The sequence below is a fragment of the Humibacter soli genome (assembly GCF_054779035.1).
Genome location: NZ_BAAGYX010000001.1, coordinates 745624 through 910141, shown reverse-complemented (window position 1 = coordinate 910141; position 164518 = coordinate 745624). Strand labels below are relative to the sequence as shown.

Sequence of the window (164518 nt, the reverse complement as noted above, 5' to 3'; positions counted from 1 at the left end):
CCGTTGAGTGCGAGCCCTCAACAGCTCTCGCCTCAATCGCCCATAGGCTGAACAGGTGATCTCCTCCCTCCGCGGAACCGTTCTGCAGGCCTCAGACGGCGTCGCCGTCATCGACGTCGGGGGAGTGGGTTACGCCGTTCAGGTCACGCCGGATCACGCACGTTCGCTGCGCATCGGCGAGGAGGCGACAGTGCACACGTCGCTCGTCGTGCGGCAGGAGTCCCTCTCGCTCTTCGGCTTTCCGGCACGCGAGCACCTCGGCGTCTTCGACGCCTTGATCGGTGTCTCCGGCGTTGGCCCGAAGTCCGCGCTCGGTGTCCTCGCGGAGCTCTCGCCCGACGAGATCGCCCTGGCCGTCGCATCGGACGACGACGCAGCGTTCCGCAAGGTGTCGGGCATCGGCCCCAAGACCGCGAAGCTGATCGTCGTCTCGCTCACCGGCAAGCTCTTCGCGCCGGCAAAGCCGGTGCAGACGGTCGCCCAGATCCCCAGGACGGATGTCGCCGACAGCGTCGTGATCGCGCTGGTCGGACTCGGCTGGCCCGAACGCACAGCGGCCGACGCCGTGCACGACATCGCGGAGGAGTTCCCCGAGTCCGAGCGCGACACCGTTCAGGCGCTCCTGCGGCTCGCGCTGTCCCGCCTCGGGCCGACAGCGAGGCAGCAGGCATGAGCGACGACCTGACGGCGCCAGAGGCCCAGTCCGACGCCGAGCTGGCGTTCGAGGGTGCACTGCGACCGAAGTCGCTCGGCGAGTTCGTCGGGCAGTCGAAGGTGCGCGGTCAGCTCCAGCTGCTGCTCACGGCCGCCCGCATGCAGGAGCGCACCCCCGACCACATCCTGCTCGCCGGGCCTCCCGGCCTCGGCAAGACGACCCTCGCGATGATCGTCGCTCACGAGAGCGGCAGAACGCTGCGGATGTCGAGCGGCCCGGCCATCCAGCACGCAGGCGACCTCGCAGCGCTCCTCTCGTCGCTCGTTCCCGGCGAGGTGCTCTTCATCGACGAGATCCACCGCATGGCGCGGTCCGCCGAGGAGATGCTGTACCTGGCGATGGAAGACTTCCGCATCGACATCATGGTCGGCAAAGGGGCGGGGGCGACATCCATTCCGCTCGATCTCGCGCCGTTCACCCTCGTGGGAGCAACGACACGCTCCGGCCTGCTGCCGAACCCTCTGCGCGACCGGTTCGGATTCACCGCCCACCTGGAGTTCTACGACGACTCCGAGCTCGAGCAGGTGCTGGTGCGCGCTGCGACCTTGCTCGACTTCGAGATCGATGGCGAGGCGATCGCGGAGATCGCCGGCCGTTGCCGTGGAACCCCTCGCATCGCCAACCGCCTGCTTCGCAGGGTGAGGGACTATGCGCTCGTGCACGGCGGCGGCGCAGATCTGAACGCCGTGCGGGCCGCGCTCGAGCTTTACGACGTCGACGAACTCGGCCTCGACCGCATCGACAGGGCGGTCATGCAGACGATCTTGACGCGTTTCAACGGAGGCCCCGTCGGACTCAGCACCCTCGCTGTCTCGGTGGGGGAGGAGGCCGATACGATCGAGTCGGTCGTCGAGCCTTTCCTCGTGCGCATCGGTCTGTTGTCGCGTACGCCACGCGGTCGCGTGGCGACGCCGATGGCCTGGCAGCACTTCGGAACACCAAGGAAGCCCACTGCTGACGCGCAGCAAGCCCTCTTTACCGATGACCTATAATCCAAGGTAGCTTGCAGCCCCCACGCGTATGAGGTGGTTGTTCATGTGCCCCCTCATCTCCGGAAGGTCTTTCCACGTTGGATCAAAATATTCTGACCATTGTCATGGTCGTCGTTCTGGCCGCCCTCATCTTCTTCATGTTCCGCAGCAGCAGGCGGCGTCAGAAGCAGGCAGCCGAGCTTCAGAAGCAGGTCGTTCCGGGCGCGACCGTCATGACCAACTTCGGCGTGTTCGGCACCATCGTGTCGATCGACGAGGAGACCAACAAGGTCGAGCTCGAGACGAGCCCCGGACACATTCTCACGGTTCACCGTCAGACCATCGGTCGTGTCGAGACCTCTCCTGAGGTCACCGAGGAGGAAGGCACGACGGATGTCGAGGCGTCGGAAGCCTCCACGCCTGCCATCGACGAGAAGCCCGCGTACGGCGAGCGCATCGAGGATGCCGACGCTCCGTCGAAGAAGACCGACGAGTAGAACCTCCACCCGCGCCGACGCCGTCGTGGCCGTCCGCGCGAGCATAGAAAGCTGAGTCCCCTCCGTGGCAAAGTCGTCCCCTGCGAAGCATGCCTCACGCTCCCTGACCTGGCTCGGCGTGATCGTCGTCGCACTCGTGCTCGTACTCGCCGGCGGCGTGCTGTTCTCCACCGCCACGTGGGCGCCCAAGCTGGGACTCGACCTCGAGGGCGGCACCGAGATCATCCTCGCGCCGCAGCTGGCCGGCGGTCAGAAGGTCACCTCGGACGAGCTCAACCAGGCCGTCTCGATCATCCGTGAGCGTGTGAACGCATCGGGTGTTTCCGAGGCGCAGGTGAGCACGCAGGGCACGGACAACATCGTCGTCTCGATCCCCGGCACGCCCGATCAGGCGACGCTCGACCGCATCAAGTCGTCGTCGAAGCTCGAGCTGCGGCCCGTGCTGCTGACAGGTGCGCCTACCAACACCTTCGTCGGCTCCAACGGCAAGACGACGCCATACCCGTCGCCTGCGCCGACTCTGCAGTCGACGCCGACCGCGAAGCCGACCAACGGCAGCGACACCTCATGGGTGACGCCCGCGCTCCAGGCCGAGTACAACGCCTTCGACTGCGCATCGCTGAAGAACGCTACGACGAACATCGCTCCCGATGACAAGCCGCTCATCACCTGTGATGACAACCTCAGCGTGAAGTACCTGCTGGGCCCCGTCGAGGTACAGGGTTCGGACATCTCGAACGCGACGGCCGGCATCGTCACCGACTCCAGCGGCAACACGACCGGGCAGTGGGCGGTCAACCTCGTCTTCAACGCGCAGGGCACCAAGGACTTCACCGCGGTGAGCGAGCGGCTGTACGGCTTCTACGGCGCCGACTCGTCCGACCCGCGCGCGCAGTTCGCCTTCGTGCTCGACGGCAAGGTGCTCTCGGCACCGGCGATGCAGGGTGCGATCACCAACGGCAAGCCGCAGATCACCGGTAACTTCACGCAGACGTCGTCTCAAAGCCTCGCGGATCAGCTGAAGTTCGGCGCCCTTCCCGTGAGCTTCAAGGTGCAGAGCTCCGAGACGATATCCGCAACGCTCGGTTCTGCCCAGCTGCTCAGCGGTCTGATCGCCGGAGCGATCGGTCTGCTCCTCGTCGTCATCTACACGCTGTTCCAGTACCGTCTGCTCGGCCTGGTCACCATCACCTCGTTGATCGTCGCCGCGCTGCTGACGTATCTGATCATCACGATCCTGTCGTGGCGCATCGACTACCGGCTCTCGCTAGCCGGAGTCGCCGGCCTGATCGTGGCCATCGGATTCACCGCGGATTCCTTCATCGTGTACTTCGAGCGAATACGCGATGAGTTGCGCGACGGGCGAAGTCTCGAGTCCGCCGTCGACGCGGGCTGGAAACGAGCGAGACGCACCATCTACGCGTCGAAGTCCACGAACCTCCTCGCGGCGATCGTCCTCTACGTGCTCGCCGTCGGGAATGTGCAGGGCTTCGCCTTCACTCTCGGTGTGACGACCGTGCTCGACGTGCTGATCGTCATCCTGTTCACGCACCCGACGCTCCAACTCCTGGCGCGCACCCGCTTCTTCGCGAGCGGAAACAGGTGGTCCGGTCTCGACCCGACAGCACTCGGTGCCGTGTACCGCGGCGCCGCCCAGTTCCGCACCGCCGCGACGGTGAGCGACACCAAGCGGGCGACCAGCGGTAAGGAAGCCGCGCGACGGCAGACCATCGCCGAACGCAAGCAGGCCGAGCTCGTCGCCTCGGGCGGCGGCAACGCCAAGAAGGACGAGAAGGACTCCTGATGGCCCAGACACGCTTCCAGAGGTTCGGAAACGATCTCTACACTGGTGCCCGCTCGATCGACTTCGTCGGCAAGCGGAAGATCTGGTACTCGATCGCCATCGTGCTGACGATCGCCTCGATCCTCATCCCGATCGTCAAGGGCGGATTCAACTTCGGCATCGACTTCACCGGTGGTTCGCAGTTCACGGTCGCCGGCGTCAACTCGACCGACCAGGCGCTGGCCCAGCAGGCGGTGCACGAGGTCAAGCCGAACGCGACGGTGCAGATCAGCGTCACGGAGGGCACTGCAGGCAAGGGCATCCGCGTGCAGACCGATCAGCTCACCACGCAGCAGACCAAGCAGGTCGCGGCGAACCTCGGTGCTGCCTACGGCGTGCCGCAGGCGAACGTCGCGTCGACCTACATCGGTCCGAGCTGGGGACAGGATGTCTCGCGTCAGGCCATCCAGGGTCTCGTGGTCTTCCTCCTGCTCGCCTTCATCGCCATGGCCCTGTACTTCAGAACCTGGAAGATGTCTGCGGCCGCGATCATCTCGCTGTTCCACGACCTGATCATCACGGCCGGCGTGTACGCCCTGGCAGGACTGGAGATCACCCCGGCGACGATGATCGGATTCCTGACGATCCTGGGCTACTCGCTGTATGACACCGTCGTGGTGTTCGACAAGATCCGCGAGAACACCAGGGGCGACAAGGAAGCGCTCAAGCACACCTTCCCCGAGTCCGTGAACCTCGCCGTCAACCAGACCCTCGTGCGGTCGATCAACACGGCGGTCGTTGCCGCACTCCCGGTCGGCGGAATCCTCTTCATCGGCTCGTATGTGCTGGGCGCCGACACGCTTCGCGACATCTCGCTCGCGCTGTTCATCGGAATCCTGGTCGGCACCTACTCGACGATCTTCCTCGCCGCGCCTCTGTACTCGGACTTCCGACGCAAGGAGCCCACGATCGTGAAGCACGACAGAAGGGTGCTCGCCACCAGGTCGAAGGCCCCGGTCGCTGCCGACTCGAGCGTGAGCTGACATGGCATCCGTGAACGAACCGGGCTCGTCCATCGAGGCGAGCGACGCGATCTCGCTGGTCGCCGGGGGCGACGTGTGGCTGCTCGATGTGCGCGAGCCGTTCGAGTGGGAAGACGGTCATGTGCCCGACGCTCACCACATTCCGATGCGGGAGCTCGGCGAGCGACAGCACGAACTGCCCGACGACGGCACGCCCATCGCGGTGATCTGCCATGTCGGCGGACGGTCGCGAACGGTGACCGACGCGCTGGTGGGCGCCGACTACCCCGCGGTGAACGTGGCCGGCGGCATGGTGGCGTGGCAGTCGTCAGGCGGCCCGGTCGTCACCGGAGGCACGGAAGGTCACCGCTAGGGGCACCTGCGCTGTGAGCGGACCTGTCCACCCTGCCGGAGCAGACCCGCGATAATGATCGAGGGAGGCGATGCTGATGGTTGATACGACGACGCCGCAGACCGCCTCACTGCGCCGCCTCGTGCCACGCCTCTTCTCTCGTGCTCAGCAGCCGGCCGGCGCGGTCGACACTCTGCTCAGGACCGTTCGGATGCACCATCCGAAGGCAGACCTCGCCCTGATCGAGCGCGCGTACACGGTCGCCGAGCGCGCGCACTCGGGGCAGACCCGTCGCAGCGGCGAGCCGTACATCACGCATCCCGTCGCCGTCGCACAGATCCTCGCCGACCTGGGCATCGGATCGAAGGCGATCGCCGCCGCACTGCTGCACGACACCGTCGAAGACACGGACTACTCCCTCGACGAGCTCCGCGCCGACTTCGGCGACGAGATCGGCATGCTCGTCGACGGCGTGACCAAGCTCGACAAGGTCAAGTACGGCGAGAGCGCTCAGGCCGAGACTGTGCGCAAGATGATCGTGGCGATGTCGAAGGACATCCGCGTGCTGATCATCAAGCTCGCCGACCGGTTGCACAACGCACGCACCTGGGGCTTCGTTCCGGCGTCCTCCGCAACCAGGAAGGCGACGGAGACCCTCGAGATCTACGCGCCTCTTGCGCACAGGCTCGGCATCCAGGCCATCAAATGGGAGCTCGAGGACCTCTCGTTCGCGGTGCTCTATCCGAAGCTGTACGTCGAGATCGAGAACCTCGTGAAACAGCGGTCGCCGGAGCGCGAACGCGTTGTTCAGCAGGTCACCGATGCGATCAACGAAGACCTGAAATCCGCGAAGATCCGCGGAAAGGTGGATGGCCGGCCGAAGCAGTTCTACTCGATCTACCAGAAGATGGTGGTGCGAGGTCGCGAGTTCGACGAGATCTACGACCTCGTGGGCATCCGCGTCATCGTCGGGTCGGTGCGAGACTGCTACGCCGTGCTCGGGCAGATCCATGCAAGATGGACGCCCATGCCGGGGCGCTTCAAGGACTACATCGCCACCCCGAAGTTCAACCTGTATCAGTCGCTCCACACGACGGTGATCGGGCCAGAGGGCCGTGCCGTCGAGATCCAGATCCGCACGGAGGAGATGCATCAGCGCGCCGAGTTCGGTGTCGCTGCGCACTGGAAGTACAAGGAGCGCGTCGCCGGCAAAGATGACGGCAAGGTCGACACCGACATGGCGTGGCTCGCGCATATCTCCGACTGGCAGGCAGAGACCGCCGACCCGAGCGAGTTCCTCGACTCTCTGCGCTTCGAGATCGGCGCCAAAGAGGTCTACGTCTTCACGCCGAAGGGCAGGGTCATCGGCCTGCCGTCCGGCGCGACCCCGGTCGACTTCGCCTACGCCGTGCACACCGAGGTCGGCCACCGCACCATGGGCGCGAAGGTGAACGGACGCCTCGTGCCGCTCGAATCTCCGCTCGCCACAGGTGACGTCGTCGAGGTCTTCACGTCGAAGAACCCGGACTCCGGCCCCAGCCAGGACTGGCTCAACTTCGTCAAGAGTCCTCGAGCTCGCAACAAGATCCGCCAGTGGTTCACCAAGGAACGCCGTGACGAGGCCATCGAGCAGGGCAAGGATGCCATCGCCCGCGCGATGCGCAAGCAGAACCTTCCTCTGCAGCGGCTGATGAGCCAGGACTCGCTGGGCGAGGTCGCGTCGCTCATGAAGTACGACGACGTGTCGGCACTGTATGCGGCGATCGGCGAGGGCCACGTCAGCACGCAGTCCGTGCTCGAGAAGGTCGTCGCCTCCCTGCAGGCGGAGAACGAGAGCGACGTCACGGAGATGCCGCCGCCCGCCAGGGTGCGCGGACGTCAGCTGCGCAACAGCGACTCGGGTGTTCTGGTGCGCGGGGCTCCCGACATCCTGGTCAAGCTCGCGAAGTGCTGCACGCCGGTTCCCGGTGACGACATCGTCGGGTTCATCACCCGTGGGTCGGGCGTGAGCGTGCACCAGGCGGACTGCCACAACGTGCAAGACCTGATGCGCGAACCCGAGCGGATGATCGACGTGGAGTGGGCTCCGTCGTCGAAGAGCGTCTTCCTCGTGCAGATCCAGGTGGAGGCGCTCGATCGCTCAGGGCTGCTATCGGATGTCACCAGGGTGCTCTCCGAGCACCACGTGAACATCCTCTCCGCGACCGTCTCCACGTCGAGCAGCCGGCTGGCACTGAGCAGGTTCGTCTTCGAGATGGGGGACACCACGCACCTCGACAGGGTGCTGAACGCCGTGCGCCGCATCGACGCCGTCTACGACGTGTACCGGGTGAGCACCGGCTGACGGCTCTCGCCCGCCTCAGCCATCCACTCTCTCAGCCGCGCAAGGGCCGCGATCTTGCCCGGCAGATTGGGCGCCTCATCGATCCGCTCGACGCATTCCGCTGCCAGGTGCGGCCACCGCTGGATGAGGGCCGCGGCGTGCCTCGCGGCCTCGTCGCCCCCAAGGACGCTCAGATCGAACAGGATGCGCGCCGGCGTGGTCACACGCAGCTCTCCGACCCCCTCGATGTCGTACGGCCCATGCGTCACCTCGCGCACCACGAAGCGCGGCGATGGCGCGAACTTCAGACGGTCCGATCGCGAGACGCAGACGCGGTGCAACGCGGGTGGCAGGCTGAGGATGCCGTGGATCCAGAGCGCGCTGTCGAGCTCAGCGATCAAGCGCGTTCCGATGAGCTCGAGCAGGGCGGCGGCCCGAAGTCGTGCGTCATCCACCTCGTCGACCGGCGCGAACGCCTCGTCGATCGCGTAGAGCTCGCCGTCGAGGCGTGCGGCGTTCAGTTCGGCCACGGCGAGCACTCCACCTGGACGGAGCACGGATGCCATCGGACGAGCCATGTCTCAATCGTCGCGTGGGTGTGCCATCGGACTCCGCCGTTGATCGAGGTCCGTGGACAAACTCCTACCGGTGGAGAACCGGTCAGCGGATGGCGCCGAGCCAGGCCTTCCGAGCGTCGAGTGCTTCCTGCGCACCCTGGATCGCTTTGGCGTCGCCGGACGCCTTCGCGTCTTCGAGCTCGGACTCGAGCTTGGCGATGGCCTCGGTGAGCTGAGCGGCGAGACCCTCTGAGCGTGCCTTCTTCTCCGGGTTGCTGCGCTGCCAGTGCTCGTCGTCGAGCTTGCGCACCGCAGTCTCGACGCGGCGGAGCCGGTCCTCAACGGTCTTCACGTCGCCGCGAGGAACCTTGCCGATGGTATCCCAGCGGGTCTGGATGGAAAGAAGCGTCGCGCGAGCGGCCGCGCGATCCGTGGCCGTCAGAAGCGGCTCGGCCTCGTCGAGGAGTGCGAGCTTCTGCTCCAGATTGTGCTGGAACTCCTCGTTCTCGATGGCGTCCGATTCGGCCTTCGCCGCATAGAGCACGTCGCCCGCGGCCTTGAACCGCGCCCAGAGCGCGTCATCGGTGCGCTTGCCGGCACGACCGGACCGCTTCCAGTCGTCGAGCAGGGCACGATACTCCGGGATGCCGCCGATGCCGAGGGGCTCGAGAGCCTCAGCGCGCTCGATGAGCTCGGTCTTGCGCGCACGAACATCGCGGTGCTGGGTGTCCAGCTCGGCGAAGAACGCCTTGCGGTTGCGCTCGAGCGTGGTGCGCGCAGCACGGAAACGCTTCCAGAGCTCGTTGGCCTCGCCCTTGGGCAGGCGCGGGCCCTCGTGCTGGTGCTTCTGCCAGGCGGCGAACAGCTCGTCGAGCTTTGCGCCGGCCTGCTTCCACTGCGTCTTGGCGGGATCCTCCGCGGCAAGCGCTTCGACCTGTTCGACGATGGCGGTTCGCTCGGAGATGGCCTGCTCCATGGCGGCCTTCGCCTCGGCGCTCTGCTGCTCTGTCAACTCTTCGACGGTGCCGCCGAGCTTGGAGAGCCGCTCGTCGAGTGCGGCGAGGTCGCCGACCGCGTTGGCGTTCGCAACGGATTCCTTGAGCGCGGCGACGGCTTTCGCGACGTCGGATGCCGGTGCACCGCGACGCGCGCGCTGCTCGAGCAACCCGACCTGGCCGGCGAGATCCGCGTACTTGCGCTCGAAATAGGCCAGTGCCTCGTCGGGCGTCGCGTCGGGATACTCACCGACGACGCGCTCTTCGTCGCCCACGCGCACGTAGACGACACCTGCGTCATCCACACGACCCCACGGGTGCTGTTCAGAACTTGCCACGAGTCTCACCTGTCCGAGTACGGCCGCGACGTCACGCGGTCCACGAGAAAATCCTATTGCACGCCCGGGAAGGTCCCGAGCCCGGCCGTCATCACTTCAAGGTGAACGTGTTGATGGTCGGGGTGACGACCGGGGTACCGTCGGACCCGCCGCCCTGCACGCCCTTGTCGGTGACGGCCTTCTCGAGTGCGGGGAGCCCGCTCGTCACCTTGCCGATGACGGTGTAGCCGCCCGCACTGTCGTTCGGGATGGTCGTGTCGCCGTAGACGATGAAGAACTGGCTGCCGTTGCTGTAGGCGTTTCCGCTCTGCCGCGCCATCGCGATGGTGCCCGTCGGATACTTGCCGTCGGCCGGGGCGTTCTCGATCGGGCCGTAACTGTAGCCGGGCCCGCCGGTGCCGTCGCCCTTCGGGTCGCCGCACTGCAGAACCTTGAATCCGGCGCTGGTGGTGAGGCGGTGGCACTTCGTGCCGTTGAAGAAGTCCTTCTGCGTCAGAGCGATCATCGACGAAACGGCCTGCGGCGCCTTCGCCCCGTCGAGCGAGACGGCGAGCGGAATGCCGTTGATCGTCAGCGTGCCGTTCCACGTACGGCCGTCGGCGATCGACTTCGACGGCACGTCTCCCTGGTTCTTGCCTGCGGCGGGCGTCGGAGTCGGCGTCGTCGTCGCGGTGGCTGTTGCGGACGGCTTGGCCGAGGCGACGGCTTTGCCGGGACCCGCGGAGAAGTAGGTCAGCTGCAGCACGACGGCGAGGGCGAGCACGACGACGACCACGCCACCCGCGATGAGGTTGTCTCGCACCCGACGCTTGCGTCGATGATCGTGCACGGCCTGCCTGGCCTGATAGGCGCGCAGCCGCTCGCGGGCCTGTCTGGCCTCACGGTCGTTCTGCTTCTTTGCGGACACGGGCATCCTCCACCGGGGGCGCGTCGGCGCCGAGAGTCAGGGGCAGTCGGGGGTGCGGGCGGCCCATGAGGCCTAACCCAGGCTGAACTTTACGCACCCAGTCCATGCAGTCCAAATGACGAGGCCGTGCTCGGCGCCATGTCGGTGGGTCGCTCTATCCTTGAGCGCATGGCGAGCACACAGCAGGGGTTGCGCGCGGGCGCGACGCCTCTCGCGGTGCGCATGCGCCCGCGCAAGATCGACGAGATCGCGGGGCAGCGCCATCTTCTCGGACCCGGTTCACCGCTCGTCTCGCTCGCCGGCGATAAGACGGGGGAGCGCGGCTCGGTCTCGGTCATCCTGTGGGGACCTCCCGGTACGGGCAAGACCACGATCGCCCAGGTGATCGCTCACTCGTCCGGTCGCCGCTTCGTCGAGCTCTCCGCTGTGACGGCCGGGGTCCGCGATGTGCGCGCCGTGATGGAGCAGGCGCAGTCGGACCGCGATCTCTACGGTGTCTCGACGGTGCTGTTCCTCGATGAGATCCACCGCTTCACCAAGGCGCAGCAGGACGCACTGCTGCCAGGCGTGGAGAACGGGTGGGTCATCCTCGTGGCCGCCACCACGGAGAATCCGTCGTTCTCCGTCATCTCACCGCTCCTGTCACGCTCGCTGCTGCTCACGCTCGAGCAGCTCTCCGACGACGATCTCGGCATTCTGATCGATCGGGCGGTGCACGATGAGCGGGGCCTCAAAGACGCGGTCCTGCTCGACCCTGAGGCAAGGGCGGCGCTCGTCCGACTCGCCTCCGGCGACGCGCGGCGCGCACTGACCGCACTGGAGGCCGCCGCGAACTCCGCGGTCGACAACGCGCGGGCGAGCGAGGATGCCGAGCGCGACGTCGACGACGCTGAGAGCCTGCCGACTGTCACGGCCGAGCTGGTGGCATCCGCTGTCGACCGCGCCCTTCTGCGATACGACAGGAACGGCGACGAGCACTACGACGTGATCAGCGCCTTCATCAAGTCGGTTCGGGGATCAGACGTCGATGCCGCGCTGCACTATCTGGCGAGGATGATCGAGGCGGGCGAAGACCCGCGCTTCATCGCGCGACGCATCATCGTGCTCGCCTCAGAAGACATCGGCATGGCGGACCCGACCGCGCTCGGCGTCGCGGTTGCCGCTGCGGATGCCGTGCAGTACATCGGCATGCCGGAGGGTCGCATTCCGCTCGCACAGGCGGTCGTTCACCTCGCGACCGCGCCGAAGTCCAACGCCGCTTACATGGCGCTGGATGCGGCGATCGCCGACGTGCGCGCAGGCAAGATCGGCAGAGTGCCCAAGCACCTGCGCGACGCGCACTACCCGGGAGCCAAGCGACTCGGCCACGGCAAGGGGTACGTGTACCCGCACGACGACGACCTCGGGGTGGTGCGTCAGCAGTACTTGCCTGACATCCTCAAGGGCTCCCTCTACTACGCGCCCACCGAGCACGGCAACGAACGCGACATCGCAGCACGCCTCGCCAAGCTGCGCCGCATCACACGGGGTGAATGAATGCACCCCAGAGCTCTGGTAGCATAGACGGGCCGAGTTTCGGATTCCGCGCGGCTGCTGGAGTCCGAGACGACAGGGCTGTTCCGAAAGGAACAGTAGCTCTTTAGCCGAGCGGCCCCGGCGAATCCCTCCCATTGCGAAAGCGGAGCACACCTGTGCCCGCCGGATCAGCCAATGGCTGCCCCTTCACGGCAGCACAAGTGAGAAGAATCCAGAAAGGACCGACGTGTCTTCACGTTCCCGCAGCAAGACCCGCCTCTCCAGGTCGCTGGGCGTCGCCCTGACCCCGAAGGCGGCCCGCTTCATGGAGAAGCGCCCCTACGCGCCCGGCGAGCACGGCCGCACCAAGCGCAAGGCCGACAGCGACTACGCCGTGCGTCTTCGCGAGAAGCAGCGCCTGCGCGCCCAGTACGGCATCCGCGAGAAGCAGCTCCGCATCGCCTTCGAAGAGGCCCGCCGCACGCAGGGTCTGACCGGTGAGAACCTCGTCGAGCTGCTCGAGATGCGTCTCGACGCGCTCGTGCTCCGTGCCGGCTTCGCCCGCACGACTGCTCAGGCTCGCCAGTTCGTGGTGCACCGCCACATCCTCGTCGACGGCAAGATCGTCGACCGTCCGTCGTTCCGCGTGAAGCCGGGCCAGCTCATCCACGTCAAGGCCCGTTCCGAGGGCACCGAGCCCTTCCAGGTCGCGGCGGCCGGCGGTCACACGGATGTTCTGCCCAAGACGCCCGCGTACCTCGACGTCGAGCTCGACAAGCTGCAGGCCCGCCTCGAGCGTCGCCCGAAGCGCGCCGAGATCCCCGTCACCTGTGACGTTCAGCTCGTGGTCGAGTACTACGCGGCTCGCTAAGCGAGGCGCGTAGCGCCATAGCAACCGATACGCTGGAGGGCGGGTCGTCTCTGACGGCCCGCCCTCCGACGTATACCTCGAACGGAATGGATGGTGCAGCGTGTCAGGTGGAGACATCGCGGGTCTGATCGCCGCAGGCGTTTTCGCGGTGCTGGTCGCGCTGCTCGCCATCCCGCTCGTGAAGCTCGGCAAGGTGTTCGACCAGACGACCGACTCGATCAAAGAGGTCAGCGACGGCATCACGCCGCTCCTCGAGGAGACGACCGAGACACTTCGCGAGACCAACAAGCAGCTCGTGAGGGTCGACGCCATCACGCGCAACGTGCAGGATGTCACGGGCAACGTCTCGGCTCTCGTCGCTCTCTTCGCCGCGACGGTCGGCGGCCCGCTCATCAAGCTCGCCGGATTCAGCGCTGCGGTGCGCGCGGCGTTCCGGTTCGCCCGTCCCGGCCGGGGCGGAGGCGAGTAGTCGGACCGTCTGAGCCCCCACGACTAAACTGGCGGGGTCTCGGAGGAGCGATCGTCACCTCGACCGGCGGGGTTCTCATCGGATCCGCGCCTCGTCCCGTCGCCAGCGGGAATCCGACCGCCGCACCGAGGCATCCACCAGAAACGACCACCAGCTTCACGAGCACGAGGAGATTTGTGATGAAGAGCTTCGTCTGGTTCGTCGTCGGCATCGTTGCCGGCTTCACGATCGCACACCAGGTGAACAAGACCTCGCAGGGCAAGCAGTTCTTCGAAGACCTCGACCGCAAGGCGCATGACTTCGGCGCGGCGGTCGGCGACGGCTACCGCCGGCGCGAGGCGGAGCTGCGCACTGCGATCGACGAGGCCGACGACACCATCTCCGGCCTGTCGTAAGCGGCAGCCGCCGCAGCAGCTGAATCCCACCGAACGAACGGAACCATGCAGACCGCCGCCCCCATGTCGACGTCCGACGTGCCGACAGCTCCCATGTCGACAGCTGAGATCCGCCGCCGCTTCCTCGATTACTTCGCGGAGCGCGAGCACACCATCGTGCCGTCCGCCTCGCTGGTGAGCGACGACCCGACCCTGCTGTTCACCATTGCAGGCATGGTGCCGTTCGTCCCATATCTCACGGGACTCGTTCCCGCGCCCTACCCGCGGGCGGCTGACGCGCAGAAGTGCATCCGCACCCTCGACATCGAAGAGGTCGGCAAGACGCCGCGCCACGGCACCTTCTTCCAGATGCTGGGCAACTGGTCGTTCGGCGACTACTTCAAGGAGCAGGCGATCGCCTACGCCTGGGAGCTGCTGACGACCCCCGAGGACAAGGGCGGACTCGGCTTCGATCCGAAGGACCTCTGGGTCACTGTCTACGAGGACGACGACGAGGCGAGGCGACACTGGCGCGAGATCGCCGGGCTGCCCGACGAGCGCATCCAGGGGCTCGGCAAGGACACGAACTACTGGTCGACAGGTGTGCCCGGTCCCGCGGGCCCCTGCTCGGAGATCTTCTTCGATCGCGGCCCCGCGTACGGCATCGACGGCGGCCCGGCGACGGATGACGACCGCTACGTCGAGATCTGGAACCTCGTCTTCATGCAGTACCTCAGGGGAGAGGGCACGGGCAAGGCCGACTTCGAGATCCTCGGAGAGCTGCCGAAGAAGAACATCGACACCGGCATGGGGCTGGAGCGCGTCGCGTTCCTGAAGCAGGGCGTCGAGAACATCTACGAGATCGACCAGATCCGGCCGGTGCTCGACCGCGCGGCCGAGCTGTCCCGCAAAACGTACGGCGAGAACCACGAGGACGACGTGCGCATGCGCGTGGTCGCCGACCACGTGCGCAGTGCACTCATGCTGATGTCCGATGGCGTCACGCCGTCGAACGAGGGCCGTGGGTACATCCTTCGTCGCCTGCTCCGCCGCACGGTGCGCTCGATGCGTCTGCTCGGCGTCGAGACGGCGACGTTCCCCGTGCTGTTCGCCGCGTCGCGTGACGCGATGAAGTCGACCTACCCCGAGGTGGAGTCGGACTACGACCGCATCTCGCACCTCGCGTACGCCGAGGAGGACACCTTCCTTCGCACGCTGGCGAGCGGCACGAGCATCCTCGACACCGCCGTGTCGAACACTCAGGCGTCGGGCAGCAGGGAGCTCGCAGGCGACACCGCGTTCCTGCTGCACGACACGTACGGCTTCCCGATCGACCTGACGTTGGAGATGGCCGAGGAGGCCGGGCTCAGCGTCGACCGCGCAGCGTTCGACACGCTCATGGCGCAGCAGCGCTCGAGGGCGAAGGCCGACGCGAAGGCGAAGAAGCGCGCGCTTGCCGATCTGTCGGTCTACAGCGGGCTGCGTTCGCGCGGCGAGACGGTGTTCACCGGATACGACGAGTTGCAGACCGAGTCGCGTGTGCTGGGGATCATCGTCGACGGGGTCTCTGTTCCACGGGCATCCGAGGGCCAGATCGCCGAGATCGTGCTCGCGGAGACGGCGCTCTATGCGGAGTCGGGCGGACAGGATGCCGACCAGGGCACCATCGTCGGCCCGGGCTACGAGCTCGAGGTGCTCGATGTGCAGAAGCCTGTCAAGGGCCTGATCAGCCACACCGTTCAGGTCACGCGCGGAGAGGTCGGAGTCGACGATCCCGCGACCAGCGTCGTGGACGCCGACTATCGTCGCGGCGCGCGTCAGGCGCACTCGGGCACGCACATCATCCACGCCGCGCTGCGACAGGTGCTCGGCCCGAACGCCCACCAGTCCGGTTCGTACAACAAGGCCGGCTATCTGCGCCTCGACTTCTCGTGGAATCAGGGGCTGTCGCACGAGACGCGCACCGAGATCGAGGAGATCTCGAACAACGCAATCCGTGACGACCTCGAGGTTGTCACGAGGGAGCTCCCGCTCGACGAGGCGCGCGCCCTCGGCGCGATGGCGCTGTTCGGCGAGAAGTACGGCGACGTCGTTCGTGTCGTCGACATCGGCGGTCCGTGGTCGCGTGAGCTCTGTGCGGGAACGCACGTGTCGTCGAGTTCCGAGATCGGCATGATCAACCTGATCAGCGAGTCGTCTGTCGGGTCGACGAACCGGCGCGTCGAGTCCCTCGTGGGAATCGAGGCGTTCCGCGACCTGGCGACGGAGCGCGCGATCGTGTCGCAGCTCAGCGGCTCGCTGAAGACGCCCCGTGAGCAGCTGCCCGAGCGCATCAACGATCTGGTGGCGAGCCTCAAGGCCGCGGAGAAGAAGATCGCAGCGTTCGAGGCCCGCGCGGTGCTCGACCGCGTTCCCGCGCTGCTGGAAAGCGTCGAGCGCGTCGGTGCCGTACGTGTCGTGGCCCAGAGCGTCGGTTCGCTCGGTTCGGCGGACGACCTGAGGATGCTCGTGACGACCGTGCGCGACCGCCTCGGCAGCGAGGCTTCCGTGGTGGCCCTGGCCGCAACGGTGTCCGACCGTCCTGTCGTCATCGTCGGCACGAACAAGGCCGCGCGTGATGCGGAGGTCAAGGCCGGACCGCTCGCGAAGGGCGCGGCATCCGTTCTCGGTGGCGGTGGCGGCGGCAAGGACGACCTCGCCCAGGGCGGCGGCTCGGACGCATCGGCCATCGACGCGGCGCTGGCGTCGGTGCGCACGGCGATCGGATAGCCGGATCGTGCGTGCCGGGGTTCGGGTCGGCGTCGACGTCGGAAAGGCGCGGATCGGCGTCAGCCGGAGCGATCCCGACGGCATGCTCGCTCTGCCGGTGGAGACGGTCCGGCGTGCGGACGATGAGAGCGACATAGCTCGCATTCGGGAGCTTGTCACGGAATTCGGAGCGGTCGAGGCTATCGTCGGTCTACCGCTTTCCCTTTCCGGCGCGCACACGGCATCCACAGACGACGCGACGGACTTCGCCGACAGGATCGCCGTTGCGTGCGGCATTCCGGTGCGGTTGGTGGACGAGCGGCTGTCGACCGTGTCGGCGCAATCCGGGCTGCGTGCCGCGGGTCGCACCACGCGGAACTCCCGATCTGTCGTGGATCAGGCAGCTGCGACGGTAATTTTGCAACACGCGCTCGACGCCGAACGGTCGAGCGGAAGGCCCCCAGGAACTCTCGCGGACCCGAATAGAGGATCTCAGTCGTGACCCAGCCCGTTCCGCCCGGCTCCCCCCAGCCGGACCCGTCGCTCAATGGTGAGCGGCCGCCGATGACCCGCCGCGAGGCCAGGGAGCGTGCAGAGCGGGCCGCGGCGGGGCAAACCGGCCCGACGCCGACCGCGCCGATCGAGGCATCGTCAGCAGCACAGACAGCGGAACCTGCAGATGACAACGGATTTCAGCAGTCGTTCTGGAGCTCGCTCGAGGTGCAGGATGAACCGCAGGGCGCACCGGCCGGGCGCACGGCAGCCGACGCACGGGAGCCCGTCTCGACGGATACCCGACCGCACGTCTGGTCGAGCCTCGAATATCCGACGGACGGAAAGCAGGGCAAGCGCGGCGGCCGTTCCGGCTCCGACTCCGGCGGTGTGCCGCCCCGCAAGAAAAAGCGTCGCTGGCTCGTCGTCACGATCGTCGTCGTGGTCATCCTCGGCCTCTTCGCCGGAGCCGGCGCCTACGTCTGGAGTGCGTTCCAGCCCGAGGTGCGCAAGCTTCTCGCGCTCAACGAACCCAACGACTACACCGGTTCGGGGACGACACCGGTGACGATCACGATCAAGGACGGTCAGAACGGCGGCGACGTCGCCAACACCCTGCAGAAGGCCGGCGTGGTCAAGACGTACGATGCGTTCTACTCCCTCCTCTTGCAGACCAAGCCCGATCCGGTGTTCCAGCCGGGTGTGTATCAGGTCAAGAAGGAGATGAGCGCGAAGGCCGCGCTCACCGCACTGCAAGATCCCAAGAACAAGCTCGAACGCACCCTGACCATCCCAGAAGGCGACACCGAGGCGACCATCCTCCCGGCTCTGTCGAAGACGACGGGCATTCCACTCGCCGAACTGCAGGCGGCGGCGAAGCCCGCCAACTTCGGGCTGCCTGCGCAGGCCAAGAACCTCGACGGGTTCCTCTTCCCCGCCACGTACACGTTCGACCCTGGCGTCGACGCCAAGACCGTGGTCAAGACGCTCGTCGACCGCGCGTTCCAGGCACTCGACGAAGACGGTGTGCCCGCCGACAAGCGCTGGAACACGGTGACCCTGGCATCCGTCGTGCAGAAGGAGGCCGGCAGCGTCGCCGATATGGGCAAGGTCGCGCGGGTCTTCCAGAACCGGCTCGATCAGGGCATGCCGCTCCAGTCGGATGCCACCGTCGCATACGGAGCAGGCGTGAAGACCGTCTTCACGACGGACGCGGAGCGTGCCGACGCGAACAACCTCTACAACACCTACGCGCACGACGGCCTGCCGGTCGGTCCGATCTCGAACCCCGGCGACGACGCGATCAAAGCGGCGATGAACCCGACGCCCGGCCCGTGGCTGTACTTCGTGACCGTCGATCTCAAGAACGGGACGACCGTGTTCTCGCAGACCGAGTCCGAGCACGAAGCGGCCGTTCAGCAGCTACAGGACTGGTGCAACGCGAGCGCGGCCAACGATGCCTACTGCAAATGACGGCGTGCGCGAGCTGGCCGTGCTCGGCTCGCCGATCGCCCATTCGCAATCGCCGGCCCTACACTCCGCTGCGTACGCCGTGCTCGGCCTTCACTGGAACTACGGTCGTGCGGATGTCACACCCGACGCCCTCGCCGAGTTCGTCGCCTCGCGGTCGGATGCCTGGCGTGGCCTCTCGCTGACGATGCCGCTCAAGCAGTCCGTGCTGCCGCTCGTGGCATCGCTCGACGCGACAGCGCGGCTCACCGGTGCTGCCAACACGATCCTGTTCGACGCGGATGCGGCAGGCGAACGCGTGCTCAGGGGATTCAACACCGACGTCGCCGGCATCGTTCGCGCGCTGGCCGCAGCGGGAACGACGCGGGCGAAGTCCGTGCTGATCTGGGGCGGGGGAGCCACGGCGGCGTCGGCGGTGATGGCCGCGGCGGAGCTCGGCGCTGAACTGGTGACGGTGCAGGTGCGCGAGCCCGGTCGTGCCGCTCACCTGGTGGAGCTGGGTCACGCAGTGGGACTGAGGGTCGACATCCGCCGTTTCGGTGAGGATGCCGCCGAACGTCCCGATCTCGTGATCAGCACGCTCCCGGGTTCGGCAGGGGCGGCAGGAGCCGCCGGCGACATCGTCAGCGGCGAGTCGACTGCGGCGGCCGCGGGGGAAGGGGCGCTCCTGCTCGACGTCGCCTACGACCCGTGGCCGACGGAGGTCGTGAAGGTGTGGAGCCTCCTCGCTCACGAGCGCGGCGGCCGCACGGCCCCGCTCTCCGGGCTCGCGATGCTCGTGCATCAGGCTCTGCTGCAGGTTCGCGTCTTCGTGATGGGCGATCCCGAGCGCGAGGTGGCGCATGAGTCGGACGTGCTTCAGGCCATGCTCACCGCGGTAGGACTCGACGCGTCAGGGCGTCGCTGAGGCGACATCCGACGAGCGGGACGGCCCCGCGCAGCATGCCAGAATTGACACCATGCTTCGTTGGCTCACCGCAGGGGAATCGCACGGCCCCGAACTCGTCGCCGTTCTCGAGGGCCTCCCGGCCGGTGTGCCGGTGACCCTGGATGACGTGCGTGCCGATCTCGCGCGGCGCAAGCTCGGCTACGGACGAGGCGCCCGCATGAAGTTCGAACAGGACGAGCTGGCGTTTTCCGGCGGCGTTCGCCACGGTCTCAGCATGGGCAGCCCGATCGCGCTGCGCATCGGAAACACGGAGTGGCCCAAGTGGGTCGACGTGATGAGCCCGGAGCCGGTCGACCCCGAGAAGCTCGCGACCGGTCGCGGTGCGGCGCTGACCCGTCCGCGGCCCGGTCACGCCGACCTGGTCGGCATGCAGAAGTACGGCTTCGACGAGGCGCGTCCTGTGCTCGAGCGGGCGAGCGCGCGCGAGACCGCCGCGCGCGTCGCGCTGGGCGCGATCGCCAAGTCGTTCCTCGCCGAGCTCGGCATCACCTTCGTCAGCCACACACTCGCCATCGGTCCCGTTCGGGTGCCGGATGGCTCGCCTCTGCCACTTCCCTCTGACGTCGACACCCTCGACGCCGACCCGCTGCGCTGCTTCGACCCGACGACCTCCGCGCTGATGGTCGCCGAGGTGGACGCCGCGCACAAGGACGGCGACACGCTCGGCGGCGTCGTCGAGGTGCTCGCGTACGGCGTGCCTGCTGGACTCGGATCGCACGTGCAGTGGGATCGCAAGATCGACGGCCGACTCGCGCAGGCCCTGATGAGCATCCAGGCCATCAAGGGCGTCGAGATCGGCGACGGCTTCGAGACCACCCGCCGCCGCGGTTCTGCCGCGCACGACGAGCTCGTCACCGACGGCACGACCATCTCTCGCACGAGTGACAAGGCCGGCGGCACCGAAGGCGGCATGACCACGGGCTCGCTGCTGCGGGTGCGTGCGGGCATGAAGCCCATCGCGACGGTGCCGCACGCCCTGCGCACCGTCGACGTCGCCACAGGGGATGCCGCGCCGGCGCATCACCAGCGGTCGGACGTCTGTGCCGTGCCCGCCGCCGGAGTGGTGGCAGAGGCCATGGTCGCCCTCGTCGTCGCGGACGCAGTGCTCGAGAAGTTCGGCGGCGACTCCGTGCAGGAGACCGCACGCAACCTGAGGGGCTACCTCGACGCCATCCCTGCCTCCTTGCATACGGAGACCGTGCGCGCGTGACCATCGTTCTGATCGGGCCGCCCGCGTCGGGCAAGTCCCGGGTCGGCAGGCGACTGGCACGTCGTCTCGGCGCCACGTTCACCGACACCGACTCCGCGATCGTCGCCGAATACGGGCCGATCTCGGAGATCTTCGCCCGCGAGGGCGAGCCGTACTTCCGCGTGATCGAGCGTGAGGCCGTCGTACGCGCCCTCGAGGGCGGCGGCGTGATATCGGTCGGCGGGGGAGCGGTGCTCGACCCGGAGACGCAGAAGGACCTCGCGAACGCGCGAGTCGTGCTCCTCACCGTGTCGCCCGACGCGGTCGCTGCGCGCATCGACGACGGCAAGCGCCCGCTCGTCAGCGGTCTCGAGTCATGGCAGGCGCTTGTCGAGTCGAGGATGCCGCTCTACGTGTCTCTTGCCGACTATCGAGCCGACACCTCGCGGCGTCCCATCTCGATCATCGTCGAGGAGATCGCCGCATGGTGGGAGCACCAGGAGGAGCAGAACGCATGACCGCAGCAGACGGCAGAGACACGACCGAGTTGCGCGTGACGGGTGCGAACCCGTACGGCATTCGGGTCGGGCGGGGAATCCGATTCGACGCCGCCGAGCTGCTCGGACCCGACGTGCGCAGCGTGCTCATCGTGCACCAGCCGACGCTGGCCGCCGCAGCCGGCGAGTTGCGCGAATCGCTCGCCGACCGCTACCAGGTGCTGCTCGCGGAGGTGCCGGACGCAGAGGCTGCCAAGCGTGTCGAGGTGGCGGCGTTCTGCTGGCAGATCATGGGCCAGGCCGACTTCACCCGCAGTGACGCCGTCATCGGCTTCGGCGGGGGAGCCGCGACCGACCTCGCGGGCTTCGTCGCAGCGACCTGGCTGCGTGGTGTACGTCTCGTGCAGATCCCCACGACCGTGCTCGGCATGGTGGATGCGGCGATCGGCGGCAAGACCGGTATCAACACAGCAGAGGGCAAGAACCTCGTCGGGTCGTTCTACGCGCCGGCCGGTGTGCTGTGCGATCTCGACACCCTCGACGCACTTCCGCGCAACGACCTGCTCGCCGGCTACGCCGAGGTCGTCAAGGCCGGGTTCATCTGGGCGCCTGAGATCCTCGACAACGTCGAAGCCGATCTGGATGCCGCGACCGACCCTCGAAGCCCGGTGTTCCGCCGCAACGTCGAGCTCGCCATCGACATGAAGGCGAAGGTCGTCAGCGAGGATTTCCGCGAGGCGGGACTGCGGGAGATCCTCAATTACGGCCACACTCTCGGACACGCGATCGAGCACGCCGAGCGCTACCAGTGGCGCCATGGCGCCGCGGTCTCCGTCGGCATGGTCTTCGCTGCAGAGCTGGCGCGACTCAGCGGTCGACTGTCGGATGCCGTCGCCGACAGGCACCGCAGCATCCTGACGTCTCTGACGCTCCCGACCACCTACCCGGTCGGACGCTGGGACACGTTGCTCGCCGCGATGCGACGCGACAAGAAGACCCGTGGCACCATGCTGCGCTTCATCGTGCTCGACGGCCTCGCGCGTCCCACCGTGATGCAGGCGCCCGACGAGTCTCTTCTCTTCGCCGCCTATCAGGAGGTCGGATCGTGACCGAGGGACCCCGTCGCCTGTTGCTCGTCAACGGGCCGAACCTCAACCTGCTGGGTGTGCGAGAGCCCGAGATCTACGGGCACGAGTCGCTTGCGGACGTCGAGGCGCTGACCGTCAAGACCGCCGGGCTGCATGGCTACGAGGTGCGGGCTGTGCAGAGCAATCACGAGGGCGTGCTCATCGACGCCATCCACGACGCGCGCCTGGACTGTTCGGGCATCGTGATCAACCCCGGCGGCCTCACGCACACGTCCGTCGTGCTGCGCGACGCGCTCTCCGGAGTCTCGTTGCCCATCGCCGAGGTGCACATCTCCGACGTGATGGCCAGGGAGGAGTTCCGGCACTTCTCCTATGTGCGGGATGTCGCCGTCGTGCACGTCATCGGTGAGGGCGTCGCGGGCTACGCGACAGCGGTGACGAAGCTCATCGAGGTGATCGCAGGGCAGGCCGCTGGATGACCCACGACGCGTCGGCCGAATGATGACCGTGGTGCCGGCACGGGATGACGGCAGGGGATGACGGCAGAGGATGACGGCCATCGCGGCGGATTCACGGACGGCACCCGGTAGACTCGCCTGATGGTCGGCGCCGTCGATGCGCCTTGACCGTCCGACTTTCTCTCGTTTTCTCGAAGGATCAACACGCATGGCATCCGATACCGCTGACATCCGCAACGGCGCCGTCCTCAACATCGACGGCCAGCTCTGGACCGTCATCGAGTTCCAGCACGTCAAGCCGGGCAAGGGCGGCGCGTTCGTGCGCACCAAGCTCAAGAACGTGGTGAGCGGCAAGGTCGTCGACCGCACGTACAACGCGGGCACGAAGCTCGAGTTCGAGAACGTCGACCGCCGCGAGTACCAGTACCTGTACAGCGACGGCGACGGATTCGTGTTCATGGACACCAGCGACTACGACCAGTTCACGGTGCCGGGCACCGTCGTCGGCGACGCTGCGAACTTCATGCTGGAGAACCAGAACGTGACGATCGCGATGAACAACGGCAACGCGCTCTATGTCGAGCTGCCGGCGTCCGTCGTGCTCGAGATCACCTACACCGAGCCCGGTCTGCAGGGCGACCGCTCGACGGGCGGCACCAAGCCGGCGACGGTGGAGACGGGCTACCAGATCCAGGTTCCGCTGTTCCTCGAAACCGGCACCAAGGTCAAGGTCGACACCCGCACCGGGGACTACCTCGGTCGCGTCAACGACTAGTGAGCGCCAGGACCAAGGCTCGCAAGCGCGCCATCGACCTGCTCTACAGCGCCGATGTGCGTGACATCCCGCTCACCAAGGCGCTTGCCGACGAGGCACAGCGTGCTGCGAGCGAGCCCGCGCGCGAAGCATCGTGGCTGTACGCACGCGAGATCGTCGACGGGGTGATCGACCACAGCGACGAGATCGACGAGCTGATCCAGACCTACTCGCAGGGTTGGACGCTGGAGCGGATGCCCGCCGTCGACCGCGCCATCCTGCGGATGGGTGTCTGGGAGCTGCTCTACAACCCCGAGGTGCCCGACGGGGTCGCGATCTCCGAGGCGGTCGATCAGGCGACGACGCTGTCGACGGATGACTCTGCCAAGTTCGTCAACGGTCTGCTCGCCAAGATCAGCACGGCCGTCGCTCACTGACGGGAGATCACGAGGGATGACCAGGAACATCGCCAGACGCATCGGCGCTCTCGTGCTGGGTGCGGCCATCGTCGCCGTGCTGGCCGCCTGCACACCTTCGGGCGGCACTCCCGCGCCGTCCAGCACGGGGAAGCTGCCGACCGGCGTGACGGGCGCGGCGAACTTCGACAAGGGTGCACTCGTCGTCGGCGACGGCAAGACGAAGGTCGACACCTACATCGATCCGATGTGCCCGTTCTGCGGCGAGTTCGAGAAGGCCAACGGCCGAGCTTTGGCGCAGTTGGTCAACGACGGCACGATCACGCTGAGCATCCACCCGTTGAACTTCCTCGACCGCAACTCGCAGGGCACGAACTATTCGTCGCGCGCAGGCAGCGCCCTGACGTGCGTTGCGGCATCCGATCCCAAGGCGACTCTCACCTACCTCGCGGCGTTGTACGCCAATCAGCCGGAGGAGGGGTCGTCCGGGCTGACCGACGCGAAGCTGACGTCATTGGCGCACGGCGTGGGTGTCACCGATGTGGACTCCTGCATCGCGTCGAACAAGTACGAGGCGTGGCTGACGGCGAACACGCAGGCGGCGGTGAGCGGCCCGATCCCCGGCGCTGACATCCAGTCGATTCAACAGACGCCGACCGTGCTCGTGAACGGGCACTCGTACAAGGGAAGCATCACCGACACGAAGGCGCTCGAGGCCTTCATCGCCTCCGGCGGCAAGTCCTGAGGTAGCAGGATGGTCGCGACCTGATGCGTCGCAATGATGCACGCACACAGGATGATCGATAGGCGATTCGTGTCGTCGTGTTTGATCTCGACGATGTCGTGCGGCACTTCTTGCCTGAGCATGTCTCCGGCATCGAGGCGGCCACGGCCCCGGAACTGAACCCTCGAGAAGGATTTCGCATCCTCGCATCCGTGATCGACGAGGTCGCCACCGTGCCGCAGTGCCGCGGAGGTCAGAACCGGTCGGTGAGCGCCGCGATCTCGTCGAACTTCTTCTTGATCTCGGGCAATGTGGCCGTGCCGTCCCGGTAGGCCTGCTTGGACATGTCGACGTCACCAAACCGGAGCCTGCCGGAATCGCTGTCGATGACATCAGCGACGAGCAGTTCACCGGTCTCGCGGTCGAACCCGCACTCGATCTTGACGTCGACATAGACGCCGCCCTGCTGCTTCCAGGCCTCCTCGATGACCTCGAAGGATGAGAGGGTCAGGCCTCGAAGGCGGCCGATGAGTTCAGGCGACACGCTGGCATAGCTGCTCTCACTCAACGGCGTCTCGCCGATCAGGTCTCCTGCCCTTGCGCCATGACCGCTCGCCTTGGCAGCCACCAAGCTCGGCACGTAGCGGCGCAGCATCCCGGCGCCAAAGTCGAACTCCAGCAGCGGATCATGATGGGCGTCATCCTTCTCGAAGATCTCGAAGACCAGCTCGTCAAGGCGCTGTCCCTCGGCGAGCTCTGGGAAACGGTCGCGATAGCTGCCGGTGACGTAGCGGCGTGCCACCAGCTCGAGCGGGATCATCGCCACGTCGCGCGCCCGGAAGGTGACCTGGTCGACTCCGTTCACGTAGTGGGTCGGGATACCGTGTCGCTCCAGCAGCCGGAACACGTTCTCCGTCGTCCTCGTAGATGCCGCAGCCTTGCCGTCCAACACGTCGTGTCGAGCACCGTCTTCGGCCGTGATGTCATCCTTGCTGCGAACGAGCACCTCACCGTTCCCCGCTTCCTCGATGACCTTGGTCTTGCCCTCCGCCACCACTCGGGCGAGTCTCGCCCATGCGGTCTGCTTCGTGACCCCGAGCGCCCTGCCGATCTCGGTCCACGAGCGTCCCTGCTCCCTCGCCATGGCCACCAGGAGGTCCATCTTCGACTCGATCTCGCGCACCATCCCCGCTCCGGCGTAGACGCACACCAAGGGGTCAGCCACGCCGTCGAGCTCGGAAAGGTCGTTCGGCAGCGAGAAGCGGGCCGACCACAGGCCGCCTTTGAACGGGGGCGGCGCGGCCGTCCCGAGAAAGATGTCTGCACCTTCCAAGTGCAGAGCCCAGTCAGCGTGCTCAGCCACAATCGATTCCTCTCGTCAGGAAGTACTGACGTCAAGAATACCTGACGTCAGTACTTACTGACGCTGCTGACTCATACCTCAGGCGTCAGAGGTCGAGGAAGTCCGCCAGCCAGGTGCGCGTATGTGCGAGGCATCCGGTTGACACGGGCCGGCATCCGGCGAGTCGATCGTGGGAGAAAGTGCGCGGTTGTCCCGCGTGCCGGTCTTAGAACGGCGGCGGGTCACTGTCGTATCCGGTGGGTGTTCGGACCCGGATGCCGCCGTCGGGTTTGGGGTCGAGTCGGATGCGGGTGACGGACTTGAGTCGGTGCAGTCGTTTCTTCAAAGGGAGGAGGTTGGCGACATCGGTGGTGCCGCCGTGTTGGTACTCGATGACATCGTCGAGCTCAGCGTCGGGCGCCAGATAGGGGGCCGAGTCGTCGTCGAGTCCGTAGCGGAGTTTCAGCCAGCGGCGCTGATCGGCGGTCGGGCGGTAACTGCGCCGGTCCAGCGACAGCTGTGCAGGCGCTATCGGATCGTTCAGAACCCGGCGGAATGAGGGCGCATCGCGCAGGCACGCGGCGGCCGATCGCGGGTCGATGGGTCCGTAGCCGAGGAGTTCGGCGAACCTGCCCTCCGCATCGATCAACACGATCGGCTGAACCGTGGTCGCCCCGGGCGTGCCGTCGCCGCTCGCCCAGGCGACGAGAGCATCGGCGCGCAGCTGCTCCTTGGTGCGAGACTCGTCCGGCACCTGGCGCATCGTGGTGGCTGTCGCCGAAAGGCGCGCATCGATGCGTGCCAAGTCCGTCATCGGCGCGTAGAGGTGCAGCCATCCCATCGCGTCCTCTGCCGGCTCGACTACCACGCGCCGCTTCTGCCGTGCGAGGGCATGCCGTTCCTGCAGCGAGTCGCGACACAGACGCTCTCTGAGCACCCGGCATCGACGTGCGAACTCTCCGGGGCGCAGGCCCGTGACGACGAGGGACAGTCGCTCGTCGAGCTTCGCCATGATCTCGCTCGACACGATGCCCGTCGCATTGTCGACCGCAGCGCGAACGTGCTGCGGCGAGATGCAACCGGACAAGAAGAGTTCGCACAGTCGGGGGAGCGAATCGGCGAGCATGCCCGCCTGACGGTCGTAGTCGCGCACCAGGTTCTCGCTCAGATGGAGGCGTTGCGCGAGATCGAACGCCACAGAGCGTTCGGCGAAGTCGATGTCGTTCACACCCGGCGACCTCGTGGAGGCGCCGACCGGCACGTAGATGCGCGGATTCTCCCTGGCGATCTCGAATGCCTCGTGCACCGCGAAGATCTGCTGCGCCGCGAACCGGTTGGCCATCGTCTGCAGATCGACAGCGTCGTCGAAGGCGAACCCGATGATCTCCTCCGCCGACACCGCACGAACGTCGACGGCAGGGAAGTCGTCTTCGTCGGTCATCCAGGTGTCGTACATATCTTCGATAGTGCAGCATGCCACCGACATTCTCGGACCGCGAGGCAGCTGCCTGTACCACCCGACTCCGCGGTGGTACACTTAGCCCATGCCCACCGCGCTGAACCGCATCCAGGTGACGCAGACGCCTCCCGTCGAGAAGGCGCTCGAGATCGCAGAGAGGGAGTGGCCTGGTACGCCACGTTCCGAGCTCATCACGCGTTTGATGACCGCAGGAGCCGACTCCATCGCCACTGCGCGCGCCGAGCGCCGGGAAGCACGCCGCAAGGCACTGGAGGAGAGTCGCGGAACGGTCGACTATCCGCCGGACTATCTCGAGGAACTGCGGAAGGACTGGTCGGCGTGATCGTGCTCGACGCGAATGTCGTGATCGCGCATTTCTCGGTCAGCGACGCCCATTCCGAAGCGGCGCTCGACATCCTCGACACGGAAGAAGAGCTCGCGATCCATCCGGTCAACCTGGCGGAGACGCTCGTGCATCCAGCAGAGGACGGAACCGAGGAGCAGACTCGGCGTCGACTGGACGCCATCGGTATCGGTCAATTGCTCCCACCGATCGACGAGCCGCTCGCGGTCGCTCGGCTCCGCGTCGAGACGAAGCTGGGGTTGCCGGACTGCTATCCGCTCGCCGCCGCGCTGCACACCGGAGCGACGCTCGCCACCTTCGATGGGCGCCTTGCTTCAGCTGCGCGAGAACGCGGCCTCGACGTGCTCGGCGCCGACGGAGCCTCCTGATAGGCTCGGCGGTCGAAGGCATCCTTTAACGAGCCGTCCTGTGAGGCGGGGAAGGAGGTCGGCATGGGCGCACGCACAGTGCTGCAGCAGGCTGACATAGCCCGGGCGTTGACTCGGATCGCTCACGAGATCCTGGAGTCCAACCGGGGTTCTGACGATCTCGTCATTCTCGGCATCCCGACCAGGGGAGTGACCTTGGCCAGACGCCTCGGCGAGACGATCGCACGCATCGATGACGGGGCCACACCGCCGGTCGGCTCGCTCGACGTCACGATGTATCGGGACGACCTCGCGAAGCACCCGACCAGGACGCCGTCTCCGACCAGCGTTCCGGTCTCGATCGACGGAACGACCGTCGTGCTCGTGGACGACGTGCTCTTCTCCGGGCGCACGATCAGGGCAGCACTCGACGCGCTGAGCGATCTCGGCCGCCCCAAGGCGGTGCGGCTCGCCGTGCTCGTCGACCGCGGGCACCGGGAGTTCCCGATCCGCGCAGACTTCGTGGGCAAGAACCTCCCGAGCTCCGCGAAGGAGCGCATCAACGTTCGCCTGACCGAGGTCGACGGCGACGACGCCGTGACCATCGACGGGGGCGAGTCCTGATGCGCCACCTGCTCAGCACTCGCGACCTCGATCGCGACACCGCGGTAGGCATCCTCGACGTCGCTGAGGACATGGCGGATGTCTCGACGCGCGAGGTCAAGAAGCTTCCCGCCCTGCGCGGCAAGACTGTGGTCAACCTCTTCTTCGAGGACTCGACCCGCACTCGCATCTCGTTCGAGGCTGCGGCCAAGCGGCTCTCGGCCGATGTGATCAACTTCAGCGCGAAGGGGTCGAGCGTCTCCAAGGGCGAAAGCCTGAAGGACACTGCTCAGACGCTCGCCGCGATGGGAGCCGACGCGGTCGTCATCCGTCACTCCGCATCCGGCGCACCGCACACGCTGGCCTCCAGCGGCTGGATCGACGCCGGCATCCTCAACGCGGGGGACGGCACGCACGAACATCCGACCCAGGCGCTGCTCGACGCCTTCACCATGCGCAAGCGCCTGCACGGAGCGGCGAGTCGCGGCAAGGACCTCGACGGGCTTCGGGTCACCATCGTCGGCGACATCCTGCACTCCAGGGTCGCAAGGTCGAACGTGTGGCTGCTCGACACCCTCGGCGCCCAGGTGACGCTCGTAGCACCGCCGACCCTGTTGCCGGTCGACACGGGGGAGTGGCCAGCGACGATCGGCTACGACCTCGACGCGGCGATCGACGACGACCCCGACGTGATCATGATGCTGCGCATCCAGGCTGAGCGGATGAACGCCGCGTTCTTCCCCAACACGCGCGAGTACTCGCGTACCTGGGGCCTCGACGCCGAGCGGTTGGCCAGGTTGCGTCCCGATACGATGGTGATGCATCCGGGGCCGATGATTCGCGGCCTGGAGATCTCGGCCGCAGCGGCCGACTCGCCTCGTTCGCTGGTGCGCGATCAGGTCGCGAGCGGAGTCTCCGTGCGCATGGCTGCGCTCTATCTGCTGCTGTCAGGCGATCGGGAGGTCGAATAGTGTCACGCGAACGGTTCTTCATCGAGGGAGCGACGCTCGCCGACGGGTCGACGGCCGACATCCTGATCTCCGAAGGGACCCTGACGGTCGGGGCGGATGCGAGGGCCGCGGCGCAGGATGCCACGCGCATCGATGCCTCGGGACTCATCGCCCTTCCAGGACTGGTCGACCTGCACACGCACCTTCGTGAGCCAGGATACGAGCAGAGCGAGACCGTGCTCACGGGAACCCGTGCCGCGGCCGCCGGCGGATACACCACGGTGTTCGCCATGGCGAACACCTCACCCGTCGCCGACACGGCCGGCGTCGTTGAGCAGGAGCTCACGCTCGGGCAGGCGGCAGGCTATGCGACAGTGCAGCCGATCGGCGCCGTCACCGTCGGTCTGAAGGGCGAGCGGCTTGCCGAGCTCGGCGCCATGGCCGCGTCGCGAGCACGGGTCCGCGTCTTCTCAGACGACGGCATGTGCGTCTTCGACCCGCTGCTGATGCGCCGCGCACTGGAGTACGTCAAGGCGTTCGACGGCGTCATCGCCCAGCACGCGCAGGAACCGCGACTCACCGTCGGAGCGCAGATGAACGAGGGAGCCCTCTCCGGCACGCTCGGACTCGCCGGATGGCCGGCCGTTGCCGAGGAGTCGATCATCGCCCGCGACGTGCTGCTCGCCGAGCACGTCGGCAGCAGGCTGCACATCTGCCACGTCTCGACGGCGGGCTCGGTCGACATCATCCGCTGGGCCAAGGCCCGCGGCATCGACGTCACCGCCGAGGTCACGCCGCACCACCTGCTGCTCACCGAGGAGCTCATCGCCGGGTACGACGCGCGCTTCAAGGTCAACCCGCCGCTGCGGCGCGAAGAAGACGTGCAGGCGCTGCGCTCCGCTTTGGCCGACGGGACCATCGACATCGTCGCGACCGACCACGCTCCGCACCCGATCGAGGCGAAGGACTGCGAATGGGATGCCGCGGCGAACGGCATGGTCGGTCTCGAGTCCGCGCTGAGCGTCGTGCACAAGGCCGTCGTCGAGACGGGAATGCTCGGCTGGAACGATGTCGCTCGCGTGATGTCGGAGGCTCCGGCAAGGATCGGACGCGTGGACCGAGGCCGGCCGATCTCCTCGGGCTCGCGTGCGGATGTCGTGCTCTACGACCCCGCCGGCGCCGAGGTCTTCGCCGTCGACCGCCTCGCAGGCAAGGGCGTCAACTCGCCTTACCTGGGACGAGAACTCCCGGGACGGGTGCGATGGACGTTCCACGGCGGAACGGCGACGGTGCGCGACGGATCGCCGATCGGCACGGACGAGGCCGCGACGCTGGCGAAAGAGGGTGAACAGCATGGATAAGCTCTGGCCGACCCTGCTCATCCTCGTCGTCCTCGCCCTGATCTTCGTCGGCATGTGGTGGGGCTGGCGACGACGTGCTCGCCGTGACGCGGCGCTCGTCGTGCCGAACACGCTGGATGCTCCCGGCGAGCAACTGCTGACGGTGCAGGCGCTCCACGTCGCGACGACGTACCACGACAAGCCGCTCGACCGCGTGGTGGTCGCCGGGCTGGCGTTCCGGGCGAACGCGGGCGTCACCGTCTGGGCCGGTGGCGTGACCATCGCTGCTCCTGGCGAGCCGAACGTCGCGATCGCCGCCCCGGCCATCGTCGGCGTCGGCGCCGCGACCTGGACGATCGACCGAACCGTGGAGCGCGACGGCCTCATTCTGCTGGCGTGGCACACGGCCCCGACTGCCGCCGACGACGCCGTGCTCGACACCTACCTTCGCGTGACCGACCTCGACGATCGACACCGTCTCGAGGCGGCCATCCGCAACACCATTCACCACACCACCGGAAGCGAGACCTGACGTGGCAGACGAAGTGACCTTTTCCTCTCCGACCGCCGGCGCGGTCGGCGCGCGCCGCGAGCCAGCGGTGCTCGTGCTGGAGGACGGCACGCGATACGAGGGCCGTGGATACGGCGCGCTCGGCAGCACGCTCGGCGAAGCGGTGTTCGCCACCGGCATGACCGGCTACCAGGAGACCCTCACCGACCCGTCCTACGCGGGCCAGATCGTGCTCATGACCGCACCTCACATCGGCAACACGGGCATGAACGACACCGACAAGGAGTCGGAGCGCATCTGGGTCGCCGGGTTCGTGGTGCGAGAGCCCTCTCGTGTCGTCTCGAACTTCCGCGCTCAGCGCAGCCTGGACGACGACCTCTCGACGAGCGGCGTCGTCGGCATCAGCGGTATCGACACGCGGGCGGTCACCAGGCATCTCCGCTCGGCGGGCGCCATGAAGGCCGGCATCTTCTCCGGACCGGATGCCTCTCTCACACCCGGCGAGCAGCTCGAACTCGTGCGTACGGGTGCCGACATGCGCGGGCAGAACCTGTCGTCCGTCGTCTCCACGCCGGAGCGCTACACGATCCCGGCGCGCGGCGAGCGCATCGGGTCGGTCGCGGTGCTCGACCTCGGTGTGAAGACGAGCACGCTGAACTACCTCGCCGAGCGCGGCTTCGACGTGGTGGTGCTGCCGGAGACCACGACCGCCGATGAGATCATGGAGCTGCAGCCCAGCGCGCTGTTCTACTCGAACGGGCCAGGCGACCCCGCTGCCTCTGACGACCATGTCGAGCTGCTGCGCACGCTGCTGCGCAACGACCTTCCGTACTTCGGCATCTGCTTCGGCAACCAGCTGCTCGGGCGCGCGCTCGGCTACGGAACGTACAAGCTGCCGTTCGGCCACCGCGGCATCAACCAGCCGGTGCTCGATCGTGCGACGGGACGCGTGGAGATCACGGCGCACAACCATGGCTTCGCCGTGGATGCCCCGATCGACGAGATCAGCGAGTCGGCAGCCGGCTTCGGACGCGTCGAGGTGAGCCACTACGACCTCAACGACAACGTCGTCGAGGGCCTGAACTGCCTCGACATCCCGGCGTTCAGCGTGCAATACCACCCGGAATCGGCGGCTGGGCCGCACGACGCGAACTACCTGTTCGATCGCTTCCGCGACCTGGTGCTCAGCCGCAGCGACGCCGACGGTCAGGACGAGCCGACGAAGAAGAAATCCAAGAAGAACAAGGACGGGGACGCCTGAGCCATGCCAAAACGTGACGACATCTCCAGTGTCCTCGTGATCGGGTCCGGCCCGATCGTGATCGGGCAGGCGTGCGAGTTCGACTACTCGGGCACACAGGCCTGCCGAGTGCTGCGTGAGGAGGGCGTGCGCGTCATCCTCGTCAACTCCAACCCGGCGACGATCATGACCGACCCCGACTTCGCCGACGCCACCTACGTCGAGCCGATCACCTGGGAGGTGATCGAGACGATCATCGCGAAGGAGCGCCCGGACGCCATCCTTCCCACCCTCGGCGGCCAGACGGCGCTCAACGCGGCCATGCAGCTGCACGAGCACGGTGTGCTCGAGAAGTACGACGTCGAGCTGATCGGCGCGAAGTTCGAGGCGATCCAGAAGGGCGAGGACCGACAGATCTTCAAGGAGCTGGTGATCGAGTGCGGTGCCGACGTTGCCGACTCGCGCATCTGCCACACCATGGAGGAGGTGCTCGCCGGCGCTGAGGAGCTCGGCTACCCCCTCGTGGTCCGCCCGAGCTTCACCATGGGCGGTCTCGGGTCGGGCTTCGCGTACAACGAAGACGACCTGCGCCGCATCGCCGGAGCCGGCCTGCACGACTCACCGACGCACGAGGTGCTCCTGGAGGAGTCCATCCTCGGCTGGAAGGAGTACGAGCTCGAGCTGATGCGCGACACCGCTGACAACACGGTGGTGGTCTGCTCGATCGAGAACGTCGACCCGGTCGGCGTGCACACCGGTGACTCCATCACCGTGGCGCCAGCGCTCACGCTCACCGACCGTGAGTACCAGCGGCTGCGCGACATCGGCATCGACATCATCCGCGCCGTCGGAGTCGACACCGGCGGCTGCAACATCCAGTTCGCGGTGAATCCGGCGACCGGCCGCATCATCGTCATCGAGATGAACCCCCGCGTCTCGCGGTCCAGCGCTCTGGCCTCCAAGGCGACCGGGTTCCCGATCGCGAAGATCGCGGCGAAGCTCGCGATCGGCTACCGTCTCGACGAGATCCCGAACGACATCACCCGTGTCACGCCCGCCAGCTTCGAGCCCACGCTCGACTACGTGGTCGTGAAGGTGCCGAGGTTCGCGTTCGAGAAGTTCCCGGCCGCCGACCCCACGCTCACGACGACCATGAAGTCGGTCGGCGAGGCGATGGCGATCGGCCGCAGCTTCACGAGCGCCATGCAGAAGGCCCTGCGGTCGCTGGAGAAGAACGGTTCGTCGTTCCACTGGGGCGAGGAGCCGAGGAGCGTCGAGGAGCTGGTGCAGATCGCAGCGACTCCGACGGACGGACGCATCGTCACGGTGCAGCAGGCGCTCCGCAAGGGCGCGAGCATCGAGGATGTCTACCACGCGACAGGCATCGACCCGTGGTTCCTCGACCAGATCGTGCTGATCAACGAGGTGGCGGAAACCATCGCCGAGGCCGGCATGCTCGACACGGACACCATGCTGCTCGCCAAGGACCACGGCTTCTCGGACGCCCAGATCGGCCAGCTGCGCGGCTTCGGCGAGGCGGAGGTGCGCGAGGTGCGGCACATCCTCGGCGTGCGGCCGGTCTACAAGACGGTGGACACCTGCGCGGGGGAGTTCCCCGCGCTCACGCCGTACCACTACTCGAGCTACGACACCGAGACCGAGGTCGAGCCGAGCGACCGGCGCAAGGTGATCATCCTCGGCTCCGGGCCCAACCGCATCGGCCAGGGCGTCGAGTTCGACTACTCGTGCGTGCACGCGTCGTTCGCCCTGCACGACGCCGGCTTCGAGACCGTCATGATCAACTGCAACCCCGAGACGGTGTCGACCGACTACGACACCAGCGACAGGCTCTACTTCGAGCCGCTCACGCTGGAGGACGTGCTCGAGGTCATCAACGCCGAATCGCAGTCCGGCGAGCTGGTCGGCGTCGTCGTACAGCTCGGCGGTCAGACCGCCCTAGGGCTGGCCAAGGGCCTCGAGGCCGCAGGGGTTCCGATCCTCGGAACGAGCCCGAGCGCCATCGACCTCGCTGAGGAGCGCGGCCTGTTCGCGGAGATCCTCGAGAACGCCGGACTGCTCGCACCGCGCAACGGTACGGCTTACGACGCCCAGGGCGCCCAGGCGGCCGCTGCGGAGATCGGCTTCCCGGTGCTCGTGCGCCCGAGCTACGTGCTCGGCGGGCGCGGCATGGAGATCGTCTACGACACGGCGTCGCTCGACGACTACTTCGTGCGGGTCGCCGACCAGGCGATCATCGGGCCCGGACATCCGCTGCTCGTCGACCGGTTCCTGGATGACGCCACGGAGATCGACGTCGACGCTCTGTTCGACGGCGAGGAGCTCTATGTCGGCGGCGTGATGGAGCACATCGAGGAGGCGGGCATCCACTCCGGTGACTCCAGCTGCACGCTGCCGCCCGTCACACTCGGACGTTCCGTCGTCGACCGCGTGCGCGAGGCAACACTCAAGATCGCGCAGGGCGTCGGCGTTCGCGGGCTGCTCAACGTGCAGTTCGCCGTGGCGGCCGGAGTTCTCTACGTGCTCGAGGCGAACCCCAGGGCGAGCCGCACCGTCCCGTTCGTGTCGAAGGCGCTGGGCATCCCGCTTGCGAAGGCCGCGAGCCGAATCATGGTCGGCGAGACGATCGCCGAGCTGAAGCAGTCCGGCCTGCTGCCCGAGCAGGACGGATCGGTCGTTCCTCTCGACGCACCGGTCGCCGTCAAGGAGGCCGTGCTGCCGTTCAAGCGCTTCCGCACCAAGGACGGCCGCACCGTCGACTCGGTTCTCGGGCCGGAGATGCGCTCGACCGGCGAGGTGATGGGCATCGACAAGCACTTCCCGCGCGCCTTCGCCAAGAGCCAGACCGCTGCGTACGGCGGGATGCCGCTGTCGGGCACCGTCTTCGTCTCGGTCAGCGACCGCGACAAGCGCTCCATCGTGCTTCCCGCGCTGCGGCTCGTGCAGCAGGGCTACCGCCTGGTCGCGACGGAGGGCACGGCCGAGGTGCTCGCGCGCAACGGAATCGCCGCGGAGCCCGTTCGCAAGTACAGCGAGGTGCGCGACTCCGATGAGCCCAGCATCGTCGATCTGATCGACAGCGGGGAGATCGACGTCGTGGTGAACACCCCGAGCGGCCGATCGGCCCGGGCGGACGGATATGAGATCCGTGCGGCAGCGATCGCCTCCGACGTCGCACTGTTCACGACCATCGCCGAGCTGAGCGCCGCCGTCGCGTCGATCGATGCGATCAGGGAAGGCTTCGAGGTGCGGTCCCTGCAGGAGTATGCGATCGACAGGGCGAGGACCGCATGACGGAAGAGGGCTTCGGCTCGCGTCTCGCCGCCGCGATCGGCGAGCATGGTGCGCTGTGCGTCGGAATCGATCCCCACTCGTACCTCCTCGCCGACTGGGGACTGCCCGACGACGCCTCCGGGGCGAGGGACTTCGGACTCCGCGTCGTCGACGCCGCGGCAGGACGGGCCGGAGTCGTGAAGCCCCAGGTCGCCTTCTTCGAGCGTTTCGGGTCCGCCGGCTACCACGCGCTCGAGGAGGTGCTGGAGGCTGCTCGCTCCGCCAGGCTGCTCGTCATCGCCGACGTCAAGCGCGGCGATGTCGGCACGAGTGTCGAGGCGTACGGCGAGGCCTGGCTCACGCGCGGGTCGCGGCTCGAGGCCGACGCCATGACGATCTCGGCGTTCCAGGGTGTCGGGTCGCTCGCCGGGCCGATCCGTCTGGCGGCGCAGGAGGGCAAGGGCCTCTTCGTGCTCGCGGCGACGAGCAATCCGGAGGCCGCGGCGATCCAGCACTCCGTCGAAGGCGATTCGGGACGGACGGTGGCTCGTGTCATCATCGATGATGTGAGTCGCGAGAACGCCCTGATCGGTGACCCGATCGGCCCCATCGGCGTCGTGCTGGGAGCCACGGTCGACCTGGCCGGCTATGGCATCGACACCGCCCACGCACCCATCCCGGCGATCCCGGTGCTCGCGCCGGGATTCGGTCACCAGGGTGCCAAGGTCGAGGATGCCCGTGCTCTCTTCGGCTCGCTCGCCGACGTGCTGCTCGTCAGTGAGTCCCGCGGCATCCTCGCTGCAGGTCCTGATGAGCTCGAGGCCGCCATCTCCACGAGGGCGAACGAGGTGCGTGCCGCCCTTGTCTGAGCAGTCCCCGTCTCCTTCCCGTTCGACCCGACCGCCAGAGGTCGACCGTGTTGCGGCATCCAGGGCCGCCGTCGCAGCCCGACGCGCCCGAGCTGCGGTGAAGACGGCGATCGCCTCGGGGGAGAGGCCACCGCTCGATGTGCTCGAGGTTGCTGTCGCACACCCCGATGGCCCGGAGGGCACACTACGGATCACCGACTTTCTGATGAGTCTCAAGGCGATCGGTGCGACCAAGACCACCGAGATCCTGAAGCGCCTGCAGATCTCGCCGGTGAAACGCCTCGGCGGTCTAGGCAAGCACCAGAGAGAGCGGCTGCGCGCGTTCCTGGTCGAGCGCTTCGGCAACCCGGCGCAGCGGGAGCAGACGCGTCTCGTCGTGCTCGCCGGCCCAACAGCCGTCGGCAAGGGCACCGTCGCCAAGTACATCAGACAGAACTATCCCGATGTGCTGCTCTCGGTCTCCGCCACGACCAGGACCCCGCGGCCCGGCGAGACGGAGGGTATCGACTATTACTTCGTCGATGACACCGAGTTCGACCGAATGGTCGCCGACCACGAACTTCTCGAGTGGGCGAAAGTGCACAACAGCCACCGGTACGGCACCCCGCGTGCCCCGATCGAGCGGGCGCTGGGGGAGGGCCGCAGCGTTCTGCTCGAGATCGACCTGCAGGGCGCACGGCAGGTACGAGCAGCGATGCCCGAGGCCGTTCTCGTCTTCCTGGCCCCGCCGAGCTGGGACGAACTGGTGCGCAGGCTCATCGGCCGAGGCACCGAATCACCGGAGGAACAGCACCGCAGACTGGCCACCGCGAAGGTCGAGCTGGCATCGCAGGACGAGTTCGACGCGCGTGTCGTGAACACCACCGTGACTGACGCCGCGCGAGAGGTCGTAGACTTGATGAAGGTGCGCGCACGACGCTGAGTGCTTCAGCGTCCGCGCACCATCACCGTCTCGGCGGCCCATCCGGCGACAAGGTTCGTCGGCAGCCGCGATCGAAGGAGTATTCATGTCAACAGCAGCCAAGGGCATCATCGACCCGCCCATCGACGAACTGCTCTCGCGCGTCGAGTCCAAGTACGCGCTGGTGATCTTCGCTTCGAAGCGTGCTCGCCAGATCAACGACTACTACGCAGACCTGCACGAGGGAAGCCTGTTCGACAATGTCGGACCGCTCGTCGACTCGACCATCGACGACAAGCCTCTCTCGGTCGCGCTGCACGAGATCAACGAAGACAAGCTCACCGTTCGTCCCATCGACGAGTGACGTGACGAGCGACGGTGCCGCCGTGTCAACACCCCTGACGATCGTCGTCGGTGTGACCGGCGGCATTGCTGCGTACAAGGCAGTGTCGGTCATCCGGTCGTTCGTGCTGCTCGGGCATGACGTTCATGTGATCGCGACGGATGCCGCCCTCAGGTTCGTCGGAGCGCCGACGTTCGAAGCGATCAGCCGCAACCCGCTGAACACCGACCTCTACGAGGGCGTGTCGGAGGTGCGGCACGTCGGCATCGGCAAACGCGCCGACCTCGTGGTGATCGCGCCGGCGACGGCCAACACGATCGCCAAGCTCGCGAACGGCCTGGCCGACGATCTGCTCACCAACACGGTGCTCGCCACGACGGCACCGGTGCTCGTCGCCCCCGCGATGCACACCGAGATGTGGCTAAACGCGGCGACCCAGCACAACGTGCGAACCCTGCGCGAGCGTGGCGTCTCCGTGGTCGGCCCAGGCGTCGGACAGCTCACCGGATCGGACTCGGGACCGGGACGCATGGAGGAGCCGGACGCCATCGTGGCCGCCGCCATGGCCCTCGCCTCCCGGCCGGCATCACGCTTCGACCGTGCTGGGGAGTCGTCCAGACCGGTCCGCCGCGATCTGGCGGGCCACCGCATCGTCGTCACGGCAGGCGGAACCAGGGAGCCGCTCGACCCCGTTCGGTTCCTGGGCAACCGCTCGAGCGGTAAGCAGGGCATCGCCATCGCCACGGCCGCCCGCGATCGCGGAGCTGATGTCGTGCTGATCGCCGCACACCTTGACGTGCCCGTTCCCGACGGCGTCGAGACCCGAACCGTCTCCACCGCCCTCGAGCTGCAACGAGCCGTCACGGATGCTGCAGCAGATGCCGACATCGTGGTGATGGCTGCGGCCGTCGCCGACTTCCGTCCGGCATCCACCAGCGACGCGAAGATCAAGAAGGACGTCGTGGGCGACGAGCTCCAGCTCGACCTGGTGGCCAACCCGGACATACTCGCCGCGCTGTCGGCGGACAAGCAGCCGGATCAGCTCGTCGTGGGGTTCGCCGCGGAGACCGAGAGCGACCCGCTCGTGCTCGTGGAGCTCGGCAGGCGCAAGCTGAAACGCAAGGGCTGCGACTTCCTCGTCATCAACAACGTCGGGTGGGGAACCGGGTTCTCCACCGACGAGAACGACGTCGTCGTGCTCGATGGCGCCGGCGATATAGTGATGGAGGCCTCCGGCGCCAAGTTGTCGGTGGCCGATCGTATTCTCGACGTCATCACCTCCGCCTGACCCGCGACCAGAACGTGGATGGGGCTCGGACCAGCTACGGAGCACCCATGACTTCTTTGCGCCTCTTCACTTCGGAATCCGTCACCGAGGGGCATCCGGACAAGATCTGCGACCAGGTCTCCGACAGCATTCTGGATGCCCTGCTGCGGGTCGACCCGCACAGTCGCGTCGCGGTGGAGACCCTCGTCACCACGGGCCTCGTGCACGTCGCCGGTGAGGTGACGACGAGCGGATACGTCGAGATCCCCGCCATCGTGCGCGAGACCATCACCTCGATCGGCTACACGTCGTCCGACGTCTGGTTCGACGGCCGCTCGTGCGGCGTCTCCGTGTCGATCGGCGGCCAGTCGCCCGACATCGCCCAGGGCGTCGACGACGCGTATGAGAGCCGTGAAGAGGCATCCGTCGACGAGCTCGACCGGCAGGGCGCCGGCGACCAGGGCATCATGTTCGGCTACGCGACGACCGAGACGCCCGAGCTCATGCCGGTGCCCGTCTGGATCGCTCACCGCCTGGCGGAGCGCCTCGCCGAGGTGCGCAAGACCGGCGAGCTCGACTTCCTGCGCCCTGACGGCAAGACCCAGGTCACCGTCGGCTACGACGGCAACACCCCGCGCACGATCGAGACCGTCGTGCTGTCGACGCAGCACTCGCCCAAGGTCAGCACCGAGCGCCTGCGCGCCGAGGTCGCGGAGCGCATCATCGCCCCGGTGCTCGAGCGCGTCGAGCTGGACTCCAGCTCCGTGAAGTCGCTGATCAACCCGACCGGCCGGTTCGAGATCGGCGGACCTCAGGGGGATGCCGGGCTGACGGGTCGCAAGATCATCATCGACACCTACGGCGGGGCATCCCGTCACGGCGGCGGCGCCTTCAGCGGCAAGGACCCGTCCAAGGTCGACCGGTCGGCGGCCTACGCGATGCGGTGGGTCGCGAAGAATGCGGTGGCCGCAGGCCTCGCCGATCGGCTCGAGGTGCAGGTGGCGTATGCGATCGGCACCGCGTCGCCTGTCGGCCTCTACGTCGAGACGTTCGGAACGGGCCACCTGCCCGACGAGCGCATCACGTCGGCCATCCGCGAAGTCTTCGATCTGAGGCCCGCCGCGATCATCCGCGACCTCGACCTGCTGCGCCCGATCTACGCGCAGACCGCGACGTACGGGCACTTCGGCAGGGAGCTGCCCGACTTCACCTGGGAGCGACTGGACCGCGTCGACGAGCTGCGGTCGGCCGCCGGCGTCTAGTGACCGGCGCACGCGTCGCGCGCGTGATCGTCGACACGCCGCTTCCGCAGCTGGACCGGCTGTTCGACTACGCCATTCCGGAAAGGCTTCTCGACGACGCCGCGCCCGGTGTGCGGGTGACCGTGCCGTTGCGCACGGCCGGACGACTCGCCACCGGCTACATCGTCGATCTCGCCGATCACGCCGAGTTCGACGGCGCCCTCAGCGAGATCGAGTCCGTGGTCTCGGGCGCCCGCGTGCTCACGCCGGAGATCGCCGACCTCGCACGGCGGGTGGCCGACCGGTCGGCGGGCAGCGCGAGCGATGTGCTGCGGCTGGCCATCCCGCCACGCATGGTGCGGGTCGAGAAGGCGTGGCTCGCCGCGGAGCACGATGTCGAACCGCCTCAGGTCGCCCCCGTCGTGGCACGCGGGTACCGCGACGATGCACCCGGCCGCGCGATCGACGACTCGCGTCGCATCGCACTCGACGCCGTGCCTCGGCAGGCGAAGCTTCGAGCAGGCACGTGGGTCGGCGCGTGGGCAGTCACCCTGGCAGAGCTGGCGGCGCGCTGTGTGGCGTCCGGCCGCAGCGCGATCATCGCAGTGCCAGACTACCGGGACCTCGACCAGCTGCAGGCCGCTCTCGGCGACCTGCTGCCCGACGACCTCGTCGCGAGGATGGACGCCGCCCAGCCCAACCAGGACCGTTACCGGGCCTTCCTTCGGTGCCTCGAGCCTGCGCCCCGAGTCATCATCGGCAACAGGTCGGCGGTGTACGCGCCGGCGCACCGACTCGGCATGCTCGCGATCTGGGACGACTCCGACCCGCTGCACGCCGAACCGCTCGCCCCCTACGTTCACGCCCGTGACGTCGCTCTCGTGCGTGCCGAGCAAAGCGGATGCGCCCTCGTGCTCGCCGGCCATACCCGCAGCGTCGAGGTCCAACGTCTGGTCGAGGTGAGATGGCTCACCTCGACCTCGCCCGATCCGGCGATCGTGCCCCGCGTCGTCGTGACGGCGGCACAGGCAGACGACGGCACGTCGTCGCGTGTTCCCGGCGGCGCCTGGCGCGCCGCCAAGGAAGGGCTGGCCTCCGGGCCCGTTCTCGTGCAGGTCGCCCGACCCGGGTACGCGCCGGTGCTGGCGTGCGCTCGATGCGGTCAGGCCGCCCGCTGTGAACGCTGCGACGGGCCACTCGGCCTCGGGTCGGCCGGAGCTGCGCCATCCTGTAGGTGGTGCGGAGCGATCGCGGCCCACTGGTCCTGCTCCAACTGCCAGGCGACCAAGGTTCGCCTGGTGACACGTGGCAGCGCCCGGACAGCTGAGGAGCTCGGCCGAGCGTTCCCCGGGGTGCGCGTTGTCGTGTCCGACGGCGAGCGGCGCGTCACCGCCGTCGACCACCGTCCCGCCCTGATCGTCGCGACGCGAGGGGCCGAACCCGTTGCGGAGGGCGGGTACCGAGCCGTGCTGCTGCTCGACGGAGACAGGATGCTCGCGCGCGAGTCGCTCAGCGTCGGCGACGACTGCCTGCGTTGGTGGTCGAACGCCGCAGCCCTGGCTGCTCCCGGTTCCCCCGTGGTGCTGGTCGGCGTGGCCGGTCCGCTCGCCCACGCCCTGGCCACGTGGAAGCAGCCGGAGTACGCAGCGGCTCAGCTCGCCGATCGCCGAACCCTGCGCTTCCCGCCCGCCGTGCGCGTCGCGACTCTCACCGGAGCCCCGAAGGCCGTCACGGACGCCGTCGCCTCGCTATCGGCCGGCTCGTTCATCGACGTGCTCGGACCGACGCCGGTCGAATCCGTACGAGGGCCGAAACAGGCCTCGGTCGCGTCGGACGCCGTGCGTGCGATCGTGCGCTTCGAGTACGCGCAGGGCGCAGTGGTCGCTTCCGCATTGCGCTCGGCGATCATCCGTTCGGCCACGAAGGCCCGCAGACCGCGCGGCGACAGGGGCTACCGGCCGCCGCCTACACTCAGAGTCAGGTTCGACGACCCCGAGATCTCATGACGCGTCGCGGTCGGAACACCACGCGACCTCGGCGCATCACGCTGGAGGGTCGCACCGAAGTGTCGCGCAGCGAGGAGAGCCCACAAGCATGAGGATCGTGTTCGCAGGAACGCCCCAGCCAGCCGTCCCCGCCCTGCGTGCCCTCGCAGCGGGATCCCACGAGGTGGTCGCTGTCGTCACCCGTCCGGATGCCCCGCTCGGCCGCCGCCGCGTGCTCACCCCCTCGCCGGTCGCCGACGCCGCCACCGAGCTGGGTCTTCCCGTGCTGAAGACGGCGCGCCTGGATGCCGTCGCCACCGCGAGCATCCTCGAGCTGCAACCCGACCTCGGCGTCATCGTCGCCTACGGCGGCCTGGTGCGCGAGCCGCTGCTGTCCGGTCCACGCCACGGCTGGGTGAACCTGCACTTCTCGCTGCTGCCACGCTGGCGCGGTGCCGCTCCCGTTCAACGAGCGATCATCGCGGGTGACAAGCGCACAGGGGCTGCCGTGTTCCGGCTCGTGCCTGAACTCGACGCCGGCGACGTGTACGGCGTGATCGAGCGAGAGGTCGGCACAGACGAGACCGCCGGTGACCTGCTGGACTCCCTGGCGGTCGAGGGCGCCGCCCTCCTCGAGCGCGTCGTCGACGGCATCGCGGAGGGAACGGCCGTCGCGCAGCCACAGGTCGGCGAGCCGACTCTGGCGCCCAAGCTCACGATCGACGACGCCCGTCTCGACCTGGCAGCGGATGCCGGTGCCGTGTACTCGCGCATCCGTGGCGTCACCCCCGAGCCCGGCGCGTACTTCGTGATGGGCGACTCGCGAGTCAAGGTGCTCTCGGCATCCCGCTCAGGGGCTGCGGCACTTCAGCCTGGTGAGTTGGTGCTGAGCGGCTCACGAGCACTCGTCGGCACGGGAACGACGCCTCTCGAGCTCGTGACGGTGCAACCGGCAGGCAAGCGCGCCATGCCGGGCGCCGACTGGATGCGCGGGCTTCCGTCCGGCTCCACGGCGGAGGTCGCATCGTGAGCGACGCACGCGGGTCGAAGGTGTCGGCGCGCTCCATCGCCTTCGACGTTCTGCGCGCGGTGAGCGACTCGGATGCCTACGCCAACCTGCTCCTGCCGGTGCGGCTGGAACGCGCCAAGCTCGCGCCCTCCGATGCTGCCCTCGCCACCGAGCTCACCTACGGCACCTTGCGCCTGCAGGGCTACTACGACCGCGTGATCGAGCTGGCCACCAAGCGCCCCGTCGATCAGATCGACCCGCCGGTGCTCGACGCGCTCCGGCTCGGCTGCCATCAGCTGCTCACGCTCGGCACGCCGGGGCATGCGGCCGTCTACGAGACGGTCGAGCTCGTGCGCGGCGCGGCATCGCGATCGGCCGTCGGGTTCGCCAACGGGGTGCTCAGGACGATCGCGCGCACCAAACCCGGCGTGTGGAGCACGCGGGTCTCGGCGTCCACGAACGGCGGCGACGACACGCTGGCTGCGCTGACCTCGCATCCGGCCTGGATCGTGCGCTCCCTGCGTCACGCGCTTGCCGCCGAACACCGCGAAGACGAGCTCGACGATCTGCTCGCCGCCGACAACGAAGCGCCGAAGGTCAATCTCGTCGCCCTCCCTGGGCTGGCTGAGGTGCCGGGCGATGCGAACCGCGACACGTACTCGCCGATCGGGTTCGTCTCGCCGGGGGGAGATCCCTCCGCGATCGTGCGCAGCACGAACGGCGCCGTGCGAGTGCAGGACGAAGGTTCCCAGCTGGCCGCGCAGACGTTGATCGCGGCACGCGAGGTCGAGCGGGGAGAGACCTGGCTCGACCTGTGCGCCGGACCGGGCGGCAAGGCAGCCGTGCTCGCCGCGGTCGCGAAAGAGTCCGGCGTCACGTTGGTCGCCAACGAGCTCGTACCCGCACGACTCGAGCTCGTGCGCCGTGCTGTCGAGCCCGCCGCGTCCGCCGTGCAGCTCACCGAGCGCGACGGCACGACGGTGGGCGACGAGGAGCCCGGTCGCTACGACCGCGTGCTGCTCGACGCCCCGTGCACCGGGCTGGGCGCGCTCCGCCGCCGTCCCGAGGCGCGATGGCGCAAGACTCCGCGCGACGTGCCGGAGCTCTCGAGGCTGCAGGCCGCGCTCATCGACTCGGCGATCAAGGCACTGAAGCCCGGCGGGCTGCTCTGCTACATCACGTGCTCGCCGCACCTCGCCGAGACACGGATCGCCGTCAGCGATGCCCTCAAGCGTCATCCCGGCGCACTCCGCGAGCTGCCGACGCGCGAGGTGGTGCAGTCCATCGCCCGTGAGCCGCTCGACCTCGCGGGCGACGCCGCCCAGGTGCAGCTGTGGCCACACAGGCACGGAACCGACGCCATGTTCATCACGCTTCTGGAGAAGGCCTAATGCCCAGCACCGACCTCGTGGCCCGCATCAACCCGAGCATCCTGGCCGCCGACTTCGTCAACATGCAGAGCGACCTCGACCGCATTGCGACGGCCGACCTTGTGCACGTCGACGTGATGGACAACCACTTCGTGCCGAACCTCACCTTCGGGCCGCAGATGGTGGGGCGCATCCAGGACGTGTCGGAGATCCCGCTCGACGTGCACCTCATGATCGACGACCCCGACCGCTGGGCGCCCGGATACGCAGAGCTCGGCGCCTACTCCGTGACGTTCCACGCCGAGGCGGCCGCGGACCCGATCGCCCTTGCACGGCGGCTCCGCTCGATCGGCGCACGGGCGGGCATCGCGATCAAGCCGGGAACGTCTGCGGATGACCTCCTCGAGGTCCTCGACGAGTTCGATCAAGTGCTGGTGATGACCGTCGAGCCGGGGTTCGGCGGCCAGAGCTTCATGGCCGAGACGATGCCGAAGCTGCGCATGCTGCGCGAAGCCGTCACTGCCAGGGGGCTCGACGTCTGGCTGCAGGTCGACGGAGGCATCACCGAGGAGACCATCGTCACGGCCGCGGAGGCGGGCGCCGACACGTTCGTCGCCGGCTCCAGCGTGTTCCGCGCCGAGCACCCTGCGACCCAGATCGCCCTGCTGCGGGACACCGCGGCGAAGCACCTTTGCCAGTCGCGATAGACGCGACTGAGGCGAGAGCCGAGCGAGCTTGCTCGCTGGGCCGAGCCGACTGAGCGTTTGAGCGACGCAGTCGCGATAATCTGGTGGCGTGAAGACCTTCGACGACCTGTTCGCCGAGCTCGCCATCAAAGCCGAGAGCCGCCCAGAGGGCTCCCGCACGGTGAAAGAGCTCGATGCGGGCATCCACTCCATCGGCAAGAAGATCGTCGAAGAGGCCGCCGAGGTGTGGATGGCGGCCGAGTACCAGAGCGACGACGAGACGGCCGAAGAGGTCTCGCAGTTGCTCTATCACCTCCAGGTGCTCCTGCTTGCCAAGGGCCTCACGCTGCAGGACGTGTACCGACATCTGTGACGTCACGCGTTTCGATGACAGATGTTTCGATGCCACAGACCAGCAGACCGCTACACCACACGTGAGGAAGACCAGCAGACCATGCTGAAGATCGCCGTGCCCAACAAGGGCTCGTTGTCGGAGACCGCCGCCCTGATGCTCGCCGAAGCGGGCTACAACGGGCGCCGAGACCCCAAGGAACTCATCGTCGTCGACCAGGCGAACGACGTGGAGTTCTTCTACCTGAGACCACGCGACATCGCCACCTACGTCGGCAGCGGAGCGCTCGACGTCGGCATCACCGGCCGCGACCTGATGCTCGATTCCGGCTCGCCAGCGCGCGAGATCGACGAACTCGGCTTCGCCGCGTCGACCTTCCGTTTCGCCGGTCCTGCCGGCAAGTTCTCCGACCTGAGCGAACTCGAGGGCCTCAGGGTCGCCACCAGCTACGACGGGCTCGTCGGCGCGTTCCTGCGGGAGGCCGGCGTCTCGGTCACCCTCGTGCGGCTCGACGGCGCAGTGGAGTCCGCCGTGCGCCTCGGCGTCGCGGATGCCGTCGCAGACGTCGTCGAGACCGGCTCCACCCTGCGCAAGCAGGGCTTGGAGATCTTCGGCCCGGTCATCCTCAAGTCGCAGGCCGTTCTGATCGGCGCGCCTGGCGAGCCGGCATCCGGACTCGCGACGCTGCACCGTCGTCTGCAGGGCGTCATGGTCGCCAGACAGTACGTGCTCATCGACTACGACCTGCCGTCCCACCTGATCGAACGCGCGGTCGCCCTCACGCCCGGTGTCGAGTCGCCGACCATCTCGCCTCTGCGCGACTCCGGCTGGGTGGCGGTGCGCGCCATGGTGCCGAGGCTGCGCACGAACCACATCATGGACGACCTCTACGAGCTCGGCGCGCGGGCGATTCTCGTCACGCCGATCCACGCTGCGAGGCTCTGACCGTGTCGCTCGCCATCCGCGTCATCCCGTGCCTCGACGTGGCGGACGGCCGGGTCGTCAAGGGCGTGAACTTCCGCGGTCTTCGCGACGCGGGAGACCCCGTCGGGCTGGCGGCGAAGTACTACGAGCAGGGGGCAGACGAGCTCACCTTCCTCGACGTCACAGCGACGGTCGAGGCAAGGGCGACGACCTACGAGGTGGTGCGACGCACCGCCGAACAGGTGTTCATCCCGCTCACGGTCGGCGGGGGAGTGCGCAGCGTCGACGATGTCGCACGGCTGCTGGCCAGCGGTGCGGACAAGATCGGCGTGAACAGCGCAGCGATCGCGCGGCCCGAGTTGCTCACCGAGATCGCGAACCGCTTCGGGGCCCAGGTGCTCGTGCTGTCGCTCGACGTCACGCGGTCGCCGCGCACCGAGTCCGGATTCGTGGTGACGACCCACGGCGGACGCACCGAGACCGATCTCGACGCCCTCGCCTGGGCGAAGCGCGCCATCGATCTCGGTGCCGGAGAACTGCTGGTCAACTCGATCGACGCCGACGGCACGAAGCAGGGCTTCGACCTCGAGCTCGTGCGACGCATGCGCGAGATCAGCTCCGTTCCCGTGATCGCGTCCGGCGGAGCTGGAGTCGTCGAACACTTCGCCCCCGCCGTCACGGCAGGTGCCGACGCCGTGCTCGCGGCCAGCGTGTTCCACGACGGCCTGATGACGATCGGCGACGTGAAGGACGCGCTGCAGAGCGCCGGCCAGGAGGTGCGAAGGTGACCGAGGCAGCACAGCAGGAGCGCAGGATGACCCGCGAACAGGCATCCGCGGTGCTCGACCGCGTGCGCTTCGACGCCAGGGGGTTGCTCACCGCCGTCATCCAGCAGTGGGACACCAAAGAGGTGCTCATGGTGGGCTGGATGGACAGCGAGGCGTTCCTGCGCACCATGACAGAAGGCCGCGTGACGTTCTGGTCGCGCTCTCGGCAGGAGTACTGGCGCAAGGGCGACACGTCAGGCCACGTGCAATTCGTGCGCGACGCCGCTCTGGACTGCGACGGCGACACCCTGCTCGTCACGGTCGACCAGATCGGCGCGGCCTGCCACACCGGCACGCGCACGTGCTTCGACGCCGACGTGCTGAACCCCACCGTCATCGATCCCACTGCCATCGACCCGGCATCGACGAACACCGAGAGCGAAGCATGACCGCGCAGGCAACCACCACCCGCGAGCAGTTCGACGGTCTGCTCGGCGAGCGTCGCGTCATCCCGGTGACCCGCGAACTCTTCGCCGACGGTGAGACTCCGGTGGGCATCTACCGAAAGCTGGCACGCGATCGCCCTGGCACCTTCCTGCTGGAGTCCGCCGAGCAGGGCGGCATCTTCTCCCGCTACTCGTTCGTCGGCGTCGCGGCCTTCGGCGTGCTGACGCAGCTCGGCGACGAGTCGGTGTGGCTCGACTACGGGCTCGACGCGGAACGCGCCTTCGGAGCGGATGCCGCCGCAGGCCTCGCTCAGTCCCCGTCGCTCGACCTGCTCGCCCTCCTTCACAAGCGGTGGCAGTCCGAGCCGGTCGAGGGCCTCCCGCCACTCACCGGCGGCCTCGTCGGCTTCATCGGCTGGGAGGCCGTTCGACAGCTGGAGAAGCTCCCGAACCGACCGCCCGCCGAGTTCGACGTGCCCGGACAGGCGCTCTGCTTCGTCGCAGATTTGGTGGCGGTGGACCACCGCTTCGGAACGGTGCAGCTGATCGCCAACGTGCTCGCCGACGACGGGGATGCCCGGGATGGCGGCGCGCTCGATGCCGATGCGCTGTGGGCCGACGCACAGCAGCGCCTCGACCGCATGCAGGCCGGTCTCGCACAGCCTGCCGAAGCGCACCTCGAGCTCGCCGACTTCACCGTCGCGCCCGACGCCGTCTCCCGCACCGAGCGCGACGACTTCCTCGCCTCGGTCGAGGACGCCAAGGCGCACATCCGTGCCGGCGACGTGTTCCAGGTCGTGATCTCGCAGCGGTTCGAGCTGCCGTCGTCCGCCGATCCGCTCGACGTCTACCGGGTGCTCCGCAGCCTCAACCCGAGCCCGTACATGTACCTGCTGCAGCTGGAGCGGGCAGGCGGAGCCCCGTACACCGTCGTCGGCTCGTCGCCCGAGGCGCTCGTGAAGGTGCAGGACGGAAGGGCGTACACGCACCCGATCGCCGGCTCGCGGCCGCGCGGAGCGACTCCGGAGGACGACGCGGAGCTCGAGTCGGAGCTGCTCGCCGACGACAAGGAGCGTGCAGAGCACCTCATGCTCGTCGACCTGGCACGCAACGACCTCGCACGCGTCTGCGTCGCCGGAACGGTCGAGGTCACAGAGTTCATGCGGGTCGAGCGCTTCAGCCACATCATGCACATCGTGTCGTCGGTCGAGGGCGACCTCAGCGACGACGCGACGGCGATCGACGTGTTCCGCTCGACCTTCCCTGCCGGAACCCTCTCCGGCGCGCCGAAGCCGCGTGCCCTGGAGATCATCGACGACCTCGAGCCCGCCCAGCGCGGCGTCTACGGGGGAGTGGTCGGCTACTTCGGGTTCGGGGGCGACGCCGACCTGGCGATCGCGATCCGCACCGCGACGATCATGGATGGCGTCGCACGCGTTCAAGCCGGCGGCGGGCTCGTCGCCGACTCTGTTCCGATGAGCGAGTTCGTCGAATCGCAGAACAAGGCGGCGGCCCCGTTGCGTGCCGTCGCGATCGCGAACGCGCTGAAGCGGGTGGTCTGAGGTGGCGGCGCAGGTCGCTTCGTCGCGGTCGGGCCGCTCTTCGAAGTACGGCGCGATCATCGTCGCGCTGATCGGAAGCGGCCTCGCGCTGTCGGCGTCGACGCAGACCTGGTACACCCTGCACCTGACAGCGACCGCGGGGCACGCGGCGACTCTCGCCGTTACCGGGTCGACCTCGGCACCCGCCGTCGCCGCGCTCTCGATCGCCGGCATCGCGTTCGCCGGAGCGCTCGCCCTCGCCGGCCGCGTGCTGCGCTACGTGCTCGCCGTCCTCGGGCTCGTTCTCGCCGCGAGCATCATCGGCTCCGCGGTCTCCGCGATGGCCGACCCCGCCGGCTCGAGCATCGCTGTCGTGACGAAGGCGACGGGCATCGCGGGCGACGCGAGCGTTCGAGCGGTGATCGCCAGCGCCGACGCGACGGCGTGGCCGGCGCTCGCGCTGACCGGGGGCATCCTGCTCGCACTGGCTGCCGTCGTGGTGCTCGTCTTCGGACACACCTGGCCGAGCGCGTCACGACGCTACGGTGCGATGAAGGATGCCGCGGAGCCGGTCAAGGCAGACACGGACGCCCACCTGAGCGCCCGCGACGCAGCCATCGACGACTGGGACGAGCTGAGCCGCGGCGACGACCCCACCGACCACGGCACGACGGTTGACGAGCACGCGGCCCACGACCGGGCCGACGACGACCAGACGGATGACGAGCCTCCCGTTCGCTAGACTTGGGACGCATTCCGTTCCCCTCCTGAAATGAGAGTCATGAGCGCTGAGTCCTCCGATCCCGGTCACGGTCACTCACCGGCCGCCTGGACCGCCGTCATCATCATGGTGATCGGCTTCGTCGTGGGAACGATCGCGTTCTGGTTCGACCAGCCATGGGTGGTCGTCGCGGCGGCCGTCATCGTCGTCATCGGCCCGATCGTCGGCGGCATCATGTCCAAGGCGGGCTACGGCGTGAACGGACCCAAGTACCAGCCGAAGGGTCACTGACCGCTGTGCTGACCGACCTCGTCGACGGGGCGGTGGCGGATGCCCGCGCCCGCGCCGTCGAGTTGCCCCTCGGCTCCGTGATCGATGCCGCCTCGCAGGCCGCACCTGCACTCGACGCCGTCTCGGCCCTAGCGCCGGCCGCCGCCGTGAAGATCATCGCCGAGGTGAAGCGCGCGTCTCCTTCCCGGGGACGACTGGCCGACATCCCCGATCCCGCGGCTCTCGCCACGGTGTATCAGCAGGCGGGAGCCAGCGCGATCAGTGTGCTCACCGAGCAGCGCAAGTTCCTCGGTTCGCTCGACGACCTGCGCGCCGTCCGCGCCGCCGTCACGATCCCCGTGCTGCGCAAGGACTTCATCGCCGAGCCGTACCAGATCTACGAGGCGAGGGCGGCCGGAGCCGACATCGTGCTGCTCATCGTCGCGGCGCTCGATCAGCCGACCCTCACCGCCCTGCACAGCCTCGCGACCTCGCTCGGCATGACCGTGCTCGTCGAGACCCACTCGGCAGAAGAGATCTCACGCGCGCTCGACGCCGGAGCCGCCGTCGTCGGGGTCAACGCACGCAATCTCAGCACCTTCGAGCTCGACCGCGACCTCTTCGGGGAGCTGGCGGACGGCATCCCCTCCGGCGTCATCCGTGTCGCGGAGTCGGCAGTGCTCAGCGCGGCCGATGTCGCACACTACCGAGAGGCAGGCGCCGACGTGGTGCTGGTCGGCGAGGCGCTCGTCACCAGCGACCCGATCGCCACGCTCTCGGAGTTCCTCTCCGTGTGAGAGCGACTCACACGAACATCTCGCATTCGAATACCTAGGGAAATCACCATGGCCCTACGCGATCAAACCGGACCGGACTTCGGCGACTACGGCGGCAGATACATGCCCGAGTCGCTGATCGCCACGCTCGACGAGCTCTCCGCGGAGTACGAGGCGGCCCAGCAGGACCCCGGCTTCGCGGCCGAGCTCGCCGAGCTGCACGCCACCTACACCGGACGTCCGTCGATCATCACCGAGGTGCCGAGGTTCGCCAAGCACGCCGGCGGTGCGCGCATCATCTTGAAGCGCGAAGACCTCAACCACACCGGTTCGCACAAGATCAACAACGTGCTCGGACAGGCGCTTCTCGTGAAGCGGCTCGGCAAGACGCGTCTTATCGCCGAGACCGGGGCGGGCCAGCACGGCGTCGCCACCGCGACGGCAGCAGCGCTCTTCGGCATGCAGTGCACTGTCTACATGGGCGAGGTCGACACCAAGCGTCAGGCGCTCAACGTCGCACGCATGCGCCTTCTGGGCGCCGAGGTCGTTCCGGTGAAGACCGGTTCTCGCACACTCAAAGACGCCATCAACGAGGCGTTCAGGGACTGGGTCGCGAACGCCGACACCACCCACTACCTGCTCGGCACCGTTAACGGGCCGCACCCGTTCCCCACCATGGTGCGCAACTTCCACAAGGTGATCGGCGAAGAGGCGCGCCAGCAGGTGCTCGACCTCACGGGCCGTCTGCCCGACGCCGTCGCGGCCTGCGTCGGCGGTGGATCGAACGCCATCGGCATCTTCCACGCCTTCCTCGACGATCAGGATGTCAAGCTCTTCGGCTACGAGCCCGGCGGCCACGGCATCGCCAGCGGCGAGCACGGCGCCACGCTGAGCGAGGGCACCCCCGGCGTGCTGCACGGCACGAAGACCTACGTGCTGCAGGACGAGGACGGCCAGACCATGGAGTCCCACTCCATCTCCGCCGGCCTCGACTACCCGGGCGTCGGCCCCGAGCACGCCTGGCTGCGCGACATCGGGAGGGCCACCTATCTCCCGATCACCGACGACGAGGCGATGCACGCCTTCCGGCTGCTCAGCCGCACGGAGGGCATCCTGCCCGCCATCGAGTCGTCGCACGCCCTCGCCGGCGCCCTGAAGCTCGGCAAGCAGCTCGGCGAGGATGCCGTCATCCTGGTGAACCTCTCGGGCCGCGGTGACAAGGACGTGGAGACCGCTGGGGCGTACTTCGGCCTGCTCGACGGCGCGGCTGACGAGTCGGCGGCACCTGAGACCGCGGAGGACCGCGCATGAGCGAGGTGACGGGCATCGCCCACGTGGAGTCCGCGATCGCGGCAGCGAACGTGAACCGCGGCGGCGCGCTGGTCGGCTACCTGCCAGTGGGGTTCCCCGACCTGAGCACGAGCATCGACGCGGCCGTCGCACTGGCCGAGAACGGTGCTGACGTTCTGGAGCTCGGCCTGCCGTACTCCGATCCGGTGATGGACGGGGCGGTCATCCAGGCGGCGACGCAGCGCGCGCTGCACGAGGGCTTCCACGTTCGCGATGTGTTCACGGCCGTGCGCGAGATCAGGTCGCGCGTCGACGTTCCTGCACTCGTGATGACCTACTGGAACCCGGTGCTGCAGTTCGGCGTCGACAGGTTCGCGGACGAGCTCGTCGCCGCAGGCGGAAGTGGTCTGATCACTCCCGACAACACGCCGGACTCCGCCGCAGACTGGCTGGTCGCGAGCGAGCGCACCGGGCTCGACAGGGTCTTCCTCGCGGCGCCGACCTCGAACGACGAGCGCCTGCACCTGGCAGCAGACACCTCGCGCGGCTTCGTCTACGCTGTCTCGACCATGGGCATCACGGGCGAGCGCAAAGACGTCGACACCGCTGCCCGCACGCTGGTCAGCCGCCTGCGCGCAGCGGGCGCCGGAACGGTCTGCGTGGGCATCGGCATCTCGACGGGCGAGCAGGTGCGCCAGGTCGTTGGCTACGCCGACGGCGCCATCGTCGGTTCGGCGCTCGTGCACGCGCTGGCCGACGGGGGAGTGGCCCGCGTCGCCGAGGTGGCGCGCGAACTCGCGGAGGGGACGAACGCCGCCGACCGGCGGTGAGCGCATCATCTTTTAGACTATGGTGGCCGAGGCGCAGCACACGGCGCAGGCCACGACGGACGACGACAGTCGTCTGAACGAAAGGGAATCCGACAGGTGATCGCTCAGTTCAGCATTCCGAGCCCGCCGCCGGCATGGCAGTCCATCCCGATCAACCTCTTCGGGCTGCACTGGGACGTGCGTACGTATGCGCTGATCATCCTCGTCGGCATCATCATCTGCACGATCTGGACCTCTCGTCGCCTCACGAAGCGCGGTGGAGAGCCCGGTGTCGTCATCGACTTCCTGATCTGGGCCGTCGTGCTCGGGCTCATCGGGGCTCGCCTGTACCACGTGTTCACCCACCCGGAGGACTACTTTTATCCGGGCGCGAACCCCTGGCGCATCCTCTTCATCTGGGAGGGCGGAAACGCCATCTTCGGATCGCTGATCGGCGGCGCGCTCGGCGTGTTCATCGCCAGCAAGCAGACCGGGGTGCGCTTCCTCTCGTTCGCGGATGCCGTAGCCCCCGGCCTGCTCCTCGCGCAGGCGATCGGCCGCCTCGGCAACTACGTGAACGCCGAGCTCTACGGCCTGCCGACCAACCTGCCGTGGGGCCTGCAGATCCCGAGCACCAATGCCGCGTATCCGACCGGGCTCCCCGACGGCACGCTGTTCCAGCCGCTCTTCCTCTACGAGATCATCTGGAACGTCATCGGCGTGATCGTGCTGCTCGCGCTGGAGAAGCGCTTCCAGTGGCGCTGGGGCAAGATGTTCGCCGCGTACCTGATGTGGTACGGCCTCGGCCGCAGCTATCTCGAGTCCATCCGCATCGACCCGAGCGAGTACTCGTTCCTCAGCATCCCGTTCAACGTCTGGGCGGCGTTCCTGGCCTTCGTGCTCGGCCTCATCATCTTCATCGTGCAGTCGCGCAAGCATCCGGGCGTCGAGCTCAGCGTCTACCTCCCGGGCCGCGAATGGAAGCGCGACGACGCTGCGGTAGAATCGTTCGACACCGATCCGGATGACGAGGACAACGACGAAGACGACGCCTCGGTCGACGACGGATCGGATGAACCGAAAGCCGCAGCCACAAGCTCTGCCGGCTGAACACCCATCACGGCGACCCCGGCAGTCAAACATCCCCCTGTCCCCGGGCCGACGTCGTCCCCCACCTTCTCGATGTGAGGACGGTATCCATGGCCGATCAGCCTCCGTTTTCCCGGTTCAGCACCGTTCCGTCGGCACAGGGTCTCTACGACCCTCGTGACGAGCGCGACGCCTGCGGACTCGCGATGGTCGCGACCCTGCGCGGCACCGCCGGACACGACATCATCGTCGGCGCCCTCGACGCCCTCCGGCATCTCGAGCACCGCGGCGCGGTCGGCTCCGACGCCGGTACGGGCGATGGCGCGGGCATCCTGACCCAGATCCCCGACGCGTTCCTGCGCGCGGTCGCCGACTTCACCCTGCCCGGTGCAGGTCGCTACGCCGTCGGCAACGCCTTCCTCCCGCTGCACCCCGACGAGCGCGCGGCCGTCAAGACCGCGATCGAGAACATCGCGACCGAAGAAGGCCTCGTCGTGCTCGGCTGGCGTGAGGTTCCGGTGCGCCCCGACGAGATCGGCACGCTGGCTCGCGACGCCATGCCGGCGATCGAGCAGCTCTACGTCGGCAGCGCCCGCTCGACCGAGGAGGGCGCCCCTCTGGCGGGCATCGCGCTCGACCGGCTCACGTTCCGACTGCGCAAGCGCGTGGAGCGCGAGCTCGACGTCTACTTCGCGTCGCTGTCCAGCCGCACGCTCGTCTACAAGGGCATGGTGACGACGCTCCAGCTGGAGCCGTTCTACCCCGACCTCTCCGACGAGCGCTTCGCCTCCAAGCTCGCGCTCGTGCACTCGCGCTACTCGACGAACACCTTCCCGTCGTGGCCGCTCGCGCAGCCGTTCCGCATGATCGCCCACAACGGCGAGATCAACACCGTGCAGGGCAACCGCAACTGGATGCGCGCACGCCAATCCCAGCTCGCCAGCGAGTCGCTCGGCGACCTGAAGCCGCTCTTTCCGATCGTGACTCCCGGTGCGAGCGACTCCGCGTCGTTCGACGAGGTCGTCGAGCTGCTCACGCTCAGCGGACGGTCACTCCCGCACGCCGTCATGATGATGGTGCCGGAGGCCTGGGAGAAGCAGACCGAGATCGACCCTGCGCGCCGCGCGTTCTACGAGTACCACTCGATGCTCATGGAGCCGTGGGACGGCCCGGCCGCCCTGGTGTTCACCGACGGCTCACTGGTCGGCGCGACGCTGGACCGCAACGGTCTGCGCCCAGGCCGCTACCTGGTGACCGACGACGGGCTCGTCGTGCTCGGCAGCGAGATCGGCGTGCTCGACATCGACCCCAGCCGCATCGTGCGCAAGGGCCGCCTGCGTCCCGGCCGGATGTTCCTCGTCGACACCGTCGAGGGTCGTCTGATCGAGGACGACGAGATCAAAGCGTCCCTCGCGTCGGCGGAGCCGTACGGCGAGTGGCTGGACGCCGGGCGCATCCATCTCAAGGACCTGCCGGAGCGCGAACACATCGTGCACACCCCTGCATCGGTCACGCGCAGGCAGCGCACCTTCGGATACACCGAAGAAGAGGTGCGGGTGCTGCTCGCGCCGATGGCGAAGGCCGGAGCCGAGCCGCTCGGCGCCATGGGCTCAGACACCCCGATCGCCGTGCTCTCCGAACGTCCGCGGCTGCTCTTCGACTACTTCACGCAGCAGTTCGCGCAGGTCACCAACCCGCCGCTCGACTCGATCCGCGAAGAGGTCGTCACGTCGCTGAGCCTGGGCCTCGGACCGGAGCGCAACCTGCTGGCCCCCGGGCCTGAGCACACCCGGCAGGTGGTGCTCGACTTCCCGGTGATCGACAACGACGAGCTGGCGAAGATCCAGCACATCGACACGACGCCGGTGACGCGCACGACGGTGACCATCCGTGGCCTCTACCGGTTCGACGCCGGAGAAGACGCCATGGAGCGCAGGCTCCAGGAGATCTGCGAGGAGGCCGGCAAGGCCATCGCCGAGGGCGCGAAGTTCATCGTGCTGAGCGACAGGGACTCGAACAAGGACCTGGCGCCGATCCCTTCACTGCTCATGCTCTCCGCCGTGCACCACTACCTGATCCGCACGGAGAACAGGCTCAAGGTCGGCATCGTTGTCGAGGCCGGCGACGTGCGCGAGGTGCACCACGTCGCGCTGCTCATCGGCTTCGGAGCGAGCGCGGTGAACCCGTACCTCGCCATGGAGACCTGCGAAGACCTGGTGCGCAGCGGCATGCTCACCGGCATCACGTCGGAGAAGGCCGTCAAGAACCTGATCAAGGCGCTCGGCAAGGGCGTGCTGAAGATCATGTCGAAGATGGGCATTTCCACGGTGTCGTCCTACGCGGGCGCTCAGGCGTTCGAGGCCGTCGGACTGTCGCAGGACTTCGTCGACAAGTACTTCACGGGAACCACGTCCAAGCTGGGCGGCATCGGCATCGACGTCATCTCGGCCGAGAACCTCGCGCGGCACCTCTCCGCCTACCCGGAGGAGAGCGCCGTGCTCACGCACGAGCGCATGTCGACGGGCGGCGAGTACCAGTGGCGCCGCGACGGTGCACCGCACCTGTTCAACCCCGACACGGTGTTCCGTCTGCAGCACTCCACGCGAACGCGTCGATACGACATCTTCCGCGAATACACGAAGCTCGTGGATGACCAGGCCGAGGAGCTCATGACGCTGCGCGGCATGTTCACCCTGCGCACCGACATCCGCCCGCCCGTGCCGCTCGAAGAGGTCGAGCCTGTCTCGTCCATCGTCAAGCGATTCTCGACCGGTGCGATGAGCTACGGATCAATCTCGCGGGAGGCGCACGAGACCCTCGCGATCGCGATGAACCGGTTGGGCGCCAAGTCCAACACGGGAGAGGGCGGCGAAGACATCGACCGCCTGCTCGACCCCGAGCGTCGCAGCGCGATCAAGCAGGTGGCCTCCGGGCGGTTCGGCGTGACGAGCATGTACCTCACGCACGCCACCGACCTTCAGATCAAGCTCGCCCAGGGCGCCAAGCCTGGCGAGGGCGGCCAGCTGCCGCCGACGAAGGTCTACCCGTGGGTGGCACGCACCCGTCACGCGACGGCCGGCGTCGGACTCATCTCGCCGCCCCCGCACCACGACATCTACTCGATCGAAGACCTCAAGCAGCTCATCTACGACCTCAAGCGCGCCAACCCGCACGCCAGGGTGCACGTCAAGCTCGTGAGCGAGACGGGCATCGGGGCTGTCGCGGCAGGCACCGCGAAGGCGTTGGCCGACGTCATCCTGGTCTCCGGGCACGACGGCGGAACGGGCGCGAGCCCGCTCAACTCCCTGAAGCACGCCGGCACGCCGTGGGAGCTCGGCCTCGCCGAGACGCAGCAGACACTCATGCTCAACGGCATGCGCGACCGCGTGGTGGTGCAGGTCGACGGCCAGCTCAAGACCGGCCGCGACGTGATCATCGGCGCGCTCCTGGGCGCCGAGGAGTTCGGTTTCGCGACCGCACCGCTCGTCGTCTCCGGCTGCGTCATGATGCGCGTCTGCCATCTCGACACGTGCCCGGTCGGCGTCGCGACGCAGAACCCGGTTCTGCGCAGCAGGTTCACCGGCAAGCCGGAGTTCGTCGTCAACTTCTTCGAGTTCATCGCCGAGGAGGTGCGGGAGTACCTCGCGGCGCTCGGGTTCCGCACGATCGAAGAGGCCATCGGCCGCGTCGACGCGTTGGATGTCGAGCGAGCAGTGAACCACTGGAAGGCATCCGGACTCGACCTGGCCCCCGTGCTGCACGGACCTCGGTTCGACGAGGACGCTCCGCGCAGCAACCGGCGTCAGCAGAACCACGAGATCGAGAAGCACTTCGACAACACGCTCATCTCGCAGGCCGCCGACGTGCTGGAGCACGGCGGACACATCGAGCTGTCGTTGCCGATCCGCAACACCGAGCGTGCCGTCGGCACCCTGCTCGGGCACGAGGTGACGGTACGCCACGGCGAACACGGCCTGCCGGCCGGATCGATCGATGTCACGCTGACGGGATCGGCAGGGCAGTCGTTCGGCGCGTTCCTGCCCGGCGGCATCACGCTGCGGCTCGAGGGCGACTCCAACGACTACGTCGGCAAGGGCCTCTCCGGCGGACGCATCGTGGTGCGTCCCGACAGGGCGAGCGTCTTCCCCGCCGAGCGCAACGTCATCGCGGGCAACGTGATCGGCTACGGCGCGACGCAGGGCAGCATGTTCCTGCGCGGCATCGTGGGCGAGCGATTCCTGGTGCGCAACTCCGGTGCCACCGCCGTGGTCGAGGGCGTCGGAGACCACGCCCTCGAGTACATGACGGGCGGCCTCGCGCTCATCCTCGGCGCGACGGGACGCAACCTGGGTGCGGGCATGTCGGGCGGAACGGCCTACGTGCTCGACCTTCGCGAGGAGCGGGTGAACCGCGAATCCCTCGCCGCAGGCGAGCTCGAGCTCCACCCGCTGGGCAGCGGCGACATCGAGATCGTCCGCGACCTGCTCGAACAGCACGTCGCCGAGACCGACTCTGCTGTCGCAGCACGTCTGCTCGGCGACCTTGAGGCATCCTCTGCGCGCTTCACCAAGGTGCTGCCGCGCGACTACGCGGCCGTCCTCGAGACCCGCAAGAACGCTGTCGACGAGGGGCTCGACCCCGACGGAGACGTCGTGTGGAACAGAATTCTGGAGGTGACAGGTGGCTGACCCCAAGGGCTTCCTGAAGGTCACGGAGCGCGAGCTGCCCAAGCGGCGCCCCGTCTCCGTGCGGTTGATGGACTGGAAAGAGGTCTACGAGGGCGGCGACCCTGCTCAGCTTCGCCGTCAGGCCGGACGCTGCATGGACTGCGGCATCCCGTTCTGCCACAAGGGATGCCCGCTGGGCAACCTGATCCCCGAGTGGAATGACCTGATGTGGCGCGGCGAGGGCCGTCAGGCTATCGAGCGGCTGCACGCCACGAACAACTTCCCCGAGTTCACCGGTCGGCTCTGCCCCGCTCCGTGCGAGGACTCCTGCGTGCTCGGCATCAGCCAGCCGCCGGTGACCATCAAGCAGGTCGAGCAGACGATCATCGACAACGCCTGGTCGAACGGCTGGGTGCAGCCTCACCCGCCGCAGCGCCTCACCGGCAAGACGGTGGCCGTCGTCGGCTCGGGCCCCGCGGGTCTTGCCGCCGCGCAGCAGCTCACGCGTGCCGGTCACACCGTCGCGGTGTACGAGAGGGATGACCGCATCGGCGGTCTGCTGAGGTACGGCATCCCCGACTTCAAGATGGAGAAGAAGCAGATCGAGGCGCGCCTCGCGCAGATGACCGCTGAGGGTACGCGGTTCCGCGCCGGCGTGAACATCGGCGTCGACGTCTCCTGGCCCGACCTCAAGGCGCGCTACGACGCCGTCGTGGTCGCCACGGGTGCCATGGTGCCGCGCGATCTGCCGATCCCCGGCCGCGACCTCGCCGGCGTCCACTTCGCCATGGAGTACCTGGTGCAGCAGAACCGCGTCGGCGCCGGCGACTCGGTTCCGACGCAGATCACCGCAGAGGGCAAGCACGTCGTCGTCCTCGGCGGCGGCGACACCGGCGCGGACTGCATCGGAACCGCGCACAGGCAGAAGGCGGCATCCGTCACCAACCTGGCGATCGGCAAGCAGCCGCCGTCGGAGCGTCCGGGACACCAGCCGTGGCCGATGACCCCGACGCTCTTCGAGGTGCAGTCGGCGCACGAAGAGGGCGGAAGGCGCGAGTACCTCGCGTCGACAGTCGAGTTCGTGGGCAACGACATCGGCGAGGTCGTCGCGATCCGCGTCGCGGAGACCGAGTACCTCGACGGACGACGTGTGCCCAAGGCCGGGACCGAGCGGGAGATCCCCGCCGACCTCGTGCTGCTGGCCCTCGGATTCACCGGCCCTGAGCAGGAGACCCTCTCCGGTCAGCTCGAGCTGCCGTTCGACGAGCGCGGCAACGTCTCGCGAGACGACGACTACGAGACCTCGGAGCCTGGCGTGTTCGTCGCGGGCGACGCGGGTCGCGGCCAGTCGCTCATCGTGTGGGCGATCGCTGAAGGTCGTGCTGCGGCGGCGGCGGTGGACCGCTATCTTGAAGGTGAAACCCACCTCCCATCGCCCGTGAGGCCGACCGATCGCGGGATCTCGATCTAGCGCTCGGAACCCGGCATCTCACGGCGCCGGTCAGGTGTGCACGCGCAACAACCAGGAGTACGAAAAAGAGTCATGAGACGAGCCAAGATCGTCGCAACGCTGGGCCCGGCGACGTCCAGCTATGAAAGCATCCGCGCCATCATCGATGCGGGTGTGGACGTCGCCCGCATGAACCTGAGCCACGGCAGCTACGACGTTCACGAGTCGGTCTACGCCAACGTGCGTCGGGCCGCTGATGACTCGGGACGCGCCGTCGCCGTCATGGTCGACCTGCAGGGTCCGAAGATCCGCCTCGGCAAGTTCGAGAACGGTCCGTACGACCTGGCCGAGGGTGACATCTTCACCATCACCACCGAGGACATCGTCGGCGATCAGCAGATCTCGTCGACGACGTTCAAGGGTCTCCCTCAAGACGTGAAGCCGGGCGACCCGCTGCTGATCGACGACGGCAAGGTCGCTCTGCGCGTGCTCGAGACCGACGGCGTGCGGGTGAAGACCGAGGTGGTCGTTCCCGGTCCCGTCTCGAACAACAAGGGCATCAACCTCCCGGGCGTCGCGGTCAACGTTCCCGCGCTCAGCGCGAAGGACGAGGCCGATCTGCGCTGGGGCCTGCAGCTCGGCGCCGACTACATCGCCCTGTCGTTCGTGCGCAATGCGTCCGATATCGACCGCGTGCACGAGATCATGGACGAAGAGGGCCGGCGCGTTCCTGTGATCGCGAAGATCGAGAAGCCGCAGGCGGTCGACGCGCTCGAAGAGATCGTGGACGCCTTCGACGCCATCATGGTGGCTCGCGGCGACCTGGGCGTCGAGCTTCCGCTCGAGGCAGTGCCGATCGTGCAGAAGCAGGCGGTGGAGATCTCGCGTCGCATGGCGAAGCCGGTCATCGTGGCCACTCAGGTGCTCGAGTCGATGATCACCAGCCCTCGGCCGACGCGTGCGGAGGCATCCGACTGCGCCAACGCCGTTCTCGACGGAACGGACGCCGTCATGCTCTCCGGCGAGACGAGCGTGGGGGAGTTCCCCGTGATCACTGTGCAGACGATGGCTCGCATCATCGACTCCACCGAGGAGCACGGCCTCGACCGCATCCAGCCGCTCGGCACGAAGCCGCGCACGCAGGGCGGTGCGCTCACGCTCGCCGCGGCCGAGGTCGCCGACTTCGTCGACGCGAAGTTCCTCTGCGTCTTCACCGAGTCGGGTGACTCAGCACGCCGCATGTCGCGCCTGCGCTCGAAGATCCCGATGAAGGCGTTCACCACCAACGAGAGCATCCGTCGCCGGCTGTCGCTCACGTGGGGCATCCAGGCCTTCCTCGTCGACACCGTGACCCACACCGACCAGATGATGGGACAGGTCGACGACGTGCTCATCGGTCAGGGCCTCGCGGAGGTCGGTGACAAGGTCGTCGTCATCTCCGGTTCGCCTCCCGGAATCTCCGGCTCGACGAACGACGTGCGCGTGCACGTCGTCGGCGATGTGCACAACGAGGCGGCCCCGGCCTACGCCGCGCTGAAGTAACACATCGGCTTGCGAACGCCCCGTCGGCATCGACGGGGCGTTTCGCGTGTCAGCGGGCGTCGAGAAGTTCTCCGACCTCGTCGTCTGTGGTCTGCGTGAAGTCGCGGTACCACTGGCCGATCGCGAAGAATCGCTCGGGCCTCGCGACGCAGACGAACGTGTCGGCGTCGACGCCCGGCCTCGGCATCCAGTCCGGCGGCGCCACCGGAACGGCGAGCACGACGGATGCCGCACCTTGTGCCCGCACCACCGCGCATGCCGCTCTGGCGGTCGCGCCCGTCGCGACTCCGTCGTCCACCACGATCACCGTTCGCCCGGCAGCGTCCACCGGATGCCTGTCGTCGCGGTACCTCCCGAGTCGCCGACCCAGTTCCGCCTGCTCGCGCTCCTCGACCCTCGCGAGCTGCTCGTCGGTGACACCGACCGCACGGATGAGGTCGTCGTCGAGCACGCGCACGCCCTCGCCGATCGCCCCCATCGCGACCTCGGCGTTGCCCGGCAGGCCGAGCTTGCGCACGACGATGACGTCGAGCGGGGCATCCAGCGTCTCCGCGACGGCCGCAGCAACGGGCACACCGCCGCGGGGGATGCCGAGCACCAACGGACGAGGCCATGAGCCGCGGAACGGCCCGCACGCGGCGGCGAGCCTGCGTCCGGCATCCAGCCGATCGTCGAAGATCACGGGGTCCCCCTTCCCCTCGCCACGGGACCTCACCGCAGGGGGAGGCCCGCTAGTTCGAGGATGACACGCCGTCCCCGCGCAGACGACGATGTGCAGCCACGACGATGTGCGGCTCAGACGACGATGTCAGGGTCGATCGGCGTGAGCTGTGCGAACTTGGGGCTGCGACCGTCTCCGGAGGAGCGACCGGTGAGACGACGCCCGATCCACGGCAGCACGTACTCGCGGTAGTAGGCGAGGGACGGCGCCTTGCGTCCGGTCGGAGGCTGAGCCGCGACCTCCTCGACCCGCCACTCGGCGGGCACGGCGACGTCCAAAGCGGTGAGCACCCTGGCCGCGACGCGCGCGTGGCCGAACGCATTGAGGTGCAGTCGGTCGAGCGACCAGTAGCGCAGGTCGCGCAGCACGGGGTCGGCGAAGTTGTCCACGAACGTCATGCCGGAGTCGGGGACGATGGCGCGCACCCGATCAGCGAGCTCGTCGCCCCGACGCTGCACGGTGCGCCCGCCGGGGAGGTTGTCGCTCGGGTTCGCGCCGCTCAGCAGCAGCACGTGGATGCCCGCGTCGATCGCCTTGGCAACGGCATCCGCCGTCTGCGCCGCCACATCGTCGACCGACACGCGCGGGCGCATGATGTCGTTGCCACCGCCGTTGATGCTGAGCAGCTGCGGGTGCATCTCGATGGCGGCGTCGAGCTGTTCGCCGACGATCGGGGCGAGCTTGCGGCCGCGGATCGCGAGGTTCGCGTACATCACCGGCTCGTTCGCTGCGGCGGCGAGTCCGGTGGCGACGAGGTCCGCCCAGCCGCGCACTCGGCCGTCCGGCAGGTCGTCGCCGACGCCCTCCGTGAAACTGTCTCCGATCGCGACGTAGCTCAGGTACATGCCCTCAACGTTAGAGGCCGCGACAGAGGTCGGTCGCAGAGCGGGCCGGAGGCCGTGCGACGAGTACTATCGACAGCGGGCGCTTCGCCCGACATCCCGTCCCGCGAGGGGCCCACGCCTTCGGAAGGATTACTCGAAGATGACCGCTCGACCCCCGAAGGGTGAACTCGACAAGCGCATCGCCGGTGCGGTGTTCGTGGTGTTCTGGCTCGTGGCCATCGCCGCCTGGATCATCGCAGGTGTCGCGCTCGGCAACGCGGGCGCGTGGCAGCCGTTCATCGTCGACGTCGGAATCGTGATCGCGAGCGTCGGATTCGCCACGCCGTTCCTCGCCACCATCAAGGGCTTCGGCCTTGCCCTGCTGTTCGGCCTCATCGCCGTCGTCGGCTTCGCGATCGGCGACTTCGGGCACATCACCGCGCTCGTCTACTTCTTGCGCATCATCGTGCCGTTCTTCGGCATCATCATCGCCCCGACGTTCAAGCTCGTGAACGGCGTGAAGGTCTTCGCGTAAGGCACAGACACGAAAGAACCCGGATGCCGCACTGCGCGGGCATCCGGGTTCTGTGCATTTCGCTCGGCTAGAACGCTCTCGTGAACGGCAGCGGCTTGCGCATGCGGATCAGGAGCAGCAGCGGGAAGACGATGTACGGCAGGTTGAACGCGAGGAAGACCGCGGGGTTCGGGGTGCGCTCGGCGGCCGATCCGAAGAACTCGACGCCGAAGATCGGAATGCCGGTCAGCGCGATGATCATCGTCGAGTAGATGACGCTCGGCAGCTGGATCCAGTTCCACTTGCGCACGATCGAGATGATCAGCAGCACGTAGAACGCCACGTACACGAACGCCGAGGTGCCGCTGATGAATCGAAGCCACACCGGGTGCGACTGGTAGAGCGGGTCGAAGTTCGACGCGTACCAGTAGTTCCACTGCACAAGGACGTTGGGGGAGTCCTTCACCTGGTCGAGTCCGAGGCCCTCGACCGAGTCGCTGATGATGCACGTGACGATGAACGCCGCGAAGATCACCAGGAACAGGATGTCGATCGGACGCTTCGACAGCGGCAGGTTCGCCGGCTTCTCGGCGGCGGGAGGAGCGGATGCACTTACGGGCTCGGAGGGCGATGGAGCCGCCGCTCGCGTGGGGGCTTCTGACATGGTCTGCAGACTATCGCGGCGGCACGCGCTGCCAGGTCACGGCAGGTAGTACGTCGGGTTCGGCAGCTTCACCGTGCGGTCGGCGTGCCCGCCGATCAGATCGCTGTACTGGTCGCCGAAGTTCGCCACGATGTCGAATCCGCCTCCCGAGCGGGACTCCACGTGGGCTCTGGTCTGCGATTTGTACTCGATCGTGGTGCAGCTCGCCGCAGCGCAGTGGATGTACGAGGGCTGTTGCGATGCGCCGACGCCCGTCCACTTCGTGTAGTAGTCGGCGGCGGTGAATCCGACGTAGCCCACCTTCGCGAGGTTGCCGAGGGTGGCGGCCTTCTGGTCGTCGTTGCGGCCGGTCAGACCGATCACCGTGCATCCCGCCTTCGTGACCGCTCGCTCGAGGGCGACCATGGCAGGCACCGCCGGGAACTTCTGGGCCTGCACCCAGGCATCCTGCTCGGCCGGGTTGTAGGTGAAGTGCATGTCGCCGACTTCCATGTCGTACGTCCACAAGGTGGTGTCGTCGGCATCGAGCACCACGGCGGGGTTCCTGTGCAGCTTCTTCTCCACGAGGCACTTCGCTGCGACGCCCGGCAGTCTGGTGGCGACGAGGTGGTCCATCTCACGGATGTACGAAGAGGCCTGCTTGTTCGCGATGCCCGTGCCCGGATCGCCGTAGTAGGCGGCGATCGTGGATTTGACCGAGTCGATGTTGGGAATGCCCTCTCCACCTTGGCTCGCACCGCTGGAGCCGTCGGCCCTCATCGTGAAGTGCGTGCGCGGTGCCAGCTTCGGCTCCGACACACCGGGCAGGTCAGGAGAGGGGAGGTAATACGTCGGGTTCGGCAGCTTCAGCACGCTGTCGGCGAAGCCGCCCTGCAGATCCGACCACTGGTCGCCCACGTTCAGCGTGATCGTGTAGCCGAGGTCCTTCTCGATGTGCTTGCGTGTGAGCGCTTTGTACTCGACCGTCGTGCAGCTCGTCGTCGCGCAGGTGATGTACTGCGGCTGCTGCGAGGTGCCCTTCGAGGTCCACTTCATGTAGAAGCGATCGGCCGTGAAGGCCGTGTAGCCGTCCTTCGCGAGGTTGCCGAGGGTGGCGGCCTTCTGGTCGTCGTTGCGGCCGGTCAGTCCGAAGACGGTGTACCCCATCGTGGAGGCCGCGTCGACGAAGGCGACCATCGCCGGGACCGCTGGGAACCGCTCGCCCTGCACCCAGACATCCTGTTCGGCGGGGTTGAACGTGAAGTGCATGTCGGCGACTTCCATGTCGTACGTCCAGAGCGTCGTGTCGTCGGCGTCGAAGACGATCGCGGGCTTCTCTCCGCGTGCGATCGCCTTGTCGTAGGCCGGTTTCAATCCGGCGGCGGCCTTCGCGACGATGCGATTCAGCTCGCTGATGTACGGCGAGGACTGTTTGTCGGCGATGCCGGTGCCTGGGTCTCCGTAGTACGTGGCGATGGTCTTCTTGACCACGTCGATGTTCGGGATGCCGTCGCCGGCTTCCTTCGCCCCGCTCGACCCGTCCGGTGCCATCGTGAACGCCGTGCGTGGAGCCAGCTGAGCATCCTGGCCGAGCCGATGTCCCTGCGCGCCCTGGCTCGGCGAGGCGTTGGCGCCCGTCGCGCCGACGAGAGCGAAGCCGAGGGCGAGCACGGTCGCGGTCGCCGCTGCGGTCATGCCACGCCGTCTTGGGTGGCGCGAATCCGTCGCACGATCCGACTTCCAGGGATGCAGCATCTGAGTCCGCCCTTCGTCGACCCCCGTTCGGGGGTCGTTGTTGATAAAGACAACATAGGGAGCGCACAGGGTACGGGGAAGTGGGTCCGGCAAGGTCTGCTCATGCGAGCACGGCCGCGTCAACCGCTAGGTCGTGAGAACGGTGCCGGTGGTGGGACTCGAACCCACACGCCCTTTCGGACAAAGCATTTTGAGTGCTCCGCGTCTGCCATTCCGCCACACCGGCTCCAGGCACCGTCAATCACCTTATCGCCATACCGTAGGCTTGTTGACCGTGACCGACACTGAGAACACCTCCGCACCGCGTCGCGTGGTCGTTGCGGAAGACGAATCGCTGATCCGCCTCGACATCGTCGAGATCCTGCGAGACAACGGGTTCGATGTCGTCGGCGAAGCGGGTGACGGCGAGACCGCCGTCGCGCTGGCAACCGAACTGCGCCCCGACCTCGTCATCATGGACGTCAAGATGCCGCAGCTCGACGGAATCTCCGCGGCCGAGCGGCTCTCCAAAGGTCACATCGCTCCGGTCGTGCTCCTCACTGCGTTCAGCCAGAAGGAGCTCGTCGAGCGCGCGACCGAGGCCGGCGCCCTCGCGTACGTCGTCAAGCCGTTCACCCCGAACGACCTGCTGCCCGCGATCGAGATCGCACTCGCTCGCTACGCGCAGATCATCGCGCTCGAGGCCGAGGTCGGCGATCTCAACGAGCGCTTCGAGACGCGCAAGCTCGTCGACCGCGCCAAGGGACTGCTCAACGAGAAGATGGGTCTGTCCGAGCCCGAGGCGTTCCGCTGGATCCAGAAGGCGTCCATGGACCGTCGCCTCACCATGCACGACGTCGCCAAGGCGATCATCGACCAGCTCGCGCCGAAGAAGTGAGTGCTCAGGACTCAATGCGAAGCGTTGAGTCCTGAGCACACAGATCGATCAGCACCGCCGAAGGCGGAGGGTGTCGAGGTCTCGACAGGGCCGTTACGCGGCGTCCTTGATCAGGTTCGTGATACGGATCGTGGAGCAGCGGCGTCCCCGGTCATCCATCACGACGATCTCGTGCGTCGTCAGCGTGCGGCCGAGGTGGATCGGCGTGCACACTCCGGTGACCACGCCGCTCGTCGCGGAGCGCGTGTGGGTCGCGTTGATCTCGATGCCGACGGCGAGTCGTCCCGCGCCGGCCCAGAGGTTCGCAGACATCGATCCGAGCGACTCTCCGAGCACCACGTAGGCGCCACCGTGCAGCAGGTTCGCCGGCTGCGTGTTGCCCTCGACGGGCATGGTCGCGACGGCTCGATCGACGGTGAACTCGACCATCTCGATGCCCATCTTGGCCGCGAGAGCACCGAGCCCGCGCTCCTTGACATAGGCGAGAGCGTCGGGTGCCGCGTCCGGTCCGCCGGTGGTTGACATGGTGCTCCTGTGCGCTGGTCGGGGCCGGATTCCAGTGTCCGAGGCCGCTTGTAGGCTTGCAGCGTGTCGGACTCGGAAAAGCCTACCCTTCTCATCATCGACGGCCATTCGCTGGCTTTTCGGGCGTTCTACGCCCTCCCGGTCGACAACTTCACGACACGTGATGGCCAGCACACCAACGCCATCCACGGCTTCCTGTCGATGCTCCTTCTTCTGCTGCAGAACGAGCGGCCGACCCACCTCGCCGTGGCATTCGACCTGTCGCGTCACTCGTTCCGCACCGACGAATACCCCGACTACAAGGGCACGCGAGGCGAGACGCCGAACGAGTTCAAGGGACAGATCCCTCTCATCCAAGAGTCGCTGCAGGCGATGAACATCCCGATCCTCGAGAAGGAGCAGTTCGAGGCCGACGACATCCTGGCGACCCTGGCCACGCAGGGTGCCGGGGAGGGATTCCGCGTGCTCGTGGTGTCCGGCGACCGCGACACCATCCAACTCGTCGACGACGATGTCACTCTGCTCTACCCGAACGTGCGGGGCGTCTCCGAGCTGAAGCGGTACGACCGCGACGCCGTGCTGGAGCGCTACGGCATCCCGCCGGAGAAGTACCCAGAGGTCGCGGCGCTGGTCGGCGAGACGAGCGACAACCTGCCGGGCATCGACAAGGTGGGGGAGAAGACCGCCGTCAAGTGGGTGCTGCAGTACGGCACGGTGCAGAACCTCATCGAGCACGCCGACGAGATCAAGGGCGTCGTGGGGCAGAACCTTCGCGACCAGCAGGAGAAGGCGCTGCGCAACCGCCGGCTCAACCAGCTGGTGCGCGATGTGGAGCTTCCCTACGTGCCCGCCGATCTCGTCCGCAAGCCGATGAACGAGCAGGCCGTGCGCGACGTCTTCGCACGGCTTGAGTTCCGCACCCTCCTCGAGCGCGTCTTCAAGCTCATCGAGGGCGACGGCTCCGACAGCGGTGCGGTCACGGGCGCCGCGGAGGAGCTGCGCGCACCCGAGGTGCTCGACCTGTCGGGTGACGAGCTGACCGGATGGCTGGCCAGGGTGTCCGCCGAAGGCACTCTCCCCGTGACGATCCAGCTCGAGGTGATCGCCGGTGAGTTGCGCGGCGTCGGACTCTCCACCGCGGAGGATTCCGCACTGGTCTCGATCGACGGCGGCGTCGTGGACGAAGCGCTTGCCACGTGGCTGGCATCCGATTCCCCCAAGCAGTTCTACGACGCGAAGAACCAGCTGAAGACGTTGGCCGCGTTGGGCATCCGACTCGGCGGACTCGCCTTCGACACCCGTGTCGCGGTCTGGCTCGTCAACCCCAACCGCTCGGCGTCCTCGATGGCCGACCAGGTGTACGAGGTGCTCGGCGAGCAGATGCCGCAGTCCGACCCGAGCCAGCTCGTGCCGGAGGTCGAGCCGGCCGGAGCGGCGACGGAGGCCTGGTACGTGCACCGCGTCGCGGATGCCGTCTCTGCGGGCCTCGAAGACGTCACCCGAGGCGTGCTGATCGACATCGAACTGCCGGTCACCGGTGTGTTGTCGCGCATGGAGACCAACGGGGTCGCCATCGACTCCGACATCCTTCGCTCGCAGCGCGAGGAGCTCACCGTTCGCGCCGATGGACTCGCACAGGCCGCCTACACGGAGATCGGGCACGAGGTGAACCTCGGCTCGCCGAAGCAGCTGCAGCAGGTGCTGTTCGACGAGCTCGGCATGCCGAAGACCAGATCGACCAAGACCGGGTACTCGACCGATGCGACCTCGCTCGCCGACCTGCAGGAGAAGAATCCGCACCCGTTCCTCGACATGCTGCTTCAGCATCGTGACGCCACGAAGCTGAAGCAGATCATCGAGACGCTGGAGAAGTCCATTCGCTCGGACGGCCGCATTCACACCACGTACGACCAGACGGGCACGTCGACGGGTCGCATCTCGTCGAACGACCCGAACCTGCAGAACATCCCTGTTCGCACCGAGGTCGGAAAGCAGATCAGGTCGGCGTTCATCAGCGGCGCCGGGTTCGAGACTCTACTGACGGCCGACTACTCGCAGATCGAGATGCGCATCATGGCGCACCTGAGCGAAGACGCCGGACTCATCGAGGCGTTCAACGCGGGAGAAGACCTGCACAGGTTCGTCGGCGCCCGCATCTTCGGAGTGGCGCCCGAAGACGTCACGCCGATCATGCGCACCAAGGTCAAGGCCATGTCGTACGGACTCGCCTACGGCCTCAGCGCGTTCGGGCTCTCCAAACAGCTGCGCATCGAGACTGCTGAGGCGCGGCAGCTGATGACCGACTACTTCGCGCGGTTCGGCGCCGTGCGCGACTACCTGCGCGACGTGGTGCAGAAGGCACGCGTCGACGGCTTCACCGAGACCATCTACGGAAGGCGACGTCCTTTCCCCGACCTGTCGAGCACCAACCGCGTGCTGCGCGACAACGCGGAGCGGGCGGCGCTCAACGCACCGATTCAGGGCTCGGCAGCCGACATCATGAAGATCGCGATGATCGGGATCGACTCCGACATCCGCGAACGCGGGCTCACGTCGCGCATGCTGCTTCAGGTGCACGACGAGCTCATCTTCGAGGTCTCGCCGGGGGAGTGGGACGCGCTCGCGTCGATCGTCTCCGAACGCATGTCGAAGGCCGCCGACCTGCGCGTGCCGCTGACCGTGCAGATCGGTCGCGGCGGCAACTGGGACGCCGCCGCGCACTGACCGTCGAGCCGGCGCGCCCGTGCGCTCGATCTGCCATGCACTGACCCTCGATCTGCCGGGCCGCGGCCAATAGGCTCGAAAGATGAGCTCTGAACAGCAGCGCACACCCACGCCCATCGACCAGATCGCCGAAGACTGGATCGACACCCAACTGGACCTGTTCCCCGAGTACCACGTCTGGCTCGGCCGACCAGGACGAGAGGGCGAGTACTCCGACTACTCGCCCGACGGTCACGCGAAAGCGGCCGAGGCGACCGCCGCGACCCTCTCTCGCATCGAGGCCGCACAGGCCGTCGACGACGTCGACACCATCACCAAACTCGACCTCACGCGAGAGCTGAAGCTCGAGCTCGAGAAGCACGAGGCGGGCTTCGAGAAGCGCAACCTCAATGTGATCGCCTCCCCCGAGCAGGAGCTGCGCGACATCTTCGACCTCTCCCCGACGGCCACCGTCGCCGACTGGGAGGTCATCGCCACGCGCATGCACAACCTCCCCGCCGCGATGCGCGGCTACATCGAGACGCTGCGTGCCGGCATCCATTCCGGCAACGTGCCCGCCATTCGGCAGGTGCGAGAAGGCATCGTCCAGGCCAACAAGCAGGTCGCGCCGACCGGCTTCTTCTACGGTTTCAGCAGTGCAGCCAGGACCGATGACGGCGAACTGCCCGAGTCGCTGCAGAAAGACCTTGCGAAGGGTGCCGCCGAAGCTGCGGCCGCCTACGGCGAGCTCGCCGTCTTCCTCGAGGACGAGCTCGCCGTTCACGCCCCCGAGCAGGATGCCGTCGGCCGCGAGATCTACCAGCTCGCGTCGCGCAGCTTCCTCGGTGCGACCGTCGACCTCGACGAGACGTACGAGTGGGGCGTCGAAGAGCTGCGCCGCATGGTCGACGAGCAGGAGGCGATCGCCAGGGAGATCAAGCCGGGCGCCTCGGTCGCCGAGGCGATCGAGTTCCTCGACGGCGACGCGTCTCGCAAACTGCACGGCACGGATGCCCTGCAGAGGTGGATGCAGGAGACCAGCGATCGAGCGATCGCTGAGCTGGGAAAGACACACTTCGACATCCCCGAGCCGATCAGAAGGCTCGAGTGCATGATCGCCCCCACCCAGGAGGGCGGGATCTACTACACGGGCCCCGCCGACGACTTCTCGCGCCCCGGTCGCATGTGGTGGAGCGTCCCGGAGGGCGTCACGGAGTTCGACACCTGGCGCGAGCTGACCACCGTGTACCACGAGGGTGTTCCTGGCCACCACCTGCAGATCGCCACCGCCACCTACAACAAGGGACAGCTGAACACCTGGCGCCGCGTCGCAGGAACCTCTGGTCACGCTGAGGGCTGGGCGCTGTACGCCGAGCGGCTCATGGAGCAGCTCGGTTACCTCGACGACCCCGCCGACCGCCTAGGCATGCTCGACGGACAGCGCATGCGTGCCGCCCGCGTCGTGCTCGACATCGGCGTGCACCTGTCGAAGCAGCGGCCGGATGGCCAGGGACCGTGGACCGGCGAGTACGCGTTCGAGTTCCTCGGCAACAACGTCAACATGAACGAAGGGTTCGTGCGCTTCGAGGTGAACCGCTACCTCGGATGGCCGGGCCAGGCACCTTCGTACAAGATCGGGCAGCGCATCTGGGAGCAGATCCGCGACGAGTACAAGCAGCGTGAGGGCGCAGCCTTCGACATCAAGGCGTTCCACAAGAAGGCGCTCGACATCGGAGGTGTCGGCCTCGACACCCTGAAGACCGCGATGCTGAGCTGACGAGCTCTCGCAGCCCTTCTCCGCGAGCCACCACCCTGCCGCCGAACCACCACCGTATCGGCGCGGACAGGGTGGTGGCTCGGCGGTCGGGTGCTGGCTCGGCGGGGGACCGGATGCGGGCAGCAGGGTGGAATACGGCGGTCCCCGGCGGCGTTGTTGCGGGCGGACGCCGTAGAACGGTAGTCTGGAGAGTCACTTTTGTGACGATCCCATTCGCCTGCTCGGCGGAACAAACCAAACGCATCAATCTGCCGGGCCTGATTCATGTCCACACTGGAGTACCCACTCAATGACAACCGCAACGACCGACAAGGCAACCAAGCAGGTCGCGATCAACGACATCGGTTCTGCTGAAGACTTTCTTGCCGCGGTCGAGAAGACTCTGAAGTTCTTCAACGACGGAGACCTCATCGAAGGCACCGTCGTCAAGATCGACCGCGACGAGGTGTTGCTCGACGTCGGTTACAAGACCGAGGGCGTCATCCCCTCCCGCGAACTTTCCATCAAGCACGACGTCGACCCCAGCGAGGTCGTCGGCGTCGGTGACACCGTCGAGGCCCTCGTCCTTCAGAAGGAAGACAAGGAAGGCCGCCTCATCCTCTCCAAGAAGCGTGCGCAGTACGAGCGCGCCTGGGGCGATGTGGAGAAGATCAAGGAGGCCGACGGTGTCGTCACCGGTTCGGTCATCGAGGTCGTCAAGGGCGGTCTGATCGTCGACATCGGACTGCGCGGCTTCCTGCCTGCGTCCCTCATCGAGCTGCGCCGCGTGCGCGACCTGACGCCGTACCTCGGCCAGGAGATCGAGGCGAAGATCCTCGAGCTCGACAAGAACCGCAACAACGTGGTCCTGTCCCGCCGTGCCCTGCTCGAGCAGACCCAGTCCGAGAGCCGTTCGACCTTCCTGGCGAACCTCCACCCGGGCCAGGTGCGCAAGGGTGTCGTGTCGTCGATCGTCAACTTCGGTGCGTTCGTCGACCTCGGTGGCGTCGACGGTCTGGTGCACGTCTCCGAGCTGTCCTGGAAGCACATCGAGCACGCCAGCGAGGTCGTCGAGGTCGGCCAGGAGGTCACCGTCGAGGTTCTCTCCGTCGAGCTCGACCGCGAGCGCGTCTCGCTGTCGCTCAAGGCGACGCAGGAGGACCCGTGGCAGGTCTTCGCCCGCACCCACGCGATCGGTCAGTTCGCACCGGGCAAGGTCACCAAGCTCGTTCCGTTCGGCGCGTTCGTTCGCGTCGCGGATGGCATCGAGGGCCTCGTGCACATCTCCGAGCTCTCCGGCAAGCACGTCGAGCTCGCGGAGCAGGTCGTCTCGGTCGGCGAAGAGGTCTTCGTCAAGGTCATCGACATCGATCTGGAGCGCCGCCGCATCTCGCTGTCGCTCAAGCAGGCCAACGAGGGCGTCGACCCCGAGGGCACCGAGTTCGACCCGGCGCTGTACGGCATGCTCACCGAGTACGACGACCAGGGCAACTACAAGTACCCCGAGGGATTCGACCCGGAGACCGGCGAGTGGAAGGAAGGCTCCGACGCTCAGCGCGAGAAGTGGGAGCAGGACTACGCCGAGGCTCAGGCCCGCTGGGAGGCCCACAAGAAGCAGGTCGCCAAGGGCCTGGAAGAGGAGGCCGCTACGGCCGACTCCGCTTCGAGCGGCGCGTCCTACTCGAGCGAGTCCGGTGCGAGCGGCACGCTCGCAGACGACGCCTCGCTCGCCGCACTGCGTGAGAAGCTCTCCAGCAATTCGTAATACTGCGCGTTGAGGAAGGCCGGGACCCGATGGTCCCGGCCTTTTTCGTGTCCCCGGTGGAGTCGCTTAGAGGGGGAGGGCGTAGTAAGCGCTGTTGGGGTCGTCGGTGTAGTCGGCGAATGGGGCGCACGGGGTGAAGCCGAAGCGCTCGTAGAGTCTGCGGGCTGGCGCGAAATAGTCCTCGGTGCCCGTCTCCAGCTTCACGCTGCTCAGGCCTCGCCGACGTGCCTCTGCGACGGCCTCGGTCATCACAGCAGTCGCCACCCCTCGCCCGCGCGCAGCGTGCGTGGTGCGCATCGACTTCAGCTCACCGGTCATCCCATCGTGCTGCTTCAGTGCGCCGCATCCGAGGAGCGCGCCGTCGCCGTCCCGCGCTGTCCAGAAGGTGATGTTCGACGCACGCAGCGACTCGATGTCCAACGCGTGCACGCTCTCCGCCGGACTGGTCTCGAACATGTCGACCAGGTGCTCGCTCAGAAGGGCAGCGACATCGGTCGCGGACGGATACTCGGTGGCGATCGAAAACGAGGACGGCACCCGATCACGCTACTGAACATTCGTGTTCACCGGCGGTACGGCACAGCGCGCATAGGCTTGCACGGTGCTGATCGTCGCGCTCACCGGGGGCATCGCCTCGGGCAAGTCCACCGTGTCACGTCGTCTCGCGGAGCTCGGCGCCGTGATCGTCGACGCCGACGCGCTCGCCCGTGAGGTCGTCGAACCGGGGACGCCGGGGTTGCAGGCCATTCGCGAGCGATTCGGACCGGGGGTCATCCGCGACGACGGAAGCCTCGATCGCCCGGCGCTCGGTGCGGTCGTGTTCAGCGACGCGGCAGCGCGCGCCGACCTCAACGGCATAACGCATCCTGCAGTATGGCGGGCCGCGCTCGACCGTTTCGCCGTGGCAGAGGCCGCCGACCCGGACGCGATCGTCGTCTACGACGTGCCACTGCTTGTCGAGGCGTCAGAGGGCCGCCCGCTGAGGTTCGACCACGTCGTCGTCGTCGAGGCCGACCACGACGAGCGCGTCAGGCGGCTCGTCGCCGATCGTGGGATGAGCGAACGAGACGCCGTCAGCCGCATCGATGCGCAAACCGACGACGCATCCCGCCGCGCGATCGCCGACGTCGTGCTCGACAACAACGGCAGCCCGCAGCACCTGCTCCATCAGGTCGATGCCCTGTGGAGCGACCTCCGGGGGGCACAGGGGGAGTAGCCGGGGCACGGGCCCGTCAGCGTACCGCGGGACTCAGCAGCATGAGCGTCGGCACGGCGACGAGCGCTGCAGCGCTGGCCAACACCGCGAGGCGGAGCGCGGGAGACGCCGGCTCCGCTACTTCCGTGAGCCGCGTCACACGGGCATCCGCCCACTCGCCCGCCGACGCAGGAACAGCGGCGCCTCCTGAGGCGACCGCAGACGAGAGTGCGATGTCCTCCGAGTCGTCCGGCCCGGACGGCTCCGACGCTGCGAGGGCGACCCTGGCGACGGCGCGGGAGAGGTTTCGCTCTGACACAGTACGTCGTGCCTGGTCATCCGCCAACAGCTCGACGAGCAGACCGACGGCGTCGTGCGCTCGGGTGGCGATCGGGAACCACGGCAGGGCGCTCCGCCAGGCGCTGAACGCCACCAGCAGCACGTGGTGGTGCTGCTGCACGTGCGCGCGCTCGTGCGCGACGACGGCCGCCAGCTCCTCGTCGGAGAGCAGGTCGAGCAGCCCGGCCGAGAGCACGGTGACCGAGCGAGGCACGCCGGGAAGGCAGTACGCGACTGGGGCGGCGTGGTCGATCACTCTCGTGCCGGGACGGTCAGGCAGGGGGTCGGAGAGCAGCCGCAACAGCTGCGCGTGACGGCGTCTCTGCCGCTCGGCCCGCCATGCCGTGCGCACCAGGTTGAGCAGCAGGTGCACGCCGAGCAGGATGGCCCCGGCCAGGGCGAACATCTCGGGGAAGTTCGCCGCGGGCGGCAGTCGCCCGGCGAAGATGTCGGCCGTGAACGCACTCGCTGCGTGCGGCAGGTCATCGCCGAAGGGCATCAGACCGAAGACAAGTAGAGATCCGATCATCGACAGCCCACCGGAGAGTGCTATCGCCTGCCACAGCACGAGGGCGGCACCTGGCATCCGCCGCGGCCAGCTCGCCTTGGCGAGCGCAACCGGCACCGGCCACGCCAGAGCGATGGCGAGCAGTGCGAGTGCGGCTGCAACGGCGAGCATGATGTCAGGTGCGCTCAGGCGTCGAGCAGGCTGCGGAGCCGTGCGGCATCCTGCGGCGTCACCTGGCCGACGAAGCGCGCCAGCACCGCGTCGCGGTCCGAGGCCGAGCCGAGCACCTCGTGCATGAGCTCGGCGACGTGGTCCTCGCGGGACATCGCCGCACCGTAGAGGTGAGGACGGGCATCCCGGTCTCGCACGACGAAGCCCTTGGCCTCCAATCGCGAGAGCACGGTCATCACCGTGGTGATCGCGAGGTCTTTGTCCTGGGTGCCCGATGCGTTCAGCGCGTCGCGCAGGGCCGTGGCCGTGAGCGGCTCGGGGGAGTCCCACATCACGTCCATGACCGCGCGCTCCAGATCGCCGAGATGTGCGAGTGTGCCGGTTGCCATGCCTCAATTCTACCGTGTGTAGAAAAGTTCGGGCGACAGTGGTAAGACTTTCTACAACACGTAGAATTCTACGTCACGTAGAACCGTTCACATCGGAGGTATCGTGCATCCGGCCGACCTGGATCCGCTGCTCATCGCCCGTTGGCAGTTCGGCATCACGACCGTCTATCACTTCTGGATGGTGCCGCTCACGATCGGCCTCGGCCCGCTGGTCGCCATCATGCAGACCATGTGGAACCGCACCGGTAACGAGCGCTATTACCGCATGACGAAGTTCTGGGGAAAGATCTACCTGATCAACTTCATCATGGGCGTCGCCACCGGCATCGTGCAGGAGTTCCAGTTCGGGCTCGCCTGGAGCGAGTACAGCCGCTACGTCGGCGACGTGTTCGGGGCGCCGCTGGCCATGGAGGCGCTGCTGGCGTTCTTCGTCGAGTCGACGTTCCTCGGGCTCTGGATCTTCGGCTGGGGCAAGCTGCCGAAACGCATCCATCTTGCCTGTCTCTGGATCGCCGTCGCCGGCTCCGTCGTGTCGGCCTACTTCATCATCGCGGCGAACTCGTGGATGCAGCATCCCGTCGGCGTGAAGCTCGTCGACGGCCGCCCCGTGATGACGAACGTCTGGGCCATCCTCGGCAACAACACGGCCATCGCGGCGTTCACGCACACCATCTTCGGCGCGTTCGCGGTCGGCGGTGCGCTCCTGGTCGGCGTCGCCTGGTACCAGCTCTGGCAGCGCCGCAGGGACGGCATCGACACCGTCGGAGCCGACAAGCGGGTCATCCCTGGCGAAGCTCCCGACATTCCCGGGCGCGACAAGGCCGATCACAAGGTGTGGATCACGTCGCTGCGCATCGGTGCGGTGACCGCGATCATCGCCTTCGCCGGCGTCGCGATCACCGGTGACGCCCAGGCCCGCCTCATGTTCACGCAGCAGCCGATGAAGATGGCGTCGGCCGAGGCGGCATGCCATACCGGCACCAGCTTCTCCCTGTTGGCTTTCGGCGACATCGGCTCGAAGGACTGCAAGGGCGTCGTGAACGTGATCGAGGTCCCCGGCGTGCTGGGTTTCCTCGCCAACGGCAACTTCAACGAGCCCGTGAAGGGTGTGAACGAGCTGGTGCCGATCTACCAGCAGAAGTACGGAACGCACCTGCCGGATGACCCGAAGTACGGTGCCCGAGCCGGTGAGGCCATCAACTACGTGCCCATCATGGCCGTCACCTACTGGGGCTTCCGGCTCATGATCCTGTTCGGCGCGCTTGCCGCCTTCGCCGCCGCCGTCGCTCTGTGGCTGACGAGACGGGGTACCGTGCCCAGACCGCGCTGGCTGATGTGGCTCGCAGTGACGGGCATCTTCGCGCCCTTCGCCGCGAACTCGGCGGGCTGGATCTTCACAGAGATGGGCAGACAGCCCTTCGTCGTGGCCCCGAATCCGACCCCGGGCGGCATCGACGGCGTGTTCATGTTCACTGCTGCAGCAGTGTCGCCGGGCGTGAGCTTCGGAGAGATCCTCTTCTCGCTCGTCTCGCTCACTCTCGTCTACGCGGCACTGATGGTCGTCGAGGTGCGCCTGCTCACCAAGTACATCCGCAGCGGCGTCGCCGGCGCCATCCCCGAGCTCGGCGAGAAGCCGAAGGACCCCGGCGCGCCGTCGGACGACGACGTGCTCGCATTCGCGTACTGACCCGACGACAGACAAGGAACGACCATGGACTTCCTTCCGACACTCTGGTTCATCCTGATCGCCGTTCTCTGGACCGGCTACCTGTTCCTCGAGGGCTTCGACCTCGGGGTGGGGATGCACGTACTGATCTCCGCCCGCAACGAGACCGACCGTCGGGTCATGCTGAACACGATCGGCCCGGTCTGGGACGGCAACGAGGTGTGGCTGATCACAGCGGCAGGGGCGACGTTCGCCGCATTCCCCTTCTGGTATGCGTCGCTTCTCTCCACGTTGTACGTGCCGCTCGTCATCCTTCTTCTCGCACTCATCTTCCGTGCCGTCGCCATCGAGTACCGCGGCAAGGGGTCGACGGAACGCTGGACCCGATCCTGGGACGTCGCACTCGGCGTCGGCTCGCTCGTCGCTGCGTTCAGTGTCGGCGTCATGCTCGCCCTCACGACGACAGGGCTGCCGATCAATGCGAACGGCGACGGCACCGGCGGACCGTTCGGCTGGTTCAACGTCTGGGCCGTGGTCGGTGGACTCGCGGTGGTGGGGTTCTGCCTCGCGCACTCCTCGGCGTTCCTTGCGCTCAAGACCGAGGGGGACGTGCGGGAGCGCAGCGGTCGCTTCGCGGTGCGATGGATGCCCGTCCTCCTCATCCCGATCACCGCCTGGGTCGTCGGCGTGCAGCTCATGAACGGCAAGGCATATACCTGGCTGCTGGTCGCCGCCGCCGTCGTGGCAGCCGTGTTCGCGTGGCTCTCCGCTCGCAAGGCCAGGGAGGGCAGGGCATTCGCCGGCCTCGGGCTCTTCCTGCTGCTGGGAACGGCATCGATCTTCGCGAACGTCTACCCGAACGTGCTGCCGTCGACCGTGAGCCGTGCGTACGACCTCACCGTCGCGAACGCGTCGAGCTCTCCGTACACGCTCGGCGTCATGAGCGTTGTCGCTGCGTTCGGCATTCCGCTCGTGCTGGCCTACCAGGGCTGGACCTACTGGGTGTTCCGCAAGCGCATCGGCGGCGCGAGCATTCCGAAGGCGAAGCCGGTGACAGCGGCGGTGAAGGTGCGATGACCGTCACCCCGGTTCGCACGTCGCCGGCCGAGGGGCTCGCCGAGGTCGGCAGGATGCGGATGCTCCTTCTCGGCCTGCTCGGAGCACTGAAAGCACTCGGCATCGTGCTGGTCGCCGACGCCCTCGCGACCGGTATCGTGACCGTCATCGCTCACGGCGACGTCGGGATGGCCGTCGTCGAAGGCATCGCGGGAGCGCTCGTCCGCGCCGCCGCGGTCTGGGGGCTGCGTGTCGCGTCCCAGTCGACCGCAGCAGGGGTGAAACGCGACCTGCGTCACCGCTCGGCCGCCGCCCTGCTGCGGCGGTCAGACAACGGGGTGGGCACCGACGCGGCGCTCGTCACGACGGGACTCGACGACCTGGACGCCTACTACACCTCGTATCTGCCGTCGCTGGTGACCGCCGCGACGGTTCCGCTTCTCGTCGGCGTGCGCATCCTCTCCGCCGACTGGGTGAGCGCACTCGTCATCGTCGTCACCGTTCCGCTCGTGCCGCTCTTCATGGCGCTGATCGGCATGCACACCAGGGATCGCGTCGCGGCGTCGCTCGATGCCCTCGGGCGACTGTCTGACCACCTCGTCGAGCTCGCCAGGGGGCTGCCCGTGCTGGTCGGGCTCGGCCGGGCTCGCGAGCAGGCCGCCGCTCTCGAGGACATCTCCGAGGACCACCGCGCGCGCAGCATGACGGCACTGCGCACCGCGTTCCTCTCCGCTCTTGCGCTCGACCTGCTCTCGACCATCTCGGTCGCGATCGTCGCCGTGCTGGTCGGCATCCGGCTGCTGAACGGCGACCTCACCCTCGAGGCGGGGCTGGTCGCGCTCATCCTCGCGCCGGAGTGCTACGCCCCGATCCGCGAGGTCGGAGCCGCGTTCCACGCCTCAGATACCGGGCGCGAAGCCCTGCGCCGGGTGCGTGCCGTCTTCGACCGCCCGTTGTCTCGCTCGGGTGCGTCGAACGCCGTGCTGTCCCCGGCATCGCCTACTGACCCGACGATCGCCGTCGGCGACCTCTCGGTGACCTATCCGCTCCGGACGGAACCGGCTGTGCGGTCGCTGTCCTTCGCCGCGCGGCCCGGCGTCACTCTGCTCTCCGGCCCGAGCGGCAGCGGCAAGTCCACGTTGATGGCCATCCTCGCCGGTCGTGGCGCACTGCTGGAGCCCGACGCCGTCGTGACCGGCGAGCTCTCGCTTCCGGCCGCCGAGCAGACGGTATGGATGCCCCAGCATCCGCACTTCTCCTCGCAGACCCTCACCGCCGAGCTCGCCCTGTACGGCGCGGGCGGCACCGACAGCGGCACAGGCTCGCTGGCCCTGCTCGATCGCGTCGGCCTGAGCGCGCTGGCGGACCGCTCGCCCGACGAGCTGAGCCCCGGCGAGGCCCGCAGGCTGGCGTTCGCCCGCGTGCTCGCCGCCGTGGACGCTGGCGCGACGCTTGTGCTGCTCGACGAGCCGACGGCCCACCTCGACGATGAGTCGGCATCTCGCCTCCGCGACGAGATCGCCGCGTTGCGCGGTACGGCGTCTGGCCGGGCCCTCACGGTCGTCCTCGCGTCGCATGACCCGGCCCTGCACGAGCTCGCCGACCAGGTGGTGCCCGTCGGTTCATCCGCCGTGTCGATTCGCCCCATCCATGGCATCCGTTCCGAATCGGAGCTGCACGCCGGCGCAGACATCGCGACCGCGACACCGCGCACAGAGACGACTGGAGCATCCAGTGACACCTCGTCGCCCGCGGTGCCGACACGCGGTGCAGCGTGGGCCGAGCTGCGCGCGTTCCTCCGCCCGGTGCGCTGGCGCATGCTGGGCGCCATGCTCGTCGGAGCCCTCTCGACGGCCTTCGCCATCGCGCTCACCGCGGTGTCTGGATGGCTCATCGTGCGCGCCAGCCAGGAACCCGCGATCATGTACCTGCTCGTCGCCATCGTCGGCGTGCGGTTCTTCGGCATCGGTCGCTCCGTGCTGCGATACGCAGAGCGGCTGATGACCCACGACGCTGTCCTGCGCGCGGTCACGGGGCTGCGCCTTCGGCTCTGGCGCGGGCTCGCCGCGAAAGGACCGTCAGGACGGTCGGCGCTCTCGCCCGCGAACACCCTTCGCACGCTCGTCGGCGCGGCCGACCGGGTACGCGACCTCGTTCCGCGCGTCGTTCAACCCCCGGTCGCGGCAGCCGTCGTGTTCGCTGGTGCCGTCGTCACGCTCTGGCTGATCTTCCCGACCGCAGCGGCGCTGATCGCCGGGTGCGGGGCGGTCGCGCTGATCGCCGCACCCGCGGTCGCCGCCACGGGCGCCAGGAGCGCGGCACGTCGCGGCGAGGCGGCTCGGGACGACGTGCTGACCTCGTTCACCGGGCTTCTCGTTGCGAGGGACGATCTCACGCCGCACGCGGCGGAGGGCGTGCTCGGGCGCATCCGACGTGCGGATCTCGCCGCTGCCGGCAGCGAGCGACGCGCGGCGCTCGTGGAGGGCATGGCGTCCGCGCTCGTCGTGCTGGCGTGCTGTGCAACCGCGGTCGTCATGTTGCCGCTGTGCGCGGCCGCAGTGTCGTCCGGCGCTCTCCGGCCCGAACTGGTCGCCGTGCTCGCGCTCGTGCCGCTCGCCCTCATCGAGCCTCTGTCCGACACCGTCGCGGCAGCGGCCAAGGCGCCGGCCCTTGCCGAGGTGCTCGGCACCGTCGCGGGCGCTGTGACCGCGGAGCAGGTGCCAGCAGCAGAGTCGAAGGCGACGGATGACGAAGCACCGGTCATCCACGGTGTCGGGCTCCGCGACGTAGCGTTCCGCTACGACGGCGCCGTGCGGCCCGTGTTCACCGGAGTGTCCGGCACCGCCGACAAGGGGGAGTGGCTCGCGGTGACGGGTCCGAGCGGATCGGGGAAGTCGACCCTGCTCGCCCTGCTGCTGCGGTTCGTCGATCCCGAGACCGGAACCTACGTTCTGCAGACGGAGAACGGCACGATGGATGCCCGTGCCCTGTCACCCGACACCCTCCGCACGCGCATTGCCTGGTGCCCGCAGGAGGGTCACCTGTTCGACTCGACCCTGCGCGCGAACCTCGCCATCGCTCGCGGCCGCGAGGACCGGCCGACCGATGCAGAGCTGATGGATGCCGTCACGCGCGTCGGCCTTGCACCGCTCGTCGCCACGCTGCCCGACGGTCTCGACACCAGGATCGGCGCGGCGGGCGGCAGGCTCTCCGGGGGCCAGCGTCAACGTGTCGCCGTTGCACGCACCCTGCTGACCCGCTGCGACGTCATCCTGCTCGACGAGCCGACGGCACAGCTCGACGAGCAGGCATCGACCGCGTTGATGAGCGATCTGCGTGGCGCGCTGTCGCACGCGGTCACCGTTCTCGTGACGCACGACGCCGACGAGGCACGAGTCGCCGACCGCATGATCTCGCTGGGGAGCGCGTCGTCTTCCGGTCGGGAGGCGGGCGCATCGGCGGTCTCACTGGCAGCCTGAGCGGACCCTCAGCGGCCTTCTGAACGCACCCTCAGCGCGCCGCGGGCGTGCTGCCCCTTGCCTTCGGAATCGGCTGGATATCTTTGCCCCGTGAGATGGCCGATCCGCTTGTGGGTGATCGCCGCGGTCGCGTTGATCGCGGCGGTGGCTGCGCTGCTCACGGTCGCCCCGACGGCGGCCGCGACCGCCTCGACGGGGCCTGTGCGATACCGCCTTCACCCCGACGTTCCGACGCCGAATCCGGCCGACGTGATCGAGCGTCCGGCACACGGTTACGCGCACGGACCGCTCCTGCTCTTCCTGCCGGCGACCAGAGCCCTTCCGTCCGACTACCTGGCGTTCGCGGACACCGCGACCCACGTCGGCTATCACGTGCTCTCGCTCGCGTACTACAACTCGGGCCGGTCGATCGCGCGCACCTGCGGGGTCGACGCCGCGTGCTACACGAGTGTGCAGACCAACCGGCTCGACGGCGGAGCTCCTTCCCGATTCAGCCGGGTCGGTGACGAGGGCGGCATCCTTCCGCGGTTCGCGGCAGCCATCCATGCCGCCGCCGCGCGCGACCCTCACGGACACTGGTCGCGGTACCTGTCACACCACGGTCCGGTCTGGAACGACATCGTGGTCGCCGGACACTCCCAGGGCGGGGGAGAGGCAGCGTTCATCGCCCACCTGCACAGGGTGCGCGGAGTGCTGATGTTCTCGTCGCCGGTGGATGACGACCGTGGCGTCATCCCGACGTGGATGCACACCGTCGGCGCGACGCCGGCCTCGCGCATGTACGCGTTCGACGCCGCGAACGACATGTACGTGAACCGCATCGTCGGTTCGTGGCGTGCTTTGGGAATCCGCTCGCCGATCGACTTCGGCTCTCCCGTCGCCGGCGCCCACCTCCTCATGACGCATTACCCTCTCGGCACCCCCGTGCAGGCGCACGGTCGCACGGTCACCGACGCGTCGCCGGGAGCGGCCGCAGGACATCCCGTCTTCGAAGCGAGGTGGACGTGGATGCTCCGCCGCACCTTCTCACCGGCACCGCCGACAACCGTGTCAGCACAACCGACGGAAGGCACCCGCACGGGCCGCACATAGGAGCCGCCGCTAGCATCGACAGGTGACAAGGGAGAGAACGAACGGTGTCCCGAGCGCGACGATCGGGGAATTGCTGGCTCGACGAGCCGCCCAGAACGGCGACCGGATCTACCTCGAGGATGCCCGCAGCGACCGGTCGCTGAGCTACGCGGATGCCCTTGCCGCGACCTCGTCCTTCATCTCGGATGCCGCTTTCGACGGCCGCACGACGGTGTTCATCGACGAGCCGGACCCGCTGGTCTTCGCGGTCGCCCACCTCGCGACCGTCGCCGCAGGACATCGATCCGTGCCGCTGGATCCCGCCATCACCGTCGACGACATCGCCCGTCTCGCCGGACTGGTGCAGGGGCCGAAGGTACTCGTGACCGCCTCTGAGGTGCGGGCAGCAGGCGCAGGGGTCGACAGACTGGCACCACCGACGCTGGATGTCGACCCTGTGGCCCGACCGGCGGGCGCGGACCGCGAGTCAGGCGTGCAGGAACGGGCATCCGTGTTCCGCGTGGGCGGCTCCGCGATGCTGTTCACCTCGGGCTCAACGGGAACACCCAAGGGCGTCGAGCTCGGCGCCGACCAACTGCTGTTCGTCGGCTCGGCCGTTGCAGCCCACCTCGGCCTGACGCCCGAGGACCGCGGCTACAACTCGCTTCCGCTCTTCCACATCAACGCCGAGGTCGTCGGCCTGCTCTCGACCCTCTCCGCCGGCTCGGCCCTCGTGCTCGACCGCCGCTTCCACCGAACGGGCTTCTGGCCGCTGATGGCCGAGCGCGACATCTCGTGGATCAACGCCGTTCCCGCCATCCTCGCCGTGCTCGCGACGGAACCCATCGCCGCTCCGCCGCGACTGCGGCTCATCCGAACGGCATCGGCGCCGCTGCCCGGCCCGGTCGCCGAGGCTTTCGTCGGCATCCCGCTCGTCGTCAGCTACGGCATGACAGAGGCGTCGAGCCAGATCACCGCGACCCCTGTCGACGCGCCCCGGCCCGGAACCGTCGGCATCCCCGTCGGCACAGAGGTGCAGGTGCGGAGCGAGGGGATGACCGTGCCTGCCGGCACCGTCGGCGAGCTGTGGATCAGAGGAAGCGGCGTCGTGACGTCGTACTTCGGCGGCGCCGCCGCTGATCGCTTCGACGCTGACGGATGGCTGCGCACAGGCGACCTCGGCTCGGTGGACGCCGACGGCTACGTGACCCTCGCCGGCCGCGTCGACGATGTGATCAATCGAGGCGGCGAGAAGGTCTATCCGCTCGAGGTCGAAGAGGTGCTGCTCACCGACCACGACGTGCGCGAGGTGGTCGTGGTGGGCGCACCGGATGACGTGCTGGGCTTCGTTCCGGTCGCCTTCGTCATCCCTGCCGACGCGGAGCGAGACGAGGAGCGCGATCGTCTGCTCGTCGAACGACTCACCGCACTCGCGGAGGAGAAACTGCCGCGGTTCAAGAGGCCCCGCACGATCACGGTTGTGGAGGACGTGCCGCGCGCTGCGACCGGAAAGGTGCAGCGCGTGCGCCTGCGCACCGCCATCGCCGACGCCGCTGCGACGCCCGGGGAGTAAGCCCGGGCGCCCAGCGTTGGGCGGCGCTACCGCTGGCCGGTGAGCGCCGCGTCCTCCTCCGAGACCTTCGGGAAGACGGGCTTGGGCCGCATGACCCCGGCGAGCACCGTCGCCGCGACGAGGATGCCGATGGACAGCCCGAACGGCCAGGCGAACCCGCCGGTCCAGTCCACGAGGGCGCCGACCACGATCGGCGAGATGATGCCGGCCACGCCGAAGCCGGTGTTCATCATGCCGCTCGCGGTTCCAGACCACATCGGTGCGACATCCATCGGGATCGCCCAGAGCTGCGCGTTCGTGAGCTCCAGGAAGAAGAACGACAGGGCGAGCGCGACGACAGCCGTCACGAGCGGGGGAGTGAACACCAGCGGAATGAGGCAGACGCCAGCACCGATGAAGCCGATCAGCAGCAGGGTCCGGCGTGCATTCCGGGCGTTTCCGCTGCGGCGCAGCAGCCAGTCGCTCGCGACTCCGCCGAGGGTGTCTCCCACGACGCCGCCGATCAGGATGAGCGAGGTCAGCAGACCGTACTTCGCGACATCCTGGTGGTAGATGCTCGAGAGCAGGGTGGGGATCCAGGTGAAGAACACCCACGCGACCCAGCCGTATGCGAAGTCCACGAGGGTGACGGGGAGGATCGTCAGAGCGAGTCGCTTCCACGGAACGGGCGGCAGGTCGGCGGCCTTCGGGATGTCGGGCACCTCGGCCAGTTCCTGCTTGGTGATGCCCTTCATGTCCTTAGGGCGATCGCGGAACATGGCGTACCAGATCAGCGCCCACAGCATGCTCAGGATGCCGACGTAGATGAACGACGAACGCCAGCCGCTCCAGAGGATCATCGCGGCGACAGCGATGGGTGCGACGGCGGTGCCCAGCCTTGATGCAGAGTGCACGATGCCCTGAACGAAGCCGCGCCTGTCTTTCGGCACCCATCGGCTCATCGCCTGAGTGGCCGTCGGGAACGTCGCCGACTCGCTGAGGCCGAGGATGGCTCGGGCGATCAGCAGCGTGACGAGCCCGGTGACGAGACCCGTGAACACGGTGGAGAGACCCCAGATCAGGCCGAGGATGAGCAGGCCGCGCCGCGGCCCGATCTTCTCGCCGATCCAACCGCCGAAGATCTGCAGGAACGCGTAGAACAGCGCGAACACGGAGGCGGCGAGGCCGAACTGCGCGTTGGTGAGGTGGAACTCCTTGATGATGCTCGGGCCGGCCGTCGCGATGTTGTTCCGGTCGAAATACGCGATGAAGTACATCACGCAGAGCAGGATCACGACGCGTCCGCGACGTCTGTGCCAGAGGATGGGGGTGCCGTGTGTCTTGGTCGCGGTCGCTGTCGCTGTTGCCGTCATCGTCTCGATCCGTCAAGGGAACTCTGAATGAATTCTCTGAAATCTACCCCGTGACTGTGTGTGCCCCGAGTGCCGCTCTCAGCATTCCGCTGTGAATGCCCCTCCGCTGGTGGAGTGGTGCGCGCGAGGGGTGCACACGTATCGAGACCGCGGACGTCGGGTTCCGCCCTGAGCGTGATCCCCGGCGAGCGTCGGGGGGTGTTCCTAGACTCGAAACCATGCAGCCCACCCGTGCCGTTCGCCCGTTCGAGGTCGTCAGCGAGTACGCCCCGAGCGGCGACCAGCCGCAGGCGATCAAGGAGCTCGCGGCCCGCATCAACGCGGGAGAGACCGACGTCGTTCTGCTCGGCGCGACGGGAACAGGAAAGTCGGCGACGGCCGCGTGGCTCATCGAGCAGGTGCAGCGCCCGACGCTGGTGCTCTCGCATAACAAGACGCTCGCCGCCCAGCTCGCCAACGAGTTCCGCGAGCTCATGCCGCACAACGCGGTCGAGTACTTCGTCTCGTACTACGACTACTACCAGCCGGAGGCCTACGTCCCGCAGACGGACACCTTCATCGAGAAGGACTCGTCCATCAACTCCGAGGTGGAGCGACTACGGCACTCGACGACCAACTCCCTGCTCAGCAGGCGAGATGTCGTGGTGGTGTCGACGGTCTCCTGCATCTACGGTCTCGGTGCCGCCGAGGAGTACCTCGACGCGATGGCCGCGCTCCAGGTCGGTCAGAACATCGGCCGCGACCGACTCATCCGCATGTTCGTCAACATGCAGTACCAGCGCAACGACGTCGACTTCTCGCGGGGCAAGTTCCGGGTGCGCGGAGACACCATCGAGATCATCCCGGTCTACGAGGAGCACGCGATCCGCATCGAGCTGTTCGGTGACGAGATCGAGGCGTTGTACTCCTTGCACCCGCTCACCGGCGAGGTGATCAAGCAGCTCGACGCGGTCTCCGTGTTCCCCGCCACGCACTACGCGGCGAGCCCGGAGACGATGCAGCGCGCCATCGGCACGATCAAGATCGAGCTGGAAGAGCGTCTGCAGGAGCTGGAGCGGCAGAACAAGCTGCTCGAGGCGCAGCGGCTGCGCATGCGCACCACGTTCGACCTCGAGATGATGGAGCAGATCGGCTTCTGTTCTGGCATCGAGAACTACTCGCGTCACATCGACGGCCGGGCACCGGGCGAAGCCCCGCACTGCCTGCTCGACTACTTCCCCGACGACTACCTCGTCATCATCGACGAGTCGCACGTCACGGTTCCGCAGATCGGCGCCATGTACGAGGGGGATGCCTCGCGAAAGCGCACCCTCGTCGAGCACGGCTTCCGCCTGCCGAGCGCCCTCGACAACCGACCGCTGCGCTGGGAGGAGTTCGAGGACCGCGTCGGCCAGACCGTCTACATGTCGGCAACTCCCGGTCGCTTCGAGATGGGCGTCGCCGACGGCGTCGTCGAGCAGATCATCCGTCCGACAGGGCTCGTGGACCCCGAGGTCGTCGTCAAGCCGACCAAGGGCCAGATCGACGACCTGCTCGAGGAGATCCGGGTGAGGGTCGAGCGCGACGAGCGCGTGCTCGTCACCACGCTGACCAAGAAGATGGCAGAGGAGCTCACGGACTACCTCGCGGAGGCGGGGGTACGGGTGCGCTACCTGCACTCCGACGTCGACACGCTGCGAAGGGTCGAGCTGCTCACCGAGCTGCGGCAGGGCGTGTACGACGTGCTCGTCGGCATCAACCTTCTGCGAGAGGGACTCGACCTGCCCGAGGTGTCGCTCGTTGCCATCCTGGATGCCGACAAGGAGGGCTTCCTGCGCTCCTCGACGTCGCTCATCCAGACGATCGGCCGTGCGGCCCGCAACGTCTCCGGCGAGGTGCACATGTACGCCGATGTGCTCACCGACTCGATGAACCAGGCGATCGACGAGACCAACCGGCGCCGCGAGAAGCAGGTCGAGTACAACCGCGTCAACGGCATCGACCCGCAGCCGCTGCGCAAGCGCATCGCCGACATCACCGACGTGCTGGCGCGCGAGGGTGCCGACACGCAGAAGATGCTCGCGGCACGCGACAAGGGCGGCAAGAAGAAGTCGCCGACACCGAACCTGCGCCGTGAGGGCATCGCCGCAGAGGGCGCACAGGAGCTGGAGTCGCTCATCGCCGACCTCAACGATCAGATGCTGGCCGCGGCAGGCGAGTTGAAGTTCGAGCTCGCCGCCCGTCTTCGCGACGAGCTCGCCGATCTCAAGCGCGACCTCCGCCAGATGGAGAAGGTCGGGCACGCCTGAGCCGCTGGAGACACGCCTGAGTCGCGGAAGACGCCGCGACGCCTGGGCGGCGTCGCAGGCACCTGGCGCGGAGCGCTAGCGTGAACGGATGAGCAGCAACGAGGCGACGGGCAGGCGGATCGCCCTCGTCGTCGCGGTCTGCGTGCTCGGGCTCGTGGTGATCGGCGGCGTGCTGGTCGCCGGACCGCTCCGCGCAGGACCACCGAGATGGCTGCCGACGGCCGGTCCGGTCATCCCGCCGCCGCCCGCTTCGTTTCCCGCACACACCGCAGGCACCCCGGCGCCTGCTCCGCAGAACTCCACGCCCCCTGAGGAGTTCCACCTCTGGCTCGTGTACGCCCTGATCGGCTCGCTCGTGCTCGCCGGCGTGCTCATCTACCTGATCCGGCGGATGCTGCGCCGCTCGGGGACGATCACCGAGGAGCGGGCCGCGCGGGTCGCCCCGGCGACGGCGGCAGCACCTGCCGCCCGCACCGACGAGCCGGCGGCGCCGGTCGTCGCGGAGGGAATCGAGCGCGCGATCCAGCTGCTCGACGAGACCAGAGAGCCCCACGACGCGATCGTCAAAGCCTGGCTCGGGCTTCAGGATGCCGCGGCAGGCTCCGGGGTGCGTCGTCATCCTTCCGAAACGCCGACGGAGTACACCGCACGCATCGTGACCCGTTTCGGCGCCGATCGGGATGCGGCGGACACCCTGCTGTCGCTGTACCAGGGGGTGCGATTCGGGTCGCACCCGGTCGACGAGGAGACGGTCGCCGTTGCCCGCTCGTGCCTGACACGGCTGCGGGAGTCCTGGCACGCGGGGGCGGGCCGATGACCGACGACAGGCCGGACCGCCGCCGGCTCTCCGGCGGCCGGATCACGGCGTCGATCGTCGTCGGGCTGCTCGCCGGCGCGTTGCTGTGGCTCTTCGGGGTGGACACGTGGTTCGCCGTCGCGGTCGGATTCCTGATCACCGCGATCGGGTTGGCCTGGGCCGCCTACAGCGGTCCGAGTGCCGTGAAGTGGCCGCAGGAGAAGCCTTCGCCGCTCCCCGGCACCCGCTCAGACGTCGTACGGCTGGCATGGGCGCTCCAGGGGCGCAGAGGTTCCGTGCGAGAGCCAGGTTTCCGCGCGTTGCGTGAGCTGGCGTCACAGCGACTCGCGCGGCACGGGCTCGATCTCGCCGCTGAAGAAGACCGCACGGCCATCGTCGCGCTGATCGGGGAGCCGGCGTATGCCGCGCTGCACCCGGTGCGGGGCATCCTGCCGTCGTTCGGCGCGGTGACGAACTGCCTCACCGCGCTCGAGACGATCGACCGACCGAAAGGACAGCACGCCCAGTGAACGACCAGACAGTGCCGCAGCCCGACGAGATCTCACGGCTCGCGAACGACATCCTGCGCGCGGTCGAGCAGGTGGTGATCGGCCAGTCGCGGCCCCTGCGCATCGCCCTCGCGAGCATCCTCGCCGGCGGCCACGTGCTCTTCGAGGATGTCCCGGGGCTCGGCAAGACGCTCGCGGCACGCAGCCTCGCGCAGGCGTGCGGACTTCCCTTCCGCAGGCTGCAGTGCACGCCCGACCTTCTGCCTGCCGACATCACGGGGTCGTACGTCTACGCGCCGTCGTCCGGCGAGTTCGTGTTCCGCCCGGGGCCGGTGTTCACCGGCCTGCTCCTTGCCGACGAGCTCAACCGAACGGCGCCCAAGACGCAGTCGGCTCTGCTCGAGGCCATGGCGGAAGGGCAGGTCACCGTAGAGGGCACGAGCTTTCCGCTGCCGACGCCGTTCCACGTCATCGCGACGGCGAACCCCATCGAGTACGAGGGCACGTACGCGCTGCCCGAAGCGCAGCTCGACAGATTCCTGGTGCGGCTGAGCGTCGGATACCCCGATCGTGCGGAGGAGGAGCGCGTTCTCGCGAACCGCATCGCGCGCCGCACCGAGGTGGCCGTCGTCGACGCCGTCACCGACGCCGAAGGGCTGCGTGGCATGCAGGCGGGCGTCGAGCGCGTGCACGTCGACGCGGACATCATGCGGTACTGCGTCGACCTCGCGGCTGCCACCCGTGCCGATCGGGCCGTCGAGGTGGGCGCGTCGCCGCGCGGATCGCAGGCGCTGATGCTCGTCGCGCGCGCCCTCGCGGTGATCGACGGACGAGACTTCGTGACCCCTGACGACGTGAAGCAGGTCGCGGTGCCCGCGCTGGCGCACCGCCTCACCCTGACGCCGGCCGCGTGGGCGGCAGGCACCGATCCGTCGCACGTCGTCGAAGGCATCGCCTCCGCGGTGCCCGGGCCCCCGACCGTCGCGAGAAGCGAAGCGGTCTGATGAGCTGGCGTCGCACGGCAGCACCGGCCGCCGGCGCGGTGTGCGCGCTCGTGCTCGCCGCAGCGGCCGTCGTCTTCGGGCGCGCCGACGTCGCGGTCATCGCGGTCGCCCTCTTCGCCGCGGTCGTGCTCGGATCGCGGTCACGCCGACCCGATCGCGCCGTGCACGCGGCTCTGGCACAGGAGGTCGGGAATCCGGGCGAGACCGCGCGGACGGGAGTGGTCGTCGCGGTCACGGCGGACGACGACGTCGACCTGGTTCTTCTGCGCATGACGGCCCTCGGCTTCGAGTCGCAGAGCATCGCGGTCGCGCCGCCGTCGAACGTCTCTGTCGACATCCCGCTGGCGCACTCCGGAGAGCAGGAGCTCATCGCGATCGAGCTGCGTGGCGTTGCGGGCGATGCTGCGTCGATCTCGGATGCCATCGGACGGGCATCGTTGCACACCGTGGCGGAGCCGACGGCGATTCAGGCGCCGTTCCTGCCCCTGCCCGCCAGACTCAGGGGGCTCGCCGGCGGTCACCAGTCGTCGCGCCCGGGTGACGGAGGCGAGTTCCGCGACATCCACCCGTTCGCGCCGGGCGACCGCCTCCGACGCATCGACTGGAAGGCGACCGCCCGCCTCGGCAGGCGGCCAGGCGATCTCTTCGTGCGTCGAACGAACGCGACCTCGGACGCCGATGTCGCCATCGTGTTCGACGACGCCGACGACGTGGGGGAGGCCGTCGTCGAGTGGACCCTCGGCGATCCGACGCTCAGCGGCACGACCTCGCTGGATGTCGCACGAGACGCCGCCTGGAGCCTCGCGTCCGCGTACCTCGCGGCAGGCGACGCAGTGTCGTTCCAGGTGCTGTCGCGGGCGAGGGGCGCCGTGCCGAGGGGCAGCGGGGGACGGCACCTCGAACGGCTCAAGGCGGCGATCGCGCAGACCGCCCCTCATCCTCGTCTGCTCAGCAGGGCGCGCACGCCGCTCGTCGCGCCCGGAGCCCTGATCGTGCTGCTGTCCAGCTTTCTGGAGGGCGACGCCGTGCGTCTGGCAGCGCTGTGGCGCGCCGCCGGCCATCGGGTGCTTGCGATCGACACGCTTCCACGGCTCAACTCGCGCGGATTGAACCGCAGGCAGCTGGTGGCGCTTCGCATCGTGCTCGGCCTGCGCGAGGAGCGCCTTCACGAGCTTCGCGCCATCGGCGTCGACGTGCTCGCCTGGGACAGCGACCCGATCGAGCTGCACGCGACACTGCGCGCGCTGGCGACTCCGAGGCGGGCATGAGCGATCGACTGCACGCCAGGGTCTCGGCCGGGCCGGTCATCCCCGGGCTGTCGCCGCGGATCGCCATCGCGCTGATCGGATGCGGCGCCGCGCTCACCGTGATGCCGACGCCGTTCTCGTACCTCGCCGTCGCGCTCGCCCTGCTCGGCGCGCTGTTCCCTGCGACCCTCGCAGCGTGGGGCTGCGCCCTGGTGCTGGGTCTTGCGGCGCTCGCCCGCACGCCGGATCCGACCGACTGGCGGTTCTACGTCACGCTCGCCGTCGTTCACCTGCTTCACGTGCTGGGGGCGCTCGCTCTGGTCGTGGAGCCGGGAGGATCGCTTCAGATGCGCGCTTTGGCTCGACCCCTGCGACGCTGGCTGGTGGTGCAGGTACCGGCTCAGGCGGTGCTGGCTCTGGTGCTCGTCATCGCCGGCTCGTCCGCTGTGCACGGGCTGCCTCCACAGACTCTCGGGATCTTCGCTGTGATCGCGGCGGCGTGCGTCGCGGCGATCATGGTGCTCACGCTGCGGAGGCGCTGATGCGGGCGGCGTGCTCGCGGTACATCGCCGCGTGCTCCAGCAGGTCGGAGCGTCCAGTCTCGGCGGCGCGCTCGTCGGTGAAGTCAGCGAGCTCCCGTAGTCTCGCCGTCATCGTCTCGATCACATGCTCCGGAGTGGTGTCGCCCGGAACGGTGTCAGCACCATAGGCCTCCAGCAACAGTTCGAGACGCTGGGACCGCTGCGTCTCATCCGGCGCCGACGGCTCGTCGAGGTAGGGCACGAGCCGGTATGCGAGATAGGCGATGTCCCACACCCGCGGGCCCGGGGAGAGGGTGTCGAAGTCGATCACGCCGGTCAGAACGGCCGCGGCCGTGCGCGCCCCGTCCACACCATCAGCGCCGACAACTCGGTCGGCGTCATCCACACCATCAGGGCCAAGAACACCGTCCAGATCGAAGACCAGGTTGTACTGCGCGAAGTCGTTGTGACAGATCACCTCAGCGGGAGCGTGCGCCGGAAGACGCCACTGAGCGTCCTCGGGGGAGTATCCCGTCGTCGCGTCGTGCCATGCGCGGAGCATCCGTGCCGCCTGCACCAGCACCGACTCGTGCCACACCCATGACGGCATGGGATAGGCGGGAACGACGCCGGGGACGTACGACACGATCTCCCGACCGTCTGCCGCGAAGCCCAGCGGTTCGGGGATGGCGGTCATCCCTTCCGATCGGGCGTGCGCCAGCACGGCGTGCACCGTGGGGGTCCACGGACCGGCCTCCCTCAGCACGGTGCCGCCCCTGCGGCTCACGGGCGTGACGTTGCCGCCGTCCAGCCGCTCTTCGTCCAGATGCTCGAGATCTCCGTCTGCCATCGCCGCCACCCGTGAAAGCTACCGCGAGCCACCGACACTCCAGCCCCGAGCGGCCCGCCGGCGGACCCCCGCTCCGCTTCGCTGAGGGCGAATGTCGGGGGGTTTACCTAGACTTTCGGGGTGTCGATCTCGAAAGTGGAAGCCCACTCCAAACTGAGCGTCCGTGGCGCGCGCGTACACAATCTACGCAACGTCGACATCGAGATCCCGAGGGACTCTCTCGTGGTCTTCACGGGGTTGTCGGGGTCGGGAAAATCGTCGTTGGCCTTCGACACCATCTTCGCCGAGGGACAGCGTCGTTACGTCGAATCGCTCTCTGCATACGCCCGTCAGTTCCTCGGCCAGGTGGACCGTCCAGACGTCGATTTCATCGAGGGTCTGAGCCCCGCCGTGTCGATCGACCAGAAGTCCACGAACCGCAACCCGCGGTCGACGGTCGGCACCATCACCGAGATCTTCGACTACATGCGCCTGCTCTGGGCACGCATCGGAGTTCCGCACTGTCCGATCTGCGGTGAGGTCATCCAGCGCCAGACCGTTCAGCAGATCGCCGACCAACTCATGGAGCTCGAAACCGGCACCCGGTACCTCGTGCTCAGCCCTGTGGTGAAGCAGAAGAAGGGCGAGTTCGTCGATCTCTTCGCCGAGCTCTCCGCCGCCGGTTACTCGCGTGCCCTTGTGGATGGCGAGCAGATCCAGCTCTCCAGCCCGCCGACGTTGAAGAAGCAGTACAAGCACGACATCTCGGTGGTCGTCGACCGTCTGGTCGCGGGCCCCGACATCCTCACCAGGCTCACCGACTCGCTCGAGACCGCGCTCTCGCTCACCGACGGTCTGGTCGCGATCAACCTCGTCGACGAAGAGGGACCGGATGCCACCCGCACGTTCAGCGAGAAGCTGGCGTGCCCCAACGGCCACCCGATCCAGCTCACCGAGATCGAGCCGCGCACCTTCTCCTTCAACGCACCCTTCGGTGCCTGCCCGGAGTGCTCCGGCCTCGGCACCCGCATGTCGGTCGACGAGGAGCTGCTGCTCGGCGACCAGACCCTGAGCATCTCAGAAGGCGTCATCCTGCCGTGGAGCACGCAGGGCAAGGGCCTGTACCAGTACTACGACAAGCTGCTCGACGGTCTGGCGCGCGATCTCGACTTCGATCTGCAGACGCCGTGGGACGAGCTGCCTCGCGACGTCCGTGAAGCAGTGCTGCGCGGCAAGAACTTCAAGGTCAAGGTCAAGTGGCGCAACCGCTACGGCCGTGAGCTCAGCTACACCTCCGGCTTCGAGGGAGTCGTTCCCTACATCGAGCGGCAGTACCTGCAGGCCGAGTCCGACACGCAGCGTCAGCGGTGGTCGGAGTACCTGCGCGAGGTGCCGTGCCCGGTCTGCGGCGGCAAGCGCCTCAAGCCCGAGGTTCTCGCCGTGCTCATCCACGGCAGCAGCATCGCGGATGTCGCCGACCTGAGCCTTGCGGACGCCAGGGCGTTCATGAACAAGCTCGAGCTGACCGAACGCGAGCAGGTCATCGCCGCGCAGGTGCTGCGCGAGATCAAGGTGCGGCTCGACTTCCTGATCCAGGTCGGGCTCAACTACCTGAGCATGGGTCGCGCCGCTGCGACCCTGTCCGGCGGAGAGGCGCAGCGCATCAGGCTCGCCACCCAGATCGGCTCGGGACTCACGGGCGTGCTCTACGTGCTCGACGAGCCGAGCATCGGTCTGCACCAGCGCGACAACCGGCGGCTGATCGACACGCTCGTCGCACTGCGGAACCTCGGCAACACGCTCATCGTCGTCGAGCACGACGAAGACACCATCCGCACCGCCGACTGGATCGTCGACATCGGCCCGGGCGCCGGCGAGAACGGCGGCCGAGTGGTGCACTCCGGAACCTACGACGATCTCCTTGAGAACACGGCGTCGCTGACCGGCGACTACCTCGCCGGTCGCCGGGCCATCGAGACGCCGGCGACAAGGCGTCAGATCGACCCGACCCGGGTCATCCGCGTCGTCGGGGCGAAGGCGAACAACCTGCGCGACGTGACGGTCGACTTCCCGCTCGGAGCGTTCGTGGCGGTCACGGGCGTGAGCGGATCCGGCAAATCGTCGCTGGTGAACGACATCCTGTACCGGGTGCTGGCGAACCGGCTCAACGGTGCCCGCAAGGTGGCGGGAAAGCACTCCCGGGTCACGGGGACCGAGCAGCTCGACAAGGTCGTACACGTCGACCAGGCGCCGATCGGCCGCACCCCGCGGTCGAACCCCGCGACCTACACCGGTGTGTTCGACCGCATCCGCACGTTGTTCGCCGAGACGGCGGAGGCGAAGGCCAGGGGATACCTCCCTGGCAGGTTCAGCTTCAATGTCAAGGGTGGTCGCTGCGAAGCGTGCTCCGGCGACGGGACGATCAAGATCGAGATGAACTTCCTGCCCGACGTCTACGTCGCGTGCGAGGTGTGCGGGGGAGCACGGTACAACCGCGACACCCTGCAGGTGCACTACAAGGGCAAGAACATCGCCGAGGTGCTCGACATGCCGATCTCCGAGGCTGCGGACTTCTTCCGGCCGATCTCGGCGATCCATCGTTACCTGCAGACCCTTGTGGATGTCGGACTCGGTTATGTCCGGCTCGGGCAGAGCGCGACGACCCTCTCCGGCGGTGAGGCGCAGCGCGTGAAGCTCGCCACCGAGCTGCAGCGCAGAAGCAACGGGCGCAGCGTCTACGTGCTCGACGAGCCGACGACCGGTCTGCACTTCGAAGACGTGCGCAAGCTGCTCGACGTGCTGAACAGCCTGCTCGACAAGGGGAACACGGTCATCGTCATCGAGCACAACCTCGACGTCATCAAGTCCGCGGACTGGATCATCGACCTCGGCCCGGAGGGCGGCTCGGGCGGCGGCAAGGTCGTCGCGACGGGCACGCCCGAGCACGTGGCGACGGTGAAGGGCAGCCACACCGGCGTCTTCCTCAGGGAGATCCTGGAGGCCGAGCGCCGCGACGAGCAGAAGACCGCCTGAGCCGCGATGGCAGACACCGTTCCCTACCGCCCCAAGTCGAGTGAGATCCCCACGCAGCCGGGCGTGTATCGCTTCAGAGACCCGAAGAAGCGCGTGCTCTACGTCGGCAAGGCGAAGAACCTCCGCGCACGACTGACCAACTACTTCCAGCCGCTGCGCAGCCTGCACGAGCGCACCAGGCGCATGGTCACCACCGCGGCGTCGGTGGAGTGGACAGTCGTCGCCAACGAGTTCGAGGCCCTTCAGCTCGAGTACACGTGGATCAAAGAGTTCAACCCTCCGTTCAACGTGCAGTTCCGCGACGACAAGACCTATCCCTACCTCGCCGTGACGCTGGCCGACGAGGTGCCGAGGGCCATGGTCACGCGCAACCGCGGCATCAAGGGCGCGCGCTACTTCGGGCCGTACACCAAGGTGTGGGCGATCAGGGAGACCCTCGACCTCATGTTGAAGGCCTTCCCGATGCGCAGCTGCTCGGACGGCGTCTACCGGCGTGCACAGCTCACCGGAAGGCCCTGCCTGCTCGGCGACATCGGCAAGTGCGTCGCGCCGTGCGTCGCACGGGTGACGCTCGAGGAGCACCGTGAGGTCGCCGACGACTTCGTCTCTTTCATGGCGGGCAACGACACCCGGTACGTCAGAGCGCTCGAGCAGCGCATGCGCGACGCCGCCCAGACGCAGGAGTACGAGGCGGCCGCGCGTTACCGCGACAGCATCCAGGCCATGCGCGCCGTGATGGAGAAGACCGCCGTCGTGTTCTCCGAAGACGTGGACGTAGACGTCTTCGGCATCGCCGACGACGAGCTCGCCGCTGCCGTGCACCAGTTCATCGTTCGGGGCGGCCGCATCCGCGGAACGCGCAGCTGGGTGGTCGACAAGGAGCTCGACGTCGAGGTGGCCGAGCTCATCGAGACCGTTCTGGAGAACGCGTACGACGGCGAGTTCGCGCCGCCGCGCGAGATCCTGGTCCCCGTCCTGCCGGATGACACGGCCGAGCTCGAGCAGTGGCTGGGCGCCCGCCGCACCGAGGCAGCGGAATCGACCCGCACCCGTGGAGCAACGCCGACGAAGGTGCGACTGCACGTCGCGCAGCGCGGTGAGAAGGCCGCCCTCGCGCAAACGGCGGAGACCAACGCCAAGAACGCGCTCATGCTCTACAAGACCCGACGCAGCGCGGACTTCGTCGCACGGTCCCAGGCGCTGGAAGACATTCGCGACGCTCTCGGCATGAGCGAGGCTCCGCTGCGCATGGAGTGCTACGACGTCTCGCATCTCTCGGGAACGAACATCGTCGCGTCGATGGTCGTCTTCGAGGACGGCATTCCGCGCAAAGACCAGTACCGCAGGTTCAGCATCCCCGCGTCCACCGACGACACCGAGTCGATCTACCAGGTGCTCAGCCGCAGGCTGGCCTACCTCGCTGCGGGCGAGGACGAAGCGACGGCGGATGGCGGGGAAGCGCCGACCACGCCGCGCAAGTTCTCCTACCCGCCGCAACTTCTCCTCGTCGACGGCGGGCAGCCTCAGGTCGCCGCCGCACGCAAGGCGCTCGAAGAATCGGGTGTCAGCGGCATCCAGCTCGCGGGCATCGCGAAACGGCTCGAAGAGCTTTGGCTTCCGGATTCCGACTTCCCGGTCATCCTGCCCCGCAACAGCGACGCCCTGTTCCTGGTGCAGCGCATCCGCGACGAGGCTCACCGCTTCGCGATCACCTACCAGCGCGCTCGTCGCAAGCACGACATCTCGTCGCAGCTCGCCGAGATCCCCGGCCTCGGACCCGCACGTGTGCGCGAGCTGCTGAAGCACTTCGGCTCGGTCGCGCGCCTGCGCCAGGGCACCGTCGAGTCGATCTCCGAGGTGCGCGGCATCGGGCCGACGCTCGCCGCGGCCGTGCACGATGCTCTCCACGACGGTCAGACTCCTGCGCCAGCCCCGGCGGAGGAGAACACACCATAGGCTTGGGGCAACGTCAGCGCTTTCGATCGGGGTGGGGGATGACCGAGGAGCGACCCGAAGAGGCGAGCGGCCAGCATCAGGAGCTGCTCATCGTCACCGGCATGTCCGGTGCAGGCAGGTCGACGGTCGCCAACGCGCTCGAAGACCTCGACTGGTACGTCGTCGACAACCTGCCGCCGCAGATGCTCCGCCCGCTGGTCGATCTCGCCGGAAGGGCCGGGTCGACGCTGCCGCGCATCGCTGCGGTCGTCGACGTGCGAGGCAGAGGGTTCTTCGCCGACCTGCGCGAGATGATCCAGACCCTGCGAGGGGGTGAGAGCGTTCGCGTGCTCTTCCTCGACGCCACGGATGCCGCACTGGTGCGCCGCTTCGAGTCGGTTCGCCGTCCGCACCCGCTGCAGGGAACGGGCACCATCCTCGACGGCATCATGGCCGAGCGGGAGCGGGTTCGCGAGCTTCGCGAGTCTGCCGACATCATCATCGACACCTCCGACCTCAACATCCACCAGCTGGCCGTCGAGATCAACGACATCTTCGCCACAGAGGATTCTGCGGACATCCAGTTCACGGTCGTGAGCTTCGGGTTCAAGTACGGGCTGCCGTCCGACGCCGACCTGGTTGCCGACGCACGCTTCCTGCCCAACCCGTTCTGGCAGCCGGAGCTGCGCGCTCTCACCGGATTGGACGACGAGGTGCGCGACTACGTCTTCGCGCAGCCGGGCGCCACCGACTTCGTCAACGACTACTCGCGCGCTCTTCGGCCGGTGCTCGAGGGGTATCGCCGAGAGAACAAGCGCCACGCCACCATCGCGGTAGGCTGCACGGGGGGAAAACATCGCTCGGTGGCCATCGCCGAAGCGCTGGCCGTGAGGCTGCGCGAAGAACCTGGCGTGGCCGTCGCGATCAAGCACCGCGACCTCGGCAGGGAATGAGGTCGACCGCGTCCTCCACGCCGCTATCGGCAGCCATGCTCTACACAGAACGGATCCACGCGATTGGCACTGACCGCTGACGTCAAAGAAGAGCTCCTCGGCGTCGAGGCGGGCAAGAACACCGTGCGCGCGGCCGAGCTGGCGACCATCCTCCGCCTCGCAGGCGGACTGCACCTCATCTCCGGACGCATCGCCGTCGAGGCCGAGCTCGACTCTCCGCCGCTGGCCAGGCATGTGCGCAAGGCCCTCGCCGAGCTCTACGGGGTGCGCAGTGAGGTCTCGGTGACGTCTGCGGGCGGCATCCGCAAGAACACCGTCTACACGGTCCGTGTGCTCGACGGGGGAGAGACCCTCGCACGGCAGACCGGGCTTCTCGACCAGCACCGCAGGCCCATCCGCGGCCTGCCCAACCGCCTGACGACCGGGTCGAAGGATGACCTGGCCGCCGTCTGGCGCGGTGCATTCCTCGCACACGGTTCGCTGACCGACCCGGGCCGCTCCGCCGCGCTGGAGATCACCTGCCCCGGCAACGAGTCCGCGATGGCGCTGGTCGGCGCTGCCGGACGGCTGGGCATCCCGGCGAAGGCCCGCGAGGTGCGCGGGGTGCACAGGGTGGTCATCCGCGACGGCGAGGCGATCAGCGGCATGCTCACCAGCATGGGCGCCACAGGAACCGTTCGCACCTGGGAAGAGCTCAGGCAACGCCGTGAGGTGCGTGCAACGGCCAACCGTCTCGTCAACTTCGACGACGCCAACCTGCGCCGCTCGGCACAGGCCGCCGTCGCCGCGTGCGCACGCGTCGAGCGCGCCATGGAGATCCTCGGACCGACCATGCCGGAGCACCTCCGCTACGCAGGGGAGCTGCGTCTCGCCCACCGCGACGCCAGCCTCGACGAGCTCGGCCACCACGCAGACCCCCCGATGACGAAGGATGCCGTCGCCGGCCGCATCCGAAGGCTTCTCGCCATGGCGGACAAGCGCGCCGTCGAACTCGGCATACCTGGCACGGAGGCCGGCCTGCCCGAGCTGGAGCTGTAGCGACGTCACGCGGCGTCAAGCACGCCCGAGCCCGGGACCCGCTCACTAGAGTGAAAGGGTTGTTCAGACCGCGGCGCGGCCGTCGTGTCGCGGCGATCACGAGGAGAGAGTGAATGGCTGACTACACGCTCGCAGACCTTCCCTACGACTACTCGGCACTCGAGCCGAGCATCAGCGGGACGATCATGGAGCTCCACCACGACAAGCACCACAAGGCCTACGTCGACGGGGCGAACACCGCCATCGCGAAGCTCCAGGAGGCGCGCGACGCCGAGGACCTGACCTACGTCAACAAGCTCCAGAAGGACCTGGCGTTCAACCTGGCCGGCCACGTGAACCACACCGTGTTCTGGAACAACCTGTCGCCGGACGGCGGGGACAAGCCCACCGGTGAGCTGGCCGCAGCCATCGACGAGTTCTTCGGCTCGTTCGACAAGTTCCGCGCTCACTTCACCGCGTCGGCCCTCGGCATCCAGGGCTCCGGCTGGTCCATCCTCGCGTGGGACTCGCTCGGCCAGAAGCTCATCATCGAGCAGCTGTACGACCACCAGGGCAACCTGGCGGCCGCGACCGTTCCGCTGCTCCTGATCGACATGTGGGAGCACGCCTTCTACCTCGACTACCGCAATGTGAAGGCGGACTACGTCAAGGCGTTCTGGAACATCACGAACTGGGGCGACGTGCAGGAGCGCTTCACCAAGGCGCGCGAAAAGACCGCGGGGCTGCTGCTACTGTCGTAAGCGGGTGGGTGTCCCGGACGGGAACCGCCCGGGACACCGCTGTCCGTTCGTCCCCTTTCCCCCAAGCGCCGAACGGCGCCCAGTAACAGGAGCTCACACGTGTCTGTGAAGATCGGCATCAACGGGTTCGGCCGCATCGGTCGCAACTACTTCCGCGCAGCGCTTGCCAAGGGCAGCGACCTCGAGATCGTCGCCGTGAACGACCTCACCGACAACGCGGCTCTCGCACACCTGCTGAAGTACGACTCCGTTGGCGGCCGCCTCGGCGCAACCGTCGAGCTCGAGGGTGACAGCATCGTCGTCGACGGCAAGCCGATCAAGGTCCTCGAAGAGCGCGACCCGGCGAACCTGGGCTGGGGCGACCTCGGCGTCGACGTCGTGATCGAGTCCACCGGCCGCTTCACCAAGGCTCCCGATGCGCGCAAGCACCTCGAGGCCGGGGCCAAGAAGGTCATCATCTCCGCCCCCGCGAGCGGTGACGACGGAACGTTCGTCGTCGGCGTGAACGAGGACAAGTACGACCCGGCGACCATGCACATCCTGTCCAACGCCTCGTGCACCACCAACTGCCTCGCGCCGCTGGCAAAGGTGTTCAACGACGAGTTCGGCATCGAGCGCGGCTTCATGATGACCGCACACGCCTACACCGCCGACCAGAACCTGCAGGATGGCCCGCACGGCGACCTCCACCGCGCACGTGCCGCCGCGATCAACATCGTTCCGGCCTCGACCGGTGCCGCGAAGGCCATCGGCCTCGTGCTGCCCGAGCTCAACGGCAAGCTGAGCGGCTCGTCGTACCGCGTGCCGGTTCCCACCGGCTCGATCGTCGACCTCACCCTGGTCACCGGAACCGACAACCTCACGGTCGACCAGATCAACGCCGCGTACAAGGCCGCAGCGTCCGAGGGACGCCTCAAGGGCATCCTCGAGTACAACGCCGACCCGATCGTCTCCACCGACATCGTCCGCAACCCGCACTCGTCGATCTTCGACTCCCTCCTGACCAACGTCAGCGGCAACCTGGTCAAGGTGTCGAGCTGGTACGACAACGAGTGGGGCTACTCGAACCGCCTCGTCGACTTCACCGAGTACGTGGCCGAGCGCCTCTAGAGCGCCACGGAGCACTCGAGTGACGCTTCGCAGTCTCGAATCACTGGGCTCGCTCGCCGGACGCACCGTCATCGTCAGATGTGATCTCAACGTTCCTCTGAAGGACGGCGAGATCACCGATGACGGGCGCGTCCGCGCCTCGGTTCCCACGATCAACGCGCTGACCTCGCAGGGAGCACGCGTCGTCGTGATCTCCCACCTCGGACGCCCCGACGGAGCACCCGACCCGAAGTACAGCCTCGCGCCGGTCGCCAAGCGACTCGGCGAGCTGCTCGACGCCCAGGTCGCCTTCGCGACCGACACCGTCGGCGACTCGGCGAAGGAGACGCACGCATCCCTTTCCGACGGCGGTGTCGCCGTGCTCGAGAACCTTCGGTTCAACCCGGGGGAGACGAGCAAGTCCGAAGAGGAGCGCACCGCCTTCGCGGCGCAGCTCGCCTCGTTCGGCGACGCGTTCGTCTCCGACGGATTCGGTGTCGTCCACCGCAAGCAGGCCAGCGTCTACGAGCTCGCCAAGGCGCTGCCCAGCGCTGCCGGTCTGCTGATCGTCGCAGAGCTCGACGTGCTCGACCGACTCACCGGCAGCCCGGAGCGCCCGTACACGGTCGTGCTCGGCGGATCGAAGGTGTCGGACAAGCTCGGCGTGATCGGGCACCTGCTGCCGCGAGTGAACACCCTGCTCATCGGCGGGGGAATGCTCTTCACGTTCCTCAAGGCGCAGGGCTTCGAGGTCGGGTCCAGCCTGCTCGAGCAGGACCAGGTGGAGACCGTTCGCGGCTATCTCGAGAAGGCGAAGGAACTCGGCGTCGAGCTGATCCTGCCCACCGATGTCGTCGTCGCGTCGAAGTTCGGCGCGGATGCCGAACACGAGGTGCGTCCTGTCGGATCGATCGAGGACACCCCGTGGGGTGCATCCGGTCTCGGCCTCGACATCGGGCCGGAGACGGCTGCGAAGTTCGCCGAGATCATCCGCGAGTCCGTGACGGTGTTCTGGAACGGCCCGATGGGCGTGTTCGAGCTCGAACCCTTCGCGGCAGGCACGAAGCAGGTGGCGCTCGCGCTCACCGAGACACGCGGGCTGAGCGTCGTCGGCGGAGGAGACTCCGCGGCGGCCGTTCGTGCCCTCGGCTTCGACGACGACCAGTTCGGACACATCTCCACGGGCGGCGGAGCGAGCCTGGAGTTCCTCGAAGGCAAGACGCTCCCCGGACTGGAGGTCCTCGGATGGCAGAACTAGCTCGCACCCCGCTCATCGCGGGCAACTGGAAGATGAACCTCGACCACCTTCAGTCGATCGCCTTCGTGCAGAAGCTGGCGTGGAGCCTGAAGGATGCCAGGCACGACTTCGGCGCGGTCGAGGTGGCGGTCTTCCCGCCGTTCACGGACCTGCGCAGCGTCCAGACGCTCGTGGCCGCCGACAAGCTCCCTCTCGCCTACGGCGCACAGGATGTCAGCGAGCACGCCTCCGGTGCGTTCACCGGCGAGATCGCGGCGTCGTTCCTCTCGCAGCTGGACTGCCGCTACGTGATCATCGGCCACTCGGAGCGGCGAACGCTGCACGGCGAGACCGACGAGACCGTCGCTGCCAAGACGGTCGCGGCATCCGCTGCCGGCCTGGTCCCGCTGGTCTGCGTCGGCGAGACGGCCGACGACCTCGAGAAGCACGGTGCGAGCGCCGTTCCTGTGTCGCAGCTCTCCGTCGTGCTCGACGCGCTGCCGAAGAACGCCGACCTCGTGGTCGCGTACGAGCCGGTCTGGGCGATCGGCTCAGGACAGGCCGCGACGCCTGAGCAGGCCGAGCAGGTCTGTGCAGCACTGCGGGGCGTCATCGCGGAGAAGCTCGGAGACGAGACGGCCAAGCGCACGCGCATCCTGTACGGCGGATCGGTGAAGGCCGACAACATCGCCGGCTTCATGCGTCAGCCGAACGTCGACGGCGCGCTCGTCGGCGGCGCGAGCCTCGACGTCGACGGCTTCTCGAGCATCGTGCGGTACCAGAAGCACGTCGGGCTGTAACCTCTCGCGCGCTGCCGTTCTTACCGCTTCGCTTCGCTCCGATATACTTATCGGGCGGTTCCCGATGGGACCAGGTTCCCGAAAGGCGTCTACTCGTGCAGATTCTCCAGGTCGTCCTCGAGGTGCTGCTCGGCATCACGAGTCTGCTGCTGACCCTCCTCATCCTTCTTCACAAGGGACGCGGAGGCGGCCTCTCCGACATGTTCGGCGGCGGAATGACCTCGAACCTCGGAGCATCGGGAGTTGCCGAACGCAACCTGAACCGCATCACGGTCATCCTTGGACTGGTCTGGATCACGTGCATCGTGGTGCTCGGCCTCATCACCAAGTTCAGCTCGTAGCAGCCGTCTCGTAACGGCCGCATTTCCGCGCCACTAGACCAGCGCCGATCAAGGAGGATTCATGTCCGCAGGAGGCAGTGCGATCAGAGGCTCCCGTGTGGGCTCAGGCCCGATGGGGGAGCAGGATCACGGCTACCACGCCGACCGGATCGCTGTGCACTACTGGGACGCCCTCGGCAACGAGACCGTTCGCTACTTCGCCGCGAACCTTCCCGATGAGGAGATCCCCGACACCATCGACAGCCCGACGTCCGGGTTGCCCGCCGGGCGCGACAGGGAGAACCCGCCGGCGCTGGCCAAGCTGGAGCCGTACAAGACCCACCTCGCCTACGTGAAGGAGCGCCGCTCGGACGAAGAGGCCGAGCAGCTGCTCGAGGATGCCCTCCGTCAGCTTCGCGAGCGTCGCGGCCGTCTCACGCCGACGAACTGAGTTCAACACCACAGCGAAAAGGGCCGACCCACTGCGGTTCGGCCCTTTTCGCGTGTCTGAGTGTCGGTGCTCGGCGTCAGTACTGGGTCAGTACTCGGGAGAGATGAGGCTCTCCGGAACCTCGGCGGCCGCCTCTCGGTCGACGAAGAACACCGTGCGCTTGCGGCCCTTTGCGCCCGCGGCGGGCACCTCCGTGTAGCTGGCCCCCGCGAGTGCCAGGCCCAGCGCGGAGGCCTTGTCCGCACCGGACAGCACCATCCAGATGCGGGCGGACGCGTTGATCACCGGACGGGTGAGGCTCAACCTCTCAGGCGGCGGCTTCGGCGCGTTGCGCACCGCGATGACGGTGCGTTCGGTCTCGCGGATGCCCCTGCGCTCCGGGAACAACGACGCGATGTGTCCGTCGGGGCCGACGCCGAGGAACGTGATGTCGAACCTGGGGTACGGCGTCGTGCCGTCACCGGCAGAAGCCAGGTCGGCCGCATAGGCGTCGGCGGCGGCATCCAACTCGAGTCCCGAGTCGGACGCGGCGAACGGATGCACGTTCCTTTCCGGCACATCGAGGTGGTCGAGCAGCGCTGAGCGTGCGCCCTTCTCGTTCCGCTCGTCGGAGCCCGCCTCGACCCAGCGCTCGTCGCCCCACCAGAAGTGCACCTTCGACCAGGCGATGGTGTCGCGTGCGGGGGAGGCGGCGATGGCCGCAAGCACCGCGGTGCCGACGGTCCCGCCGGTGAGACACACGTTCGCCGAACCGAGGTCGTCGATGATGTCGACCATCTTGGTCAGGAATCGCGAGGAGACGGCCGAGACCAGTGCATCCTTGTCCGGGTGCACCAGCACCCGCCGCTCGTTCGTCATCGGGTGCTCGCAGCCTGTTCCTCGGCTTCGAGCAGGGGGAGGCCCTTCGTCAGCACCTCGCCGTACAGCTCATCGGGGTCGAGCCTGCGAAGCTCCTCGGCGAGGCAGTCGCGCAGATTGCGCCGCGGAAGGGCGAGGTCGTGCGTCGGCTGGTTCGGCTGGGTGAGCGTCGCGACGTCCGGCATGTCGCGCACCAGCTCGATCGTGCCGGATGCCCGGCGCAGCTGCACGCCGTGGATGCCGCTCAGCCCGCGCTGACGTGCCGTCAGATCGTGCTGAACAGGCGCATCCAGCTGCAGGCGCAGCCAGGCGGCCAGCAGGATGGTCGACGGCGAGTCGGGAGCACCCGACACCTCGACGGACTCGACGGACTCGTACGGCGGCTGGTCGAGCACCGCGGCGAGCTGTGCACGCCACAGGGTCAGCCTCGTCCAGGCGAAGTCGGTGTCGCCGGGAGCGTACGTCTCCGCCAGGTGGATCAGCGCCTCCTGGGGGTCGCCGGCCGACGAGGAGTCGGTGATGCGACACGTGGCGATGCGACCGAGCGGCGACGTCGACACGACATCGGGAGCTGTACCCGGCCACCACACGACGACAGGAGCGTCGGGCAGCAGCAGCGCCGTGACGAGGCCCTCCTCATCGCTCGCGGTGTCGCCGTATGCACGGAGCACGATGACCTCGCTGGCGCCCGCGTCGCCGCCGACACGGATCTGCGCGTCGAGCCTGCTGGGGGCATCCGCCCGCGGGTGGTCGGGGTCGGCGGTGGAGACCACGATGACGCGCATCGGGTGCTCGCGCGAGGCGTCGTTCGCCGCCTCGATGACCTCTTCCTCCTGGCCGAGCCTGGTGGCGATGATCAGCGTGAGCACGCGCCCCAGGGCGACTGCGCCGCCCTCTTCGCGGATCTTGATCAGCGTCTTCGAGACGCTGCTGGTCGTGGTGTCGGGCAGATCGACGATCATGGGCGTCTCCAGGTGCGTCCGTCGCGGGCGAGAAGTTCATCTGCGGAGGCCGGTCCCCAGGTTCCGGGGCGGTATTGCTCCGGTTGGCCGTGCGTCGACCAGTACTCCTCGATCGGGTCGAGGATCTTCCAGGAGAGCTCGACCTCCTCGTGGCGCGGGAACAGCGGCGGGTCGCCGAGCAGCACGTCGAGGATGAGCCGCTCGTACGCCTCGGGGCTGGCCTCGGTGAAGGCGTGCCCGTAGCCGAAGTCCATGCTCACGTCGCGCACCTGCATGCCGGCGCCAGGCACCTTCGACCCGAACCGGATCGTCACGCCTTCGTCGGGCTGCACGCGGATGACCAGCGCGTTCTGACCGAGCGCTGACGTCTGGCTCTCCGCGAACAACTGCTGCGGAGCGCGCTTGAAGACGACGGCGATCTCGGTCACCCTGCGCCCGAGGCGCTTGCCGGCGCGCAGGTAGAAGGGAACGCCCGCCCAGCGGCGGGTGCCGATGTCCAGCTTGATCGCCGCGAAAGTCTCGGTAGTCGAATCGGGGTTCATCCCGTCTTCGTCGAGGAACCCGACGACCTTCTCGCCGCCCTGCCAGCCACTCGAGTACTGGCCGCGGGCCGTTGCGGTCGACAGGTCCTTCGGCAGGCGAACCGCCTTCAGCACCTTCTCCTTCTCTGCGCGAAGGTCGGCGGCGTCGAACGACACCGGCTCCTCCATGGCCGTCAGGGCGAGCAGCTGAAGCAGGTGGTTCTGGATGACGTCGCGTGCAGCGCCGATGCCGTCGTAGTAGCCGGCACGGCCACCGACGCCGATGTCCTCTGCCATCGTGATCTGCACGTGGTCGACGTAGTTGGCGTTCCAGATCGGCTCGTACAGCTCGTTGGCGAAGCGCAGAGCAAGGATGTTCTGCACCGTCTCCTTGCCGAGGTAGTGGTCGATGCGGAACACCGCGTCGGGCGGGAACACCGACTCGACGACCTTGTTCAGCTCGCGGGCGGTCTTCAGGTCGCTGCCGAACGGCTTCTCGATGACGACGCGGCGCCACCCGTTCGACTGCTCGGCGAGCCCGGAGCGCCGGAGCTGCTCGGTGACCAGCGGGAAGGCCTTCGGCGGGATCGACAGGTAGAACGCGTGGTTGCCCATGGTTCCCCTGTTGCGATCGAGGTCCTCGACGGTCTTCTTGAGTCGCTCGAACGCCTGGTCGTCGTCGAACTCGCCGGAGACGAAGCGGATGCCCTGAGCGAGCTGCCGCCACACCTCGTCACGGAACTCCGTGCGGGAGTACTGCTTGACGGCGTCGTAGACGACCTTCTCGAAGTCCTCGTCCTCCCAGTCGCGCCTGGCGAAGCCGACGAGCGCGAAGCCGGGTGGCAGAAGGCCGCGGTTGGCGAGGTCGTAGACGGCAGGCATCAGCTTCTTGCGCGACAGGTCACCCGTCACTCCGAAGATGATGAGGCTGCTCGGCCCCGCGATGCGGTTGAGTCGGCGGTCGGTCGGGACCCTGAGCGGATTGGAGTCCGCTGTGATGTCCACCGGTGGCATGGATCTCCTCGTGTCGGTTCAGGCGTCCACGTCGCCGAACAGCGTCTCGATGTTCGAGACGGGGTCCGTCAGCGTGATGGTGAGAACGGGACGGTCGTGCTCAGCGAGCACGGCGGCATCCCCGGCGGCCTGGGCGCTGATGAGCTGCCCGAAGGTGAAGGGACGGTCGGGCACCTGCAGGTCGTCCGTCTCCCGCGTCAGGATCTGCAGGAAGACGCCGACGGCAGGGCCGCCCTTGTGGAACTGGCCCGTCGAGTGCAGGAAGCGCGGCCCCCAGCCGAACGTGACGGGTCGCTTGGCACGCGCGGCGAGCAGGTCGCGGATGCCTGCCAGCTGCGGCAGCGCTACCCGGTTCGCGTAGGCCTGTACCGCAACGTATCCGTCGTCAGGCAACGTGGCGAGCAGCGCTCCGATCGCGGCATCCACCGTCGTGGCGTCGCCGAGCAGGGCCGCGTCGCCTCGTACCTCGATGCCGGTGTCGACGAAGGCCGGCTCGGTCGGCTCCGGGCGGGAGTCGAGCAGGCCGCGGGCGGCCTTCTTGGCGGACTCCACGTCGGGCTGGTCGAACGGATTGATGCCGAGCAGCCTGCCGGCGACGGCGACCGCGTACTCCCAGACCAGGAACATCGCGCCGACGGTGCCGGAGACGAGGATCTCGCCGTGGTGCCGATCGGCGGGGAACAGGTGGTGGGCCGTCGCATTGTCGACGATGCGCACGAGCTGAAGGTCGGGCAGCTTCTCACCGAGCTCGGGGGAGACCACGTCGAGCACGACTGGGAGCAGGCCCTTGCCGAGCTTTCCGGTCGACTCCGCGATGAGCTGCTCGGCCCAGTCGGCGAACCCGACGATGTGCGTGCCGTCGGAGATGATCCCCAGCTTGTCGCGAAGCGGCGACGAACCGGCGATCGCCGCGGCCAGGATCAGGCCGGGGTTCGTCGGGTCGTCGATCGCGAGCTCGAGCGAGATGGTCTCCGCCTCTTCGAGCATCTCCTCGATGTCGACGCCTGCCAGACCCGACGGAACGAGACCGAACGCGGTCAGAGCCGAGTAGCGGCCGCCGACCGTCGGGTCGGCGTTGAACACCTCGTACCCGGCCTCACGGGCCGAGACATCGAGAGGTGAGCCGGGATCGGTCACCACGACGATGCGATCCGCCGGGTCGATGCCGGCGTCCCTGAACGCTTTCTCGTACGTGCGGCGGTGGCTGTCGGTCTCCACGGTCGAGCCGGACTTCGACGACACGACCAGAACGCTCGTCGCGAGACGATCGTTCACCGCCTCGAGAACCTGACCGGGGTCCGTGGTGTCGAGGATGGTGAGCTCGACACCCGCTGTAGTGGTGATGACCTCGGGCGCGAGCGACGATCCGCCCATGCCGGCGAGCACGAAGTGGTTCACGCCGACGGCGAGGAACTTCTCACGCAGCTCGAGGATGCGCGGCACGAGCGGCCGCGAGACGGCGACGGCCTCGGTCCAGCCGAGGCGGTCTCCCGCCTCGGCCTCCGCGTCGGGACCCCAGAGAGCAGGGTCCTGCGCGGTGATGCCCGAAGCCACCAGATCCTTGACGAGCGTCGGCACGTTCTGCTTGACCGCAGCCTCCGCGCCGCCGCTGACGTGGATCTTGAAGCTCACTTCACGCTCGCCTTCGCCCCGGCCTGCTCCAGTGCTTCGGTCACGGTGTCGAGCAGCTCGCTCCACGAGACGATGAACTTCTCGACGCCCTCGTCTTCGAGCGTCTGGGTCACGTCGTCGTAGGAGATGCCGAGGGCTGCGATCTTGTTCAGCACCTCGTTCGACTCGTCGTAGGTGCCGGCGATCGAGTCGCCGTCGACATCGCCGTGGTCGAACGTCGCCTCGAGGGTCTTCTCCGGCATCGTGTTGACCTCGTCGGCGGCGACCAGCGTGGTCACGTACAGCGTGTCGGGGTATGCCGGGTCCTTGACGCCGGTCGATGCCCACAGCGGGCGCTGCTTGTTCGCACCTGCCGCCAGCAGCACCTTGGCGCGCTCCGAGTCGAACGCCTCCTCGAACACCTGGTAGGCGAGACGAGCGTTGGCCACGGCGGCCTTACCCTTGAGCGCGTCGGCCTCTGGCGTGCCGATCGCCGACAGGCGCTTGTCGACCTCGGAGTCCACGCGGGAGACGAAGAACGACGCGACCGAGCGGATGGTCGACAGGTCGATGTCCGCAGCCTTCGCGGTCTCGAGACCGGTGAGGTAGGCGTTGATCACCTGGCGGTAGCGCTCGAGGCTGAAGATGAGCGTGACGTTGACGCTGATGCCGGCGCCGGTCGCCTCGGCGATCGCCTCGAGACCCTCCTCGGTGGCGGGGATCTTGATCATCGCGTTCGGCTTGTCGACCTTCGCCCAGAGCTGCTTCGCCTGCGCGATGGTGCCTGCCGCGTCGTGCGCGAGACCGGGCTCCACCTCGATCGACACTCGGCCGTCCTTGTGACCGGACGCCTCGTAGACGGGAGCGAACACGTCGGCGGCGTTGCGCACGTCCGTCGTGGTGATCTCGAAGACGGCCTCGTGCACGTCCTTGCCTGCCGCGGCGAGCTCACGAACCTGCTCGTCGTACGCCTCGCCCTTGGAGAGGGCGTTGGCGAAGATCGTCGGATTGGTGGTGACGCCGACGACGTTGCGCGTGTCGATCAGGTTCTGCAGGCTGCCCGAGTTGATGCGCTCACGCGACAGGTCGTCGAGCCAGATGCTCACGCCAGCGGATGCGAGCCGTGCGGTGGGGGATTCGGTCATTGCTCTCGCCTCTTCTTCTCTTCTGCTTCGTTCCGTTGCCCGGTGCGACTACTGCGCGGCGAGCGATTCCTTGGCGGCCGAGACGACCGCGTCCGTCGTCATGCCGAACTTCTCGAACAGCGTCTTGTAGTCGGCTGAGGCGCCGAAGTGCTCGATGGACACGCTGCGACCCTTGTCGCCGACGTACGGGCGCCATCCGAGAGCCCTGCCGGCCTCGACGGAGACGCGAGCGGTGACGGATGCCGGAAGCACCGACTCCTTGTACTCGTCGCTCTGCTCCTCGAACCACTCGAGGCTCGGTGCGGACACCACGCGGGCATTGACACCGTCTGCCTTGAGCGCCTCGCGGGCGTTCACCGCCAGCTGCACCTCGGAGCCGGTCGCGATGATGATCACGTCGGGCGTGCCGTTCGGCGCCTCTGCGAGCACGTAGGCGCCCTTCGCGACGTTCTTCGCGGAGGCGAAGGTGTCGCCGGATGCCTGGCCGTCGCCGCGCTCGAACACCGGGATGTTCTGACGGGTGAGAGCGAGACCCGCCGGGCCGCCACGACGCTTCAGCAGCTCGAGCCAGGCGTAGGCGACCTCGTTGGCGTCGCCGGGGCGCACCACGTTGAAGTTCGGGATGAGCCGCAGTGCCGTCAGCTGCTCGATCGGCTGGTGCGTCGGTCCGTCCTCGCCGAGGGCGACGGAGTCGTGCGTCCAGACGAAGATCGACGGCACGTTCATCAGCGCGGCAAGACGCAGCGCCGGGCGCTGGTAATCGCTGAAGATGAGGAAGGTGCCACCGTACGGACGGGTCGGCCCGTGCAGCACGATGCCGTTCAGGATGGCGGCCATGGCGTGCTCGCGGATGCCGAAGTGCAGCACACGTCCGTACGGGTTGCCCGACCATTCGTGCGTCGAGCGCTCGGACGGCACGAACGACGCCGCAGACATGATGGTCGTGTTGTTGGACTCCGCGAGGTCGGCGGAGCCGCCCCACAGCTCGGGGACGACAGGGGCGATGGCGTTCAACACCTTGCCGCCTGCTGCGCGAGTCGACACGTCCTTGCCGGCTTCGAAGACGGGGAGAGCGTCTTCGACGCCCTCGGGCAGCTCTCCGGTGAGCAGTCGGTCGAGCAGTGCCTTGCGCTCCGGGTTGGCCTCGGCCCATGCCTCGAAGCCGACCTGCCACTCTGCGCGCTCTTCTGCTCCGCGCTCGATGGCCTTGCGGGTGTGCTCGATGACCTCGTCGGCGACCTCGAAGGTCTGCTCCGGGTCGAAGCCGAGCACCTCCTTGACGGCGCGAAGCTCGTCGGCGCCGAGCGCCGAGCCGTGGATCTTGCCCGTGTTCTGCTTCTTCGGGCTGGGCCATCCGATGATCGTCTTGAGGATGATCATCGACGGCTTGTCGGTGACGGCCTTGGCTGCCTCGATCGCCTCGAAGAGCTCCTGCACGTCTTCCACGTATTGGCCGGTCTTCTTCCAGTCGACGACCTGCACGTGCCAGTGGTAGGCCTCGTAGCGGGCCTTCACATCCTCGGTGAAGGCGATGTTCGTGTCGTCCTCGATGGAGATCTGGTTGCTGTCGTAGATGACGACGAGGTTGCCGAGCTCCTGGTGGCCGGCGAGCGACGACGCCTCCGAGGTGATGCCCTCTTCGAGGTCGCCGTCGCTGGCGATCACGTAGACGAAGTGGTCGAACGGGCTCGTGCCCGGCCCCGCGTCGGGGTCGAACAGGCCGCGCTCGTAGCGGCTGGCGTAGGCGAAGCCGACGGCGGAAGAGAGTCCCTGGCCGAGCGGTCCCGTGGTGATCTCGACGCCGTCCGTGTGGCGGTACTCGGGGTGGCCGGGCGTCAGCGAGCCCCAGGTGCGGAGCGCCTTGAGGTCGTCGAGCTCGAGGCCGTAGCCGCCGAGGTAGAGCTGAACGTACTGGGTCAACGAGCTGTGGCCCGCCGAGAGCACGAAGCGGTCGCGGCCGAGCCAGTGCTGATCCTTCGGGTCGCGGCGCATCACGCGCTGGAACAGGAGGTAGGCGGCAGGAGCCAGGCTCATCGCTGTGCCGGGATGCCCGTTGCCCACCTTCTCCACGGCATCCGCCGCGAGAACTCGCGCGGTGTCGACGGCCTTGTTGTCAATGGGATCCCACTGCAGTGCTGCCACTTGAGACTGACCCTTCTTGAGTGCTTCGATTCGGTTCACGGGACCCGGCGAACGGACCCGCACCGCTTGAGAGGTAGTGCGCGCGCCCCTGACGTCGTCGGCACCCATGCACCTCACCCGACGTCTCCGACGGAGCCGGAAGCAGGGCAGTGCATCGATGGGCGAGCACTGCCAAGTATAGGGAGATTGCCAGATTCGAGGGTCGCGGGGCCGTCGTTCGCTGTGCGGAGTCCACAATCGGCACGACATCCCACCCTCAACGCATGACCTAGACTCGAATGCGGGTTGTCACGTGATTGAGGAGCGATGGGCGTAGCGGTTGAGAGCCGGGTCTCCCGGGCGAGGATCGGGTTCCGGCGAAAGTTCGCCGCATATGTCGCACTGACGAAGCCCAGGGTCATGGAGCTTCTGCTCGTCACGACCATCCCGGTGATGTTCCTGGCGCAGGGCGGCGTGCCGAACCTCTGGCTCATTGCGGCGACGGTCATCGGCGGTGCGATGAGCGCCGGATCCGCGGCTGCGTTCAACTGCTACATCGACCGCGACATCGACAAGGTGATGGCGCGCACGAAGAACCGCCCGCTCGTCACCGGTGAGCTCACTCCTCGTGAGGCCTACGTCTTCTCGTGGACGCTGGCCGTCGCGTCGACCGTGTGGCTCTACCTCACGACCAACTGGCTGGCCGCTCTGCTGTCGGTGGGCGCCATCCTCTTCTACGTCTTCGTCTACACGCTGTGGCTCAAGCGCCGCACGCAGCAGAACATCATCTGGGGCGGAATCGCCGGATGCTTCCCCGTGCTGATCGGGTGGGCAGCCGTCACCGGGTCGCTCGATTGGACCCCGTTCATCCTGTTCGGTGTCGTGTTCCTGTGGACTCCGCCGCACTACTGGCCGCTCTCGATGAAGTACCGCGATGACTACAAGTCCGTCGGCGTACCGATGCTGGGCGTGACGCGGGGTCGTGCGGCCGTTGGTCTGCAGGTCATCCTCTACGCGTGGGCGACGGTGGCGTGCTCGCTGCTGCTCATCCCTGTCGCGCACATGGGGCTCGTGTACACGCTCACCGCGCTGGTCGCCGGCATCTGGTTCATCTACGAGACGCACCGGCTGTACTCGTTGGCCATCCGTCACGAGAACCCGTCGCCGATGCGCGTCTTCCACGGCTCGATCACCTACCTGTCGGTGCTGTTCCTCGCGATCGCCATCGACCCGCTCCTCCCGTTCTAGTCATGGCTCTGCGCACCCCCCTCGGCTGGCTCGCCGACCGCTACACCCTTTCGCCGCGTTCCCTGCGATGGGCGACGACGGCATCGCTCATCGTGAGCATCCTGATCGTGCTCGGCGGCGGCATCGTGCGCGTGACGGGCTCAGGACTCGGATGCCCCACCTGGCCCACCTGCGATGCCAGCTCCCTCGCACCGACGCCCGCCCTCGGGGTCCACGCTGTCATCGAGTTCTCGAACCGCATGCTCACGACCGTCCTGTGCCTTGCGGTCGCATGGGTGATCATCGCCGCGCGTCTGCAGAAGCCGCGTGTTCGCAGCATCACGCGTCTTGCCTGGTCGCAGTTCTGGCTCGTCGTCGCCAACGCGATCGCGGGTGGAATCAGCGTGTGGACGGGGCTGAACCCGTATGTCGTCGCCTTCCACTTCCTGATGGCGATGGCCCTGCTCACCACGTCGACGCTGACCTGGCACCGTGTGCACGAGAAGGCGGTCACCGCCGAGTCCCTCGCGCGCATCACGAAGGCTGCAAGGGCTCTGAGCTGGACGCTCGCGTCCCTCACAGCCGTTCTCATCGTTGCCGGCACGCTGGTCTCCGGGTCGGGGCCGCACTCCGGTGATTCGGCGGATGTGCCGCGCATGGGCTTCGACTGGATCGACATCACCGTCGTGCACGCGACGCTCGGTGTCGCGACCCTCGTCGTGGCGATCGCCCTCGTCGTCGTGCTGTGGCGGTCGCGTGCGACGCTGCCGCTCATGCGCACTCTCGTGTTCCTCGGAGTCGTGCTCGTGCAGGGCATCGTCGGGACCGTGCAGGCGCTCACCGCGTTGCCCGAGCTGCTCGTGGCCATCCACCTGCTGCTCGCCGCACTCGTCTGGGTCGGTGTGCTTCGGGTGCTGCTCGACGTGAATCCCGGGCTCTTCCCGAGCGTGCACACCACGCCGGCCAATGCTGAGTCATCGGCATCTCGTGCGTCGGCGCCCTCGTCCGAGTCGCTGGCGGGACGCGCCAGCTGAGCTCGGCTGATCCACCCCAAGCCGATCCGCTGGTCTCCGTTCTTCATGCAGCATGTAGGGCCTTCGGCAGCTCGAACCGAGCCCGACCACCGAGGCGGGGCGTTCGTGACGCATCGACGTCGGGTGGCGGGATGAACCAGACTTCGCCATCGACCACGCGGATAGCCCAGTCGTCTTGATGTATCCGTGCATGGCACGGTGGACACAGCAGCACCCCGTTGTTCAGATCTGTCGGCCCCGCATCACGCATCCACCACTTGATGTGGTGCGCTTCGGTGTACGCGACCGAAAGGCCACAGCACGCGCATCCGCCGTCTCGCTCGGACAGCGCGATGCGTTGCGCCACGCTGAACCCACGCGCAGTCCGCCCGAGGTCGAGCGGAAGGCTCTCGGTACCCAAGACTGCGGGGATGATGTCGGCCGAAGCGGCCAGGCGACGGATCGTTCCCGCTGAGAGGGGGTGATCGAGACCGTCGACGGTGCCGTGACCGAGACCCTCCGTCAGAGCGGAGAGATCCACCCGCACCACCATCGCGGTCGAACCTGTCGTCGGTACCCGCTCACACCCGAGGGCGTGCCTCGCGATCATCGCCAATGCGTCTGCCTGCATCTGCGGCATGCTTCGGGCGTCATCGATCACGGAGCCGTCGATCACGGAGCTGTCGATCGCTGCGCCGTCGGGCTCGTCGACACGCTTCCGCGCCGCACGAATGTCGTGGGTCACGATCGCCTCGATCGCCGCCCTCACCGGCGCTGCGGTCGCGGGATCGAGCCTGGCGATCAGACGGATCATGCCGTTCACATCGTTGCGGATGGTCAGCGAGCGGTCCGCCCGTTGCTCGGCCTCGCGTGGTTCGACGCCATCCTGGTCGAGTCGAGCTTCGGCTTCTCGGATGATACGAAGCAGAAGATCGAAGGGTAGTTCGGCTGCGCGCTCTGCGAGTACCTTCTCGATGCGATCGGCGTGCGCCGAGTCGGCGCGTGGCGCAACCCTGCGAAGCATTGTCGTGATCGCCGCCGCCGCGTCGATACTGATGACCCCGGCAGCCAGTGCTGCCGCCACGTGAGGATGCTGCGCCGGAAGCTGTTCGCCGGTCAGCCCTCGTCGTGGCGACGTCTCGGTGCCGACGGTGATCAGTCGAGCCGCTTCGGACGCCCGGCCGCCTGTCGAGGCTGCGATCAGCTGAGCCGGGTTCATGAATCCGCGCTTCTTCGCGAGCCCGTCACGTCCGAGTTCAACGGGGGAGCGCTTGGCCACCTCAGCTGCCACCCGCGCGAGCAACGCCTGCGCATCGCGCACGAGTCGGGCCAACGTATCCGTCGTTGCGAGCAACTCGCCATCTGACATCCCCGCGACGACGGCTGCTGCATACGGCTCACCAGGATCGTTCATACCCGCCGCCCCTCGAATACCGGTGGCCGCGGACCACACCGCGCACACCGCGTCGAAGTCTCTCGACAGATGGGATAGCGGGCTGTTCATGTCTCCGATCCTGCCAGCAGCCACCGACATTTCTTCGACAGTTATCGACACCGTGGACGATTCGAATCGATGATCTGTTCGAGCTCAAGATGCATCGCCGGGCACGGCCGACCTATGCTTCGAGCGTGGGCACCGTCTTCGTCGAATGGCATTTCTTCTCGGTCGTCGACGCAGACGACCCGACACCGAATTACGCCGCCGTAGAGCCGGACGGAGCGAACTGGTTCCTCGGGTCGCGCGAGCGAGAGCTGAGGGTCTTCACCGGCATTGCCCTCGGCGAACTAGAGATTCCCGTCATCGTCCTCGACGGGCCTCCGATCGACGATGTCGTGGGCGAATGGGATGAGACCGGGGAAGCAACCCTCAACGTGCCGAGCGGAAGGTTGAGGGTAAACGGACCTGCCGATCTGGGCGACACCTACGAGATTCGGCCGGGGTGGGTACGCATCCGTATCCATCGAACCCGTGATGACGCCATCTGGGATCTCGTGGTCGACCATCCGGACGGTGAGCGATACGCGATCGAGGCGTGGCCCACCGACGTGCCGCCGGAGGTCCGCGATTCGGATCGCGTTCCGGTCAAACGTGGAGTCTTCGCAAGTTCGGGTGGGAGCCGCGGCGCGGACGATCTGAACTCGCCCGAAGCACTGGCGCGTCGAGACAACCTGCTCAGGCATTCGCGTCCTGGAAGCACCCTCACCTAGACGCCCGCACCCCGCCGTTTTGGCGTCGCGCCGGCCCGCTGACAGAGTGGACCCCGATGAGCACCAGCATCGGCACCGCAGCGAGGACGCTCGCGCTCATCCTGATCTGCGCCCTCGTCACGGTGCCGCTCTGGCCGACGATCGCGGCCGCGTTCCGGCCCGCATACCCCGGAGCGCCAGGGGGACCGCTCGCGGGGCTCATCGCGACGTTCCAGAACACGCCCGCGCTCACCTGGCTGGGCAACAGCCTGCTGGTCGCAACGTCGACCACCGTCGTCGCCATCGCGATCGCCGCTCCGGCCGCCTACGCCATCTCACGTGCACGCGGCCGGCTCATCTCCGGCTACTCGGTCGTGCTGTTCGTCGTGCAGTCGCTGCCGGTCATCGTGCTGGTCATCCCGCTGTTCGTGCTGTTCGCAGGCGCGGGTCTCGTCGACTCGCTCGGCGGCCTGACGCTCATCTACATCGGCCTCGCGGTCGCCGTCGCCGTCTGGATGCTCACCGCGTACATCGACACCATCCCGGTCAGGCTCGAGGAGTCGGCGTGGCTCGATGGATGCTCCGTGCTGGGCGGCTTCGTGCGCATCGTGCTGCCTGGCTGCTGGCCGGGGATCATCTCGACGGCGATCTACTGCTTCCTGCTCACCTGGAACGACTACCTCGTCGCCACCGTGTTCATCAAGAGCAACAACCTGTACACGCTCCCGATCGGCCTGCAGGCGGCACGCACTCCTGGGCTCATCCTCGTGATCGTGCTGCCACCGTTGCTGCTCTTCGGCCTGTTGCACCGGTATTTCTCGCTCGGCGGAATCGCCGGTGCGCTGAGCGATCGTTGAGCCCGCATCCACCTTTGTCGCGCCCGGCCCTATACAATTGCAGGGTTCAGGAGTGCATCGTCGGCACTCGCAAGCCATCCGCACAATCTGGCCTCGGTGTCATCGACCCGCGATGACACGATTCGAGGCTCGGAGCCGGTCTGAAGCCGGTCACGGGCGGCAAGAAAAACGAGGTGTTCACAATGTCAGACGTTCTCATCGACCGTCCAGAACTCGCCGGCCTCGGCCAGTACGAGTTCGGCTGGGCCGATTCAGACGCAGCAGGGGCCAGCGCCCGGCGCGGACTATCCGACGAGGTGGTGCGCGATATCTCCGGTCTCAAGAACGAGCCGGAATGGATGCTCCAGCGTCGTCTCAAGGCGCTGTCGATGTTCCAACGCAAGCCCATGCCCACCTGGGGCGCCGATCTCTCCGAGATCGACTTCGACAACATCAAGTACTTCGTGCGTTCGACCGAGAAGCAGGCCCAGACCTGGGATGACCTGCCGGAGGACATCAAGAACACGTACGAGAAGCTCGGCATCCCCGAGGCGGAGCGCCAGCGCCTCGTCGGCGGCGTCGCCGCACAGTACGAGTCCGAGGTGGTCTACCACCAGATCCGCGAGGACCTCGAGGCGCAGGGTGTCATCTTCATGGACACCGACACCGCACTTCGCGAGCACCCCGAGTTCTTCGAGGAGTACTTCGGCACGGTCATCCCCGCAGGTGACAACAAGTTCGCGGCGCTCAACACGGCTGTCTGGTCCGGCGGGTCGTTCGTCTACGTGCCGAAGGGCGTGCACGTCGAGATTCCGCTGCAGGCCTACTTCCGCATCAACACCGAGAACATGGGCCAGTTCGAGCGAACGCTCATCATCGCCGACGAAGACGCCTACGTGCACTACATCGAGGGCTGTACCGCCCCGATCTACAAGTCGGACTCGCTGCACTCCGCAGTCGTCGAGATCATCGTGAAGAAGGGCGCCCGCGTGCGCTACACGACGATCCAGAACTGGTCGAACAACGTCTACAACCTCGTCACCAAGCGTGCCATCGCCCACGAGGGCGCGACCATGGAGTGGATCGACGGCAACATCGGCTCCAAGGTGACGATGAAGTATCCGTCGATCTTCCTCGCGGGGGAGCACGCGAAGGGCGAGACGCTCTCCGTCGCCTTCGCCGGTCCCGGTCAGCATCAGGACGCCGGCGCGAAGATGATCCACCTCGCTCCGTACACGCAGTCCTCGATCGTCTCCAAGTCGATCGCGCGCGGTGGCGGCCGTGCAGGCTACCGCGGTGAGGTGCGGGTGGAGAAGGATGCCCACCACGCGGCGAACACGGTGCGTTGCGACGCGCTGCTGGTCGACACCATCTCGCGCAGCGACACCTATCCTGCGATCGACATCCGTGTCGACGACGTGCAGCTCGGCCACGAGGCGACCGTCTCCCGCGTCAGTGAGGAGCAGCTCTTCTACCTGATGAGCCGCGGCATGCCGGAAGACGAGGCCATGGCCATGATCGTGCGTGGCTTCATCGAGCCGATCGCACGCGAGCTGCCGATGGAATACGCGCTCGAACTCAACAAGCTCATCGAGATGGGCATGGAAGGCAGTGTCGGTTAGGCATGACCATCACCGAGACAGAACCAACGTTCATCCCGGTCCAGACCCGCTCGGAGCGCTTCGCGTCGACAGACGTCGCAGACTTCGGCGCGGTCACCGGTCGTGAGGCGACCTGGCGGTACACCCCCGTCGCCCGCATCGCACAGCTTTTCGAGCCCGGTCTCGACGGCTCCCGTTACGACACCGAGCTGACGACGGATGGCGGGGTGACGACCGAGTGGATCGGTCGCGACCACGCACTCATCGGCACGGCGGGCACCCCTGAGGAGAAGGCTTCAGCGAACGCCTGGAGCTCGTTCGACGAGGCGCTCCTCGTCACGGTGACCGGCGACGCGGGGGAGGCGGTGCTGCTGCGCTCGGGCCTCGGCGAGACCGACCGTGCAGCGCACACCATCGTGCACGCGCTTGCCGGGAGCACCTCGACCGTCGTCCTGCGCAACACGGGTGACGCCAGCCTGACCGAGAACGTCGAGATCGTCCTCGAACAGGGCGCGCAGCTCACGCTCGTCAGCGTTCAGGAGTGGACGGATGCCTCGAGGCACGTCTCGACGCACTTCGCGTCGGTCGGACGCGACGCACGCCTCAAGCACGTCACCGTCTCCCTCGGCGGCGGCTTCATCCGCCTGAACCCTGCCGTGCACCTCGCCGGTCCCGGCGCCGAGATCGAGGCGTACGGCGCCTACTTCGCGGATGCCGGTCAATACATCGAGCACCAGGTGTACGTCTTCCACGACGAGCAGCACCAGCGCAGCCGAGTCACCTACAAGGGTGCGCTGCAGGGGGCATCCGCTCACACGGTCTGGATCGGCGACGTGCTCATCGGCCAGAAGGCCGTCGGCACCGACAGCTACGAGCAGAACCGCAACCTCGTTCTCACCGAGGGCGCGCGCGCAGACTCGGTGCCGAACCTCGAGATCGAGATCGGCGACATCGTCGGGGCCGGGCACGCCAGTGCGACCGGGCGTTTCGACGACGAGCAGCTGTTCTACCTGCAGTCCAGGGGCATCACGGAGGACGAGGCGCGTCGTCTCGTCGTGCGCGGCTTCCTCATCGAGATCGTGCAGCAGATCGGTTCCGCGGCGCTCGAGGCGCACCTGCAGGACGCGATCGAGGCCGAGCTCGCCGCCTCGGCCGCTGACGGAGCCGCACGGTGACCGCCGAGCGGGTCTGCGCGGCATCCGAGCTCGCTGAGAACGAAGCCAAGCGCGTCGTGCTCGGCGGAGTGCCGATCGCACTCGTGAAGGACTCCGCCGGCGACATCCACGCCATCGGCGACACCTGCACGCACGGCGACATCTCGTTGTCAGAGGGCTTCGTGGAGGGCGAGGCGATCGAGTGCTGGGCGCACGGATCGCAGTTCTCGCTCGTCACGGGCAAGCCGCTCAATCTTCCGGCCTACGAGCCGGTCCCCGTTTTCACCGTCGAGCTCATCGACGGAGACGTCTTCATCGACCCGACAATCACGAAAGCCAGCTGAGCAATGTCTACACTCGCCATCCGCGACCTGCACGTCACCGTCGAGACGGATCAGGGCACCAAGGAGATCCTCCGCGGCGTCGACCTGACCATCAACACGGGTGAGGTGCACGCCATCATGGGCCCGAACGGTTCGGGAAAGTCCACGCTCGCGTACACGATCTCCGGTCACCCGAAGTACAAGGTGACCCGCGGCAGCATCGAGCTCGACGGGCAGGATGTCCTTGCCATGACCGTCGACGAGCGCGCCCGCGCCGGCCTCTTCCTCGCGATGCAGTACCCGGTGGAGATCCCCGGCGTGACCAACACGAACTTCCTGCGCACCGCCAAGACGGCGATCGACGGCGAGGCGCCCTCGATCCGCACGTGGACCAAAGACGTCAAGACGGCCATGGACAACCTGAAGATGGACCCGTCGTTCGCTGCCCGCAACGTCAACGAGGGCTTCTCCGGCGGAGAGAAGAAGCGCAACGAGATCCTGCAGCTCGAGCTGCTGAAGCCGAAGTTCGCCGTGCTCGACGAGACCGACTCCGGCCTCGACATCGACGCACTCAAGATCGTCTCAGAGGGCGTCAACCGCGCGCACGACAACACCTCGGTCGGTGTGCTGCTGATCACGCACTACACGCGCATCCTCCGCTACATCAAGCCGGACTTCGTGCACGTCTTCGTCGCGGGCCGCGTGGCGGAAGAGGGCGGTCCGGAGCTGGCCGAGCAGCTTGAAGAAGAAGGCTACGTGCGCTTCGTCAGCGAGGGCGAAGACGACACCGACGCCGTGCTGTCCGACGACGCGGCCACGAGCGTACGCTGAAATCATGCCTTCGACGCTCGCTCCCACCCTCTACGACCAGGTCGAAGAGGCGCTGAAAGACGTCATGGACCCCGAGCTCGGCGTCAACGTCGTCGACCTCGGTCTCATCTACGACCTCGCATGGGATGACGAGAACGACGCCCTCATCATCTCGATGACGTTGACCAGCGCCGGGTGCCCGCTCACCGACGTGCTCGAGGATCAGACGGCAGAGGCGCTCGACGGCGTCGTCGAGAGGTTCCGCATCAACTGGGTGTGGATGCCGCCGTGGGGCCCCGAGCGCATCACCGAGGACGGCCGAGACATGATGCGCGCCCTCGGCTTCGCGATATAGCCTTCGCCGTCTCGAAACCCGGCCCGCAGACGTTCGAGGTTTCGAGACGCTCCGCTACGCGGTGCTCCTCAACCCACGACAGGGTGGGTGCTCCTTCAGATCTCGGCTTTCCCCAGGCGCCAGTAGCCCATGAAGGCGACCGCACGACGGTCGACGCCGTGCTCTGACACCAGGTGTCTGCGCAGGGCAGTGATCGCTCCTGCCTCCCCGGCGAGCCAGGCGTAGAGCGGCGCGCTCCTCAGTGCAGCGCCGCCCTTGGCCGCGCGCGGCACCTCCCACAGCGTCTCGTCGTGCAGTTCCTCGACCTCCGAGCCTCTGCCAGGCGGCACGAGCTCGGCGACCGCATCCCGCACCGTCGCGACGAGGTGTCCGTGCCGTCGGTCGTCCGCACGCGCGGCGACGCGTTGGTCGAAGCCGGGATGCTCCGGCAGGTACGCCACGTCGGCGTGATGCGGCACCTCGAGCACGACGACGCCCGTGGCATCCCTCGGCAGCTGCTCGAGAATGACCGCGATCGCCGGCGCCGCCGTCTCGTCACCCGCGAGCAGATAGCTCCCCGTGCGGGCTGGGGGAACGAAGTCGACGCCGAGACTCACGCCGTCATGCCCTTTCACCGGGCCGAGGATGAGCACCTCATCGCCCACCGACGCACGGGCGATCCATGCGGACGCCGGCCCGACGACATCGTGCGACACCATGTCGACATCCACCTCGCAGTCCTCGTTGCGTACGGCGCGGGTGGTGTACGTGCGGAACGGAGGCCGCGCGTCTTCGGGCATCCGCCGCCACCTCGGATACCAGTCATCCCCGGCCGGCATCGCGTCGAGTCCGGTGCCCGACGTGGGGAACACCACCTTGATCCGCTGGTCGTAGCCGGGATCGCCGAAGTCGCACAGCTCGTCACCGACGAACGTGAAGCGCCTGAAGCTCGTTGTCACGTCGCGAATCGCCCCGACCCTGGCGCGGAAGAAGCGCATTGACTCAGCGGGCATCGCTCGCTCCGTTCGGTACGGCGATCGGTGATGCCGCCTGTCCGATGCGACGTGCGTGATGACGTCCGCGGGGGAGTACCAGCGGCGCGCCGGACACCGGATCGGAGATGACCGCGCAGTCAAGGTCGAACACGGCGCCGATGACCTGCTCTGTCATGACCTCGTCCGGGGTCCCCGCCGCGACGATCCGACCGGAGCGCATCGCGAAGACGTGGTCGGCGTAACGCGCTGCGAGGTTCATGTCGTGGAGCACCATCACGATCGTGGTTCCCCTCTCGTGGTTCAGATCGGCGAGCAGGTCCAGCACCTCGACCTGGTGGGCGACATCGAGGAACGTGGTCGGTTCGTCCAGCAGCAGCACCTCCGTCTCCTGCGCGAGAGCCATCGCGATCCAGACGCGTTGACGCTGGCCGCCTGAGAGTTCGTCGACGGCTCGGTCGGCCAGTTCGGTGGTGCCCGTGACGGCGAGCGCCCGCGCGACAGCCTCGTCGTCGCCACCGCTCCACCTGGTCAGGAACCGCTGGTGCGGATGCCGTCCCCTTCCGACGAGATCGGCCACCGCGATTCCCTCTGGGGCCGTCGGAGACTGGGGGAGCAGCCCGAGCGTGCGGGCGATCTGTTTCGTCGGCGTGTCGCGCAGCGCCTTGCCGTCGAGCAGGATGCTCCCGGACTTCGGCGACACGATGCGGGCGAGCGCACGCAACAGTGTGGACTTGCCGCAGCCGTTCGCGCCGACGATCGCGGTGATCCGCCCCGGCGGTACCGTGAGGTCGAGCCCGTCGACGATGATGCGGTCTCCGTAGGCGAGGGTCACATCGTCCGCGACGATGCTGTGCGCTCGGGCCGTGTGGGACTCGGCAAGGTGGGGTTCGGTCATAGGGATGCTCCTCCCGAGCGGTTCATCCTGGTCAGCAGCACAACGAGGTAGGGCGCACCGAGCACCCCGGTGACGACGCCGACCGGGTAGCGGCCGTCGAAGGCGAACTGCCCGACCAGGTCGGCGACCATCACGAGAAGGGCGCCGACGAGCCCCGCCGGCAGCAGGGGAGAGCGGCCGGGACCGACCAGTCGGGCGGCGATCGGCCCCGCCATGAACGCGACGAACGCGATGGGTCCTGCTGCCGACGTGGCGATCGCCAGCAGAACCACCGCGGAGATCATTGCGAGCACCCGCGTGGTCGAAACACGCACCCCGAGCGCTGTCGCCGAGTCGTCCCCGAGTCGCAGAGCGCTCAGCGAACGCCCCTGAGCGAGCAGCAGTGGAGCGAGCACGGCGGCCGCGACGGCGAGCGGCGCCACGCCCGACCAGTCCGCTCCGTTCAGGCTCCCGGTGAGCCACCTCATGGCCGTCTGCAGGTCCCATGCCGCGGCGCGGGAGAGCACGTACGAGACGACACTCTCCAGCATCGCCGCCACCCCGATCCCGATCAGGATCAGCCGGGTTCCCGCGAAACCGCGGCGATTCGCCAGCAGGTAGATCGCGGCAGCGGTCACCAGCGCACCGACCACCGCGAGCAATGAGACGGCCGCACCGTCGAGTGACAGCATGACGATGCCGAACACCGCGGCGGCGCTCGCGCCGGCGCTGATGCCGATCACGTCGGGGGAGGCGAGGGGATTGCGCAGCATGGTCTGGAATGTCGCCCCGGCGATGCCGAATGCGAACCCAGCGAGCAGGCCGAGGCTCGCGCGTGGCAGCCGAAGGTCTCCGACGGTGAAGGACGCCCCAGGCACCGTCTCTCCGAAGATCACCTTGATCACATCGACCGGTCCGTAGAACGTGCGGCCGACCATGAGTGTGACGAGGAACACCACGATCACGGCGACCGCGAGTCCGGAGATCACGAGTGCACTGCGACGAGAGCGCTTCCTGCGGCCGGCGACAACGGCTCGCGCGTCGATGGCAGGTTCGACGGCTCCTTCCGCAGAGCTTCCGACCGTGTCGGCGGTGAGGATACCCGTGCTCACAGTTCCCTCACCCTCTGGCGTCGCACGATCCAGATGAAGAACGGCGCTCCGATGACGGCGGTCACGATGCCGACGTCGATCTCCGTCGGGCGGCCGACCAGCCGACCGACGATGTCGGCCGCCACCAGCAGGGCTGCTCCGACGGCCGCGCTGAAGGGCAGCAACCAGCGATGGTCGGTGCCCACGAGGAGCCTGCAGACGTGCGGCACGACGAGGCCGACGAAGCCGATCGGGCCGGCGATCGCCGTCGCCGCGCCACAAAGCACGACCGCGCCCGCTGACGCGACGAGACGGGAACGAACAACGTTCACGCCGAGCCCCGTAGCGAGCTCGTCACCGAGCGCGAGCGAGTTCATCCCTCGTGCCATCACCACGCACACCACGGCACCGACCACGAGGATGGGCGCGACCGCTCCGATCCGATCCCAGGTCGCGCCACCCACGCCGCCGATCTGCCAGAAGCGGAACGACTCGACCACGTCGACGCGGGGGAGGAGCACGGCACTGACGAGCGAGGTGAATGCAGCGGAGATCGCCGCTCCCGCCAGGGCGAGTTTCAGCGGTGACGCTCCGCCTCTGCCGAGCGACCCGACGGCGTAGACGAACACGGCAGCGACGGCTGCCCCAGCAATGGCCACCGCAAGGTAGGCGTACGGGGACGACATCCCGAAGAACGCGATGCCGATCACGACGGCCAGCGCTGCGCCACTCGTGACGCCGAGGATGCCCGGATCGGCCAGCGGATTGCGGGTCACGGCCTGCATGGCCGTGCCCGACATCGCCAAGGCGGCTCCGACGAGAAGGGCGAGCACGGTGCGGGGAATGCGTGCGACGACGGCGGCGCGTGCCACGGTGCTGGTGTCACCGCCGAGAGCGGCGAGGATGTCGTGCGGTGACACCTCACGCACGCCGAACGCCACCGACGCGGCGCACAGGGCGACGATCGCCGACAGCAGCACGACCATCCAGAGCAGTCGCACACTCGCGGTATTCCGCAGCGCTGCGACCCGTTGCGGCGCCGCGCGCACGTCGGTGGCGGTCAACGGCTCAGCCCAGCGCGTTGGCGAGCAGGGTGAAGTAGTCGTCGATGCCCCAGCCGATCGACAACGCGGAGGGATTCGCCGACGCTGCCAGCGGCGTCGCATTCTTCAGAACCGCGATGTGGCCGGCCGCGATGGCGGGGATCTTCGACAGCAGCGGGTCTGCCTGCAGCTCCTTGATCATGGCTGCGGGGTCGTCGCCGTAGGTGACGAAGAGGTCGACGTCGTCGAAGCGGTCGGCTTGCTCGGCACTCACCGTAGTGTAGAACTCGTCGGTCTTCGCCGATTCCTCCTTCACCACGGTCGGCGTCGGGAGCCCGAGGTCCTCGAGGAAGCCGGGTCGCGTGTCATGGCTCGTGTAGAAGCCGATCTTGCTGTGGTCCTTCGGGTCGATGTACGAGAAGAGGATCTTCTTGCCGTCGAGCACCGGATGCTTCGCCAGCGACGCGTTCACCTCGGAGTGGAGCTTCTTCACGAGCGCCTCGCCCTGCGGCTCGAGCCCGATCGCCTTGGCGTCCATCAGGATCGTGTCCTCGTACGAGGTACCCCACGCCACGTCGGGATAGGCGATGGTCGGCGCGATCTTGGAGAGAGTCTCGTAGTCCTCCTTCGTGAGTCCCGAATACGCGGCGAGGATGACGTCGGGCCTCGAGTCCGCAACCGCTTCGAAGTCGATGCCGTCGGTCTCGTCGAACAGCGTCGGCGTCTTAGCGCCGAGCGTCTTCAGCCGGTCGGCGACCCACGGGTACACGCCCTTGCCCTCGTCACCCCAGGTCGCCTTCGCCATACCGACCGGCACGACCCCGAGCGCGAGCGGCACCTCGCCGTTCGACCAGGCGACCGTTGCGACGCGCTTGGGCTTCGACTCGATGGTCGTGGAGCCGTAGACGTGCTTGATCGTCACGGGGAATGCGGCATCGGATGTCGAGCCTCCGGTTCCCGCCGAGGCGTCGGCGTTCGTCGCGCCGGAGCATCCGGTCAGAAGCAGGGCGGCGGCGGTCACTACTGCCGCTGCGGCGGCGAGGACTGTGCGTCGTGGCACTGGGGTCTCCCATCATCGAGTTAGGTTAGGCAACCCTAACAGCGATCGGAGCATCCTTCGACCGTGCACGTCGGATACCCTTGATGGGCGCCATCGCGCATCACCCCATCACCGCCGACAGAACTGGACCCTGCCTGTGCTCGCCGTGCACGACCTCGAGATCCGCGTCGGCGCGCGCACGCTGATGTCGGGTGTGACGTTCCGCGTCGCGGCCGGCGACAAGATCGGGCTGGTCGGCCGCAACGGTGCGGGCAAGACCACCCTCACCAAGGTTCTCGCCGGCGACGTGCTGCCGAGCGAGGGCAGCGTCGAGCGCTCGGACGAGCTCGGCTACCTGCCCCAGGACCCACGCAGCGGCGACCCGGAGATGCTGGCACGCACGCGGATCCTCGACGCCCGTGGCCTCGGCACGCTCGCTATCGGCATGCACGAGGCGTCGATGGCCATGGCCTCCGACGACGTGGATGCCGCGGCGCGGGCCATGAAGAAGTACGCGAACCTCACCGAGCGGTTCGAGACCCTCGGCGGCTACTCGGCCGAGGCGGAGGCGGCGTCCATCGCCCACAACCTCTCGCTGCCCGATCGCATCCTCGACCAGCCGCTCAAGACCCTGTCCGGCGGTCAGCGTCGCCGCATCGAGCTCGCGCGCATCCTGTTCTCGGATGCAGACACGATGATCCTCGACGAGCCCACGAACCACCTCGACGCCGACTCCGTAGTGTGGCTGCGCGAGTTCCTGAAGGGCTACAAGGGCGGCCTCATCGTCATCAGCCACGACGTCGAGCTCGTGGGCGAGACCGTCAACCGCGTCTTCTACCTCGACGCGAACCGCCAGGTCATCGACATGTACAACATGGGCTGGAAGGCCTACCAGGCGCAGCGCGCGGCCGACGAGGAGCGCCGCAAGAAGGAGCGCGTCAACGCCGAGAAGAAGGCGACGGCACTTCAGCTGCAGGCCGCGAAGTTCGGCGCGAAGGCCACCAAGGCCGCCGCTGCTCACCAGATGGTCGCGCGCGCCGAGCGCCTGCTCTCCGGCCTCGAGGAGGTGCGCCAGGAGGACCGTGTCGCCAAGCTGCGCTTCCCGACGCCCGCGCCGTGCGGCCGCACGCCGATCATGGCCTCCGACCTCTCGAAGAGCTACGGATCGCTGGAGATCTTCACGGCCGTCGATCTCGCCATCGACCGCGGATCGAAGGTCGTCGTGATCGGGCTCAACGGTGCGGGGAAGACGACACTGCTGCGTATCCTCGGCGGCGTCGACCAGCCCGACACGGGCAGCATCGAGCCGGGGCACGGGCTGCGCATCGGCTACTACGCGCAGGAGCACGAGACCATCGACATCGCACGCTCGGTGCTGCAGAACATGGTCTCCAGCTCGCCGAACCTGACGGAGACCGAGGCCCGCAAGGTGCTGGGCTCGTTCCTGTTCACGGGCGACGACGTCCACAAGCCTGCCGGCGTGCTGTCCGGCGGTGAGAAGACCCGTCTCGCGCTCGCGATGATCGTGGTCTCCGGCGCCAATGTGCTGCTGCTCGACGAGCCGACGAACAACCTCGATCCGGCGAGCCGCGACCAGATCCTCGATGCGCTCGCCCACTACGAGGGTGCAGTGGTGCTGGTGTCGCACGATCCGGGAGCGGTCGAGGCGCTGAATCCTGAAAGGGTGCTCATCCTGCCCGACGGCGTCGAGGACCACTGGAACGCCGACTACGCCGACCTGATAGCGCTGGCGTAAGCACTAATCCAGCGGCGTCAGCTCGAGTGGGAAGTCGCGCGCGGCCAGGAACTCGCGCAGGAAGTCGACGTGCTCGTCGCAGGCCAGCCAGGTCTTGCGCCGATCCTCGGAGTGGATGCGCGGGTTGCGCCAGTCGATCCGCCAGGTCGCCGTCGCTCGACATCCCGCCCGCGAGCACGTCTGCGCCTCAGGCTCACCGCCCAGGGCGTCGAGCAGGCTCACGACGCCCGCCCGTCGTGGTCCTCGCCGCTGTCGCCGCCCCCGTCGCCACCATCGCTGCCGTTGGTCCCATCGGTGGGCCGACCGGCATTTCCACGGTCGTCTGAGCCGTCTCCGCGATCGCCGGGGCCGTCGTCGGCGTGGTCATCCGTCGGCTGCGCCTGAGGACCGGCGGGAAGGATGCTTCCCGGGCGCAGAGGAGTGGCGGGGCGAGGCCGCACGGCGTTCGCCACCACGACAGCGAAGTACGGAAGGAACACGGCGCCGGCCGCAGGGATCAGGAGCCACCATCCGCGTACCCAGATCAGCGAGACGATGCAGAGCACACGGATCGACATCATCACCGTGTACTCGAGCATGCGAGTGCGACGCTCGTCAGCGGGGGCGTGCGGCAACGATGTGATCGAGTCGTGTTTCATCGGTGCAGCTCCTGTGCGCGAGCCGCTCGTGCGACCCACCCACCAAGACTACGTGCACTGCACCGGGTCGGATAACGGGGTGATGCCGCGACGATCGGGACCCTAGACTGGGTTGCCGAATCACCACCTGACCCATAAGGACTGCCACATGACGACGCCTCGCACCGTGCTCATCACCGGAGGGAACCGAGGAATCGGCCGCGCGATCGCCGAAGAGTTCGTCGCCCAAGGACACCGGGTGGCGATCACGGCACGAAGCGGCGAAGGGCCGATCGGCTCGCTCACGGTGCGCGCCGACGTCACGGACAGCGCAGAGGTCGATGCGGCGTTCTCGGCGGTCGAGGCCGAGCTCGGCCCGGTCGAGGTGGTCGTGGCGAACGCGGGCATCACTCGCGACACGCTGCTGCTGCGGATGAGCGACGAGGACTTCGACGCGGTGGTCGACACCAACCTCGGCGGCGCCTTCCGGGTCATCAAGCGCGCATCGAAGGGGATGCTCAAGGGTCGATTCGGCCGCGTCATCCTCATCTCCAGCGTCGTGGGCCTCTTCGGGTCTCCCGGGCAGGTGAACTACGCGGCGTCGAAGGCCGGACTGGTCGGCATGGCGCGCTCGCTCACCCGTGAGCTCGGGGCGCGGGGCATCACGGCGAACGTCGTCGCTCCGGGTTTCATCGAGACCGACATGACGGCGGAGCTGACCCCCGAGCAGCAGACCGAGTACATGAGGTCCATCCCCGTCGGTCGCTACGGCCAGTCATCCGAGGTCGCGAAGGCCGTCGCGTGGCTCGCCTCCGACGACGCGTCGTACATCACCGGCGCCGTCATCCCGGTCGACGGCGGCATGGGGATGGGGCACTAAGACCGCACGGATTCCTCCGGCGGGCCGTTCCACAGCAAGCCGGACTAGCCTCGAGACGCCATGAAGGGACCGAGCACCGTGCCGCCGACGCCTGCTTCCGACGCCGTCGCGCGCCGCACAAGCGAGCTGTCGCGTCGCACAACGGCGGGCGGCGTCGCGAAGCCCGCCGCCGTCTACGACACGGTCACCGAAGGCCTCACCGGATGGCAGTTCCTGCGCACCGGACGCTGGATCGGGTACTTCGCGATCGCCCTCGCCTTCGCACTGGTCTGCGCGGGGCTCGCACTCTGGCAGTTCGACAGGGGACGCGGCGCGTCGATCGACAACCACCTCTACGCGGCCAACTTCGCGGCTCCGGCCGTGCCGCTGACGACCGCGCTGCCCACGAAGTCCTCCTACGACCCGAGCCAGGTGTGGCGACGCGTGACGATGAGCGGCACGTGGGATGCCGGACAACAGTTCTACGTGCGCAACGCGGTGCGCAGCGGGGTGACCGGCTTCCAGGTGATCACGCCGCTGAAGCTCGACTCGGGCGGCACGTTCCTGGTGAACCGCGGCTGGGTCTCCGCGACGAGCGATGGAACGAAGCCGACCAGGCGCCCGGCACCTCCGAGCGGATCCGTGGACGTCGTCGCCCGTCTTCAGCCGAGCCAGGCCAAGCGCGGCGAGGGCGGCGTGCAGAACGGGCAGATCGAGTCGGTCGACCTCCAGGAGCTCGCTCCCGTGGTCGGAGGCGACGTGTACTCAGGGGCGTGGGGCGTCATCGTCTCGCCGAGCTCGACCAGCCAAGGACTCTCCCGCGTGCAGGCGTCACCACCGGCGGAGGGCGTCGGGTACCACTACTCGTACATGATCCAGTGGATCCTGTTCATCCTGATCGGGTTCTTCCTGCTCTGGCGCGCTGCGGTGGGAGAGTTCCGCCGCATCAACGCCGACGACCCCGAGGAGCAGCGCAAGGAGGCCGTGCGCGTGCAGAAGGCCGCGTCGAAGGCCTTCACCGACGAGGAGACCGAGGACGAGGCGATCGACGGCTACCTTCCGCTGACTCGCTGGTCGTCGAGGCCGGGTGGCCCCCTCGCGGCAGGTGCACCGGCCAGACCCGCACTGACGGGAACGCCGATCCCATTCGGCGCCGCGCCGGACGACGACTCAAGCGACGCCGAACCCGACGACGTGTACGTGCTGGGGGAGGGCACGACACCTTCGCCGGAAGCCCTCGATCAGACCGGCTCCGGCTCCGTCACGCCCGACGAGTCGTCCGCCGGCGATTCCGAACACCGAGGATGACGAACGCTCAGCCCCGCAGACCGAGCATCGGCAGCACCTGAGACAGGTCCCGCGTGTCGACGGCGACGCTCGCACGCTCCCGCACGGCGGGCTTCGCACAGAACGCCACGGACAGCGCTGACGCCGCCATCATGGCGAGGTCGTTCGCACCGTCTCCGATCGCGACAGTCCTCGAGAGCGGCACACGGGCATCCACTGCCCATTCGCGCAGCGCCTGTTCTTTCGCAGCGGCGTCGATGACGGGTCCCTCGACCCTGCCCGTGAGCACTCCGTCGACCACCTCGAGCCGGTTGGCACGCCAACGGTCCAGATCCAGCCGCGCGGCCAGCGCATCGACCAGCTCGTGAAAGCCCCCTGACACCACGCCGACGATGCCGCCGGCAGCGTGAACACCCGCGACGAGCTCGGGAACACCGTCTGTCACCCTGATGCGCTCCGCCACCTCGTCGAAGACCGAATCGCTCAGGCCCTCGAGGGTCGCGACGCGCTCCCTGAGGCTCTGGCCGAAGTCGAGTTCGCCGCGCATGGCGCGCTCGGTGATCTCTGCGACCATCGAGCGGGTGCCCGCATGCTCGGCGAGCAGTTCGATGACCTCGTCATGGATGAGCGTGGAGTCCACATCGAGCACCACCAGGAATCGGGCCGACGATGCGGGCTCTGCAGTGCTCATGGAACGACGTGGACTCCCTTGCCGACCACGGTGAGGCCGGACGGTGTGACGGTGAAGCCCCGCGCACGGTCGCGCTCGGGGTCGACGCCGATCTTGGCACCCTCGCTCACGATGACGTCCTTGTCGAGGATAGCCCGGCCCACGAAGGCGTTCGGCTCGATCACCGCACGGTCGAAGATCACCGAGTCGACCACATGTGCTCCCGACCCGACCCTCGCCCACGGTCCGAGCACGCTGCGCTCCAGGTGTGCCCCGCTGATCACGGAGCCGAGTGACACGATCGAGTCGATCGTGGTGCCGATCGCGCCGCGCACGTCGCGAACGAGTTTGGCGGGCGGGGAGTTCAGCTGCTGGCTGAAGATCGGCCACTCGTCGTTGTAGAGGTTGAAGATCGGCAGGGCGGACACCAGGTCCTGGTGCGCCTCGAAGAACGAGTCGATGGTTCCCACGTCGCGCCAGTAGTAGCGGTCGCGGTCGGTCGAGCCCGGCACGTCGTTGCGACGGAAGTCGTAGACGCCAGCCTCCTGCCGCGACACGAAGTCGGGGATGATGTCGCCGCCCATGTCGTGGTTCGAGTCGGGACGGTCGCCGTCGCGCTGCACCGCCTCGATGAGAGCCTGGGTGTCGAAGACGTAATTGCCCATGGATGCCAGCACTTCGTCCGGCGAATCGGGGAGTCCGACGGGGTCGCTCGGCTTCTCGCGGAACGCCGCGATGCGCTCGGGGTCGCTCGGGTCGATCTCGAGCACCCCGAACTGGTACGCGAGAGAGATCGGCTGTCTGATGGCAGCGACGGTCGCGGCGGCCCCTGACGCGATGTGCGCGTCGATCATCTGGGCGAAGTCCATGCGGTACACGTGGTCGGCGCCGACCACGACGACGATGTCGGGCTTCTCGTCACGGATCAGGTTGAGGCTCTGCAGAATGGCGTCTGCCGACCCCGAGAACCAGCGCTTGCCGAGGCGCTGCTGCGCGGGAACGGACGCGATGTAGGAGCCCAGCAGACCGGAGAGTCGCCAGGTCTGCGACACGTGACGGTCGAGGCTGTGCGACTTGTACTGGGTCAGCACCACGATCTGGCGAAGCTCGGAGTTGACGAGGTTCGTCAACGCGAAATCGATCAATCGGTATTGGCCGCCGAACGGCACGGCGGGCTTGGCCCGATCCGCCGTCAGTGGCATCAGGCGCTTGCCTTCGCCACCCGCCAACACAATGCCGAAGATCTTCTTGCTCGCCATGACACAACAGTAGGGCCGGTGTGGGCCCCCGGCCAGAGACAGGCCTGAACCTTGTTATGGGAGGCGCGAAATCACCCTGGATGCCGTAGCGTCGACCCATGCGTGTGGATCTCCTGACCCGTGAGTACCCGCCGGACATCTACGGCGGAGCCGGAGTCCACGTCACCGAACTGGTCAGCGCCTTACGTCGGTCGATCGAGGTCCAGGTGCGCTGTTTCGGCGAACCGCGCGACGAACCCGACACGACCGCGTACCGCGTTCCCGAGCAGCTGGTGGGCGCCAACGCGACGCTCGGAACACTCGGCGTCGACCTGCAGTTCGCGCAGGCGACAGAGGGCGCGAACCTCGTGCACTCGCACACCTGGTACGCGAATCACGGTGGCCGGCTGTCGCAGTTGCTGCACGGCATCCCGCACGTGGTCACAGCGCACAGCCTCGAGCCGCTGCGCCCGTGGAAGGCAGAACAGCTCGGCGGCGGCTACCGCGTCTCGAGCTGGGTCGAGCGCGAGGCGTACGACTCCGCCGACGCCGTCATCGCCGTGAGCGAGGGCATGCGTCGCGACATCCTGCGCGTGTACCCGAACGTCGACCCCGCCCGCACGCACGTGATCTACAACGGCATCGATCTCGAGCGCTGGCGCATCGTCGACGACCCCGACCTGGTGCGGTCCCTCGGCGTCGACCCCGACCGCCCCACGGTGATCTTCGTCGGTCGCATCACTCGGCAGAAGGGCCTTCCGTACTTCCTCAGGGCCGCTGCAGCACTGCCGCCGGAGGTACAGCTCGTGCTCTGCGCCGGCGCTCCCGACACCAAGGAGATCATGGCCGAGGTGACCGGCCTGGTGCGCGACCTGCAGGGCACGCGTGACGGCGTGGTCTGGATCGACAGGATGCTCCCGCAACACGAGCTCGCCGCACTGCTCAGCGCCGCGACGGTCTTCGTCTGTCCGTCGATCTACGAGCCGCTCGGCATCGTGAACCTCGAGGCGATGGCGTGCGGCCTTCCCGTCGTGGCGACCGCGACCGGCGGCATCCCCGAGGTCGTCGAAGACGGCGTGACCGGCAAGCTGGTGTCGATCGAGCAGGCGAACGACGGCACGGGAACCCCGCTCGACCCCGAGCGTTTCGTCGCCGACATGGCCGAAGCGCTCACCACTGCGGTCTCCGACCCGCAGCGCGCCCACGATCAGGGAGCAGCGGGCCGCCTTCGCGCCCAGACCCAGTTCTCGTGGTCGGCGATCGCGGACCAGACGCTGGCGCTGTACCGACACCTGGTAGCGCAGTAGGGGCGATCACCCTGGCCTGAGACCATTGGCCCCGACCTATAGGCTAGATCGCATGTCGAACACCGTCCTCTCGCTCCGCTCCGTGTCCGTCGTGCGCGACGGGAACGCGATCCTGGACGACGTGGACTGGACCGTCACGGCCGACCAGCGGTGGGTCATCCTTGGTCCGAACGGGGCGGGGAAGACGACGCTCGTTCAGTTGGCCGCCGCTGCGTCGCATCCGACCTCCGGAAAGGTCGAGGTGCTCGATGAGAAGCTCGGCAAGGCCGAGCTGGCAGAGCTCACGCCGCGCATCGGCTACGCGTCGAGCGCCCTGGCGAAGCGCATCCCGAAGCGGGAGACCGTGCTCGACGTCGTGCTCACCGCGGCGTACGCGGTGACCGGCAGGTGGAACGAGGAGTACGAAGACATCGACACCCGCAGGGCCAGGCGAGTGCTCGCGGAGTGGAAGCTCGACGACCTGGCCGACCGCGCGTTCGGCACCCTGAGCGATGGCGAGCAGAAGCGCGTGCAGATCGCCAGGTCGGTCATGACGGACCCCGAGCTGCTCATCCTCGACGAGCCGGCGGCGAGCCTCGACCTCGGATCGCGCGAAGAGCTCGTCACGCTGCTCGGCGGCTACGCGAGCGACTCACGGTCGCCCGCGATGATCATGGTCACGCACCACGCCGAGGAGATCCCTACAGGCTTCACGCACGTTCTTCTGCTGAAGAACGGCCGCATCGTGGCCGCCGGCCCGCTCGATGAGACCCTCACGTCCGACCGCCTCACCGAGACGTTCGGACTGCCGATCGAGGTCACGTCGCACGACGGGCGCTACGCGGCGAGGGCCAAGGTCGCGACCGAAGGCGCCTGAGCCGTCTGCTAAACTGTTTGTTCGGCCGTGGATGAGAGTCCCGGTCCACCATGCTTCCGTGCCCGACATCCGCGGCGCGTCAAGTCACCAATCCACACTTTCGAGGAAGTCCTGATGAAGTCTGACATTCACCCCGATTACGCGCCGGTGGTCTTCCGTGACCTCGCTTCCGGTGCGACGTTCCTGACCCGTTCGACGGTGTCCAGCGACAAGACGATCGAGTGGGAGGATGGCAACACCTACCCCGTGATCGACGTCGAGATCTCCAGCGAGTCGCACCCGTTCTACACGGGCAAGCAGCGCATCCTCGACAGCGCTGGCCGCGTCGAGAAGTTCAACCAGCGCTTCAAGAACTTCGGCAAGTAAAGATCCTCACGAAAAGGCCCCCGTCGGCGACGGGGGCCTTTTCGCATCCGCTCCGATGTTCGGGGATGCGGCGGGCCGTGGATGTCGTCAGCGGCGCGGCCAGTCGCCGATCGCGACGAAGCCGGGGTCTCTGACCCTGCGCATGTAGGCCTGGAAGTCATCCGCCTGCTCCCGGCACCACCGCACCTGCAGCCGGTGCAACTGCACGGCATCCACGTCCAGTTCGTCGGGGAACGTCTTGGCGATGGCCTGGGCGACGCGTCCCGCGGCGATGGCATCCGCACCGGCGTCGTGCGCGCCGATAAGCCCGACGCCGTAGTGCCCGGCGGTGAGCTCCAGCGTGCGCTTGCCCCTCCGGTACTTGTCGACCGCCTTGTCGATGACCAGCGGGTCGACGATCGGCTCGGGGTCACGCAGCGGCTCGATGCCGTGCCTGCGCGCCTCACGATCGAGCAGCGAGAAGTCATAGGGAGCGTTGTAGGCGACGATGGGGATGCCGCGGTGCAGCAGCGCACGCAGCGCAGCGACGATCTCGCGCACGGCGTCGGGAGCGAAGCGCCCATCTGTGCGTGCGCGCTCCGTGCTGATGCCGTGCACCTCCGTAGCGCCGGGGGGAATGGGAACACCGGGATTCACGAGCCAGTCCAGGCGTTCGATGACGCCGCCCTCGGCATCCAGCAGCCCGACGTGCGCCGAGACGATTCGCGACGTGTCGACGTCGATTCCGGTTGTCTCCAGGTCGAATACGCCGAGTTCGTCGTGCCATCGTTTCATGGCTGCAACGTTATGAGCGACCACCGACGAACCATCGTTGCCGCGCCGCGCTCGGCGGCCTGCCGTTCCCCGCCCGGCCCGCCGACCCACCACTGACGCGCCGACCCACCACCGAAACCGCGCTAACAAGGTGGTGGCTCGGCGACAAAGTGGTGGCTCGGCGGCAGTGTGGTGGCTGGTGGAGAAGGTGGTGGCTCGGCAGGAAAGTGGTGGCTCGGCGGGGAGAGTGGGGAATGAGGGATCCGCGAGACGCTCCACGAGGCGGCGGCGTGTACGGCGCCGGAGGCGACCACGCGCCAACTCGGCCGCGGTGCGCCGGGCGGGGACCGGCGCGCGGACGGCGCAGTCCGGCGCGCGGAACTACTCGATATGGAGCCAGAAGAAGCTCTGGGTGCCCAGCGTCAGGGTGAAGCGGCCGTCCTCTGCGATGGTGGGGAACTGCCCTCCGCCGAACAGGTCGTAGAGCTCGCGTCCGGCGAAGTCCGGGGCGTCGAGGGTGACCGAGACGGGGTTGTGCGAGAACGAGAACACGCACAGCACGTGTTCCGGCTGCTCGCCGAGCACTGTGCCGCTGCCCTTGTAGGAGCGCACGAAGGCGAGCACAGACGAGTGGTCGCTCGGCAGCACCGTGATGGAGCCGAGCCCGAAGACCGGGTGGGCCTTGCGCACGTAGATGACGTTCCTGATCCAGTGCAGCAGCGACCGCGACTGCGCCAGCTGGGCTTCGACGTTCACCTGGTTGAAGTGGTAGACGAGCGACTGCACGACGGGCAGGTAGATCTTGCCGGGGTCCGCGCTCGAGAAGCCGGCGTTGCGGTCGGGCGTCCACTGCATCGGGGTGCGGGACGAGTCGCGGTCGGGCAGCCAGATGTTGTCGCCCATGCCGATCTCGTCGCCGTAGTAGAGGAACGGTGTGCCGGGCAGCGAGAACAGCAGCGCGTGCGCGAGCTCGAGCTCGGCCCGCGAGTTGTCGAGCAGCGGGGCGAGGCGACGACGGATGCCCACGTTGGCGCGCATCCGCGGGTCGTACGCGTACCAGCCGTACATCGCCTGCCGGTACTCCTCACTCACCATCTCGAGGGTGAGCTCGTCGTGGTTCCGCAGGAAGACGCCCCAGCCTGCGCCGTCGGGGATGTCGGTGGTCTCCGACAGCACCCGCACCAGCTCGTCGGCTCGCTGCGACCTGAGGGAGTAGAAGATGCGCGGCATCACCGGGAAGTCGAAGGCCATGTGGCACTCGGGCTCGTCGTCGGTGCCGAAGAACGCGGCGACCTCGCGCGGCCACTGGTTCGCCTCCGCGATCATGACGCGACCGGGGTACTCGTGGTCGAGCATCGCCCGCAGTCGCTTGATGAACTCGTGGGTAGGGGGCTCGCCCTCGCCGTTGCCCTCATCGGACTCGTAGAGGTAGGGGATGGCATCCAGCCTGAAACCGTCGACCCCCATGTCGAGCCAGAACCGCACGATGTCGAAGACGGCATCGTGCACGGCGGGGTTGTTGTAGTTGAGGTCTGGCTGGTGCGAGAAGAACCGGTGGAAGAAGAACTGCCTGCGCTCGGAGTCGAACGCCCAGTTCGAGTCCTCGGTGTCGGTGAAGATGATGCGGATGTCTGGCCACTTGTCATCCGTGTCGCTCCACACGTAGAAGTCGCCGTACGGCCCCTCGGGGTCGCTGCGGGATGACAGGAACCATTCGTGCTGGTCGCTGGTGTGGTTGAGCGGCAGGTCGATCACGACCCGCATGTTGCGCTCGTGCGCCTTGGTGACGAGGTCCTGGAACTCGTCGAGGGTGCCGAACTCCGGCATGATCGCTCGGTAGTCGGCCACGTCGTATCCGCCGTCGCGGAGCGGAGAGCTGAAGAACGGCGGCAGCCACAGCGCGTCGACACCGAGCCACTGCAGGTAGTCCAGCTTCGAGACCAGGCCTTGGATGTCGCCTGTTCCGTCTCCGTTGCTGTCGACGAACGAGCGAACCATCACCTCGTAGAAGACAGCGCGCCGGTACCATTGCGGATCGAGAGTCAGACCTGGCAGCTGGATGGGTGCGGTGAAGGTCACTGGCGATGCTCCTGAGACTTCGGTTGCGCGCGTCCATCGAGTCTAGAACGACGACACAACGGGTCCACCTACACTTGAGCGTGATGTCAGCCCGTCCCGCGTCCTCCGCACACCCCGGTTCGCGCGTTGCGGTCGGCGTCACACCCCGCAGGCACGACCTCGACGTCGACGGAGTGCGCACCGCGTTCTGGGAGTACGGCGAGCAGGATGCAACGACGACGATCGTGCTGGTACACGGTTTCCGCGGCGAGCACCAGGGGCTCGAGCCGATCGCTGCTCGACTGGCGGAGTTCCGCGTCGTGGTGCCCGATCTTCCCGGTTTCGGGGAGTCGGAGCCGTTGGCTCACGGACACGACATCGACGACTATGTGCGGTGGCTGCGCGCGTTTCTCGTTGCGCTGCACCCTGCCGGACGGTTCGTGCTTCTCGGCCACTCGTTCGGGTCGATCGTCGTCTCCGCGACGCTCGCCGACCAGGCAGACCACCCTGCAGATCAACCGGCCTCGGATGAGCCGCATCCGGACATCGTCGTGCTTGTCAACCCCATCGGAGCACCTGCGCTGAAGGGCCCGCGGGCGATCTTCACGCGGCTGGCGATCTTCTACTACTGGCTCGCCGCCGCACTGCCGGAGCGGCTCGGGTTCGCGCTGCTCCGCAACGGCGTGATCGTGCGCGTGATGAGCGAGGCGATGACGAGAACGAAGGACAGGCGCCTACGCGGCTGGATCCACGCCCAGCACGCCGCCTACTTCAGCGCCTTCACGAGCCGCGCGGTCGTTCTCGAGGCATTCAGGGCATCCGTGAGCCACGACGTGTCGGAGTATGCGGCGCGCATCGACGCCTCCGTTCTGCTGGTCGCATCGGACAAAGACGACATCACACCGCTCGTCGCACAGCGCCGGCTGCAGACCCTGTTCCCGAACGCGACGCTTCAGGTCGTCGACGGCGGTGTCGGCCACCTCGTGCACTACGAGGCGCCCGACCGGGCAGCAGCGATGGTGAAGGCCTTCCTCGACGGCGAGGCGGCATGAAGATCGTCTTCGACTGCCGCTACACGCGCATCGGCCGGCACGACGGGATCAGCCGCTACACGGCATCCCTCGTCGCCGAGCTCGCGAAGCTGCACGAGGTCACCATGCTGATCAACGACCGGCGACAGCTCGACATGCTGCCCGACCTGCCGTGGTCGATGGCCGCGTCGCCGACCAGTCCTCTCGAACCGCTCGTCGCTCGACAGGTGAACCGGCTGGCGCCCGACGTCGTCTTCACCCCGATGCAGACCATGGGCTCGATGGGCCGCAGGTACCGGCTCGTGCTCACCGTTCACGATCTCATCTATTACCGCAACCGCACACCACCGCGAGATCTGCCCGCGTTCGTGCGCGGGCTCTGGCGGCTCTACCACCTCGCGTGGTGGCCGCAGCGGATGCTCCTGAACAGGTCTGATGCCGTCGTCGCCGTCTCGGAGACCACTCGCGGGCTGATCGCCGAGCACCACCTCACCCGGCGGCCCGTACACGTGGTGACGAACGCCCCCGACGTTCCGAGCGGGGTGCCCACCGAGCCGAGGGATGCACCGGCGACGAGGTCTCTCGTGTACATGGGCTCGTTCATGCCGTACAAGAACGTCGAGACCCTCGCAAAGGCGACGGCCCTGCTGCCCGGGTACGAGCTGCACCTGATGAGCAGGATCGGCGACGCCGACCGAGAGCGCCTGACCTCAGCGGCGCCGGGCGCCCGCCTCGTGTTCCACAACGGAGCCAGTGACGAGGAGTACTTCGGCACCCTCCTGAACGCCACGGCGCTCGTCACGGCATCGCTGGACGAAGGGTTCGGCATCCCGGTCGTCGAGGCGATGCGCGTCGGCACACCAGCGGTGATCAGCGACATCCCGATCTTCCGCGAGATCGGGGGAGAGGCGGCGGTCTATGCCGACCCTCGCGACCCAGAGGCCTTCGCCGACGCGGTGCGCGGCCTCGAGCAGCCCGGCGAGTGGGCGAGGCGTTCGACGCTCAGCGTCGCGGCGGCATCCCGCTACACCTGGGCGGCATCGGCCGACGCGCTGCTCGAACTGCTTCAGGAAGTCGCGGGGGAGAGGTCGGCGAAGCCGGCCTCGTCCTGAGGGTCATCCCTCTGCGACGGCGTTCCGCGAAGCTGGGGAAACACCGCCTCCTGCAGCGACTCCGCCGGTACGTTGAAGCGCCCCAGTCGCACCATGCCACCCGCGACCTCGAGGTGCGTGAGCGAGAGGTTGAAGATCGGCTCTCCCGGCTCCGGGCGCTCCCCGCCGGTGATGCGCCGCACGATCGAGCCGATCACGGCGCCGTGCGTCACGACCACGATCGCCTCTCCCTCGTGCCGGTCGGCCAGGTGCAGCAGAACGGGCAACGCCCGTTCGACGACCGCGTCTCGCGTCTCCTGCCCTGGGATGCCGTCAGGGAAGTTCTCGGCGATCTCGTCACCGGTCATCCCTTCGGCGGGCCCGAACTCGCGCTCCCGCAGCTCGACGTGCGTGTCCGGATCGTCGAGATCGGAGGCCGCGGCGATGATGCGTGCCGTCTCAAGTGCGCGCACCTGCGGGCTCGCGTACACCCGCGAGTAGCCCGCGAGCGCGATGCTCTCGCCCGCGGTCGCCGCCTGATCGCGTCCGGTGTCGTTGAGCGGAACATCGGTGGAGCCCTGGATGCGCCGCTGCAGGTTCCAGTCCGTCTCGCCGTGCCGCACAAGGGTCAGCAGGGTCCCCCGGCCGCTCGACGCTCCTTCGCCGGCGGTCACTCCCTTCGCGCTCAGCATGCGTGTGCTGCTCGGTCTGTCAGCGCGTCGGCCAGTGCGACGAGAGTCTCGGAGGTGCCGGCATCCAGCTTCAGCGCTGCCCTCGAGTCGCCCTTCGTCGCACCGCGGTTGACGACCACGATCGGCATCTTTCGACGTCGCGCCTGTTCGATCAGGCGGATGCCCGAGTTGACGGCCAGCGACGATCCGGCGACCAGCAGCGCGTCGGCACCGTCGACGAGCTCCTTCGCGGCCTGGAAGCGCAGCGGCGGCACGAACTCGCCGAAGAACACCACGTCGGGCTTGAGCGCACCCCCGCAGACGCTGCACGCCGGGATGACGAAGGAGTCGACATCCGACACCTCTGCGTCGCCGTCAGGGGCGATCGTCACGGCCTCCGGCAACGAGAGCCAGGGATTGAGAGCATCGATCTGGGCGGCGATGTCTTCGCGCGCGAACATCTGACCGCAGTTCAGGCACACCACGCGATCCATCGTGCCATGCAGCGGAACGACCCGCCTCGAGCCGGCGCGAGTGTGGAGGCCGTCGACGTTCTGCGTGATGATTCCCGGCACGACGCCCGCCAGCTCCATGCGCACGAGTGCCAGGTGGCCGGCGTTCGGCTCGGCAGCCCGGAATCGCGTGTAGCCGAGATGGCTGCCGGCCCAGTAGCGCTTGCGCGACCGCTCGTCGTGCAGGAACTGGCCGAACGACATGGGCGTACGACGGGGTGCACCCTCGCCCCGATAGTCCGGGATGCCAGAGTCCGTCGAGATGCCTGCACCTGTCAGCACGGCCACCGAATGGTCTGCCAGGATGTCGATGGCGGACTCGATCGTCGCTTCCGCCGTCACCGCTGTGCTCACACTCGTCCCCTCGTCTTCGGTCAGTGTAAACAGCGGAGTTTTCGAGTTTGTTTCCTGCACCCTGGAAGTCACGCGATGCGCATCATCCCCATCGACACCGTTGACGCGCCCGAGCTGGCCGATTTCGCAAGGCTCACCGACGTTGCGCTGCGGCGAGCGCTCGAGCCTGCCGGCGGACTGTACCTGGCCGAATCGACGAAGGTGATCTCCCGTGCCATCGCCGCGGGGCACGTTCCTCGGTCGGTGCTGGTTCACGATCGCTGGCTGCCCGACATCGAGCCGCTCCTCGCCGGGTTCCCGGAGGTTCCCGTGTACGTCGGGAGCGAGGAGGCGCTGGAGTCCCTCACCGGTTACCACCTGCACCGCGGTGCGTTGGCCGCGATGCATCGCCCGACCCTTCCGCCGCTCGAGCAGGTTCTGGAGGACGCACGGCGCGTTGTCGTGCTCGAGGATCTCGTGGACCACACCAACGTCGGCGCCGTCTTCCGCGCCGTCGCGGGGCTTGGCGCGGATGCAGTGCTCGTCGGTCCGCGCTGCGCCGACCCGCTCTATCGGCGCAGTGTACGGGTGAGCATGGGAACCGTCCTGCAGGTGCCCTGGACGCGCCTCGGCGAGTGGTCGGATGCCGTGCCGCGACTGCACGACGCCGGATTCCAACTGGCAGCGCTCGCCCTTGCGGATGACGCCGTTTCCCTCGAACAGTACGCGGCCGACCCTCCTGAGCGGGTGGCGCTCGTGATGGGTTCGGAGGGCGACGGGCTGAGCCGCAGGGCTCTCGCGGCCGCCGACACCGTCGTGACGATCCCGATGTCGCACGGAGTGGACTCGCTGAACGTGGCGTCCGCCGCCGCCGTCGCGCTCTATGCGCTGCAGGTGCGCTGACCCCACCGCCGTGCCGACCCCACAGCTGTCCCGGCCCACCGCCGTCCTGAGAACGGGCCATAGGAACGGTCCGTAGCATGAAAGGCGTGTCCCACTCGTCCGACAGCGCCCCGAAGCGGCGTCGCCGTTTCCGCCGCCGTCGGATCGTCGTGTTCGGCGCGCTCGCGATGGTGATGGCCGCAGCGGTGTACATCGGGCTCTCGGCGATCGCGCCGCTGCCTGCCGCGGCTGAGGCGGCATCCGGTTCAAGCACGATCACTCCTGCTGCCGTGCAGCCTGCCTTCCCGTCCTGGGGCGGGAGCACGGCCGTCGGGCTCGTCGGGCAGAGCGGGCTCCTTGTGCAGAACGGCAGTACCCAGAGTGCGCCGATCGCGAGCATGACGAAGACGATCACGGCGTTGGTGCTGCTGGACAAGCATCCGATCACCGCAGGCTCAGAAGGACCGACCATCACGTTCACGCAGGCGGATGTCGACATCCTGCAGCAGGTCTGGGACGAGGATGGCTCCTGGGCGCCCGTGCAGGCGGGGGAGCAGCTCACCGAGAAGCAGGCGCTCACTGCGATGCTGTTGCCGAGTGCGAACAACTACGCGATCTCTCTGGCGAACTGGGGCTTCGGATCGGTGCCCGCCTTCCTCACCGCCGCCAACTCGTGGCTGTCAGCGCACGGATTCTCCGGCACCCACCTCACCGATCCCGACGGGCTCGATCCGGGAAGCGTGAGCACCCCGGCCGACCTCGTGGGCATCGGCAAGCTCGTCATCGCCAATCCCGTGTTGTCCACCATCGTCGACACGCCCTCGGCGACGCTGCCCGGCGCGGGCACCGTGAACAACAGCAACGCCCTGCTCGGTCAGGATGGCATCGACGGCATCAAGACAGGCTGGACCGACCAGGCGGGACACTGCCTGATGTTCGCCGCCTCGGTCACTGTGCAGGGACACAAACTGCAGTTGGTCGGGGTGGTCACGGGTGCACCGGAGTACTCCAACCTGTGGCAGGCGGTGCCGGCGCTGCTGAAGAGCGTCGAGAACGGCTTCCACGACGTGAAGGTCGGCACCGCGTCGACCGACTACGGCACGTACCAGAGCGTGTGGGGCGACTCCGCGAAGCTGAAGAGCGAGAGGGCCGGCAGCATCTTCGTGTTTTCGAACACCCCCATCAAGGTCACCGTGCGCTCGGCACCCGTGAAGCTGGCCAACCCAGGAGACGATGTCGGTACCGTCACCTACTCCGGGGCCGGCCAGTCGGTCACCAGCACACTCACCGTTTCGAAGGCGGTGACCGATCCAGGTCTCAGCTGGCGGCTCAGCCACCCGCTGCTGCTGTTCCCGTAGACATCGCGGCGGCGCGCTTCAACCGCGGACAACGCCGCAATGCTCTACCCCTCCCGGTCGACGTCGTAGACGAGTCGTACCAACCCATCGCCGACCGCCTCAGCGGTACGGAGCCGAAGGGCATGTGCGGCACGGCCCGCATGGCCTGCACCGCCCTCGAAGAGCCGTAGACCGCTTCCCAGTACGACAGGGAAGACGATCAGCCGTACCTCGTCGACGAGGTCGTGCTCCAGGAGCGTCTGCACGAGCCGGCGGCTGGCGTAGGTCACGACGTCCCCCGTCAGGTGCCGCTTCAGTTCCGCGACCTCCTCGGCCGGATCGTCCGCGAGCACGGTCGCGTTGCGCCACACCGGCTCGTCGAGCGTGCTCGAGACCACGTACTTCGGCAGGCCGTTGAGCCGATCCGCCCATTCGCCGGTTGCGGAGTTCCACCTCGAGCCGAAATACGCGTCGCTGCGTCTGCCGAGGAGCAGTGCCTCCGCCTGCTGGGCCTCGGCGAACTCGACGGCCGCCCACTCACCGCGGTCGTCCCGCATGAAGGTGTCGAACCATCCTCCGTTCTCCGTGCCGTCTTCACCGGTCGGATCGTCGACGACGCCGTCGAGGGTGATGTTCTCGCTGATGATGAGCCGTGCCATGGGAGTTCTCCGTTCCACTCGTTGATGCGTATGCCGATACCGACATCCACTCGGTGGCGGATTGGGCGTTCCCACACCGCCCAGTTCACGGTTCGGCCGGTGTCTCTACGTCTGCGCCCGGCGTCGATCGGCACGCGAGTCACTGCGAGAAGGGGACTGACAAGATGAGCATCGTGATGGATGACCTGATCACACGTGCACAGGCCGGTGACAGTGCGGCGTTCCGTCAGCTGACCGAACCTCATCTGAACGAGTTGCGCGTGCACTGCTACCGCATGCTCGGCTCGCTTCACGACGCTGAGGATGCCCTGCAGGACACCCTCCTGGCCGCGTGGCAGGGGCTGCCGGGGTTCGAGGGACGGTCATCCGTGCGCACCTGGCTGTACCGGGTGGCGACGAACCGATGCCTCAACCTGCGTCGCTCGACACGTCGTCGCTCCGCGAAGGAATGGAGCGTGCCGGGGGTGACCCCACCGGAGCCGACGCAGCTCGGTGAGGTCGTCTGGTTGGAACCGTTCCCCGATGCGCTCGTGGACACCACCATCGGACCGATCGGTCCCGAGTCCCGATACGAGCAGAAGGATGCGATGTCGATCGCGTTCATCACGGCGCTCCAGCTGCTCCCGCCCCGGCAGGTCGCCGTGCTGATCCTTCGGGATGTGCTCGGCTTCCCGGCGGCGGACGTCGCCGAGATGCTGGGAACGACTGTCGAATCGGTCACCAGCGCACTCAAGCGAGCGAGAGCCAGTGTGCAGCGATCATCGTCCGCCGGGGCGGGCGATCGTGCTCCGGCGGCCGGCTCAGCATCCGAGAAAGCGTTGGTGGCGAGATTCGTCGACGCGTATCAAGCAGGTGACGTCGACGCGGTCGTCGCCCTCCTCACGGATGATGTGTTCATGTCGATGCCTCCGATGGCCCTCGAGTATCAGGGCAGGGATGCCGTCGGCCGGTTCTGTGCGTTGCTGTTCGGGTCCGGCAGGCACTTCGACCTCGTCCCGACGCGGGCCAACGGGCAGCCGGCATTCGGCATCTACACCCGAACGCCGGACGGCACTGCCATCGGCACAGGACTCATGGTCATCGCCCTCGCGGGGGATGGGGTCGCGGCGCTGACCAGGTTCGAGAGTTCCCTGCTCTCCGCGTTCGGTCTGCCCGATGCGCTTGCCGTGACGTAGAACGACCCTCACATCGCCGCGGTCTCGTCGCCGGGCAGTGTCACCGGTGCCGGCTCCGGACGCTTCGGCAGCATGTTGTCTCCGCTGGAGACACCCTTGATGCGGCGAACGATCCACGGCACGAAGTACTCTCTCGCCCACGACAGGTCCTCGGCTCGAGCCTGACGCCACGAGCGTTCGGGCAGAGCCTCTGTCTCCATCGGTTGCAGGTCGTTCGACACCTCGAGGGTGGCGAGAACCATGCGTGCGACGGTGTGGTGGCCGAGCGGATTGAGGTGCAGTCGATCGGCTGACCACAGACGCTGGTCCTGCAGTTCGGTCAGCGCCCATTGGTCTGCGACAAGGCATCCGTGTTTCTCCGCCGCCTTGCGGACGTTCTCGTTGTAGATCGCGACTTTGCCGCGGATGGCCTTGAACACGGGGGAGAAGCCCACGTCGACACCGGTGAAGGCGACGATCGTGGCGCCGGTGACGGAGAGGCGGGTGAGGACGTCGTCGAACAGCGCACCGATCTCGTCGGGGTCGGTACCAGGACGAAGCACGTCGTTGCCGCCGGCCGAGATGGTGATGAGGTCGGGTTCGAGGGCGATCGCGGCCTCGACCTGATCATCCGCGATCTGCCGGATCAGCTTGCCGCGCACGGCGAGGTTCGCATACGCGAAGTCGTCGGTGCTGCGGGCCAGCACCTCCGCGACCCGGTCGGCCCATCCGCGATGCCCGCCTGGGGCGTTCGGATCGGGATCGCCGATCCCTTCAGTGAACGAGTCGCCGAGAGCGACGTACCGATGAAAGGGATGCAGCGGTTCCGTCATGGGTTCCATTCTGCTCCGCACGCGGTCGCCGCTTCCTGCTTCAGCGACGCGACGCTCCGTGAACTGTCACCGGCACCCGGTACCGTGGAGTGAAGTGAGCACCTCGACCCCCGCACCCGTCCCGACCGGGTCCCCAGCCGAGTCGTCCGCCGAAAACACCACGCCTGAACTTTTCACGGCCGGCGACGAGCACGAACCCACCGATGACGACGGCGGTCGCGCGGTCGGAACCTGGGCCATCGAGCACCTCTCGCCGTCCTTCCCCGCGCGAGCCCCGTGGGGAACTGCGAGCAAGCTCCGCGCGTGGCAGGCCGAGGCGCTCGAGGAGTACTTCCGCTATGAGCCGCGCGACTTCCTCGCCGCTGCGACGCCCGGCGCCGGTAAGACCACCTTCGCGCTGCGCCTCGCGGTCGAGCTGCTGAAGAATCGCACCGTCGAACGAGTCACCGTCGTCGCGCCGACCGAGCACCTCAAGAGGCAGTGGGCTGAAGCGGCCGCGAGGGTGGGCATCCCTCTCGACCCGAACTTCAAGAACGCCCATGGACGCTACGGCTCGCACTATCGAGGGATCGCCGTCACCTACGCGCAGGTTGCGGTGAACGCAGCGTTGCACAGGGATATCACGCTGGATCGACGAACCCTCGTCATCCTCGACGAGGTGCACCACGGAGGCGACGCGCTCAGCTGGGGAGACGCGATCCGCGAGGCGTTCGAACGCGCCACCCGGAGGCTCTCGCTCACCGGTACGCCGTTCCGCAGCGACACCTCGCCGATCCCGTTCGTCACCTATCTGCACGACAAGGAGGGCATCCGCACCTCACGCACCGACTACAACTACGGCTACGGACGCGCGCTTGCCGACGGCGTCGTGCGGCCGGTGCTGTTCATGGTCTACGCGGGGCACATGCGCTGGCGCACCAAGACCGGCGACCAGATGGAAGCCAGGCTCGGCGAGGGCAACACCAAGGACATCACCTCGCAGGCGTGGCGCACGGCGCTCGATCCGAAGGGCGAGTGGGTGCCGCAGGTGCTGCACGCCGCGGATCGCAGGCTGAGCGAGGTGCGGCAAGCGGTGCCGGATGCCGGGGGACTGGTCATCGCGACCGATCAGGTCGCCGCCCGCGCTTACGCCGCCATCCTCGAGGGCATCAGCGGCGAACGCGTCACCGTCGTGCTCTCGGACGAGAAGGAGTCCAGCGACCGCATCGACGAGTTCTCGCAGGGCACGTCGCGATGGATGGTCGCCGTGCGCATGGTGTCGGAAGGAGTCGACGTGCCGCGTCTCGCCGTCGGCGTCTACGCCACCAGCGCTGCGACCCCGCTCTTCTTCGCTCAAGCGATCGGACGATTCGTTCGAGCGAGACGGCGCGGTGAGACGGCGTCCGTCTTCCTTCCCGACGTGCCGATACTGATCGCACTGGCGAGAGCCCTGGAGCTCGAACGCGACCACGCCTTGGACCGCGTGTCGAAGGACGGCGACGGTGATCTCTGGAACCCGGAAGATGCCATGGTCGAGGCTGCGGAGCGCAGTGACAAGGCATCGGACTCGCTGCAGCAGGAGTTCGCGTTCGAGGCGCTCGACTCGCACGCCGCATTCGACCGCGTGCTCTACGACGGCACCGACTTCGGCGGCTACGCGGAGCCGGGCAGCGACGAGGAATGGGACTTCATCGGCCTTCCCGGCCTCCTGGAGCCGGAGCAGGTGCACGATCTCCTGCGCACCAGGCAGGCGAGACAGGCCAAACGTGCAGCATCACGACCGGCAGCGTCATCTGACAGCCACTCGACCGCACCGCAGCCGGTCTACCGCACCCTGAAGGAGCAGCGCAGCCTGCTGAACAGCCTCGTCGGCCTCTACGCGAGGAACGCGGGGGAGCCGCACGGTCTCGTGCACGCCGAACTCCGCCGGCTGTGCGGGGGGCCGGCCGTCGCCCAGGCCAGCGTGACGCAGCTTCAGGCGCGCATCGACCTGCTACGCAAGCGACTCGGCCACCACTGAGCCGGCCACGCTGACGCGATCGAGCGCGGCCACGAGATCGTCGGTGAGGTCGTCGACGTGCTCGAGCCCGATCGACAGCCGCACGACGCCTGCGTGAGGTTTCGCCTCGGCGGCGACGGGCCGATGCGTGAGCGACGCAGGATGCTGCACCAGCGAGTCCACTCCACCGAGTGACACCGCGTGGGTCACCAGCCGGCACGACTCGGTGAACAGCACCGCAGAGTCGACGTCGCCGAGGTCGAGCGAGATCAGGGATCCTGGTCCGTCGAGCTGACGCTGGAGCAGACCGAGGGGATCCTGCCCTGGCAGTCCGGGATAGATGACCCTGCGGACGGCGGGGTGGGTCTGCAGCCGACGCGCGAGCTCGCCCGCCGTCTCCTGCTGCGCCAGCACCCGGACCGGCAGCGTGCGCAACCCGCGATGCAACAGGTAGGCCGCGAACGGGTGGAGGAGAGCGCCGGTGAGGGCGCGGAGACCGCGCAGCCGACGAGCCCACTCGTCATCCGTCGCCACGACGCCGCCCATGACGTCGCCATGCCCGCCGAGGAACTTCGTTGCACTGTGCAGCACGAGCTTCGCGCCGTGCTCCGCCGGCCGCTGCAACACCGGCGAGGCGAACGTGTTGTCCACGAGAACGGGTACCGAACCCGCCTGCCGCACCACGTCGGCGATGTCGACGAGTTCGAGCGTGGGGTTCGCCGGCGTCTCCAGCACGACGAGTCCGGTGTCGACCTCGATGGCCTCCGCGATGCGATCGGGTTCCGCCCAGGTCACCCGCGTGCCGAGCAAGCCCGTCGCGAGCACGTGGTCGGTGCCGCCGTACAGCGGACGCACCGCGACGACGTGAGGCGTTCCCGCACCGACAGCGGCCATCAGGCACGCACTGAGGGCCGCCATGCCCGTGGCGAAGGCCACCGACTCCTGCGTGCCCTCCAGCTCGGCGAGGGCACGCTCGAAACGCGCGACCCCTGGCTGCCACAGTCGCTGGTACACGGCGGAGTCGGCGGCGCCCGGGATGCCGCCCATCGCGAGATTCTCGTACGACACTCCGCCGGCATCCACACCGGGCAGTGGGTTGGTCGTGGAGAGGTCGATCGGCGGAACGTGCGAGCCGGCCTCGTCGAGCCCCTCCATTCCGGCGTGCACGGCACGGGTCTCGGGATGGATGGCGCGCGGACTCTGCGGAATGGTTGACGACACTGTCATGCTGGAATGACAGCAGATCGCCGTCCGTTCGCGCAGGTTCGGTGGACATCCTTCATCAAGGGAGCTACTCGTCGCATATTCTTCGGAAGGAAAGGTTGTGCGGATGTCCGATTCGAAGATTCCCGAGCTCGATCACATCGACCGATCGCTGGTGCTCGCTCTGTCGAGGAACGCGCGGATGACGGGTGCAGCGCTTGCTGCGGAGGTGGGTATCGCCGAGTCGACGGTCTCACTGCGGCTGAAGAACCTGCAGGGTAGGGGAGTCATCTCCGGATACCGGCTGGGCGTCGACCTGGTGGCGGCGGGGATTCCGCTTCAGGCGATGATCGCGGTGCGGCTCGCCAAGCACTCGCGCTCGCAGATCGACGCGTTCCGAGCGGCTGCCCCGCACTGGCCGGGCGTGCTGGCGCTGTTCCACACCGCCGGCGCCGACGACTATCTGCTGCACGTCGCCGCCCGGGATTCCGGCGAGCTGCGGGATTTCGTGCTCGATTATCTGACCGGCAATCCAGCGGTCTCGCACACGGAGACGAGCCTGATCTTCGAGAACGCCTCCGGAGATGGCTGGCGCAGGCTCCTCGAGGAGCGCGGTCGCTGAGCCGATCAGGCACCCGCACCCGGTCGCCACGCTTGCAAGCCCTGCGCCGTTCCGCCGACACCGCTTAACATCGCACCGTGGGTCAGAGTGAGATCGCAGACGTCCCGGAGGACAACTCGGAGGACATCCCTGGCGACGGCCGCAGTGAGACCGTCGTGCAACGTTCGGATCGCAACTGGGCTGACATCCTTCAGGAACTGCGGGTCACGCAGACAGGAACGCAGATCATCACGGGCTTTCTGCTCGCACTGGCGTTCCAGCCCCGGTTCTTGACCCTCGACGCGTTCTCGTCGGTGGTCTACCTGGTTCTCGTCTGCCTGGCCGCGGCCGCCACCGCGCTCAACCTCACTCCCGTCACGCTGCATCGCTGGCTGTTCCGACGGCATGTGAAGGCCGAACTCGTCGTGATCGGCAATGTGATGTTGCGCATCACCCTCGGCACGGTCGGACTTCTCGTGATCGGTGTCGTCCTGTTCATCTTCGATGTCGTGGTGTCGCGTGAGGCCGGGCTCGTCGCCGGTGGCATCACCGCGCTCGTCCTCGTGGCGCTCTGGATCGTGCTTCCGTTGGTCGCGCGCCGCATTCGTCGTTGACGAGCATCAAGCGGCCGAGCGAGGGCCGGCCAGGAAGCTCTCCCGTGTGCTCTCGGCCGGCCCGGCGTTCAGTCTTCGAAGCGCTCAGCCCTTGAAAGCGTCCTTCACGTTCTCGCCCGCCTTCTTCAGGTTGGCCTTGGTCTGTTCGAGCTTGCCTTCAGCCTCGAGCCGCTCGTTCCCCGTGGCCTTGCCCGCTGCTTCCTTTCCCTTGCCCACCACGTCTTCGGTGGCGTTCTTGATCTTGTCGTCTGCACCCATGGCGTCTGCCTCCTCAGGTCGGTGGAGCGGGTGCTCCATTACGCCGAGGCGCGTTCGCCCCGGTCTCGGTAGGGCCCCAGGGTAGGCAGGTGTGCGTCGCACGCGGCAGGGCTTGACAGTCATTGGAAGTTGCGCGATGTCGTGCGCGCCTTCAACGACAGGGTCTCGAACCGGTCGGCCACGATGTTGACGATGCCCTCCTCCGAACGCTCCAGGATGCCCCGCACCACAAGTGCAGCCGAGTCGCGCGCGACCCTGCGGTAGCGGGTCCACACACCGACGCTGCAGATCACGTTGAGCATCCCCGTCTCGTCCTCGATGTTCATGAACGTGATGCCGCTGGCCGTGGATGGCCTCTGCCGGTGGGTGACCACTCCGGCCACCTCGACACGGGTTCCCGTCTCCACCTCGAGCAGATCGGCGGCTTGACGGGTGCCCCGCCCGTTCAGGGCAGACCTGATGTGCCGCATCGGATGGTCACCGGGGGAGACGTTCGTCGCCCACAGGTCGTACACCACCTGGTCTGCGGCCGACAGAACAGGCAGCAGCGGGGGCTGCACGACAACGGCCGTCGACGGCAGATAATCCCTTCGCTCTCTCGATGCCGGCCCGGCAGCCCACAGGGACTGCCTGCGCGTCATGCCGAGCGACTCGAACGCGCCGGCCGCCGACAGTGCCTCCAGCTGCGAGGCGGTGAGGCCCACTCGCCGGGCGAGGTCCTGCATGCTCGTGTATGGCCCGTATGCCTCACGCTCCTCGACGATGCGCGCGGCGTGCTTCTCTCCGATGGAGTTCACTCCGGCGAGACCGAGACGCACCGCGAGCGCGCCGTCCCTGCGGTGCTCGAGCGTGGCATCCGGTGCGTGCCGATCGAAGCCTTTCGGCACGGGTGGCTGGTTCCTGTCGAGACAGGGGTCCATACCGGTCGGCGCCACCGTCCTGTGGTCATCGATCGGCTCGAGGTCGGGATGCACACCGGAGCGCAGGATGTCCGCATGCCGAACGACGACCCCGTGCCGCACCGCGTCCTGGGTGAGCGACTGGGGCGAGTAGAAGCCCATCGGCTGCGCCTTGATCAGCGAGGCGAGGAAAGCGGCTGGGTAGTGCAGCTTGAGCCACGAGCTGGCGTAGACGAGCAGGGCGAAGCTGAGCGCGTGGCTCTCGGCGAAGCCGAATCCGGCGAACGCCTCGATCTTCGCCCAGATCGCCTCGGCGTCGTCGCCGTGGAGCCCCCGCTTGGCCATGCCGGCGAACACCTTCTCGTGCAGCGTCTCGATCTTCTCGATGCCGCGCTTGGAGCCCATCGCGCGCCGGAGCAGGTCGGCGTCCTCGGGCGTGCAGTCGCCGACCGCCATCGCCATCTGCATCACCTGCTCCTGGAAGAGCGGAATGCCCAGGGTGCGCTTCAGCACCCTCTCCAGGTCTGGATGCGCATACGTCACGTCCTCCTTGCCTGAGCGCCTGCGGATGTACGGATGCACAGCACCGCCCTGGATCGGCCCTGGCCGGATCAGCGCCACCTCGATCACGAGGTCGTAGAACCTTCGCGGCAGGAGCCGGGGGAGTGTGCCGAGCTGCGCACGGCTCTCCACCTGGAACACGCCGACGGCATCCGCCCGGCACAGCATGTCGTAGACGGCCGCCTCTTCTTTGGGCAGCGATTCCAGCGTCCATGCCTCGCCGAGGTGCTCACGCACCATGTCGAACATGTACTGCAGCGCAGCGAGCATGCCGAGACCGAGCAGATCGAACTTGACCAGACCCATCCACTCGCAGTCGCCCTTGTCCCACTGCAGCACCGTGCGGTCTTCCATCCGGGCGTGCTCGATCGGGCACACCTCGCCGATCGGTCGCTCGGTGAGCACCATGCCGCCGGAGTGGATGCCCAGGTGCCGCGGCGCGTTCCTCAGCTGGTCGGCAAGGTCGACGACGGCCTCCGGAATGTCGTGGTCGCCGCCTTCGGCACGAGCGTCGTGTCTCTCGACCTGCTTCGACCAGGCATCTTGCTGCCCTGGAGAGTGCCCGAGGGCCTTCGCCATGTCGCGCACCGAGTTCTTGGGCCGGTAGCTGATCACGTTCGCCACCTGGGCGGCGTTGCGCCTGCCGTACTTGTCGAACACGTATTGGATGACCTCCTCTCGGCGCCTGGAGTCGAAGTCGACATCGATGTCGGGCTCCTCCGGTCGCAGGCTGGAGAGGAAGCGCTCGAACGGCAGGTTGAACTCGATGGAGTCGATCGCGGTGATGCCGAGCGCGAAGCAGACCGCCGAGTTCGCCGCCGAGCCACGCCCCTGGCAGAGGATGCCCCTTCCCCTCGCGAACTGCACGATGTCGTGCACGATGAGGAAGTAGCCGGGGAAGTCCTTGTCCTCGATCACCTTCAGTTCTTTCTCCATGCGCGCCGTCACCTCCTCGGCGCTCGCATGTCGATAGCCGGCCGGATACTTCGCGGCGACGCCCTGCGCGACCAGGTAGCGCAGATGACTCATCGGCGTCTGTCCCTCGGGGACCTTCTGCTTCGGCAGCTTCGGCCTCGCGGTCTTCAGCGAGAACGCGTGGGACTCGGCGATCTCGACGGTGCGCTCGATCACGCCTGGGTAGCGAGCGAAGCGCCTGGCCATCTCCGCCCCGCCGCGCAGGCGCCCCGTTGCGGCTGCTGGCAGCCAGCCGTCCAACTCGTCGAGGCTGCGCCTGGCACGAACGGCGGCCATCGCCGTGGCAAGCGGCCGCTCATCGACGGTGGCGTAGTGCACGAGCCCTGTCGCGACGGATGTCAGTCCCTTCTCTCGGGCCAACCCGAAGAGCGCATCGTTGTACACGGTGTCGAGCGGGCTGCCCGTGTCGAACAGCTCGACGACGACGTGTTCGGCGCCGAACAGCTCGATCAGCTCGTCAAGGGCACGGGATGCCCCGTCGACGTCAGGCCCCGCACCGTCCGCCGTCCCATGAGCGAGGGCCTGGCGCACCGCGCCCTTTCGACATCCGGTGAGCACTGTCCAGCGGCCACCAGCCTGTTCGGCGAGCCCGTGCAGGTCGTAGACCGGATGCCCCTTCTCCGCATCCGGATGCAGCTGGGCATCGGTGATGGCCCCCGCCAGCTGGTGGTAGCCCTCCTCACCGCGCGCGAGCACCAGCAGGTGCGTGCCCTCGGGGTCGGCCTCGCCGTTCTGCGGCTTGCCCAGCCCGAGCGACAGTTCGGCGCCGAACACGGTCTTCACACTCGTGTGCGTCTCCGCCGCCTCCGCCAGCCGCACGATGCCGTACAGGCCGTCGTGGTCGGTGAGCGCGATGCCGCTCAGCCGCAGTCGCGCCGCCTGCTCCACGAGGCGTTCGGGAGCGCTCGCCCCGTCGAGGAAGCTGTAGTTGGAATGCACGTGAAGCTCGGCGTACGGCACGTAAGGCCCCTCCACCGGTACGACAGGTCCGCCGTGATAGGCGCGACGTCTCGCCCCGCGGGTCGGGGACTCCATCGTGGCGGGATCCCTGGGCGGCGGCTTGCGGCCGGAGAGAGTGCGCTCCAGCTCCGACCACGGCATCGGCGGGTTGTTCCAGCCCATCTCACGCCTCCTCTCCGCACCAACGGGCAGCCTCAGTCATAACGGGCCTCCACCGCCCACTCGCCGCGCTCAAGCAGCACGAGCCAGGCGGCCCCTGTCTCGTCCACGAGCTGCAGGCGGTTCACGCTGCGTGCGGCATCTCGGTCCCACCAGTGCTCTTCGACGGGCCACGGACCGGCCCACGCCGTCACCTGAACGGGCTTGCCGCCCGCCGTGGGGGAGAAGCCGACCGGGTCGACGGTGAGCAGACCGTCGTCATCCACTGCGACAGGATCGCCTGATGCCGCCAGCACGGAGCACGGCACGGGCGGCGAGTACACCGTCGCGGGCAACGGGGGCGGAAGAGCGCCCGGCCAGGGCTTCACGGCGTCGCTGGTCACGGCATCCGGAACCCGATCGCCCCACGGCACGAAGACCGCACGATCGGCGAGCATGCGTCCGCCGCCCATGGCCGGTGTGCCGACGGCGTCGTGACCGAGCATGCTCTGCACCCTGGAGAGGGCGTGGTGCACGCGCTCGTCCGGCCCTCCGCCGAACAGCCCGTCTTCGTGATGCGCTGCCGCGTCGACGGCCTCGGGGGAGACGGTCACGCGAACGATGGGGGAGTCGAGGCCGCTGTCGACGCCGGAACCCTGCAGCTGCCATCTCACCCGGTCGACGACGTCGATCGCGGTGAACCATCTCGGGTGCAGCCAGGTGCGTTCGCTCTCCGCTCCCGACTCCGCCTTCACCGAGACGGTGATGGCGGTGGCCACGAGCTTCGCGGCAGTGAGCCCAGCCACGAAGTCGTCCGCCGTACGGCGGAACGCGAACGTGAGCTCGTCGACGCGCTCCAGACCCGGTTCGAACTCCGCAGAGCGCTCCAGCACCGCCTGTGGTTCTCTCGCCAGCACGGTGGTGCGGTCCGAGCCGCTCGCCAGCGCGTGCGTTCGCACACCGAGCTCGCCGAACCTGTCCTCCAGCTCGAGAGGGGCGAGCGCTGCAACGGCGCCAAGGGTGTCGAGGCTGAGCCGGTGCAGCAGTGTCGCGAACGCCGGGTCGCCGAGCACGTCGACAGGCAGCGGTGCGAGGAATTCCGCCGACCGCTCTGGCTGGACGATCAGCGTCCTGCCCGTGCGCGATGCGACCCTGGCCGCCTGCTCTGCGGCGAACGGTCCGTCTGCGATGCCGACGCAGGCGTCGGGGGATCCGTGCTGAGCCGCGACACGCAGCAGCTCGGCAGCTGCGGCATCCTCACCGCCGTAGAACCGGGCAGGCCCCCTCGCTCGCAACGCGCACAGCCCGGGCCTGATCGGCTGAACACCGGGAACGGCCTGCTCGATCGCCGTCACCAGCGGGTCGAAGTGCCGCTGATCGGCGTCGACATCGTAGGGAAGCACCGTCAGCCCGGCGCAGCGCGCTTGCGCCTCGCGCACCCGCAACCCTCGCGTCACGCCCTCGCGGCGTGCGGCAGCGGACGACGCGAACACCATCCCCTTCTCGATGAGCACGATCGGATGCCCGGGCTCTGCCAGTCCCGCCGCCACCGCCGTGCGCACCGGCCAGTCGGGACACCACAGAACGATGCTGCGCGTTGTGCGAGTCACGTTCTCTGCGGCACGCACTCACCTCACCGCCCTCAGTTGGATCGGTGACACGGTTGCGTCCGGTTCATCCTGTGCTGCCGTCCACTGACCGTCGGGCTGCAGCGTGAGGCCGGCGCTCCGTTCTCGTCCCCACGATCTGCTCTCCACCGTCACCGTGAGCGTGCGCGTGCCGAGATAGCCGTACCCGGCGCCGACGCCCGCCCAGCCACCGGATGTCAGCCGCACCCTGGCATCCACCCGAGGCCACTCGCCGCAGACGACGAGCACCGTGCCTCGCTGCCGCAACCGGGCTGCCAGCCTGGCCGCCTCCGTTTCGCCGACACGCGATGTCGGTGCGGTGACCACCACCCCGACGGCATCGGCCAGCGCCGCCGTCACGCTGAACCACCTGTCGCCGGGGCGCGGAACGAGCACGAGCCTGCCGAGATCGATCCCCAGCCTCGACGCGGCTTCGACGCCGAAGCCCGGCATGCCGACCACGGCGCACCACGCCCCTGCAGAGCTCGGGCCGGCGAGCAGCGCCATGACCAGCGAGGTCGACCCCTGCACGGAATAGACGCCACCCGGCTGAAGTCCGCCGCCTGGCAGCAGTCCGGCCAGCGTCGGATCCGTGCGCAGCACGGCGTCGTCGACCCTGGTGCGCTCAAGCTCTCCCACGCGGGAGCGCAGGCTGAGCAGTCGCTCGAGGTCGGCCTTGGCCTGCTCGAGGGGGTGCTCAGCGAGAAGTGTCACCACTTCAGTTTCGAACACTTCTTCGAGAGTGTCAAACCATCGCGGCGTGTCGTTACCGGCTAATTCTTCGACTCTACGCTATGTCGGCGGCAGGAGCTATCGTCCGCCTGTCGTCGCGTCTCGGGACGGAAGGCAGCCACCACAAACGCTAAAAAGGACCACCGACAACCGACGAGATGGTCACCGACAACCGATCACCGCCTGACACTGCGCGATGTCGGTGGAGGAGGGCAGACTGATCGCATGTGCGGAAGATTCGCTATGGACGACACGGTCGACGCGCTGATCGAGGAGTTCGTGCTGGCAACCGGCAAAGGCCCTCAGGAGTGGACGCCGTCGTGGAACATCGCACCCACCGACGACATCCCCGTCTTGTTCGCGTCGAAGCGCGAGAGCGGTGTCGAGAACCGCTTCGAGGTCGGTCACTGGTCGCTCGTTCCGTCGTTCTCCAAGACCCTCAAGACCACCTATCCCACGTTCAACGCCCGCACGGAGGGCATCACCGAGAAGGCGTCATGGCGCAAGCCGATCCGGTCGCAGCGCGCCATCATCCCCGCGCTCGGCTACTACGAGTGGCAGGGCGAGAAGGGGCACAAGACGCCGTACTTCATCCGCGATCCGCACGACGACGTGCTCGGCCTGGCCGGCATGTACAGCTGGTGGCGCGATCCGACGAAAGCCGACGACGACCCGGACAAGTGGCGGCTCACCGCGACGATCCTCACCTCCGACGCGGTGGAGACGCTCGCTGACATTCACGACCGCAACCCGGTCATCCTGCCGCGCGAGCTCTGGCAGCACTGGATCGACCCGACAGTGGTCGGCGACCAGGCGCTGGTCGACGAGGCGGTCCGAGCCGGTGTGGCTCAGGCATCGACTCTCGAGTACTACGAGGTCGGTCCCGTTCGCGACAACGGCCCCGAACTCATCGAACCGGTGGGGCCGCGGTCTGCGCTTCCGTCGTCCTGAGGCGGCTCAGCCCAGCGGGATGCTCAGCGCAGCGGGATCGGCACGTCCGACCCGCCCTCGCGGGTGAGCCGTGCTCCCACCTGCACGATCTGGGGCTGGGGTGCGAACCCTCCGGCGAACAACACCTGGCCCTTGGCGAACTGCGGCGACTGGTCAACCAGCTCCGACGGCGCGTAGCCGAACACCTGCGCCAGCTCGTTCAGGTCGCGCGTCGAGCTCATCTTCATCAGGGCGAGGTTGTCGCACTGCGAGATCACGTTCGGGTGCAGCTTCGACGGCCGCTGCGTCGACAGCAGCAGCCAGATGCCGTACTTGCGCCCCTCGGCAGCGATCTGCACGATGCGGTTGGTCAGCAGCCTTTCGAGCGGCGTGGCGGCGTCGGGGGAGCAGAGGTTGTGCGCCTCGTCGATGACGATGAGCCGGCCGATCCGTTCCTCCCGTCGCTCCCACAGGCGATCGAGGGCAGCAAGCGCCGCGGTCTGCATCTGCGCGGGTGAACTGAAGCCGCCGAGGTCGACGACCGTCGCATCCGCCTGCTCGGCGATGACGTTGTTCACATCGCGGCCGCCCCACGACCAGAGGTCCCAGTCCACGATGCCGAGGTTCTCCAAGCGGGTCGCGATGTGGGAGAACATGGGGTCGTCACTTGCCCGCAGCAACTCGACGAGCGGCATCTCGACGCCGTGCAGTCCGGCGGAGAACGTCGCCCCGAACCGCAGCATCGCGTTGAACTCCTCGGCGTCGAGCACCGGGTCCATCTGCAGAATCGCCGCCTGCGTCCTGATGTCGAGGTCGACGAAACGCACTTTGAGCTGCTCGCCGCGCTCGGACACCGAGTGCAGTACGCGGATGTCACGGTTCCGCAACTGGGACGCGAGTTCGTCCGGCGCGTCATCCCGAACCGTGTCGAGGTGCACGAAGTCCGAGTTGGGGTCGAACACCACGATCGGAAGCCTGGTGTTCAGCAGCACCTGCTCCAGCAGCACCCCCAGCGCGTAGGTCTTGCCCGACCCGCTCTGGCCGCACCAGAAGGTGTGCCGATTCAGGTGGGGAGCCTCAAGAATCGCGGGCTCGGTGGAGGAGAACTGTGTTCCGATCGACAGGGCTGACGACATGGACTTAATGCTACGGATGACCGTGCAGAACGAATCACCCTGCGGAGGTGACCCGGGCTGCAGCCCGCCCCGGCACCGACCTGGCACGCCGGTCGCACGCAAACGAAAACGGCCCTGACCTCGGGAAATCTCCCGGGCCAAGGGCCGTCTTCACTGTGTGCGCGAGGGGGGACTTGAACCCCCACGCCCGATAAAGGGCACTAGCACCTCAAGCTAGCGCGTCTGCCTATTCCGCCACCCGCGCGCAGTTCGGAAGTTGATGATTCAACCGCCGACGTAAGAGATTAGCACGAATCAGGAGGCCCCTTTTGCCAGGGCCGGCGGGCGCCGCAGGGACGCGTGGCCGGTCATCCGATTGGTCGCCCGCAGGGCTCGCCGGTAGCGTTGGCACCATGACCACCCCCGACGAGACCACCATCGGCGACCGATCCGACGAGGGCCTCGAGGAGACGGCGAAGATCGCGCGCGACCTGATCCGTTTCGACACCACCAACTGGGGAGAGGGCAAGGCCAAGGGCGAGACGGATGCCGCAGCCTACGTCAGCGAGCGGCTCACCGATCTGGGCTTGTCGCCCCGCACCTACGAGTCCGACCCCGGTCGCACATCGGTCGTCGCGAGGGTCAAGGGTCGCGACGGTTCCAAGCCGGCGCTCGTCGTGCACGGACACCTCGACGTCGTGCCTGCGGATCCCGCCGACTGGACGTTCGATCCCTTCGCAGGCGAGATCCACGACGGCATGCTGTGGGGTCGCGGAGCCGTCGACATGAAGAACATGGACGCCATGATGCTGACGGCTCTCGGCGACATCCTGCGCGCAGGGGAGGCGCCTGAGCGCGATCTGGTGATCGCGTTCTTCGCCGACGAGGAGGACGGCGGACTGCTCGGATCCCACTTCATGGTCGACAAACATCCGGAGGTCTTCGAGGGAGCGACCGAGGCGATCAGCGAGGTCGGCGGCTACTCGGTCGACATCGCGGGCAAGCGGGCATACCTGCTGCAGACGGGGGAGAAGTCCCTGGTCTGGATCCGCCTGGTCGCTCGTGGCAGAGCGGCGCACGGTTCACGCCTGGTGCGCGACAACGCGGTCACCAAGCTCGCAGAGGCCGTCGTCGCGATCGGACAGCACGAGTGGCCGATCCGTCTCACCGACACCACGACCCAGCTCGTCGACGAGCTGGCGCGGCTGCTCGATGTCGACCCGGTCGCACTCGGCCCCGACGAGGTCGTGCTCCGCAGTGGAACAGCGTCGGGGTTCATCCAGGCGACGCTGCGCACGACGAGCAACCCCACGCTCCTCAAGGCCGGCTACAAGCACAACGTGGTGCCGGAGCGGGCAGAGGCCCTCGTCGACATCCGCACGCTCGCCGGCGAAGAGGATGACGCTCTCGCCCAACTGCGCGAACTGCTCGACGACGACATCGAGATCGAGATCGTCCACCGCGACATCGGCCTGGAGACGCCGTTCGCCGGCCCGCTCGTCGACGCCATGAGCGGCGCGCTCCTGAAGCACGACCCGGAGGCCTCCGTGCTGCCGTACCTGCTCTCCGGCGGCACGGACAACAAGGCACTCAGCCTGCTCGGCATCACGGGATACGGCTTCGCGCCGCTCAAACTCCCCGCCGACACCGACTTCCCCGCCATGTTCCACGGCGTCGACGAGCGGGTTCCGCTCGACTCGCTCGTCTTCGGCCGCGCCGTGTTGCGCGAACTCCTGGCCACCTATTGACCCGGGCACCCCGGACCCGACCGAAAGCGAGCGATGGATTTCGTCAATGCCCTGATCCTGGGCCTCGTGCAGGGACTCACCGAGTTCCTCCCCGTCTCATCCAGCGCGCACATCCGCATCTTCGGCGAGCTCCTCGGCACGGGGGACGACCCTGGAGCAGCCTTCACCGCGATCATCCAGCTCGGCACAGAGCTCGCGGTGCTCGTCTACTTCTGGCGCGATGTCGTGCACATCATCAAGAACTGGTTCCTCGCACTGTTCGGCCGGATTCCCCGGAACGACCCGACGGCACGTCTCGGCTGGATGATCATCGTCGGCAGCATCCCGATCGTCATTCTCGGCGTGCTTTTCCAGAACGCCATCGAGACCACGTTCCGGTCGTTGTGGATCGTCGCGATCATGCTCATCGTGTTCGGCATCGTGCTGTGGGTGGCGGACAGGATCGGTGCGAAGAAGCGTCGAGTCGCCGATCTCACCTGGGGTCACGCCGTGATCTACGGGTTCGCCCAGTCGCTCGCCCTGGTGCCGGGTGTCTCCCGCTCGGGCGGCACCATCGCCGCCGGACTCTTCATGGGCTACCAGCGCGCTGCGGCCGCACGGTACTCCTTTCTTCTTGCGATGCCCGCGGTGTTCGGCAGCGGCCTGTTCGAGCTCTACAAGGTGGCCAAGTCGCCCTGCGTCGCCGGCTCCGAGGAAGCGCTCGCACACACCTGCACCCCTGAGGTCTTCAGCGGCATCGACACGCTGGGCGCGACAGCCGTCGCGTTCGCCGTCGGACTCCTCGTCATCGCGTTCTTCATGCGCTACATCTCCCGGCACAGCTTCCTGCCGTTCGTGATCTACCGCGTCGCACTCGGCGCACTGCTGATCATCCTGCTTGCAACTGGAGTGGCACATGCCTGAGTCGTGGCGGAGACCGCCGGTTCCTTCCCTTCCCGGCAAAGGCAAGGCGCCGTGGCTGTACGACGGCGCGAGCCGAGAGATGCGGTGCTCCGCGCCCGACGACGTGATCGCGCGCCTCTACGTCTGCGGCATCACTCCGTACGACGCGACGCACATCGGCCACGCCAACACCTACCTGGCGTTCGACACGCTGCAGCGGGTCTGGTTGGATGCCGGACTCGAGGTGCACTACGCGCAGAACATCACCGATGTCGACGACCCGTTGCTGGAGCGCGCGACGAAGACGGGCGTCGACTGGCGCGAGCTCGCCGATCAGCAGATCGAGCTCTTCCGCGGCG

At 67.7% G+C, this 164518-nt stretch carries 150 protein-coding genes and 2 tRNA genes (1 of these 152 cut by a window edge); 107 read left to right on the top strand and 45 right to left on the bottom strand.

From position 1 onward, the window contains the following. Positions 1-55 precede the first annotated feature (55 nt). The 7 genes from ruvA to ACYVDN_RS04195 all read left to right on the top strand — a co-directional run bounded on the left by ruvA (position 56) and on the right by ACYVDN_RS04195 (position 7684). Positions 56-673, top strand: a complete 618-nt coding sequence (gene ruvA, locus ACYVDN_RS04225) for a Holliday junction branch migration protein RuvA (protein ID WP_460568762.1) — start codon at positions 56-58, stop codon at positions 671-673. Beyond that, positions 670-1707, top strand: coding sequence for a Holliday junction branch migration DNA helicase RuvB (gene ruvB / locus ACYVDN_RS04220; protein ID WP_460568760.1), 1038 nt, complete (start codon positions 670-672; stop codon positions 1705-1707). The genes ruvA and ruvB overlap by 4 nt, the downstream gene beginning before the upstream one ends. Before the next feature lie 104 nt (positions 1708-1811). Further along, entirely contained in the window at positions 1812-2183 is a 372-nt protein-coding gene (yajC, locus tag ACYVDN_RS04215; protein ID WP_460568758.1) for a preprotein translocase subunit YajC, read from the top strand. Positions 2184-2247: 64 nt separating this feature from the next. Continuing rightward, on the top strand, positions 2248-3987 hold the full coding sequence (gene secD / locus ACYVDN_RS04210; protein WP_460568756.1) for a preprotein translocase subunit SecD: 1740 nt from the start codon (positions 2248-2250) through the stop codon (positions 3985-3987). Continuing rightward, positions 3987-5009 carry a protein translocase subunit SecF gene (gene secF / locus ACYVDN_RS04205; RefSeq protein WP_460568754.1) on the top strand — a complete coding sequence of 341 codons (1023 nt, stop codon included), beginning with the start codon at positions 3987-3989 and terminating at the stop codon, positions 5007-5009. The genes secD and secF overlap by 1 nt, the downstream gene beginning before the upstream one ends. 1 nt (position 5010) lies before the next feature. After that, a complete protein-coding gene (locus ACYVDN_RS04200; protein WP_460568752.1) occupies positions 5011-5361 on the top strand; it encodes a rhodanese-like domain-containing protein in 351 nt (116 codons plus the stop codon). Between the two features lie 76 nt (positions 5362-5437). Next, the gene (locus ACYVDN_RS04195) at positions 5438-7684 is read left to right on the top strand and encodes a RelA/SpoT family protein (RefSeq protein ID WP_460568750.1); all 2247 of its coding nucleotides are present in this window, start codon (positions 5438-5440) and stop codon (positions 7682-7684) included. On the opposite strand, the gene ACYVDN_RS04190 is transcribed toward ACYVDN_RS04195, so the two are convergent. The 3 genes from ACYVDN_RS04190 to ACYVDN_RS04180 all read right to left on the bottom strand — a co-directional run bounded on the left by ACYVDN_RS04190 (position 7654) and on the right by ACYVDN_RS04180 (position 10460). After that, the gene (locus tag ACYVDN_RS04190; RefSeq protein ID WP_460568748.1) at positions 7654-8241 is read right to left on the bottom strand and encodes a hypothetical protein; all 588 of its coding nucleotides are present in this window, start codon (positions 8239-8241) and stop codon (positions 7654-7656) included. The two genes, ACYVDN_RS04195 and ACYVDN_RS04190, sit on opposite strands and share 31 nt — an antisense overlap. 82 nt (positions 8242-8323) lie before the next feature. Beyond that, on the bottom strand, positions 8324-9562 hold the full coding sequence (locus ACYVDN_RS04185; RefSeq protein ID WP_460568746.1) for a DUF349 domain-containing protein: 1239 nt from the start codon (positions 9560-9562) through the stop codon (positions 8324-8326). A gap of 82 nt (positions 9563-9644) precedes the next feature. Beyond that, entirely contained in the window at positions 9645-10460 is an 816-nt protein-coding gene (locus ACYVDN_RS04180) for a peptidylprolyl isomerase (protein ID WP_460568744.1), read from the bottom strand. 168 nt (positions 10461-10628) lie between these two features. Here ACYVDN_RS04180 and ACYVDN_RS04175 point away from each other — a divergent pair, with 168 nt between their 5' ends. From ACYVDN_RS04175 to ACYVDN_RS04105, 15 genes are all read left to right on the top strand, one after another. Further along, the gene (locus tag ACYVDN_RS04175; protein ID WP_460568742.1) at positions 10629-11996 is read left to right on the top strand and encodes a replication-associated recombination protein A; all 1368 of its coding nucleotides are present in this window, start codon (positions 10629-10631) and stop codon (positions 11994-11996) included. Positions 11997-12222: 226 nt separating this feature from the next. Then, positions 12223-12846: a 30S ribosomal protein S4 gene (rpsD, locus tag ACYVDN_RS04170; protein ID WP_460568740.1), complete on the top strand. Its 624-nt coding sequence runs from the start codon at positions 12223-12225 to the stop codon at positions 12844-12846. A 100-nt stretch (positions 12847-12946) separates the two neighbouring features. After that, positions 12947-13315, top strand: coding sequence for a DUF948 domain-containing protein (locus ACYVDN_RS04165; protein WP_460568738.1), 369 nt, complete (start codon positions 12947-12949; stop codon positions 13313-13315). Between the two features lie 179 nt (positions 13316-13494). Continuing rightward, the gene (locus ACYVDN_RS04160; protein ID WP_460568736.1) at positions 13495-13710 is read left to right on the top strand and encodes a hypothetical protein; all 216 of its coding nucleotides are present in this window, start codon (positions 13495-13497) and stop codon (positions 13708-13710) included. Between the two features lie 93 nt (positions 13711-13803). Next, complete coding sequence (gene alaS, locus ACYVDN_RS04155; protein WP_460572236.1) at positions 13804-16458, top strand: alanine--tRNA ligase; 2655 nt, start codon at positions 13804-13806, stop codon at positions 16456-16458. A gap of 7 nt (positions 16459-16465) precedes the next feature. After that, the gene (gene ruvX, locus ACYVDN_RS04150) at positions 16466-16939 is read left to right on the top strand and encodes a RuvX/YqgF family protein (RefSeq protein ID WP_460568734.1); all 474 of its coding nucleotides are present in this window, start codon (positions 16466-16468) and stop codon (positions 16937-16939) included. Continuing rightward, positions 16936-18402 carry an endolytic transglycosylase MltG gene (mltG, locus tag ACYVDN_RS04145; protein ID WP_460568732.1) on the top strand — a complete coding sequence of 489 codons (1467 nt, stop codon included), beginning with the start codon at positions 16936-16938 and terminating at the stop codon, positions 18400-18402. The genes ruvX and mltG overlap by 4 nt, the downstream gene beginning before the upstream one ends. After that, positions 18386-19306 carry a shikimate dehydrogenase family protein gene (locus ACYVDN_RS04140; protein WP_460568730.1) on the top strand — a complete coding sequence of 307 codons (921 nt, stop codon included), beginning with the start codon at positions 18386-18388 and terminating at the stop codon, positions 19304-19306. The genes mltG and ACYVDN_RS04140 overlap by 17 nt, the downstream gene beginning before the upstream one ends. 52 nt (positions 19307-19358) lie before the next feature. Further along, positions 19359-20558 (top strand): chorismate synthase, encoded by a 1200-nt coding sequence (gene aroC, locus ACYVDN_RS04135; RefSeq protein ID WP_460568728.1) that lies wholly within the window; start codon positions 19359-19361, stop codon positions 20556-20558. After that, positions 20555-21055: a shikimate kinase gene (locus tag ACYVDN_RS04130; RefSeq protein WP_460568726.1), complete on the top strand. Its 501-nt coding sequence runs from the start codon at positions 20555-20557 to the stop codon at positions 21053-21055. The genes aroC and ACYVDN_RS04130 overlap by 4 nt, the downstream gene beginning before the upstream one ends. Further along, positions 21052-22143 (top strand): 3-dehydroquinate synthase family protein, encoded by a 1092-nt coding sequence (gene aroB / locus ACYVDN_RS04125; protein ID WP_460568724.1) that lies wholly within the window; start codon positions 21052-21054, stop codon positions 22141-22143. Before ACYVDN_RS04130 ends, aroB begins: the two co-directional genes overlap by 4 nt. Then, positions 22140-22601: a type II 3-dehydroquinate dehydratase gene (locus ACYVDN_RS04120; RefSeq protein ID WP_460568722.1), complete on the top strand. Its 462-nt coding sequence runs from the start codon at positions 22140-22142 to the stop codon at positions 22599-22601. The genes aroB and ACYVDN_RS04120 overlap by 4 nt, the downstream gene beginning before the upstream one ends. A gap of 187 nt (positions 22602-22788) precedes the next feature. Beyond that, complete coding sequence (efp, locus tag ACYVDN_RS04115; RefSeq protein WP_460568720.1) at positions 22789-23355, top strand: elongation factor P; 567 nt, start codon at positions 22789-22791, stop codon at positions 23353-23355. Further along, positions 23355-23771 carry a transcription antitermination protein NusB gene (nusB, locus tag ACYVDN_RS04110; protein ID WP_460568718.1) on the top strand — a complete coding sequence of 139 codons (417 nt, stop codon included), beginning with the start codon at positions 23355-23357 and terminating at the stop codon, positions 23769-23771. The genes efp and nusB overlap by 1 nt, the downstream gene beginning before the upstream one ends. A 16-nt stretch (positions 23772-23787) precedes the next feature. Further along, entirely contained in the window at positions 23788-24495 is a 708-nt protein-coding gene (locus ACYVDN_RS04105; RefSeq protein WP_460568716.1) for a DsbA family protein, read from the top strand. A 232-nt stretch (positions 24496-24727) separates the two neighbouring features. On the opposite strand, the gene ACYVDN_RS04100 is transcribed toward ACYVDN_RS04105, so the two are convergent. Together ACYVDN_RS04100 and ACYVDN_RS04095 are read right to left on the bottom strand one after the other, a co-directional pair. Then, positions 24728-25837: a phosphoribosylaminoimidazolesuccinocarboxamide synthase gene (locus tag ACYVDN_RS04100; RefSeq protein ID WP_460568714.1), complete on the bottom strand. Its 1110-nt coding sequence runs from the start codon at positions 25835-25837 to the stop codon at positions 24728-24730. A gap of 205 nt (positions 25838-26042) precedes the next feature. Then, positions 26043-27257, bottom strand: a complete 1215-nt coding sequence (locus ACYVDN_RS04095; RefSeq protein WP_460568712.1) for a DUF222 domain-containing protein — start codon at positions 27255-27257, stop codon at positions 26043-26045. 103 nt (positions 27258-27360) lie between these two features. Between ACYVDN_RS04095 and ACYVDN_RS04090 the strand changes: the two genes are divergently transcribed. From ACYVDN_RS04090 to pyk, 31 genes are all read left to right on the top strand, one after another. Then, positions 27361-27618, top strand: a complete 258-nt coding sequence (locus ACYVDN_RS04090) for a hypothetical protein (RefSeq protein ID WP_460568710.1) — start codon at positions 27361-27363, stop codon at positions 27616-27618. Further along, a complete protein-coding gene (locus ACYVDN_RS04085; protein ID WP_460568708.1) occupies positions 27615-28007 on the top strand; it encodes a type II toxin-antitoxin system VapC family toxin in 393 nt (130 codons plus the stop codon). The genes ACYVDN_RS04090 and ACYVDN_RS04085 overlap by 4 nt, the downstream gene beginning before the upstream one ends. 63 nt (positions 28008-28070) lie before the next feature. After that, on the top strand, positions 28071-28610 hold the full coding sequence (gene pyrR / locus ACYVDN_RS04080) for a bifunctional pyr operon transcriptional regulator/uracil phosphoribosyltransferase PyrR (protein WP_460568707.1): 540 nt from the start codon (positions 28071-28073) through the stop codon (positions 28608-28610). After that, the gene (locus tag ACYVDN_RS04075) at positions 28610-29560 is read left to right on the top strand and encodes an aspartate/ornithine carbamoyltransferase family protein (protein ID WP_460568705.1); all 951 of its coding nucleotides are present in this window, start codon (positions 28610-28612) and stop codon (positions 29558-29560) included. Before pyrR ends, ACYVDN_RS04075 begins: the two co-directional genes overlap by 1 nt. Continuing rightward, positions 29560-30900 carry a dihydroorotase gene (locus tag ACYVDN_RS04070; protein ID WP_460568703.1) on the top strand — a complete coding sequence of 447 codons (1341 nt, stop codon included), beginning with the start codon at positions 29560-29562 and terminating at the stop codon, positions 30898-30900. The genes ACYVDN_RS04075 and ACYVDN_RS04070 overlap by 1 nt, the downstream gene beginning before the upstream one ends. Continuing rightward, positions 30893-31411, top strand: a complete 519-nt coding sequence (locus ACYVDN_RS04065) for a PH-like domain-containing protein (protein ID WP_460568701.1) — start codon at positions 30893-30895, stop codon at positions 31409-31411. The genes ACYVDN_RS04070 and ACYVDN_RS04065 overlap by 8 nt, the downstream gene beginning before the upstream one ends. A gap of 13 nt (positions 31412-31424) precedes the next feature. Next, a complete protein-coding gene (carA, locus tag ACYVDN_RS04060) occupies positions 31425-32651 on the top strand; it encodes a glutamine-hydrolyzing carbamoyl-phosphate synthase small subunit (RefSeq protein WP_460568699.1) in 1227 nt (408 codons plus the stop codon). Between the two features lie 3 nt (positions 32652-32654). Next, a complete protein-coding gene (gene carB, locus ACYVDN_RS04055; RefSeq protein WP_460568697.1) occupies positions 32655-35942 on the top strand; it encodes a carbamoyl phosphate synthase large subunit in 3288 nt (1095 codons plus the stop codon). Continuing rightward, the gene (gene pyrF / locus ACYVDN_RS04050; RefSeq protein ID WP_460568695.1) at positions 35939-36790 is read left to right on the top strand and encodes a beta/alpha barrel domain-containing protein; all 852 of its coding nucleotides are present in this window, start codon (positions 35939-35941) and stop codon (positions 36788-36790) included. The genes carB and pyrF overlap by 4 nt, the downstream gene beginning before the upstream one ends. After that, on the top strand, positions 36783-37712 hold the full coding sequence (gene gmk / locus ACYVDN_RS04045) for a guanylate kinase (RefSeq protein WP_460568693.1): 930 nt from the start codon (positions 36783-36785) through the stop codon (positions 37710-37712). The genes pyrF and gmk overlap by 8 nt, the downstream gene beginning before the upstream one ends. Before the next feature lie 85 nt (positions 37713-37797). Then, positions 37798-38055, top strand: coding sequence for a DNA-directed RNA polymerase subunit omega (gene rpoZ / locus ACYVDN_RS04040; protein ID WP_460568692.1), 258 nt, complete (start codon positions 37798-37800; stop codon positions 38053-38055). 34 nt (positions 38056-38089) lie between these two features. Next, positions 38090-39322 (top strand): bifunctional phosphopantothenoylcysteine decarboxylase/phosphopantothenate--cysteine ligase CoaBC, encoded by a 1233-nt coding sequence (gene coaBC / locus ACYVDN_RS04035; RefSeq protein ID WP_460572234.1) that lies wholly within the window; start codon positions 38090-38092, stop codon positions 39320-39322. 47 nt (positions 39323-39369) lie between these two features. Continuing rightward, on the top strand, positions 39370-40563 hold the full coding sequence (gene metK, locus ACYVDN_RS04030) for a methionine adenosyltransferase (RefSeq protein WP_460568690.1): 1194 nt from the start codon (positions 39370-39372) through the stop codon (positions 40561-40563). Beyond that, positions 40563-42548 (top strand): primosomal protein N' family DNA-binding protein, encoded by a 1986-nt coding sequence (locus ACYVDN_RS04025; RefSeq protein WP_460568688.1) that lies wholly within the window; start codon positions 40563-40565, stop codon positions 42546-42548. The genes metK and ACYVDN_RS04025 overlap by 1 nt, the downstream gene beginning before the upstream one ends. An 88-nt stretch (positions 42549-42636) precedes the next feature. After that, positions 42637-43557, top strand: coding sequence for a methionyl-tRNA formyltransferase (gene fmt / locus ACYVDN_RS04020; RefSeq protein WP_460568686.1), 921 nt, complete (start codon positions 42637-42639; stop codon positions 43555-43557). Then, the gene (locus ACYVDN_RS04015) at positions 43554-44927 is read left to right on the top strand and encodes an RsmB/NOP family class I SAM-dependent RNA methyltransferase (protein WP_460568684.1); all 1374 of its coding nucleotides are present in this window, start codon (positions 43554-43556) and stop codon (positions 44925-44927) included. The genes fmt and ACYVDN_RS04015 overlap by 4 nt, the downstream gene beginning before the upstream one ends. Continuing rightward, the gene (gene rpe / locus ACYVDN_RS04010) at positions 44927-45613 is read left to right on the top strand and encodes a ribulose-phosphate 3-epimerase (RefSeq protein WP_460568682.1); all 687 of its coding nucleotides are present in this window, start codon (positions 44927-44929) and stop codon (positions 45611-45613) included. Before ACYVDN_RS04015 ends, rpe begins: the two co-directional genes overlap by 1 nt. An 88-nt stretch (positions 45614-45701) precedes the next feature. Continuing rightward, positions 45702-45965, top strand: coding sequence for a phosphoribosyl-ATP diphosphatase (locus tag ACYVDN_RS04005; RefSeq protein WP_460568680.1), 264 nt, complete (start codon positions 45702-45704; stop codon positions 45963-45965). A gap of 81 nt (positions 45966-46046) precedes the next feature. Next, positions 46047-46889, top strand: coding sequence for an ATP phosphoribosyltransferase (gene hisG / locus ACYVDN_RS04000; RefSeq protein ID WP_460568678.1), 843 nt, complete (start codon positions 46047-46049; stop codon positions 46887-46889). Between the two features lie 2 nt (positions 46890-46891). After that, on the top strand, positions 46892-47656 hold the full coding sequence (gene hisF / locus ACYVDN_RS03995) for an imidazole glycerol phosphate synthase subunit HisF (protein WP_460568676.1): 765 nt from the start codon (positions 46892-46894) through the stop codon (positions 47654-47656). A gap of 26 nt (positions 47657-47682) precedes the next feature. Further along, on the top strand, positions 47683-48084 hold the full coding sequence (hisI, locus tag ACYVDN_RS03990) for a phosphoribosyl-AMP cyclohydrolase (protein ID WP_460572232.1): 402 nt from the start codon (positions 47683-47685) through the stop codon (positions 48082-48084). After that, entirely contained in the window at positions 48081-49643 is a 1563-nt protein-coding gene (locus ACYVDN_RS03985) for an anthranilate synthase component I (RefSeq protein ID WP_460568674.1), read from the top strand. The genes hisI and ACYVDN_RS03985 overlap by 4 nt, the downstream gene beginning before the upstream one ends. 1 nt (position 49644) lies before the next feature. Beyond that, positions 49645-50364, top strand: coding sequence for a Trp biosynthesis-associated membrane protein (locus tag ACYVDN_RS03980; protein ID WP_460568672.1), 720 nt, complete (start codon positions 49645-49647; stop codon positions 50362-50364). A gap of 39 nt (positions 50365-50403) precedes the next feature. After that, positions 50404-50634 carry a DUF6704 family protein gene (locus ACYVDN_RS03975; RefSeq protein WP_460568670.1) on the top strand — a complete coding sequence of 77 codons (231 nt, stop codon included), beginning with the start codon at positions 50404-50406 and terminating at the stop codon, positions 50632-50634. Positions 50635-50639: 5 nt separating this feature from the next. Continuing rightward, positions 50640-51410, top strand: coding sequence for an indole-3-glycerol phosphate synthase TrpC (gene trpC, locus ACYVDN_RS03970; RefSeq protein WP_460568668.1), 771 nt, complete (start codon positions 50640-50642; stop codon positions 51408-51410). A 48-nt stretch (positions 51411-51458) separates the two neighbouring features. After that, on the top strand, positions 51459-52700 hold the full coding sequence (gene trpB / locus ACYVDN_RS03965; protein WP_460568666.1) for a tryptophan synthase subunit beta: 1242 nt from the start codon (positions 51459-51461) through the stop codon (positions 52698-52700). Further along, positions 52697-53509: a tryptophan synthase subunit alpha gene (gene trpA, locus ACYVDN_RS03960; protein WP_460568664.1), complete on the top strand. Its 813-nt coding sequence runs from the start codon at positions 52697-52699 to the stop codon at positions 53507-53509. Before trpB ends, trpA begins: the two co-directional genes overlap by 4 nt. 96 nt (positions 53510-53605) lie before the next feature. Continuing rightward, complete coding sequence (lgt, locus tag ACYVDN_RS03955) at positions 53606-54598, top strand: prolipoprotein diacylglyceryl transferase (RefSeq protein ID WP_460568662.1); 993 nt, start codon at positions 53606-53608, stop codon at positions 54596-54598. 89 nt (positions 54599-54687) lie between these two features. After that, positions 54688-59265, top strand: a complete 4578-nt coding sequence (gene gltB, locus ACYVDN_RS03950; RefSeq protein ID WP_460568660.1) for a glutamate synthase family protein — start codon at positions 54688-54690, stop codon at positions 59263-59265. Further along, positions 59258-60715, top strand: coding sequence for a glutamate synthase subunit beta (locus ACYVDN_RS03945; protein WP_460568658.1), 1458 nt, complete (start codon positions 59258-59260; stop codon positions 60713-60715). The genes gltB and ACYVDN_RS03945 overlap by 8 nt, the downstream gene beginning before the upstream one ends. A gap of 72 nt (positions 60716-60787) precedes the next feature. After that, positions 60788-62236: a pyruvate kinase gene (gene pyk / locus ACYVDN_RS03940; RefSeq protein ID WP_460568656.1), complete on the top strand. Its 1449-nt coding sequence runs from the start codon at positions 60788-60790 to the stop codon at positions 62234-62236. Between the two features lie 49 nt (positions 62237-62285). On the opposite strand, the gene ACYVDN_RS03935 is transcribed toward pyk, so the two are convergent. After that, positions 62286-62918, bottom strand: a complete 633-nt coding sequence (locus tag ACYVDN_RS03935) for a phosphoribosyltransferase (protein ID WP_460568655.1) — start codon at positions 62916-62918, stop codon at positions 62286-62288. A 113-nt stretch (positions 62919-63031) separates the two neighbouring features. Continuing rightward, positions 63032-63802 (bottom strand): SGNH/GDSL hydrolase family protein, encoded by a 771-nt coding sequence (locus tag ACYVDN_RS03930; RefSeq protein WP_460568653.1) that lies wholly within the window; start codon positions 63800-63802, stop codon positions 63032-63034. Positions 63803-63941: 139 nt separating this feature from the next. Here ACYVDN_RS03930 and ACYVDN_RS03925 point away from each other — a divergent pair, with 139 nt between their 5' ends. Further along, entirely contained in the window at positions 63942-64316 is a 375-nt protein-coding gene (locus ACYVDN_RS03925; protein ID WP_460568651.1) for a hypothetical protein, read from the top strand. A gap of 67 nt (positions 64317-64383) precedes the next feature. Here the strand turns inward: ACYVDN_RS03925 and ACYVDN_RS03920 are convergent, their stop codons facing one another. The 3 genes from ACYVDN_RS03920 to ACYVDN_RS03910 all read right to left on the bottom strand — a co-directional run bounded on the left by ACYVDN_RS03920 (position 64384) and on the right by ACYVDN_RS03910 (position 66919). Continuing rightward, positions 64384-64959 (bottom strand): EXPERA domain-containing protein, encoded by a 576-nt coding sequence (locus ACYVDN_RS03920; protein ID WP_460568649.1) that lies wholly within the window; start codon positions 64957-64959, stop codon positions 64384-64386. A gap of 36 nt (positions 64960-64995) precedes the next feature. Continuing rightward, complete coding sequence (locus ACYVDN_RS03915; protein WP_460568647.1) at positions 64996-66633, bottom strand: HAD family hydrolase; 1638 nt, start codon at positions 66631-66633, stop codon at positions 64996-64998. 203 nt (positions 66634-66836) lie between these two features. Continuing rightward, positions 66837-66919 (bottom strand) — tRNA-Leu (locus ACYVDN_RS03910). A 48-nt stretch (positions 66920-66967) separates the two neighbouring features. On the opposite strand from ACYVDN_RS03910, the gene ACYVDN_RS03905 reads away from it, so the two are divergent. Continuing rightward, complete coding sequence (locus tag ACYVDN_RS03905; protein WP_460568645.1) at positions 66968-67570, top strand: ANTAR domain-containing response regulator; 603 nt, start codon at positions 66968-66970, stop codon at positions 67568-67570. Between the two features lie 93 nt (positions 67571-67663). On the opposite strand, the gene ACYVDN_RS03900 is transcribed toward ACYVDN_RS03905, so the two are convergent. Beyond that, positions 67664-68095: a hotdog family protein gene (locus ACYVDN_RS03900; protein WP_460568643.1), complete on the bottom strand. Its 432-nt coding sequence runs from the start codon at positions 68093-68095 to the stop codon at positions 67664-67666. 63 nt (positions 68096-68158) lie between these two features. On the opposite strand from ACYVDN_RS03900, the gene polA reads away from it, so the two are divergent. The 3 genes from polA to rpsA all read left to right on the top strand — a co-directional run bounded on the left by polA (position 68159) and on the right by rpsA (position 74319). Then, complete coding sequence (gene polA / locus ACYVDN_RS03895) at positions 68159-70819, top strand: DNA polymerase I (RefSeq protein ID WP_460568641.1); 2661 nt, start codon at positions 68159-68161, stop codon at positions 70817-70819. A gap of 82 nt (positions 70820-70901) precedes the next feature. Next, positions 70902-72575: a DUF885 domain-containing protein gene (locus ACYVDN_RS03890; protein WP_460568639.1), complete on the top strand. Its 1674-nt coding sequence runs from the start codon at positions 70902-70904 to the stop codon at positions 72573-72575. A gap of 289 nt (positions 72576-72864) precedes the next feature. After that, positions 72865-74319 (top strand): 30S ribosomal protein S1, encoded by a 1455-nt coding sequence (rpsA, locus tag ACYVDN_RS03885; protein ID WP_460568637.1) that lies wholly within the window; start codon positions 72865-72867, stop codon positions 74317-74319. A gap of 66 nt (positions 74320-74385) precedes the next feature. On the opposite strand, the gene ACYVDN_RS03880 is transcribed toward rpsA, so the two are convergent. After that, positions 74386-74856, bottom strand: coding sequence for a GNAT family N-acetyltransferase (locus tag ACYVDN_RS03880; RefSeq protein ID WP_460568635.1), 471 nt, complete (start codon positions 74854-74856; stop codon positions 74386-74388). A 64-nt stretch (positions 74857-74920) separates the two neighbouring features. Between ACYVDN_RS03880 and coaE the strand changes: the two genes are divergently transcribed. Then, positions 74921-75535, top strand: coding sequence for a dephospho-CoA kinase (coaE, locus tag ACYVDN_RS03875; protein WP_460568633.1), 615 nt, complete (start codon positions 74921-74923; stop codon positions 75533-75535). A gap of 16 nt (positions 75536-75551) precedes the next feature. On the opposite strand, the gene ACYVDN_RS03870 is transcribed toward coaE, so the two are convergent. Continuing rightward, positions 75552-76532 carry a M56 family metallopeptidase gene (locus ACYVDN_RS03870; RefSeq protein ID WP_460568631.1) on the bottom strand — a complete coding sequence of 327 codons (981 nt, stop codon included), beginning with the start codon at positions 76530-76532 and terminating at the stop codon, positions 75552-75554. Positions 76533-76546: 14 nt separating this feature from the next. After that, on the bottom strand, positions 76547-76921 hold the full coding sequence (locus ACYVDN_RS03865; protein WP_460568629.1) for a BlaI/MecI/CopY family transcriptional regulator: 375 nt from the start codon (positions 76919-76921) through the stop codon (positions 76547-76549). A 118-nt stretch (positions 76922-77039) separates the two neighbouring features. On the opposite strand from ACYVDN_RS03865, the gene ACYVDN_RS03860 reads away from it, so the two are divergent. The 5 genes from ACYVDN_RS03860 to ACYVDN_RS03840 all read left to right on the top strand — a co-directional run bounded on the left by ACYVDN_RS03860 (position 77040) and on the right by ACYVDN_RS03840 (position 85766). Next, positions 77040-78608, top strand: a complete 1569-nt coding sequence (locus ACYVDN_RS03860) for a cytochrome ubiquinol oxidase subunit I (RefSeq protein ID WP_460572230.1) — start codon at positions 77040-77042, stop codon at positions 78606-78608. 24 nt (positions 78609-78632) lie between these two features. Then, on the top strand, positions 78633-79664 hold the full coding sequence (gene cydB / locus ACYVDN_RS03855; RefSeq protein WP_460568627.1) for a cytochrome d ubiquinol oxidase subunit II: 1032 nt from the start codon (positions 78633-78635) through the stop codon (positions 79662-79664). After that, entirely contained in the window at positions 79661-83122 is a 3462-nt protein-coding gene (cydC, locus tag ACYVDN_RS03850) for a thiol reductant ABC exporter subunit CydC (RefSeq protein WP_460568625.1), read from the top strand. Before cydB ends, cydC begins: the two co-directional genes overlap by 4 nt. A gap of 90 nt (positions 83123-83212) precedes the next feature. Beyond that, complete coding sequence (locus ACYVDN_RS03845; protein ID WP_460568623.1) at positions 83213-84214, top strand: BPSS1187 family protein; 1002 nt, start codon at positions 83213-83215, stop codon at positions 84212-84214. 22 nt (positions 84215-84236) lie between these two features. Beyond that, positions 84237-85766 carry a class I adenylate-forming enzyme family protein gene (locus ACYVDN_RS03840; RefSeq protein ID WP_460568621.1) on the top strand — a complete coding sequence of 510 codons (1530 nt, stop codon included), beginning with the start codon at positions 84237-84239 and terminating at the stop codon, positions 85764-85766. Between the two features lie 26 nt (positions 85767-85792). On the opposite strand, the gene ACYVDN_RS03835 is transcribed toward ACYVDN_RS03840, so the two are convergent. After that, a complete protein-coding gene (locus ACYVDN_RS03835; protein WP_460568619.1) occupies positions 85793-87118 on the bottom strand; it encodes an MFS transporter in 1326 nt (441 codons plus the stop codon). A 218-nt stretch (positions 87119-87336) separates the two neighbouring features. Here ACYVDN_RS03835 and uvrB point away from each other — a divergent pair, with 218 nt between their 5' ends. The 6 genes from uvrB to ACYVDN_RS03805 all read left to right on the top strand — a co-directional run bounded on the left by uvrB (position 87337) and on the right by ACYVDN_RS03805 (position 93504). Next, positions 87337-89406, top strand: a complete 2070-nt coding sequence (uvrB, locus tag ACYVDN_RS03830) for an excinuclease ABC subunit UvrB (RefSeq protein WP_460568617.1) — start codon at positions 87337-87339, stop codon at positions 89404-89406. 88 nt (positions 89407-89494) lie between these two features. Next, positions 89495-90223 carry a DUF4129 domain-containing protein gene (locus ACYVDN_RS03825; protein WP_460568615.1) on the top strand — a complete coding sequence of 243 codons (729 nt, stop codon included), beginning with the start codon at positions 89495-89497 and terminating at the stop codon, positions 90221-90223. After that, a complete protein-coding gene (locus tag ACYVDN_RS03820; RefSeq protein WP_460568613.1) occupies positions 90220-90732 on the top strand; it encodes a hypothetical protein in 513 nt (170 codons plus the stop codon). The genes ACYVDN_RS03825 and ACYVDN_RS03820 overlap by 4 nt, the downstream gene beginning before the upstream one ends. Further along, positions 90729-91715, top strand: a complete 987-nt coding sequence (locus tag ACYVDN_RS03815) for an AAA family ATPase (protein WP_460568611.1) — start codon at positions 90729-90731, stop codon at positions 91713-91715. The genes ACYVDN_RS03820 and ACYVDN_RS03815 overlap by 4 nt, the downstream gene beginning before the upstream one ends. Continuing rightward, entirely contained in the window at positions 91715-92983 is a 1269-nt protein-coding gene (locus ACYVDN_RS03810; protein WP_460568609.1) for a DUF58 domain-containing protein, read from the top strand. The genes ACYVDN_RS03815 and ACYVDN_RS03810 overlap by 1 nt, the downstream gene beginning before the upstream one ends. Then, positions 92980-93504 (top strand): hypothetical protein, encoded by a 525-nt coding sequence (locus ACYVDN_RS03805; RefSeq protein WP_460568607.1) that lies wholly within the window; start codon positions 92980-92982, stop codon positions 93502-93504. The genes ACYVDN_RS03810 and ACYVDN_RS03805 overlap by 4 nt, the downstream gene beginning before the upstream one ends. Here the strand turns inward: ACYVDN_RS03805 and ACYVDN_RS03800 are convergent. Continuing rightward, a complete protein-coding gene (locus tag ACYVDN_RS03800) occupies positions 93485-94333 on the bottom strand; it encodes an aminoglycoside phosphotransferase family protein (protein ID WP_460568605.1) in 849 nt (282 codons plus the stop codon). The two genes, ACYVDN_RS03805 and ACYVDN_RS03800, sit on opposite strands and share 20 nt — an antisense overlap. A 120-nt stretch (positions 94334-94453) precedes the next feature. On the opposite strand from ACYVDN_RS03800, the gene uvrA reads away from it, so the two are divergent. From uvrA to ACYVDN_RS03750, 10 genes are all read left to right on the top strand, one after another. Beyond that, positions 94454-97345 carry an excinuclease ABC subunit UvrA gene (gene uvrA / locus ACYVDN_RS03795; protein WP_460568603.1) on the top strand — a complete coding sequence of 964 codons (2892 nt, stop codon included), beginning with the start codon at positions 94454-94456 and terminating at the stop codon, positions 97343-97345. Positions 97346-97351: 6 nt separating this feature from the next. Next, positions 97352-99301, top strand: coding sequence for an excinuclease ABC subunit UvrC (gene uvrC / locus ACYVDN_RS03790; protein WP_460568601.1), 1950 nt, complete (start codon positions 97352-97354; stop codon positions 99299-99301). Positions 99302-99339: 38 nt separating this feature from the next. Next, positions 99340-100233: a RapZ family nucleotide-binding protein gene (rapZ, locus tag ACYVDN_RS03785; protein WP_460568599.1), complete on the top strand. Its 894-nt coding sequence runs from the start codon at positions 99340-99342 to the stop codon at positions 100231-100233. A gap of 63 nt (positions 100234-100296) precedes the next feature. Next, a complete protein-coding gene (whiA, locus tag ACYVDN_RS03780; RefSeq protein WP_460568597.1) occupies positions 100297-101271 on the top strand; it encodes a DNA-binding protein WhiA in 975 nt (324 codons plus the stop codon). A 113-nt stretch (positions 101272-101384) separates the two neighbouring features. Next, complete coding sequence (locus tag ACYVDN_RS03775; RefSeq protein ID WP_460568595.1) at positions 101385-102011, top strand: superoxide dismutase; 627 nt, start codon at positions 101385-101387, stop codon at positions 102009-102011. 99 nt (positions 102012-102110) lie between these two features. Next, positions 102111-103121, top strand: a complete 1011-nt coding sequence (gene gap, locus ACYVDN_RS03770) for a type I glyceraldehyde-3-phosphate dehydrogenase (RefSeq protein WP_460568593.1) — start codon at positions 102111-102113, stop codon at positions 103119-103121. 19 nt (positions 103122-103140) lie between these two features. Beyond that, positions 103141-104358: a phosphoglycerate kinase gene (locus ACYVDN_RS03765; protein WP_460568591.1), complete on the top strand. Its 1218-nt coding sequence runs from the start codon at positions 103141-103143 to the stop codon at positions 104356-104358. Next, positions 104346-105137 (top strand): triose-phosphate isomerase family protein, encoded by a 792-nt coding sequence (gene tpiA / locus ACYVDN_RS03760; RefSeq protein ID WP_460568589.1) that lies wholly within the window; start codon positions 104346-104348, stop codon positions 105135-105137. Before ACYVDN_RS03765 ends, tpiA begins: the two co-directional genes overlap by 13 nt. 95 nt (positions 105138-105232) lie before the next feature. After that, positions 105233-105478: a preprotein translocase subunit SecG gene (gene secG / locus ACYVDN_RS03755; protein WP_460568587.1), complete on the top strand. Its 246-nt coding sequence runs from the start codon at positions 105233-105235 to the stop codon at positions 105476-105478. 61 nt (positions 105479-105539) lie between these two features. After that, positions 105540-105908, top strand: coding sequence for an RNA polymerase-binding protein RbpA (locus tag ACYVDN_RS03750; protein ID WP_460568585.1), 369 nt, complete (start codon positions 105540-105542; stop codon positions 105906-105908). Positions 105909-105995: 87 nt separating this feature from the next. On the opposite strand, the gene pgl is transcribed toward ACYVDN_RS03750, so the two are convergent. From pgl to tkt, 6 genes are read right to left on the bottom strand one after another with little or no spacing between them, the layout of a single operon-like run. Continuing rightward, a complete protein-coding gene (pgl, locus tag ACYVDN_RS03745) occupies positions 105996-106766 on the bottom strand; it encodes a 6-phosphogluconolactonase (RefSeq protein WP_460568583.1) in 771 nt (256 codons plus the stop codon). Further along, entirely contained in the window at positions 106763-107728 is a 966-nt protein-coding gene (locus tag ACYVDN_RS03740) for a glucose-6-phosphate dehydrogenase assembly protein OpcA (RefSeq protein ID WP_460568581.1), read from the bottom strand. Before ACYVDN_RS03740 ends, pgl begins: the two co-directional genes overlap by 4 nt. Continuing rightward, entirely contained in the window at positions 107725-109263 is a 1539-nt protein-coding gene (gene zwf, locus ACYVDN_RS03735; RefSeq protein ID WP_460568579.1) for a glucose-6-phosphate dehydrogenase, read from the bottom strand. Before zwf ends, ACYVDN_RS03740 begins: the two co-directional genes overlap by 4 nt. An 18-nt stretch (positions 109264-109281) precedes the next feature. Next, a complete protein-coding gene (locus ACYVDN_RS03730) occupies positions 109282-110895 on the bottom strand; it encodes a glucose-6-phosphate isomerase (protein ID WP_460568577.1) in 1614 nt (537 codons plus the stop codon). Further along, positions 110892-112019, bottom strand: coding sequence for a transaldolase (gene tal, locus ACYVDN_RS03725; RefSeq protein WP_460568575.1), 1128 nt, complete (start codon positions 112017-112019; stop codon positions 110892-110894). Before tal ends, ACYVDN_RS03730 begins: the two co-directional genes overlap by 4 nt. A 48-nt stretch (positions 112020-112067) precedes the next feature. Further along, on the bottom strand, positions 112068-114161 hold the full coding sequence (gene tkt, locus ACYVDN_RS03720; protein WP_460568573.1) for a transketolase: 2094 nt from the start codon (positions 114159-114161) through the stop codon (positions 112068-112070). A gap of 306 nt (positions 114162-114467) precedes the next feature. Between tkt and ACYVDN_RS03715 the strand changes: the two genes are divergently transcribed. Continuing rightward, positions 114468-115388 (top strand): protoheme IX farnesyltransferase, encoded by a 921-nt coding sequence (locus tag ACYVDN_RS03715; RefSeq protein WP_460568571.1) that lies wholly within the window; start codon positions 114468-114470, stop codon positions 115386-115388. 2 nt (positions 115389-115390) lie between these two features. Further along, complete coding sequence (locus ACYVDN_RS03710; RefSeq protein ID WP_460568569.1) at positions 115391-116401, top strand: COX15/CtaA family protein; 1011 nt, start codon at positions 115391-115393, stop codon at positions 116399-116401. Between the two features lie 43 nt (positions 116402-116444). On the opposite strand, the gene ACYVDN_RS03705 is transcribed toward ACYVDN_RS03710, so the two are convergent. Continuing rightward, a complete protein-coding gene (locus tag ACYVDN_RS03705; protein WP_460568567.1) occupies positions 116445-117794 on the bottom strand; it encodes an HNH endonuclease signature motif containing protein in 1350 nt (449 codons plus the stop codon). 215 nt (positions 117795-118009) lie between these two features. Between ACYVDN_RS03705 and ACYVDN_RS03700 the strand changes: the two genes are divergently transcribed. The 7 genes from ACYVDN_RS03700 (at position 118010) to ACYVDN_RS03670 (ending at position 123646) form a co-directional block, all read left to right on the top strand. Next, entirely contained in the window at positions 118010-118588 is a 579-nt protein-coding gene (locus ACYVDN_RS03700; protein ID WP_460568565.1) for a hypothetical protein, read from the top strand. 56 nt (positions 118589-118644) lie between these two features. Beyond that, positions 118645-119424, top strand: coding sequence for a carbohydrate ABC transporter permease (locus tag ACYVDN_RS03695; protein ID WP_460568563.1), 780 nt, complete (start codon positions 118645-118647; stop codon positions 119422-119424). 182 nt (positions 119425-119606) lie between these two features. After that, positions 119607-121025 (top strand): Fe-S cluster assembly protein SufB, encoded by a 1419-nt coding sequence (gene sufB / locus ACYVDN_RS03690; protein WP_460568561.1) that lies wholly within the window; start codon positions 119607-119609, stop codon positions 121023-121025. A gap of 2 nt (positions 121026-121027) precedes the next feature. Then, a complete protein-coding gene (locus ACYVDN_RS03685; protein ID WP_460568559.1) occupies positions 121028-122179 on the top strand; it encodes a SufB/SufD family protein in 1152 nt (383 codons plus the stop codon). After that, positions 122176-122502, top strand: coding sequence for a non-heme iron oxygenase ferredoxin subunit (locus ACYVDN_RS03680; RefSeq protein ID WP_460568557.1), 327 nt, complete (start codon positions 122176-122178; stop codon positions 122500-122502). The genes ACYVDN_RS03685 and ACYVDN_RS03680 overlap by 4 nt, the downstream gene beginning before the upstream one ends. Before the next feature lie 3 nt (positions 122503-122505). Then, complete coding sequence (gene sufC, locus ACYVDN_RS03675; protein ID WP_460568555.1) at positions 122506-123312, top strand: ABC transporter ATP-binding protein; 807 nt, start codon at positions 122506-122508, stop codon at positions 123310-123312. Positions 123313-123316: 4 nt separating this feature from the next. Beyond that, the gene (locus ACYVDN_RS03670) at positions 123317-123646 is read left to right on the top strand and encodes a metal-sulfur cluster assembly factor (RefSeq protein WP_460568553.1); all 330 of its coding nucleotides are present in this window, start codon (positions 123317-123319) and stop codon (positions 123644-123646) included. A 95-nt stretch (positions 123647-123741) separates the two neighbouring features. Here the strand turns inward: ACYVDN_RS03670 and ACYVDN_RS03665 are convergent, their stop codons facing one another. From ACYVDN_RS03665 to ACYVDN_RS03645, 5 genes are all read right to left on the bottom strand, one after another. Further along, on the bottom strand, positions 123742-124638 hold the full coding sequence (locus ACYVDN_RS03665; RefSeq protein WP_460568551.1) for a siderophore-interacting protein: 897 nt from the start codon (positions 124636-124638) through the stop codon (positions 123742-123744). Continuing rightward, positions 124628-125515, bottom strand: coding sequence for an ABC transporter ATP-binding protein (locus ACYVDN_RS03660; RefSeq protein ID WP_460568549.1), 888 nt, complete (start codon positions 125513-125515; stop codon positions 124628-124630). Before ACYVDN_RS03660 ends, ACYVDN_RS03665 begins: the two co-directional genes overlap by 11 nt. Then, positions 125512-126540 (bottom strand): FecCD family ABC transporter permease, encoded by a 1029-nt coding sequence (locus ACYVDN_RS03655; protein WP_460572228.1) that lies wholly within the window; start codon positions 126538-126540, stop codon positions 125512-125514. The genes ACYVDN_RS03660 and ACYVDN_RS03655 overlap by 4 nt, the downstream gene beginning before the upstream one ends. Before the next feature lie 62 nt (positions 126541-126602). Continuing rightward, the gene (locus ACYVDN_RS03650; RefSeq protein ID WP_460568547.1) at positions 126603-127649 is read right to left on the bottom strand and encodes a FecCD family ABC transporter permease; all 1047 of its coding nucleotides are present in this window, start codon (positions 127647-127649) and stop codon (positions 126603-126605) included. 4 nt (positions 127650-127653) lie between these two features. Further along, positions 127654-128688: an iron-siderophore ABC transporter substrate-binding protein gene (locus ACYVDN_RS03645; RefSeq protein ID WP_460568545.1), complete on the bottom strand. Its 1035-nt coding sequence runs from the start codon at positions 128686-128688 to the stop codon at positions 127654-127656. A 136-nt stretch (positions 128689-128824) separates the two neighbouring features. Here ACYVDN_RS03645 and ACYVDN_RS03640 point away from each other — a divergent pair, with 136 nt between their 5' ends. Next, a complete protein-coding gene (locus ACYVDN_RS03640) occupies positions 128825-130423 on the top strand; it encodes an ABC-F family ATP-binding cassette domain-containing protein (RefSeq protein ID WP_460568543.1) in 1599 nt (532 codons plus the stop codon). A 3-nt stretch (positions 130424-130426) separates the two neighbouring features. Here ACYVDN_RS03640 and ACYVDN_RS03635 read toward each other — a convergent pair whose 3' ends face one another. Beyond that, a complete protein-coding gene (locus tag ACYVDN_RS03635) occupies positions 130427-130645 on the bottom strand; it encodes a hypothetical protein (RefSeq protein WP_460568541.1) in 219 nt (72 codons plus the stop codon). Further along, a complete protein-coding gene (locus tag ACYVDN_RS03630) occupies positions 130642-131061 on the bottom strand; it encodes a DUF3099 domain-containing protein (RefSeq protein WP_460568539.1) in 420 nt (139 codons plus the stop codon). The genes ACYVDN_RS03635 and ACYVDN_RS03630 overlap by 4 nt, the downstream gene beginning before the upstream one ends. Positions 131062-131209: 148 nt before the next feature. Here ACYVDN_RS03630 and fabG point away from each other — a divergent pair, with 148 nt between their 5' ends. Beyond that, positions 131210-131920 carry a beta-ketoacyl-ACP reductase gene (gene fabG / locus ACYVDN_RS03625; RefSeq protein ID WP_460568537.1) on the top strand — a complete coding sequence of 237 codons (711 nt, stop codon included), beginning with the start codon at positions 131210-131212 and terminating at the stop codon, positions 131918-131920. 60 nt (positions 131921-131980) lie between these two features. Further along, complete coding sequence (locus ACYVDN_RS03620; protein WP_460568535.1) at positions 131981-133207, top strand: SURF1 family cytochrome oxidase biogenesis protein; 1227 nt, start codon at positions 131981-131983, stop codon at positions 133205-133207. A 7-nt stretch (positions 133208-133214) separates the two neighbouring features. Here the strand turns inward: ACYVDN_RS03620 and serB are convergent, their stop codons facing one another. Both serB and ACYVDN_RS03610 read right to left on the bottom strand, forming a co-directional pair. Then, positions 133215-133877: an HAD family hydrolase gene (serB, locus tag ACYVDN_RS03615; RefSeq protein ID WP_460568533.1), complete on the bottom strand. Its 663-nt coding sequence runs from the start codon at positions 133875-133877 to the stop codon at positions 133215-133217. Next, positions 133874-135115 carry a glucose-1-phosphate adenylyltransferase gene (locus ACYVDN_RS03610; RefSeq protein ID WP_460568531.1) on the bottom strand — a complete coding sequence of 414 codons (1242 nt, stop codon included), beginning with the start codon at positions 135113-135115 and terminating at the stop codon, positions 133874-133876. Before ACYVDN_RS03610 ends, serB begins: the two co-directional genes overlap by 4 nt. Positions 135116-135213: 98 nt before the next feature. On the opposite strand from ACYVDN_RS03610, the gene glgA reads away from it, so the two are divergent. The 3 genes from glgA to ACYVDN_RS03595 all read left to right on the top strand — a co-directional run bounded on the left by glgA (position 135214) and on the right by ACYVDN_RS03595 (position 137623). Beyond that, positions 135214-136401 (top strand): alpha-maltose-1-phosphate synthase, encoded by a 1188-nt coding sequence (gene glgA / locus ACYVDN_RS03605; protein WP_460568529.1) that lies wholly within the window; start codon positions 135214-135216, stop codon positions 136399-136401. A 52-nt stretch (positions 136402-136453) separates the two neighbouring features. Further along, positions 136454-137257, top strand: a complete 804-nt coding sequence (locus ACYVDN_RS03600) for an ABC transporter ATP-binding protein (protein ID WP_460568527.1) — start codon at positions 136454-136456, stop codon at positions 137255-137257. Positions 137258-137371: 114 nt separating this feature from the next. Further along, positions 137372-137623, top strand: a complete 252-nt coding sequence (locus ACYVDN_RS03595; protein WP_460568525.1) for a 50S ribosomal protein L31 — start codon at positions 137372-137374, stop codon at positions 137621-137623. Between the two features lie 87 nt (positions 137624-137710). On the opposite strand, the gene ACYVDN_RS03590 is transcribed toward ACYVDN_RS03595, so the two are convergent. Both ACYVDN_RS03590 and treS read right to left on the bottom strand, forming a co-directional pair. Further along, a complete protein-coding gene (locus ACYVDN_RS03590) occupies positions 137711-138397 on the bottom strand; it encodes an exonuclease domain-containing protein (RefSeq protein ID WP_460568523.1) in 687 nt (228 codons plus the stop codon). A 360-nt stretch (positions 138398-138757) separates the two neighbouring features. After that, complete coding sequence (treS, locus tag ACYVDN_RS03585; RefSeq protein ID WP_460568521.1) at positions 138758-140455, bottom strand: maltose alpha-D-glucosyltransferase; 1698 nt, start codon at positions 140453-140455, stop codon at positions 138758-138760. Between the two features lie 83 nt (positions 140456-140538). Here treS and ACYVDN_RS03580 point away from each other — a divergent pair, with 83 nt between their 5' ends. Both ACYVDN_RS03580 and ACYVDN_RS03575 read left to right on the top strand, forming a co-directional pair. Then, positions 140539-141486: an alpha/beta fold hydrolase gene (locus tag ACYVDN_RS03580; protein ID WP_460568519.1), complete on the top strand. Its 948-nt coding sequence runs from the start codon at positions 140539-140541 to the stop codon at positions 141484-141486. Then, complete coding sequence (locus ACYVDN_RS03575; RefSeq protein WP_460568517.1) at positions 141483-142577, top strand: glycosyltransferase family 4 protein; 1095 nt, start codon at positions 141483-141485, stop codon at positions 142575-142577. The genes ACYVDN_RS03580 and ACYVDN_RS03575 overlap by 4 nt, the downstream gene beginning before the upstream one ends. Here ACYVDN_RS03575 and ACYVDN_RS03570 read toward each other — a convergent pair. Both ACYVDN_RS03570 and ACYVDN_RS03565 read right to left on the bottom strand, forming a co-directional pair. Beyond that, positions 142532-143248, bottom strand: coding sequence for a histidine phosphatase family protein (locus ACYVDN_RS03570; protein ID WP_460568515.1), 717 nt, complete (start codon positions 143246-143248; stop codon positions 142532-142534). The two genes, ACYVDN_RS03575 and ACYVDN_RS03570, sit on opposite strands and share 46 nt — an antisense overlap. Beyond that, positions 143242-144093, bottom strand: a complete 852-nt coding sequence (locus ACYVDN_RS03565; protein ID WP_460568513.1) for an SIR2 family protein — start codon at positions 144091-144093, stop codon at positions 143242-143244. The genes ACYVDN_RS03570 and ACYVDN_RS03565 overlap by 7 nt, the downstream gene beginning before the upstream one ends. Before the next feature lie 75 nt (positions 144094-144168). Between ACYVDN_RS03565 and ACYVDN_RS03560 the strand changes: the two genes are divergently transcribed. Together ACYVDN_RS03560 and ACYVDN_RS03555 are read left to right on the top strand one after the other, a co-directional pair. Beyond that, the gene (locus ACYVDN_RS03560; protein WP_460568511.1) at positions 144169-144975 is read left to right on the top strand and encodes a TrmH family RNA methyltransferase; all 807 of its coding nucleotides are present in this window, start codon (positions 144169-144171) and stop codon (positions 144973-144975) included. Positions 144976-145061: 86 nt separating this feature from the next. Next, positions 145062-146312, top strand: coding sequence for a D-alanyl-D-alanine carboxypeptidase family protein (locus tag ACYVDN_RS03555; protein ID WP_460568509.1), 1251 nt, complete (start codon positions 145062-145064; stop codon positions 146310-146312). Positions 146313-146356: 44 nt separating this feature from the next. Here the strand turns inward: ACYVDN_RS03555 and ACYVDN_RS03550 are convergent, their stop codons facing one another. Continuing rightward, positions 146357-146950, bottom strand: a complete 594-nt coding sequence (locus ACYVDN_RS03550; protein ID WP_460568507.1) for a dihydrofolate reductase family protein — start codon at positions 146948-146950, stop codon at positions 146357-146359. Positions 146951-147114: 164 nt separating this feature from the next. Between ACYVDN_RS03550 and ACYVDN_RS03545 the strand changes: the two genes are divergently transcribed. Further along, complete coding sequence (locus ACYVDN_RS03545) at positions 147115-148125, top strand: sigma-70 family RNA polymerase sigma factor (RefSeq protein ID WP_460568505.1); 1011 nt, start codon at positions 147115-147117, stop codon at positions 148123-148125. An 8-nt stretch (positions 148126-148133) separates the two neighbouring features. On the opposite strand, the gene ACYVDN_RS03540 is transcribed toward ACYVDN_RS03545, so the two are convergent. Next, complete coding sequence (locus tag ACYVDN_RS03540) at positions 148134-148937, bottom strand: SGNH/GDSL hydrolase family protein (RefSeq protein WP_460568503.1); 804 nt, start codon at positions 148935-148937, stop codon at positions 148134-148136. 238 nt (positions 148938-149175) lie between these two features. Between ACYVDN_RS03540 and ACYVDN_RS03535 the strand changes: the two genes are divergently transcribed. After that, positions 149176-150936 (top strand): DEAD/DEAH box helicase, encoded by a 1761-nt coding sequence (locus ACYVDN_RS03535; protein WP_460572226.1) that lies wholly within the window; start codon positions 149176-149178, stop codon positions 150934-150936. Here the strand turns inward: ACYVDN_RS03535 and ACYVDN_RS03530 are convergent. Further along, positions 150910-152142, bottom strand: a complete 1233-nt coding sequence (locus ACYVDN_RS03530) for a trans-sulfuration enzyme family protein (RefSeq protein WP_460568501.1) — start codon at positions 152140-152142, stop codon at positions 150910-150912. The two genes, ACYVDN_RS03535 and ACYVDN_RS03530, sit on opposite strands and share 27 nt — an antisense overlap. A gap of 103 nt (positions 152143-152245) precedes the next feature. Here ACYVDN_RS03530 and ACYVDN_RS03525 point away from each other — a divergent pair, with 103 nt between their 5' ends. Beyond that, positions 152246-152740 carry an Lrp/AsnC family transcriptional regulator gene (locus ACYVDN_RS03525; RefSeq protein WP_460568499.1) on the top strand — a complete coding sequence of 165 codons (495 nt, stop codon included), beginning with the start codon at positions 152246-152248 and terminating at the stop codon, positions 152738-152740. 77 nt (positions 152741-152817) lie between these two features. Beyond that, a complete protein-coding gene (locus ACYVDN_RS03520; protein ID WP_460568497.1) occupies positions 152818-153333 on the top strand; it encodes a DUF6328 family protein in 516 nt (171 codons plus the stop codon). 84 nt (positions 153334-153417) lie between these two features. On the opposite strand, the gene ACYVDN_RS03515 is transcribed toward ACYVDN_RS03520, so the two are convergent. The 4 genes from ACYVDN_RS03515 to ACYVDN_RS03500 form a co-directional block, all read right to left on the bottom strand. Beyond that, entirely contained in the window at positions 153418-153591 is a 174-nt protein-coding gene (locus tag ACYVDN_RS03515) for a CsbD family protein (protein ID WP_460568495.1), read from the bottom strand. Positions 153592-153710: 119 nt separating this feature from the next. Further along, positions 153711-157148: an error-prone DNA polymerase gene (locus ACYVDN_RS03510; RefSeq protein ID WP_460568493.1), complete on the bottom strand. Its 3438-nt coding sequence runs from the start codon at positions 157146-157148 to the stop codon at positions 153711-153713. Positions 157149-157180: 32 nt separating this feature from the next. Beyond that, entirely contained in the window at positions 157181-158734 is a 1554-nt protein-coding gene (locus ACYVDN_RS03505) for a DNA polymerase Y family protein (protein WP_460568491.1), read from the bottom strand. An 18-nt stretch (positions 158735-158752) separates the two neighbouring features. Beyond that, the gene (locus ACYVDN_RS03500) at positions 158753-159466 is read right to left on the bottom strand and encodes a hypothetical protein (protein WP_460568489.1); all 714 of its coding nucleotides are present in this window, start codon (positions 159464-159466) and stop codon (positions 158753-158755) included. Between the two features lie 243 nt (positions 159467-159709). Here ACYVDN_RS03500 and ACYVDN_RS03495 point away from each other — a divergent pair, with 243 nt between their 5' ends. Continuing rightward, a complete protein-coding gene (locus ACYVDN_RS03495; protein ID WP_460568487.1) occupies positions 159710-160435 on the top strand; it encodes an SOS response-associated peptidase in 726 nt (241 codons plus the stop codon). A gap of 23 nt (positions 160436-160458) precedes the next feature. On the opposite strand, the gene ACYVDN_RS03490 is transcribed toward ACYVDN_RS03495, so the two are convergent. Next, complete coding sequence (locus ACYVDN_RS03490) at positions 160459-161550, bottom strand: ATP-binding protein (protein WP_460568485.1); 1092 nt, start codon at positions 161548-161550, stop codon at positions 160459-160461. Between the two features lie 158 nt (positions 161551-161708). Then, positions 161709-161794 (bottom strand) — tRNA-Leu (locus tag ACYVDN_RS03485). A gap of 148 nt (positions 161795-161942) precedes the next feature. On the opposite strand from ACYVDN_RS03485, the gene ACYVDN_RS03480 reads away from it, so the two are divergent. The 3 genes in view from ACYVDN_RS03480 to mshC are tightly spaced (at most 33 nt apart) and all read left to right on the top strand, a layout consistent with a single transcriptional unit that may run on beyond the window. Beyond that, positions 161943-163277 (top strand): M20/M25/M40 family metallo-hydrolase, encoded by a 1335-nt coding sequence (locus ACYVDN_RS03480; RefSeq protein WP_460568483.1) that lies wholly within the window; start codon positions 161943-161945, stop codon positions 163275-163277. Positions 163278-163310: 33 nt separating this feature from the next. Beyond that, entirely contained in the window at positions 163311-164180 is an 870-nt protein-coding gene (locus tag ACYVDN_RS03475) for an undecaprenyl-diphosphate phosphatase (RefSeq protein ID WP_460568481.1), read from the top strand. After that, positions 164173-164518: the start of a cysteine--1-D-myo-inosityl 2-amino-2-deoxy-alpha-D-glucopyranoside ligase gene (gene mshC / locus ACYVDN_RS03470; RefSeq protein ID WP_460568479.1), read on the top strand. Its footprint extends 899 nt past the window's final position; only the first 346 of its 1245 coding nucleotides appear in the window; the start codon lies at positions 164173-164175; its stop codon lies off the right edge, out of view. Before ACYVDN_RS03475 ends, mshC begins: the two co-directional genes overlap by 8 nt.

Coding starts and splice junctions, on each gene's coding strand:
- ACYVDN_RS03820 (WP_460568613.1), top strand. CDS start 90,220: ATGACCGACGACAGGCCGGACCGCCGCCGGCTCTCCGGCGGCCGGATC.
- ACYVDN_RS03515 (WP_460568495.1), bottom strand. CDS start 153,591: ATGGGTGCAGACGACAAGATCAAGAACGCCACCGAAGACGTGGTGGGC.
- ACYVDN_RS03710 (WP_460568569.1), top strand. CDS start 115,391: ATGGCTCTGCGCACCCCCCTCGGCTGGCTCGCCGACCGCTACACCCTT.
- ACYVDN_RS03715 (WP_460568571.1), top strand. CDS start 114,468: ATGGGCGTAGCGGTTGAGAGCCGGGTCTCCCGGGCGAGGATCGGGTTC.
- ACYVDN_RS04095 (WP_460568712.1), bottom strand. CDS start 27,257: ATGACCGACGAAGACGACTTCCCTGCCGTCGACGTTCGTGCGGTGTCG.
- uvrB (WP_460568617.1), top strand. CDS start 87,337: ATGCAGCCCACCCGTGCCGTTCGCCCGTTCGAGGTCGTCAGCGAGTAC.
- ACYVDN_RS03705 (WP_460568567.1), bottom strand. CDS start 117,794: ATGAACGATCCTGGTGAGCCGTATGCAGCAGCCGTCGTCGCGGGGATG.
- sufB (WP_460568561.1), top strand. CDS start 119,607: ATGTCAGACGTTCTCATCGACCGTCCAGAACTCGCCGGCCTCGGCCAG.
- ACYVDN_RS03630 (WP_460568539.1), bottom strand. CDS start 131,061: ATGAAACACGACTCGATCACATCGTTGCCGCACGCCCCCGCTGACGAG.
- ACYVDN_RS03550 (WP_460568507.1), bottom strand. CDS start 146,950: ATGGCACGGCTCATCATCAGCGAGAACATCACCCTCGACGGCGTCGTC.
- ACYVDN_RS03490 (WP_460568485.1), bottom strand. CDS start 161,550: ATGTCGTCAGCCCTGTCGATCGGAACACAGTTCTCCTCCACCGAGCCC.
- ACYVDN_RS03480 (WP_460568483.1), top strand. CDS start 161,943: ATGACCACCCCCGACGAGACCACCATCGGCGACCGATCCGACGAGGGC.
- hisI (WP_460572232.1), top strand. CDS start 47,683: ATGACCCGCGAACAGGCATCCGCGGTGCTCGACCGCGTGCGCTTCGAC.
- cydB (WP_460568627.1), top strand. CDS start 78,633: ATGGACTTCCTTCCGACACTCTGGTTCATCCTGATCGCCGTTCTCTGG.
- ACYVDN_RS03775 (WP_460568595.1), top strand. CDS start 101,385: ATGGCTGACTACACGCTCGCAGACCTTCCCTACGACTACTCGGCACTC.
- secF (WP_460568754.1), top strand. CDS start 3,987: ATGGCCCAGACACGCTTCCAGAGGTTCGGAAACGATCTCTACACTGGT.
- ACYVDN_RS03890 (WP_460568639.1), top strand. CDS start 70,902: ATGAGCTCTGAACAGCAGCGCACACCCACGCCCATCGACCAGATCGCC.
- zwf (WP_460568579.1), bottom strand. CDS start 109,263: ATGCCACCGGTGGACATCACAGCGGACTCCAATCCGCTCAGGGTCCCG.
- ACYVDN_RS04140 (WP_460568730.1), top strand. CDS start 18,386: ATGCCTACTGCAAATGACGGCGTGCGCGAGCTGGCCGTGCTCGGCTCG.
- alaS (WP_460572236.1), top strand. CDS start 13,804: ATGTCGACAGCTGAGATCCGCCGCCGCTTCCTCGATTACTTCGCGGAG.
- ACYVDN_RS03865 (WP_460568629.1), bottom strand. CDS start 76,921: ATGGCAACCGGCACACTCGCACATCTCGGCGATCTGGAGCGCGCGGTC.
- ACYVDN_RS03900 (WP_460568643.1), bottom strand. CDS start 68,095: ATGTCAACCACCGGCGGACCGGACGCGGCACCCGACGCTCTCGCCTAT.
- ACYVDN_RS03800 (WP_460568605.1), bottom strand. CDS start 94,333: ATGGCAGACGGAGATCTCGAGCATCTGGACGAAGAGCGGCTGGACGGC.
- serB (WP_460568533.1), bottom strand. CDS start 133,877: ATGAGCACTGCAGAGCCCGCATCGTCGGCCCGATTCCTGGTGGTGCTC.
- rapZ (WP_460568599.1), top strand. CDS start 99,340: ATGACCGAGGAGCGACCCGAAGAGGCGAGCGGCCAGCATCAGGAGCTG.
- ACYVDN_RS04105 (WP_460568716.1), top strand. CDS start 23,788: ATGACCAGGAACATCGCCAGACGCATCGGCGCTCTCGTGCTGGGTGCG.
- ACYVDN_RS04200 (WP_460568752.1), top strand. CDS start 5,011: ATGGCATCCGTGAACGAACCGGGCTCGTCCATCGAGGCGAGCGACGCG.
- ACYVDN_RS03560 (WP_460568511.1), top strand. CDS start 144,169: ATGCGCATCATCCCCATCGACACCGTTGACGCGCCCGAGCTGGCCGAT.
- ACYVDN_RS03620 (WP_460568535.1), top strand. CDS start 131,981: ATGAAGGGACCGAGCACCGTGCCGCCGACGCCTGCTTCCGACGCCGTC.
- trpA (WP_460568664.1), top strand. CDS start 52,697: ATGAGCGAGGTGACGGGCATCGCCCACGTGGAGTCCGCGATCGCGGCA.
- yajC (WP_460568758.1), top strand. CDS start 1,812: ATGGTCGTCGTTCTGGCCGCCCTCATCTTCTTCATGTTCCGCAGCAGC.
- ACYVDN_RS03835 (WP_460568619.1), bottom strand. CDS start 87,118: ATGACGGCAACAGCGACAGCGACCGCGACCAAGACACACGGCACCCCC.
- fmt (WP_460568686.1), top strand. CDS start 42,637: ATGAGGATCGTGTTCGCAGGAACGCCCCAGCCAGCCGTCCCCGCCCTG.
- ACYVDN_RS04160 (WP_460568736.1), top strand. CDS start 13,495: ATGAAGAGCTTCGTCTGGTTCGTCGTCGGCATCGTTGCCGGCTTCACG.
- trpB (WP_460568666.1), top strand. CDS start 51,459: ATGGCCCTACGCGATCAAACCGGACCGGACTTCGGCGACTACGGCGGC.
- ACYVDN_RS03920 (WP_460568649.1), bottom strand. CDS start 64,959: ATGTCAGAAGCCCCCACGCGAGCGGCGGCTCCATCGCCCTCCGAGCCC.
- ACYVDN_RS03805 (WP_460568607.1), top strand. CDS start 92,980: ATGAGCGATCGACTGCACGCCAGGGTCTCGGCCGGGCCGGTCATCCCC.
- carB (WP_460568697.1), top strand. CDS start 32,655: ATGCCAAAACGTGACGACATCTCCAGTGTCCTCGTGATCGGGTCCGGC.
- ACYVDN_RS03475 (WP_460568481.1), top strand. CDS start 163,311: ATGGATTTCGTCAATGCCCTGATCCTGGGCCTCGTGCAGGGACTCACC.
- ACYVDN_RS04190 (WP_460568748.1), bottom strand. CDS start 8,241: ATGGCTCGTCCGATGGCATCCGTGCTCCGTCCAGGTGGAGTGCTCGCC.
- rpsA (WP_460568637.1), top strand. CDS start 72,865: ATGACAACCGCAACGACCGACAAGGCAACCAAGCAGGTCGCGATCAAC.
- ACYVDN_RS03870 (WP_460568631.1), bottom strand. CDS start 76,532: ATGCTCGCCGTTGCAGCCGCACTCGCACTGCTCGCCATCGCTCTGGCG.
- glgA (WP_460568529.1), top strand. CDS start 135,214: ATGCGTGTGGATCTCCTGACCCGTGAGTACCCGCCGGACATCTACGGC.
- tpiA (WP_460568589.1), top strand. CDS start 104,346: ATGGCAGAACTAGCTCGCACCCCGCTCATCGCGGGCAACTGGAAGATG.
- hisG (WP_460568678.1), top strand. CDS start 46,047: ATGCTGAAGATCGCCGTGCCCAACAAGGGCTCGTTGTCGGAGACCGCC.
- ACYVDN_RS03570 (WP_460568515.1), bottom strand. CDS start 143,248: ATGCTGAGCGCGAAGGGAGTGACCGCCGGCGAAGGAGCGTCGAGCGGC.
- ACYVDN_RS03825 (WP_460568615.1), top strand. CDS start 89,495: ATGAGCAGCAACGAGGCGACGGGCAGGCGGATCGCCCTCGTCGTCGCG.
- ACYVDN_RS03530 (WP_460568501.1), bottom strand. CDS start 152,142: ATGACAGTGTCGTCAACCATTCCGCAGAGTCCGCGCGCCATCCATCCC.
- ACYVDN_RS03750 (WP_460568585.1), top strand. CDS start 105,540: ATGTCCGCAGGAGGCAGTGCGATCAGAGGCTCCCGTGTGGGCTCAGGC.
- ruvB (WP_460568760.1), top strand. CDS start 670: ATGAGCGACGACCTGACGGCGCCAGAGGCCCAGTCCGACGCCGAGCTG.
- ACYVDN_RS03985 (WP_460568674.1), top strand. CDS start 48,081: ATGACCGCGCAGGCAACCACCACCCGCGAGCAGTTCGACGGTCTGCTC.
- ACYVDN_RS03685 (WP_460568559.1), top strand. CDS start 121,028: ATGACCATCACCGAGACAGAACCAACGTTCATCCCGGTCCAGACCCGC.
- ACYVDN_RS03510 (WP_460568493.1), bottom strand. CDS start 157,148: ATGGGCTGGAACAACCCGCCGATGCCGTGGTCGGAGCTGGAGCGCACT.
- uvrC (WP_460568601.1), top strand. CDS start 97,352: ATGGCAGACACCGTTCCCTACCGCCCCAAGTCGAGTGAGATCCCCACG.
- ACYVDN_RS03810 (WP_460568609.1), top strand. CDS start 91,715: ATGAGCTGGCGTCGCACGGCAGCACCGGCCGCCGGCGCGGTGTGCGCG.
- ACYVDN_RS03575 (WP_460568517.1), top strand. CDS start 141,483: ATGAAGATCGTCTTCGACTGCCGCTACACGCGCATCGGCCGGCACGAC.
- ACYVDN_RS04065 (WP_460568701.1), top strand. CDS start 30,893: ATGGATAAGCTCTGGCCGACCCTGCTCATCCTCGTCGTCCTCGCCCTG.
- ACYVDN_RS03670 (WP_460568553.1), top strand. CDS start 123,317: ATGCCTTCGACGCTCGCTCCCACCCTCTACGACCAGGTCGAAGAGGCG.
- ACYVDN_RS03580 (WP_460568519.1), top strand. CDS start 140,539: ATGTCAGCCCGTCCCGCGTCCTCCGCACACCCCGGTTCGCGCGTTGCG.
- pyrF (WP_460568695.1), top strand. CDS start 35,939: ATGACGGAAGAGGGCTTCGGCTCGCGTCTCGCCGCCGCGATCGGCGAG.
- aroC (WP_460568728.1), top strand. CDS start 19,359: ATGCTTCGTTGGCTCACCGCAGGGGAATCGCACGGCCCCGAACTCGTC.
- ACYVDN_RS03590 (WP_460568523.1), bottom strand. CDS start 138,397: ATGAAACGATGGCACGACGAACTCGGCGTATTCGACCTGGAGACAACC.
- ACYVDN_RS03595 (WP_460568525.1), top strand. CDS start 137,372: ATGAAGTCTGACATTCACCCCGATTACGCGCCGGTGGTCTTCCGTGAC.
- aroB (WP_460568724.1), top strand. CDS start 21,052: ATGACCGCAGCAGACGGCAGAGACACGACCGAGTTGCGCGTGACGGGT.
- ACYVDN_RS03660 (WP_460568549.1), bottom strand. CDS start 125,515: ATGACCGAACCCCACCTTGCCGAGTCCCACACGGCCCGAGCGCACAGC.
- efp (WP_460568720.1), top strand. CDS start 22,789: ATGGCATCCGATACCGCTGACATCCGCAACGGCGCCGTCCTCAACATC.
- fabG (WP_460568537.1), top strand. CDS start 131,210: ATGACGACGCCTCGCACCGTGCTCATCACCGGAGGGAACCGAGGAATC.
- pyk (WP_460568656.1), top strand. CDS start 60,788: ATGAGACGAGCCAAGATCGTCGCAACGCTGGGCCCGGCGACGTCCAGC.
- ACYVDN_RS03695 (WP_460568563.1), top strand. CDS start 118,645: ATGAGCACCAGCATCGGCACCGCAGCGAGGACGCTCGCGCTCATCCTG.
- metK (WP_460568690.1), top strand. CDS start 39,370: ATGACTTCTTTGCGCCTCTTCACTTCGGAATCCGTCACCGAGGGGCAT.
- ACYVDN_RS03665 (WP_460568551.1), bottom strand. CDS start 124,638: ATGCCCGCTGAGTCAATGCGCTTCTTCCGCGCCAGGGTCGGGGCGATT.
- ACYVDN_RS03545 (WP_460568505.1), top strand. CDS start 147,115: ATGAGCATCGTGATGGATGACCTGATCACACGTGCACAGGCCGGTGAC.
- ACYVDN_RS03925 (WP_460568651.1), top strand. CDS start 63,942: ATGACCGCTCGACCCCCGAAGGGTGAACTCGACAAGCGCATCGCCGGT.
- ACYVDN_RS04075 (WP_460568705.1), top strand. CDS start 28,610: ATGCGCCACCTGCTCAGCACTCGCGACCTCGATCGCGACACCGCGGTA.
- ACYVDN_RS03600 (WP_460568527.1), top strand. CDS start 136,454: ATGTCGAACACCGTCCTCTCGCTCCGCTCCGTGTCCGTCGTGCGCGAC.
- ACYVDN_RS03610 (WP_460568531.1), bottom strand. CDS start 135,115: ATGGCGAGCAAGAAGATCTTCGGCATTGTGTTGGCGGGTGGCGAAGGC.
- cydC (WP_460568625.1), top strand. CDS start 79,661: ATGACCGTCACCCCGGTTCGCACGTCGCCGGCCGAGGGGCTCGCCGAG.
- ACYVDN_RS03540 (WP_460568503.1), bottom strand. CDS start 148,937: ATGACGGAACCGCTGCATCCCTTTCATCGGTACGTCGCTCTCGGCGAC.
- ACYVDN_RS03740 (WP_460568581.1), bottom strand. CDS start 107,728: ATGATCGTCGATCTGCCCGACACCACGACCAGCAGCGTCTCGAAGACG.
- pyrR (WP_460568707.1), top strand. CDS start 28,071: ATGGGCGCACGCACAGTGCTGCAGCAGGCTGACATAGCCCGGGCGTTG.
- ACYVDN_RS03495 (WP_460568487.1), top strand. CDS start 159,710: ATGTGCGGAAGATTCGCTATGGACGACACGGTCGACGCGCTGATCGAG.
- ACYVDN_RS04175 (WP_460568742.1), top strand. CDS start 10,629: ATGGCGAGCACACAGCAGGGGTTGCGCGCGGGCGCGACGCCTCTCGCG.
- sufC (WP_460568555.1), top strand. CDS start 122,506: ATGTCTACACTCGCCATCCGCGACCTGCACGTCACCGTCGAGACGGAT.
- ACYVDN_RS03975 (WP_460568670.1), top strand. CDS start 50,404: ATGAGCGCTGAGTCCTCCGATCCCGGTCACGGTCACTCACCGGCCGCC.
- ACYVDN_RS04090 (WP_460568710.1), top strand. CDS start 27,361: ATGCCCACCGCGCTGAACCGCATCCAGGTGACGCAGACGCCTCCCGTC.
- ACYVDN_RS03915 (WP_460568647.1), bottom strand. CDS start 66,633: ATGACCGCAGCGGCGACCGCGACCGTGCTCGCCCTCGGCTTCGCTCTC.
- pgl (WP_460568583.1), bottom strand. CDS start 106,766: ATGACGAACGAGCGGCGGGTGCTGGTGCACCCGGACAAGGATGCACTG.
- ACYVDN_RS04195 (WP_460568750.1), top strand. CDS start 5,438: ATGGTTGATACGACGACGCCGCAGACCGCCTCACTGCGCCGCCTCGTG.
- gltB (WP_460568660.1), top strand. CDS start 54,688: ATGGCCGATCAGCCTCCGTTTTCCCGGTTCAGCACCGTTCCGTCGGCA.
- rpe (WP_460568682.1), top strand. CDS start 44,927: ATGCCCAGCACCGACCTCGTGGCCCGCATCAACCCGAGCATCCTGGCC.
- rpoZ (WP_460568692.1), top strand. CDS start 37,798: ATGTCAACAGCAGCCAAGGGCATCATCGACCCGCCCATCGACGAACTG.
- ACYVDN_RS03930 (WP_460568653.1), bottom strand. CDS start 63,802: ATGTACCTGAGCTACGTCGCGATCGGAGACAGTTTCACGGAGGGCGTC.
- tal (WP_460568575.1), bottom strand. CDS start 112,019: ATGACCGAATCCCCCACCGCACGGCTCGCATCCGCTGGCGTGAGCATC.
- ACYVDN_RS03525 (WP_460568499.1), top strand. CDS start 152,246: ATGTCCGATTCGAAGATTCCCGAGCTCGATCACATCGACCGATCGCTG.